A 230,686-nucleotide genomic window follows, 5' to 3' on the forward strand; every position below is an offset into this window, starting at 1 on the left:
CTCGACGTTGCAGAAGGCACAGCCGCGGGTGCAGATCGAGCCCAGGATCATGAAGGTGGCGTGCTTGTGCTTCCAGCACTCCCCGATGTTCGGGCAGGCCGCCTCCTCGCACACGGTGTTCAGCTTCAGCCCGCGCATCAGCTCGCGGGTCTCGTTGTACTCCTGGCTCGTCGGCGCCTTCACCCGTATCCAGCCCGGCTTGCGCTGGATGGGGTTGTCCGGCTTGTGGGCCTTTTCGGGATGGCGACGCTTTGCCGGTGAACCGGCGGCGAATGGTGTCGTGGTCGTCGTTGTCATGGCCGTCGGACTCCGCGCGCGCCGGCTCCGCCCTCGGCCGGCCCATCGGGGCGTCGGGCGACAAGAGCCGACAACCCCATGGTGAGCACCGTTTCGCCGCGATGGTTCGTGGTTTCCAGGCGGCAGGTGACGATCCCACGATCCGGTCGGCTCGATGGCTTCAGATTGGCGATGGTCACCCCGACATACAGGGTATCGCCCGGCCGGACCGGCTTCAGAAACCGGACACCGTCGATCCCGAGCCCGGCCATCGCCGTTCCGTCCAGCAGCCCGAGCTGGAAGTACATCCGGTAGGTGAGCAGGATCGTCTGAAGGCCGCTGGAAATCAGCGACCCGAACATCGACGTGGCCGCCGCTTCCCTGTCCACATGGAACGGCTGCGCGTCCCATTCCAGCGCAAAGCGGATGATGGACTCCTCCGTCACCGTCACGCCGGCGGACCGGTAGTGGGCGCCCTCCTCAAGCTCCTCGAAGAACATGCCACGGCTCATCGCCGCTTCTCCCGTTGTCGCCTCAGGCATCGATGACCGCGAGTTCGGCCCCGATGGGAAGCACGGTTCCCGGTTCGGCCGCGCGGGCAATCAGGCGCCCGGTGGCCGGAGCGACGATTTCGTAGGTCGCCTTGTCGGCCTCGACGGTCGCGATGACGGCGCCCGCTTCGACGGTTGCGCCCAACTCGGCTTCCCACGCCGCAAGCGTCACCTCTTCAATGGTCAGCCCGAGCTTCGGGACCTTGACACGCACCTTCATGACTTTCCCCTTACATCCCGTGATAGATTGGATTGCGCTTTTCCAGGAAGGCGCGCATGCCTTCCTTCTGGTCCGCGGTCGCGAACAGACGCAGGAACTCCTGGAGTTCGTATTCAAGCGCCGCGTCGAAGCCGGAATCCGCACCGACATTGACGCTGGCTTTGGCCGCGCCGAGGGCCAGCGGAGCCTTCGCGCCCAGCTCGTCCGCCAGCGCCTGGGCCGCGTCGCGGAGTTCGTCCGGCGGCACGCAGCGGTTCGCCAGATGAAGCTCCACCGCCTCCCGCCCCTCGACGAGCCGGCCGAGCATCAGCAGTTCCTTGGCCTTGAGCCGACCGACCCAGCGGGTCAGCCGCACCGCCGCCCCCGCCCCCGGTATGACCCCGATGTTGATCTCCGCCAGCCCGAAGCGGGCGGCGTCCGTGCACAGCACGAAGTCGCAGGCGAGCGACAGCTCCGTGCCGCCGCCGGTGGCCCAGCCGTGGACCGCGGCGATGACCGGCTTCCGGCACATCTCGATGTCGCGGAACAGGCCGAGCCATCCTCGGTTGTACAACAGCATCTCGTTGGGGCCATAGGCCACCATCTCGGAGATGTCCGCCCCGGCGGTGAAGGCGCGGTCGCCGGCGCCGGTGAAGACGATGCTGCGCACCGCCGGGTCGGCCCCGGCCTCCTCCACCGCCTGCCGACATTCGCGGATGCACAGGCTGTTCATCGCGTTGTGGACGCGCGGGCGCGACAGCGTGATCCAGCGCGCGCTGGCGTGGGTGTCCACGGCAATAGTCTCATAAGCCGGCCCGCTCATGACGCCAGCATCCCCTGCACGGCCTCGGCGATGGAGGCGGGGGTGGGCAGGTAGAGCGATTCCAGCCCCGGGGCGAAGGGGCTCGGCGCGAAGGGCGGCGTGACGCGGCACGGTGGGGCCTTCAGCAGCGGCAGACCACGCTCGACCACCGACGTGATGATCTCCGCGCCAAGGCCGCAAGGGCCGTGCCCCTCATGGACGACGCACAGCCGTCCGGTCCGCTCCACGGAGGACAGGATGGTGGCAACGTCCAGCGGGCTCACCGTCCGGGGATCGACCACCTCCGCGTCGATGCGCTGCTCGGCGAGCAGGGTCGCGGCCTGGAGCGCCGCACCGACCATCTGCCCCAGCGCGACGATCGTGACGTCGCGGCCGGGCCGCTTCACCTCCGCCGTGCCCAGCGGCAGCAGGGCGTCCTCGCCGTCCGGCACTTCGCCGGACGAGCCGATCAGCTTCTTGCTGAGCAGGCAGAGCACCGGGTTGTCGTCGCGGATGCCGGCCTTGACGAGCCCCAGCACATCGGCCGGCGTCGCCGGCGTGACGACCTTCAGCCCCGGCACATGGGCGAACCACGCGGCAAAACTTTGCGAATGCTGCGGCCCGGCGTTCACGCCGCCCCCGCCGAAGGTGTAGAGCAGCAGCGGGACGCCGACCTGCCCGCCGAGCATGTAGCGCAGCTTGGCCGCCTGGTTGACCAGCGGATCCATGCAGCAAGTCAGAAAGTCCTCGAAGCCGATCTCCACCACCGGCCGCAGGCCGGTCATGGCGGCCCCCACCGCCGCCGAGACGAACCCGTTCTCGGCGATCGGCGTGTCGCGCACGCGGTCGGCGCCGAACTGCTGATACAACCCCCGTGTCTGGGCGAAGATGCCGCCGCTGGCGCCCACGTCCTCGCCCATCAGGATGACCCGCTCGTCGCGCGCCATCTCCTCGCGCAGCGCGCGGGTCAGGGCTTGGTAATATTTGATGCGAGCCATGTCACTCCCCCGCGTAGACGTCTTCGCCGATGGCCGAGGCCGGCGGGCTCTGCAGGCCGGCGGCCCACTCCGCGGCGTCGCGGATGCGCGCCTCCGCCTCCGCGCGGAGGCCGGCCAGCGCGTCGGCCGGCAGCCCGCCCGCACCCTGCCGCTCGAAGCGCAGGATCGGGTCGAAGTCCGTGCCCGTGTCGCGCTCCGCCTGCGTCTTGTAGACCTGCGGATCGCCCTCATAGTGGCCGTGCCAGCGGTAAGTCCTGGCCTCGATCAGCGTCGGCCCGCCGCAGGCGCGCGCGCGCGCCGCGGCATCGGTGACGGCGGCGTGCACCGCCAGCACATCCTCGCCGTCCACCGTCACGCCGGGGAAGCCGTAGGCCGCGGCGCGGTCGGCGATCCGCTCGACCGAGACATGCACCGCGTAGGGCGACAGCTCCGCGTAGCGGTTGGCCTCGCAGAAGAAGACGATGGGCAGCTTCCAGATCGCCGCCATGTTCATCGCCTCGTGCGCGATGCCGGTGCCTGATGCCCCTTCCCCGAAGAAGGCAACGACGCAATGGGGCTGCCGGCGTATCTGAAGCGACAGCGCCGCGCCGACGCCGAGCCCGAGCGACTGCCCGACGATGCCGTTGGCGCCGAGCACGCCCATGGACACGTCGGCGATGTGCATCGAGCCGCCGCGCCCCTTGCCGTAGCCGGCCGACTTGGCGAACAGCTCCGCCATCATGAGGCCGGGATCGGCGCCCTTGGCGAGGCAATGGCCGTGGCCGCGGTGGGTGCTGGTGATGAGGTCGCCCTGGCCGAGCGCGGCGCAGGCGCCGACGGCGCACGCCTCCTGCCCGAGCGAGAGGTGGATGAAGCCGGGCAGGTCCCCCTGCCGGTAGCGGTCGGCGGCGATCACTTCGAACGCCCGCACCTCCCACATGAGGCGGTACAGCCGGGCGGCCAGTTCGGTCGAGACGGTCATGTCGTCCATCCCCCCAGTCAGCAGCCGAGCGCGCGGGCGATGAGGATCTGCTGGATCTCGCTGGTGCCCTCGCCGATCTCCAGGATCTGCGCCTCGCGGTAGAGGCGGTTGACGCGGTAGTCGTGCATGAAGCCGTAGCCGCCGTGAATCTGGTAGGCGTCCTGCGCGGCCTGGACGGCCAGACGCGTGCCCATCAGCTTCACCATCGCCGCCTCGGTGTGGCACTCACGCCCCTGCGCGTGCAGCCAGGCGACGTAGTGGGCGAAGCGGCGCACCCCCTCGGCGTGCGTCGCCATGTTGGCGAGCTTGGCCTGGGTGAGTTGGAAGGTGCTTAGCGGCTGGCCGAACTGCTTGCGGTCCTTGGAGTAGGCCAGCGCCTCGTCGAGGCAGGCCCGGATCAGCGCGCAGCCGAGCGTGCCGAAGACGATGCGCCCGAGGTTCAGCCCGCCCAGCGCCTGTTTCAGCCCGGCGCCTTCCCGGCCCAGCAGGTGGTCGGCCGGCACCCGGCAGTCCTCGAACACCAGCTCCCGGTTGTCCATGCCGTGCCACGCCATCTTGTCGAAGGACTGGCCGAGCTGGTAGCCGGGCGTGCCGGTCGGGATGATGAAGGAGGAGATCGCCTTGCGGCCGTTCGGCTGTTCGCCGGTCACCGCCATCAGCACGGTGCCGTCGCTGATCTCCGTCCCGGCGTTGCTGATGAAGATCTTGTTGCCGTTGATCACCCAGCCGCTGCCGTCGCGCACGGCGCGGGTGCGCAGGCCGCCAGCGTCCGACCCGGCGCCCGGCTCGGTCAGCGCAATGGCGCCCAGCTTGTCGCCGCGGGCGAAGGGCGGCAGCCAGCGCTCCTTCTGCTCCGGCGTGCCGAGCTGCACGTACATGTTGGCGACCAGCACATGCACCTGCCAGATCAGGGAGAAGGTCTGGCTGACCGTCCCCATCTCCTCCATCGCGATGATGTAGCTGAGCGAGTCGAGGCCGCTGCCGCCGTATTCCGGCGGGATCATGATCCCGGCCATGCCGAGGTCGCTCCACTTGCGCCACAGTTCGTAAGGGAACTCGTGGTCGCTCTCCATGCGGGCCTGCACCGGTGCGACTTCCGCCTGCGCGAAGTCGCGCACCATGCGCTGCAACTCGATCTGCTCGGAAGCAAGTTCGAAGTCCATCTTTCCCATCCCTCTTCTTGCGATGGACCATGGCCAAACGTTCGTTTGGTGCATGGGTGAATGTGTGCCCTCTGGGGCGGATTGGGACCGAGACAGGCGTATTGCCGGCGCAGGGTCACGCGGACCGCATCAAACCGGCGCGCGCTTCACCCTGGTCAAGCCAAAGCCTCGCGCGCCTTCTCCCGTATGCGATCTGCACCCATCATACACAGCGGAACGCTTCAATCAAATGGTTGTTTGAATTTTCTGCGCGCGGACCGGCTGGATCGCGGAAAGCCGTTGCAATACGCCCGGGCTGGGCTTATTGATGGCCAAGCAAGCAAACAAGCGTTCGATAAGGAGGGGGGATGTTCAACCAGAACCGGGTCCGCAGCTTGCCGCCCACGCTGCACGGTCTGTTGGAGATGCGGGCCAGCGAGCGCCCGGACCATCCGTTCCTGATGGCGTCTGGGCAGAGTTGGACCTTCGCCGAACTCGACCGGCACGCAAACCGCCTAGCCCACGGGCTGAAGCGGCGCGGCGTCGGCAAGGGCGATCACGTCCTGCTGATGATGGCCGGATCGCCCACCTATCTTGCCCTGTGGTTCGCCGTGTCCAAGCTCGGCGCCGTCGAGGTTCCGGTGAACAGCGCCTACCGCGGCGCCATGCTGCAACACGTGCTCCAAACCGCACAGGTCCGGCTCGCCATCGTCGAGGAGGCCCACCGCGCCGTGTTCCTTGAGGCGTCGGATGCGCTGATCGCTCCCGGGGACGTGCTGGATCCCGACGCCCTGTTCACCGAAGCCGACGACGACGGTCCGTTCGCCGGCGCCACCGACAACGCCGATGTGGCCGCCGGAGATCCGGCCTGCGTCATCTTCACCTCGGGCACCACCGGCCCGTCGAAGGGCGTGGTGATCAGCCACCGCCATCAGATGTCGTTCGGGCTGTTCTTTTCCGAGATCACGGAGTTCAGGGCCGACGACGTCGCCTACAACTACCTGCCCTTCTTTCACATCGCCGCCAAGTTTCTCGCCCTCGGGACCATGCTGGCCGGTGGACGGATGGCGTTGCGGCCGGTGTTCAGCCTGTCACGTTTCTGGAGCGACGTGCACGAGTACGGCGCCACGGTGTGCGTTGCGGTGGGCGGGCTCTGCCACCTGCTGAACAGCGCCCCGGAACGCCCGACCGACGCCGAGAATCCGCTGCGGCTGATCTATGCGGTGCCCATTCCGTGGGAGTTCAAGGAACGCTTTGAGGCGCGCTTCGGCCTCGAACTTGTGGAGGCCTATGGCGGGACCGAGAGCAACCTGGTGGTCTACAGCCGCCGGGGCGAGAACACCCCTCGCGGTTCCTGCGGGCGGCCAAGCGACCACTTCGACGTCGCCATCCTCGATGAGGACGGATGCGAGGTTCCATGCGGCGAGGCCGGCGAAATCTGCATTCGCCCGCGCCACCCGCGCACCGTGATGACCGGCTATCTGGGGTTACCTGAGAAAACGCTGGAGGCGTTCGACGGCTGCTGGATCCACACCGGCGACCGTGCCTATATGAACGAGGACGGCTATATCTTCTTTCTCGACCGCATGAAGGATGCCATCCGGCGCCGTGGCGAGAACATCTCGTCCTTTGAGGTCGAGCGCATGCTGAACGCCCACCCGGATGTTGCGGAGTCGGCCGTCGTGCCGGTGCCTTCGGAGGTCGGGGAGGACGAGGTGAAGGCCATCGTCGTGTTGCACAAAGGCTCGTCACTGACCCCGGAAGCGCTGCTGCGATTCGCCGTGGAGACCATGCCTTACTTCATGGTACCCCGGTTCATCGAGTTCCGCGCCGAACTGCCGCGCACGCCAACCATGAAGGTCCGCAAAATTGAACTGCGGACCGAAGGCCGGACCGGCAGCACGTGGGATTGTGAACAAGCGGGCCTGCGCATCACCCGGCGCGGGCTCGAACCGTTATAGAGTGTCGGTTGAGCGTTGGAGAAACAGGAAGCATGGCATACACCAAGGCCGATCCCGGCAGCCGCCGGGATACCATCATCGAGGCCGCCGCGCGGCAATTCGCCAAGGCTGGCTACGACGCCACGACCATGCGTGACATTGCGTCGCTGACGGGCATGCTCCCTGGTTCGCTCTATTACCATTTCCGTTCGAAGGAAGAGCTGTTCGCGGCGGTGCACGAGGAAGCGATCCAGAAGATCTGCGACAGCGTGGTCCGCGCCATTGATCCGGCGGCCGACCCATGGACCCGTTTGGAGCAGGCGGCGACCGGGTACCTGGAAAGCATGCTGATGCACGATTCAGTGTATGCGGGCATCATCGTCACCGAATTTCCGCGCCGCCGCTCGCGCAACCTGCGCGAACAGCTGATCGGCCATCGCCAACGTTTCGAACGCCTGTTCGCAGACATCGTCGAAGAACTGCCGCTGAAGGACGGGGTCGACCGAAGCTATTGGCGTCTGGCGCTGCTTGGAATGCTGGCCTGGACCTATGTCTGGTACCGTCCGGGCGGCGATCCGCCGAAGGTCATTGCGCAGACCATGGTCAAGATGCTGAGGAACGACACCGCACAGGCCGACTCCTAATTCTTCAAGCGCAGGCTTCCCCTTTCCCAGCCCCGCTGGGAGAGGGTTCCAGGGGTGTGCAAGTACTGCTCGACGAAATGCCGAAGCCGGCGCATGCCCAACGGGCCGCGGCAGGCCGAGATACCAAACACACGTTTGTTCGGAAGGGACGAGATGCCCATGACCCTGCACGACGCGAGGACCACGACCGCGGAAGACCGCAGCACCGCCGTGCCCAACACCACGGGCCCAACCGGACCCTTGAAAGGAGTCCGGGTGCTGGATTTGACGCGCCTGCTGCCCGGTGCGTACTGCACGCAGATGCTCGCCGACCTCGGCGCCGACGTCATCAAGATCGAGCAGCCCGGCCGCGGTGACTACTGGCGCTGGTCGCCGCCCGCTGTGCGCACGCACGGCGCACAGTTCCTGGCGCTCAACCGCGGCAAGCGCAGCATCACGCTGGACCTGAAGACCGACGGTGGACGCGAAGCCCTGCTGCGGCTGTGCGCCACCGCGGATGTCCTGATCGAGGGGTTCCGGCCCGGGGTCATGGGCCGGCTCGGGCTGATCCCCGAGGTGCTGCACGCCCGCAACCCGAAGCTGGTGATCTGCGCGCTGACCGGCTTCGGCCAGGACGGCCCCTGGGCCCAGGTCGCGGCCCATGACCTGAACTACGTCGGCATGACCGGCCTGCTGCAGCTGGTGAACGGCCGTTCCGCCGCGCCACGGGCCACAGGGCTGCCGATCGGCGACATCGGCGCCGGCGCGCTGATGGCCATCGGCGGCATCCTCGCCGCGCTGGTCGACGCGCGCGGGTCCGGGCGCGGCCGGTTCGTCGACGTCTCGGTGGCCGACGGGCTCTATTCCTGGATCGGCTTCATGACGGCGTGCTGGAACGTCCCGGGCATGGAAACCGTCGACGTGCCGTTCGACGCCCCGTTCGACAAGCCCTTCTACAGCGTCTACGAGACGGCCGACGGCCGGCATCTGGTCGTCGGCGCCTACGAGGAGAAGTTCTGGCAGGCGCTCTGCGCCGCGCTGGACCTGCCGGAGTGGCTCGACCGGCAATGGTGCGAGGGTGAGGAAGAGGACCGCATGCGCGCGGCCATCGCCGCCGCCCTCAAACGCAAGACGCTCGACGAATGGCTCGCCGTCTTCGCCGAACGCGAGGCCTGCGTCACCCCCGTGCTGACGACCCGGGAAGCCCTGCAGAGCCCGCACGCCAAGGCGCGCGGCGCCGTCGTCACCGTGGACGATCCGGTCGAGGGTCGGCTGCACCACGTCGGCAACCCGCTGCGCTTCGACGGCCACGCCTTCAACGCCCTGGCCCCGGTCCCGCGGCTCGGCGCCGACGGCGAGGCCCTGCTGCGGGAGGCCGGCTACACGGCCGCGGACATCGAAGACCTGCGCACAACCGGCGCGATGTAAAGGGAGGGAAACGCCGTGCAGGACATCGCCTTGGAAGACCGCGTCGTCAGCCTTCAGCTTCGGCGGGCGGCCGAACGGACACCGGACTCCGTCTTTCTGCAGTTCCCATCGACGTCGTTCACCTACGGCGGCTTCGAGCTGCGCACCAACAGCATCGCCAACGCCATGGCCGAACTCGGCCTGGGCAAGGGCGGCAGGCTCGCCATCTTCGGGCGCAATTCGCCGGAATTCCTGGAGGCGTGGTTCAGCGCGGCAAAGCTCGGCGCGCTGTATGTGCCGATCAACACGGAATACCGCGGCGAGGTGCTGCGCCACCAGCTCGACAACGCCGAGGTCACGCACATCGTCGTCGATCCCGGCTATCTCGACCGCCTCGACGAGGTGATAGACACCCTGCCCCGCCTCCGACACGTGCTGGTCACGCAAGCCGCCGAGGCGCCGGAACGGCTGGCGCGGCTCACCGCGGTCCAGCCCTTTGACGTCCTGCGCGCCGGCGACCGGCGCGACCCCGGCGTCACCGTCGCCTTCGACGACCCGCACGCCATCAGCTTCACCTCGGGCACCACCGGCCCGTCCAAGGGGGTGCTGGCGCTCAACGCGCACGTCGTGCGGTTCGGCCACGACTGGGGCCGCTCGCTGGCCTACCAGCCGCACGAGGCGGTCTACACGCCCCTGCCCCTGTTCCACGCCATCGCCGCTTGGCTGGGTGTGATCCCCACCCTGCTCAACGGCGCCCGCATCGCCATCGCGCCGCGCTTTTCCGCCTCGACCTATTGGGACGAGGTGCGCGCGGCGAAGGCGGACATCGCCCATGGCATCTTCTCCATGGTGCCAATCCTGCTGAAGCAACCGCCGCGGCCCGACGACGCCGACCAGCCGGCCCGCGCCTTCTACAACGGCAACGAGAACCCCGCGTTCGAGAGCCGGTTCCGCTGCCGCATCGTCGAGGCCTACGGCGCGACGGAGACCGGGATCGTCGCCTCCACGGCGGTCGGCGAGCCGCGCGTGCCGAAATCCTGCGGCCGCCCCAACACCGAGACCTTCGAGGTCGCCATCGTCGACGATCTGGACCGGCCGGTGCCGCCGGGCACGGTCGGCGAGATCGTCGTCCGCCCGAAGGAGCCCTTCTGCATGTTCAAGGAGTATCATGCCCGTCCGGACGCGACGCGCGAGGCCTTCCGCAACCTCTGGTTCCACACCGGCGACAACGGCAAGATCGACGGGGACGGCTACCTGTACTTCATCGACCGCAAGAAGGACGCGATCCGCCGGCGCGGCGAGAACATTTCCTCCTACGAACTCGAATTCGCGGTCAACCAGCATCCCGACGTGCTGGAATGCGCCGCCGTGTCGGTGGTGTCCGACCTTGGCGAGGACGAAGTGAAGGTGGTGATCGTGCCGAAACCCGGCAGCGACGTCACCGCCGAGGCGTTCTGGTCCTTCTGCGACCGGACCATGCCGCGCTTCTGGGTGCCCAGCTTCCTGGAGTTCCGCGATGCCATGCCGAAGACCGCCAACGGCAAGATCCAGAAGCAATTCCTCAGGCCTCACAGCGCCGACCACATTCTCTACGCCCGCGACTGGAAGTCCGGCGCGATCCGGAAAATGTGACCGCAACGTCCGCAAGGATGCGAAGGTTTGGGATGGCGGCCGGGCATCCACTCGGTTCGCCGCCCGCCTGGAGTCGATTGTATGGAAGCGATGATCACCGTCGAGGAGGCGCTGCGGACACGCCGCAGCGTCCGTGCCTTCCGCGACACCCCCGTGCCGCGGGGCCTCGTCGCGCGCATTCTGACCACCGCCGCCCGTGCGCCGAGCGGGTCGAACATCCAGCCATGGCGGGTCTACGCGACCACCGGTGCGGCGAAGCGGGCGCTGTCGCGCGACCTGATGGACGCACACGCCGCCGGCGATCCGGGCGAGGAGGAATACGCCTACTACCCCACGGAGTGGCGGGAGCCCTACCTGGCCCGCCGCCGCAAGGTCGGGTGGGACCTGTACGGGGCGTTGGGCATTCAACGGGGTGACAAGGACGCCATGACGCGCCAGCTCGCCCGCAACTACCTGTTCTTCGACGCGCCGGTCGGGCTGATGTTCACCATCGACCGCCGGCTGGAGGTGGGGAGTTGGCTCGATTACGGGATGTTCCTGCAATCCGTCATGCTGGCGGCGCGCGGCTTCGGGCTGGACACATGCTCACAGCAGGCTTTCGCGAAATACCACCGGATCATCCGCCGGCATCTGGCCATCCCGGATGATGAAGTGCTGATCTGCGGCATGGCGCTCGGCCACGCCGAGCCCGCGGCGGTGGAGAACCGGTTCGACACCGAGCGGATGCCGGTGTCGGAATTCGTTCGCTTCACCCAGGATCCGGACTGGTCGTAACCGATCGGCTCCGGTTCGATGCGAACCGGAGCCGGGGCGACGGACCTCCGGCGGGGTCGTCAGGCGGCGCCCGTATCCACCACTTCGCGCGTGATGATGATCGGCAGATGCCCGTCGGGGAGGAAGTTCACCTCGTCCGCGCGGGTCACCTCGTATTCCGGCGTCCCGGCGCCGCGGCGCATCTCGGCCGTCGACGCGAACCAGGTGATCGCCAGTCCGTCGAATAGTGGCACCGCGTCGTCCGCATACTCGCCGGCGTGCAGATGGTTCTGCTCGTAGCGCAGGATGGTGGAAATTTTCGCGCCGATCGGGCCGTGCACCTCGCGCCAGTAGTGGCGGAACGGCTCCAACGCCATGCCCGGGCGGCGGTTGACGAACTCGATGTTCTTCACCGCCCCCGCCGGGACCGCGCCGGGTTTGACGACGTGGACGTCGACCAGCATGTGCACGGTGCGCACCGGGTCGGCCAGCGGCACGTCGACCGCGTTCCGGCGGGCGTCGCGGGCGGCCTCCGGCGTGTCGAAGGTCCATTCGCTCACGCCGTCGAACAGCAGCTCGCCACGCTTGTAGCCCTGCAGCAACGTGTGCGACTGCACGTAGCGCACCGCCCCGCCCGCCCCCTGCACCGCATCGGCCAGCCCGAGCAGGTGGGCGTGGAACGCCTCCACCGTCACGTCGGGACGCCGCTTGTAGAGCGACACCAGCTTCACCATTGTCGTTCCCTCCTACCTGTCAACCCTGATGCTGCGGCACCGGCTTGTTGAAGCTCTCGCCCTGCTGTCTGGCGCGGCGCATCAGCCACCAGCCGAACTGCTCCGGCCAGTCCGCCCACCCGGCGTCGCCGCCGAGCGTCAGCGCCGCCTGCGCCGCCCAGTTCGGCTGCACCAGCGCCTCGCGGGCGACGGCGATCAGGTCGGCGTCGCCGGCCCTCAGCACGGCGTCGGCGTGCGCCGCGTCGCGGATCAGGCCGACCGCCACCGTCGCGATCCCCGCCTCCCGCCGCACGCGTGCGGCGAAGGGCACCTGAAAGCCGGGAACCCGCGAGATGAGCATTTGCTGGCGGGTCAGCCGTTGGCCGCCCGACGAGCAATCGACCGCGTCGATCCCGCGCTTGCGCAGCTCCTTGGCGAAGGCGACGGTGTCGTCCATCCCCCAGCCGACGTCCACGCCGTCCACCGCCGACACGCGCACGAACAGCGGCTTGTCCGCCGGCCACGCCCGGCGCACGGCCTCGGCGACGTGCAAGGGGAAGCGCATCCGGCCTTCCAGGTCGCCGCCCCAAGCGTCGGTGCGCGTGTTGGTGATCGGCGACAGGAAGGAGTGCAGCAGGTAACCGTGCGCGCAATGCAGTTCCACCACGTCGAACCCGGCCTCGTCCGCCCGGCGCGCGGCCGCCACGAAGTCCGCTTCCACCGCGTCCAGGTCCGCGTCCGTCAAGGCGTGCGGCGCGGGCCAGCCGGCGTCGAACGGCTCCGCCGTCACGCTGGCGGTTTCCCAGGCCTGCGGCCCGGACAACGGCTTTCCACCCTCCCACGGGCGTTGCGAGGAACCCTTGTGGCCGCTGTGGCAGAGCTGGATCCCGGCGGCGGCGCCGAAGCGGTGCAGGAACTCGGTGACCCGCCGCGCGCCGGGGATCTGCGCGTCGAGCCACAGGCCGGCGCAGCCTTCGGTGATCCGCCCCTGCCGGCTGACCGCGGTCGACTCCATGAACACCAGGCCGGCACCGCCGAGCGCGAAGCGCCCGAGATGCACGAGGTGGAAGTCGTCGGCAAAGCCCTCATGCGCGCTGTACATCGCCATGGGCGAGACCATGACGCGGTTCTTCAGGGTGAGTCCGCGCAGGGTCAGCGGCCGCCAGAGCAGCGCCGGACCACTTTCTTCACCGCCGGCATCTTCGTTCCTCTGTGCGCAATCCACGTGTTGCCTCCAAAAAATCAGGAAAGCCCAAGGAAGGACTCGCGCACGCGCGGATCCGCCAACAGCTCACGGCTGGGGCCGGACAGCGTTGCGCGGCCCTTCTCGATGACCACCGCCTGCTCGCTGACCTCCAGACCGCGGCCGACGTCCTGCTCGACCAGCAGCACCTGAACGCCTTCCTGGGTCAGCCGGGGGATCAGGTCGAAGATCTGGTCGACGATGATCGGCGCCAGCCCCTGCGACGGTTCGTCGAGAATCAGCACGCGCGGATCGCTCATCATCGCCCGCGCGATGGCCAGCATCTGCTGCTCGCCGCCCGACATCATGCCGGCGATCTGGCCGCGCCGCTCGTACAGGCGCGGGAAGCGGTTGAACTCGCGCTCCATGCGCGTCGCTAGCACCGGGGCGGACAGGCCGTAGCCGCCGACCTTCAGGTTTTCCTCCACCGTCAGGGTCGGGAAGGTTCCCCGCCCCTCCGACACCATGCGCACGCCGAGCCGCGCGATGTCGTGCGGCGCCAAGCGGTCGAGGCGCTCGCCGTTCAGTTCCACCTCGCCGGTGCGCCAGGGCAGCAGGCCGCAGATGCCGCGCAGGAAGCTGGTCTTGCCGGCGCCGTTGGAGCCGAGGATGCTGGTCACGGCGCTCTGGCGCAGGTCGATCTGCAACCCGTCGACCACGGCCACGCCCTTGCGGTAGCCGCCGCGGAAGTTAGACACCTTGAGCATAGCGCCCTCCGAGATAGACGGAGATGACCTCGGGCATGCGCGCCACGGCGTCGGGCTCGCCCTCGGCGAGCTTGCGGCCCTGGGCAATGACCACCACGCGGTCGCTGAGCCGCATCACCGAGCGCACGTCGTGCTCCACGAAGATGATGCTGATGCCCTCCCGCTTGAGCCCCTGGAGCATGTGCAGGATGCCCTCGCTGTCCGCCGCGTTGAGACCGGCGAGGATCTCGTCGGTCATCAGCAGCTTCGGCCCGGTCGCCATGGCGCGGGCGATCTCAACCCGCTTCTGGTCGCCGATGGACAGCGTCTCGGCGATCTCGTCGCGGCAGTCCTCCAGGCCGCAGAAGGCCAATGCGCGGCGGGTGCAGGCCGCGGCGGATTCGACGCGCGCGCGCTCGGCCGGGCGGAACAGGCTGGCGACGTGGACATTGTCCCACACCGTCATGCCGGACAGCAGCGAGGCGGACTGGAAGGTCCGTACGGCGCCCAGCGCGCAGATCTCGTCCGGCCGCAGCCCGCCGATGGAACGGCCGCAGAAGGCAATGGTGCCTCCGGACGGTGGCAGCAGCCCGGAGATGACGTTGAACAGCGTGGTCTTGCCGGCGCCGTTCGGGCCGATCAGTCCGACCACCTCGCCCGGATGGACGTCGAAGCCGACGCCGTTCAGCGCGGTGACGCCGCCGAAGACCTTGGACAGGTTCTCCACACGCAGAAGGGGGGCCGGCAGGGGGGATGCGGTTGCCATCATGCTCTCCTAGGCGCGGACGTGGGAGGATGGCCGGGGGCGGACGGCCGGGGCACCGGCTTTGCGGCGGAGCGTCGGCGCTCGACCCAGCCCCAGAAGACGCTGGCCAGCCCGCCGGGGTGCAGCGTGGTGATCGCGACGATCAGCGCGCCGTAGATCAGCCGGTGGTATTCCAGGAAGTTGCCCCAGGCGATCTGGTCGATGATGCTGAGCGCGATGCCGCCGACGATCGGGCCGATCACCGTGCCGGCGCCGCCGAAGATGGTGATCAGGATCATGTTCAGCGTGATCGAGACGTCGAACACGCTCTGCACCGAGACATAGGCGAGGAACGGCGCGAAGGCCGCGCCCAGCACGCCTGGCCACGCCGCGCTGATCATGAAGGTGATGGCCTTGTATTTGGTGGTGCGGACGCCGATGCTGGAGGCCAGCACCTCGTCCTTGCGGATGGCGTGCAGCGCGTAGCCGATCTTCGAACGGACGACCACGATGATCGACCCGACGATCAGGCCGAGCAGCCCGAGGAACAGGTAGAAGAATCCTTCCAGCGGCAGCGACGGCGCCAGCGTCCAGCCGAGGTCGTAGGAGCGCAGGCCGCGGGTGAAGGTCCAGCGCTGCAAGACCGTCTCGAACACCAGCATGACGGCCAGCGTGGACAGCGCGAAATACAGCCCCTTCTGCCGGAACACCGGGACGAAGAGCGCCGCCAGCGCCGCCGACAGCGCGCCGCCGATCACCATGACGGCAGGCAGCGGCAGGCCGAAGCGCACCATGCCCACGGCGCCCGCGAAGGCGCCGACGCCGAAGAAAACGCCGTGCCCGAAGCTCGCGTAGCCGCCGAAGCCGCCGATCAGGTTCCACGAACTCGCCAACCCGATGTTGACGAACACGAAGACCATCAAACGCAGCCAGTAGTCGTTCATGACCAGCGGGCAAAGGGCCACCACCAGCAGGAACACCGCCAGGCAGAGCAGCTGGTTGCGCACCGGCCCGGTGCGGATGGCGTAAGCCATGGAAACGAAGTTCATGGGAATGCTCACTTCCTGATGGCGGGGCCGGCCCCGAGCAGGCCTTGCGGCCGGAAGACGAGGAAGACCAGCAGCACGCCGAAGGTGATCGCCGGCGCGATGGTCGGCGCGTAGAAGGACGCCCCGAAGCTGAGCACGCCGAAGACCAGCCCGCCGACGAGCGCGCCCAGCATGCTGCCCAGACCGCCGATGGTGATGACGAGGAAGGAATCCACCGTCCACGAGAAATGCATGTACGGGGCGACGGGGCTGAGCGTCACGAACATGGCGCCGGCCAGGCCCGCCCAAGTGCCCGACAGGAACATCGTCTTCTCGAACGTCCGCCCCAGGTTGATGCCGCTGAGCTGCGCCGATTCCCGGTTGTCGCGGCAGGCGCGGATGGCCCGCCCGAACTCCGTCCGGCCGAGCACGACGAACAGCACGGCGGCCGACACCAGGCTGACCGCGAAGACCACGAGGTCGAAGGAGGGCACGAAGGTGTCGCCAAGCATGAAGCCCGGCGGCAGGCCGGTCTTCAGCCGCAGCATGCGCTCCTCGCTGCCCCAGCCGAGCGTGCCCAATTCGGTCACCACGGTGGCGATGCCGAAGGTCTGCACCAGCACCATCAGCGGTTCGAGCGTGAAGGTCCGCGCCACGAACAGGCGCTGGATGACCGCGCCGAGCAGGCCGGTCCCCAGCGCGCCGCCGATCATCGCGGCGGCGTACGGCACCCCGAACTTGACGGCGAGGTATTGCGTGAGCAGGCCGCCGAACACCACCAGGGCGCCGTGCGCGAAGTTAACGATGCCGATCACCCCCAGCACCAGACTGAAACCGAAGGCCGCCAGGGCGTAGATGCCGCCCCGCAGCAACCCGTACACGAGTACGTCTTCCATGACCTGATCCCATCTGTGCGCGGCGCGCCCGCAGCCGAGGTCAAGACCCCAAACCGGCCGGCGCGCCGCGGCTGCTCACCACGCCGGCTTGGGATAGACGCCGGCCGATTCCGCCATGTCGGCCGGCGCCACGATGACGGCGGCGGCAGGGTCTCCCGTCCATTGCACGGCGGGGGCGGCGTCGCGGCGGATGCGCCCGCGCTCGTCGAACGACACCGGCCCCCAGATGGTGTCCTTCAGGTCAAGCCGGCTCAGCCGATCGCGCAGCGTCTTGGGGTTGAACGGGTCCTGCGGATCGGCCTCGCGCAGGGCCTGCTGGTAGATGTAGGGCAGGATGTAGGAGAAGGCCGCCTGGTAGGTCGGCAGGTAGCCGTAGGTCGCCTTGAATTTCTCCGCGAACTCTTGCGCCGAGGCGTATTTGTCGTCGCGGTACTTGAACTGCGGCAGCCACACCGTGGAGCCGATGATGCCCTGCATCTTGGATCCCAGCGTCTCCTTCACCACCGGGCTGGTGGTCAGGTGCCCGCCGACGAACGCCTTCGGGTTCACGCCGATGGCCGACATCTCCTCGGCCAGCTTGATGCAGATGACGTCCCATCCGGTGTTGTAGACGATGTCGAGTTGGCCCGCCCCGCGCAGCTTCAGCGCCGTTGGCCGCAGGTCCTGCACGTTCATCGGCAGCACGACCTCGGTCACCACGTCGATGCCGTGCTGCTTGCACTTGTCTTTCACGCCCTGCCCGATCTCGTGGTAGACGGGGTCGTCCATGATCACGAGGCCGAGCTTTTTCGGCTTGGGCGTCCGGGACGCCAGGAAGTCCATGGCGCCGGCGCAGTAGGTTCCCACGCGGCCGTTGGCGGTGAAGGCGGTGTGGCCGCCGAGTTCCTCGTCAACGCGGATCGACGACGCGCCGGCCTGCACGAAGACGCGGCCGTGCTTGCGGACGATGGCGCCCTGGGCAAGCACGGTGTCGGTTCCGTAGGTGCCGACCACGAGGTCGACCTTGTCGTCGCTGATCAGCTTTTCCGTGAGCTGCGCGGCGCGCGAGGCGTTGTTCTCGTCGTCGTAGATGGTCCACTTCACCGCGCGCTCGCGCCCGGCGACGACCATTTTGCCGTCGTAGGTGCGGGTCCAGAAATCGAAGGCGTCCTTGCAGATTCGGGACACCTTCTCATAGGGGCCGGTGAGCGGCAGCGAAGCCCCGATGTGGACGACGCCGTCGGCGCCGCCCGCCGCGCCGGCAATGCGCGGCAGAGCGACCCCGACCGCCAGGGCCCCGGCCCCGAGAACGCCCCCCTTGAGAACGGCGCGCCGCGACGGACGACGCGGAATTGCGGCTCGATCGAGCATGCTCCCCCCCTTATTGATGATTCGTGGCGCCGCAGGCGTCGCGGCTCAGCAACCAAACGATAGTTCAAATTGCACCCCGTGGTCAACGGGGATGATTTGTTGATGAAGCAAACTCTGAAAGACGGGGAAATCGGGCAGATACGGCGCATTATGGCGGGGTATCAGGGCTGATCGCGCGGTGGCCGTCCGCGTCGGCGCCCCACTGGACCGCGCGCCGTCGCGCTTCTACCAAACAACCGTTTGAACAAAGCCCGAGGTTCGGGTATAGAGCGCTCCCATCCGGTGACAAGGAGAACAGTACCCATGAGCGCTTGCATCGTCGGTTGGGCTCACACGCCATTCGGAAAGCTGGACGGCGAAACTTTGGAAAGCCTGATCGTTCGCGTCGCCTCCGACGCCCTTGCCCACGCCGGGATCGCGGCACAGGACGTCGACGAGATTTTCATCGGCCATTTCAACGCCGGCTTCTCGCAACAGGATTTCACCGCATCGCTGGTCCTGCAGGCGAGCGATGCGTTCCGCTTCAAGCCCGCCACCCGGGTCGAGAACGCCTGCGCCACCGGCTCAGCCGCCGTGCACCAGGCCATCCACGCCGTGCAGTCCAAGCGCGCCCGCACCGTCCTGGTGGTCGGAGTCGAGCAGATGACGACGACGCCCGGCGCCGAGGTCGGCCAGAACCTGCTGAAGGCCTCCTACCTGCCGGAGGATGGCAACACGCCGGCCGGCTTTGCAGGCGTGTTCGGCCGGATCGCCGATCTGTATTTCCAGCGTCACGGCGACCAATCCGATGCGCTGGCGAGCATCGCGGCCAAGAATCACGCCAACGGCGTTGCCAACCCCTACGCGCAGATGCGCAAGGATCTCGGCTTCGAATTCTGCCGCCGGGAAAGCGAGAAGAACCCCCACGTCGCCGGGCCGCTGAAGCGGACCGACTGCTCGCTCGTGTCCGACGGGGCGGCCGCGCTGGTCATCGCTGGCGACGATCTCGCCGCCCGCATGCCGCGCGCCGTCGCCTTCCGGGCGGCCGTGCACGTGCAGGACTTCCTGCCGATGTCGAAACGCGACATCATCCGCTTCGAAGGATGCGCCAGGGCGTGGAACCGCGCGCTGATGCAGGCCGGTCTCTGGCTCTCCGACTTGTCCTTCGTCGAAACACACGACTGCTTCACCATCGCCGAACTGATCGAGTACGAGGCCATGGGCCTCGTGGGGGAAGGGCAAGGAGCCGTCGCGGTGCTGGAGGGATGGACGCACAAGGACGGCAAGCTGCCGGTCAATCCATCCGGCGGCCTGAAGGCGAAAGGCCACCCTATCGGCGCCACCGGCGTGTCGATGCACGCACTCGCCGCCATGCAGCTGTGCGGTGAGGCCGGGGACATGCAGGTGAGAAATCCGCAGTTCGCCGGCATCTTCAACATGGGCGGGGCGGCGGTCGCCAACTACGTCAGCATCCTTGAACGCGCCGCCTGAACGTCACGAGAGCCAGGATTAAACCCCATGAAAATCCTCGTCCCGGTGAAGCGGGTGGTCGATTACAACGTCAAGATCCGCGTGAAGGCGGACGGCTCGGGCGTTGAGACCGCCAACGTGAAGATGAGCATGAACCCCTTCGACGAGATCGCCGTCGAAGAGGCCGTACGGTGCAAGGAAGCCGGCAAGGCCACCGAGGTCATCGTGGTCACCGTCGGCCCGGCAGCATCCCAGGAAGCCCTGCGCACGGCCCTCGCCATGGGCGCCGACCGCGGCATCCTGGTGCAGACCGACGCCGAGACCCAGCCGCTGGCCGTCGCCAAGGTGCTGAAGGCGCTGGTCGACAAGGAAGGCCTGAATCGAAATGGTTCTGGGCTGGTCATCCTGGGCAAGCAGGCGATCGACGACGACTGCAACCAGACCGGCCAGATGCTCGCCGCACTGCTCGGCTGGCCGCAGGGCACCTTCGCCTCCAAGGTCGTGCCCGGCGAGGGCGCGGTGACCGTCACCCGCGAGATCGACGGCGGCCTGGAGACGGTGGAGCTGAAGCTCCCGGCCGTGGTCACCGCCGACCTGCGCCTGAACGAGCCGCGCTACGCTTCGCTGCCCAACATCATGAAGGCCAAGAAGAAGCCGATCGACACGCTGACGCCCGACGCGCTCGGCGTGGACGTGGCGCCCCGGCTGAAGACGCTGAAGGTGGCCGAGCCCGCCAAGCGCAAGGCCGGCGTGAAGGTGGCGGATGTCGCCGCCCTGGTCGACAAGCTGAAGAACGATGCCCGAGCGATCTAGGGGGGTGATCTGATATGTCCAATGTCTCTGGGGCCATTCTCGTCATTGCCGAACACGACAACGCCGCGCTGAAGCCCGCCACGCTGAACGCGGTCACCGCCGCCGCCAAGATTGCAAACTCTCTTGGGGGCGACATCCACCTGCTGGTCGCCGGCCAGGGGGCCGAGGCGGTCGCCGACGCCGCTTCCAAGGTGGCGGGCGTCTCCAAGGTGCTGCTGGCCGACGACGCGGCCTACGCGCACGCCCTGCCGGAGAACCTCGCCCCGCTGGTCGTCGGCCTCGCCAAGAGCTACGGGCACGTGCTGGCCGCGGCGACGTCGGAGGGCAAGAACCTTCTGCCGCGCGTGGCGGCCCTGCTCGACGTGGCGGCGATCTCCGACATCACCGGGGTGGTCTCCGCCGACACCTTCGAGCGGCCGATCTACGCCGGCAACGCGATCGCCACGGTGCAGTCCTCGGACGCCATCAAGGTGATCACGGTCCGCACCACCGCCTTTGAGGCGGCGGCGACCGGCGGTTCGGCCGCCGTTGAGAGCGTCGCCGGGACGGGCGATGCCGGTTCCGCCAAGTTCGTCGGCCAGGAGCTGACGAAGTCGGAGCGTCCGGAGCTGACGCAGGCCAAGATCGTCGTCTCGGGCGGCCGCGGCATGCAGTCGGGTGAGAACTTCAAGCTGCTGGAAGCCCTGGCCGACAAGCTCGGCGCCGCGGTCGGCGCCAGCCGCGCGGCGGTCGACGCGGGCTTCGTTCCCAACGACTACCAGGTCGGGCAAACCGGCAAGATCGTGGCGCCGGAGCTGTACATCGCCGTCGGCATCTCGGGGGCCATCCAGCACCTCGCCGGCATGAAGGACAGCGAGGTCATCGTCGCGATCAACAAGGATGAGGAAGCGCCCATCTTCCAAGTGGCGGACTACGGTCTGGTCGCCGACCTCTTCAAGGCGGTGCCGGAGCTGACAAGCGCCGTTTGATCATTCCCATGTTCCTCCGCACTCCGCTCTCCTTCGGCGGAGTGCGAAACTTGAGCCGGGCGTTCACTGCCCGGCTTCTTTTTCACCATGATGGGCGCAACCGCAGCAAGCCCACCCCATGGCACCAGCGTCCCACAGTGCCGTCCCCTGCGGAGTGTCCAGGGGACAAGCGATCCCGGTCAGCCGGCCTGCCGGTCCCAGCAGCCGATCACCGCCGGCGACAGCTTGTGCTTCATGATGCGCAGGCTGGGAGTGCGCTCGAACTCCTCGACCAGCGCGATGTAGCGCGGATTCTGGTAGGGTGCGAGCCGCTGGCCGAGCCAGGCCGACAGGGCCGGGATGTCCACGGTGGCGCCGGCTTTGGGCTTCACGAACAGCTTGATGTCCTGTTCGCCGATCTCCGCGGCGACGCCGATGATGGCGCAATCCTCGATGGCCGGGTGGGTGGCGGCAATGTGCTCCACCTCCCAGGCGGAGACGTTCTCGCCCTTGCAGCGGACGCTGTCGGTCATCCGCCCGTGGAAATGCAGCGTGCCAGTCCCGTCCAGCGACCCCAGATCGCCGGTGTGCAGCGCACCGTCCTTCAACGCGCGGGCGGTTGCCTCCGGATTGCGGAAATAGCCGGCGAAGATGGCGCCGGGCCGGTTGGTGCGCACCACGATCTCCCCGCGCTGCCCCTGCGGAACGGGCTTGCCCTCGGCGTCCAGCAGGTCGACGGTGAACCAGGGCATGGGGCGTCCCACGGCGCCGACGATGCCTTCGTCGTTGCAGGTGGTGATGCTCGACGCCTCGGTCATGCCGTAGCATTCGCGGATCTGGACGCCGAAACGCTCCTCGAACGGTGTCCAGGTTTCTTTGGGGCAGCCGCCGCCCCAGGCGATGCGCACGGGATGATCGCGGTCGCGCGGCGACGGCGGCTGCTTCAGCAGGATCTGGAGGATGCCGCCGAGGTAATGGATGTGGGTGGCGCCATAGTCGCGCACCTGGTCCCAGAACCGGCTGGCGCTGAAACGGTCCACCATCGCCAGCGACACGCCACGGATCAGCGGCAGCACGATCAGCTGCGCGCCGCCGATGTGGTACAGCGGCTCCCACACGAACAGGTTGTCGCCGTCCTTCGCGGCGGACACGCGGGCCACGGCCTCGCCGGCCAGCCGCATCATGCGGTGCGACACCAGCACGCCCTTCGGCCGGCCGGTGGTGCCGGAGGTGTACACGATGGCGAAGGTCGCGTCGGGGGCGGGCGGTTCCTCCTCGAACCGGGCGCCGGAGTCCAGCAGGTCTTCCAGCCGCAGGGCGGCGGTTGGGTCGCCATGCACCACCATAGGCGTGCCGGCCAAGGCGGCTCCGTTGGCAGCCCCAGTGGCGGCGATGACCGGGACGAACTCCGCCTCCGCGATGATGACGCCGGGCTCCGAATGCTCGATGATGTAGCGCAGCCCCTCGCCGCGCTGCTGGGCGTTGATCGGCACCCACACCAGCCCGGCCTTGGCGAGGCCGAACAGCGTCGCCAGCACCGCCGGGCTGTTGCGCATCATCACCGCCACACGGTCGCCGGGCGCCAGGCCCAGCCGGCGCAGTTCCGCCGCCACGCCGTCGGACCGGCGGTCGAGCGCGCCGAAGGTCATGGCCTCGCCGTTGAAGCGGGCGAACACACGGTCACGGTCGGTCCGGGCCGCCTGCGCGAACAGGCGGACGAACCCTTCGTCGAAATCGGACATGGTTGGTGTTCTCGAATGCGTTTGGTCGGTTGGGCCGGGGTTGGTTTGGCCCGATCAGCGCGCCGGGCGGCGCAGCCGCTCGGCGATCAGGAGAAGGGCCATTACGATGACGAAGACGACGAAGGAGACCGCGGCCAGCGTCGGGTTCAGCTGCAGGATCATGTCGTCCCACATCTGCTTGGGCAGCGTGGTCTTGACGCCGCCGCCGACGAAGATGGCCACCGACAGCTCGTCGAAGGAGGTGATGAAGGCGAACAGGAAGGCCGCCACCAGCCCGCCCCGGATCAGCGGAACGGTGACCAGCATCAGCGTCTTGAACCGGTTTGCCCCCAGCGTCGCCGCCGCCTGATCCAGGCGCCAGTCGTGGCCCTTCACCACGGCGGAGATGGCGATGAAGGCGAAGGGCAGGGCCAGGACCGTGTGCCCGATGACGAGGCCGATGTCGGTGGCGACCAGCCCGATCTGGGCGAACAGGTAGAACAGCCCCACGGCGAACACGATGCGCGGCACGATCATGGGCGCCAGGAAGAAGGCGAAGATCGCCCCCCGCCAGCGCGAGGTGGAGCGCGCCAGCGCCAGCGCCGCCAGCCCCGCGACCACCGTCGCCAGGATCGCGGTGGCGAAGGCCACGCCGAAGGACCGCACCGTGGCGCCCACCCAGACGTCGGATTCGAAATAGACCCGGAACCAGTTCAGGCTGTAGCCCGGCGGCGGAAAGTCCAGGAAGGGAGAGCTGGTGAAGGCGATCGGCACGACCACCAGCGCCGGGGCGACGAGAAAGACGATGACGGCGGCGGAATAGAGCGGCAGCAGCCAGGCCATGGCGCGGGGGCCGACGACACGGCCGGCGGCACCACCCAGCGTGGTCGACCCTTTGGCGAGTGCGGCCAGCAGACGCATGCCCGCGGCGCGCAGCCGGCCCTGGGCGCTCCCGGCCCGGCCGGAGCCTTCGCCCGACAGGGTGGACAGGCCGAACATCCGGTCGTAGACCCAGCAGGTGACCAGCGCCGCCACCAGCATGAAGGTGGAGAGCGCGCCGGCGAAGGCCCAGTTCAGCATCTCCTGGATCTGCGCGATGATCAGCTGCGCCAGCATGGTCTGCTGCGGCCCTCCGAGCAGCGCCGGCACGATGAAGAAGCCCAGCGAGGAGATGAAGGTCAGCAGGCCGGCCGCCGCCACGCCGGGCAGCGACAACTGGAAATAGACCAGCCAGAAGCTGTTGACGGGGGAGGCGCCGAGCGTCCCCGCCGCGTCCACCAGCCGGCGGTCGATGGTGGTCATCACCGGCAGCATGGTCAGCACGGCCAGCGGCAGCATGGCGTGCACCATGCCGGCCATCACCCCGAACTCGTTGTGCAGCAGCGGCAGCGACGGCAGGCCGGTCCCGGCCAGGATCTGGTTGATGACGCCCTTCTGGCCCAGGATCACCATCCAGGCGAAGGTCTTGACCAGATAGCTGGTCCAGAAGGGCACCATGACGAACAGGACCGCCTTGCCGCGCGTCCGTTCCGGCAGCTGCGCCAGCCAGTACGCCAGCGGATAGCCGAACAGCAGGGACAGCAGCGCCGTCAGGCCGGAAATCCGGAAGGTGCCGAGCAGCACCCGGAAATAGACGCTGGTGTCGACGATGCGGGCGTAATGTTCCCCGCTCCAGGTCCCGGCGTCGAGGTCCTGGACGCTGAGGCCGAGCAGCCGCGCCACCGGGACCACGAAGAAGACGGTGAGGAAGGCCAAGCCGGGTGCGGCCAGCCACAGCGGCCCGAAGCGCCAGCGCCGCGGCTCGGTGTCGGCCGCCCCCTGGAAGGTCGCGGCGCTCATGACACGAGCACTCCGGCTTCGGCCCGCCAGCGCACGGCGACCCGGTCGCCCGGAAGCGGCGGGGCCAAGCCCCGGCGCAGCCGGACGGTGACGGTCGTCCCGCCGCCCAGCGCCACCAGCACCCGCGTCTCCGATCCGGCGTAGACGGTGTCGACGACCTCCCCCGACACCTCGTTGTCGCCCTCCCCGTCGAGGTCGAGCTGTTCGGGACGGACGACCAGCGACGCCTCGTCCTGGTCGGGCAAGGCCTCCCCGGTCAGGCGGAAGCTGCCGTCGCTGGTGACCAGCACGGGGGTGCCGTGGGCGTCGCGCTGCACGCGCCCGCGGAAGATGTTCGACACGCCGATGAAGTCCGCGGCGAAGGCGGTCTTCGGCCGCGCGTAGATCTCATGCGGGGTGCCGATCTGCTCGATGCGCGCGTGGTTCATCAGGCAGATGCGGTCCGACATCGCCAGCGCCTCCTCCTGGTCGTGCGTCACGTAGACGATGGTGGCGCCGGTTTCCCGGTGCAGGCGCTTGATCTCCTGCTGCATGTGCTCGCGCAGCTTTTTGTCGAGCGCGCCCAGGGGCTCGTCCATCAGGATGATGGAGGGCTGGTAGACGAAGCAGCGCGCCAGGGCGACGCGCTGCTGCTGCCCGCCGGACAGCTCCTTCGGGAACCGCCCGCCGAGGTGGCCGAGATGCACCATGTCGAGCGCGCCCCGCGTCCGGGCCTCGACCTCCGCCGCCGCCATGCCCCGCATGCGCAGCGGAAAGCCGATGTTCTCGGCCACCGTCAGGTGCGGGAACAGCGCGTAGTGCTGGAAGACGAGACCTATGTCGCGCTTGTGGACGGGGGTACGCGTCTCGTCCTTGCCGTCGATCAGGATGCGCCCGCCGCTCGGCTCGACCAGGCCGCAGATCATCTGCAGCAACGTTGTCTTGCCCGATCCGGACGGGCCGAGCAGGGTTAGGAACTCCCCGGCCGGGACGTCCAGCCGGGTGGGCTGCAGGGCGGTGAAGCTGCCGTACCGCTTCGTCAGGTCGTCGACCTGCAGCTTCGGCGCGGCGACCGGCGCCGCCGACCGGGATTGGATGGATTGCGCCGTGCCGTGCGTTGCGAGCATGACGACGGGTCTCCTTTCGAACGGGCTGGTCAAACGGGCTGGCGTCAGCCGAGGATCCAGGCGTTGAAGCGCTCGTTCATCTTGGCGCGGTTGACGCTCCACCAATCTTCCTTGGCGATGGCCATGGTCTTCAGATTGGCCTCGAAGGTCGGCAGGGCCACCGCGCGTTCCTTCGGGATGGATTTGTAGGCGTCGAGGTTGGTCGGGCCATAGGCCAGCACCTCGGTGAAGACGGCCTGACGGGCGGCGTCGGCGCAGAACTTGATGAACTGGCGCGCGGCGTCGGCGCGCGGATTGCCCTTGGGGATGCCCCAGCCTTCGATGGAATAGAGGCCCTGGTTCCAGGATATCTTGACCGGCGCGCCGCCGTCGATGGCCGCCTGGGCGCGCGCGTTCCACAGGGCGATCATGTCCACCTCGCCGCTTTGCAGCAGCTGGCTGGACTGGGCGCCGCCGGTCCACCACACGTCGATGTGCGACTTGATGCGATCCAGGCTCTTGAAGGCACGCTCCACGTCCAGCGGGTAGAGCTTGTCGAGCGGCACGCCGTCGGCGAGCAGCGCCTGCTCCAGCGTGTCGATGGGGTTCTTGCGCAGCGACCGGCGGCCGGGGAATTTCTCGACGTTCCAGAAGTCGGCCCAGCTCTGCGGCGCGTTGGCGGCGAACTTGTCGGCGCGGTAGCCGAGGATCGTCGAATAGACGTCGGTGCCCATCCACAGCGGGGTCAGCGCCTCGGGCATCAGGCCGGGGACGTCGGCGGCGGTGAAGTTCAGCGGTTCCAGCAGGTTCTGCTTGTTCAGGATGTCGCGGGCGGACAGGGTCAGCGTGCAGACGTCCCAGGTGTAGGACTTGGTCTCCACGATGGCCTTGAACTGGGCGGTCGGCTCCGCCTCGCGGGCGACGTTGATCACCTTGATCCCGGTGGCTTTCTCGAACGGGTCGTAGAAGGCCTTGCGGAAAGCCGGGCTGTACGGGCCGCCGGGATCGGCGACGGTGATCTGGGTCGCGGCGGCCGAGGCCGGACGGAGCAGCCCGGCCGGCAGCGAGGCGCCGAGCGCGATGCCGGCGGCCCCCTTCATCAAGCTGCGGCGGTTCATGGAAAAGCCGGACGTCTTGCGCATATCGAGCCCCCTGTTCGTTGACCGGGCGTCTCTTGACCCGGTTTTCGTTGTGCGTCGCGAACCGCCGCCTGTTCCCGGCGGTCTTCCAAGCCAGGCGCCCGGGTCAGGCGCGCTTGGCGGCACGCTTGGCGAGGAATTCCTCCATCATCCGAGCCGGCTCGCCCGAGGCGTAGGCCTCGCGCTGGATGCGCACGCCCGCGGCCAGGCAGTCGCGGAAACCGGCTTCGGTCATCTCGCGGAACCGCTGCTTGTCCAGGCGCATGGCGACCGGCGGCTTGGCGGCCAGCTCCTCGGCCAGCGCCAGGGATTCGGCCATCACGCGGTCCTGCGGGACGATGCGGTTGATCAGGCCGATGGTGTGGCACTCCTCGGCGTCCATCAGGCGGCCGGTCAGGGTCAGGTCCATGGTGCGGGCGAGCCCGATCATTTCCTTCATGATCCAGGGGCCGGTCGTGCTGGCGATGCCGGAGTTGATTTCCGGCTGGCCCATGCGCACGCCCGGATGGCCAATGCGGAAGTCGCCGAGCAGCGCGACCTGGAAGGCCGACCCGGCGGCGATGCCGTTCAGCGCGACGACCAGCGGTTTCGACAGGGTGCGCATCCGGTGGTACAGCCGCTCCCACTCGCCGACCCACTCCTCCGCCCGGTCGGCGTCGAAGCTCTTGGTCTCGTTGAGGTCCTGCCCGGCGCCGAAAGCGCGGTCGCCGGCGCCGGTGAGGATGATCGCGCGCACCGCGGCTTCCCCTTCGAAGCGGTCGAACGCGGCGACGAGGTCGTTGCGCATCGCCTGATTCCAGGCGTTCAGGATTTCCGGCCGGTTCAGCGTGATGAGACCAACCGGGCCCCGCACCTCGGTGAGGATGAAATTGGACACGTTCCGCTCCTGTCGAAGGTCGATCCGCAGCCCCGGGCGACCACCGCGCCGCAGGCTTGTATTGCAATGCAATACTTGATATTGAATAGCTTGGCTTGCTTCGATCGGGCTGTCAACGGTATCTCTCAGCGCAAACGTCCAGGACCGACGACCATGGCACCGCGCCGCCCCTCCGCCTCCGCTTCTTCCCCCGTGTCAGACATGGCCGAAAACGACAGCGACTCCGCGAAGGGCGGGGGTGGCCGCGCGTCCGATCCGTTGCTGGTGATGTCCGTGGAAAAGGCGTTCCGCGTGCTGCACGCGTTCGACGCCACACGCCCGACGATGAGCCTGACGCAGGTCGCCCAGGTGGTCGGCATGGACAAGAGCGCCGCGCAGCGCTTCACCTACACGCTGGAAAAGCTGGGCTATCTGCGCAAGGACCCGGAAACCAAGCGGTTCGAGCTGACGGTGCGGACGCTCGACCTCGGCCACCATTACATGCGGAGCAACGCGCTGCTGGAACGCGCGATGCCCTACCTGATGCATCTCAGCAAGGAAACCGAGGAGACGATCAACCTGACCGTGCTGGACGGCACGGAAATCGTCTTCGTGTCACGCTTCATGAGCCGCCACGTGCTGAACACGGACGTCAGCGTCGGCACGCGGATGCCGGCCTATTGCACGGCGCCGGGCATCGCGATCCTGTCGCGGCTGCCGATCGACGACGCCATGGCGCTGCTGGACCGCACGGACCTGCGCCCCTACACGCCGCACACGACGTGGCGGCGGGAGGATTTGCAGGCGAAGCTCGAACGGGCCGCCGCCCGGGGCTACGCCACGGCGTTCGAGGAGTATTACCACGGCGACCTGTCGGTCGCCGCGGCCGTCCTCGGCCCAACCGGCGTTCCGGTCGGAGCGATCAACATCGCGGTGTCCCGGTCGCGCTTCACCGCCCAGGAGGCCGAGGAGCGGTTCTCGCCCCTGGTCGTGGCCGCGGCCGGCTCCGTCTCCCTCGGGGGGCGGCTGCCCGGGGTGCAGGCGTCCACCGCCTATGGGCCGGGCCGGGGGTGACCGGGCCGGACGCGCATGGGCAGCCTGCGGGATAAGCGCGGGCGATCAGGTCCGGAGGGACGAGGCCATGCGTGATACGCCGGCCATGGCGCAGACGCGGCGGGCTTTGCCGGCAAGGCGCTGCCGAATGGTCGGTCGTTGAATGGACTGCCGGTGCGCGGCGGCGTTGCTGGCGCGCAGCGGCAGGAACACCCGCATGCTCAACGTCAGGAGGATCACGGCCATCGAGGCGGAAAGCAGAATGCCCACGACCGTCACCGATTCAGGACCAAAGACATCCGGCATAGCGCGCTCCATCCGTTCGACCCCCTGCATGGTTCACCGTTTCGGGGTGGAACACATTGACGCGCGTCAATTCTGTTGTTGCAAAACCGGAAGCGCCGCCAATCCCGCATCACGGCGCCATGCCGCCGTCACAGTGCAACGGCCGCCGAAGCCAATCCCGCGACGATCAGCACCGCGCCGGCGGCCCGCGATACCCAGCGCAGCTCCGCCACGTACATCTCCAGCAGGATGAACAGCGTGACGCCGACCATCCACGCGAAGCTCATGGCGCCGATGGCGATCATGCCCAGCATCAACAGCCAGCAGCAGCCGATGCAGTACAGGCCATGGTGTGCTCCCATGAGAAGGGCTCCCCATGCGCCGTCGCGCCAACGGGACAGGAAGAAGGTGAAGGGCGATTCGCAGTGTGTGAGGCAGGAATTCTTCAAAGGGCTCCACTGGTAAGCACCGAGCAGAACGAACGCCGCGCCCCGCACCAAGCCGTTCTCCATCATGTGCGACGACAGCGCCCCGGTGACGGACAGACACCATTGCAGCACCGTGGCTCCTGTCGAGAAGCCCAGCCATGCCGCGAAGTACCCGGCGAGAAAGGCCGCCGCCATTACCGGACGGCGGATTACCGGACGGCGGGCGCCCGACGGCGGGCCGTGACCAAGGCGGGCCAGGGCCGCAACCCAGGGGAACACCACGGGGACCATCATGGCGACCATCATCACCATCCACATGGACAGGGTGCCCCAGAACGCCAGGGCACCCCCATGCGCGATGTGGTGGTGATGCGCCCCCGCGTTCCCCGCCGGTGCGCTGGCAGTCTCCAGCACCTCCAGGCTTATGGCGACCCAGGCGATCACCACGAGCGCGGTCAGCAGCGCCTTCAGCAACAGCGCGCGCCGCTTCGGTACGGCAACCGCCACATCCATGCTCATCGCGTTGGATCCTCCCGGCCTTAGAACTGCCCGCTCCAGGAGAACTGCGAATGCAGGGAGTGCGTGTTCCTGGTGATGAGATTGTAGGGAGCGTCCGTGTACTCGGTGCTGCCCATGTCCAGAACCTGGGTCGAATCGTGGATCTGGTTGTAGGAATTCACCAGGCGCACCGCGCTCTCCCGATCACGACCTTTCAGCCAGGAGATGACGCTTTTGAAGAACGTGCCCGCCGTCAAGGTCTTGACTTTGCCTTCGTCGCCGAACGCGATGGGCACCAGCCGCGTCTCTTTCCGCTCGGCGACGAACTGCGCCAGGATCTTCCATGGCCCGTTGACCTCGCCGCTGACGATCCGCTCGATCGCGCGCTGCTGGTCCGGGGTGGCGTTGTGGTCGATGTAGGTGGTGATGATCCAGTTTCCGGACGCCATGTGCTGCGGCGTGTCGTAGATGATGATCGCGTTCAGCCCCTCCAGCGGCACACCGCCGAATTCCCCCTCACGAAAATTGATCCCCCAGTAGCCGAGGCAGCGCTCATGCGTGCACAGCTGGCTGAAGTGAAAATGTCCGGGACAGACGATTTGGCAATTGCAGTTCTCGAACAGCAGGCCTTTCGCCCACCATTTGGTTGGGGTGTCCGTCATCATTCACTCCTGCAAGATTCCCTGGCGTGTCCGATCCTTCACGCCGAGGCGTAGGTGCTCCCCAGCGCTCGCCCCATTCGTCGGCGATGGCGGACGTGGAGTGTCCGATGGCAGCCTTCGCCTGGCAAACGCGGCGATTTCACCTATGCGTGAATTTTATTCACTCAGCTTCCGCGAAGAGCGCAGACGGCGCCGACGCTCGCATCAACCCGTGAATCCATTTGCGGAATTCCACAACTTCCCGCCGCACCAGCAGATCGGCACTGGTCACCAGCCAATAGCCGGTTGAGCAGCGGACCGGTGGCCCGAGGACGGGGACGAGACGACCGGCGGCGATGTCCTGGGCCACCACCGGCAGTCGGCCGATTGCCACGCCCAATCCCAGCGCCGCGCTTTCCAGCGCCATGTGGACGGTGTCGAACCGCATGCCGCGATCCGACGGCGGAGTTTCCACCCCGGCGAGCCGTGCCCACGCCGCCCAATCCTCCGACACCTCCACCACATGCAGGAGGGTGGCGTCGGCGAGGTCCTCCGGCGCGCGCAGCGAACCGGCGAGCGCCGGCGCGCAGACCGGGACCAGATCCTCCATCACCAAGCATTCGGCGTGCAGGTCCGGCCAGTCGCCCCGTCCCATGCGGATGGCCAGATCAAAGCCGTCGCGCGGGAAACGCACATGGTGGTGCCCGGTGTGGACCGACACCTCGATGTCGGGATGCCGGGCGTTGAAGGCGGGCAGGTTCGGGATCAGCCAGCGCAAACCGAAGGTGGGCGGAACGCTGACCGACAGGCGGCCGCTCGGACGCCGACCGGGAAGGCTGTCGGTCACGACCGCGAGTTGCTCGATGGCGTCGTGGACATGGCGCAAATAAATGACGCCCGCCTCGGTCAGCGCCAATCCCCGCGCGGCCCGCACGAACAGCGGGATGCCCAGCCAGCATTCCAGCGATTGGATGCCGTGGCTCACGGCGCTGGGCGTGAGGTGCAGTTCCTTGGCGGCCAGCTTGAAGCTCAGATGCCGCCCCGCCGCCTCGAACAGGCGCAACGAATTCAGTGGCGGCAGCCGGTATGCCATGACGTTCTCCCCCGGCCGGCCGCACGGTTCCCGGTCTCCGGAACACCGGACGCTGCCTGCACTTCCTGTCGCCCGGCATTCCGCATCATGCTCCCCTCCGCCCCGGAGTCCGGCCCGCGCCGCAGCGCGGGACCGGTGCCACACCCCATTATCACACCCGGCGTCCGGTAGTCTTCCCGCATGGCGATCGCGCGACGGCAATCGTCAGGTCGGATTTCACGGTGACAGCGCCTCGATGATCCGACACTCGGCCATGCGGTGCCCGCCGCGGCACTGGTGGGCCAAGCGATCGAGTTCCTCGCGCAGGCGCTGAAGGTCCGCGATCTTGCGGTCGACCTCGTGCAGCTGCTGGAGCACGAGCGCATCGACCTCGCCGCAGGGCCGGTCCGGCTGGTCGGCAAGGGCGAGCATGGAGCGCACGGTCTCAAGCGGGAACCCAAGGTCCCGGACGCGCCGGACGAAGCTCAGCCGCCGGACGTGCTCCGCGCCGTAGGACCGGTAGTTCCCCGCTGTGCGCGCGGGTTCCGGCAGGATGCCGATCTGTTCGTAGAAGCGAATAGTCTCCGGCTTCGTGCCGGTCGCCTTGCCCAGCGCCCCGATCGTCAGCTCCGATTTTCCCTCCATGTCCCCTTGACCCTCTAGTTGCTAGAAGGTCCATCTTACCGAACGGACGGCGCGACCGCAGCATCCGATGCCGCGTGCCACACACTGATGCATGCCCCGATGAGATCAACTCATCGGGGCATGGCATCGGCGGCGACTGCCGCCGCGCGGGCACATGCCCGCGGAGCCAAGCCGGCGGCCCGTTCAAAGCGAGCGGGCGGTGCCGGCGATTGAGGCCCGCTGATCGGTTACGATCAGCGGGAATTGGTATGAGTCGGTTGGAGTTCGTCATGCAGGAGAAGACCTCCGCTCTGGTCGCGGACGCGGGCAAGCAATCTCTGCGCTACAAGGTGGCGGGCATGGACTGCCCCAGCTGCGTCACCAAGGTCGAAACCGCGTTGCGCCGCGTTCCGGGCGCCGATGACATCGGCCTCAACTACCATACGCAGATCCTGCGGCTGACGCTGGACGAGGCGACGACGTCCCGGGCGAAGCTTGAGGACACGATCCGCAATCTCGGCTACGGAGTCGAGCCCCAGGGCGATCTGCGCGTCGTAGCCGATCGTCCCGCCGGTGAGGTGGACGAGACGGCCGCGTCCGAGGAACGGCCCTGGTGGAGCACGCCCAAGGGCCGGCTGGCCATCCTCATCGGCATTCTCGTCGCGGCAGGCTATCTGGCGTCGTGGCTTGCCCCCGTTCTGGACGCCTACGCCCTCGCCCCGGCCGCGCTGGTCGGTTTGACGGTGTTCGGCCGCCGCGCCCTCTCGCTGGCCCGTGTGGGGTCCCCCTTCAGCATCGAGATGCTGATGTCGGTGGCCACCCTGGGCGCCCTGTTGATCGGCGAAACCGCCGAAGCGGCCGTCGTCGTGCTGCTCTTCGCCGTCGGCGAACTTCTGGAAGGCGTGGCGGCGGGCACCGCCCGATCCGGCATCAAAGCGCTGTCGAGCCTGGTTCCCAGGACCGCGCTGCTCGTCGACGGGGAGTCCGCCCGCGCGGTTCCAGCCGCGCGCCTCGAAATCGGCCACGTCGTCCTGGTCCGCCCGGGCGACCGGGTCGCCGCCGACGGTGAGGTTATCGAGGGCGAGTCCGACGTGGACGAGTCCCCGGTCACCGGCGAGTCCGTCCCTGTTCCCAAGCAAGTCGGCTCGTCCGTCTTCGCGGGCGGCATCAACGCCACCGGCGCGCTGCGGATCCGGGTTACGCGGACGGCGACCGACAACACCATCGCGCGGATCATCCACCTCGTCGAGGAGGCGCAGGCCAGCAAGTCGCCCACGGCGCGCTGGATCGAGCGGTTCAGCGCGCGCTACACGCCCGCGGTGATCGCGGTGTCGGTCCTCACCGTCCTGGTGCCGCCGCTCGCCTTCGAAGCCGACTGGCACACCTGGATTTACCGCGGCCTCGCCCTGCTGCTGATCGGCTGCCCCTGCGCCCTGGTTCTGTCCACCCCGGCCGCCATTGCCTCGGGCATCGCCGCCGGCGCCCGGCGCGGTCTCCTGATCAAGAGCGGCGCCGCGCTGGAGGCGATCGGGCGCGTTCGGACCATCGCCTTCGACAAGACCGGCACGCTGACGCAGGGACGCCCGCAGGTGACCGACCTCGTTCCGCTGGTCGGAACCGAACGCTCCCTGCTCGGCCTCGCGGCGGCCGTGGAGAACGGCTCCAGCCACCCGATCGCCAAGGCCATCCTGGACCGCACCGCGGCCGACGGCGTGCCGCTCCGTCCGGCCCGCGGCCAGAAAGCCATCCCCGGAAAGGCGGTGCAGGGCGTGGTCACCGGGAAGCTCATCGAAGTGGCCTCGCCGCGCCATGCCGTCGAGCGCTGCGGCCCGCAGGGCATTCCCTCCGACCGCATCGCGGCTCTGGAGGACGAGGGCAAGACCGTGGTGGTCGTTCTCGCCGATGCCCAACCGGTCGGCCTTGTCGCCCTTCGCGACGAGCCGCGGCCCGATGCCGCCGAGGGAGTGGCCCTACTGCGCGGGCTCGGCGTCCGCAGCGCCATGCTGACCGGCGACAACGGCCGGACCGGACAGGCCATCGGCCGTGGGCTCGGCATCGACGTGAAGGCCGACCTGCTGCCGGAGGACAAGCTCCGGGAGATCGCGGCGCTGCGGGCGCGGGGCCCGGTCGCCATGGTCGGCGACGGCATCAACGACGCTCCCGCCCTGGCGGCGGCCGACGTCGGCATCGCCATGGGCGGCGGCACGGACGTGGCGCTGGAGACCGCCGACGCCGCGCTGCTGGGCAACCGGGTCGCCGATGTTGCCGCACTGGTCCGCCTGTCGCGCGCGACGATGGCCAACATCCACCAGAACGTCGCCATCGCCCTGGGGCTGAAGGCGGTCTTTCTGGTGACCACGCTGAGCGGCGTGACGGACCTCTGGCTGGCGATCCTGGCCGACACCGGCGCCACCATCATCGTCACCCTGAACGCGCTGCGCCTGCTCCGCCAGGGCAGGTAAGGAACGGTCCATGTCCGACCCGGCAGTCCTGGCCCGGAACCCTACAAACATATTCTGATCACTTGACGCTCGGAAACTCGAAGATCGTCGGGATCGGAACGCCGCGCCGGATGTCCCGGACCCAGCCTTCCTCCTTGAGCAGGTGGGCCTGCGCCGCGGCCAGCACCGCATCGGCCTGTTCCAGAGGGACGACGACCACCCCGTCGTCGTTGCCGAGCACGAGGTCGCCCGACCGCACCGGAACGCCGGCCACCGAAACCAGACCGTCCACCGTGCCGCCGAAGCCGTGGTGAGGGCCGCGTGGGACCACCGACCGGCAGAACATAGCGAAGCCCGCCTTGCGCATGTCGGCCACGTCGCGGACGGCGCCGTCGATCACGGCCCCGCCCAGACGGCGGTGGACGGCCTCCTCCGTCATCACGCCGCCCCACACCGCGGTGTCCTCGACCCCGCCGGCGTCGACGATCACGATCTCACCGGGGCGGGCGGCGCTGATGAGGGCGCAGATCGGCCCGCAATCGCCGACCATGGTCGTCACCGTGCGGGCTTGGCCGCACAGGCTTTGGCCTTCGCGGATCGGCTTGATCGCGGCGCTCATCACCTGGGTGCGGTTCATGCAGTCCGACGCGACCGCCGGCGGGATCGCCCGCCAAGCGTCGAGTTCCTCGTCGCTGAGGACCCGGAACGGGGTGTCCTGTTGAAGGAGGGCCATGGCGTGTTCCTGATTCTTGTGTTGGGGGCCCGTGTTGCGGGGCCGCAGTTTCAGCGAGCCTGGGCGTCCCAGCCGGGGTTGACGTTGTTCCGCAGCCGCCCCTCGAAGAGGTAGTCGAGCAGGATTTCCGCGGAGAAGGTCCGCATGTCGAGGTAGCCGGCCTCGGAGTAAAAGGCCGCGTGCGGCGTCACGACGAACCGCCCGGCGAGCCACGCCTCGTCCCGCTGCCAGGCGGCGAGCAACGGCGGCGCCGGCACCGGCGGTTCCTTGGGCAGCACGTCGAGGCCGGCGGCGGCGAGGTGGCCGCTCTTCAGCGCGTCGTGGACGGCGTCCACGTCGACCAGCCCGCCGCGGGCGATGTTGAGCAGGATGCCGCCGGGCTTCATTTGCGCCAGCTCGTCCCGGCCGATCATGTTGCGGGTCTCCGCCGACAGGGGCACATGCAGGCTGACGACGTCGGAGCGGGAGAGCAGCTCGGGCAGCGTCCTCACCCGCTCGATCCCCAGCCCCAGGTCGTGGCCTTCCGGCAGGTAGGGGTCGACGTAGATCACCTTCATGTCGAAGGCCGCGGCGCGGCGCATGATCGCGGTGCCGATGCGCCCCATGCCGATGGCCCCGAAGGTGGCGCCCCGGATCCGGCGGACGACGGGCACGTCCTCCGCCCGGAAGCCGGCCGCAAGGTCGGCCTTCAGCCGCGCCTGGTAGGTGCCGAGCCCGCGCACGAGGTGCAGGAGCATCGCCAGGGCATGGTCGGCCACCTCCGTGGTGCCGTAGTTCGGCACGTTGGACAGCGGGATGCCGCGGGCGCGGCAGGCCGCGCCGTCCACGTTGTCGAAGCCGACACCGACGCGGACGATCAGGCGGCAGTTGTCGAGCTTCGCGACGACCTCCGGCGTAATCCGCATGCGGTGCCAGACCAGGATGGCGTCGCACGACCGCCAGGCGTCGTCGGGAATGGCCGCCGGGTCGGTCTCGTCGAAGACCATGTAGTCGATCCGGTCGCCCGTGACGCCGCGCTCGACGTCGAGGTCGCGCAGATGGGCGTCGGGCACCAGAACCTTGAGGGGCTTCGTCATGGTGTTCCTTGGTGGGTTTGCCTGTCCGGTTGGCGTTCCAGGTCGGCCGGTCACAGGACCTTGTCGAGGAAGGCCTTCAGGCGTGGGTCGTTCGGGCATTTGAAGAGCCGGCCGGGCGGGCCGTGCTCCACGATCACGCCCTTGTCGGTGAAGAAGATCTCGTCCGCGACCTCCTGGGCGAAGCGCATCTCGTGCGTGACCAGCACGCAGGTCATGCCTTCGCGGGCGAGGTCGCGGATGACGTTCAGGACCTCGCTGACCATTTCCGGGTCGAGGGCGGCGGTCACCTCGTCGAACAGGATGACGCGCGGCTGCATGGCCAGCGCGCGGGCGATGGCGACGCGCTGCTGCTGCCCGCCGGACAGCTCGCCCGGATAGGCGTTCTCCTTCCCGGTCAGCCGCACCTTGGCGAGCAGGGCCAGCGCGCGTTCGCGCACCACCGCCGGCTTTTCGCCCAACACCTGGACCGGCGCCATGGTCAGGTTCTGCAGGACCGTGCGGTGCGGGAAGAGGTTGTACTGCTGGAACACCATGGCGACCTCATGCCGGAGCGGCACGAGTTCCTTGTCCTTCTTCAGCGTCTCCACCGCGAAGGAGCCGACCCGGACGGTGCCGCGGTCGATGGTGATCAGGCCGTTGATGCAGCGCAGGATCGTCGACTTGCCCGAGCCCGACGGCCCGATGATGCACACCACGCCGCCGTCGCGGACGGACATCGACACGCCCTTGAGCACCTCGATGGAGCCGAAGGACTTGTGGACGTCCCGCAGTTCGATGAGCGGGGCGGATGACTGGTCTTGGGTCTGTGGTTTCGGGGCCGGTTGGCCTTGGATCGGCTGGACGTCTGTCATTTGCGCACTCGCACCCGTTGCTCCAGCCAACGCGTCAGGATGGCGATGGGAAAGCAGAAGAGAAAGAAGAGGTAGAGGATGTAGAGGTAGACCGCGGTCGCCACGTGGTCGCCGTCGCTGGCGATGACCGTGCGGGCGACCGACAGCACGTCGTGAGTCCCCGTCACCACGACCAGGCTGGAGCCGATGAACAGCATCGCGTAGGTCGTCATCAGGTTCGGCGTCATGATCGGGATCGCCTGGGGGACCACCACGCGCCGCAGGATCTGGAGCCGGCGGTAGCCGAGGGCGCGCGCCGACTCCCACTGGCCGGTGGGCACGGATCCCACGCCGCCGCGGAACACCTCCGCGATGTTGGCCGTGACCGGCAGCGCCAGGCCGATGGTCGCCTTGATCATCGGCGAGATCTCGACGAACCGGCCGAAGATCCGCACCTCGAAGGGCAAAAGGTAGAGCATCGCATAGAGCACGACCAGCCAGGGCGAATTCCGCAGCACGTTCATGACCAGGACCGACGGTCCGCGGATCACCGCCGACTGCGAGATCATCCCGACGCCGAGCGCCGTGCCGGCGACCGCGGCCAGCGCCATCGCCCACAGGCTGATGACGATGTTGGCGGCGAAGCCCCCTTCGAAGGCGGAGAAATCGGCCGACCCGCTGAGCAGCAACGGCGTCCGCCCCGCCACGCCGCGCAGGATGGCGCCGCTGTCCGCGCCGTAGACCGCGACGAACAGCGCCACCAGGACCAGCGTGACACCCAGCACACCGACCAGGAAGATTTTGACGTGTGCGTTCATGGCCGTCACGACCCGTAGCCGGGGATGCGGACGGTGGTGGCGATCCGGCGGACGATCAGCACGGCCAAGCCGGTGATCATCAGGTAGACCACCCAGATCAGCAGCATGACCTCAAGGTTGCGGAACGTCTCCAGCATGATTTGCGTGGCTCCGTACATCACGTCCGCCACGGCGACGAGCACCGCCTGGGACGAGGTCTTGATCAGGCTGACGATGTTGCTCGCCATCGGCGGGATGCACAGCCGCAGGCCGATCGGCAGCTCGACGTGGCGGAAGGTCTGCAACCGCGTGTAGCCGAGGGCGCGAGCGCCCTCCACGGTCTGCGACGGCACGGCGAGCAGGCCCGACCGGATGATCTCCACCGCGATCGCCCCGTTGTAGAGGCCGAGCGAGAGCACCACGCAGGTGAAGCCGGTGAACAGCGGAATGCTCCGCCCCGTCGCCGGGTCGGTGAGCGTCAGACCGATGTCCGACAGCATGAAGTACAGGAAGAACAGCTGGACCAGCGGCGGCGTGTTGCGGAACAGCTCGACGAAGATGGTCGTCGGCGTTTGCAGGTAGCGTACGTTGAGATGGAGGAAGGCGGCGCCGACGATGCCGATGACGAACATCAGCACGATTCCGAAGAGGCTGAGAAGGATTGTCGTGCCGATTCCGTTCAGCAGCCACCGCTGGTACAGCGGGTCGAACAGCCAAGCGAAATCCAAGGTCATACCGGCCGCCCTGTCGATGAAGGAAATTGCGATGAAGGAAATTGCATCGCGTCAGCCTCGACCGTCGTGAATAAGGGCGACCTTGTCGAACTCGTCGAGCCGGGTGATGCCCAGAAGCGCCATGGTCCGGCCGATGTCGTCCTTCATCAGCGACAGGGCGTGGTCCAGCGCCACCTTCTCGCCCGCCGCCGCGGCGAGGAGAAGCGGCCGGCCGACGAAGACGAAGCGGGCACCGAGCTTGAGCGCCTTCAGCACATCGCTGCCGCGGCGCACCCCGCCGTCGTACATCACGGTCAGGCCGTTGACCTGGTCGGCGATCCGCTCCAGCAGGTCGAGCGCGCCGGCGGCGCAGTCGATCTGCCGGCCACCGTGGTTGGACACGATGATGCCATCCACGCCCGCCTTTTCCGCCATCCGCGCGTCGGCGGCCGACATCACGCCCTTCAGGACCAGCCGCCCGGTCCAGCGCTTGCGGATCCGCTCGATGTGCGTCCAGGACAGGCCCGCCCGCCGGCCGATGTCGCGGACGAGCGTCCGGGAGAAGACCGGCGGCCCGCGCTCCGCGTCCATGTTCTCGAAATGCGGTGCGTTGCCCGCCAGCAGGCTGCGCAGCAGCACCCGCCACAGCCACCCCGGCCGGGTCGCCCCCTGCCACGCCAGATCGAGGCTCGGCTGGACCGGGGAGCGGAAGCCGTGGCGGGCGGCCAGCTCGTGCTGGCCGTGCACCGCCGTGTCGACGGTCACCACCAGCGTGTCGAACCCGGCCCGCTCCACCCGCTCGATCATCGGGCGGATGCGGTCCTCGTCGCCGGGGATGTAGGCCTGGAACCAGCTGGTCGGGCCGGCCTGCCGCACCTCCTCCAGCCGGGTCAGCGACGCGCCGCTGAGGATGAAGGGAAGCCCGGCCTGCGCCGCGGAGCGGGCGAACAGGACGTCGCAGTCCGGCGCCACCAGCCTGCTGAACCCCATCGGCGCGATGCCGAACGGGCTTGCGTAGTCGACCCCGAACAGGCGGGTCGTCGTGTCGACGCCCGACACGTCGACCAGCACGTTCGGGACGAAGGCGCGCTCGGCGAAGGCGCGCAGGTTGCGGCGGTGGGTCGCCCCGTCTTCGGAATAGCCGGACACGTATTTGAAGATCGCCCGCGGCAGCGTCCGTTCGGCCATCGGTTCGAAGTCGTTCAGGCACAGCGCCTGCTCCATCACCCGCGGCAGGCGCCGCGGGGTGACCTCACGTTCGTGCATGATGAAGGTCCGATCACGCGAAGACGGTTGGCGGCAGCGGCATCACTTGGCGGCCACTTTCACCTTGGCCTCCTCGGCCCGCTTCGTCACGTAATCGCTGACGCCGAGGTTGTACTTCACCTCGCCGCCCGTCATCAAGCCCGCGGCCTCGGCGCGGATGATGGCCTTGTTCACGGCGGCCAGGAAGGCCGGCTCGTTCTTGCGCACGCCGCCGCCGATGGGCACGTACTCGAAGGCGCCGAGCGCCACCTTGTACTTGTCCTTCCACCCCTCCTCGGTCACCTTCATGGCGATGTTCGGCCCGTCGTAGGCGACGGCGTCGCACCGGTTGTCCTGGAACGCCTTGTAAATCTCGGCGGTCCCGGTGAAGAGGACGAGCTGGGCGCCGTATTTCTCGATCAGCATCCGGTTGTACAGGTTGCCTTGGCTACCGCAGATCTTGCGGCCGCGGATGTCGTCCCACGACGCGTAGGTCGCGTCCTTGGGCGCCATCAGGACCATGCCGGCCATCATGTAATAGGGTTCGGTGTAGTCGAGGACCTTCTCGCGCTCCGCCGTCTTGCCCAGCGTCGCGAAGATCACGTCGATGCGCCCGGCGTTCAGCAGTTCGATGCGGTTCGACGCGACGACTGGCACCATTTCGATGGCCGTCTCGGACCCGAGAAGGTCTTTGGCGACGGCCCGCGCCAGATCGACCTCGAAGCCGGTGAGCTGGCTGGCGGAGTCCAGATAGCCGAAGGGCACGTAGTCGTTCCGGATGCCGACGATCAGCTTGCCGCGTTCCTTGACGCGATCGAGCTGGTCGGCCTGCGCCTGCGCGCAGAAGGCGACGCCCGCCGCCAGGAGAGAGAGGACGGCGAAAGGCTTGGCAAATCGCTGCTTCATGAAGAACCCCCTGTCGTGTGAGCGCGCGTCTTTTCATGGTTTGTGGCGCTCTGGCGGTCATGATCGCGTTGAATCTCATAATTTCATAATAGATAATTCGCCTCTCACAATAAGCGGAGCTTATGGTCTGCCGATGAACGTGCGTCAGATCGAGGCCTTCCAGGCGGTGATGGCGACCGGAAGCGTGACGCGCGCCGGCGAACGCCTGAGCATCTCGCAGCCGGCCGTCAGCCAGTTGATCGCCCAGCTGGAACGCAGCTGCGGCTTTCCGCTGTTCCACCGGCAAGGCGGCAAGATCACCCCGACCCGCGAGGCGGAGGCGCTCTACAACGAGGTCCAGCGCATGTTCATCGGCGTGGGCCAGATCGCGCGGGTGGCGACGGCCCTGCGCGAGCAGAACTGGGGTTCCGTCAGCCTCGCCGCCTTTCCGGCGATCACCCGCCGCGTCCTGCCGGACATCGTCTGGAGCTTCTGCAAGGCGCATCCCGACACGCGCTTCCGCCTGGAAAGCATGCGCTCGCGCAGCCTGATCGACGCGGTGGCCGCCCAGCACGTCGATTTCGGCCTGAGCATCCTGCCGGGCGACCGGCCGGAGGTGGTCAGCGCCCTGCTGCACCGGCTGCGCGGCGTGTGCATCCTGCCGGTCGGCCATCACCTGGCCGACCAGCCGACCATCTATGCCCGCGACCTCGCCGACGAGGATTTCGTGTCGCTCGGCCCGCAGGACCATTCGCGCTACATGATCGACCGTGTGTTCGACGAGCTGAAGGTGTCCCGGCGCAGCCGGATCGAGGCGGGGCAGTCGGAGACCGCCTTTTCCTTCGTGGCAGCGCGGGCCGGCGTCGCCGTGGTCGATCCGATCAGCGCCTTCAACAACGTGGACCCGCAGATCGTCGTCCGCCGCTTCGAACCCGCCGTCCAGTTCGACATCTGGCTGATCCGGCCGAAGGCGGCGCGGTCCTTCAACCTCGTCGACAATTTCGTCGCCTACACGCTGGAACGGCTCGACCGCTTCGCCGCGTCGCTGAACGGAGGCTGACGGGCGGGGCGCGCCGCGATAGCCTGGGGTCATGAACATCCGGCAGCTTGAGGCCTTCAGGGCCATCGTCGAACTGGGCAGCTTCACCAAGGCGGCCGAACGGCTGCACCTGTCGCAGCCCGCGGTCAGCAAGCTGGTCCAGCTTCTGGAGCGCGCCTGCGGCTTTCCCCTGTTCCACCGGCAGAAGAACGGCGTCGTCCCGACGGCGGAAGGGACCATGCTCTACGCCGAGGTGGAACGGGTGTTCCTCAGCGTCGAGTCCGTGGCGGCGCGGGCGCGGGCGATCCGCCAGTTCGAACATGGGGAGATCGAGGTCGTGGCCTTCCCGTCGCTCGCCACCCGCCTCCTGCCACCGATCCTGGCGGCGTTCCTCCGGCCCCGGCCGGGCCTGCGGGTCACCCTGTCCAGCCGCAATTCCTGGCTCCTGGTGGAGCGCGTGGCGACCCAGGGCGTGGACATCGGGTTCGGCATGGTCGCCACGGACCGGCCGGGCGTCCGGTTCGAGCGGCTGTGCACCATGGACGCGGTCTGCGTCCTGCCGCCCGGCCATCCCCTGGCCGACCGCTCGGTGATCGACGCCCGCGACCTGGACGGCGAGCGCTTCGTCGCGATGACCGACGAGGACCGCGCCCGGTTGAAGGTCGATCAGGCGTTCGCCGCCTGCGGCGCCACACGCGACATCGTGCTGAAGGCGCAGCTGACCGAGGCCTGCTGCTCCTTCGTCGCGGCCGGCATGGGCGTCGCCGTGGTGGACCCGCTGAGCACGGTCGATTTCGCCCCGGAGCGGCTGGCGGTGCGCCCTTTCCGGCCGCGGGTGACCTACGACATCTGGGTCGTCACGCCGAGCTTCCGCGACATACCGCTGAGCGCGCGGGCCATGATCGCGCATGTCCGAAGCCTCCTGACGGAGCGCATCGCCGAGCTGGAGCGCGGAATCCAAGGCCAAACGCAGGGCCCATAACCGCCGGTTATGGCAGGCGGCCGACAAGCGATTTGACCGGGGCGGCGGCCTGCCCGTCAAATTCGCCGGTTCCTGGACCACGCGAGAGAAGCAATGGCCGCCATCACAGTGCTCACCCCCACGGGGACGCTCGGATACGGGTTCGGTGACGAGGCTCTGGCCCGCGGCATGGCGCTGGGGCCGGCCGTCATCGCGGTCGACGCCGGATCGACCGACCCTGGACCCTATTATCTCGGCTCCGGCAAGCCGCTGGTGTCGGACGTCAGCATCAAGCGCGAGCTGACCGCGCTCATCCGCGCCGGCCGTCGGGCGGGCATCCCGGTGATCGTCGGCAGCGCCGGCGGGGCCGGATCCGGCGTGCAGGTCGACCGGACGGCCGCGCTGGTCCGCGCCATCGCCCGCGAGCAGGGCCTGCGCTTCCGGCTGGCGACCATCCGCTCGGACATCCCGATCGAGCGCGCCAAGCGGGCCGTCGCCGCCGGCGAGATCGTCGATTTTGAGGCCGGCACCCCATTGACCGGGAAGATTCTGGACGAGACCGTCGCGTTGGTCGCGCAGATGGGCCACGAACCGATCTGCGCGGCGCTGGAGGGCGGTGCCGACGTCATCATCGCCGGCCGGGCCTGCGACGATTCGGTGATCGCCGCCTTCCCGATCTGGCGCGGCGCCGACCCGGCCCTGGCGATCCACATGGGCAAGATCCTCGAATGCGGCGCCTTCTCGGCCGAGCCCTTCGCCATGGACGTGATGCTCGGCACCTTGGACAGCGACGGCTTCCTGCTGGAGCCCGGCAGCTTGGCGCGGCGTGCCTCGGTCAAGTCGGTGGCCGCCCATTCGCTGTACGAGCGTGAGAATCCCTTCCGGCAATCGGGTCCGGGACACGAGATCGACCTCTCCGGCTGCCGTTTCGAGCAGGTCGGCGACCGGCAGGTTCGGGTGCGCGGGGCGCGGCTGGCCGAGACGCCTGACTATTGCGTGAAGCTGGAAGGGGCGCGGCTCGCCGGATACCGGTCCATCGCGATCGCCGGAATCCGCTGCCCCACCACCATCCGGGCGCTCGACGGCATCCTCGCCGACGTGCGGGAAAAGGCGCTGGCCTATTTCGCCCCGGCCCCGCTCGGCGTGGTCTTCCACGTCTACGGCCGCGACGGCGTGATGAAGGAACTGGAGCCGGAGACGGCGGCGCAGCGCGAGGTCGGGCTGGTGATCGAGGTGACCGCCGGCGACCAGGAGCTGGCCCACGCCGCCTGTCACCAGATCAGCGGCGCCATGCTGCACTACCACTATCCGGGCGTGGTCAACACGTCGGGAAACCTCGCCTTCCCCTATTCGCCGTCCGACCTGGACCTCGGCCCGGTCTACGAGTTCAGCGCCTACCACCTGATGAAGGCCGACAGCCCGACGGAGCTGTTCCCCATCCAGTATGAGGATCTCTGAGATGACCGACCGCCTCCTCAAGGACTTGGCCGACATCGTGCGCAGCAAGAACGCCGGCCCCTACCGCATCACCTTCGACATCCTGTTCAAGGACCGCGAGCGCTACGAGGCCGTCCGCGGCACCGGGGCCATCCGCCCGGAAACGGTTGCCGCGGCCTACGGCATCGCCGTGTCGGAGGTGTCGTCCTTCTTCGAGATCGACATGGCCAACGCGATCAAGATCACCATCCGGCGCCCGCGCGCCCAGGGTTCCAGCGGCGACGGCGACATGTACGGCTGCCAGCATCACGTCCCGCTGATGCTCATCCGCGTGCCGGTGGCTTGAACGGCGCGGGCATCGGTTTTTCAGAGGCCGACTTTTCCGAGGTGGCGGCGGCCGGGGTCAGCAGGTCGGGCAGGCGGGTGGTGCCGCCGGCGCGCTGTTCCCAGCTGGACAGGCCGTCGGCGACGGCGCGCCGCAGGGTCGCCATGTCCTGCGCCGGCACCGCCTCGGGCAGCGGGTCGACGCCCGCCGACACCATCACGCGGGCGTAGGCGTTCTGCAGGTCGGCGAACACCAGGTCGCGGCGCAGGTCGGACACCAGCACCGACACCTCCGCCTGGATCACCCCCAGGTCGCCCTGCTGGCCGACCGTGCTGCTGTTCACGTACTGCTGCCGGATGCGCTGGTCGATCGCCGCTTGGTCGGCGGTCAGCGCGAACTCCTGCGCCAGCTCGCGGTACTGCACCATCGCCACCCGCACCTGGCTCAGCACCGCCACGCTCAGCGCCTGCCGGCGGAAGGCCACCAGCTCCTCCTGCGCCTTCGAATAGGACTGCGTGTCCCACGCCGAGGCCAGGTTCAGGATGTTCCACGACAGCCGCGCGCCATAGTCCGCCCACTGCTGGTTCAGCAGGAAGCTGTTGCTGTCGTAGTGCAGCCCGGCGTTCAGGTCGATGCCCGGCAGCAGCTTCAGCAGCGCGCGCCGCGTCTCGTCGGCGGTGATGCGGGCGTTGTAGGTCTCCTCGACCAGTTCCGGCCGGTTCAGCAGCGCGTAGGATTCCAGCGCCTCCACCGGGGTGGCGATGGCCGGCGCGTCCTTCGCCGTCGCCTCCGCCGGGATGGCCAGCGTGAAGCTCTCGCCCGGCGGCAGGCCCATCAGGGCGCCCAGCTGCGACTTGGCGGCGACCAGCTCGCGGCGCAGCGTCTGCAGCTGGCGCAGCGTGTCGACCAGCGAGCGCTGGTAGGTCAGCGTCTGCAGCGGCGCCTGCACGCGCTGCGTCTCCAGCGCGCCGGCGTTCCGGCGCGCCGCCTCGATGCGCTTTTCCAGCGGCTCGATGCGCTTCAGCAGCCGCTCGGCGGCCACGGCGCGCCAATAGGCGGTGCGCACGTCCTGCAGGATGCCCTGGACGACGCGGCGGCGGCGCTCGTCGGCGACCAGCACGAGGTTGGCGTTCTGGCGCGCGCGCAGGTAGCTGACGCCGAAGTCGAGGATGTTCCAGGTGAAGCCGAGGTCGGCGGTGCGGCGGTTGCGGTCGGTGGCGGTGGTGCTCTCGCCGGTGCGCCGCCCGGTGGCGAGGTTCAGGCTTTCCGAGCCGGCCTCGTTGTTGCGTCCCGCGTAGCCGGCGCCGGCGACGACGCGCGGCAGCATGTCGAAGCGCAAGAGGTCGAGCTGCTGGTTGGCGACGGCCATCTCCATCAGCTTCACGCGCTCGTCGAGGTTGTATTTGATGGCGCGGGCCATCGCCTCGTGCATGGAGACGGGGCCGGCGATGGGCTCCTGCGGGGACATCACCACCGCCATGTCGGCGCGCACCCGCGACAGGTTCTCCTCGGACGTCAGGGGCTGCGGCGACAGCGAGCAGCCGCTGGCGAGCAGGGAGGCGGCAAGCAGGGCGACGGTCGCGCAGGCCATCGTGGACCGCGCCCGGAAGGTCGGAGGAAGGCAGGTCATTCTCGTCGGCAATCCATCAAGAAAGGAGAAGGCGGGTGCGAAAGCGGTGAAGGGGTGGGAGCGCGGGCGGCCTCAGGCCGCCCGCCTGTCTGAAGGCGGCGCTAGGCCGCCCTGCTGCCCGGTGGGGTGTGCGTGGCAAGCGCGGCGAGCAGGGCCGCGGTGCGGGCGTCGGCCGCCCCGTGGACCTGGGCGACCTGCCGCGTGAAGGCGGGCTTCGGCGCCGGGGCGTCGCCCGCGTCCGCGCGGTTGCCCTGCCCGCCGTCGGACCGGCCCTCACCATTGGGCTGAAGCCCCCGCGGCGCCGCACCCTGCCCTCCTTGGTCCCCGGCCGGCACATCCTGGTCCCCAGCCGGCCCGTTCGACCGCCCGATGCGTCCGCCCGGCATCACGCCAATGCCAAGCTCCTCGCCACCCACGCCCATTCCCGTCACCCCGCCGATCCCATTCGGCGCCGTACCGCCCGGGTTTCCGCCCAGGCCGAAGCCGGTGGTCAGGCTGGAGCCATTTCCGCCGCCAGCACCACCGCCGGCCGACGAGGAACCGGCGATCGCCGTGAAGGTGATGGCCCGTCCGGCGTTGCCGACGGTCGGATTGGCGATGGCATCGATGGTGATCGCGCGCCCGGAGTCGCCCCCCGCGCCCCCCCTGCTGATGGAGGCGCTGGTGATGACGCGGCCGGTGTCGCTGCCGGTCGGGCTGCCGGCCAGCGTCCGCACCGTGCCCAGCGTCGGCCCGGCGCCCGACAGGCCGAGGCCGCTCCCCAACCCCGCCGGCAGACCGCCGTCGGAAGACGACAGCACGGTCGTCGTGTTGGCGCTCCCCTGGGCGACCGGAGCCGACGCCGGAACCGGCGGTGGCGGGAGCACCGTGTAGCCGGTCGAGCCCGCCGCGCCCTGGTTGCCCACCGCGTCGCGGGCACGCGCCGCAATGGTGTGGCTGCCGAACCCAAGCGCCGCCGGCAGCGCCAGCTGCCAGGCACCGCCGCCGCTCGCCCGCGCCGTGCCGGCCTCGGCGCCGTCCACCGCCACGACGACGAGGCTGTTCGCCTCGGCGGTGCCGCGCACCACCGGCGTGGCGCCTGTGCCGTCGACCTGCGTCACCGTCGGCGCCGCCGGGGCGGTGGTGTCGATGGTCAGGACCGTCGCCGCGGACAGGTCCCCGACGTTGCCGGCACGGTCGGTCGCCTGCACCTGCACCCGGTGGGTGCCGTCGGTCAAGGCGTTGGCGACGCTGACGCTCCAGGCGCCGGAGGCGTCGGCAACGGCGCGGCCGGCCACCGCGCCGTCCACAAGCACGGCCACCGTGCTGCCGGCCTCGGCGGTGCCCGAGAAGGTCGGCCTGGCGTTGGCGGAGAGGTTCACCGTTCCCGCGGCGACGGAGCCCGCCGCCACCGGCAGGGACGGCACGCCTGGCCTGGTCGTGTCGACCGTCACCGTCAGCGCGGCGGAGGGCTCGCCGGAGACGCCGTAGCGGTTGGTTTCCACTACGGCGATGCTGTGCGTGCCGTCGCTCAGCGGCGTGGCGACGCGGTAGCTCCAGCGGCCCGACGCATCGGTCGTGGCGGTGCCCACGGCCTTGCCGTCCACCAGCACGGTCATCGTACTGCCGATCGCCGCCGTACCGGCCAGCGTCGGCTGCGCCACGTTGGTCGGCCCGCCGCCGACGGACAGGCCGGCCCCGCCGAGCAGGTCCGTGGCGGACGGCTTGGCGGGAACCGGCGTTTCGACCACCACCGCGCCGACGTCGCCCACGGTGTTGATGGTGGTCGCCAGCGCGTTGCCGGCGCCGTCGCGGATGGTGCCGCCGTTCAGCGCCAGCCCCAGGACCGCGACGCCGCCGGGGGCGTTGTCGCCCACCGGCACGACATAGTCGAAGCGCAACCGCGTGACCGTGCTGCCCGCGGCGTTGAAAACCGCCTCGCGCGCCTGCCCGCCGACCGACAGCCGCAGCACCGGGCTGCCGTCGACGGTCACCGCCTTGCCGACCTCCATGGTGAAGCTCAGCGTCTCGCCGGGGAGGTAGGTGCGCGCGGACGGCATCGCGACGCCCGCCACCGTCGGCGCGGCGGTGTCGACGACGATGTCCGTGGCGCGCCCTAGCGAGCCGGTGGAACCCGGCGCCGGCAGCGTCGTCCGGGCGGTGTTGCCGGCGGCGTCCCTGATGGTGCCGGCCAGCGCCGCGGCGCCCGCGACATCCAGGTCCGCCGCGCCGTCGCCGTCCTGCACCGTGTAGGTGAAGGTCAGCGTGCCGGTGCCGGAGCCGCCGCTGTAGACCGCGTTGCGCCCGGTGTTCAGCGCCAGGGTCGGCGTGCCGGCCACCGTCACCGCCTTGGAGAAGCCGACCTGGAGGACGATGGTGTCGCCGGCCTTGTAGGCGCCGTTCGCGGTCGCGGCGGTGATGCCCGTGACCGTCGGGACCACCCCGTCCACCAAGATGCCGGTGGTGGCTAGGCTGGGCAGGTCCGGCGCGGCGGCGTGCCCAACGCCGTCGCGGAGCACGGCACCGTCGAGCCGCAGCCCGATCACCGCGATGCCGCCGGTCGCGAGATCGCCCGCGGCCACCGTGTAGCGGTAACGGAAAGCCGTGCCGGTGCTGCCGGCGGCATCGAAAGCCGCCAAGACCGTCCGCCCGCCGATGCCGAGCGCCAGCGCCGTGCCGGCGCCGCCGGCCGGCACCGCCTCCGACCAGGTGACCGTGACGTCCAACTGGTCGCCCAGCCGGTAGGTCCTGTCGGCGGGCAGGGTCACCGACGCGACGGTCGGGGCCACGGTGTCCACCCGGATGCCGGAGCCGTCGCCCACCCGGCCGGCCAGCGACAGGGCGGCCTCGTTGCCGGTGCCGTCCGTGATGCGGGCGCCGTGCAGGGTCAGCCCGGTCACGCCGATGCCAGCGGCCGTGTCGTCGCCCGACACCAGCGTGTAGCGGAAGGTGAGCGCACCGCCGCTCCGCGACAGGAAGGCCGCCGAGCGGCCGCCACCTCCAATGGAGCCACCGATGGTGAAGTCCAGGGTCGCCGTGTCGGCACCGCCGACCACCAAGCCAGGGTCGTCGAAGGCGACCACGAAGGTCAGGCTCTCGCCCTCCCTGTAGACCTTGGCCTCGGGCAGCGTAACCGCCGCTACCACTGGGGCGACGCCGTCGACCGTCACGCCGGTGGTCGCACCCACGCCGTTGAGCGTGCTGTCCAGCGCGTTGCCGGCGCTGTCGGTGACCACGCCGACGGTCAGCGCGCCCAGCGCAACGCCGTCGGCGTCCAGGTCGCCCGCTTGCACCGTGTAGGCGTAGGTGGCCGAGGTTCCGGTGGCGGAGACCAGCGTGGCCTGCCGGGTCGCCGTGATGTCGTCGGCCTGATCGACCAGGATCGCCAGGGTGCTGCCGGTCAGGCCCGTCACCGCTTCGGACAGGCTGACCGTGAAGCTCAGCGTGTCGCCGGGCCTGCGGGTGCCGTCCGCGGGCACGCTCACCGACGTCACCGCCGCTGCCGCCTGATCCAGCCGGTAGGACTGACTGACGGCCGGGCCGTCGTTGCCGGCGGCGTCGCTCACCTTGACCTTCAGCGTGCCGCTGCCGGCCAGGGTAACGCCGGACACGCTCCAGCCGGTCTGCCCGACGGTCGTGGCCGCGGCCGTCCAGCTGGCGCCGTCGTCGAGCGAGACGTAGACCGTCTCGTCGGACGAGAGGGCCGAAGACAGCGTGCCGCCGATCGTCTGCGCGGCCGTCCTGGTGATGAAGTCGGAACCGCTGATCCCCGTGTCGTCGGAAAAGGCGGCCGTGGCGATGGTCGTCGTCGGGGCTGCGGTATCGACGATGAACGCCTGGGCGCGCACCGGGCCGTCGTTGCCGGCGGTGTCGGTCACCTTCACCAGGATCGTGCCGCGGCCCGACAGCGTCACCCCCGCCAGCTGCCAACTCTTCTCGCCGGCCGTGGCCGTGGCGGCGGCCCAGGTGGCACCACCGTCCAGCGACAGGCGGACCGTCTCCCCCACCGCCAGATCGGCCGACAACGTGCCGCTGATCGTCTGCGACGCCGTGCGGGTGACGAAGTCGCCGTTGCCGCCACCGTTGGCCGCCGTGTCGGACGACAAGGCCAGGGAGGCGATGGCCGCGAGCGGTGCCGTGGTGTCCAGCCGGATGGTCAGCGGACCGCCCAGCAGGCCGACCACGCCGCCCGCATTGCTCAGCCGGGCGGTCAGGGTCTTGCTGCCATCGCCGCCCAGGTCGCCGCCGGTCACCGTCAGCTGGACAAAGCCGTCGGCGATGTCCTGCGCGGTCAGCGTCCGGATGGTCGGGTGGCCGAGCGGACCGCCGTCCAGCAGCAACTCCACCCGGTCGCCCACCGCGGCGTTGCTGCCCAGCAGGCTGACCCGCAAGGTCGGCGTGGTCAGGTTCGTCGGCGCGTTCGTGTCCACGACACCCCCGCCGCTGCCCGTCTGGACGTTGCCCGGCGCCTCGGTCACCGTGACGGCACCGTCCAGGGTGCCGACCCAACCCCCGTTGTCGGCCACCTCGATCCGGAAGGCCGTGGTCCCCGATGACCCCAACATGGCGTCGGCGTTGCTGCGCGGCGCGAAGACCAGGGCGCGCAGGTCGGCCTGCGCGGCCGCCCCGATGTTGGCGACGGCCGTCGCGTAGCTCTTCTCGTAGACGATGTCGCCGCCGGCCACCGTGCGCGTCCAGCCCACGGTCGAGGCTGCCGTGAAGTCGCCCTTGCCCGCCCCGTCGGCGATGACCACGCGCAGGCCGCCGGTCTGGAGGTCGGCGTCGGTCACCGTCACCGCGGCGAAGGGCGCGATGGTGCCGCCGTACAGGAAGGCCCGCCCGGCCTGGGTGCCGCCGATGACCACCGCGTCGTTGACGGAGGTGGCGGTGACCTTGGTCTGGCTGTCGACCAGCGCGGCGGCGACGCTGTCATTGACGGTCAGCGTGAAGGTCGTGGTTTCGCTGCCGCCAAGGATCGCGCGATTGGCGGCCGGGGTGAAGACCAGCGCGCGCAGCGCGGCCTGCGCCTGGGCGGCCGTGCCGGTGAAGCTCCACAGTCCGGTGGCGGCGTCGTAGCTGCCCTGGGCGCCGGACAGCGTCCCCTTGGCCGCCGCGTCCAGCGCCACCGTGACGGTCTGGCTCTGCAGCGCGTCGGCGTCCGCCAGGGTGACCGTAGCGAAGGGCAGCACCGTTGCCGTGTCCGTGATGGTCTGCGCGGTTGCGGCGATGCCGCCCAGCACCGGTGCCGAGTTGGTCACCACCGTCCAGACCGACGTCGCGGACGGCGAGGCGCCGTTTCCGTCGGAGGCGGTGACCACGGCGCGGATCCGCTTGCCGCTGTCCGCCGCGGTCAGGGTGTAGCTGCCGTCTGTCGCCCCAGTGATGGCGGTCTCGTTGCTCCCGTTCGCGTCGTCGGCGCGGTACCATTGGGTGGCGTAGGTCAGCGCGTCGCCGTCGCCATCGCTCCAGACGCCGGTCCCGGCGCTCAGCGTGCCACCGACCGCCGCCGTGCCGGTGACGGTCGGCACCACGGTGTTGACCGGCGCGAGGTTGGCGGCGGTGGCGAAATCATACAGCGTGGTGGTGCCGTTGGCGGCCAGCGCGTTGCCGGCGGCGTCAGTCACCGCAGCGCCGTCCCAGGTGATCGCGAACGTCTTGCCGCGGGCCAGGGCGGCGGTGGGGGCGATGGTCAGCCGGTTGGTGCCCCAGCCGGTGATCCGGCTGGAGGTGACGGCGAAGGTCTCCACCACCGTGTTGTCGGTAACGTTGCGCAGGGTGAAGCTGCCGCCCATCCCCGCCTGCACCGGCTCGCTGAAGGCCAGCACCGGCTGGACGCCGGTGGTTTGGCCGGTGGCGCCGTCGGCCGGGGTGGAGGCGGCAATGTCGACGGTCGGGGCGGTGGTGTCGATCCGGATGCCGGTGGTCGGGCCGACCTTGCCGGCGAGGGAGAGGCTGGCGGCGTTGCCCGCCGCGTCCTGCACGGTGGCGGTGCCCAGCGTCAGGCCGCCGATGACAATGCCGGCCGCGGTGTCGTCGCCGGCCGCGACGGTGTAGCGGTAGGTGACCGCACCACCGCTCCGGCTGAGGAAAGCGGCCGAGCGCGCGGCCCCGCCGATGGTGAAGTCCAGGGTGGATGCGGCGGCGTTGGTCAGCACCAACCCGGCGTCGTCGAAGGTAACCGTGACGTCCAGCGTCTCGCCGGCCCGGTAGGTCCGGTCGGCCGGCGGGGTGACGGCAGCGACCGCCGGGGCCACGCCATCGGCCTTGACCAGCGCCGCGGCGCCGACACCGTGGAGCGTGGTGTCCAGCGCGTTTCCGGCCCCGTCGGTGACCGTGCCGACGCTCAGGCCGCTCACCGCGATGCCGTCCCCGTCCAGGTCGGTGGCGGCCACCGTGTATTGGTAGGTCGCCGTGGTGCCGGTGGAGGACAGCAGCGACGCCTGCCGCGTGGCGCTTCCGCCGCCCGCCTGATCGATGGTCAGGGTCAGCGCGCTGCCGCCCAGGCCCGACACCGGTTCCGAGACCGTGACCACGAAGGTCAGGACATCGCCCAGCTTGTAGGTCTTGCCGGTCGGGACGCTCACCGACGACACGGTCGGCGCGGTGCGGTCGATGGTGTAGCTCTGCCCGCCGGTGAAGCCACCGCCGGACACCGTGCCGACGCCGCCCAGCGGCGCGCCGGTCGCTGCATCCAGGGTTGCGTCCAGGATCGAATCGTCGTCGACCAGGTCGAGCCGCAGCGTGCCGTCGCCGCTGCCAGTGGCGACCGTCACCGTATAGGTGCTGCCACTGCCGCTGACGTTGGTGATCGTCGCCCCAGTCGGGCCGGCGGCGGTGAGCGTGAAGTCGCCCGCGTCCACGCCGGTGACGGCGCCGCTGAAGGTGACGGTGTAGTCCACGCTGCCCGCGGTTGTCCGGTCGCCCGACGCGCGGTCGATGCCGACGACGGTCGGGCCGGGGTTGACGGTGATCCCGGCGCTGGCGCTGCTGGCCGAAAACTGGCTGTTCGCCCCGGTGCCGCCGCCGGCCGTGGTGTCGCCGGTTCCACCGGCCGTCCCCGCCATCTGGTCCCATGCCTTGACGGTGAGGCCGCCCGTGACCGTGCCGTTGTAATCCGCGTTGGGGACGAAGCGCACTTTGTCGGTGGGGCGCAGCAGCAGCGCCGCGGTCGTGGACAGGGTGGGGATGTCCGTCCAGGTCGTGCCGTTCAACGAATACTGCCAGACGCCGTTGCTGTTCGACACCGCCGTGACCGCGATGCCGAGGCTGTCGCCGTCCACGTCGCTCGCCATGCCGCCGCCCGATGCCAGGATGGCGGACACCGTCGTGCCGGCGCTGGCCGCATCGTCTTCGGACATGGCGGGCAGGCTGCGCGCGGTGGTGCCCAGCACCGGCACGTCGTTGACCGCGGTGACGTTCATGGTAAGGGTCTTGCCGGCCGAATAGGCGGTGCCGTCGGACACCGCAAACCCGATGGTCGCGTAGCCGGCGCCGTTTCCGTTCGCCGCCGGGGTGAAGACCAGCGCGTTGGCGTCGAGGTCGGCCTTGGCGATCTCCTGGTTCAGGGTGACGGCGGTCCCGTTGAGCTTCAGGCTTCCGGCGCCCGGCAATTGCGTGATCTTGACCGTGACGAGCGCGTCGCCGATGTCCGCGTCGTTGAAGCCGAAATCGCTCGCCACCAAGGTGCGGCTGGCGTCCTCGCCGATGGTGATGGTCCTGTCGGCGGCGCTTGGCGCGTCGTTCACGGACGTGCTGACCACGGTGGTCATGGCGCTGCTGGCCGTCCCGCCGGCCCCGTCGTCCAGGGCGATGGTGAAGGTCGTCGTCTCGGTCCCGCCGGGGGCCTTGCGGTTGGCGGCGGGCTGGAAGACCAACTGGCGGATCGCCGCCTGCGCCGCCGACGCGGTGCCGGAAAAGCCGTAGACGCCCCCGCCCTGGTCCGTGAAGCCCGAGGCGGTGAGCGACGCGGCGGTGAAGGCGCCCTTGGCCGCGCTGTCGAGCGTCACCGTCACCGCCAGCGTGTCGCCCGGCAGGTCGACGTCGGCGATGGTGACAGCCGCGAAGGGGGTCACGGTCGTCTGGTCGGTGACGGTCTGGTTGGCGCCGGCACCGCCCAGAGTCGGCGCGTCGTTCACGGCGGTGACGGTGATGGTGGCCGTGTCGCTGGCCGCGCTGAAGGCGGTCGTTCCGCCGTTGGCGGTGGTGTCCGCCGTCGATCCGGCGCTTCCGCTGGTCCGGTCCCAGCCCCGGAAGGTGAAGCTTCCGGTGGTGCCGTTCGCCGTGTTCGGAACGAAGCGGACAAAGTCGGCCGTGCGCAGCAGCAGTGCCGCCGTTCCCGACAGGGTGCCGAACGCCGTCCAGCTGCCCCCGTTGTCGACCGAATACTGCCAGGTGCCGTTCCCGGCATCGGCGGCCGTGATGGCGATGCCCTGGACGGCGCCGACGTCCCCGTCCACGACCGACGTCCCGAGGATCGACGCCACGGTCTGGCCGGCGCTCGACGTCTGCTCCTCGGTGATCGCGGTCAGGGACGGATTGCCGGGCGTCAGCGCCGGCGCGTCGTTGACCGCGGTCGAGACGACCGTCGTGACGCTGTCGGTGGCGGCGTTGTTGTCCTGGACCGAAATGGTGAAGGTCGTCGTCTCGGTCGTTCCCGCGGCCACGCGGTTGGCGGCCGGCGTGAACACCAGGCCGCGGATCGCGGCGGTGGCGGCCGCGGCGGTGCCCGTGAAGGTGTAGCGGCCGCCGCCGGCGTCGGTGAAGCCGTTGAGGACGGTGAAGGAGCCCTTGGCGGCCGCGTCCAGTTGGACCGTCACCGTTTCGACCTGGGCCGCGCCGCCGGCGGACGCGATGGTGACGCCGCTGAACGGGCTAATGGTCGCGTTGTCGCCGACCGCCTGGCTGGCGGCGGTGCCCGTGATCCGCGGGGGCAGGACGTTCATCAGCACGGAGACGCTGTGGCCGTAGAAATTGGTCGTGACGATGTCGGGTTTGCCGTCACCGTTGACATCCCCGACCGCCATCGACTGCATGAGGTTGCCCGTCAGATAGTCGGTTTTGGCCTGGAACGTCCCGTTGCCGTTGCCCAGCAGCACCGAGACGGAACTGGGGATATTGCCGCCGTTGTTCTGGTCCCCGACGATCAGGTCCGGGTTGCCGTCGCCGTTGACGTCGCCGATCGCGATCGAATTGGGATTGCTGCCCACCGCGCAGTCGACCTTGGCTTGGAAGGTGCCGTCCCCCCGGCCCAGAAGCACCGAGACCGTGTTGGCGCTGTAGTTGGCCGTGACGATGTCCGCCTTGCCGTCGCCGTTCACGTCGCCGACCGCGACGGCGTAGGGGGAGGAGCCGGTCGCAGTGCTGACCTGGCTCTGGAACGTCCCGTCCCCCTGGCCCAGAAGCACCGAAACGTTGTTGCTGCTGTTGTTGGCGGTGACGATGTCCAGCTTGCCGTCGCCGTTGAAGTCACCGACGGCTATGGCATAGGGACTGTTGTACACATAGATGTCGGTCTTGGACTGGAAGCCCCCGGCTCCGTTCCCCAGCAACACCGAGACGGAGTATCCGTTCGTGTTTGCGATGACGATGTCCTGCTTGCCGTCCTTGTTGAAGTCGCCGACCGCGACGGCGCGGGGATAATAGGCTGTCGCGGTGCTGACCTGGGGCTGGAAGGTCCCATCCCCCCGTCCCAGCAGCACCGAAACGGTGTTGTTGAAGTAGTTGGTCGCGACGATGTCGAGCTTGCCATCGCCGTCGAGATCGGCAAGCGCGACGGAAAAGGACATGGAGTCAATCGCATAGGCGGTCTCCGGCTGGAAGGTGCCGTCGCCCTTGCCCAGCAGGACCGAAACGGTGCTGGCGGAGTTGCCGACGACCAGGTCAAGCTTGCCGTCGCCGTTGAGGTCGCCGGCCGCGACCGTCTGGGTGTAGCTGTCCGTTGCGAAGGTGCCGCTCGCGTAGGTCGGCGACACCGTCGTGCTGTTGCCGGCCCTGTCGGTCACCACGACCGGCAGGCTCTTCGTGGCCGGATCGAACATGCCCGCAAACGACCGGATGGTGTGGCTGGCGGTCCAGACACCGTTGCTGTTGACCGCCACGACGATCCCGCCGCCGAACGCGCCGAAGTCCATCGTCACTGTGGCGATGTCGGCGTTGGCGTCGCCGCCGGCCGTGTTGTTCCAGGTCACCGTCACGGTGTCGCCGATCATGAAACGGCTACCCGGCCCGGTCGCGGTCGGGCTGATGGTGGTGTTGGCGACGCTTACCCTGGGGGCGGAGACGTCCCGCAAGATGTTGAGCGCGGTGCCGACCGGCCCCGGCACGCCGTTCACCGTCGCAAAGGCCTTGACCGAAACCGTGCCGCTGCCCAGGGACGCGACGTTGAGAGCTGCCCCCGCCCAGGCCCCGTCGGCGCCGGCGGTTGCCGTCGCGGACAGTTCCCCGCTGTCCTTGACGCCGTTGCCGTTGGCGTCGACGAACACCGTCACCGTGCTGTTGGCCGGGGCGCCGCTGCCGTCGATGGACAGCGTGTTCGCGTTGGTCAGCGTGTCGGAGTTGCTGGAGCCGCTGTCGCTGCCGGCCTGGAGCGTCACCGCGATCGGCGCCTGGCCGATCCACACGCTGATGGTGCGGGTGGTGGTGTTGACCCCGTCGCTGATCTGGACGGTGAAGCTGTCCGTGCCGCTGTAGCCGGCGGCCGGGGTGTAGGTGATGGTGCCGCCCGGCGCGATGTCGACCGCCCCGGACGCGGCGGTCGCCCCGCTGATCGTCAGCGTGCCGTGGCTGGGCGCGGTCGCCTGGCTCCAGGTCAGCGTCTTGCCGCTGAAGGCGTCGGCGGCGTGAAGCAGGCCCGTGACGTCGGTCGCCGCCGCGTCGGTGGCAAGGCTCAGCGCCGTCGCGGTGCCGGCGAGGCTCGGCGGCGCGATGTTGGCCAGCACCGTGACGCTGGTGCTGGCAAGCACGACGACATCGGGCTTGCCGTCGCGGTTGACGTCCGCCAGGACGAACGATTTGATCGACGTTGCCGGGCTGAAGTCGGTTCTGGCCTGGAAGGTGCCGTTGCCGTTGCCCAGCAACACCGAGATCATGCCGGTGCCATAGGTGTTGCCGGTGACGATGTCCAGCTTGCCGTCGCCGTCGATGTCGCGAACGGCGATCATGGAAGGGTTCGGGCCCGTCGTGTAGTCCGTCTTGGCCTGGAAGGTTCCGTCGCCGTTGCCCAGCAGCACCGAGACGGTGTTGTTGGTCGAATAGCCGCCGCCCGAGGTGACATACGTGTCGGCTGTGACGACGTCGAGCTTGCCGTCGCCGTTGAGATCGCCAAGCGCGATGGAACTCAGCATATAGCTGCCCACCGAGACGCCGGACGCGTTCTGGAAAGTGCCGTCGCCCTTGCCCAGCAGCACCCAGACGCTGCCGCCGCTCCAGTCGGTCGAGAGGAGGTCGAGCTTGCCGTCGCCGTTGACATCGCCGATCGCGGCCGGCTGTGGACTGCTCCCCGCCCAGTAGTCGGTCCTGGCCTGGAAGGTTCCGTCGCCCTTGCCCAGCAGCACCGAGAGGCTGCCGCTGCTGCTGTTGGTGATGACGAGGTCGAGCTTGCCGTCGCCGTTCAGGTCGGCGACCGAGATCCAGCCTCCGTTGAAGCCGTCGTAGGAATCGAGCTTGGCCCGGAAGGTTCCATCGCCGTTGCCCAGCAGCACCGAGACCATGTTGGTGCCGCCGCCGCTGGTCGTGGCGACGTCCAGCTTGCCGTCGCCGTTGAAATCGGCGACGGCGATGGCATTGGGATAAATGCCCGTCGCGGAGTCGATTTTGGCCTGAAAGGTTCCGTCGCCGTTGCCCAGCAGCACCGAGACGATTCCGGGGTTGGAACCGTTGGCCACGATCACGTCGATCTTGCCGTCGCCGTTGACGTCGCCGCTGGCCATCATTTGGGGATTGCTGCCCGCCGCGTAGGTCGGCGCCGAATAGGTCTGCGACAGCGTGGTGATGTTCCCGGCCTTGTCGGTCACCACCATCGGCAGGCTCTTGGTGTTCGTCTCCAGAAGGCGGGGCGAACCCGCGATGGCGTAGGTGGCGGTCCAGACGCCGTTGTTGTTGACGGCCGCGACGATTCCGCCGCCGAACGCGCCGAAATCCACCGTCACCGTGGCGATGTCGGTGTTGGCGTCGCCGGTCGCCGTGCTGTTCCAGGCCACCGTCACGGTGTCGCCGAGCGACAGGGTGCCGCCTGGGCCGGTGGCGTTCAGGGTGACCGTTGTGTTGGCCGTCGTCGCCACGGGGGCGACGCTTTGCCGGACGAGGGTGAGCGCGGTGCCGACCGGTCCCGACACGCCGTTCTCCGTGGCGTAGGCTTTCACCGCGTAGGAGCCGTTCCCCAGGCTGGAGACGTTCAGGACGGCGCCGGTCCAAATGCCGTTGGCGTCGGCGGCGGCCGTCGCGGACAGTTCCCCGGCGTCCTTGACGCCGTTGGCGTTGGCGTCGACGAACACCGTCACCGTGCTGTTGGCCGGTGCGCCGCCGCCGTCGAAGGACGGCGTGTTGGCGTTGGTGATGTTGTCGGTGCTGCTGACACCGCTGTCGCTGCCGGCCTGGAGGTCCACGGCGATCGGCGCCTGGCCGATCCACACGCTAATGGTGCGGGTCGTGGTGGTGGTCCCGTCGCTGATCTGGACGGTGAAGCTGTCCGTGCCGCTGTAACCGGCGGCCGGGGTGTAGGTGATGGTGCCGCCCGGCGCGATGTCGGCCGCGCCGGACGCGGCGGTCGCCCCGCTGATCGTCAGCGTGCCGTGGCTGGGCGCGGTCACCTGGCTCCAGGTCAGCGTGGCGCCGCTGAAGAGATCGGCGGCGTGAAGCAGCGCCGACACGTCGGTCGCCCCCGCGTCGGTGGCAAGGCTCAGCGCCGTCGCGGTGCCGGCGAGGCTTGGCGGAGTCTTGTTGATCAGCACCGAGACGCTGGCGCTGCCGTTGTTGGAAACGACAAGATCCGGCTTGCCGTCGCCGTTGACGTCAGCGACCGTGACCGAGCCGGGGTACAGCCCGACCGTGTAGTCGGTCTTGGTCTGGAAAGTGCCGTCGCCCCTGCCCAACAGCACCGAGACGCTTCCGGGGTTGGCGGAGTTGGACGTGACGAGGTCGAGCTTGCCGTCACCGTTGATGTCACCGACCGCAACCCCGCTGGGGTTCAGCCCGACCGTGTAGTCGGTCTTGCTCTGGAAGCTGCCGTCGCCCTTGCCCAGCAGCACCGAGACGCTCCCGGGGTTGGAGGAGTAGGACGTGACAAGATCGAGCTTGCCGTCGCCGTTGACGTCGGCGGCCACGACCGAGTTGGGATTGATCCCCACCGTGTAGTCGGTCTTGCTCTGGAAAGTGCCGTCGCCCTTGCCCAGCAGCACCGAGACAGTGCTGCTGCTGCCGTTGCTGTTGCTCGTGACGAGATCGAGTTTGCCGTCGCCGTTGAAATCGCCGACCGTGACCGCGCTTGGGTACAGCCCGACCGTGTAGTCGGCCTTGGTCTGGAAGGTGCCGTCGCCCCTGCCCAGCAGCACCGAGACGCTCCCGTTGTAGTCGGAGTTGGACGTGACGAGGTCGAGCTTGCCGTCGCCGTTGACATCGCCGGTGGCGATCCCATAAGGGCTAGGGCCGGTCGTGTAGGTGACCTTCGTCTGGAAGGTGCCGTCGCCCTTGCCCAGCATCACGCCGACGCTGTTGCCGCCGCTGCTCGCGATCAGGTCGAGCTTGCCGTCCCCGTTGAGATCGCCGACCGTCAACGCGCGAGCGCTGGTGCCCCACGCGATGTCGGCCTTGGCCTGGAAGGTGCCGTCGCCATTGCCCAGCAGCACCGAGAGCGTGGAACTGTTGAGGTTGCTCGTGAGGAGATCGACCTTGCCGTCCGCGTTGAAATCGCCCATGGCCACCCTCCACGGACCGGAGCCGGTCGCGTAGCTGGTCGCGGTCTGGATGGTCAGCGGCAGGAGGTCCGGATAGCCGGCGATGTCCAGCGCCACGGTGTCGATCCGGCCGCTGGCGACCTCCAGCGTCCAGTTGCCGCCGGCCGCGGCGGCCCCGGTCGGGTCGGAGGAGGCGGCCACGTCGGCGCCGGTGGCGGCGGCCAGGGCGCCGACGAAGGCTTGCCCGTCCGATCCGGCTCCGACGTCGCAGCCGTAGAGGAGCAGGTCGCCGCCGGGCCGAAGCGCCGCGCCGATGGCGGCCAGATCGCCCGAGCGGACGGCCAGCGTGTCCCCGTCCAGGGAGGCGGTGCCGAGCGACAGGGTTCCCTGGTTGCCATGGCTGATGATGTGGATGGCGTCATAGCCGCCATGGGTTCCGGCCCAGGTCGCGATCTGCGCCAGCCCGTCCTGGTCGCCGTCCAGGACCCGCACCTCGACGCCGGAACGGATGCCCTCCACCAGCGCCTCGTAATTGGTGACCCCCGCCTCGACGAAGGCGACCTCGCGCCGGTCGCCTGCGGACGCCGGATCGGCCGCACGGGCGACCGGAGGCTCGGTGGTCTGGGCGGAAGCTGGGAGAGTGGACGCCTGGGGAACGGCCTTCGCCAGGGCGTCGATCACGGCGTGGTCGGCTGTGTCGGCGGCGGTATCGGTTCCTGTCTTGGGCGGCGGAACGTCGGTGGCGTGCGCGGTCTCCGCACCGGCCGCGACGCCCGCGGCATCGAACATGAACCGCGGCTCAAGCGCGAGGATGTGGCACGCGCCGTTGCCCGCTCCCTTTGAAGATTTTTTCGTCCGGCCAATCTGCGCGCCCCGGTTGCGATTGCGCCATCCGCCAAAAACCTTCATGGGTCCTCTCCGAAAGCACGCTGTGCTCGCGCCTGTCAATTCAACCAATACGGTATCGTTGCGCCGTCGAACGGACGGCCTCGCCATCCGATGGCAACAAAAATCCGAAAATTTGAATGGATTACTCTAAAGGTCGGATGTTGTGGCTTATGGACAGGATGTGGATGGCTGTTCACATCGGGGCTGTTCCGAAGCACCGCCAGGTTCTACTGGGCTGCATCGCACGGGACAGGGCGGAATCCTTCTGCCATAACAGCGGCGGGCGTCAGGCGCAGGATGATCATCGACCATGCGGATCGCACTTCGGTTGACAGCCGCGTTGGGGGCGGCGGCGCTGATGCTCGCGGTGCCGCTGGCAAAGGCCGGGGCCGCAAACGCGCCGGATCCCTGGGACCGTCTCTCCAACCCTCTGTTCAGCCACTTCGGGCCGGCGGAGGGGCTGCCCTATTCGATCGGGTCCGCGCTGGCCCAGGACGGCGACGGGTTCGTCTGGATCGGAACGCCCGGCGGGCTGGCCCGCTGGGACGGCTACCACATGCGCGTCTTCCGCCACCGACCCGGCGACCCGGACTCGCTGCCGGAGAACATCGTCACGCATCTGCTCGCCGACGGGACCGGGCGGCTCTGGCTGGGGACGGCGTCGGGCCTCGTCGCGCGCTACGACCCACAGCGGGAGCGGTTCATCACCCACCGCGACCAGGGCAGTGGCCTCGGCCGGCTCAGCGGGCTTGCGGTGGACGGCCGGGGCGGGCTGTGGGCGGTCGGAACCGGCGGCCTGGCCCATCTCGACGGCACGTCCGGGCAATGGCAGCGCGACGACCCTGCCGCCATCGGTCTTCCGCCCGGCGAGATCCGGAGCGTGCTTCTGGACCGCGCGGGAACCCTGTGGGTCGGCACGACCGCCGGGCTGCACCGGCGCCCGGCCGGGGAGGAGCGATTCCAACCCGTGGAGGTGCCGGCAGAGCCCGGCCCCCTGCCCCCTGGCCCACTGCCCGGCCCGCTGCCCTCTGGCCCGCTGGTCGCGACGGCGCTGCTGGAAACGTCGTCCGGCGCCATCTGGTTCGGCACCGCGACCGGACGGGTCGGCACGGCGGACCGGACCGGCGGGCGGTTTCTCGACCAGCTCCCCCCGTCCGGCCAACGGGTCACCGCCCTGGCCGAGCCCGAGCCCGGAACCCTGTGGATTGCCGAATTCGGTGGCGGGATCCGGGTGCTGGACACGGCGACCGGCGCCACGCGGCGGTTCCGCAACGACCCGGCGGTCGCCAGCAGCATCGCCGACGATTCCAACCTCAGCCTGCTGGTCGACCGGTCCGGCCTCGTCTGGGCCGGGGGCCTCGGCGGCGTGGACCGGCACAACCCGCGCGACCAGGGCATCCTGACCATCCTTCCCGCCAAGCCCGACGGCCTGCCCGGGAAATACGTGCGCAGCATGACGGTGCGCGCCGACGGCGCGGTCTGGCTGGGCTTCCGGGACGAAGGGATCGCCCTGCTCGATCCCGCCGCCGGCCGGATCGTCCGGGTGATCGCCCCGACCACCCCGGCCGCCCCAGCCGGCCCAGCCGGCCCAGCCGGCGGCGGCCTGCCCCGGCAGATGGTCCAGGCCATCGCCGCGCCGGCGGACGGCGACGTCTGGCTGGGAACCACGCGCGGGCTCCACCGCATGGCGGCGGACACGGGCGCCGTCTCCGCCTTCGCGCCGCTGGACAAGACCAACATCCTGTCCCTGCTGGCGGACGGCGCGACGCTCTGGGCGGGGGGCAGCATGGGGCTGGCCCGCATCGACCGGGACCAGGAAACAGGGCGTGCGACGGTGCGGCTCCACCAGCACGCCCCGGACCGCCCCGACAGCGTCAGCGACAACAGCGTGCAATCCCTGCTGCGCGACCGCGGGGGACGGCTTTGGGTCGGCACCCAGCGGGGCCTGAACCTGTTCGACGACGAGCGGGGGACGTTCCGCCGCTTCCTGCACGACCAGAACAACCCCGCCAGCCTGCCCAACGACATCGTCAACACCCTGCTGGAAGACCGGCAGGGACGGCTGTGGGTCGGCACCGCCGGCGGCATCGGCATCCTGACGCCGACGGTTAGAGGGGAGGCGGAAGGACCGGCCACCTTCCGCACGCTGAGCGCCGCCGACGGCCTGCCGCACGACACCGTCACCGTGCTGCAGGAAGGCGCGGACGGGCTGATCTGGGTCGGCGGCGGCGACCGGCTGGCCGCGGTCGATCCCCGGACCCTGGCCGTGCGCAGCTTCGGCCCGATGGACGGCGCCGGGATCCGGACCCATTGGGCCGGGTCCGGGGCCCGCCTTCCCGACGGCACGCTGCTGTTCGGCGGCTTCGGCGGGATGACCGTCGTCAAGCCCGGACGACTGCCCCACTGGGACTTCCAGCCGCCGGTCGTGGTGACGGAACTGCGGGTCGACGGCCAGCCCCTGTCGGTTCCGCCCAGCACCGTGTCGCCGGACGCCGCGCCCGTCACCGTCACGCCGGAGCACCGCAGCGTCCAGGTCGAGTTCGCCGCCCTGGACTTCTCGACGCCGGAGCGCAACCGCTACGCCTACCGGCTGGAAGGCTTCGACGAGCGCTGGACCATGGCCGACGCCAACGGCCGGACGGCGACCTACACGAACCTGCCCCCCGGTTCCTACCGCCTGACCGTCCGCGGGACGAACCGCGACGGCCTGTGGAGCGAAACCCCGCTCTCCCTGGGCATCCAGGTCCTGCCCGCCTGGTACCAGACGCTTTGGTTCCGGCTGTCCACGGCGGCGGCGGCGCTGGGCCTGCTGGTCGCCGCGGTCCACGCCCGGACCGCCCTGCTCCGCCGCCGCCAGCGCGAGTTGGAACGGCAGGTCGCCCAACGCACGGCCGAAGTCGAGGTGGAACGCGCCCGCGCCGTCGCCGGCGAGGCCAGCGCCCGCCGCTCCATGGAGGAGGCCGAGGCGGCCAACCGGGCGAAGTCGCGTTTCCTGGCGGTCATCAGCCACGAGATCCGCACGCCACTGAACGGCGTCCTGGGCATGCTCCAGCTGCTCGACCCGAAGCCGATGGACAGCGAGCAGCGCCGCTTTTTGGAAATCGCCCGCAACTCCGGCAACGTCCTGGTCAGCCTGATCGAGAGCATCCTGGAATACGGGCGTTGCGAGGCGGAGGACGAAGGGGTCGAACTGGGCATCGTCGACCCGCGCCACCTCGTCGTCGGCGCGGTGGAGCTGTTCTCGGTCCAGGCCGCGGCGAACGGGGTCCGGCTGGACCTGTCCATCGACCCACGGGTGCCGCCGGCGATCCGCTGCGACCGGATCCGCATCACGCGCGTCCTGCACAACCTGCTCGGCAACGCGGTCAAGTTCACGCCGGAAGGACGGATCGGCGTCTCGCTCGCCCTGTCGCCGCAAGGCGACGGCAGCGCGGACCTGCTGCACCTCGTCGTGGCCGACACCGGCATCGGCATCGCCCCGGATCTGCACGAGGCGATCTTCCGGGATTTCGTGCAGGCGGACGATTCCATCACCCGACGCTTCGGCGGGACTGGGCTCGGCCTGTCGGTCTGCCGCCGGATCGCCGCGATGCTGGGCGGCAGCCTGACCGTGGAAAGCGCGCCGGGCGTCGGCAGCACCTTCCGCCTGACCGTCCCGGTCGAGACCGCTCACGCCCCGGATCGGGCGCCGGCCGGCGGGGCGGACGACGAAACGAATGGCGGAACGAATGGCGGGCCGGGCCTGGACATCCTTCTCGTCGACGACGACCCGATCAACCGGGAGGTCGGGCTGGCGCTGATCGGCACGCTCGGCCACCGCGTGTCGGTCGCCGGTGGCGGGCTCCCGGCCCTGGAGGCGGCGGCGGCGGCGCGGTTCGACGTCATCCTGATGGACGTCCACATGCCGGACATCGACGGAATCGAGGTGATCCGCCGCCTGCGGGCGCTGCCCAAACTCGGAGGGGCCGACCTCGGAGGGGCCAACTGCCAACGGGCAGACACGCGCTTCATCGCCATGACGGCCGACGCGACCGAGTCCACGCGCCGGCGCTGTCTGGAAGCGGGCGCGGAGCGCGTGGTGAACAAGCCCCTCCGCCTCGACCTGGTCCGGCAGGCCCTGTCCGGCGCCGCCGGAGCCCAGCCCGCCACACGCGCGAACGGCACCCCATCGGAATGTTGGGTGGACCACTTGGATCGCGACTACCTGCGCCTCCAACTCGACATCCTGGGATTTCCGGAGCTGGTGCGGCTGACCCGGCTGTTCAGCCGGACGTCGCGGCGGTCGATCACCGCCGTGGAGGCGGCGGCCGCAGCGCAGGACGCTGCCTCCGTCCGCGCGCACGTCCACCGGTTGCGCGGTTCCGCCAATGCGCTCGGCCTTTCGCGGCTGTCCGCCGCCGCTGCCGCTGTGGAGGCCGACGCCCGAACGGCGGCATCGGGATTGGAGGGGTTGGAGGGGTTGGACCCGCAGCGGATCGCGGCCCTTCGCACCCTGCGCCGCGCCGCGCTCAAGGCTTTGTCCGAGGCGGCGCGGGAACCCGCGGAGTCCACCGGCGGGCCTCATACGGCCGGCGCATGAACGGTTCCTGGATCGGCCGGCCGTATGACGCTTTCGCACATGGCTGCGCCATGGGTCTTCGGTATCAGGTCTCCTGCACGACGACGCCGAGCTTGTAGCCGACGCCGGGGACGGTGACGATGACCTCGGCGGCGCTTCCATGCACCGGCGCCATCTTGCGGCGCAGGCGCGCGATGAGGGAATCGACGGTGCGCAGATCCCCCATCTGGTCGCGGTTGCTCACGACCTCGATCAGGTAATCGCGCCCCAGCGGCCGGCCGTCGGCCTCGATGAGCGCGGCCAAAAGGTCGAACTCCGCCCGTGTCAGGCGGATCGGCTCGCCGTTGCGCTGCGCGAGTTCCCGCCGCGTGAAATCGAGCAGCAGGGATCCCAAGGACACGATGGAGCCGCGGCGCCGGGACCCGCGCTCCAGCGCCCGGCGGCGCAGCAGCGCGCGTGACCGAGCCAAAAGCTCGCGAAGGTTGACCGGCTTGGTTACATAGTCGTCGCCGGCCAGTTCAAGCCCGACGATGCGGTCGACGTCGCCGTCCTGCTGGGTGACGAAAATGATGCCGACCGGGCTGGTTGCGCGGATCTCCTGGGCAAGCACAAGGCCGCTGCCGTCGGGCAGATGGATGTCGAGGAAGATCAGGTCGAACTTCTTTGTCCTGAGCAGGGTCTTGCATTCACTGGCGCTAGCAGCCTCGAAGACGCTGAACCCTTCCCGCGTGAAATAGCCTGCAACCATTGTGCGAGTAACAGGATCATCTTCCACGATCATGAGAGCGTTGCGCGATTCCACCATGTATAAAGACGACCCCACATGATAATATTTGCGCGTTTCCTCACGCCTGTTGCCCATACTTAGATGGGCTGCGGCAGAATAGGTGATATCGCCGCCTCTGGCCACCCCTCCATGGTGCTCCTCTTGACATTGATTCTTGGATTGCGGGTACCGGAGACAAGCTGCCAAACGAGGAACCATGGCTTCAGCGGTTATGGGTTCACCGACGTTGCCTGCTTGCCCGGATATCGGAAAAGTGGTGCGGGAGAAAAATAGTGCGGGCGGCCCAAACGGGTGCGGAGCGTCAGGCTGGCGGTTCAGCCGCGGCCGCGAGATGCTGGACCAGCTGACGGGCACTGCCCGACAAGGACGCCAAGTCGCGCACGCACAGGAACAGGCGCCGTGTTGCCCAGGGTTCGGCCAACGGGATCACACGAATTCGGCCGGAGGCGATCTGATGCTCGATCGCCATCCAGGGCAGGATGCCGATGCCGAGATTCTCTTCGATCATCCGGCACATTCCATCGAAACTGCGGACCTGGATGCGCAGCTTGATCGAGCTGCCCGTCTCCATGGAGGCGCGCATGATGACGGCCAGAAGCGAGCTGTCGGGGTGCGGGCCGATGAAGTCGTAGTCCAGCGTCTCCACCAGCCGGACGGACGGCCGCTCGGTCAGCGGGTGACCATCCGGGACGACAAGGACCAAGCGGTCCACATGGTAGGGCAATCGCTCAAGCCCCTCGGCGGCGGTGTTCTCGGTGATGATGCCGACGTCGGCCGAACGGTCCGACACTGCCCGCACGATCGCGGGGCCGACCTGCTCCTCCAGGTCGATCTTGACCATGGGGTAGCGCGTCAGGAAGCTGTTCAGCTCGCGGGGCAGAAACTCTGAAATGGCGGAGGCGATGGCGTGCATGCGCACATGCCCCTTCACCCCGGCGGTGAAATCGCTCAGCTCGCCTTCCATGCGCGCCAACGTCTGGAGCACCTGGCGGGAATAGTGCAGGAACGTCTGGCCGGCCGGGGTCAGCGTGACGCCGCGGGCATGCCGGCGAAGCAACGCGATGCCGACGACGGCTTCCAGATCGGCGATCCTTTTGCTGGCCGCCGACAGCACGATGTTCTCGCGCTCCGCCGCCCGGGTGAGATTCGCTTCTTCGCCAACAGCAACGAAGAGCTTGAGCGTGATCAGGTCGAAGCGCATGAACCTTCACCGTGGGTGATGCTTGGCCTTTGTTCCGCCGCCGCGGCCCAATCGGCCATCATAGGGGCAGAAGGGTCGATGTGCAGCCGGTTTGGCCTTGGGCACATCAACGGCCCGATCACCTCGCGGACACAGACTTCGTCAACGACGAAGGCTCGGTTGGCGAAGGACCAATTGTCCGTATGCCACGCGTTTCGTAGCGTGAGGCAACAAGGCCGTTGCTGAAACGGCCGCAACACCATCCCGCACCGTGAACGGCTTCGCCGGCCAGGGCCCTCATGCCCGCGCCGTCACCCGCCTGCGCGACACCGCGGGATCGGAATGATGAGGGAGAAACGCCATGACGGCGGAATGTCTGCAGGACTCCTCGGCGGAGTCCTTCGGCCGGCAGGTGATGCGCAAGGTGACGTGGCGGATCGTGCCCTTCACCTTCCTGCTCTATGTGATCTCCTATCTGGACCGGGCGAACATCGGCTACGCCGCGCTCCAGATGAATCACGAGCTGGCCCTGGGCGCCGAAGCGTTCGGCTTCGCCTCCGGCGTGTTCTTCCTCGGCTATTTCCTGTTCGAGGTGCCCAGCAACGTCATGCTCGCCCGCTACGGCGCGCGCGTGTGGATCGCCCGCATCCTGGTCAGCTGGGGCGTCGTGTCGGTGCTGACGGCCTTCGTGCAGACGGCCGAGCAGCTCTACGTCCTGCGTTTCCTGCTGGGCGTCGCGGAGGCCGGCTTCTTCCCGGGCATCATCGTCTATCTGACGCAATGGTTCCGTGCCAAGGAGCAGGCGACGACCATCGCGCTGTTCACGGCGGCCATCCCGGTGTCCTACCTGATGGGCGCCCCGCTCAGCACCTGGCTGATGGACAACGTCAACTGGCTGGGCCTCAGCGGCTGGCGCTGGATGATCATCCTGGAAGGCGGCCCGGCCATCCTGGGCGGCATCGCGACCTTCCTGTACCTCGTCGACCGGCCGGAGCAGGCGCCGTGGCTGGACGCGCGGGAAAAGGCCTGGCTGGTGCAGGAACTGGAAGCGGACCGCAAGGCGCGGACCAACGTCCGCCATCTCAGCACGCTGCGGACGATGCTGAACCCGAAGGTGCTGTTCCTCTCGCTGATCTACTTCGTCTACCAGACCGGCAGCCTGGGCATCGGCTATTGGATGCCGCAGATCATCAAGGGCTTTTCCGGCACGTTGACCAACACCGAGATCGGCCTGATCGCCATGGTCCCCTACGCGATCGCCACGGTCGGGATGATTATGTGGTCGCGCAACTCCGACCGGACGGGGGAGCGCCGCTTCCACTCCGCGCTTCCGCTGCTGCTGGCGGGCGCCGCGCTGGCCCTGGTCGGCGCCGTCGGGGCGCCGTGGCTTGCGATGGCGCTGATCAGCATGGCGCTGACCGGCCTCTACGCCTTCAAGGCGCCCTTCTGGGCCCTGCCGTCGCTGTTCCTGACCCGCTCCACCGCGGCCATGTCCATCGCCGTCATCAACTCGATCGGCAACCTCGGCGGCTTTGCCGGGCCGTACCTGATCGGCCTCGTCAAGGGCTCCACGGGCAGCGCCACCGCCGGGCTGATCTTCCTCAGCGGCCTGCTGGTCGTCTCGTTCCTGATGACCGCCCTGATGCGCCTGGAAGAGCGCGCCTGACCGCCCGCCGCGACCACCGCTTCCCGAGAACGCCCGTTTCCCCCGGATCCCAAGGATCACCCATGGTTCAACCCTTCACCTCAACCCTGACCGGACCGTTCGGCACGCTGCGGCACATCGACCTGCGGGCGGCGGCCGGTGGCGCCCTGGAGCGCATGCCCTGGTGCCACCGCGTCCTGCTGGAGAACGTGCTGCGCCAGCCCGACGCCGCGGTGGCGGAGGCGGGGCGGCGGGCGCTGCTCGGCTGGCTGGAGACCGGGCGGAGCGAGGCGGAGATCCCCTACGCCCCCGGCCGCATCCTGATGCACGACACCACCTGCGGGCCGGCGCTGGTGGACATCGCCGCCATGCGCGACGCCCTGGCGGAGGCCGGCGGCGACCCGGCCCGGCTGAACCCGGCCTGCCCTGTCGCGACCTCCACCGACCATTCGGTCGCGGTGGACGTCTCGGCCCGGCCGGACGCGCTGCGCCACAACATGACCCGCGAGATGGAGCGCAACGCCGAGCGCTACCGCTTCATGAAATGGGCGGCCAACACGGTGCGCGGCTTCCGCGTCTTCCCGCCCGGCACCGGCATCATGCACACCATCAACATGGAGCGCCTCGCCACCGTCGTGGCCGTGGAGGAGCGCACCGGCGAACATGGGGGCGAGCGCTGGGCGGTGCCCGACACGCTGGTCGGCACCGACAGCCACACGCCGATGATCAACAGCCTCGGCGTGCTTGGCTGGGGCGTGGGCGGCATCGAGGCCGAAGCCGTGATGTTCGGCGTGCCGCTGGCGCTTCGCGTGCCGGAGGTGATCGGCGTGCGGCTGGACGGACATCTGGCGGAGGGGGCGCTGGCCACCGACCTCGCGCTGGTCGTGACGGAGCGGCTGCGCAAGCTGGGCATCGCCGGGGAGTTCGTCGAGTTCTTCGGCGCCGGCGTGGCGAGCCTGTCGGCTGGCGAGCGTTCGGTCGTCGCCAACATGGCCCCGGAATACGGCGCCAGCACCGGCTTCTTCCCCATCGACGCGCGCACGCTGGCCTACCTGCGCGACACCGGCCGCGACGAGACGCACCAGGCGCTGGTCGCCGCCTACGCCCAGGCCATCGGCCTGTGGTACGCGCCGAACGCCAGCCCACGCTACACCGAGACCATCACGATCGACCTGGGCTCGCTCGGTCCCACTTTGGCCGGTCCGCGCCGCCCGCACGACCGGCTGGCGCCGGACCAGGTGCCGGCGGTGATGGCGCCGCTCGTCACCGGCGCCGCACCGCCCGCGGAGGGTGATGAGGTGCCGGAGGACGCGGTGGCGATCGCCGCCATCACCTCCTGCACCAACACCACGGACCTCGGCCTGCTGGTCGCCGCCGGGCTGCTGGCGCGCAAGGCGCGGCGGCTCGGCCTGCACCCGCCGGCCTGGGTGAAGACCTCGCTCACGCCGGGCTCGCCGGCGACGGCGCGCCGCTTGGCGCGGGCCGGGCTGCTGGAGGATCTGGAGGCGCTGGGCTTCGGGATCGCCGCCTACGGCTGCGCGACCTGCATCGGCAACTCCGGCCCCCTCCTCCCCGTGGTTGCGGAGGCCATGGAGCGCCGCGGCATCAAGCCGGTCGTCGTGCTGTCGGGCAACCGCAACTTCCCCGGCCGCGTGCACCCGCAGCTGACCTCCGCCCTGCTGGCGTCGCCGCCGCTGGTGATCGCCTGGGCGCTCAGCGGGCGGGCCGTGCTGGACGTAACCCGCGATCCGCTGGGCATCGGCACGAACGGAGAGGTCGTCCGGCTCGCCGATCTCTGGCCGACGTCGGAGGAGATCGAGGCGGCGCTGGCCGCGGCCGTCGACCCGGACGACGTGGCGACCGCCTACGCGGAGACCGAAGCCTCGCCCCTGTGGCGCGACCTGGAGGCGCCCAATACGCAGCGATTCCCGTGGGACCCGGAGTCCACTTACCAACGCAGGCCGCCCTTCGTGAATTTCGGCCCGCAGGACGCGCCTGTCCCCTCCTTCGTCGCGCATCCGCTGCTGGTGCTGGTGGACGACATCACGACCGACCACATCTCCCCCGCCAGCGCCATTCCGGCGGGGAGCGACGCCGGCCGGCACCTGATCGCGCGCGGGGCGGATCCGCAGGACCTGAACGTCTACGCCTCCCGCCGCGGCAACTGGGAAGTGATGCTGCGCGGCCTGTTCACCAACAGGACGGTCGTCAACCAGCTGTGCCCGGACGCCCCGGCCGGCCACACCGTCTTCGCCCCGACCGGCGAGGTGCAGCCCGTGTGGATCGCCGCCGACCGTTACGCGCAGGCCGGCCTGCCCACCGTGCTGATCGCCGGAGAACGCTACGGCACCGGATCGTCGCGCGACTGGGCAGCCAAGGGCACGCACCTGCTGGGCGTCCGCGCGGTCCTGGCGCAGAGCTTCGAGCGCATCCACCGGTCCAACCTGGTCGGCATGGGCATCCTGCCCCTGCGCCTGCCGTCCGCGTGGCGCCCGGACACGCTGAAGATCGCACCGGGTGATCGGGTGGAAGTCCATGCCGATCCTATGGCCCTGGAGCCGCGCGCGTCGGTTCGGGTCGTGCTGCGCCGGGCGTCGGGCGCCGTCGAGCAATGCGAGGCCACCGCCCTCCTGGAAACCGCGCTCGACGTCGCGCTCATCCAGGCCGGCGGCGTGATCCCGATGATCCTGCGGCGCGCCCTGGCGGCCGCTTCAATCCAGAAAACAACGTAGTATCATAAGAGGTATTGGCATAAGAGATATTATCGCAAGAGTGGATGAAATGACCAATGCTACCAACCGATACGGATAAAAAACCGATGGATTCGCACGCAAAAGACACGGGGTCGGCACTGCCGCGTCGCCGCTTTTGCCGGGATCTGGCCGGTCTGGTCGCAGGCTCCGTCTGCGCCGGCGCGCTGCCGGCGTCGGAGGCCATGGCGCAACCGGCCGACACCAACCGCGATGGGCGTCAGGAGGCGCCGAAGGTCATGCCGCAGCCCAACATTCCATACTTCGCCTATGTCGGTTCGCGGACGACCCGGGAGCGGAACGCGCGGGGTGACGGGCTCAGCGTCTACCGCGTCGATCCGGCCGCGGCCACCTGGACGCCCGTGCAAGTCCTGCGCGACCTCGTCAACCCATCCTTCCTCAGCTTCGACCGGCAGCGCCGCTTCCTCTATGTCGTGCACGGTGACCGCAGCGAGATCAGCGCGTTCCGCATCGACCCGAAATCGGGGGAACTGACCTTCCTCAACCAGGAATCGACGGGCGGCAAGAACCCGGTGCACCTCTGCATCGATCCGACGAACCGCTTCGTCATCCTGCCCAATCACGTCACCTCGTCCCTCGCCGTGCTGCCGATCGGGGAGGATGGCGCGCTGGGTAAGCTCTGCGACCTCGTCCCTTTGACCGGGAAGATCGGCCCGCACCGCGTCGAGCAGCCCTTTCCGAAGCCGCACCAGACGATGCTCGACCAGACCGGGCGTTTCATCGCGGTTCCCGACAAGGGGCTGGACCGGACCTTCGTCTTCCGCCTCGATCCGGCGACCGGCAAGCTGGCCGCGGTCGAAGGAGCCGCGGCCGAAGCCCGCGAAGGCGCTGGACCACGCCACATCGCGTTCCACCCGTCGAACCGCTTCGCCTACATCGTCAACGAACTGGACTCGACGGTCACCACCTGCCGCTTCGATGCCGAGGCCGGACGCCTGACCCCCATCCAGGTGCTGAGCGCGTTGCCCGACAGCTTCGTGGGGAACAGCCGCGCCGCCGAGATCGCGGTTTCGGCGAGCGGTCGCTTCGTCTACGCTTCCAACCGCGGCCATGAGAGCGTCGCGGCCTTCGCGGTGGACGAGGCCACCGGCCGCCTCACCCCCGCTGGCTGGCAACCCACCGGCGGACGGACCCCCCGCTTCTTCGCCCTCAGCCCGGCCGACGACGTTCTGTTCGTCGCCAACGAGGACAGCGACGACATCGTCGGTTTCCGCGTCGATCCCGACACGGGAACCCTGACCCCGCTGGGGACCGTGGCGCGCACGGGCAGCCCCGTCTGCATTCTCTTCAACCCTGTCGGCAGTGGGCAAGCGCGGACGTAAGCGTCCCGTCGATCAGCGCCTCACATCCTGCCGTGCGACGACAAAGGGCGATAGGATGTCGGCGTTCAGATCGATGCCGAAGCCTGGGCCATCCGGCACGGTGACAGTCCCATCGTCGTTGACGGTGGGACGGCCGCACAGGTCCAGAAGAGGATTCGGCCCGCCGTCGAATTCGAGGAACGGGTACCCCCCCGCTGCACCGCCGCTGCGCATCGCCGGTAGGGTCGCGGTCAGGTGCAAGGCCGCCTGGAAGTTCACGATGCCGCCCCAGACGTGGGGAACCACCGGCCGGTCGTACAGCTCCGCCAGGGCCGCCACCCGGCCCACCCCGGTCAAGCCGCCGCAGACGGCGATGTCCGGTTGCAGCACGTCCATGCAACCGGCCTCCAGGAAGGGACGGAAGGCGCGGGCGTCCGTGAAGGTCTCTCCACCGGCCAGCGCGGGCTTCATGTGGCCGGACAGCATGCGGTAGCCTTGCAGATCCCCCGGAACCGTGGGCTCCTCCACCCAGAGCAGGCCGGCCTCCTCCATGCCCGACACGGCGGCCAGGGCGGCGCGCGGCGCGTAGGACTGGTTGAAGTCCAGCATCAGTGTGCCGTCCGGCCCCATCAACCGCCGAATGGCGTTGGCGATGGCCGCATCGTCCGCCGGGGCGAAGCCGCTGCGCAGCTTGATCGCCTTGAAGCCCGCCCGGAGATACCCCTCCACCTCGCGCTCGAACGTCCGGTAGGGATGGCCGCCGGGCTTGAAGAAGGGACCGCTGGCGTAGGCCGCGACGCGATCGCGGACGGCGCCGCCCAGCAGCGTGCTGACCGGAATGCCGCGCAGGCGCGCCGTCAGGTCGTGCAGCGCCATGTCGACCGCGGCCACGGCCCCCATGGCGCCGCCGGCGGCCTCCCGCATCTCCTGCCAGAGCCGGCCGATCTGCTGGGGATCCTGCCCCAGCAGGCGTGGCGCCAAGCGCGAGGCGACGACGACGAAATCGGCCCCGGGCGTGTGCCAGGCCTCGCCCCAGCCGGACAGGCCGTCGCGGCTCACGACCTCGACGAACAGGGTCTCCCGGCGGTCGAAAGACACCAGCGCGTTGCCGATGACTTCGGGCAGCGGTGCGACCAGATGATGGAGACGGACGGCGGCGATGCTCATGCCTTGCTTTCCTGTGCGCTTTCCTGTGCGGGATGGGACGTAGGGACGATGCCGCCGCGCATCACATCGCGCATGAGATGGCCGAGCAGCAGGATCGCGCAGGCCGTCAGCGCCATGGCGCCGGCAAGAACCAGCTGCGCCCCGCTGAAGCTGCCGGTCGCGTCCCGCACCCAGCCGATGATGGTGGGACCGAAGAAACCGCCCGTGCTGCCGACGGAATTGATCAGCGCGATGCCGGCCGCGGCGGCGGTGCCGGTCAGCATGGTCGTCGGGAAGATCCAGATGTTGGGCGATGCGCCCCCGATGCCGGCTGCCCCGATGGTCAATCCGACCAGCCCGACCAGCGGGTTGCTGCTCAGGGCGGCAAGGACGAAGCCGGCCGCGCTGACCAGAAAGGGCCCGGCCGCGTGCCAGACGCGCTCGCCGGTCCGGTCGGCGTGGCGGCCCACCAGCACCATGGCCAGCGCCATGAAGGCGGAGGGAATGGCGGCGACGAAGCCCGTCTGCACGGTGGTGAGGCCGAACGCCTTGACGAACTGCGGCATCCAGATGGCGATGCCCGTCGTGCCCATGACAAGGCCGACCGCGATCAGGCACATCAGCAGCACGCGGGGATCCCGGACAGCACGGGACACGGTGAAGCGCTCCGTCGTCTCCTGCGCCGCGCGTTCGGCGGTCAGCCGGGCGGACAGCCAGCGGCGCTCGTCGTCGGCCAGGAAACCGGCCTTCTCGGGCGAGGACGGCAGGCAGAGGGCGACGACGACGCCCATGATGACCGCGGGCGTGGCTTCCAGGATGAACATCCACTGCCAGCCGGCCATGCCGTGCCAGCCGTTCAGATGCTCGATGATCAGGCCCGAAATGGGGGCGCCGATGACCGACGACAGCGGCACGGCGATGTTGAACGTCCCGAACATGCGGGCGCGGTATTCCCGCGGGAACCACAGGGTCATGTAGAAGATCATGCCCGGAAAGAAGCCGGCCTCCGCAGCGCCCAGCAGGATGCGCACGGCATAGAAGCTGCCGGGGCTCCAGACGAAGGCCGTCGCCGCCGAGAGCAACCCCCAGGTGATCAGGATCCGCGCGATCCAGAGCCGCGCGCCATAGCGCACGAGGAGCAGGTTGCTCGGAACCTCGCACAGCACGTAGCCGAGGAAGAAGATGCCGGCGCCGAAGCCGAAGGCCGACGCCGAGAAGCCCAGGTCCTGGTTCATGGTCAACGCGGCAAAGCCGATGTTCACCCGGTCCAGGAAGGCCGCGAAATAGCAGACCATCAGAATCGGCAGGATGCGCCATCCCACCCTGGCGATGACGTCGGATCGCTCGTTCATCTTGGTTTCCTCCGAAATGCGCGGACTCCGCCACGCTTGTTCCGATGCCCGAGAGTGTCCATTCATTGACATTGATAATCAAATTGGATGTACTGAACATCTGACATTGAAAATTCTGATATGCGGAAAGACTGATATGCGGATCACGATCGCGCAGCTGGAGGCCTTCTTCTGGACCGCCCAGCTGGGCTCCGCACAACGCGCGGCCGAGCACCTCAACCTGGCCCAGCCCACGCTGTCGCTGCGCCTGAAGGATCTGCGGGACGCCGTGGGCACCGACGTGCTGGAACGGACGGGTCGCGGCCTGCGGCTGACCCCGGAGGGCCGCCTGCTTCTGCCGCGGGTGTCCGCGATCATGACCGAGCTGCGGGCCATCGGCGGACAGGACGAATCCCGGACCATCGCGGGCCGCGTCCGGGTCGGCTTGGCCGAGGGGTTTGCCGTCACATGCCTCTCACCGCTGCTGGCCGGGCTTTTGGAGGATCATCCGGCGCTGCAGCCGGAATGGGTGGTGTCCACCAGCACCACATTGGAAGACGCCCTTCTGCGCGACGCGTTGGACGTAGCGGTGCTGCTCAACCCAATCGGAGACGAGCAGCTTCATCTCCAGCCGCTCGGCGCGCAGCCGACGAGCTGGGTTGTTCCGTCGTCCTGGACATTGGCCGCTCCGCTGACGCCGCGGGACCTCTGGTCGCAGCCGATCTTCTCCAACCCTCCCCCCTCGGCCATGCACCGGCAGATCAGCGGCTGGTTCGCAACGGCGGGTCTCGTTCCCAGCCGTCTCAGCACCTGCACAAGCGTCGCCGTGATCGCGGAGCTGGTGGCCGGCGGGGTCGGCGCGGGGTTGCTTCCCATCCCCATGGCCAGGCGCTTCATCGCGCAGGGCCAGGTTCAACTGGTGACGGCCGATCCAAGGGTGGAGAATGGCCGGCTTTTCATTTGCTATCGGACCGGCGTCAACGATCCCAAGGTGGCGGCGGTCGCGCGATCCATCGCCCGGGTGATGCAGCGGATCGATTACATCGATACCTGACCAACGCCGCTTGCCGGGCGCCTTTGCGGGAATATTTCCCGCACGGGAGTTCGGCAAGGAGCATTTCATCAAGCGCGTCATTGACGAGGAGACCAAGCGGGCGCCCCGTCCGTTCAACCGCCCGGCACCGCTGTAAGCCACGCTTCTGGAGAGCGCATCATGACCGATCATGTCGACTATACGCCGCCGAAAGTCTGGACCTGGGACAACGCCAGCGGCGGCCAGTTCGCCAACATCAACCGGCCGATCGCGGGCGCCACGCACGAGAAGGAGTTGCCCGTCGGCAAGCATCCGCTGCAGCTCTATTCGATGGGCACGCCGAACGGCCAGAAGGTCACCATCATGCTGGAGGAACTGCTGGAGCTGGGCCACACGGGCGCCGAATACGATGCCTGGCTGATCAGGATCGGCGATGGCGATCAGTTCGGCTCCGGCTTCGTCGAGATCAATCCCAATTCGAAGATCCCGGCATTGCTGGACCGCAGCGGCGCAATGCCGATCCGCGTCTTCGAATCCGGCGCCATCCTCATGCATCTGGCGGAGAAGTTCGGCGCTTTCCTTCCCACGGAGCAACCCGCCCGCGCCGAAACGCTGTCCTGGCTTTTCTGGCAGATGGGGTCGGCGCCCTTCCTTGGCGGAGGCTTCGGCCATTTCTACGCCTATGCCCCGGCCAAGTTCGAATACCCGATCAACCGCTATGCCATGGAAACCAAGCGCCAACTCGACGTGCTCGACCGCCGGTTGGCCGACAACGAATACATCGCCGGCAACGAGTACACGATCGCGGACATGGCCATCTGGCCCTGGTATGGCGGGTTGGTGCAGGGCTGGCTGTACGATGCGGCCGAATTCCTCTCCGTGCAGGACTACAAGAATGTCGTTCGTTGGGCCGAGCAGGTCTTCGCGCGGCCTGCTGTGGCGCGCGGCCGCAAGGTCAACCGCACCAGCGGCGCGCCGTCCAGTCAGCTTCACGAGCGCCATGACGCCGGCGATTTCGACACCAAAACGCAAGACAAGATCGCCGGCGAACAGCCCTGAGCTTGATCGGCCGGCGCCCCTTGATCACCGGCAATAGACTAGGCGGAGCCCGGGGTCTGGCCAATCCATGGCGACGAGGCAACCGGTGCCGGACAACGTGATGTAGGCGGTCTTCCGGTCGGGGCCGCCGAACGCGATGTTGGTCGCCACCGGGTCGGGCAGCGGCACCTGACGCAGCAGCTGCCCGTTCGGCGAGACGACGGTGATGCAGCCGGAGATCAGCGTGGCGACACAGACATTGCCGTGGGCGTCCACCGCCATGCTGTCGAAGCGCTGGTAGCCGGGCAGACCGCACACCAGACGCCCGCCGTGCGGCGACGGGAACGGGTGCCGCACGGCGCGCCCGGGCTCGGCGAGGTCGAACGCCCACAGCCGTCCGGTTTCCGTCTCCGAGACGTAGACGACTGCGCCGTCCGGCGACAGGCCGACGCCGTTCGGCGTCACCATCGGATAGGCGACCTCCACGATGCGCGAGCCATCGGCCAGCGCGTAGTAGAGCCCGCCGTGGTCGCGGTCGCGCGCGCGGTTCTTGCCGAAATCGGTGAAGTAGAAGCCGCCGTGCCGGTCGAAGACGATGTCGTTCGGACCGCACAGCGGGTGCTCCCCGCACCGGTCGTACAGCGTGGTCAGCGCGCCGGTGACGACGTCGAGCCGCTCGATCCGGCCGCTGGTGTAGTCCTTGTGCACCCCGGCGCGGGTGCGGGTGTAGCCGGCGATCGTCTGGAACAGAAAGCCGCCGTTGTTGCAGATGTAGACGGCGCCGTCCGGCCCGACGGCCAAGCCGTTCGGCCCGCCGCCGGGCTGGGCGACCACATCGACGCTGCCATCGGGATTGACGCGGCTGACCGTCTCCCGCTGGATTTCGACGATCATGACGGACCCGTCCTCCTGGACCACCGGCCCTTCCGGGAACAGCAGCCCGCTCGCAACGACGCGGATCTCCGGCTCCTGATTCGATGGCGCCGTCATGGCTTGGCGACCTTCTGCGCGACCGCCTGGACGAAGCGGTTGTCGAAGGTGGCGGACAGGTCGATCTTGGCCGACGCCACGTTGGGATCGAACGCCGCCAGCACGTCGAAGACCCGCTTGGCGGCGTCGAGGGTCATCACCCCGTCGGTCGACAGGCAGCGGCCGAGCTTGGAGTACGCCTTCACGAACAGCGCCTTGTCGCTGACGAAATAGTCGGGCGGCACGCTGGCGGAGACATCCTCGGGCGTCGCCTGCACCATCCAGCGTTCGGCGCGGACGATGGCGTTCGCCATCGCCTGCACGGTGTTGGGATTCTTCTCGACGAACGACCGGGTGGCGTAGACGCTGGCCTCGGTGTAGTCGCCGCCGAACGCCGCACGGTTGCCGTCCTCGCTGCGCATCTCCGCCAGCGCGAACAGGTCGCCGCTGTCCTCCAGCATGGTGGCGACCGGGTCGTTGATCATCAGCGCGTCGATCTGGCCGGCGCGCGCCGCCGCGACGGCGCCGGACGAGGCCCCGACGCCGATGATCGACACGTCCTTCGACGACAGGCCCGCCTTTGACAGCAGATAGTTCACCACCATGTGGAAGCTCGACCCCGGGGCGCTGACGCCGACGCGCTTCCCCCTAAGGTCAGCGACCGACGCGATGGTTTCCTTGCCGGCCTTGGTCGTTCCGAACACCAAATCAGGGCAGTTGGCCTGCACCGCAAAGGACACCAGATTCTGCCCCTTGGCGGCCATCGTGATGGTGTTGGAATAGGCGCCGGCGACGATGTCCGCGCTGCCGCCCAGCAGCGCCTCAAGCGCCTTGGAGCCGCCGGAGAACACCCCGATCTTGACGTCCAGCCCCTCGTCCTTGAAGTAGCCGCGCTGGCTGGCGATCATGAACGGCAGGTAGGGGAAGCCCAGGCCGGCCGCGGCCAGATGGATCTCCGTCTTCTCCAGCGCCCCGCGCGCGTTCGCGGTTCCCGCGCCGGCGCCGGCGATCAGCGCCGCCACGCAGACGGACAGAATGGCTGTGCGCATCCTCATCGGTTCCTCCCCCTGCCCTTCCGGGCTCTTGTTGTCGAACGATCCGCCGGGCAACTCACGTCAGCTGGAGCCTGTAGACCCGGCGCGCGGTCTCGCGGAACAGGGCCGCCTTCTCGTCGTCCGAGGCGCCCCGGGCCAGGCGCTTGCAGGCGTTCCACATCACCACGTAGCTCTGCGAGCCCTTGTCGACCGGAAAATTGCTTTCGAACATGCAGCGGTCGGCGCCGAAGGCCTCGATGCAGGTTTCCACATACGGCCTCCAAGCCGCGGCGACCTCCTCGGAATTCGGCGGCGCCGGCCGCTGCTCGAAGCCGAAGCCGTTGACCCGCATGGTCATGCCGCCCAGCTTCACCACGACGTTGTCGCGCTTCGCCAGCTCGCGGATCGACGCTGCCCAGGTCGGGAAGATCGCCTCGCGCCGGCCGGCGTAGGCGCCCCGCCCGACCGGCCCGCCGGCGTGATCCAGGATGACCTGCGTTTCCGGCGCGGAATCCGCCAGCGCCGCCAACTCGCCGATCTGCGGGTGCAGGATCCAGGCGTCGAACGACAGCCCCAACCGGCCCAGGCGGGCGAAGCCGGCGCGGAAGGCCCGGTCCTCCATCAGCCGCGGCAGCGCCACGCTGCGCGGGTTGAGCAGCGAAAGATCGGCGTCCCACGCGGTGATGTGCCGGATGCCGCGGAAACGGTCGCCGCCCGCGCGGATGTGCGCCAGCAGCACCTCCTCCACCGCATCGCCCAGACGCAGGTCGGCGTGGCCGACGATGCCGGCGCAGGCCAGCGTTGGGCCATAGGTTCCGCTGGCCGCCATGGCGGCGATGCCGTTGATGAACTCGGTCTCGCCGACCGGCCGTAACGCCTCCGGCCCGGTGCGCCGGTACATCGCCTGGCATTGGATGAACACCGTGGCCAGGATTCGGTGGCCGGCGCTGGTGTCCTCCAGCAGCTCCGGAAGGAGATAGCGCGCCCCCGGCCGATCCCACAGGTGATGGTGCGGATCGATGATCGCCAGTTCCGGCTCCAGCACCGGCTCGCTGTGCAGCGCCAGCCAGTCCGGCCGCACCGGAAGATGGATGTCCGCCTTCGCCTCGCTCATGGTCCTTTCCCCGTTTCCTGCCGCCGTCATTTCGGGCCGTATTTGCGGAGCGCGACGTCCACGAAGTCGTTGGTGTAGGTGCTGGCGAGATCGACGGAGGCCGTGCGCAGATCGGCTTCCGACGTCGCCATGATCTCGAAGACCTGCTTGGCGCCGTCCTCGGTCATCCGGCCGTCCGGCGACAGGCAGGAGCGGATGTTCTCGAAGCTGCGCGCGAAGGTTTCCGGCTCCGTCCCGACGAACTCCTTAGGCAGCGCGTCCACCACCTGCCGGGCGGTCGCGGTCTGCAGCCACTTGTTGGCGCGGACCACGGCGTTGGTCATCGCCTGGATGGTCTTCGGGTTCGCCTTAATGAAGTCGTCGGTGGCGTAGAGGCTGCCCTCCGGATAGGGGCCGCCGAAGGCGGCGACGCTGCCCTTGTCGGTGCGCATGTCCAGCAGCATCGTGGCGTCGCCGCCCGACACCAGAAGCGAGGCCAGCGGCTCGACGACGATCGTCGCGTCGATCTTGCCGTTCTTCACCGCGGCCACCGAACCGGCGGAATTCCCGACCGACACCGGCGTGTAGTCGGTGGGCGTCAGCCCGGCCTTGATCATCAGGTAGTTGAGGGACTGGTGCGTGGACGAACCGGGCGACGTGACGCCGATCTTCGCCCCCTTCAGATCCCTGATCGACGCGACGGTGGACCCCTTGCGCACCAGCAGCGAATAACCGGGGCAGCGCAGGTAATTGACGAAGGCACGCACCCTCTGCCCCTTCGCCGCCAAGGTGATCGTGTGGCCGTAGGACCCGATGCCGGCGTCGGCGCTGCCGCCCAGCACGGCCTGCATGGTCTTCACGCCGCTCTGGAAATTGGCGATGCTGACGTCCAGCCCTTCGTCCTTGAAGTAGCCCTGCGCCTGCGCGATGTAGGGCGCCACATAGCTGACGACGGCCGCCGCCGCGCCAAGATGGAGGTTCGGACGCTCCGGCGCCTGTTGAGGAGTCTGCTGGGCAAGGGCGATGGACGGCATGACACTGGATGACATGACACTCAGGGCGAGCGTCAGCACGCGCGCTGCGCTTTTCATGGCGTTTCCTCCGGTGTTCGCGGGGCTGCCGCACCCCGGCCGTGTGGCGGCGGGGCGCGGCCTCCGGCGGGTCAGGCCTGAACGGCGACTTGGCGCTGGGTGCCCAGCCCCTGGATGCCGAGCGTCACCACGTCGCCGGCCTTCAGGTAGACCTGCGGCTTCTGCCCCAGCCCGACGCCCGGCGGCGTGCCGGTGGAGATGATGTCGCCCGGCCGCAGCGACATGAACTGCGACAGGTAGGCCACGAGGTAGCGCACGCCGTAGATCATCGTCGCCGTGCTGCCGTTCTGGTAGCGATGGCCGTTGACCTCCAGCCACATCGGCAGCTTCTGCGGGTCCTCGATCTCGTCGGCGGTGACCAGCCACGGCCCGGTCGGGCCGAAGGTGTCGGCCGACTTGCCCTTGGTCCACTGCCCCTGGCGCTCGGCCTGGAAGGCGCGCTCCGACACGTCGTTGATGACGCAATAACCGGCGACGTGGTCCATCGCCTCGTCTTCGGAGACGTACTTGGCGGTCTTGCCGATGACCACGCCCAACTCGACCTCCCAATCGGTCTTCTCGGAGCCGCGCGGGATCTCGATGTCGTCGTTCGGACCGACGATGGCGCTGGTGGCCTTCATGAAGATGATCGGCTCCGGCGGCACCTCGGCCCCGGTCTCCGCCGCGTGGTCGGAGTAGTTCAGGCCGATGCAGATGAACTTGCCGGTCCCCGCAACGCAGGGGCCGAGCCGCACGCCGGCGTCCACCACCGGCAGCGACGAGGGGTCGATGGCCTTCAGCCGGGCCAGGCCGTCCGGCAGCAGGGCGTCGCCCGCGATGTCGGCGACGTGGCCCGACAGGTCGCGGATGCGCCCCTCGGCGTCAAGGAGGCCCGGCTTTTCCTGGCCCGGGGGGCCGAAACGAAGCAGCTTCATTGGACTGTTTCCGTCGTTCCGTTGTGTTTTCTTGGTTCAGGCGGTCCAGCCGCCGTCGATGACGTGGATGGCGCCGGTGGTGTAGGCCGACGCGTCGGACGCCAGATAGACCACCAGTTCGGCGATCTCCTCCGGCCTGCCGAACCGGCCGACCGGCTGGCGGGCGACGAATGCGGCGCGGGTCGCCTCGTAATCGCCCTGGGCGCGCAGCCGCTCCTGCAGCGACGGCGAGTCCACCGTGCCGGGGCAGATGGCGTTGCAGCGGACGCCGTGCGCCACCGTGTCGGCGGCGACCGACTTGGTCAGGCCGATGACCGCCGCCTTGGTGACGCTGTAGGCGTAGCGGTTGGGCACCGCCTTCACGCTGGACGACACCGAGGACATGTTGACGATGGCGCCCCGGCCGCGCTCCAGCATGCCGGGCAGCACGGCGCGGATCATGCGGTGCATCGACTTGACGTTCAGGTCGAAACTGAAGTCGAGCGCCGCCTCGTCGCAGTCCAGGATGGTGCCGCTGTGGACGAAGCCGGCGCAGTTGAACAGCGCGTCCACCGGCCCGATGTCCGCGAACGCCGTGGCGACGGCCGCGCCGTCGAGCACGTCGAACCGGCGGCGGACGATGTTGGGAAGGTCGGGAAGGTCGCCCAGCCGTTCCTCGTTGATGTCGAGCGCCCAGACCAGGGCGCCTTCGCGTGCAAAGGCTTCCGCCGTGGCCCGCCCGATGCCCTGCGCGGCGGCGGTGACGATGGCGGTCTTACCAAGAAGTCTTCCGGACATGATGCATCCCGTCAGGGTTCAATAGGTCGCCCGGCCGCCCGACAGGTCGAAGACCGCGGCGGTGGTGAAGGAGTTTTCCTCGCTGGCCAGCCAAGCGATCATCGCCGCCGCTTCCGGCAGTTCGAGGAAGCGCCCGCGCGGGATGCGGCTCAGCATGTACTGGATGTGCTCCGGCGCCTGCTCCATCGCCCCCGGGGTGCGGGCCACGGCGGGCGTGACGCAGTTTACCGCGATGTTGTGCGCGGCGAGTTCCTTGCCCAGCGACTTCGTCATGGCGATGACGGCGGCCTTGGCCGCGCTGTAGGCGGCGGCGTTGGGGTTGCCCTCCTTGCCGGCGATCGAGGCGACGTTGACGATGCGCCCGTAGTTCTTCGCCGTCATCAGCGGGACGACGGCGCGGCAGCAGTGGAAGGTGCCGTTCACGTCGACGTCCATCACGCTGCGCCACGCGTCCAGCGGGTAGTTGGCCAGCGTGGCGTTGGGGCCGACGATCGCGGCGTTGTTCACCAGGATGTCGATGCCGCCGAACGCCGCGACCGTGCCGGCGACGGCCGCCTCCACGCTGGCGTAATCGGCGATGTCGACCCGCTCGGTGTGGACGGCCGGCGCGCCCGCGTCGAGCAGACCGCCCCTGGCCTTCGCCAGCCCCTCCTCGTTGATGTCCCAGATCACGAGGCGGGCGCCCGACGCGATCAGGCGCTGCCCGACCGTGTGGCCGATGCCCTGGGCGCCGCCGGTGACGACGGCGACCCGCCCGTCGAGATTGATGCTGTTGGTCTGCACGATTGGTCGTTCCTTCCTATCGCGGGCGTCAGGCGGTCGCGCCGACGGTCTGCCCGGCCTCGGGGCGCCAGCGCATGAAGCGGTCCTCGCAGAAGGACACAGCGGCGTCGAGCAGCAGGGCGAAGATGGTGAGCAGCAGGATGCCGGCGATGACCGAGTTGATGTCGAACACGCCTTCGGCCAACAGGATGACGTAGCCCACGCCCTTCTCCGACCCGAGATACTCGCCGACCACGCTGCCGACGAAGGCGATGCCGACCGCGTTGTGCAGGCTGGAGAACACCCAGCTCATCGCCGAGGGCAGATAGACGTGGCGCATCAGCTGTCGGGAGCTGGCGCCCAGCATGCGCGTGTTGGCGAGCACGACCGGGCTGACCTCGCGCACACCCTGGAAGACGTTGAAGAACACGACGAAGAACACCAGCGTGACGCCGAGCGCGATCTTCGACCAGATGCCCAGCCCGAACCACAGCGCGAAGATCGGCGCGAAGATCAGGCGCGGCATGGAGTTGAAGGCCTTGAGGAACGGGTCCGTCACTTCGGCGAAGAAGGGGCTGAGCGCCAGCCACAACCCCACCCCCAGCCCCAGGGCGGTTCCGATGCCGAAGGCCAGCAGCGTTTCCAGCAGCGTGGTGTAGAGGTGGAGGAAGATCTCGCCGGAGATGAACCACCCGACCATCCGCTGCGCGACGACGATGGGGTCGCCGAAGAAGAAGGGCGGAAGCCACTCCATCGTCGTGCAGAGCCACCAGATGAAGACGCCGCCCGACAGCAGGATCAGGCGCGACGCCTGGACGAGCCCGCGGTTGCGCGGATCAAGAGCGAGTGCGCGCATAGCTTTTCAGAACCTCCCCCTTGAGCACGTCCCAGATGGCGGCGTGCAGTTGCAGGAAGCGTTGCGTCATCCGGATGTCCGCGACCTCGCGGGGCCGGTCCAGGTCGATGTCGAACTCGGCGATGGGGCGGGTCGCCGGCCCGGCGGACAGGACAACCACCCGGTCCGACAGGGCGATCGCCTCTTCCAGGTCGTGGGTCACGAACATCACCGACTTGCGGTCGGCGGCCCAGAGCTGGAGCAGCTCGTTCTCCATGAGCTGGCGCGTCTGGATGTCCAGCGCGCTGAACGGCTCGTCCATCAGCAGGATGCGCGGGTTGAGCGCCAGCGCCTGCGCCAGCCCGGCGCGCTTGCGCATGCCGCCGGACATCTGGTGCGGGTACTTGTGGCCGTGCCCGTCGAGGCCGACCCGCACCAGCCAGTCCCGCGCCACTTCCAGCGCCTCCGCCTTCGGCGTGCCGTGGAAGATCAGGCCGGCGGCGACGTTGTCCTCCGCGTTCTTCCACGGCATCAGTGCGTCGGCCTGGAACAGGTAGGACGCGTCGCGGTTCAGCCCGCCCTGCAGCTCCTTCCCGAAGATGCTGATGTGGCCGCTGGACGGGCGCATCAGCCCCGCCGCCACGTTCAGAAGGGTCGATTTTCCGCACCCCGTGGGGCCGACGATGGACAGGAACTCGCCATCGTTGACCGTCAGGGTCACGTCGCGGATGGCGGTGTAGGTCTTTCCGCCGCCCTCGTTGCTGGCGAAGGCGCAGGTGACCGCGTCGAAGTTGATCGTCGGGCTGGCGGGGTATCGCTGCTCGGCGAACTTGTGCTTCAGAACGTTCATGGCCTGGCCTCCGCGGCTTTTTGCGCAAAGCGGTTGTCGTACGTGGCGGCGAGGTCGATCGGCGCCGTGCCGATGGCCGGGTCGAAGGCGGCCAGCACGTCGCGCACCGTCTTCGCCCCCTGGTCGGAGAGGACGCCGGTCTGGGAAATGCAGCGGCGGCTGTTCTCGAACGCGCGCGCGTACAGATCCTTATCCTCGACGAGGTACTTGTCGGGCACGGCGGCGGTCACCTGGGCGGGCGTCGCCTTGGCGATCCAGCGTTCCGCGCGGACGATGGCGTTGGTCACCGCCTGGACCGTGTTGGGGTTTTCGTCGATGAAGCGCTTGGTCGAATAGAGGCTGGATTCCGGATAGTCCGCGCCGAAGACCTTGCGGTTGCCGTCCTCGGTGCGCATCTCGGCCATCGCCAGCATGTCGCCGCCGTCGACCAGGATGGTCGCCACCGGGTCGTTGACGATCAGCGCATCGATCTGGCCGGAACGAATGGCCGCCACGGCGCCCGCCGCCTGGCCCACGCCGATGATCGAGACGTCCGACCCCTTCAGCCCGGCCTTGTGCAGGATGTAGTTGACGGCCATGTGCGTGCTGGAACCGGGCGCGCTGACGCCGATCCGCTTGCCCTTCAGGTCCTTGGGCGACTTGACCGTGTCCTTGTTCTTCTTGGCGATGCCGAAGATCCAGGCCGGGCAATTCACCTGGGACGCGAAGGTGACCAGCGTCTGGCCCTTCATGGCCATGGTCAGCGTGTTGGAATAGGCCCCGGCGACGATGTCCGTGCTGCCGCCGAGCAGGGCTTCCAACGCCTTAGACCCGCCGGAAAAGGCGGCGATGGTCACGTCCAGGCCCTCGTCCTTGAAGTAGCCCTGCGATTCCGCGACGATCATGGGCAGGTAGGTCATGCCCACCGACGCCGCGGCGATGTGGACCTCTGTCTTTTCGGGTTTGCCTTGGGCGTTGGCCGCCCCACCGCCCATCAGGAGCAACGCGGCGGTCACCGTCGACACGAACAAGCGCTTCATGGCCTTTCCTCCTTTGTTTTTATGACCTCAACTCGGGCGGGTTCCCCGTCCGCCGAAGCGGACGGGATGCTTTTCGTCACAGCGCCTGGACGACCGCATCTCCCATCTGGTCGGTGCCGACCCGCTCCGTTCCCGGCTGGTGGATGTCCGCGGTGCGGAAGCCGCGGGCGAGCGCGGTGCGGACTGCGGTCTCGACCTGCCGGGCCTTGTCGTCGAGGCCGAAGCTGTGGCGCAGCAGCATCGCCAGCGACAGGATCGCGGCCAGCGGGTTCGCCAGGTTCCGGCCGGCGATGTCCGGCGCGGAGCCGTGGATGGGCTCGTAAAGCCCCTTGTCCCCTTCGCCGAGCGACGCGGACGGCAGCATGCCGATGGATCCCGTCAGCATGGCGGCGGCGTCGGACAGGATGTCGCCGAACATGTTTCCGGTGACGATGACGTCGAAGGCCTTCGGCGTCCGCATCAGCGACATGGCGGCGGCGTCGATGAACAGGTGGCTGAGTTCCACGTCCGGGTATTCCCGGCCCACGCGGATCATCACCTCGCGCCAGAGCTGCATCACCTCCAGCACGTTGGCCTTGTCGACGGAGCAGACCTTGCGGCGGCGCTGGCGCGCGGCGCGGAAGGCGGCGTGGGCGATCCGCTCGATCTCGGATTCGGTGTAGCGCATGGTGTTGAAGCCGAAGCGCTGGCCGGACGCATCGGTTTCGATCCCCCGCGGCTGGCCGAAATAGACGTCGCCGGTCAGCTCCCGCAGGATAACGAGGTCGACGCCCTCGACGACCTCCGGTTTGAAGGTCGACGCGCCGACCAGCTCGGGGAACAGGAAGGCCGGGCGGAAATTGGCGTAGAGCTGCAGGGACTCGCGCAGCAGCAGAAGCGAGGTGCCCGGCCGCTTGTCCCGCGGCAGCGCTTCCTCGCCGGGGCCGCCGACCGCGCCGAACAGGATGGCGTCGGCGCGCCGGGCGAGCGCCAGGCTTTCGTCCGGCAGGGGGACACCGCGGGCGTCGATGGCGGCCAGCCCGACGGGCGCCTCCTCGGTTTCCGCCTGCGGCAGCACCTTGCGCAGCACCTTCACCGCCTGGGCCGTGACCTCGGGACCGATGCCGTCGCCGGCCATGACTGCGATCTTCACGTGTTCGTCTCCTTGGATGTCTTGCGCCGCGCTCGGTTCAGCGATGGCGTTCGTCGTAGTCGCGTTCGAAGGACTCGATCGCGGAGGATTGGGACAGGGTGTAGTCCAGCTCGTCCAAGCCCTGGACGATGCAATGCTTGGCGAAGGGATCGATGTCGAAGCCGCGGACCGACCCGTCGGGAAAGACCACGACCTGTTCCACGACATCGACGGCGATGTGCGCTCCGGGACTTGCGGCGAGACCGTCGAGCAGCGCCTTGACCTCGTCCTCCGGAAGGACTACCGGCACCAGGCCGTTCTTCAGGCAGTTGGACCGGAAGATGTCGCCGAAGCTCGGCGCGATCACCGCCCGTATGCCGTAGTCGTGGAGCGACCACACCGCGTGCTCGCGCGAGGAGCCGCAGCCGAAATTGCGTTCCGCGGCGATGATGCGGGCGGCCCGGTATTCCGGACGGTTCAGGATGAAGTCCGGGATTTCCGACCCGTCGGCGCGGAAGCGGACATCGGCGAACAGGTAGCGGCCGAAATCGTCGGAGCGCGGCTTTTGCAGGAAGCGCGCCGGGGTGATCTGGTCGGTGTCGCAGTTCGGTTGAGCGATGGGCAGGGCCACGGCCTCGATGCGTTGAAGCGGTTCCATGGGATCAGGCCCCCGCCATCAGGCGGCGCACGTCGCTGAGGCGCCCGGTCACCGCCGCCGCCGCCGCCATGGCCGGGCTCATCAGGTGCGTGCGCGCCCCGACGCCCTGCCGGCCGACGAAGTTGCGGTTGGAGGTGGAGGCGCAGCGCTGGCCGGCGGCCACCGTGTCGCCGTTCGTCGCCAGGCACATGGAACAGCCGGCGTAGCGCCATTCGAAGCCCGCGGTCTTGAAGACGAGGTCCAGCCCCTCGGCCTCGGCCTGCGCCCGCACCGGTTCGGAGCCGGGGACGACCCAGGCGTCGACGCCCGCGGCGACCTTGCGCCCCTTCACGATGCCGGCGGCGCTGCGTAGATCCTCGATGCGGCCATTGGTGCAGGAGCCGATGAACACGCGGTCGACCGGCACTTCCTCCAGCGGCGTGCCGGGGGTCAATCCCATGTAGGCGAGCGCGCGGGACATGGTCTCGCGGCGCTCGGCGGTCGGCGCCGCGTCCGGATCGGGCACCCGCCCGGTGATCGGCAGCGCGTCCTCCGGCGTCGTCCCCCAGGTGACCATCGGTGCGATCTCGGACGCGTCCAGCGTGACTTCGCGGTCGAAGACGGCGTCGGGGTCCGAGGCCAGCCGGCGCCAGCGCGCCACGGCGCGGTCCCACGCCGCCTCCTTCGGGGCGTAGGGGCGCCCGGCCAGATAGGCGAAGGTCGTGTCGTCCGGTGCCACGAAGCCGACCCGTCCGCCGGCCTCGATCGACATGTTGCAGAGGGTCAGCCGGCCTTCCATCGACAGGCCCCGTATGGCGGAGCCGGCGTATTCGATGGCGTGCCCGACCGCGCCGGCGACGCCGATTTTGGCGATGATCGCCAGGATGACGTCCTTGGCGGTCACGCCGGCGCCCAGCGTCCCGTCCACCGAGACGCGCATCCGGCCCGGCCGGCGCTGCCACAGCGACTGGGTGGCGAGCGCATGCCCGACCTCCGTCGCGCCGATGCCGAAAGCGAGCGCCCCGACCGCCCCGTGGGTCGAGGTGTGGCTGTCGGCGCAGACGATGATCATGCCCGGCAGGCTGAGCCCCTGTTCCGGCCCCACCACATGCACGATCCCCTGCCGCGGGTCGCCCAGGCCGAAGACGGTGATGTCGGCCCCCCGGGCGTCGCGCGTCAGCGCCTCGATCATGGTGCGGCGCTCGGGATCGTTGATCGCCGTCGCCTTGCGGCTGTGCGTGGGCACGTAATGGTCGGGCGTCCCGAAGATGCGCCCGGGCGACCGCGGCGCGAGCCCACGGTCCCGCAGCATGCGGAAGGCGGGTTCGGTAACGTCGTGAATGAAATGGCGGTCGACGAACAGGAGATCCTGGCCGTCGTCGCGCGACAGGATCCGGTGGCTGTCCCAGATCGTGTCGAGCATGGTTCTTGGCGTGTGGTTGGCGCTGTGGTCCACGGTGTTGCCCTTTGTTCGCAGCCGCAGCCGCGGCATCACGGACAGTCGATGCCCGGTCCGGCGGGACCCGATGGCCCGTCGCCGGTTGTCAGCGGAGCGTCATTGTGACCGGATGGTCTGTCGGACGGATTGTTCGCCAACCATCCTGCATCGGCGCCGCCGGCCCGCAGAGTGGTAATCCGGCAACCTGCCATCGCGGATGACGATGGCAGGGGACCATCGCGCTTAATATCCCCTCTCCCCCCTGATGAGAGGGTTAGGGTGAGGGGGTTGCGCGTGTGCCGGACGCACCAACGTGGCGGAACCCCGTCAGGCGCGCTCGTAGAGCCGCCGGTTGAGGTACAGGAGCAGGCTGCTGGCGCTGCCCGCGAACAGGACGAGCAGGAACGTCAGCGCCATGATGAGATCGACGTTGTGCAGGCCGATCGCGTTCATCAGCAGGAAGCCGAGGCCGCGCTGCGAGGCGAACATCTCCCCCAGCAGGGTCCCGATCAGGGTCAGCGAGAAACCCACGCGCAGGCCGGTGAAGATTTCCGGCATCGCGGCGGGCAGCAGGATCGTGGCGATCATATGGCCCGTGCCCAGCCCCATGACGCGCCCGGTCTTGATGAACACCGGCCGCACCGCGCGCACCGCGCCCAGCGTGAACAGCGTGATCGGGATGACGCCGTGGATGGTGCCGAAGGCGACCTTCGACGCGATGCCAAGTCCGAAGGACAGCAGCAGGATCGGGTACAGCGTGATCTTCGGAATGGAATAGACCGCGACCAGCAACGGCTCCAGCACCTCGCTGGCGAAGCGGTTGAGGCCGAGCAGGAATCCCAGCGACAGGCCAATCGCCACCGCCAGCAGCAAAGCCATCCCGAAGGCCTGGGCCGTCTCCGCGAAATGGCCCCAGAAGACGGGCGTCGCGACGAGCTTCGCCGTGAACACCACGGTCTGGAGCGGCGTGCGCAGGGCGACGTCGCCGACAAACCACGCCATCAGTTGCCAGACCACCAGGAGCAGCACGACCAGCTTCAGCGTGTTGCCCCAGCCCCGCATGGACGCCGCGCTCATGACAGCCCCCGCCGCGCCATCAGGACCTTCTCCCACCGGGCGAGAAGCGTGTTGATGGCGATGGACACCGCCAGGATCAGCAGGATCAGCGGGTACATCTTCGCGTTGTCGAAATTCGTGTAAGCGAAGCTGATCTCATATCCCATGCCGCCGGTGGACATGATGAACTCCGCCCCGATGATCCCGATCAGGGAATAGGCGACGGCGAGCTTCGCCCCGGTCAGGATGTAGGGGGTGGCGCAGGGCAGCATCACCTGCGTGGCCGTTTCCCAGGCCGACAGCTGGTTCACCCGCGCCGTCTTCAGCAGCACGCGCGGAATCCGGTCCAGCCCGTTCAGCGTGTTCACGATCACCGCCACGACGGCCAGCATCGCACCGATGAAGATCTGCGGCGTGTCGCCCAGGCCGAACAGGACGATCAGCAGCGGGTAGAAGGCGAACATCGGGATGGCGTAGTAGGTCGCGAACAGCGGATCGAGCGTGTGGCGCAGCGACCGGAAGTAATGCAGCACGACCGCCACGGTGACGCCGACGACCATGGCGATCACGAAGGCCAGCGCCGCGTTCCCTAGGGTTTTCGCGATGGCCGTGTTGAGCTGCCCGCCGGCCAGCAGCGCCACCATATCCACCAGGATGCGATGCGGCGGCTGCATCGTCAGCCGGTCGATGCGGCCCGTCAGGCAGAGGAGTTCCAGACCGCCCACGGCGACGACCAGCAGGGCAATTCTCCACAGGGCCGCGCGTTTCAGGATCCCGCCTCCGGCTTGTGTCATGGTCCCGCCTCCGGCTTGCCGATGGACTTCAGGGACTCGCTGCGCAGGGACCGCCAGAGCCGCGCCGTGATCGCGCCGAAGGCCTCCTCCTGCACGATGCGGCTGTCGCGGTCCCTGGACCAGCCCGTCTCGATGATGTCGATGAGCCGTCCCGGACGCGCCGACATGACACCGATCCGGTCGGCCAGCATCGCCGCCTCGTCCAGCGCATGGGTGATCAGGAACACGGTGGCGCCGGTCTTGCGCCACAGGTTCAGCACCTCGTCGCCCATCAGCAGGCGCGTCTGCTGGTCGAGCGCGCCGAACGGCTCGTCCAGCAGGATCAGCCGGGGCTCGGTGACCAGCGTCCGCGCGATGCACACCCGCTGCCGCATGCCCCCCGACAGCTGCGCCGGGTAGCTCTGCGCGAAGGCGGTCAGCCCCATCATGGCGAGGGCGGAGTCGATCCGCCGTTCCCGTTCCCGCGGGTCGATCTTCATCCGGCGCAGGCCGAAGGCGATGTTGTCGCGGACGGACAGCCAGGGAAAGGACGCATCCTCCTGGAACACCACGCCCACGCCGTCCGGAATCCGGCCTTTGATGGGGCGTCCCTCGAAGGCGACCTCGCCCCGCGTCGCCGTCGAAAGGCCGGCGACCAGCTCCAGCAGGGTCGATTTCCCGCAGCCGGACGGCCCGACCACCGCGAAGAACTCCCCCTGCCTCAGCTCCAGGTCGATCGGCCCCAGGGCGTGGATGGCCTCCCCTCCCCGGCCGGTCCGGTTGAACTCTTTGTCGACCGCGCGCAGGGACACCTGCACCTGCGCCCTTGCCGCCGTCGCCACGCTGGGCATGGCCGTCGTCGCGCGCATCGTCATTTCATCGCCTTGATGTCGTCGGGCAGGAACTGGGTGTCGACGATCGACTTGGCGTCAATGTCGCCGGAGATGGCGCCGACCATCTTCTGCACCTCGATGGCGCGTTGCAGGCCTTCCAGATGGATCTGCCCGGTCCCCCAATATTCGATGCCGGAGGTGGAGGCCGAGACGAGGTAGCGCACCGCGTTCCTCGCGACCGCCGGTTCCAGGTTGTAGACCTCGGCGACGATGTCGCCGGACTCGTCCGGGTGCTCCTTCATGTAGGCGACGGCCTTGCGGCGGGCGCGGATCACGGCGCGGATGAAGTCGCCCTTGCCCGCCGACACGCCGCCGGCGGCGACCCCGACCACGTTGGCGATCGGCGGCAGCAGGTCCGCCGCCTTGGCGATCGCGCGGTATTTCGACTGGTATTTCGACCAGAGCGGCTCGGGGATCGGCGCCACGTCGATCATGCCGATGTCGAGCGCGGGGATGCCCTCGCCGAAGCCGCCGGTCTTGACCAGATCGGCGTCCTCGGTCTTCAGCCCGCCCGCCTGCAGCACCAGCGTGGCCAGCGCCAGGCTGGTGGAGCGCGGGTTGGTGTAGCCGATCTTCTTGCCCTTCAGGTCCTTGGGCGACTGGATCGGGGAGTCGGGTTTGACCGCCCAGATGAATTCGGCGACCGTCAGGACGTTGTCGCTGATGATCTTGACGTCGGCGCCCTGCTGGACGGCAGCGATCACCGCGTTGGGGTTGACCTCGGCATAGGGCGCGCTGCCCGCCAGCATGTTGCGCAGGGTCGTGCCGCCCCCGGCGGACGACAGGATGCCGGTCACGTCGGCCCCTTCCTCCTTGAAGAAGCCCTTTTTCAGGGCCACCGCGAAGGGCATGCCGTTGGCGGAGACGCCGTAGTTGCTGACGACGATCTCCTCGGCGCCGGCCGGAGCCGCCATGCCGAGCAGGAGCGCCCCGCAAAGCGCCGCAGACCGGATCGATGACGACCGGATCGACGCGGACTTTAAAAGCTTCATTGCTTCCTCCCGATTATTCCCGCCTTGCGGATTTGGTTCGTTCTCTGTGAAAGCGTGCGAGTGGTCTGTGGGTTCGTCAAGGCACTCCCGTGCGGATCCATCCCCTCACGCGGTCACCCGCGCTCGATGGCGCGCCAGCGTTCCAGGTTGACCGCCTGGTCGAGCGCCGCCCGCACGGACGCGGCGTTGCCCATCGGCTCCAGCCGCTCCTCGCCGTCGGCATGGCGCCGCAGAGCGGCGAGGCCGTCGCGCATGGCCGCCACGCTGCGCATCAGCAAGCTCGCGGGGAAGGAGACCTGGGTGAAGCCCATCGCCCCGAGATCGGCCGGGGCCAGCCAGGGGGTGTCGCCGCCCTCGAACATCGTGGCCGAGATGTAGGCGCCCTTGAAGGCGGCGCCGACCCGGCGGTAGTCCTCCTCCGTCTTCAGGCCGGCGACGAAGACGCCGTCGACGCCCAGAGCCAGGAAGCGCTCGGCCCGGCGCATGGCCTCGTCGAGCCCCAGCGGCCCGTAGGCGTCCGTCCGGCCGATGATGAATGTGTCCGGGTTGCCGCGCGCCGACAGGGCGGCCCTGAGCTTGCCCTCGATCACCGCCATGTCGGCCACCGCGGCGGCCTTCTCCGCACGCTGCTGCTTGCGGTCGCGGTCCTGGTCCTCGAACAGCATGCCGCCGACGCCGATGGCCTCGTAGGCCAGGACGGTGCGGGCGACGCTTTTCACATCGCCATAGCCGTCGTCCGCGTCGGCGAGGAACGGCAGCGCCGTCGCCGCCGAAATGTCGCGGATGCCCTCGACCATGTCGGTCAGCCCGATCAGGCCGATGTCGGGGTAGGCGTGCCGGGAGGCCAGCAGGGCCGATCCCCCGATCGCGAAGGCCTGAAAGCCGGCCTGCTCGATCAGCCGGGCCGACAGCGCGTCGTGGGCCAGCGGCGTGATCAGCGGCGTCTCGCGGGAGAGGGCCAGGCGGATGCTCGGTCGCGTCATGGGGTCTGCCTTCTCGTATCGGTTGTCGGCGTGTAGAGCCAGTCCCGGTCCCTCTTTGCGGCGCTGAAGTAGCCGTCGATGTCGTCCAGGTGGCGCAGCGTCAGGTCGATGTCGTCGTCCCCGCGGATCAGCGCCGCCGCCCGGTGCGGCGGAACCGTAAAGGCGTGGCGATGCCCGTCCGGATCGACGATCACGCCGGCGGGCAGATCGACTGTAAAGTCCGGCGCGTCGCAATGCCGCTCCACGGCAGCGGCCAGCGCCGCGCCGGTGGCCTCGTCGACGATCCCGGCCAGCACGCCGTTGCGGAACGCGTTCTCGTAGAAGATGTCGGCGAAGCTCGGCGCGAAGACGCAGCGGATGCCGAACTGCGCGAGCGCCCAGACCGCCGCCTCCCGAGATGAGCCGCAGCCGAAATTCTCGCCAGAGAGCAGGAATTTCGCGGTCCGGAACGGCCCCTGGTTGAGGACGAAACCGGGCCGTTCCCGCCCGTCCTCGTCGAAGCGGCGTGCCCCGAACAGGCCGCGCGCCAGATCGGCCTTGGCGGTGCGCAGCCAGGCGGAGGGGATAATCGCGTCGGTGTTGACGTTGGTCTCCGGCAGGACGGCCAGGACGCCGGAGACGGTGGACAGCGGCGTCCTCATGCGGCGGTCTCCTTCCGGACGTCGGTGATCCGGCCGCGGATCGCCGCGGCGGCGACCATGGCCGGGCTCGCCAGATGGGTCCGGCTGCGGGGGCCCTGGCGGTTTTCGAAATTCCGGTTGGAGGTCGCCATGCAGCGGGCGCCGGGCGGAACGACGTCCTCGTTGATGCTGACGCACATGGAACAGCCGGCGTCCCGCCACTCGAAGCCGGCGTCCAGGAAGACGCGGTGCAGGCCGAGCGCCTCGGCGTCGCGCTTCACGGACATGGAGCCGGGAACCACAAGCGCGCGGACGTTCGGCGCAACCTTCCGGCCGCGCGCCACCGCCGCCGCGGCAATGAGGTCGGACAGGCGCGCGTTGGTGCAGGATCCGATGAAGGCGACGTCGATCGGAATCCCCTCCAGCGGCATCCCCGGCTCCAGCCCCATGTAGCGCAGCGCCGCCGCCGCCAGCTCGCGCCGTTTGGCGTCCGCGAAGCGGGCAGGATCCGGAACCGCCTTGTCGACGCCCGCCACGTCCTGCGGGCTGGTTCCCCAGGTGACCTGGGGGGCGATCCGCCAGCAGTCGATCGTAAAGTCCCGGCCGAACCGCGCGTCCGAATCGCTGTGCAGCCGGAGCCATTCGGCCACGGCGCGGTCGAACGCCCCGCCGGTCGGCGCGAACTCGCGGCCACGGACATAGTCGATGGTGGCTTCGTCCGGCGCGATGAGGCCCAGGCGGGCGCCGAACTCAATGGACATGTTGCAGACCGTAAGCCGCCCCTCGACGGGCAGGGCACGGATCGCCGGGCCGGCGTATTCGACCGCGCAGCCCCGCCCGGAGGCGAAGCCGAGTTCCCCGATCATGTGCAAAATCAGATCCTTGGCCGAAACGCCGGGACCGGGGACGCCGTTGAAGGTGACGCGCATGGTGAGGGGGCGCGCCATGGCGAGCGTCTGCGTGGCCAGGACATGCTCGACCTCGCTCGTGCCGACCCCGAGCCCGACGGCCCCGAGGCCCCCGACGGTCGAGGTGTGGCTGTCCCCGCAGGTGAGCAGGCAGCCGGGAAGAGCGAAGCCGGTTTCCGGTCCCATGACGTGGACGATGCCCTGGCGGGGATCATCGACGCCGAAATGCCGAATGCCGTTGGCCGCCGTGTTCGTCCGCATCAGGCCGAGCAGTTCCCGCCCGCCGGGATTGGTGTCCTCATCGCGCCCGGGACGGGTGGAAACGATGTGGTCCTGCGTCGCCACGGTCAGGTCGGGGTGCCGGACCTTGCGGCCCGCCCGTGCCAGATTTTCAAAAGCCTGGGCGCTGGTGGTTTCCTGGAGGATGTGGCGGTCCACGAACAGCAGGTCGCGGCCATCCTCCAGCGTTTTGACGGTGTGGGCGTCCCAGATCTTGTCGAACAAGGTCCGGGGGCGCGCGGCGGCGGCTTCGGCCGCCGGGTGAAGCGACGGATCGGTCATCGTGCTTGGGGCGCGTGGCGTGCCATGGGCACGGATCGCGCGCACGGCATTCCGCCGCGGCCGCATTCAGGCATGAAATTTCCTCCGGCCCCGCCTTGTGCGGGAGCGATTTTTTGGGCTTTGTCGAGCGACGCTCCATCCGCTTGAACTCGCCGGATGGCAGCGTCGCGATGATCAGAGGTTAGGACTGTTCATGACCCCCGCATAGGGATAATTTGCTCATACTTCGTTGACGGGAGATCAGAGCAGATGACCCGGCAGATGCCCCCGCTGAACGCGCTGCGCGCCTTTGAATCCGCGGCCCGCAACGGCAGCCTGACGCGCGCGGCGCAGGAACTGCTGGTCACCCAAGGTGCGATCAGCCGTCATGTGTCCCAGCTTGAAAGCTGGCTCGGCGTCACCTTGTGCCGCCGTATGCGGCGCGGCATCGAACTGACCCCGGAAGGCGCGTCCTACGCGACCACGCTGCGCGCAGCCTTTGAACAGATCGAACTGCAAACCCGCCGCATCCGCGAACGCCCGTCCGAGAACACCCTGCGGATCAAGCTGCCCCCGACCTTCGCCATCCGCTGGTTCGTCCCGCGGCTAGCCCATTTCCACGCCCTGAACCGGCACATCGACGTCCAGATCACCACCTCGCACCAAAACGTCGATTTCGATCGCGACGACGTCGACGTCTGCATCCACTGGGGGCCGACTCCGCTGACCGGAGTCCACTGCAAGCGCCTGTTCGGCGAAATCCTCCTGCCGGTCTGCAGCCCTGAGCTTTTTCGCACCCGTCCGCCGCTGGACACGCCGGCCGACCTCGCCGGCCACACCCTGCTCTGCTCGATGCACCGGCCCGACCACTGGCCCACCTGGCTGCGGGCGGCGGGCGTCACCGTCATCGACGGCAACAACGGGCTGAAGTTTGAAAACTCCGCGCTAGCCTACCAGGCCGCCATCGACAAGCTGGGGGTGGTCATGGCCCAGAGGGCGTTCGTGGAGGAGGATTTGCGGACCGGGCGCCTCGTGGCGCCGTTGGCGCTGCGGGTCGGGACCGAGAACGCCTACCACCTCGCCTACCCCCGCTCGCGGCGCTCGGCCCCGGTCATCAAGGCGTTCGAGCAATGGATCACGCAGCAGTCCGCCGGCATGGAGGAAGCGGTCCGGTAGGCTTCAGGCGGCGCCCCGCGAACCGAGATGCGTGACCAGCAGCTGCACCGGCACCGGCAAGGAATCGACGTCCCGCGTGCAGATCTTCCAATGGCGCACGCCCCAGGGCTCGTCCAACGGCACGGCGACCATATGGTTGGGCGCGACGTAGCGCGCCGCGTGATGCTCCGGCACCAGCGCGATGCCGAGCTTGGCCTCCACCATGCTCCGCGCCGGCTCGAATCCGTTGACCCGGATGCGCAGCCGCAGCGGGTGCGAGAGATCGGCGGCGGCCCTCAGGACCAAGGAGTCCAGATAACTGCCCTTCTGCGGCCCGACGAGGTCATGCTCGGCGACCTCGGCGAAGGTGAGGCTTTGGGCACCGCTCAGCGGGTGGTCCGCCGGCATGATCACCACAAGCCGGTCGCTGCGGTAGGGCAGGACGCGCAGCCCGGCCACCAGCGACGTTCCCCCGAAGATGCCGATGTCGGCCGCGTTCTCCGACACCGCGCGCAGGACATCCGCGCTCAAGCCCTCCTCCAGGTCGATGCGGATGGCCGGATGCTGGTCGAGGAACAGGCTGATGTCGCTGGGCAGATACTGCACGATCGTCGACAGGCTGGCGTGCAGACGGATTTGCCCGCGCATGCCCTTGGCATGGTCCAGCAACTCGCTTTCCATCTGCATGAGGTTGCGCACGATGCCGTGCGCGTGACGGAGCAGCGTGTGGGCGGCCGGCGTGAGTTCGAGTCCCTTGTTGCTCCGGTAGAACAGCGGCGTGCCGAGCATCCGTTCCATGTCGGACATGCGCTTGCTCACCGCCGAGGCCGCGATGTGCTCGGCGTCGGCGACGCGCGAGATGTTCTGCTGCTCGCACACCGCCACGAACAGTTTCAACGACAGCAGGTCGAAACGCATCCACGCCCCCCGATTTTTCCATCGCTCCGGTCATGGCAGGACCATACGGGGGCCATCTTCGAGCCCGCCGCCCGGCCCGTCAACACGGGGCGGCGGCGCCCGGGGGCGATTGCCCTGCCCCGCCCTGTTGCCTCCCTTATGCGAATAATGGAAGATAATAATCTTATGTCGGCCCGGAAAAGCGACCATGAAACACCATCACCGCCCATGTTTCATAGCGTTTCATTCCGTCGCACGGAACAACGTCATACGGAGTGTTCACACACGTAACAGCCTGTTGATTTCTGGCGGCACGCCTGAGAACATCGGGGCGTTCCACGGAGGGCGGGCGCTGCGCCTTCTCGACACCCTCCGCTGACCGAAATCACCGGCGCCCCGAAGCGGGCGCGCACAGGATCTGGCGATCGGATGCCGACCATGACCGATGAAACGCCGACCGGCGGGCTGCCCGCCGACGGATCGATCTCCCTCCCCTTCGGGCGCTCGCACCTGCGGATCGCCCTGCCCGAGCGCGCGGAACCGCTGGTGATCCGCAAGGCCGTGCTGCCGAAGCTCCCCGACCCGCGGGCGGCGCTCCAGGACGCCTTCGACCACCCCATCGGGGCGACGCCGCTGCGGGAGCTGGTGCAAGGGCGCGGCAGCGCCTGCATCCTCATCTGCGACATCACCCGGCCCGTGCCGAACGGGCTGTTCCTGCGGCCGATGATCGAAACGATGATCGCGGGCGGGATCGATCCGGCCCGGATCACGGTGCTGGTCGCCACCGGCCTCCACCGTCCCAACGAGGGCGAGGAACTGCGCGAGCTGGTCGGCGATCCCTGGGTGCTGGACACCGTGACGGTCGTCAACCACTTCGCGCGCAACGAGGCCGACCATATCGACCTCGGCCCGACTCCGGTACGCGGGACTCCCGTGTCGATCGACCGCCGCTTCGTGGAGGCCGACCTGCGCATCGCGACCGGCCTCGTCGAGCCCCATTTCATGGCCGGCTGGTCGGGTGGCCGCAAGGTGGTGGCGCCCGGCGTCGCCGGCCACGCCACGATCCGCACCTTCCATTCGGCCCGCTTCATGGAGGATCCGCTCGCCGTCCAGTGCAACCTCGTCGGCAACCCCCTGCACGAGGAGCAGCTGGAGATCGTCCGCAAGGTCGGCGAGATCTACGCCCTGAACACGGTGCTGGACGAGGAGCGCGACCTCGTCCACGTCACCTTCGGCGAGATCATCGCCAGCCACCTCGCCGCGGTCGACTTCATCGCGTCCGCCACGCGCGTGGAGGTACCGCAGCGGTTCAAGACGGTGGTCACCACCTCGGCCGGCTACCCGCTCGACAAGACCTACTACCAGACGATCAAGGGCATGGTGACTCCGCTGGACATCCTGGAGCCCGGCGGGACGCTGATCATCGCCTCGGAATGCTCGGAAGGCTTCGGGTCCGAGGAGTTCCGCGACGCGCAACGCCGGCTGGTGGAGTTGGGGCCGCAGCGGTTCCTCGCCACCCTGACCGCCAAGACGCTGGCGGAAATCGACGAGTGGCAGACCGAGATGCAGTTGAAGCCGATGCGCATCGGCACGGTCAAGCTCTACACCACGGGGCTGGACGGCGAGGAGCGCCGGATCACCGGGGTGGAGGTCATCGACTCCATCGAGCAGGCCATCGCCGACAGCATCCACCGCCACCGCGATCCCCGAATCGCCATCATCCCGGAAGGCCCCTACGTCGTTCCCGTGCGCGCGGCTGGCGTGGCGCGCGCATGACCGGCCATCATCGAACGGAGCGGGGCGGAATGGAGACAGGCGGGCGGCACATCCACCTCGACGCTGTCGGCGGCGTCGCGGGGGACATGTTCGTCGCCGCATTGCTCGACGCCTTCCCCGACCTCGCCGACCGCGTCCTGGCGGAGGCCGCGGCCGCCCTGCCCGCCGGCTGCGGCCGCCCCGCCCTCGCGACCGGGCAAAGCAGCGGCGTGCGCGCCCTCCGGTTCGGGTTGGAGGAGTCCCCCCAAGCGACCGGCGATCACCATCATGATCACCACCATCATGATCACGGGCACCACCACGGGGCCGGTACCTTCGTCGACATGCGCCGCCGCATCGCCGCCACGACCACGCCGCGGACCGCCGATCACGCGATCGGGATCCTCACCATCCTGGCGGAAGCGGAGTCCCGCATCCACGACGTCCCGGTCGAGGCCGTCCACTTCCACGAGATCGCCGACTGGGACTCGCTGATGGACGTGGTCGCCGCCGGCAGCCTGATCGCGGCGCTTGAGGAGCGCTTCAGCCCCCTGTCCTGGAGCGTGTCCGAGTTGCCGACCGGCGGCGGTCTGGTGCGGACCCAGCACGGCCTGCTGCCCGTCCCGGCGCCGGCGACGGCCGACATCCTCGCGGGTTTCCACTGGCGCGACGACGGAATCGCGGGGGAGCGGGTGACGCCCACGGGCGCCGCCATTCTCCGGCACCTGCGCGCCGATGGCGAACGCATCGCCGGACGCCTCGCCGCCAGCGGCACCGGGGCCGGAACGCGGACACTCCCCGGCATGCCCAACATCCTGCGGGCGCTGGTGTTCGAGCGCGCGGCCGACAAAGATGACGCCGTGACGGAGCACGTGGCCGTCCTCAGCTTCGACATCGACGACATGACTGGGGAGGAAATCGCCGCGGCAGCCGACCGCCTGCGCAGCACCGACGGGGTGTTCGACCTCATCCTGGTTACCGGAACCGGGAAGAAGGGCCGGCCGATGCATGGATTCCGCCTCCTGCTGCGGCCGGACGCGCTGGACCGCGTCGCGGACCTGTGCTTCCTGGAAAGCTCCACCATCGGCCTGCGCTGGCGCTTCGAACGGCGCAAAATCCTGCCGCGCCGCATCCTCGACGTCGAGCGGCAGGACACGACTCTGCGCGTCAAGGAGGTCGCGCGGCCTGGTGACGTCGTGACGCGGAAGGCCGAGAACGACGACCTGTCCGGCCGGCCGCTCGCCGCGCGGCGGGACCTGCAACGGGCCGCGGAAGACCCTGCGGAAGGGGACAAGCGCAATGAACGCTGACGCCATCGAACAACGGCTGCTCGGCGCCCTCGACCGGCACGCCGCGATCGCCGTCGCCGTCAGCGGCGGCGTCGACAGCATGACGCTGGCGGCCATCGCGCACCGGCGCCGGCCCGGGGCGGTGACGATGATCCACGCCGTCTCCCCGGCGGTTCCGAAGGCGGCGACGGACCGTGTCCGCTCCCGCGCCGAGCGCGACGGATGGGCGCTGACCGTCACCGGAGCGGGCGAGTTCGAGGACGCGCGGTACCGCGCCAACCCGGTCGACCGCTGCTATTTCTGCAAGGCGAACCTCTACGACCGCATCCGCGGACTGACGCCCGCCGACGGCGTGATCGCCTCGGGCGCCAATCTGGACGATCTCGACGACTACCGGCCGGGCCTGCGCGCCGCGGCGGAGCGGAACGTCGTCCATCCCTTCGTCGAGGCCGGCATCACCAAGGCCGAGGTGCGCGCTCTGGCGCGGCGACACGGGCTGGACGACGTGGCGGAACTGCCCGCCCAGCCCTGCCTGTCCAGCCGCGTCGAGACCGGGATCGCCATTTCAGCCGACGACCTGGCCTTCGTCGAGCGTGCGGAAGCAGCGCTGGCCAGTCTTCTTTCGCCTGGCTCGACCCTGCGTTGCCGGGTCACGCAGGCCGGCATCGTCGTCGAACTCGACGACCCCGACCACCCCGTTGCCGCTGCCATGACCGCATCGCTGTGCGCCGACGCCGGCCGCGCCTTCGCCGGCCTGCGCCGCTACCGTCGCGGCGCCGCCTTCCTTGGCCGGTGACGCGATGTCCGGTGAAGAACGCAGCTTTCGCCTGGATTGGGCGCGGCAGGCCCGCACCGGCTTCCCGGAAGCCGTCTTCTGCGCCGGCAAGAGCATCCCGCACATCGCCGCCATACTCGCCGAGGCGGCGGAGCGGAACCGCCCCCTGCTGCTGACCCGCCTGTCGCCGGCGCAGCACGACGCCCTGCCCGCCGAGGCGCGCCGTTCCCTCGATTACGACGCGCCGTCCGGCACCGCCATCGCCGGGCCGGCCCCGGCCCCCGCAGCCCTGCGCCCCGGCATCGGCATCGTCGCGGCCGGAACGTCCGATTGGGCCGTCGCGCGGGAAGCGGCCCGCAGCTTGGCCTTCTGCGGATACGCGGCGCCGATCGTCGCCGACGTCGGCGTGGCCGGCCTCTGGCGCCTGATGGAGCGGATGGAGGAGATCGCCAGGTTCCGGGTGGTCATCGCGGTTGCCGGCATGGAAGGCGCACTGTTCAGCGTCCTCGCCGGCCTGGTCACCGCGCCGGTGATCGCCGTGCCGACCTCCGTCGGCTACGGCGTCGCCTCCGGCGGCATCGTCGCGTTGCATGCGGCCTTGGGCGGCTGCGCGCCGGGCGTCGTGACGGTCAACATCGACAATGGCTTCGGAGCCGCGGCGGCGGCCGTCAAGATGCTGCGGTCCGGCGCGGAACCGCCTCCCTGACGCCGACGGCCCTTCAGCGGAGGGCGGGCCTGACCGCACATGGCAGCGCCCTCCCCTTCCTTGCCGGCCGCTCAGTGACCGTTCGGGACGAAGACGCGCAGGCGGTTGCCGTCCGGGTCCAGGGCGACGAAGGTGAAGCCGAAGTCCATGGCCGTGGGCTCCTGGGCGATGGGCAGGCCGCGGGCGGCCCAGTCGGCGTGGGTGGCGCGCACCGCGTCGACGTCGGGCACGATGAAGGCGATCTCGCCGGAGCCGGTCGGGGCGGCGGCCGTGGGCGCCACGGTGTGGCGCGCCCACAGGCCGAGCATCAGGCCGGACTCCATGGCGAACATGGCGAAGGTCGGCGACGCCTCGACCGGCGGGCGGCCCAGCAGTTCGGTGTAGAAAGCGACGCTGGCGGTCGGGTTGGCGACGTAGAGCAGGACGAAATCGACGTTCAGCATGGGATTGTTCCTTTGGGCTGGCCGGTGGTTCGTTTCGGTGGGGCGCCTGTCGTCGTCCCCGCCCGGTGAAACCGACCATAGCCGCCCATGCTGACAATTTCTGTCAGCAGTCAATCGCCGAGGCTGTCCTCATCCGGAACTGGCAGGAAGCCTTGTCATCGCCGCATCCGGGTCACCGGCTCGCCTTCGTCGGAGATGAAGATCGCCAGGAACTTGGCAGGCTCGGTGGCGCTGGCGTTTTCGCTGACCAGATGTCCGGCGCGGGGTTTCTCGATGAACACCTGCCCGGCGCGATACGTCGCGGCCGCGGGCTCCCCCTCGATCTGCGAGCGAATGGCCCCGTCCAGCACATAGACCACCGTCGTGCCCGGATGGTCATGAACGGCGGTCGCGGCTCCGGGAGCGTAGGTCAGCAGGACGGCGCTCATGACCTTGCCCGGCGCGTCGGGCAAGGGGATCGAAAACAACGGCGACCGTGTGGTTCCGCCGCGCTGCGCGTCGGCCGGCACCGGGTCGTGGGCGTGTCCGGCTTCGATCAGGCCGGCGCTGGCGACGAGCACGGCCAACAGCGGAGCGGCGACCGCCTTTCGGGAGACGATGGTCATCGGGTCAGTCCTTCTTGGCGCGATTGGCGCCGGGAACGAGGCGGAAGCCCACTCCGATGCGGTTCCAGGCGTTGATCATGGCAACGGCGATGGTCAGGTCGGCCAGTTCCTTGTCGTCGAACCGGGCGCGGACGGCGTCGAACACCGCGTCCGGCACATGGTCCGGCCCCAGCCGGGTCAGCGCTTCCGCCCAGGCGAGCGCCGCCTGTTCGCGCGGGGTGAAGAACGGGGTTTCCCGCCAAGCGTTGAGCGCATACAGCCGCTGCTCGGTTTCACCCGCCGCCCTTGCGTCGCGGCAGTGCAGGTCGATGCAGTAGGCGCAGCCGTTGATCTGCGACACCCTGACCTTGATGAGTTCGCGCAACGACGCTTCCAGCCCACAGGCGTCGAGGTAGGCCTCGACCCCCAGCAGAGCCGCGCGTCCTTCGGGGGCCGCCTTGCCGTAGTTCAGTCTCGGTTGCACTCCTGGTCCTCCTTCCGGTTCCGCCGGCCGGTGTAGCGTCGCAATGGCCTTGGCTGGAGACCCAGTTTTTGAAAAACTGAGCAGGCCATTTTTCCGGGAGCCCGCGATGGTCCACGACCATCCCCTTACCGATGTCCTTGCCGGGCTCGACCGCACCGCCGAAGAGCCGCTGTTCCGGCAGCTCTTCGGCCGCCTTCGCGGGGCCATTTTGTCGGGTCGGCTGGCGCCCGGCTGCCGGTTCCCATCGTCACGGGGCTTGGCGGCGCAGTTGTCGCTGTCGCGCGCCACGGTGCAGACCGCCTATGACCTGCTGGCCAGCGAAGGCATGATCGTCGGCCGGGCCGGCGCCGGCACCACCGTGGCGCCGGCCATGGGGCTTGGAACGGCGGCCGACTTTCCATCGCCGGTGCCGCAGCCGAGCCTGCGCGGCGGCCACGGGACGGCGGTGCCGCTGTTCCAGCCCGGCCTGCCGGCGCTGGATGCGTTTCCCCGCAAGCTGTGGTCCCGTCTGGTGTCCCGCCGGGTCCGGTCCCTGGCCGAATCCGCCCTGGGCCATCTGCCCCCCGAAGGCTTCGGCCCCCTACGCGAGGAGATCGCCACCTACCTGCGGATCGCCCGCGGCGTCACCTGCGATCCGGAACAGGTGTTCGTCACCTCCGGATTCCGGGGGGCGCTCGCTCTGATCGCCCGCGCCTTGCCAGTCGCCGGCCGACCGGTGTGGGTGGAGGATCCCGGCTTCCCGCAAACCCGCACCGCGCTGGAATGCTGCGGCGCCCTGCCCGTTCCGGTTCCGGTGGATGCCCACGGCCTGGATGTGGCGGCGGCGCGGCGCTCCTGCCCCGACGCCGCCATGGCGGTGCTCACCCCCGCCCACCAGTTCCCCCGCGGATGCCCGCTATCGCTCGAACGGCGCTGGGAGCTGCTGGCCTGGGCGGCGCGGGACGCTTGGATCATCGAGGACGATTACGACAGCGAGTACCGTTACGGTGGACCGCCGTTGCCAGCGCTGGCCGGCCTGGACCGCGGCGGGCGGGTGCTCTATGTGGGCACCTTCAGCAAAGTCCTGTTTCCCGCCTTGCGGCTGGGGTACCTGGTGGTACCCCGCCCGGAATTGGCCCGATTCCGACAGGTGCGCACGCTGCTGGAGGGGCACCCGCCCCCACTGGACCAGATGGCCTTGGCTGATTTCCTGGCGCAGGGCCACTTTTCCCGCCACATTCAGCGGATGCGCCGGCTCTACCGGCAGCGCCGCGACGCCCTCGCCGCAGCCCTGGAACGGCACATGGCATCGTTCGCGAGCATCGAGGTCCCGGCCGGCGGCCTTCACCTGATCCTGCGATTCCGCGACGGCCGGGACGACCGCGTCGCCGCCGGCCGGCTCGGCGCATGCGGTCTGGCGGGGGCTCCCCTATCGGCATGCTTTCTCAAGGCCCGGCCAGAAAGCGGGCTCATTCTGGGATTCGCCAACCTGCCCACCCAGCGGGCCGAGGAGTCGGCGCGACAACTTCGCCGGGCGCTGGAGGATGACGAGTGTGCGCGGCGGGCGTGAGCCTCCTGCGGGAGCGCCTGCACACGACGGCGGAACCGCGCCCTGAAGACCTCCTGGGCCAAGGGATCGGCTTCGGCGTGGCGGGGACGCGGCGCTTGGCGGGTGAGCCCGAGCCGGCCCGCTGTGCTGACGACATATGCTGACGACATCCGGCCCCCGGTCCCGATCAAGCACCGTTCCCTGAACGAAGAGCGGAGGCGGCCCACCCTCCGTGCAACACGCTGTCCGCAGCGATCGCCGGGCGTGCGGCTGTCGTGAAGCCCTCGGCGTAGATGTGCTGGACGCTCGCCCCGCGATCGAGGAAGGCCCGTTTGGCCTCCGCGATCATCGCGGGCGAGCCGCAGAGATAGATCGCGTGCTCCGACAGGTCGTCGAAGTCCGCAGCCACGGCGTCCTGGACGTAGCCACGCCGGCCGCGCCAAAGCGGACCACCCCGCGACAGGACCGGGACGTAGCGGAACTCCGCGAATGCGGCTTCCCAGGACCGAAGCTCCGCGTCCAAATACAGGTCCGCTTCGGTCCGCATGCCCCAGTAAAGATCGACCGGCGGCGCGTCCGGGTCGTCCTTCAGCGCGTCCAGGATGGCGCGGACCGGCGCGATGCCGGTGCCGGTCGCGACCATCAGCAGAGGTCGGTAGTCCGCCTCCCGATAGACGAAGCTGCCGAGCGGCAGATCCACCTCCAGCCGGTCGCCGGGCTTCAGTCGGGGCAGCAGACCGTCGGTGAAGCGTCCGCCCGGCAAACGCCGCACATGCACGTCCAGCACCCCGCGCGCCGGAGCTGAGGCCATGGAGAAGCTGCGCGGTTCCCCATCCTCCAACCGGATGTTCAGGTACTGGCCGGCCCAGTAGCCGAAAGGAACGCCGTCGAGAAGGGCGAGCGTCAGGCGGGTAACGCCGTCGCAGGCGGACTCGACGGCGGTCACGGTGGCCGCGTGGCGCCGCGGCTCCGGCAAGTCGTCGGCGACGCTCGGCACCGCAATGACGAGGTCGCCGGCGGGCACACCCTGGCAAGCGAGCGCGTAGCCTTCCGCCTCTTCCTCCGGCGTCAGGCCAAAGGGGAACTCGTCGTAGGTGACCGCCCCGTCGAGCAGCCGGATCCGGCAGGTGCCGCAGCCGCCCGCCTGACAGTCATGCGGCAGCCGGACACCCGCCCGCTCGGCCGCCGCCAGCAGCGTTTCCCCCGGTTCGGCGCTGAAGCTTTCCCCCGCTGCGGGGATCGCGATCCGATAGGCCATGGCGGCTCCCCTACTTCTTGATGTCGGCATGGACGAGGACGTCGATTTCCTCCGGCGCCAGCAGGTCGCGAAGCGCGTTCAGCGCCGCCAGCCCGCAGGCGGTGTCCTGCTCCCCGTTGCCGCCGCTGAGGCCGACGCCGCCGATCACGGCACCGTTGACCACCACCGGGAAGCCGCCGACGAACACCGCGAACCGCCCCTCGAAGCTCCACTGGATGCCGAATGCCTCGTTTCCGGGCAGCGCCGGGCCGTTGGGCGCTTGGTTGAACAGGTGGGTGGACCGCTTGTGGCCGGCAGCCGTGAAGGCCTTGTTCCAGGCGATCTGCGGGCCGGTGATGCGCGCGCCGTCCATCCGCTCCAGCGCGATGGGATAGCCGCCGTCGTCCACCACGCAGACCGATTCCAAAACGCCGATGGTCTCGGCCTCCCTGATGGCCGCGGCGATCATCACGCGCGCCTCGCGCAGTTCCAGCTTCAGAACACTTTTCATCGTCTCGTCTCCTCGGTCCATGGGGCCAAGCGCTGGGCTCAGCAGCCGCGGTAGACCGTCTTGGTCTGGGTGTAGAAGTCGAGCCCGGTGCGCCCGGACTCCCGGAAGGTGGAGGTGCTGGACCGCTTCAGCCCGCCGAAGGGCGCGTTGATCAAGTTGCCCGTGGTGGTGCGGTTGATCTTCACCGTGCCCGCCTGGATGTCGCGGGCGAAGGCGTGCATCAGGCGGGGATCGCGCGTGGCGATGGCGGCCGCCAGGCCGTAGTCCGTGTCATTCGCCTTGGCGATGGCGTCGGCGTAGCCGTCCACGGCGATGATCGCCAGCACCGGGCCGAAGATCTCCTCCCGCGCGATGCGCATGTCCTGCGTCACGTCGGTGAAGACCGCTGGCGTCACGTAGTAGCCGCGATCGTACTCGTCGCCCGACAGGCAGTCCCCGCCGTAAAGATGCGTGGCTTCCCGCTTGCCCTGCGCGACGTAGGACAGCACGGTGTCCAGCTGGCCGGCGGTGGCGAGCGGGCCGAGGTCAACGCCCGGCGTCAGCCCGTTGCCGATTTTCAGCGCCCGCACCTTCTCCAGCAGCCTGTCCGTGAAGGCGTCCCGCACCGACGCCATCACCAGGATGCGACTGGTGCCGGTGCAGGCCTGGCCGCTCAGCGACAGGCCGCCCTTGACGGCGAGGTCCGCGGCCTTGTCCAGGTCGGCGTCCTCCATGACGATCAGGGGGTTCTTGCCGCCCAACTCCATCTGCGTGCGCGTCGTGAAGGGGACGGCGCGGTGGATGTGCTCCCCGGCCCGGGTCGATCCGGTGAAGGACACGGCACGGACGACGGCCGGCTCCGTGATCGCGGCGCCGATGGCGCCGGCGCTGCCGGTGATGAAGTTCAGCACCCCCTTCGGCAGGCCCGCGGCGGCCAGCGCCTCCGCCAAGCGGAAGCCGCTGAGCGGCGCGTCGGAAGACGGCTTGAACACCACCGTGTTGCCGGTGATCAGCGCCGGCGCGATCTTCCGCGCGGGAATAGAGATGGGGAAGTTCCAGGGCGTGATGACCGTGCAGACGCCCAGCGGCTCCCGCACCGTGAACACGTCCATGTCCGGGTCGTCGTTCACGAAGGTCTCGCCGGTCAGCGACTGCCCTTCCACCGCGTAGAAGCGCAGCGTCTGGGCGGAGCGCAGCACCTCGTCGCGGCTCTGCGGCAGGGGCTTGCCCTCTTCCCGCGTCAGCTCCTCGGCGAAGCGGCCGGCGTTGGCCTCCAGGTGATCCGCCGCGCGGGTGAGGATCCGGGCGCGGGTGGTGATCGGCGTGCGCCGCCAACCCTCGAAGGCTGCTGCGGCGGCGGCAACGGCCCGCTCTGCGTCCTCCTTCGAAGAAGCCTGAAATTGGCCGACCACGTCGGTGGTGTCGGCCGGGTTGATGTCGGCGAACAGGTCGCCGGTGCTGGACCGCACCCAGGCGCCGTCGATCAGGTTGGCGAACACGCCGTCTGCGCACGGACTCGTCGCATCGGTCATGGTAGTTTCCTCGCGATGTAGGGGGTCCGTCACCAGGAGACGCTGACGTCGCCCAGCAGGAAGGTCTGGCAGGCAAGGCGCCGGCCCTCGGCCAGCTCCGCCTCGGTCAGGTGCTTGCGTTCCTTCGCCTTCACGGCGTCGGTGTTCTCGATGCCCTGCTCGATCCGGCATTTGCAGGTGCCGCACAGGCCGCCGCCGCATTTGAAGGGAATGCCGCCCTTCTCGCGCAGGGACACGCGCAGCAGGTTGCTGTTCTCCGGCGCGGTTGCGACCTTGCCGTCGTTGCCGAGGAAGGTGACGCGGATCATGGCGCCGCCCCATTCGGCTCCAGCCGCAACAGCGTGGTGTCCATGCGCCCGAATGCCGTCAGGCTTTTCAAGGCGCCGCGCGCGCGCTCCACCGTGTCGAACCGCTCCAGAAGCTTGGACGGGACGACGTTCACGCACGCGGGCGGTGTCTCGTCCACAATGGTGACCTTGGTGTCGTGCAGCAGTTCCGCGATGACGAAGCGCGCCTTCGGGGTGCCGCAGAACAGATAGTCGTAGCGTTCGACCGGCCGCAGGCCGGGGCCGGATTCCGTCCGGAACTGGCCCGGCTTGCTCGTCAGGATGACGTACATGAAGGGCTCCCTCAGGCGGCCGCGCCAGACCGTTCAGCGCCGGGCTGTTCGGTCTGTGATTCACTGTCCTGGGCCAGCTCGATGTCGTGGCTGACCCACAGCTGGCAGGCCAGTCGGTAGCCTTGCGCCAGCCGGTCGCCGAGCTGCCGCTTCTCCTTCCAGTTGGGGTCGGGCAGATGCTCCCCGCCCGCGATCACGCGGCAGGCGCAGGCGCCGCACTTCCCCATGCCGCAGCTGTAGCGCAGATGCGGGAAGGGAAATTTCCGGATGCCGGCGCGCACCACGAGGTTGGTTCGCTCCTGCACCTCGTCGCGGTGGGTCTGCCCGTCCTTGTGAAAGATCACCATCGGCATGTTCGGCACCGTTTGCGGAAAAAGGGGCGGCGCCGGGGCGCCGCGCGTGGGGTCAGGCGGCGAGGCCGAGGTCGTGAAGCGGCAGTTCCCGCGCGACGTAGTCGTTGTAGAGCGCGGTCGTGTAGAGCAGCCGCATCTGCGCGCCGATCTCGCAAATCTTCAGGCAACGCCGCTGAAGCTCCGGCGTGGTGGCGTGCTCCAGCACGATCTGGTAGCCGCGTTCCCCGTGGATTTCGTCGGAGACGATGTGGAGGTCGAAGAACTCCACCTCCTCGTCCGTGAAGCCGTAGGTCGCGCGCAGGGTCGGCGTCTGCTTGCGATAGATGGACGGCACCTGCGATTCCAGCCCGACGACGAGGCCGGCGACGGCGACGATCGGGTCTTCCCGCATGGCGACGGCGTAGCACCAGCTTTGCAGGCCGCGGGTGGTCGGGGACATGTTGTCGGGATCCACCACGCGCTTCCGCGTCGTGCCGCAGGCCTCCGCGAAGCGGATCAGCAGGTCGGTGTGGCGGTCGCCGCCGATTTCCTCCTCATACATGTTGGCGAGCAGGAAATCCTTGGCTTCCGTGAAGTGGTCGGGCATCCGCGCGTAGATGGAGGCCAAGTAGTCGGCGAACGGGCCGACATAGTGGTAGTGATTTTCGGCCCAGCGCGCCAGATGCGCGCGCGTCAGCTTGCCGGACGCCCAGGCGATGCTGAAGGGAGACTGGTTGGCGCTCTTGCCCTGGATGGCCTTTTCCAGCGCCGCGCGGAACTCGCTCTGGTTCATCAACTCGGTCATGTCATCCTCTGCGTCGGGGGAGATGTGCGTCGGGGAGATCGCATCAGGGAGATTGCGGACGGCCAAGCCGTGGAACGGGGGCGTCCGGGGTGGGGCCGGCGGTCCGATGGAGGACCGCTGCGGGCCGTGTCGCTCCTAATCTGTATACAGTCTACGACTGCTGTCAACATGATTTGTGGCCCAACAATCATTCCGCAAGCTCGCAATCCCAGAAAATCGCCTTTTTGGGCTAGGTGCCGGCACTCCAGATGGGTGGATCGGCAGGATGGACCGGCAAAGAATCCACGCGGCCGCTTGACACCACGCGCAGACTGTATACAGTTTTATAGGCCAGCCAATCAGGACCCGATCATGAGCGACGAACACCGCAAAGCCGTGCCCTCCCCCCGCCCGGTCCCAAGCCTGGGCCAGGCGCACAGCTCGCTGCGGGAGATGATCATGGACGCGCTGCGGCAGGGCATCCTGTCCGGCGACTTCAAACCGGGGGAACGGCTGGTGGAGGATCGGCTTGCGGCCGATTTCGGCGTGTCCCGCAACCCGGTGCGCGAGGCCATCCGCGCCCTGGAAACCGAGGGGATGATCGAGGTGATCCCGCGCAAGGGCGCCTTCGTCGCCGCCCTGTCGGAGGAGGAGCTGGCCGAGCTGGTCGAGGTCCGTGCCGCCATCGAAGCCCTGAGCGCCAAGCTCGCCGCCCGCCGCCTGTCGGAGGCCCAGCGCACCGCCGTACTCGAGATCCTGGACCGCGGCGAACGCGCCATCGCGGCAAAGGACGAGGGCGAACTGCGCGCGCTGAACGACTGGTTCCACGGATTCCTGGCCGACGCCGGCCGCAACCGCTTCCTGGCCGAATTCATGCGCATTCTGCGCCACCGCACCCACTGGATGTACGTCAGCTCCATGTCCTGGCGCACCAAGGAGGCTTGGCGGGAGCACGCCGGCATCCTGCGGGCGATCATCGACGGCGACGGGGAGTTGGCCTCGGTCCTGGCGAACCGGCACGTGGTGACCGCCGGCAGCGCCTTCCAGCAGAGCCGCGTGCCCGACCCGGACGCCGGCGCGCCCCTCACCATCAAAGAGAAGGCCGGCAAGAAGACCGGCAAGACCACGACCGCGGATCAAAGCAGCGAACCGCGACCGCGCCGTTTCCGCGCCTCCATCCGCAGCAAGGTCGGCGCCGACGCCCCATAGCGCATCCAAAACAGGGCCGCGCCGGCGCAAGCGACCGGCCGCCGCCTGAGGAGATGTCATGACGCAGAACAGCGCCCTCGCCCCCCGGTCCGCCTGGGGGGAACGGGGGGCCGTGGCTTCAGGCCACCCCCTGGCGAGTTGGACCGCCTTCGACATTTTGAGCCGCGGCGGCCACGCCGTGGATGCCGCCATCGCCGCCGACGCGGTGCTGGGCGTCTGCGAGCCGATGGCCACGGGCATCGGCGGCGACGCTCTGGCGCTGGTGATCGCGCCGGACGGGACGGTCACCGGCTTCAACGGCACCGGCCGCTCGCCGCGCGGGCTGACGGCCGAAACCCTGGAGCGGGCGACCGGCTCCGCCCGCGTGCCGTTGCGCGGGCCGTGGTCGGTGACGGTGCCCGGCGCGGTGGGCGCCTGGGCCGCGCTGCACGAACGCTTCGGGCGCCTGCCCTTCCGTGACCTTGTGGCGCCGGCGGCGGCGCTGGCGCGCGACGGCTTTCCGGTCGGCCCGATCGTCGCCCGCGAATGGCGCCGCTTCGCCGACGTGCTGCGCGCGGATGCGGAGGCCATGCGGGTCTTCCGGCCGGACCGGCCGCCAGGGCCGGGGGAGCGCTTCGCCAACCCGGACCTCGCCGCGACGCTGGACCTCATCGCCCGGGACGGGGCGGAAGAATTCTACCGTTGGCTCGCCGACCGCGCGCCGGCGGCAGTGCAGGCCGCGGGCGGCGTGCTGGACCGCACGGACATCCTGGCGCATACCGGCGTTCAAGGGGGCTTCTTCTGCGAACCCCTGCGCCGCCGCCACGGCGCGCTGGAGGTGATCGAGCTGCCGCCCAACACGCACGGCGTCGCCGTGCTCGACGCCTTGGAAGCGCTTGGCCCCGATCCCGTGGACCATGACGAAGCCGCCGGGCTGGTGCGGATGGTCGAGGCCGTGGACGACGCGCTGACGAAAGCCCGCGCCACCGTCTGCGATGCGGGGAACACGGTCGCGACGGCGGTGGTCGACGCGCAGGGCTGGTGCTGCATCCTGATGTCCAGCGTCTTCAAGCGCTTCGGCTCCGGCCTCGCCGTGCCGGGCGGCGGCTTCGTCCTGCAGAACCGGGCGCACGGATTCGCGGAGCCCGGCCATCCCAACGGCGTGGCGCCTGGCCGCCGGCCCTACCACACGGTTATTCCCGGCGCAGCGCTTCGCGACGGGCTGCCCTTCGCGGTCTTCGGCTTGGTTGGTGGCAACATGCAGCCGCAGGGTCACGTGCAGATGGTCAGCCGCATGGCCCGTGGCGCCACCGACCCGCAAGCGATCCTGGACGCCCCGCGCTTCCGCGTGCAGGAACCGAAGGTGGTTGCGGTCGAGGAGGGGATCGCCCCGGCGATGCGCGACGCGCTCGCCGCGGCCGGCTACGCGGTCAGCGTCGGCAACGCCGATTTCGGCGGCGGGCAGCTGATCCAGCGCTGCGGCGCGGGCTGGGCAGCCGGATCCGACCGGCGCAAGGACGGAATCGCGCTCGCCTTCTGATGCGCGACTAGCAAGATCGTTAGTGCACCATAAAATTCGCTTGACCTACATATGAATTGTATACAGTATGGAGTTCAGGGGCGGCGGGATCCGATCCAGGCCGTTGCCGCCCTTCCCAGGACGATCATAGAGCCCAGTTCGTTCGACAGACCAGACCCCGCGCCGGCATTGCCGGGACGCGCCGGGCGGTGAACAGCACATCCCCCGCAGAACGCACGCGGCCAGAACGCAAGCGACCGTGTCGATCCGACCCGCCGCACCAGAGGCTACACACGACCCATGGCCGCCGAGCGTTCCGATGCGCCATTATGATTTGTCCTCAAACGATCTTCGGGAACCGACATGGCCCTGTCCCCTTCCTCCGCGCTCCGCTTCCAGCTCGTCTGGGCCGCCGCCCGACTGATCGGCGACGGAGCGGTGACGAGCGTCGATCTGGTGGAGGCCTGTCGCGCGGCGGTCCGGGAGACGAACGGCACGATCAACGCGCTGGTGCTGTCCGACTTCGAGCGCGCCCGCACCGTGGCGGAGGAACGGGACCGCGAACGGCGCGCGGGGCGCATCCGCGGGCCGCTGCACGGCATCCCCTTCACCATCAAGGAATCCTTCGACGTGGCCGGCTGGCCCACGACCTGCGGCAACCCGGCCTTCCGGGACAACGTCGCCCGGCGCGACGCCACGGTGGTGCGCCGCCTGGCGGAGGCCGGGGCGGTGCTGCTGGGCAAGACTAACGTGCCGCTGCACCTGCGGGACTGGCAGAGCTACAACGCGGTCTACGGCACCACGCGCAATCCGCGGGATCCGCAGCGCACCCCCGGCGGATCGTCCGGCGGCAGCGCCGCGGCGGTCTGCGCCGGCATGTCCTTCTTCGACGTGGGCTCCGACATCGGCTCTTCCCTGCGCAATCCGGCGCATTACTGCGGCGTCTTCTCGCACAAGAGCAGCCACGGGCTGGTTTCGATGCTTGGCCACGGCACCGACGGCGGGACGGAGGTGCCGGACATCAACGTCGCCGGCCCGGTGGCGCGCTCCGCGCGCGACCTCGCCCTGGTGCTGGACGCCATCGCCGGTCCGGACGGGGCGGAGGCGGCGGTCTACAGGCTGGATCTGCCCGACTGCCCTCATGAGCGGCTGACCGATTTCCGTGTCGCCGTCCTGCCGACCCACCCCTTCGCGGAGGTGGACGACGCCGTCTCCGCGCCCATCGAGGCGCTTGGCCGCTGGCTGGAGCGCGAAGGCGTGGCCGTGTCCTGGCACGCCCGCCCGGCCATAGACGCGGCGGCCCTGTGGCGCACCTACGTCCTGCTGCTGCGCGCCGCGACGTCCGTCCACATGCCCGACGCGGTTTTCGAAGAGACGCAGCGGTTCGCCGCGGAGCAGGCGCCGGACGACCTATCCTATGGGGCGCTCCAGCACGTCGGCGCCGCCCTGCCCCACCGCGAATGGCTGCGGCTGCAGGGCCTGCGCCGCGACTTCATGGCGGCCTGGGACGCCTTCTTCGCCGACGTCGACGTGCTGCTCTGCCCCGCCGCGGCGACCACCGCCTTCCCCTTGAACGAGGAGGGGGAGCCCTGGCGGCGTTTCCTGACCGTCAACGGCCGCCCACAGCCGCTGACGACCCAGCTGTTCTGGGCCGGCCATTCCGGCCTGTGTCATCTGCCCTCCACCGTCGCGCCCATCGGGCTCAGCCGGGAGGGTCTGCCGGTCGGCGTTCAGATCGTCGCACCGCGCCATCACGACCGCCGGTCATTGCGGTTCGCCCAACGGCTCGAAGAAGCCGGATACGCCTTCGTGCCGCCGGAACCCCTCCGGCCGCCCGTTGCGCCCAATGTCATCGAGTGAGGCCTTCGCCACCGCCTGAAAAAACCCCACGTTCATCGGAGGGATGAATGCTCGACTGGTTCCGCACGCTGACCTCGCAGGAAAGGAAAGCCTTCTATGGCGCCTTTCTGGGACACGCGGTCGATGTTTTCGACTTCATGATCTATTCCTTCCTGATCTCCACCCTGATCGCGCTGTGGGGCATGGACAAAACGATGGCCGGGTCCATCGTCACCTACACGCTGCTCGCGTCCCTGGTGGGCGCCATCGGGGCCGGCGTGCTGGCCGACCGCTACGGCCGCGTGCGTGTGCTGCGCTGGACCATCGTGCTGTTCGCCGTCGCCTGCTTCCTGTGCGGGCTGGCCAATTCGCCGGAACAGCTGATGCTGTTCCGCATGCTGCAGGGCCTGGGCTTCGGCGGCGAATCCTCCCTCTGCATGGTGCTGGTGACGGAGATGATCCGGAACCCGGCCCACCGCGGAAAATATTCGGGCTTCACGGCCAGCAGCTATTCCTTCGGCTGGGGGGCCGCGGCCATCGCCTATGGCGTCGTCTTCTCGCTGTTCCCGGCGGAGACGGCGTGGCGCGCCTGCTTCTTCCTGGGCATTCTGCCGGCGCTGGTCGTCATCTATCTGCGCCGCAACATCCAGGAGCCGGAGGTCTTCACCCAGGCCCGCGCCGCGCGGGCTGCGGGCGGACAGGCAGGCGGCGCCTTCAGCGGGCTCGGCCGGGTTTGCGCCCCGCCGCTGCTCGGCAAGACAATCCTGTGCAGCCTGCTGTCGGGCGGCATGCTGGGCGGCTACTACGCGCTGGCGACCTGGCTGCCGACCTACCTGAAAACCGAACGCGGCCTGTCGGTCTTCGGCACCAGCTCCTACCTCGCCGTCATGATCCTGGGCTCGCTGGTCGGCTACATGGTGGGCGCCTACGCGGCCGACCGGATCGGCCGGCGTTGGACCTACATCCTGTTCGCCGCCTGCGCCTTCGTCATGGCGCTGGTCTATATGATCATCCCCGTGTCCAACACATCGATGCTGTTCCTGGGCTTCCCGCTGGGCGTCGCGATGCAGGGCATGTTCTCCGGCATCGGGGCGACCATCTCCGAATCCTACCCGAACAGCGTGCGGGCGACGGGCTACGCCGTCTCCTACAACGTCGGGCGGGTCATCGGCTCCTTCTTCCCGCTGGCGGTGGGCACGGTCAGTTCCGGACACCTGTCGCTCGGCCTGTCGATCGCTGTGGTGGCCGGGGCCGGCTATGTGCTGGTGACCATCGCCGCCCTTCTGTTGCCGGAGACCAAGGGGCTGGATCTCCGCGAATTGACCGACACGGAGAGCGACACCGTCGTTGCCATGCCGGCCGCCGCGGTTGCCCGCGACCGCTGACCAAACCAAGAGTCCGAGTACAAAAATCGCGTGACGGCAGCACGGCCGTCACGCGATCCTCATTGGATTTTCTTACGCCCGGCCCGCTCTCAATGGGCTGTCGACAATTCGGCGCTCGCGGCCGGCCTTTTCTGCGTGCGGATGGTGCCCACCGCCAGCGCGGCGATCAGCAGCGGGACGGCGATGGCGATGTAATAACCGGGCACGCCCCCCTGCTGAAGGCACCAGCCGCCAATCGCGGATCCGATGATCGAGCCGACCCGCCCCATGCCGATGGCCCAACCGGTCCCCGTTGCACGAAGGCTCGTCGGATACACGGTCGCGATCAGATAATTCAGGGCAATCTGCTGGCCGCCGACGCCGAACCCGGTGGCGCCGACCAGCACGAACGTGAGCGTCCAGTTGTCGCTCACCGTGGCGAGCGCAAGGCACACCGCGATGCCGCACGCAAACATGCCGAACAGAACGCGGCGGACGTCCAGCCGCGCAAGCATCATGGACAGCGGAATGGCACAGGCGATGAAGACGCCGTTGACGGTGACCGTGCCATAGGCTGCCTTTTCGGTCGCCAGCCCTGCGGTGATCAGCACCGTCGGCAGCCACAGCAGCAGCATGTACCAAGCGATCCAGTTGAAAAAGTAGGTTGCCCAGATCGCCAGCGTGCGCGTCCGCCATTCCGGGGCAAACAGGGCCGACACCGGCGACGTCTCGATCCGTTGCGGCACGGCGTACACCGTGGTCTCCGCCACCGGCCGCCCGATGATCCGCGCAAGCAGCCCGTGAATCCGCTCGCGGTGGCGGTCCTGGTCACGCGCCACGAGGAACTGCGGCGATTCCGGAAGAAGGGCCAACGCCACGAGCAGCAGCGCCAAAGGCGCGGCGCCGCCGGCGATGAAGATGCCTTCCCACCCGATGACCGGCAGCCAGGACGAGGCAAGCAGCCCGCCGAGCATGGCTCCGGCCGGCAGTCCCAGCAGGATGCCCGTCATGACCGTGCCGCGGCGGTAACCCGGGCTGTATTCGGCCACCAGCGACAGCAGCACCGGGGTCATGCCGCCCATCCCGAGTCCAGCGAGGAAACGCAAGGCCATGATGTGCTCGGGCGTCGTCGCAAAGCCGGTCGCCAGGGAGGCGATGCCGAACAGGAACAGGGCGCCGAGAATAGCGGGGCGCCGTCCCCACCGGTCACCGACCGGACCAAGTGACATGGCACCAACCATCATGCCAATCGTGCCGGCCATGAGGATGCCCGCAAGCCCGCCCTTCGGCGCAAGCCCGAACGCCTTCGCGATGGCCGGCCCCGTGTAGGCGATCGCCTGCGTGTCGAATCCGTCGAGCAGCGCGCACAGAAAGCACAAGGCAAAGATCCGCCATTGGAAACTGCCAATGGGCACCGCGTCGATGTACGCCTGCAGGTTTTTTCGTTCTGCCGTCATTTCGCAGTTCCAACCCTCTTCATGTGTGTTTTTTGCGGCCGGACGAACCACGACGGATTGGCGATGTCGGCTCTGCCCAGGGGGACATCGCATTCCGGCCAAAGATGGTCAGCCGATGCTGCCGCCCGCGACGAAGCAGGTCTGTCCGGTGATGTACGACGCCTCGTCCGAAGCGAAGAAGCAGATCGCCGCGGCGACTTCGTCCTGCGTCCCCAGGCGCCCCATCATCGTATCGCGCAGAACCTGCTCGTACGTCTCCTTGCCCCAGAGCGTCTCCTGCTCGCTCAGCGGCTTGGGGTTGCGCGGGATGACGCGCTCGCCGTTGTCGATCGCGCCGGGCGACACGGCGTTCACCCGGATGCCCTTGTCGGCCAGTTCCATGGCCATGCAGGTCGTCATGGCGTGCACGCCGCCCTTCGCCGCGGAATAGGGCACACGGTGAATGCCCCGGGTGGCGTTGCTTCCGACGTTCACGATGCTGCCGCTGCCCTGCGCGATCATGGCCGGGATCACCGCGCGGCAGGACCACAGCGTCGGCCACAGGGAGCGGTTGATCTCCTTGACCATCTCCGCTTCCTGATACTCCCAGAAGGGCTTCATCCAGATCGTGCCGCCGACGTTGTGCACCGAGATGTCGATGCGGCCGAACGCCTCCATGGCCGCCGCCACCATCGTCTCGGCCCCGGCGTAAGTCTCCAGGTCGGCGGTCACCGCCAGCGCCGACGCGCCCTCCGCCGCAAGGTCGTTCGCCACCTCGTGGACGCGTTCGGAACGGTCCACCAGCACCAGCCGTCCGCCCTCCCGCGCCGCGGTCGCCGCCACCGCCCGGCCGATGCCTTGGGCGGCGCCGGTGACGATCATGACCTTGCCCTCAAACCGATGGCGCCCGCTCATCGCTGGCTCCCCTCGCTCGGCGCGAATTTTTCGTAGTGGAAGTTCACGGGGGTGACGCCCTGGTCGCGGAAGTGGACGCGCACCGCCTCGACCATCGCCGGCGGGCCGCAGAGATAGACGTCCACGTCGCCGGCGTTCAGGTGCCCGGCGTCCAGATGATGCGTGACGTAGCCTTTGCGGGCGTGGCTGCTGCCTTCATCCGCAACGCAGGTCGCGAAGGTGAAGTCCGGGATGCGTTCCGCATAGGCCCGCAGCGTCTCCATCTCCACGAGGTCGCTGTCATGCGTGACGCCGTAGACGAGGTGGACGGGGTGGCCCGCCCCGCCTTCCTCCGCGAGGCGGCCGAGCATGGACAGGAAGGGCGCTAGCCCCGTTCCGCCGGCCAGCATCAGCACCGGCCGCCTGACATCCCGCAGGTAGAAGCTGCCGAGCGGCCCGGTGATCGTCATCCGGTCGCCCGGCTTCGCACGATCGCTCAGATAGCCGCTCATCAGCCCGTTCGGCACGTTGCGGATCAGGAAGGTCGCCAGCTCCGCGCCGGGTTTGGAACTGAAGGAGTAGGACCGCGTCTCGCTCGTGCCCGGAACCTGGATGTTGACGTACTGTCCCGGCAAGAAGGAGAGGCGCGCGGCACCGTCCACCACGAGCGCCAGGCTGATGGTGCTGTCGGACAAGGGCCGCACCCAGGCGACCTCCGCGTCCACGTCCATCGCCTTCGTCTTGCACAGATCCGAGGAGGCGGCGATGCGCAGGACGAGATCGGACTCCGGGCGCGTCTGGCAGGTCAGGCAGTAGCCTTCGGCCGCCTCCGCGTCGGTCAGCGCGTCCTCGATGTAGGAACCGCCGTCGTAGCGGCCGGCTTCGCAAAAGCTCTTGCAGGTGCCGCAGGCGCCGTCGCGGCAGTCGAGCGGAATGTTGATGCCCTGGCGGTAGGCGGCGTCGGCCACCGTCTCGCCCGGATTGGACTCGATGAAGCGGGTCAGCCCGTCTTCGAAGCTCAGCGCGATGTGAAAGCTCATGGATCATCTCCCCGACCGCGGCCGGTCCGAAGACGGCGGGTCAGATGCGGCCAACCAGGGTTGGCCAGTCAGATGTGATTGATTCAGATATGATAGATGTCGATGACGTGGTGGATGTAGTCGTTCTTCAGCACCACCGTCTTTTCCTTGATCAGCGGCGTCTCGCCCGAAACATCCAGCGTGTAGTAGGACGTGCCGAAATAGGTGTCGGTCGTTTTGTAGCGGAAGCTCAGCGTGACCCAGTTGAAACGCAGCTTGGCAATGCCGTCCCGCTGTTCGAGGATTTCCAGGTTGCTGATGTTGTGGGAGGTGCGCGGCTCCGGCAGGCTGGTGGCGCTCGACCGTTCGGTCTTGATGCGGAACACCCGGTCTTCCAGGCCGCCGCGGTTCGCGTAGTAGATCAGCGAAATCTCGCGCTGCGGGTCGGTGGTGAGGGTGCCGTCGTCGTCCCAGGCCGGCATCCAGAAGACAGCGTCCGGCGCGTAGAGCTGCAACCAGTCTTCCCAGCGCTTGTCGTCGAGCAGGCGGGCCTCGCGGTGGAGGAAGGCCTGGAGCGTCTCAAAGGAAATGCCCATGACATCCTCCCTCAGGCCGGTGTCTTCGCGTCCGCGGCGACGGCGCGGCGCATGGTGTCCAGCCAATATTGATGCTGCACGACGAACAGGCCCTCGTCCTCGGTGCGCACGCCGCTCATCAACGGGGTCAGGTCGATGGCCTTGGCGGCCTCGTCGGCACCCTCGACCCAGTGGTTCGCCCCGCGCGACAGGTCGTTCCAGGCGGCGGCCCCGCCCATGTAGCCGATCTGGCAGGACCGGAACTCCTCCAGGTCATCGGGCGTCGCCATGCCGCTGGCGTTGAAGAAGTCCTCGTACTGGCGGATGCGGCGCGCGCGCGCCTCCGCGCTCTCGTTCTTCGGGGCGATGCAGTAGATGGTGACCTCGGTCTTGTCGACCGCGATCGGGCGGTAGGTGCGGATCTGCGAGCTGAACTGGTCCATCAGATAGACGTTCGGGTAGAGGCACAGGTTACGCGAATTGCCGATCATCCAGTCGGCACGCGCCGGACCGTACTGCGCCACCAGTTCGTCCCGCCGCTCGTGAAGCGGCCGGTCCTCTGGGTTGGCCCAGCGGCTCCACAGCAGCAAATGGCCGTTCTCGAAGGAGTAGAAGCCGCCGCCCTGCTTGGCCCAGTTGCCGGCGTCCATGGCGCGCACCGCGTCGCCGGTCGCGGCGGTCTTGCGATGGTTGGTGGTGGCCGCGTAGTTCCAGTGCACGGCGGTGACGTGATAGCCGTCGGCGCCATTCTCCGTCTGGAGCTTCCAGTTGCCGTCGTAGATGTAGGAGGAGGAGCCGCGCAGCGCCTCCAGCCCGTCCGGGGACTGGTCCACGATCATGTCGATGACCTTGGCCGCCTCGCCCAAATGTTCCGCCAGGGAAGGCACGTCCGGGTTCAGGCTGCCGAACAGGAAGCCGCGGTAGGATTCAAACCGGGCGACCTTGGTGAGGTTGTGCGAACCGTCGCAGTTGAAGCCGCCCGGGTAGCCGGCGCTGTCCGGATCCTTGACCTTCAGCAGCTTGCCGGAGTTGTTGAAGGTCCAGCCGTGGAAGGGACAGGTGTAGGTCGCCTTGTTGCCGCGCTTATGCCGGCACAGCATCGCGCCGCGGTGGCTGCAGGCGTTGATGAAGGCGTTCAGCGCACCGTCCTTGTTGCGGGCAATGACGATCGGCTGCCGCCCCATATGGGTCGTGAAGTAGTCGTTTTTGTTCGGGATCTGGCTTTCATGGGCGAGGTAGATCCAGTTCCCCTCGAAGATGTGCTTCATCTCCAGTTCGAACAGCGCCGGGTCGGTAAAGATGTCGCGCCGGCAGCGGTACAGCCCCTGTTCCTTGTCCTCCACGACCGCCCCGTCGAGCCGTTCCTTGAGATCGGTGGCCATGACGTATTCCTCCAGGTTTTACGGCGGGGCCACCTCCCCAAACGGCCGGTGGCCACGCGCCGGTTTGTTGGCCGGTTTGTTGGCCGGTTTGTTGGTTGAGCGCGTCAAAGGGCCTCACGCGGCCGAGGCGCGGGCCCGCTCGACCACGGCGTTGGTCAGGCCTTCGACGGCGTGCGGGAGCGTGAAGTCGAAGGCGATGGTCGCAAAGGGACGGTCCACGCCCATGTCCCGCAGGACGGCCGGGTCGGTGTGGTGCACCACGTCGGGAATCAGCCCGTCGCGCGTCGCGAAGGCGAAGTCGTCGTGGGTGTGGGGATCGTCCTTGATGTTGATCTGCGTCGTCAGGGTGCGGAAGCCCGGGGCCGACACGAAGAAATGGATGTGCGCGGGGCGGTGGCCGTGGCGGCCTAGCAGCGTCAGCAGCGTCTGCGTCGGGCCGTCGGGCGGGCAGCTGTACCCGGACGGCATGACGCTGCGGAAGCGGTAGCACCCTTCGCAGTCGGTCACGATGGTCCGGCGCAGGTTGAACGGGCTCTGCGACTGGTCGAAGACGGAGTAGTTGCCGCGCGTGTTGGCGTGCCAGACCTCGACCTTCGCGCCGGGGACGGGGTTGCCGCGCGTGTCGAGCACACGGCCTCCCATGAGGAGGATCTCCCCGTCGTCGGTGCCGTCGTCCAGACGCGCCTCGCCTTGGGAGACCGGGGCGCCGGCGACGTAGAGCGGGCCTTCGATGGTGCGCGGGGTGCCGCCCACTTCCATGCCCGCGGCGCGCTCCTTCTCGTCCTGGCGCAGGTCCAGGAAGTGCTCGATGCCCAGACCCGGCACGAGCAGGCCGACCTCGTTGGACTTGCCGAGTTCGGTCACGTAGTTGCAGGCCGACCAGAATTCCTCGGGCGTGACGTCCATGTCTTCGATCAGCACGAACAGGTCGAGCAGCATGCGATCGACAACCGCCTTAACGCGTTCATTCGCGGGGGCGCTCTGGGTGCCGGTGATGCGCTTGGCGAAGTCCTGGATCTGGGTCTTGTTCATCGTTCTCTCCCTAGACTCTTGTAAGGTGTGGTTTGTGGCTTGGTCAGCGGTCGCCCTCGTGGATGGACGACGGGTGGCGGCACAGCGCGGTGACCTTCATCGCCATGTACGGAAAGAGCGGCAGCGAGCTGAGCAGCGCGTGCAGTTCGTCGGCGCTCTCCACGTCGAAGATGCTGACGTTCGCGTAGCGGCCGGCGACGCGCCACAGGTGGCGCCACTTGCCCTCGCGCTGCATGCGCTGGGCGCGCTCGCGTTCCACCCGCTTCAACTCCTCGGCCGCTTCCGGCGCCATGTCGGGCGGCAGGCGGACGTCCATTTCGACTTGGAACAGCATGGATTGATCCCTCGGTTCGGACCGGCGTCAGCGCCGGTCGCGGCGGAAGAAGGCGACGCGGTCCTCGTCCAGTTCGATGCCGAGGCCCGGCTTGTTCGGCACCCGCAGGGCGAAGTCCCCATAGGCGGGCGGTTCGGTGAGGATTTCCTCGGTCAGCAGCAGCGGGCCGAACAGCTCCGTGCCCCAGCCGAGATGGGGGAAGGCGGCGAAGAGATGGGCCGACGCCATGGTGCCGATCCCGGCCTCCAGCATCGTGCCGCCGTAGAGACCGATGCCCGCGGCATCCGCGATGGCCGCCACGCGCGCCGCCGCCTGGAGACCGCCGCTTTGCGCGATCTTCACCGCGAACACGTCGGCGGCGGCTTGGGCCGCGAGGGCGAAGGCGTCTTCGGGTCCGCGCAGGCTCTCGTCGGCCATAATCGGGATGATGAAGCGGGCCGCCAGCCGCGCCAGGGCGGCGCGGTTGCCCCGCGCGATGGGCTGTTCGACCAGATCGACGCCCGCGTCCTCCAGCATCGCCATCCCCCGCGAGGCGCTGGCCTCGTCCCAGGCCTGGTTCACGTCCACGCGCACGCTGGCCCGGTCGCCCAACGCCTGCTTGATCGTCGCCACGTGGGCAACGTCGTCGGGCACCGCCCGCTTTCCGATCTTCAGCTTGAAGATGTTGTGACGGCGCAGGGCGAGCATCCGCTCGGCCTCGTCAATGTCCTTGGCGGTGTTGCCGCTGGCCAGCGTCCAGGCGACCGGCAGCGCGTCGCGGTGGCGGCCGCCCAGAAGCTCAGACACCGGCAGGCCGAGGCGCTTGCCCTGCGCGTCCAGCAGCGCCGTCTCGACGGCCGACTTGGCGAAGTGGTTGCCGACGACCGCTTTCGCGACCTGGGCCATCGTCGCCGCCACGCGGGTGGGATCGCAGGCGCGCAGGATCGGCGCGATGTAGGTGTCGATGGCCAGCTTGATACCTTCGGGGCATTCATCGCCGTAGCTCAACCCGCCGATGGTGGTTCCCTCGCCGATGCCCATTGCACCGTCCGAGCAGCGGATGCGGACAACCACGACGGTCTGCCGGCGCATGGTCGCCATCGAGAGCACATGCGGCCGAATGGTCGGCAAATCGACCAGGAACGTCTCGATGTCGTCGATTTTTGTCATCCTGCGGCTGTCCTCAGCAGAATTTTTGTTGCTTCACCAAGCTATCGGTTGCGGCGCGCGATGTGAAAGATCATGTTGGTCTGGTTTGATACCCATGGGGTATCGCCCCTGACTCGGGCGTCGGTTTCCGACGGCCAGGGCGTCCGTCGTCGGGCGGCTGGAACGGGAGGTTTGCGTTGGAATTGCGTCACCTGCGCTACTTCCTTGCGGTCGCGAGCGAGCGGAACTTCACGCGGGCCGCCGAGCGGCTGCACATGGCGCAACCACCGCTGAGCCGCCAGATCCAGCAGCTGGAAGAGGAATTGGGGGTGCAGCTGATCGAGCGGGAAAGCCGTCCGCTGCGCCTGACCGAAGCTGGCCGGCTGATTTACGAGCAGGCGGTGCAGGTCCTGGAGCGTGTGGACGAAATCAAGGCGTTGGCGCGCCGTCTCCGCCATGCGGAGCACAGCCGTTTCACCATAGGTTTCGTGGCCTCGACCCTGTACGGCTGGCTGCCGGAGATGATCCGCCGCTACCGGTCCATCCGCCCGAACGTCGAGGTGGCGCTCCTCGAACTGACCACGGTCGAGCAGATCGCCGCGCTGAAGGAGGGCCGGATCGACGTCGGGTTCGGGCGCATTCCCCTGGAGGACGCTGCGGTCGCCCGGCATCTCCTGCGGTACGAGACGATCATCGCCGCCATCCCCTTCGGACACGCCCTGCTCGACCGGGAGGAGCCGCTGCGCCTTGACGATCTGACGGCAGGGACGCTGGTGGTGTACCCAAAGTCACCGCGGCCGAGCTTCGCCGACCAGGTGCTCGCCCTGTACCGCGCCCGCGGGTTGAAGCCGGATGCCGTGCTTGAGGTGCGGGACGTTCAGACGGCGCTCGGCTTGGTCGCCGCCGACGTCGGCATCAGCCTGGTGACCGCGTCGGTGCAGCACCTGCGACGCGACAAGGTCGAATACCGGCCGCTCGACGAGCCGCAGGCTGTGTCGCCGCTGTTCATGAGTCATCGCGTGAACGACACGTCTCCGGAAATCGCGATCCTGCTCGACGCCATCGGCCACGTTTATCGGACCAACCACGTCGAAAACGAGCTTGGTGTCTGAGAGCATGTTTGTAGACGTCATGCACTGGGAGCCTGGGCGATCAGCCGCTTCAAGCGCCTGGAGAGGATCGAGATGAAGGCGATCTCGATGAAAGCGATGAGGTGCTCCTTCGTCCGCTCGACGATGGTGTTCAATCGACGGTAGCGCGTGATCCAGCTGAAGGAGCGCTCAATGGTCTAATCACAAATGACAAGTTCTGCCTGACGCGCACAGGGCATCTTCAGCTGAGCTTGTCACACGTGCGGGGCGGCGGGTGGGAGGCGGTTGTGTCCTACCTCTGCGGTGAGGTCACTCACCAAGGAGGGAAGGATGCGGCGGCAAAAGCGGTGTCCTTGGCGCGTTCGGCGCACCGGTGTGTCGACGCCAACCAGTCAGCAGCGGTGGGACCGGGCCGATCAACTCCTTCTGCAGTGGGCGATGACCGCACCGGCGCCAACCCCGACGTGGGCGCCCCCGATCCGGCCGGAGGTGTGTCATGCGCGTAGCGATCTATGGTCGCGTCTCGACCAGCCACCAAGTCGACCACCAGACCATTGAGCAGCAATTCGAGCGCCTGACCGCGCATGTGCACGCACACACGGCCGAAGGCTGGGTGCTCGACCCGGGCCATGTCTTCCGCGACGATGGCTACAGCGGCGCCACGTTGGCGCGCCCGGGGCTCGACCGCCTGCGTGACGCCGTGAAGAGCCGCGAGTGTGACCGCGTGCTCGTCACCGCGCCGGACCGTCTGGCGCGCAACGACGTGCACCAGATGGTGTTGCTGGAGGAATGGGCCCGGTTTGGCTGCATCGCCGAGTTTCTGGACCGGCCGATGAGCGATGACCCTCATGACCATCTGCTGCTGCAGATCCGCGGGGCGGTGGCGGAGTACGAGCGGACGCTGATTGCCGAACGCATGCGCCGCGGCCGGCTGGCCAAGCTGCGCGCCGGTCTGCTGCTGCCATGGACGTATCCGCCCTACGGCTATCGCCTGCACCCGGACCGGCCGCGCGACCCGCGTGGTGTTACCCTCGAGCCGGCCGAGGCCGCCGTCGTGGCCGAGCTGTTTGCCCTATACCGCGAGCCGGGCACCTCGCTGATGGACCTCGCCCGCCATCTCGATGCGCGCGGCGTCCCCACCCCCTCGGGCAAACCGTGCTGGTCCGGCCCGACGATCCGGGGGATTTTGTGCAACCCGACTTACACCGGGCAGGTTTATGCGCAACGCACGCGCTGCCGCCCACCCACGCACCGGCGCTCGGCGACGCACCCCATCGGCCGGTCACACGACACGGCGGTGCCGCAACCCGCCGACACCTGGATCCCGGTCGGACCGGTCCCCGCCGTGGTCAGCCAAGCGCACTTCGACGAGGTCCAGGCGAAGCTGGCCACCAACCGCTCCTTCGCGCGGCGGAACAACACCGCCCACCCGTACCTCTTGCGCGTGCTGGTGAGCTGCGGGCGCTGCGGCATGGCCTGCACGGCACGGGTGGCCAATGGCCGGACCTCCTACTATGTGTGCACCGGGAAGGGGCGAAGGACCAGCGCGTCCCGCGCGGCATGCTGCCCCGCTCGCTCTATCCCGGCTGACCAGCTCGACGAGGTGGTCTGGAACGATCTCTGCGCCTTGCTGAGGGAACCGGAACCGCTCGCCGCCGCGGTGGCACGCGCCCATGGCGGGGCGTGGCTGCCGCAGGAATTGCTCGCGCGTCGCGAGACGCTGCACCGCGCCCAGGCCCACCTCGGCCAGCAGCTCGAGCGGCTCACCGACGCCTATCTACGGGCGGTCATTCCGCTCGATGAGTATGAGCGACGGCGGCGTGACCGGGAGCAGCAGATACAGGCCCTGGCTAGCCAGGAGGAGCTGCTGCGCAATGATGCCGCGCGCCAGCAGGATCGCGTCCCACCGCGTGGTGTCTGAGGCGTGAGGCTGGCCCGCCGGAGCGCTCCCCCATAGCTGGCGCAGGCGGGCCGGCCGTTCGGGAGCGGCGGTCACCGTGTTCTTCGGCTAAGTTGAGGTTGCTTAACGACCATCAACCAAGACGGAGACCACGATGACCGAGGACAGGATCGCTCTTCAGGAGCTGATTGGGAAGAGCGCCGATGCCGACTTTCTGCGCGAGATGGTCGGCTTCGCCGCCCAGCGCCTGATGGAGCTGGAGGTGGAGAGCCTGTGCGGCGCCGGGTATGGCGAACGCAGCGAGGACCGCCAGACCAAGCGCAACGGCTACCGGGAGCGGACCTGGGAGACGCGCGCCGGGGCCATCGACCTGCGCATCCCCAAGCTGCGGCGCGGCTCCTACTTCCCGGCCTTCCTGGAGCCGCGCCGCACCGCGGAGAAGGCGCTAATCGCGGTGATTCAGGAGGCCTACGTGCAGGGCATCTCGACGCGCAACGTCGATGATCTGGTCAAGGCGATGGGCATGACCGGCATCTCCAAGAGCCAGGTCAGCCGCCTGTGCCAGGACATCGACGAGCGCGTGCAGGCGTTCCTGAACCGGCCGCTGGAAGGCGACTGGCCCTTTGTGTGGCTGGATGCGACCTACGTGAAAGTGCGCCAGGACGGCCGCATCGTCTCGCTCGCCGCCATACTGGCCATCGGCGTCAACAGCGATGGCCGGCGCGAGGTGCTGGGGCTCGGCCTCGGGCTGTCGGAAGCCGAGACCTTCTGGACCGATTTCCTGCGCACCCTCACCCGCCGGGGCCTACGCGGCGTAAAGCTGGTGATCGCCGATGCGCATCTCGGGCTGAAGGCCGCCGCTTCCAAGGTGCTGGGCGCCACACTTCAACGCTGTCGTGTTCATTGCATGAGGAATCTCCTCGCCTGCGTCGGCAAGGCGCACCAGACGATGGTCGCGGCCACCATTCGCACCGCCTTTGCCCAGGAGACCGCTGAGGCGGCGCATGAGCAGTGGCGCCGGGTGGCCGACAGCCTGCGGCCGCGCTTTTCCAAGCTGGCGGCGCTGATGGACGAGGCGGAGTTCGACGTGCTGGCCTACATGAAGTACCCCAAGGACCTGCGCACCAAATTGCACAGCACGAATCCTCTGGAGCGGCTGAATGGCGAGATCAAGCGGCGCACCAACGTCGTCGGCATCTTCCCTGGCGAAGGGGCGGTTGTGCGCCTCGTCGGCGCCTTGCTGCTGGAGCAGCATGATGAATGGGCGGTGGCCCGGCGCTACATGACCATGGAAAGCCTGGCCGAGCTGTGCCACCCTCACACCCCTGATCCGCTGTCCATCGCAGCGGAGTAGACCGGCGGCCTCAACCCGCCGAAGAGCACAGAGGCCCCCTCAGACACCACGCCTCGGGGCACGATCGATCCTCCGGCGTGAAGAGGATGGTCAGGTCGCGGCCGATGACCTCCTCGTCCGTCCAGCCAAAAATGTTCTGCGCACCAACGCTCCACCCGGAAATTTGGCCCTGCGGATCGGTGGTGATGATGGCGTACTCGGTGGCGCTCTCCAGAATCGTACGCAACCGATCCTCGCTGGCCTGCAGCTTGGCGCGGCTCGCCTCCAATTCCGCGTTGGCCCGCCGGAGATCCTCGTTGAGCAACGCTATGGTTTGCAGGTCGGCGCTGCTTGCCTCCAAGTGCGCATGGCGCGCCGCGTCAACCTGAGTCATTTGTTCCGGCGAAGGCATGTCCTCGGCGACGTGTCGGATTGCCGCATCTTTGAGAGCGACGCGTCCTTCCAGCGTCTTCCCTTGTCCCTTCTGCATGGGTCCGATGCCTTTCCTCAGGTGCCAACCTGATCATGCCGTAACTGCTCCAGTGTGCCTCCGCGCGCGACGGCAGCGCAAGACGTGGCGGGTCTGTGGCGACGAGTCGCGGCGTCAGCATCGGTCACGTTACGATCCGAGACGAGGTCGGCGCGCAAACGTCAGAGCAAAGGCTGTCAATAGGCCGAATTATGGATGAGGTGAATGCGTCCGGCCGTCTGTGTCTCGCCAGAACCGGTTAATCTGCTAATGGCGAAGTGGCGTCTATCCGTTCTGCCTCAGCAACTCAGTCCGGGAAACGTCTTGGTCCGTCTGGAAGCACGTGCGGCCCCGCGTCGATGGCGACGCGCAGGGCTTCCGCCAGGGCCGTGACGTCGTATGGTTTTGCAAGATGGATGGCGTCCGGAATGGCTCCCGGCGTTGTTTCGCCAGTGGACAGGTCATATCCCGACGCCAAGATCACCGGCAGTCCCGGACAGCGTCTGCGCATCGTGCAGGCCAGCTGGTCGCCCGAGAGCCCTGGCAGCGTGATGTCCGTCACCAGCGCATCGACGGGTTGCCCGTCGATCACGGACAGGGCTTCCTCGGCATCGCCAGCTTCGACCACGGTGTGCCCCAGGCTGCCCAGCATCTCCGCCGTGGTCAGGCGGATCAGCGCATCGTCCTCCACCAGGAGCACACGCAAGCCACGATCGCGGCCGTCTCTCCTTGCAGGCGTGGGGACCAATGCTGGCGTGGCCAAGGGATCCTGGACCGCGGTCCGTTGCTGCCGATTGCGCAGGACGTGGCGCACTTTACGGGCCAGGGCCTCGCGCGTGTACGGTTTGCTCAGCAGCTCGACCCCGGCATCCAACCGCCCGGCGTGGACAATAGCGTTCTGCGTGTAGCCGGAGGTGAACAGCACCGCCAGGTGCGGCAGGCGCTCGCGCGCCTTGCGCGCCAGGTCCGGGCTGCGCAGCGGGCCGGGCATGACGACATCGGTGAACAGCAAGTCTACGGCCGCCCCGCTCTCCAGGATGGTGAGTGCGCTCTGCGCATCCTTGGCCTGCAGCACCCGGTAGCCGAGGTCGGCCAGCATCGCCACCACGGTGCCCCGCACCGCCTTGTCGTCCTCCACCACCAGCACCGCCTCGCTGCCGCCGCGCACCGGGCCGGCCTCGACGATGCCAGTAACGTCCTCCTCCTGGTGCGTGCGCGGCAGGTACAGGCGGATGGTCGTCCCTTGCCCCACCTCGCTGTAGATTATGATGTGCCCGCCAGACTGCTTGACGAAGCCATAGACCATGCTGAGCCCGAGGCCGGTGCCCTGCCCTTCGGGCTTGGTGCTGAAGAACGGCTCGAACACGCGCTCGACCACCTCCGGCGGCATGCCGCAGCCGGTGTCGAAGACCGCCAGCACGACGTACTGCCCCGGCTGCACGTCACCATGCCGCGCGGCGTACTCGTCGTCGAGCCAGGCGTTGCCGATCTCAATGGTCAGCGTGCCGTGCCCCTGCATGGCATCGCGCGCGTTGATCGCCAGGTTGAGCAGCGCGTTCTCCACCTGGACCGGGTCCACCATGGTGTTCCACAGCCCGCCGGCGGCGACCGTCTCGATCGCGATCTCCTCGCCAAGCGCACGGCGCAACATGTCGTCGAGGCCACGGAGGAGCCGGCCGAGGTTGACGGCCCGGGGCTCCAGCGGCTGGCGACGGGCGAAGGCGAGCAGCGAGGCGGCCAGCTTGGCGCCGCGCGAGACGCCGCTCAGGGCGTTGCGCACGCGCTGTTCGGCGCGGTCATTCCCGGCGACGTCCCGGAGCAGGAGCTGCAGGTTGCCACCGATGACCTGCAGCAGGTTGTTGAAGTCGTGGGCCACGCCGCCGGTCAGCTGGCCGACCGCTTCCATCTTCTGCGCCTGCTGCAGGTGGGCCTCGGCTTGGCGGCGCACCGCCATTTCCTCAGCAACGCGCTCCTCCAGCCGCTCGTTCAACAGCCTGAGTTGCTCTTCGGCGGCCGCGCGCTGGGTGATCTCGCGGTGTGAGGCCTGGAACAGGCGGACGTTGTCGATGGCCACAGCGGCCTGAGCCGACAGAGGTGCGAGGTTCGCCTCCGAGCGCTCCGTGAAGACGCCCGGTTTCGAATGACCGAAGAACAGACCGCCAAGCACCTCGCCCGACCGCGATTTGACCGGCACTGCCAGGTAGCTGCGCACCGGCAAATGCCCTTTGGGCATGCCATGATAAGGGCTGTTGCGGCCGTACCGTGGGTCCTTCGTGATGTCGTCCGAGCGGACGATCCCTTCTCCGGCGAAGGTGGGACCGAACACCGCCGTATTGCGCGGCATGGGAAAGCCCGCAAAGGCCTGGCGCGGCACGCCCGACAGCGTATAAAGCGTGTAGGCTTCGCCGTCCTCGCGGAGGACATTGTAGAAGAACGCCCCGAACTCGGCGCCGGTGAGCGCCACGCCGCCGTCGGTCACCGTCTGCACGAGGCGTTCCAGGTCGAGTTCCGCGGCCATCGCCGCTCCGGTACGGTTGATGATTTCCAGGTCGTGCGTGCGCTGGCGCAGTTCCTCTTCCACCCGCTTGCGCTCGGTGATGTCGTAGACGACGCCCACCACGCGGAGCTTGTCATCGGTACCTTGACGCACCGACTCGCCGCGTCGCGCAATCCAGCGCTCCGCGCCGGTGTCCGGACGCCGTATGCGATACTCGACATAGCCGAGTCCATTGCTTGGCACCCGCCCCGGATGCAGCGTGGACAGACGTGGGCGGTCCTCCGGATGAATGAGCGCAACGCACTCTTCCAGCGGCACCAGGGGGTGCGGCGGGAGTCCCCACAGGCGGCAGAACTCTTCCGAGACGGCAAGGGAGCCATCGGCGCGCAGTTCGAAGGTGCCGATCTGTCCGGCGCGTTGAGCGACGAGCAGCCGCTCCTCACTGTCCCGCAGGGCCTCTTCGGCCCGCTTGGCCTCGGTGATGTCGCTGCCTTCGACGAAAATGCCCGTCACGTGCCCATCGGCGTCGCGGATCGGCTGGTAAACGAAGGTGACGAAGCGCGTCTCCACAAGCCCGCCTGGGTCGCGCTGTATGATCAGCGGCTGGCCATGACCGACGAACGGCTCTCCGGATTGATAGACCCCATCCAGCAGTTCGTAGAAGCCCTGCCCCACAAGCACGGGCAGTGCTTCGCGGGCAGGCTTGCCGATGATGTCCTGGCGGCCGATCAGCTGGTGGTAGGCGTCATTGGCCAACTCGAAGACGTGTTCGGGTCCGCGCAGCACACACATGAAGCCCGGGGCTTGGCGAAACAATGCGCGCAGATGCTCGCCTTCGGCGGCAAGTCGGGCGTTGGCGGCGCGGAGCGCCGCTTCGGTGGCACGCAGCCGGCGGTCGCTGAGCACCGTATGGGTGGTCTCGGTGCAGGCGCAGAACATGCCCATGACCCGGCCGGTGTCATCGCGCAGTGGGCTGTAGGAGAAGGTGAAGTAGGTCTCCTCCGGATAGCCGTTGCGCTCCATCGTCAGCGCCAGGTTCTCGTGAAAGCTGGCTTCCCCGGCAAGCGCGCGGTCCACCAGCGGGCCGACATCGGGCCAGATGTCGGCCCACACCTCCGCGAACGGGCGGCCGAGCGCGGTCGGGTGCTTGGCGCCGAAGACCGGGCGGTAGCCGTCGTTGTAGAGAAAGGTGAGTTCGGGCCCCCACGCGACGAACATTGGAAAGCTCGACGTGAGCATGAGCCCGACCACGGTTCGCAGGGCCGCTGGCCAGCCCGCGGGCGGCCCCAGAGGCGAGGTGGTCCAGTCATGAGCGCGCATGCGCGCGCCCATCTCGCCACCACCCACAAGAAAAGCATGATCGGCGGCCAGATTGGGGAGACGGGCAGTCATTCCTGGGTGATCTCGTTCGAGACGGGTTTTGTCCACCGCCCTAAGACCGGGATTGGCACGCGGTGCGGATGAGCGCTGCGCGGGGCCACCGTTGGTTCCACAAGGCGGCGGGATACGGGCAATGTGGAACTCCCGACAAAAGGCAAGGCCGTGATCATGACGCGAATATAGGGGCCATTCGTTCTGTGAAACAACCGACAGCGGGCCTGCCTTTCTGGATAGCTCTCAACATTGCCAAAGGGCGGCGGCTCAGGCGAGGTGAAATTGAGCGAATGCCCTCACCGCATAGCAATTGTAAGGTGTGTGCCGGGAGGCAAACCGCCGCCGCTCTTCAAGCGTACGAGAGTTTGGTCTTTTATCAGTGTTCACAGGATGGCATAAAAACGCGACCAATTGGATACAACCTCGGAGGGGTTTGTTACGACCGCGCCTGCGGCGCTATGAAACCCGACCCGACGTTCCTGAAGCTCTGCTGAGGTTCCATGCTTTTTTCCGGCCCCGCTGCGGCCAACGGCGCTGAGCGCTTTCAGGTGCTCATCGACGCGGTGGTGGACTACGCCATCTACATGCTGGACCCGCAGGGCTACATCGTGAGCTGGAACCCGGGCGCGGAGCGGATCAAGGGCTATGCCCCGGACGAGATCATCGGTCAGCACTTCTCCCGCTTCTTCACGCCGGAGGATCAGGCGGCCGGGCGATCGGCCCTGGCCCTCGACACCGCCCAGCGCACTGGCCGCTTTGAGGACGAGAACTGGCGCGTGCGCAAGGACGGCAGCCGGTTCTGGGCGCTCGCCGTGCTCGACGCGATCCGCGCGCCCGACGGCACCCTGATCGGCTTCGCCAAGATCACCCGCGACATGACCGACCGTAAGCGTGTGCAGGACGAGCTGCGCCGCAGCGAGGAGCGGTTCCGCCTGCTGGTCGAGGGCGTGGTCGATTACGCCATCTTCATGCTCGACCGGGACGGCCGCATCGCCAGCTGGAACGCCGGCGCCCGTCGCATCAAGGGCTACGCGACCGAGCAGATCAGCGGCCAGCACTTCTCCCGCTTCTACACGGCCGAAGACCAGGGGGCCGGGGTGCCGCAGCGCATCCTCGCCAGGGCGCTGCGCGAGGGGCGCTGCGAGATGGAAGGGCCGCGCGTGCGCAAGGACGGCAGCACCTTCTGGGCCCACGTCGTGATCGACGCGATCCGCGACGACGCCGGGACGCTGATCGGCTTCGCCAAGGTGACGCGCGATCTGACCGAGCGCAAGCAAGCGCAGGAGGCGCTGGACAAAGCGAAGGAGCAGCTCTTCCAGGCGCAGAAGATGGAGACGGTTGGGCAGTTGACCGGCGGGGTGGCGCACGACTTCAACAACCTGCTGACCGCGGTGCTGGGCAGCCTGGACCTGATCACGCATCTGACCAGCGACGAGCGCGTGAGGCGCCTGGTGGACACGGCACAGCGGGCGACCAACCGCGGGGCGCAGCTGACGGCGCAGCTCCTCGCCTTTTCCCGGCGGCAGACGCTGAACCCGCAGACGGCCAACCTCAACGACCTGATCGACGCCTTCGACACGCTGCTGCGCCGCGCGGCCGGCGACAGCGTCGCGTTCGAGCGGCAGTTCGACCCCAGGTCGCGCAACGTGGAGGTCGATACGGCGCAGTTCCAGGCGGCGATCCTCAACCTGGTGGTCAACGCGCAGGACGCGATGGCGCAGGGCGGCACGCTCACCATCCGCACGGCGAACGTGGAACTCGGCCCCGAGCGCGCCGACACCTTCCACGAGTTGACCCCAGGCCCCTACGTGATGGTCGAGGTGAGTGACAGCGGCACCGGCATGAGCGACGAGGTGCGCGCCCGTGCCATCGAGCCGTTCTTTACGACCAAAGACGTCGGCGAGGGCAGCGGGCTTGGCCTCAGCCAGGTGTACGGTTTCGTCCGCCAGTCGGGCGGCCAGCTGGAGATCGTCAGCACGCCGGGCACCGGAACGGCGGTGCGCCTCTACCTGCCCCGCAGCGCGTCCGACAGCGTGGCGGACGAGTCACGCCCCAGCGTCGCTCCCGTCGTGCGCACCGGGCGCATCCTGGTCGTGGAGGACGACGCCGAGGTGCGGCACATCGCGGTGCAGACGCTGGAGCTGCTGGGCTACACCACCTTCCAGGCGCACGACGCTCCGGAGGCCATGGCGATGCTTCAGGCAGGACTGGATGTGGACGTGCTGTTCACCGACGTGGTGATGCCCAAGGGGATGAGCGGCGTCGTGCTGGCCAAGGAGGCGCGCCGCATCCGCCCGGACCTGCGCATCCTGCTCGCGTCCGGCCACCCCCGGGAGACGCTAGACCGGGTGGAGCTGATTCCCGGCGACTTTGCCTTCATCGGCAAGCCCTACCAGGTGCCGGGCCTGACCGCGGCGCTGGAGGCGCTGCTCTAGCGGGGCAGCAGCGCAGGCTTGTTGGTTGTCGTGTTTGATTGGGCCGCCCACGGTCGCAGGTCCGTCAAAAGTCACCGCTATGGATGCGGCAAAAGGGAATGCAGGCCTTGGGTCGGGATGATGGGGCGGCTTTTCACGGATTCTGGACGTCGGAAGCCGCGGTGGCGATGAGCGGTCTTCCGCGGAGTTCGTCAGCCGATCCGATGCGGCGAGATCGGAGCCTGCCGGCCGACATCTCGCTGTTGGGCAATCACCAGCCATCGCAACTCGGAGCGGCTACACCGGCGCGATCATCCTTGGACGGAAGGCCCGGCAGCGAGGTCCGGACATACGGCCCGAGGCCGGGCGGAACGATCGCCTCACTGTGGCCCGCCCGCCTTCGTCCTATGGCATCAATTGCGGCCGCCCTCTCCACTGTCACCTTTCGCCAGGAAGCGCCCCCCACCGTGCCTGCTCTATCCCCCACTTTCACGGTCGAGTAGGCGCCTCGGGGCGCTCGGCCAACGTTCCAATCAAGCGCAGCAGCTCCTGCTGTTCGGGGCCACGCCCGCTTGTGAGAAACGTCCCTATATCGATCTCCGCTATATGCCCACCCGACGCGGCATTGGCCTCATGGCGGATGAACACCCGGTCCACCTCAGAATCGCGGACCAGCAGCCACCGGTCCCCATTGGCGCTCCCGTACAACGCTCTCGTCGTGATTGGCATGTCTGCGCTCCTCATTCCGCAATGCGGGCGATCAGGTCGAGCAAAACTTCCGTCTGGAAGGGCTTGCGCATGTACGCGGTGTATCCGTCGAAATGCTGCCGGACGATATCCTCGCGGACGGAGGTCATCATGATGATGGGGATATCTTGGAAGGTCGGGTCAGCCCGGATAGCCCGGGCCATCGCGGCTCCATCCATGAGCGGCATCATGTAGTCCGTCACGATGACATTCGGCCGGTTCACGGCCAGCTGTTGCAACCCTTCGCGGCCGTTGCCGGCCGAAAGCACGCGGTAGCCGGCATTCTCCAGAAGTACGGTCAGCACTCCAGCGATGCCGAACTCGTCTTCCACCAGCAGGATCGTCCTCACGCGTCACCTCCCCTCCGGAGGCGCCGGCGGCGTGTGGGCCGAGCCACTGAGGACGGCCTCATACCCTTGGAACGGACCAATGACCTCCAGGCCTGCGCTCGTGATCGAAAAGGCTTGCAGGGCCGGGTCGATGGCGCTGTCGCGGATTTTGGTGATCGACAACACCCGGTGGGTTCGCCCTTGAGCCTCCACATAGCGCAGGACCATCATGCCCTCGACCAGCGAGGAAATCCCGTCGATGGGCACCTGCACCGTGGGCCCGACGATGTCCCGCGTCTCCACCGAGAAGACGGTTGTCGCGCCAAGCGCCCGAAGTTCGTGCGTGAGCACCGAGAGGAAGCGGCTGATGCGCTGGGGGTGGATTGCGGACTCAATGAGGCCGCCCAAGCCGTCCACGAACAGCCGCCGCACACCGCGGCGTCGGACGGAGTCCAGGAGCCGATGGCCGAGTTCATCCAGCACATTCTCGCCCTGCGGTTGCCAGACGATCTCCACCGCACCGCTGACCTCCAGTCCCACCAAGTCCAGCCTCAAGGCCTCGGCCTTGACCTTCAGGCGCTCCGGCGTCTCGTAGAAGCCGAACAGCAAGCCGGGCTCCTCCTGGCGCGATCGGGCGAGGAACTGCAGGCCGAACGTCGTCTTCCCGATGCCGGTCGGGCCCATGACGACCGAGGTCGTTGCGCCGATCAGCCCGCCCCCAATCAGCGCGTCCAGACCGGCGATGCCGGTCGAGACGCGCCCCAGGGGCGGCTGATCTCGCCGCGACGGTGAGGCGAAGGCGACCTCGATGCGCGGGTAAACCACGATCCCGGCCGCGGTGATCCGGAAGGGATGCACGCCCCGCAGAAAGCCGCTGCCGCGATGCTTGCGGATCTGCACGCCCCGTTCGGTACGGTGATCAAACAACCGATCATCCAGTTCGATTACCCCGTCCACGATGGTGTGTTCGGCCCGGACCGGACCCGGCTCATTGCTGGTCAGGAGCAGCACCGTGCAGTTCATCACGGCGGCGTAGGCCTGCACTTCATAGACAAATTTCTTAAACTCGCGCTCCGACGGCGCCGTTAGACCGGCCACGACGAAGCCGTCGAGCACCAGAAGGCTCGCCTTCTGCCCTCTGATCTCATGCCGGAACAAATCGAGCAGTCCCTTGAGGCCCTGCTCCTCCAGCGTGACATAGGCGCTCGCGTAGTAGAGCCGGTCGGGGATGACCGCGTCATCGAAGAAGGCCATCGGGCGCAGATGCTGAAGCATGCGCGCGTGGGACTCCGCCAGAAGAGTGAAATAGATGGCCTGCCCCCCACGGGCGACATGGTTGAAGCAGACATGGTTGGCGAGGACAGTCTTGCCCGTCCCCGGGACGCCTTGGACGATGTAGACGCCGCCTTTCAGGAAACCTCCCTGCAGGATCGTGTCCAGCCCCGAGATGCCGCTCGGAACGCGTTCAAGCTTCTGGCTGTGTTGCTCGCTTTCCATGACTCTCACCCCGAGGCTAGGGGCCGGCGATAGCCAGCACGCGAGGAGGGTCCTCGGTCAGAAGCGCCCAGAATGGGAATGCCGCGACCGGCCGATTCAAGAGCCCGAGTTCCGTTCCTGGTTCAAACAGTCGGACACAGCGTGCATCACGTGCTACCGGCTTTTGCGCGGCTTGGCCGCTCCAACCGCAAAGGCAATGAAGGCCGCCGGGTGGTGCGCCGGCGGCCCTCGGGCGGATCGGCCTATGCTCAGAGAAACGGACCGATGAAAGGTCCAAGCGTCTCAACGCAAGGTTTCCAACACGTGTTTCGTCGCACCAGATGAATTTCGGTCCGTTTCGGAACCACTCTGGCGTTGCGGGGGCGAACCGCAACGCAACAGGGCCGCCGGGTGGTCAGTCCGGCGGCCCCTTCAACAAGGTGCTCTGGCATACGTCACTTCGCTGGTCCGGACCTTGTTCAGAGGTCCATCCGCGTCAACAGCGCCGCGCTCCGTTCGTTCCCGGATGATGTCGTCGCAATGCTCCACGGCACGCGCCTATGACCTGTTTACGCGCTGCTTGAACGGCGCTGCTTGAACGGCGCTGCTTGAACGGCGCTGCTTGAACGGCGCTGCTTGAACGCCCGGCGAAGATCGGAAGGGAGGCAACCGGCCTCCCTGTCGTGCCGGGCGCAGGATTATCGTATCGCTTCAGCTGCGGCCGTATCTGCGGTGGTCGGTCATCCTGTTGCAACGGCGGTGGTGAGGGGCGCAAACGGCGGCCCTCGTAATGCCGACTGCTGCCCGTGCTCATTTCACATCGGCCTCGGTGAGTGCGTCACGTTCCGGTCCAGCTTGAGGGGGGTATCAACCTTTACACCTAATAAACAACGGCGCGTTATAAACTACGGCGCGTTTTGCCCCTCATGAGCCTAATATCCCGGAGAGCTGGATTCTCAGGCTCAGGCCTCCGCATTCCCGCGCCGGCCGGAACCGGCCGGCGCGGTACCCGTCAGTTCGTCTTGTGCGGCATCCCCGTGGCGTGCTCTCCGGTATGCCGGTCCGCCATGCCCTCGTGGGTCGGAGCAGTGGCACCAGCGCTTTGGACATCGACCTCGACGGTCACGGGGCCGGCTTTCTCAAACATCAGGGTCAGCGGGAAGGCCTTGCCTTTGACCAGCGGCTGCTTGAGGCCGAGCAGCATGATGTGCAGCCCACTGGGACCAAGCGTCGTCGGGGAGCCCGGCGTCACCTCGATGGCGTTGACCGGGCGCATCTTCATGACGCCGTTGTCCATCAGGTGCGTGTGCAGTTCCGCCTTGTCGGCGATCGGCGAGCTGACGGACACCAGACGGTCGGGCTGCTGGCCATGGTCCGTCAGAACCATGTAGGCGGCTCCGTTCTGAGCCGACGGCGCGGTCGCCCGCGCCCAGGGGTGCTCGACCTCGATCGCCCCTGCCTTGTAGCCATGGGCGATGGCGGTGCCCGCGGTAAGCGTGAGTGTCAGCAGGGCGGCAAGGGTCGTGGTGCGCATCATCATGGGGATCTCCTATGGTGCATGTCTTGTTTTCAGTCGGCGGGCCCGATGGGGACCTCGGTCCGGAATTCGGTTGTCCCGGTATCGCCGGCCTGTGCCTCCAGACGCAGGAACCAGCGTCCGGCCACCGGTATCGCGACGTTGTCGGCGCTGAGCACGCCCGCGGTTGTGCTGGAGAGCGGGCGGAGCAGCGGAGCAGCTTCGCCGCCGGGCATGCTCAGTTCCAACGTGGCTTCGGTGGGCACCAGCGGTCGGCCATCTGGCAGGGACAGATGAACGTTCACCCGGTTATTTCCGGCCCGGGCCGGGATCACCTCGATCAAGGCGGTGCGGTCGCCCTGTGTGACCGACGTGGCATATCCGGCGTCCTGGACGACCTCTTCCTCCTCCGCGACGGGCTCCGGTGCCACGGACGTGCGTGGCGGTGGCGAGAGCGCAAAGGCAGAGGTGATGAGAAGCACGACGGCAGCGACCACAACCTCGGCGCCGATGCTCCGCCGCAACGCTCTTGCGGCCGCGGCACCGCCCTCCTCAAGGGCCGGCGTCAACCGCACCCGGTTGAGGGCGGCCAATGCCAGCAGGCCGCCCACCGCGAGCATCTTGCACAGCCAGGTCTGGCCGTAGGACGTGGTCAGCACCGCCGTCGGCGTGGGCATCTGCAGAACCGTCAGTCCGGCGCCGGCGGCGATGAGGAGCGCCACGCCTCCGATGGCCAGGCGCGAGAAGCGCCGCGTCAGCCGTGCGGCTTCGCCGATCGGTTCGGTCCGCAGGGTCATGATCAGTGGCCAGAACGAGCCGACCCAATAGGCCGCCATCAGGCCATGCAGGACCACCAGCGGAGCGCTCAGCCAGCGGGGCGGGGCGGTCGCCGCGTGCCCCGTCACGGCCAGCGATGCCGTCCCTAGCAACGCTCCCAGAACCAGCAGAGCCTGCGCAACGCCATGATCCGCTTCCAAGGTCAAACCGGTGGCGCTGATCAACAACCCGACCGTGGCAATCACCGCGCTGATTCCGGCCGTGCTGGCCATGCCGGTGTCCCACGCGGATGAGAATGCAAGCGTGGTGAGATCATTACCGTTCAAAATGACACCGTTGAGGCCGACGAGCAGGATGGCCGTCAAGCTGGCGACCAGCAAAAGCCAACACAGCTCATACCGTAGCTTCTCGTTCAGCGCCGGGTGATGGCCCGAGACCAGAACCAAGAAGAGACCGCCCCCGAGCCCGGCGAGAAGAAAGCCGTAATGCAGCGCCCGCGCAACCACCGTGACCACGGCTGCCGCATCCACGCCCTCCGGCGCGGCCGGCGTATCCCCCGCCGTCCTATTCGGCGCGGCACCGACACCGAAGGCGATCGAGCCCACCGCAGGATGGCCGTCCGCGGATGTCACGCGGTAGCTGACCGTGTAGGTGCCGTTGGGGAGCGGGTGCGGCAGCGGCAGTCGAACCGTATCGTCCGGCCCCGACACCGGTCTGTTCTCGGCGACCGGTTGTCCGGCACTGTCGAGCACCTGAACGGTGATTGGGGTTACCGGCTCGTTGAAGCGCAGCTGAATGTCCGGCGGGGACGCCTCCAGCCTACTGCTGTCCTCCGGAACGGTGTCCCGCAAAAAGGCATGTGCGCAGGCCTCCCCCTCGGTCCAGACCAGAAGCAGGATGCCGAGCGTCACCGCCCAGGCAATTCGAGACAAAGACTGCACGCGTGAGGCCTTCTCGTGATTGCGGGCCCGACTTTGCCGGACACCAACCCTACCCCCTGCGCTTGTTCGTCAGGCAACAGGGATCGCCGTTATGGCGGTAGCCGCACCCATGTGCGCCGACGCGGCACCGACCGAGGCCGCCAAGCACAGCAACCCGGCGCCAAGCGCCAGGGCGTGGACGTACATCATGGTGGAATCCGTGCAGGTCTCGGGCGCGGGCGGACTTGGATTCGGCCGATCAGATCAGTCCGGTGGACGGCGGCGCGCGTGGCTTGCTGCCGAAATGAAAGAGTTGCGACGGACGGATCCCCGGTCGTTCGGGCACCACAGCCACGGTGTAATGGACGGGGGTGGCGAGCCCCAGCCCGCCGTTCATCGGAGTTCCTTGCGTGTTCAGCGCGAGGCAGAACGCGCACAGCTCCTCATGGTGATGTTGCTCCGCCGGCGCCGGTTTGTTCGGCTCCGTCGAGCCGTCATGATGCTGGTGATCGGCGTGATGCGCGGCGGCTGCCTCGGTTGTCTGCCGGGCGGTGTTACGGTCCGCCATGGCGAAGTCCGGGACGATGGTCTGCACCAGAATTGCTAGCACCGCAAGCCACACCGACATCCATCCGCACCGTCCAGCCTCCCGCTCTCCGGCGGAGCCGCTTGGAGCGGTTCTCCCAAAACGGCGGTTGCGGATGGGGCGGACACTCGTCATGGCACTGGGCTACTCGGAAGCGGTGGAGCGCGCGTCGGGGCCACCGGTACCCGCCTTCGCGACACGGACGCTTGTCCGTGATCACGTGTTAAACGGCTACTCGTCTCGGAGGTTTGTCTTGGCGCTGTCGAGATGCGGTCCGGGTCGGGAGCATCGACCTTGCGGCCGTCCACCGTGCGGCATTCGCCTGGAAACGTCCAATCCTCCGTGGCGGGCATGCCCCGAAAACCCGGATTGCGGGTAGCCTGGGACGCCCGTACGGAGACCGGCCACCGGCTCTTGATGTAGGCGAGGGCAGCGAGCATCTGCCGGTCCTGGAGGCGGTCGGCGAAGACCGGCATGGACACCACGTCACGCTCGCCCTTCTGTTCCCGGACGCCGTATTTCACGGTTTGGAACAGCTCGGCATCGGAGTGCTCGAAGGAATGCCCGGTCTCGTCCTGCGGCGGAGCTTTGACCCGGCCGCTGGGAGCCATGACCTGCCAGTTCGGTTCCCCCTTAAGTTCGATGCCATGGCAACCGGCGCACTCGGCCGCGTAGAGCCGCCGCCCGATTTCGACCATCTCGGCGCCCTCCGCATCCGCGAACACTGCGTCCCAGGCAGCCAGGAGACGGGAGCCCAGCTGACGGTCACGACGAGGCCCACCAGGATCATGACCGCCGCGGCACTTCCCAATGCCACGAGGAGAACCATCAGGCTCCAATCTCGTCCTTCCGTCCGCATGCACTTCCGCCGGATCTGCTCGTCCGCCCGCTCCTAGGAGAATGCATCGGCTGTCGCGGGCAGCAAGCCCGCACAGACGAGAAACTATGATGAAGGAGCTGCTCCCGAACAGGGTGACGGGCGCTTGGCTCGCTTTCGTCAGCGTGGCCACACTTCCAATTGCCCTGTTGCGTTCTCCAATCAGGATCCTTTCCCATGTGAGGGAAGACAGTCGGAGTAAGATGCCCAAAGCTGGCAACCTGATCCGGCATCGCCTGGTTTGACGATGATCAAGGGAGAAACACCAATACTTCGCCAGCATGCGACTTCCAGCTTTTAACGACGAAGCCATGTCGTAGGCAGGAACTGGACGAAGCCTGCGGCCGCGTAGTGGCCTTGGGCTGATGCTGACGATGCCGGGCCGCCGTAGAGGATTCCCAGCGCCATGCAGATGGGTCGTGCAACGGAAGGGCAGTCTTGGACGCGGCGGTCGTTGCCGCTGCTGGCCCTTCTCGTTCTGGCCTTCCGCAGTCTGCTGCCAATGGCCGTCGCGCCACAGGCGGTCTGGACCTCCACCCACATCGGGCATGCGCATCATGCGCATCACACCCAGATGCCCAGCGCGGACGAGAGCCAGCCCAACGGCGGCGACAATTCCGGTCTACACCACCAAACCTGTCATTTCTGCCGGTTCCAGGACGCCGCGCTGCTGCCGCCGTCTCAGCAGCCGGCGGCCCGGACGTCATTGCCAATCCTGGAGCCATGGCAGGCGGCAAGGCCACACCTGTCCGGTCCCAGCGACGTCTTCACCAGCGCCTGGGTTCGCGCTCCTCCCGTGCATCCCGTGTGACGGCCCTATGCCGTAGGGCGCTGCGCGCCAAGCGGCGACGGGTCACCCCAGCCGACACATCCCACGAAACGCCGGCACACGCGACGCTGTGACGATCGCGGACGCCGTGCATGCACACGGGTTTGCCCATGATCGACTCTGCCAACGAGCGGCCGGAGAGCGCACGCACGCACTCCGCGCGGATGAACGCGCCATCACGCCGCGGTTTCCTCGCCTCCCTCATCGCTCTGGTAACCCTCACTGTGTTGGGGACCTCTGCCCCGGCCCGCGCCGAGATCCGTGTCACCGATGTCCTTGGACGCGCGGTGACGCTGAGCAAGCCGGCCGAGCGCGTCCTGCTCGGCTTCTACTTCGAGGATTACATCGCGATTGTCGGCCCGACCGCCATCGATCGTCTGACCGCGGTTTCGCTGCATTACTGGAAGGGCTACCGGCCCCGGCAGTATGAGGCGTACCTCGCGGCCTTTCCGAAGATCGCCTCGCTCGTCGATGTCGGCGACGTCGATAACGGAACGATGTCGGTGGAGAAGATCGTCGCCGCCCGTCCGGACGTCGCCATCCTGTCGGTGGGCCAGTACCAATACCTCGGAGCGGCCGCCGCCCAGATCGAGGCCGCTGGCATTCCGATCGTCACCGTCGATTACAACGCCCAGACCGTCGAAAAGCACGTCGCCAGCACACGCGTGATTGGCAAGGTCATGGGCACCGAGGAGCAGGCCGAACGGCTGGCGCGCGCCTACCAGGCGGCGGTCAACGATACGCAGGACCGCATCCAATCCGCCCAGGCGAGTGCCAAGCCAAAGGTCTACGTCGAGCTTGGGCAGAAGGGGCCGCACGAGTACGGCAACAGCTACGGCAAGGGCATGTGGGCCGGCGTCATCGACCAGGTCGGCGGCGCCAACATCGCGGACGGGCAGATCGCCAACTGGGGGCCGCTCAACCCCGAATACGTCGTCGCCGCGCAGCCCGACGTGATCTTCATCACCGCGTCGGAATGGATGAGCATCCCCGACGCCGTGGTCATGGGCTTCGGCGTTGATCCTGCCCTGACGCGCGAGCGCCTGCGCCCCTATCTGACCCGGGCAGGCTGGGCCAATCTGCCGGCGGTGCGCAACGGTGAGGTCTACGCGATCTACCACGGCGGAACGCGCACGCTCTACGACTACGTCTACGCGCGCTTCATGGCCAAGGCCCTGTACCCCATAGCCTTCGCGGACGTCGATCCGCGCGCCGAACTGGCCGGCTACTACAAGGAGAACCTGCCCATCCGCCCGGACGGCGACTTCATGCTCCGCCTGGAGCCGCGGTCATGACGGCCGTGGACATCCGGACCGGTCCGCTTCTGCGGTCCGGCTACCGGCAGGGCATGCGGCGGCGCGTCGCCGTGACCCTGTGGATGAGTGTCTTGCTCGCCGGACTCATCCTTCTCGACCTGGTGACGGGGCCGTCGCCGCTCAGCGTCGGCGACGCGCTGTTCGGGCTGCTCCGCGGACCGGCGAACCCCGACGGAATGACGGCGACGATCATCTGGTCGATCCGACTGCCGATCACGCTGATGGGGGTGCTGGTTGGCATCAGCCTCGGCATCGCCGGGCTCCAGATGCAGACCATCCTCGACAACCCGCTGGCCAGCCCCTTTACGCTGGGGTTTTCCGCAGCAGCCGGCTTCGGCGCGGCGCTCGCGATTATGTTCGGGGCGGCGCTGCCCATCGCGGCGTGGCTGCTCACTCCATTGGCAGCCTTCGCGGCGACGCTCGTGTCCTGCGGCCTCATCTATGGAATGGCCCGGGCCCGCGGCGCCAACCCGGAAATTCTGACGCTCGGCGGGATCGCCGTGATGTTCCTATTCCAGGCGCTGCAGTCGCTGCTCCAGTTTCTGGCGTCGCCGGAGGTCCTCCAGCAGATCGTGTTCTGGCTCTTCGGCAGCCTCATGAAGGCGAACTGGACCAGCGTCATGGTCCTGGGAGGTGTGCTGCTCGTCACCGTGCCGTTGCTGGCCCGGGATGCCTGGCGGCTGACGTCGCTGCGTCTGGGCGACGCCCACGCACGGAGTCTCGGCCTCGACGCCGACGCGCTGCGGCGTCGGACTTTCGGGTTCGTGGCCCTGCTCACCGCCGCCGCGGTCGCCTTCGTCGGCACGATCGGCTTCATCGGGCTGGTCGCGCCGCACGCCGCTCGCGCCCTGGTTGGCGAGGACCAGCGGGTCCTGATGCCGCTGACCGCGCTGATGGGGGCGGCCCTGCTGGTCGGGGCGTCGGTCGTGTCGAAGATCATCGCGCAAGGAGCGGTTATTCCGGTGGGCATCGTGACCGCCGTGGTTGGTGTGCCGGTGCTGTTCACGCTTGTTATGCGCCGTGGCGCGGGAGGCTGGGGATGACGGACGCGACACTGACCCTCCAGGACGTTTCGGTGGCGCGCGGCGGCAAACAGGTCGTCGATCGCGTCTGCGCGGCCCTTCCGGGCGGTGCCGTCACGGCCATCTGCGGGCCGAACGGGGCCGGCAAATCGACCCTCATCGGAGCGATTGCGGGTGTTGCTGTCCACCACGGCGCGATCCGTTGGGATGGCCGAAACCTCGACCGGACCGACGTCGCCTTCATGCCGCAGTGTGTGGCGATCCGCTCGACGCTCACCGTGCTGGAAGTGGTTTTGCTCGGCCGGCTCGACCGGCTGGGCTGGACGCTGCGCGAGGCCGACTTGGCGGCAGCCGGCGACGCTCTGGCGGCTCTCGGTCTGACCCACCTCGCCGAACGGCGGATCAACACCCTGTCCGGTGGTCAGCAGCAGCTGGTCCTGTTGGCGCAGCGCCTCATGCGCAAGCCTCGCATTCTGCTGCTGGACGAGCCGACCAGCGCGCTGGATCTGAACCGTCAGCTGCTGGTCTTTGACATGCTCGCATCCTATGCGCGCGAGAACCAGGCCCTCGTCCTCGTCGCGCTCCATGACCTGTCGCTCGCTGCGCGCTACGCCTCGATGCTCCTGCTGCTCAGGCAGGGGACCTTGATGGGATCGGGACATCCCGCCGAGGTGCTGCGCGCCGAGACAATCCGCGCGGTCTACGATGTGGAGGCGGAGGTGCTGCACTCATCCGGCGGCCATCCGGTCATCGCGCCACTGCATGCCAGCACGGAATGCCCGCTGCGCTTTGGGGGAGAACGACCGCCGGTGTATCATGCCGAGATGTGAGCCAAGCCTGCCGGTAAATAACCGACCCGCGCGGCCGTCCTCCGCCGGAAGCGGTGTCGCGCTCCGGCTCGCGGCCACGGGGCTGTTCGCGGTCATGTCGCTCCTCGTCCGGCTGGCGTCCGTCGAGGCGCCGGTCGGGCAGATCGTCTTCTACCGCAGTGCTTATGCTCTGCTCCCGATCATCGCGTACCTGATCTGGCATGGGCAGTTCCCCTCCGGCCTGAAGACGCGACGGCCGGGCGGGCACCTGAAGCGCAGCCTGTTCGGGTGCGCGGCGATGTTCTTCTCGTTCGTCTCGCTGGCCCACCTGCCGCTGGCCCTGGCGTCGGCCCTCGGGTTCCTCGCACCGTTGCTGGCTGTGCCGGCAGCGATGGTCTTCTTGCGGGAACGCCCGGGGGCCGCCGTCATTGGCGCCGCTTTCGCCGGCTTCTTCGGCGTCGTCCTGATGCTTGCCCCGGCGTTCGACGGACCATCGCTCGACCGGCACACCGTGATCGGCGTGGCCGCTGGTCTGGCCATGGCTGTTACCACCGCCGCAGCCAAGGTCGAGATCAAGGCGCTGACCGCGACGGAAGCGTCCGGGACCATCGCCTTCTACTTCGCCGTTGTCTGCGCTCTGGCCGGTCTGGCCACGTGGCCGTTGGGCTGGGCGTCACCCGTCGGGTCTTCACTCGGCTATCTCATCGGCGCCGGCTTCGCAGGAGGGTTCGCGCACATCGCCATGACCGAGGCCTTGGCGCGCGCACCGGCCTCGACGCTGGCACCGTTCGAATACACCACCATGCTCTGGGCACTTGCCTTCGATGCGCTGATCTTCGGCCTGCTTCCGAGCCCCATGAGCCTCGCCGGTGCCCTCGTGGTCGTCACGGCAGCGGCGGTCGTCGCCTTCGCCGACAAAATCGTGCTCCAGGTCCAGCGCATCGGGTGACGCTTGTGAGGCCCGCGTGCGGCCACCCCAACGGGACGTTCGAAGTTGCCCCAAGCAACAGCCCCGCACACAAAAAGGGCTGCGGGAAGGTCCTTCCCGCAGCCCATTGGACAAGAACATTCATTGGGAAAACCCGACTGCATGCAGCGGTCCATTTTCATGAACAGGGCAGAGTGCAGAGGGTTGCGCGGCCCTGTGTGGGTCTCGGAGGCTATCGCAGCCAAGCCACCAGATGCGGCTCCAGCCCCCAATACAGGCCGACGGCGGCGGCGATCCAGAGGCCGACCATGACGGCGGCCGCGGTGTAGCTAACCGGTCGCGCCGCTTGTCTCGCGGTGGCGGTGGCCCGGTGTTCTTCCAGGACCTCGGCCGGGATCAGGCGGACGACGAGCAGGATACCCAGCGGCACGATCAGCAGGTCATCCAGGTAACCCAGAACCGGCACGAAGTCGGGGATCAGGTCGATGGGGCTCAGCGCGTAGGCGGCCACCATCAGCGCCGCCACGCGGGCGTACCAGGGGGTTCTCGGATCGCGCGCGGCCAAGTAGATGGCGAGCACGTCGCGCTTCACCCCCCGAGCCCATGTCTTTGCCTTCGCCAGCATCGCATCGCGCCCTTCCTTGCCGCAGGGAACCGCACGGCCCTGCCTGAGTTGCCTATGTCGAGGTCGGCAGCCATCCGGCTGTCGTTTCGCCACGGAGATCGGAGCACGAGCATGAGGATGCAAGGACCACTGGCCCTGTTAGCGGTGACAGGTGTGCTGTTGGGCGCCCCGGCGTTCGCGGCTAACAAGAAGGACGTCCAGGCGCTTAACCAAGCCAAGGTTTCCCTGACCCAGGCCATTGAGACGGCCACCAAGCAGGGCAACGGTAAGGCCATCGACGCCGAGTTCGAGGTCGAGGACGGCGGCGGCCAGTACGAGATCAAGGTCCTCGGGTCGGACAAGCTGATGAAATACAAGCTCGACGCCAACTCCGGGCAGGTTACGGAGGCCGAGGAGGCGCACTTCGAGAAGTTTTTCACCCGCTTGAAACCCGAAGACCTGCGCAATGCCCGCACATCGCTCGTCGAGGCCATCGGCATTGCTGAGCAACGGCTCGGCGGAAAGGCTATTGAAGCCGAGGCCGAACGGGAGAGCGACCACATCCAGTACGAGGTGAAGGTCGTCAAGCCGGACGGCAGCACCGATGAGATCGAGATCAACGCCACCAATGGCCAAGTGGCGGAGCGATGAGAAACGGCATCTGACCCGAGGGGTGCCACCGTGCCGCCTGCCGGAGAGCCAGGGCCCCTGTTGAGGGGACCCTGGCTCGGCAGGTTCACTGATTGTGTGACGGGCCTTCGGGTTTCCGTTCCACCTGCCCCCGGCGTTGCAGCCACAGGGCCACCACAGGTTACACGCTTGAAACCATTCTAAACTACGTCGCGGGGGCGGGCTGGCGTATACTTCGGCTAACCGAAACCCGCCGACGCAGCCATGCCAAGAACCTTCGACGGTCAGATCCTGGAGGATGCCATTCACTGCATCCGCGTATCCGACGTTGTTTCGGACGAGGCGAAGGCTTGTCTGATCGGTGCCGTGCTGGCTCTGGGTCAGGCACATTGCAAGACCGTACCCTGCGGTGTGTGCAGCTCAGCCGAACGCTGCGAGGACCGCATTGGGTCGATCTTGAACGACGAGGTGGACGTGCCAGCGGGCCAATCTCCCAAGCTACGCGTGGTGCCGTTGGACGCGGCCTGACTCGTCCATACGCTTTGTACGGCAGAGCGGTCGCCGGTCTCTGGGAGGGGCGAGCTGTAGCCGCGTGATCCTATAAGTTGCTCCAGAGCTTACGATGCGCCGATTTGATTAAGCCAGTCCGGACCGTCGCACGCATTCCGGTCTGAGCCCGATGATTGCGCGTTCAATTCACCTGAGTCTGGCCTTGATCTTGCGTAATTCGGGCTTTCGGGGACGATGTGCTCTCACCGGATGTGGGTCGGATTCGGCCGATGAAACTGGGTTTGACCATTGACGAGCACAATCCGCGATAGCTGTTGAATAGCGGATAAGGGCCGGTCAGTGAAATTGGCCAATATAGGACACCAGTGCGCCGCATGACAGCGCCGTTAGCTTATCGCCCCGTAATATTGCGTCGATGAGGAAATTGCGACTTGTATAAGGCGTACGACGGTATGTCGCCGTTAGCGATATTTTCACGAGATTTGTCGCAACCTGTTGCATCGTTGCGCGGGGCCAGGGGGAGCCAGTGATGGTGCGGGAAGCTGATGGTCTGCTGGCGGTGAATGACGGGGCCCGCAGAGCCACCCGCGATGACGATTGGCTGACCCTCGGCGGCGGCCTGGACGCCAAGCTCGTCGCGCTTCATCAGGAGATTCTCGGGTGCTCCCCGCTGAGCGGCATCGACCGGATTTCCGTTGCCACCTACGACGCGCGCACGGACTTGGTCCGCACTCTGGCGCAGAGCAATCGAGGCCCCGCTCCCTTCGAGCGCTACGCGGGCAAGCTGACCGAGTTCCCAGCCCTCCAGCACCTTGCTGCGACCGGCGAGCCCATCGTCTCGGGGCTGGCCGAAGATCCCATCGAATGGTGTCGCCTGCCGCTCCGTACCTTGGCCCAGGACGGCCACCTATCACGCTACGTGGTCCGTCTGCAGCGGCAGGACACCCTATTCGGCTTTTTGTTCTTCAACTCCCGCCAGCCAGGCTTCTTCTCGGCCGACGTGCTGGAGGCACTGCGGCTGTACCGCCGGCTCATCGACGTTCTGGTGGTCAGCGAATTGACCAGCGTGCGGGCGATGCTGGGGGCTGTTCACACCGCGCGTGAGATCGGCCGGCTCCGCGACGAGGAAACCGGCGCCCACCTCGATCGCATGGCGCATTACACGCACCTGATCGGGCAGCGGTTGGCGCCGGCCCTGGGCTTGTCCGACGAGTACGTTGAATATCTGTTTCGCTACGCGCCGCTGCACGACATCGGCAAAGTCGGAGTGCCCGACCACATTCTGCTCAAGCCGGGCAAGCTGACACCGGACGAACTCGACATCATGAAGACGCACGTGCGCGAGGGCGTCAAGATCGTCGAAGCCATGATGCGCGACCATGATCTCGCAGGACTGCCGTACGCCTGCGTTCTGCGCAACATCGTCGGCTGTCACCATGAGTGGTGGGATGGCACGGGTTACCCGAACGGCTTGACAGGCGAGATTATTCCTTTGGAGGGACGCATCGTCGCTGTCGCCGATGTCTTCGACGCGTTGACCTCCGAGCGGCCGTACAAGACGGCGTGGACCCTTGACGCGGCCATCGCGTTCCTGCGCGACCAGGCCGGGCGGCACTTTGACCCGGCCTGCGTGGAAGCGTTGCTTGCCGATCCGGCCGCGCTGTCGGCGATTCGGCAACAATTCCAGGACGAGTCGCCGCCCATCACAGGCCGGGTGAGGGCAATGAAGGCGCTCGCCGAGCCCACCGGCGGCCAGGCCTGATGCAGCATGATCGACACGCGCCCTGGCAACATGTTGAACACCGCGGCAGGGAAGCGGCTCCCAGGGGGCGGGGATTGCGGCACGCCGTTGCCCGGGAGTCCTATGAGCAATGGGCGGGGGTTTCGGCATTCGGTGTGCCGAGAGTGCCGTTGAACATCTGTCATTGCTTTCGTAGGAAGCACTCCGCAACAGGGCCAGCACAAGACTGGCCGGCATTGAAAGTTCTTGAGGAAAACGCCAATGTTGACCGCTGATCGGTACATTGTGGAAGTGAACCAGGAAGCTACGGGCATTCTGGCGCGCAGTGATAAGGAGTTTCAGTTCTTCGTTTCGCAGCCGGCGGCTTTTGCGCTCAATCAGTGGATGTTCCCGTCGGCGCGGGATGCGATCGATGCCGTCGCACGCACCATCGCGGCCAGTTGCAGATAGCGCTCGGGCCGTTCGTATTTGGGGCGCTTGATCCCTATCGGGTTCCAGGAGGACGGACAAAGCCGCATCCCTTCTGGCGCGACATCATAACGGCGGCTCCGGCGGCAGCACATCTCCCACCGGCGGGGCCGCCGTTCACTTCCTTCTATGACATCGCATGCGCCCTGACACCCGGGTGGACGCGTTGCGTGTAGCCCTCCAACTCACGGCGGATGGCGTCAAACGCGTCGCGGATAGCGACCCTGGGGTTCTGGTGGGCTTGGTTCTCCGGCCCCTGGCGACTGCTCGCGAGTTGGGCCTGGGGAACGCTCAGGACGATACGCACCGTATAGCGTTTGCCCTTGTGTTGATGGCGGTGCGGTACCTCGACGACCACGCGGCAGTTCATGATGTCCTGGCACAAGCGGTCGAGCTTGACCGCGTGCTCGCGGATGACGGTCTCCAGTGCCGGCGACGGGTCCATGTTGTGGAACAAGATCTGCAGTGGAAGACGCATACGGACCTCCTATACGGACCTCCTGTTTTCAGGCGGATGGGCGGGACTCCCCCGGCACCTGACAGGCGGTAACGGTCACAGTTTAGCAGGCTCCCGAATCGCGGCTTTGCGCTGCATCAAGGCAAAGCTCACGCTTTGGTCGAAACTGACCAGGGTCTCAACCGCGGCCGCCCAGGGACGGCAAATTTCCGCTTGCAAGGCGGCAGCACTGTGGGGGGCGCGCGGGATCGATGCCGGTGCGTAACGAACGGCCAAGGTGCTGTCCCCAAGGACCAATCGCCCCCTCCAATGCACGCGCAACGTGACCTCACGCGCGTGAGATACTCTGCGGGACCGATCAAGGAGGGCATCATGACTGTATTCATGGCCGAAAGGAACCTCCCGGGGATTGGCATGGACGAGCTTGCCGCGGCGCAAAGGCGAGCGATTGACGTGGCCCGCGACATGAGCGCCAACGGGACAGCGGTCCGCTATATTCGCAGCACATTCGTGCCGAGCGAGGGGCGGTGCGAATGCCTGTTCGAGGCCGACAGCGCCGAGGCGGTGCGCCAGCTCAACAACCAGGCGCACATCCCCTACACACGCGTCATTGAGGCCATGGATCTCACGCCGCCTTAAACCAGGCCGCCGAAAAGCTGAATGGTCTGAAAACGGCCGGCGGCGCGTGTGCGCCCGTGGGCGAGGTGGCGATGATGCGCTACAAGCAACTGATCGGACGCAGCCTGCGCGCTCGGAGTCTGCCGGCCCAGAAGGTTGAGGCCGCCGTCGGCTGCAAGGTCATGAACATCATGACCAGCTTGGGTCTGCCGATCTCCCGCAAGACTGCCTGATCACCGCGGCCCAATGGTGGACTCCGCCACAACACCGATTTGTGCGCCAAAGTCAATACGAGTTGGACCCCGCGCCAACCCTGGCTGGAATCGCCGTCATGGGGTGAGAAGTGCGGGGTTCCGGGGGGTGTGGGGCGTGGTGACGTGAATTGGTCGGGGTGAAAAAGACGGGGAGACGGGGTGAAGCGTCCGGGGTCTGCGGCGAGGGCGGTGTGCTCTCGGCGCGGTCGCCGGGCGGCGGTGTCTCTCCGTGTGGGCGCAGCGGCCGGGCCGCCATCTTTTTGAAATCATTGGGACATCCGGGCGCGCGACGGTCTTGAAGGGGGCAGTCGAGCGGATCATCGCGGGAGCACGGGCGACGCATTCCGGCCCCCGAAGATCTTGATCTCTCAGGAGATCCGAGCTGCGTTTGCTGTGCGTTGGCATCTGCGAACGCAGCGGCGCGAGATCGGCGGCGCCCACGGCGCTGGACACCGTCCAGCCGCCACGGCCGTTCCGGTCGTTGACCGCGCCGGCCTGCTCCCGCTCAGCCCGACCTCCGTGGCGCGCGTCGTCCGCGCCGTCCAGGACAAGACGCGGCGCTACTCCCTCCACTTGACGGGCGTTGGTGTCGCGCAACGCCTCGTCGCTGCCGGCTTCGATCTGCCAGCGATCCAGCAGGCCAGCGGCTGAAAGTTGCCGGTCATGGTGGCGCCTACGCCGAGCGCGGCGCCGTGGCTTGCCACCGCGTCGGCCGGCCTCGCCGCGCGGACAGCGCGGACGGCGACAATCAGCCGTGACCGGCGGTGACGCGGTGGCGTTAAGGGCGCCGATCGCGGCCTTCCGTCGGCGCGCCATCGCGGTGCGCCTGGAGGCCATGCGCCGCGCCAGGGCACCGGCTGGTCGGCGTCGTCTGTCTAGGCCCCGCTCGGCCGCGCCCGTGTGCACGGCTTGCTGGAGCGTGACGACCACGCCGCTGCGGAGTAGATTCGACATCCCCCGCCCCGGAACGAAGACGGCTCCATGACCCCTGACCAGTGTATCGCCGCGCGCAAGCTCCTCGGCTTGTCCCGATTTGAGGCGCAACGGCGGACCGGGCTGGCCTACAGCACGCTTCAGGATGTCGAACTGGGCGCCACGGCCCCGCCCCCACCGACGCGCAACCGGCTGTGTGCCGCGTTCGAGGCGGCCGGCGTCGCGCTCGACGCGGGCGCTGGATCGGGTGCGCGGCTGTGCGAGTGGAGGGAGCATGACGGAGATAGGCCATGATCGGCGGACCACCCAAGCCTGAGCCACAGGTCGTTCATGTCTCCCGCAAGCCAACGGCCGCGCGGATGACGGCGGCGATGAAGGCGACTGGCCTGCCAATGCACACCGTGTGGAGGGTTTATGGCGCCATGCTCGAAGTCCTGGACCAGGACGGCCCGGCGGCAGACGGCGACCCTTCGGTCGCGCCACCCAGGCCAGACATCTGCGAGGTGGCCCGCATGACCCCGGAACAATGCCGGCAAGCCCGCGCGTTGGTGGACTGGAGCACACGTGACCTTGCCCGGGCGTCCGGCATCATGGCGCGCACCATTGGCCTGTGGGAGCGCGGCAAGCACCCCAGCGTGGAGCCAATGATGTCGCTGCTACGGACCGCGTTTGAGGAGGCCGGCATCGTGTTCGGCCCGGACGGCGGAAGCGTTCGACTAGGAAACGCTGCTGAACGAGGCTCAGCACCATGACCCCATCCAGTGCAGAACCACGCGCCGGAGGCTCGGGTGGTCCATTGAGGAGCTGGCCCCCGAGCCCTGCGCAGCCCGACCGTTGTCGGCGCATTCGAACGCGGGAAGACGCCCGGCAGCATGGCGGTCCTCGCCTCCCTCCGCCGCGCCTTCGCCGAGGCCGGGGTGAACGTGGAGGCCGTCCCGGACAACGCCCAACCAAAGATGGAGAATGCGGCATGTTCGCCGTGAGCGGGGAGGAACGCGCGGCCATCCGCCGCGCCTAAGATTACGGTGGCGAGTGGGCCACCGTTGTGGAATTGCGTCGCCACTTTTCCATTGAGGACAACGACAATGCCCTATTCCCGGTGCGCAGCATCGTTCGGTGGCGGTCGGCTCTCGTAGCAACCGCCAGCGCGCCGACCACGGGACGGGTCGTCCCAGTAAACTTCACCTTATGAAAATGGGGCCGATTGCCACCCCCTCACGACAGTCGAGCGGTGAAGTCTCCGCGCTGAACCGCGACCACACTCCAGGAAAGGCATACGCAATCGTGATTGGATCGGCAAACTGAACTGGTCACCCGCGACCGACGAAGCCGTCGCCGCGGATCGGACCACGCGGGACCACGTCATCGTCATCGCGATCACTGGGGAGGTCCGCGGCGCCTTCGGCGTGGGCCAGCGAACAGCCGACGACAGCGTTCCGGTCTGGATCGCGCCCCACCTGCCGACCGGGCACCGCTTGCCGAACGAGTTTCTGTCGCGGGACGCTGCGGTCGCGTGTGTCGCCATGATGGAAGGGCTCGGTTGCTGGACGGCTGAGGACCCGGAGCAGATACTGCAGCACCCCCACAACGATCTTGCCCATCGCCTTGTGGCCAAAGCTTCGGGCCGCCGGGCGGCGTGAGGTGGTCGGCGCACCAAGCGGGGCATGCAGGCCTTACAAAGGAGAGTGTCGATTGCGACCATTCCCGGCCACCGAGCCTTTCCCGAAATCATACAGCATTCCTGCGGCAGACGTCGGAAGCGAAGGCTCGATCGCCGCTGTCGCAGGGCAGCCTTCGATCAGCGGGTGTAAAAGCAGCAGGCCATCGCCGGATCACCCTCGGCGTCAGAGTCCGGGACTGCGGTACCCGCCAGACATTCGTGGGCCGCTCCGAGCAGGTGCAGGAGGTCGTCGGTCCACAGCGCTCGGCCTGAGGGGGCGGGGGACCGGTCGGGCGACCCGTTCTCGTCAAGGATCATAGGCATCTCCCCCACAGCACGGCCCGCGAGCGCCGTTGCCTGCAAACGACGCTCGCGGGCGTGCTTCTTGCGCTCAGTACATGTGCTGGCCGCCGTTGATGGACAGCGTCGAGCCGGTGATGAAACCGGCGTCGTCGCCGACCAGGAACAGCACGCCGCGGGCGATCTCCTCGGCCTTGCCGAGGCGGCCGACCGGGATGCGGGCGACGATCTTCTCCAGCACGTTCGGCGGAACGGCGCGGACCATGTCGGTGTCGATGTAGCCCGGCGCGATGGCGTTGACGGTGATGCCCTTGGCCGCACCCTCCTGGGCCAGCGCCTTGGTGAAGCCATGGATGCCCGACTTGGCGGCGGCGTAGTTCACCTGGCCGTACTGGCCGGCCTGGCCGTTGATCGAGCCGATGTTGACGATACGGCCGAAGCCGCGCTCGCGCATGCCGTCGATGACGGTGCGGCACAGGTTGAAACAGGAGGTTAGGTTGGTCGCGATGACGTCGTTCCACTGCTGCGGCGTCATGCGCTGCAGCACGCCATCGCGGGTGATGCCCGCGTTGTTGACCACCACGTCGACCGGGCCCAGCTCGGCCGTGATCTTGGCGATGCCCGCCTGCACCGCGTCGAAGTCCGAGACATCAAACTTGTACACGCGGATGCCGGTGCTTTCTGCAAAGGCAAACGCCGCCGCGTCGTTGCCGGCGTAAGTGGCGGCCACGTGATAGCCAGCCTTGTCCAACGCGACCGCGATCGCGGCGCCGATGCCGCGCGTGCCTCCGGTGACCACTGCAACCCGAGCCATGACGTTCCCTACCTTGTGTTTGTGTGTGGTGGCTGGCGATGAGAAGACGCGCTGAGGTCCGGCGCGCCAAAGGAGGCAAAGCGCCTTCCTCAAGAGCCATTTAAGTAGCGCGTGTTCGCTTCATGCGTCGTTGGTGTTTTTATTCGAGCCCAGCCAGATCTTTTATTGTTGATTGCGGCGTTCCTCCAGTGTTTGGCTGGGCTCTCGCGCACCGTATTGGAAATTATCGCCGCGTGACAATATCAATTAGGTCATAGAAAGCGTGAGAACCGGCGTTCTTATCGGTAGATAACGCTTAGGGCAGGCAACGGTTTAGCCTCTTAATCACCACCAGGGCATTGTAAGCGCCCGGGACTGCCAGCGCTTCGAAATCAGGACTTCAGGAAAGTCGGCGCTTAAATGTTATTGCTTGACAGATTTATGCGACGGCGGGCCGGCATCACGCCGGTTTTCCCATGCGAGGCCGTGCGTCGGCCCGCCCGGCCCAACCCGCGTTCGCGACAGACCGGGGGACGAGCCCCCTCAGCTCAACAGGGGCATGGGGGGTTTGCAACCGATGCCCGCGCCCTCCGCGCTCCTGATGGTTTGGTGCAGGGACGCTGTTGTTGCCCACAGGAAGGGAGGCTCTCCGTCCACGAACGTTCGTCGTCGAACACGGTTGCTACACCACGGCTCGGGACACGATCGCTGCGGAGCCTTGACGACGGTCAAGGCCTCCCAGCCGCAATCCGGGCTACGAGTTGTCCGCGATGTTGGCGCTGCACCGATCGTGTTCCTTTCCCGGCGGCGCAGCGACCGGCGACGCGGATTCGGCAGAGATGACGATGGCTTGGAAGCGATATCTCTCTCAGTGGATGACCGGCGGAACGCCGCGGCAGGTGTTGCCCGCCAAAGCGGACGAGACCGCGGCTCCCATGCCGGCCTCGGATTTGGGTGAGACGGTCCGTCGCGCGTTGCGGACGGTGGACGATCCGGAGGTGGGATTGAACATCGTGGACCTCGGCCTTGTGTACGCGATTCACGCCTCGCGCCAGTCTGTGCATGCCGACATTACCCTGACGACGCCCACCTGTCCGTTGGGCGAAACCGTGGTCGATCACGCGCGGACGGCGATCGCGCAAGCCCTGCCCAACGTGGCGGACGTAACGGTCCGGCTGGTCTGGGAGCCGCGCTGGACCCCTGCGATGATGAGCAGTCATGCGCGCAAGCAACTTGGGTGGTGATGGTGGTTCCCCCGTCGCGGCGGCGTGGATGCGCCGCCTTGCGCGCCTTCCAGTCCTGGCCTTGGCGATCGCCGGGCTGGTGAGCGGGATGGCCGGAGGACTGGCCCGGTTGGGGTGGGACTGGCCGGGCCAGGCCACAGACCTGTGGGCCCACCACGGCCCGCTTATGGTGTCCACGGTGTTCGGAACGGTGATTGGCCTGGAGCGCGCGGTCGCTTCGGGACGCGGATGGGCCTATTGGGCGCCGGTGATGTCCGGCGTGGCTGGGGTGATGCTCGTGGCCGGCGCGCCTGTGCCGTCCGTAGTCGCGCTGTTCGTCGCGGCCGCCTTCATCCTGTTGGTCACCACGCTGGCCATGGTGCGGGTGTCGCCGGAGTTGCACACCCTGGTCCTGGCGGGCAGCTGCCTGTGCTGGGTTGCGGGAAACGCCTTGTGGCTGGCCGGCTTTCCCCTGAGCGCGGCCGTGCCATGGTGGATCGGCTTTCTCGTGCTGGTGATCACCGGGGAACGGCTGGAACTCAGCCGCCTGTTGAAGCCCCTTCCCGGGCGGACGCCGTTGTTCCTGGCGGCCGCGGCACTCTTGCTCGGCGGAATCGCGCGCTCGGCGCTGCCGTGCGATGGCGCCCTTGCGCCGGTCGGGCCGGGCTTGCTGGCCATGGCGCTCTGGCTCGCCCGGTTCGACATCGCCCACCGCACCGTTCGGCAGAGCGGCCTGCCCCGCTACGTGGCGGTCTGCCTCCTCGCGGGCTACGCATGGCTCGGCGCCGCGGGAGTGTTGGTGGTGTGGGATGAGGTCGTCGCGGCTTCCTTTCTCCGCGACGCGGCCTTGCACGCGGTGTTTCTGGGCTTTGTTCTGACGATGGTGTTCGCCCACGCGCCGATCATTCTGCCGGCTCTACTCAGGGTCACGGTTCGCTACAGTCCGGTCTTCTACGTGCACGTCGCTGTGCTACACGCGTCCGTCGCGTTCCGGGTCCTGGCCGATCTTCTGGAAGGGACAGGGGCGCGTGCCTGGGCTGGGCTGGGCAACAGCGTGGCGATTCTGATGTTTGCCGCGCTCATGGCAACGGCGATTTGGCGCGGCAGGACCCCGGCTCGCCGTTAGAGCATTTTCACATTGAGTGAGCATAACCAGCGGCCTTGAAGTAGTTGGCGCATTCGTGAGGGAGGAAGGCGCCGAGAAGCTCGCCGATGCGCTTCCACAATCCTTCGACGGTGCGTTCGGGTTGTTGTCGGAGCAGGGTTTTGAGCTTGGCGAAAGCCATCTCGATCGGGTTCATGTCCGGTGAATAGGGCGGCAGCAGGAAGAGCTGAGCGCCGATGGCTTGAATGGCGCGGCGCACCGCCGGGAGCTTGTGGGCCGGCAGGTTGTCCATAACCACGATGTCGCCGGGGGCCAAGGTCGGCACGAGGATCTCGCGGACGTAGGCCAGAAAGGTGGCGCCATTCATCGCGCCATCGGGGCCGTCAACCCGGTGAGCCGCAAGCCGGCGACGAAGGTCGTGCTCTTCCAGTGCCCGAACGGCGCACGGGCCAGCAGCCGCTGGCCGCGCGGGGCACGGCCGTACAGCCGGGTCATCTTGGTGATGACCCCGGTTTCGTCGAGAAAGACCAAGCGGTCAGGGTCGATGAACGGCCGGGCCGCTTGCCAGCTCTGGCGCCGCGCGGCGACGGCCGGGCGCTCCTGCTCGGCGGCGCGCAAAGTTTTTTTTTGAAGCTCAAGCCGAGCCGATCCACCGCCGCTCACAGCGCCCCATGGCTTAGGATGACGGCGTGTTCGCTGGCCAGCCAACGCCGCAGCGCCGCCAAGGTGATGTCCGGCTGGGCGGCGATGCACGCGGCCACCGCCGCCTCCTGGCTCGCCGTCAGCTTGCGCGGACGATCCCCGCGGTTGGCGCTCGCCTCGACGGCGCCGGTCTTGCGGCGGCGAAGCAGCGCCTTGTAGACGTAGGACACGCTGACCTGGAACAGTGCGGCGACCGCACGGGCGGCCATCCCACCGTCCACCGCGGCCAACACGCGCATCCGCAAGTCCGAGGAATAGCTGCGACCGTGACACCAGGTCATCACTCCCCCCACAGGCCGTTGCAGAGACCAGCGAATCACACCAGCCCGCGTTTGGGAATCTGGAGGGTTCTGTGAGGTCCCGGCGGCGCCTCGGGGTGCGGGCACGCTCCCTGGGACCTCATAGAAGCCGGATTGAATGAAACCGCGGCGGTGGCCGGCGCTTATGGGAATAGTAGCACCGGTTCCGTCAGGGCTCGCGCCAGCTTGATCGCAGCATTAACATCGCAGTAGAGGAGCACCTCCATGAAGGAGGTGAGGATGCGCTGCCCGCACTGCCACTCGACCGCATCGACGGAGCGTTCGGATCGGACGGCGCATGGCTATCGGCGCTTCCGTTGCAAGGAGTGCGGCCGGCAATGCAACGAGCGCCCGGGTTCGGTGCTGAACCGGCTGCAGGTCCCCACCGACGTGGTCTTCCTGATCGTACTCTGGCGGTTGTGGTTTAAGCTCAGCCTGCGCGATCTCGCGGAAATTCTGCTGTCGCGTGGTCTGGTCTTCTCCCACGAGGCCGTGCGGGAGTGGGAGGCCAAGGTGGCCCCGCTGCTCACCGATGCTCTCCGGCGCCGCCGGCGCGATACGGTGGGGCGGAGCTGGTCCGTCGACGAGACGTACCTGAAGGTCGGCGGGCGCTGGTGCTATTTGCACCGGGCGATCGACAGCGATGGTGCCCTGGGCGAGGTCTACCTCAGCGAACACCGCGACCAGGTGGCCGCCGAACAGTTCTTCCATTCCGCGGTGGCGGTCACCGGCCGCATGCCCGAGACGGTTACGACGGACAAGCACGCCGGCTACCCGCCAGCCATCAAGCAGGTGTTCGGGGATGCGGCTGAGCACCGCACCTCCAAATTCAAGGACAACCATTTGGAGCAAGATCATCGCGGGATGAAAGGAAGGACGCGGCCGATGCGCGGATTCCAGCTCCCAGACAGCGCCCATCTTTTCTGCCGGGCCCATGACGAGGTGCGCAACTTTCTGCGCCCGGCAACCCGGCGCAACCAGCATGTTCCGACCGCCCGGCGATGGACGATCTATGTCCGGAGGGGCGCCGCCCTGCGCGACATGCTTGCCGTCGCATAATCGACTCCTCCAATTCAGGGCGGCGTCATGCCCTCATGCACGCTGTGGCGCGAGACCTGACGCAACCGTGCCAGTGCTCCTCCGCCATGTCGGTCGCCGCCGGCGTGAGCCACCGCACGTCCTTGACGTCCAGGTCGGCGTTGTGCTCGCCGGTCAGAAAGCGGCCGCGCCGCAGCATCGGGAAGGCCTGGCGCAAGGCGATGACCTTGCGCACGAACGCGATCAGCGCCTGACCGTCCTCGTCGATCCGCTCCCAGTCCAGCCAAATGATCGCGTTGTCCTGACAGTAGGCGTTGTTGTTGCCCTGCTGACTATGCCCGAATTCATCACCGGCCAGCAGCATCGGCGTGCCTTGGGACAGCAGCAGCGTCGCCAGCAGGTTGCATGTCTGGCGGAACCGCAGGTCCAGGATGTCCGGGTCGTCGGTCGGGGCTTCGGCGCCATGGTTCCAGGAGAGGTTGTTCGAGTGACCGTCGTGGTTGCCCTCGCCGTTCGCCTCGTTGTGCTTGTCGTTGTAGGAGACGAGATCGTGCAGCGTGAAGCCATCGTGGGCGCTGATGAAATTGACGCTGGCCCACGGCTTGCGGCCGCGCCGATTGAACAGGTCGCCCGAGGCGGTCAGGCGCGCCGCCAGGTCGGGCAGCTTGCCCTCGTCCCCCTTCCAGAAGCCCCGCACCGTGTCGCGGAACTTGTCGTTCCACTCCGCCCAGCCCGGCGGGAAGCCGCCGACCTGGTAGCCGCCAGGGCCGCAGTCCCATGGTGCGGCGATCAGCTTCACGCTTGACAGGATCGGGTCCTGCAGACAGCTGTCGAGAAAGCCGCCGCCCTCGTCGAAGCCATAGGGCTCGCGGCCGAGAATGGTGGCGAGATCGAAGCGGAAGCCGTCGATGTGCATCTCGGTGACCCAATAGCGCAGGCTGTCGGTCACCATCTGCAGGACGCGCGGATGGCTGAGGTTCAGCGTGTTGCCGGTGCCGGTCTCGTTGATGTAGTAGCGCTTCTGGTCGGGGATGAGGCGGTAGTAGCTGGCGTTGTCGATGCCCTTGAAGCTCAGCGTCGGGCCGCGCTCGTTGCCCTCGGCGGTGTGGTTGTAGACCACGTCCAGGATGACCTCGAGCCCGGCATCGTGGAGATGCGCGACCATCTCCTTGAATTCGGTCAGCTTGTTTGTCGCTGAGTAGCGAAGCTCCGGGGCGAAGAAACCGATGCTGTTATAGCGCCAGTAATTCGCCAGCCCCTTGTCGATGAGGTGCTGGTCCTGCACAAAGGCGTGCACGGGCAGCAGTTCGACCGAGGTCACGCCGAGGCTTTTGATGTAGTCGATCACCTCTTTCACCGCCAAGCCTGCGTAGGTGCCGCGCAGGTGCGGCGGCACGGCGGGGTGCAGCTTGGTGAAGCCCTTGATGTGGGTCTCGTAGAAGATGGTCCGTTCCCACGGGATCGAGGGCCGGCGCTCCTTGCCCCAGGTGAAGGCGGGGTCGACCACTTTGCACTTCGATGCAGGGGGCGCTGTCGCGGTCGTCGAAGGACAGTTCGTCGCCGGATTCCGTCGCATAGCCAAAATGGGCCGGGTTCCAGCGGATGTCGCCGATCAGTCCCTTGGCGTAGGGATCGAGCAGCAGCTTGTTGGGGTTGAAGCGGTGGCCGTTCTCCGGGTCGTAGGGGCCATGGACCCGGTAGGCGTAGACCGTGCCGGGCCGCGCATCCGGCAGGTAGCCGTGCCAGATTTCGTTGGTGAATTCCGGCAGTTGGACGCGCTCCAGTTCCGTTTCGCCGGTTTCATCGAACAGGCAGAGCTCCACCTTGGTCGCGTTGGCCGAGAACAGGGCGAAGTTGACGCCAAGCCCGTCCCAGGTGGCCCCGAGCGGAAACGGCAAGCCTTCGCTGATGCGTGATGTCGCCTTGTTGATGAAGGCCATGCTCCGCTCTCCGATTCTGTGGCTGCGCTGAAGCGCCAGCGAACGTGTGGCGCGGACATCCGCGCAGCCAGGCGTACAACCTGGGCTGAGACGGGCTTGTTCCAGCCCCGCCATTTTCCCCATCGGCACTGGTCGGATGAACGCGGAACCCGCGCTCGTGGGCAGGGTTGTACAGCGGCTGCGCTGCATAGCTGCACGCCCGCCGCCTGGGTTTCCCAGGCGAGGAGCCGCACCGTGCCTGCCGCTGACGGTGGAAACAAACGGACGAGTGTTTTTCCTGAGGCGTTGTGATGGTTTCGTGACCCGATCACTCGCCGCGCGGCGAGGTGGGGTCCGTTTGGTGTGCAGCCAAGAAAACCACATTGGACGGTTGCCGTTCACCTTGGAGTGGGCAAGAATCATGTGGCGCATGGACGGCGTTTGTCGCTCCGCTGATGCCGGAGAGCCGGCCTTTCGCAATAGGAGTGCCGGTTCGGATTGTTCTGTGCACAAATGTTGATACCGTGCGCCATCCAATGGCGCCACTGTAGCGCAGCAGCACGGGAAACGGGTCAAGCGGGAGATCATCATGACTGCGCTCACCAGGAACAATGTGCAGAGTTCTGGGCAAGGCAGCCAGCCGATCCTTTTCGCGCACGGCTACGGCTGCGACCAGAACATGTGGCGCCTCATCGCTCCGGCCTTTGAGGCCGATCACCGGGTCATCCTGTTCGACCATGTCGGAGCGGGGCGCTCTGACCTGTCCGCGTACGATCGTGCCAAGTACGCCACTCTGCAGGGTTACGCGGATGACATTCTCGAAATTTGCCATGAGGCGGGGCTGACCGACGTCATCTTCGTCGGGCATTCGGTCAGCGCCATGATCGGCGTGCTCGCGGCCCTTCAGGAACCCGAGCTGTTCGACAGCCTGGTGCTCGTCGGGCCTTCCCCTTGTTACATCAATGACGGCGACTACGTTGGCGGTTTTGCGCGGGAGGACGTCGAGGAACTGTTGGACTCTCTCGACAGCAACTATCTGGGCTGGTCCAGTGCCATGGCTCCGGTCATCATGGGAAACCCGGATCGCCCGGAACTGGGTGAGGAACTGACCAACAGCTTCTGCCGCACCGACCCGGAGATTGCCAAGCGCTTCGCCCGGGTCACGTTCCTGTCCGACAACCGCGCCGATCTGCCGAAGCTGACGACGCGTTGCCTCATCCTGCAATGCTCGGAGGACGTGATTGCCCCCACGACGGTCGGCGCCTACATGCATCGCGCCCTGCCCAGCAGCGCGTTCGTCCAAATGAGGGCGACCGGGCATTGCCCCAACCTGAGCGCGCCCGAGGAAACCATCGCCGCCATCAAGGCGTTTCTGGCAAAGAGTGGGGGTGACGCACCGTGACGACCAATGACCTCCTGGACGAGAGCCTGGAGGACCTCTATGAGACCGCACCCTGCGGCTACGTGTCCACGCGGCCGGACGGGACCATCGTCAAGATCAACGGGACGCTGCTCGCCTGGACGGGGTACCGGCGGGAAGACCTGCTGGCGGGCAAGCGCTTTCAGGACCTGCTGACGGTCGCGGGGAAAATCTTCTACGAAACACATTATGCCCCGCTCCTGCAGATGCAGGGCTTTCTGAACGAGATCGCCTTCGAGATCGCTTGCGCCGACGGCACCCGGCTTCCGGTCTTGGTCAACGCCGTCCAAAAGCACGATGACGCCGGGCGGGCGGTGTTCACGCGCGTTTCCGTCTTCAACGCCACCGACCGCCGCAGGTACGAGCAGGAACTGTTGCGGGCGCGCCGGCAGGCGGAACAGAGCGAAGAGCGTTACCGGTTTCTCGCGGAGTCCAACCCGCATATGGTGTGGACCGCCTTGGCGGATGGTCAGATCGACTACATGAACGCTCGCTGGGCCGATTACACCGGCTTGGCCAGTGACCAGGCTCTGGGGTGGCGTTGGGCGGACCTCCTCCACCCCAACGACCGGGCCATGGCGAGTGCGGCGTGGCGGATCGCCGTTCAGGATGGCGCGTCCTACTCGGCGGAGTTCCGCGTTCGACGCGGCGACGGCCAACACCGCTGGTTTCTGGCCCGTGCCGAGCCGTTCCGCGACGAGCAGGGGCAAATCATCCGCTGGTTTGGCACCGCGACGGACATCGAGGATGCCAAGCGGATCGAGCGGGTGCTACGCGAACGCGAGCAACTCTACCGCACTCTGGCGGAAGCCTTGCCGCAGCTGGTCTGGATGACCCGAGGCGACGGAACCCCAGACTATTTCAACCGGCGTTGGCGGGAGTACACGGGCGTCGAGCTGCTCACGGAGCAAGCCAACGACTGGGCGGGCCTGGTGCACCCGGAGGACTTGGACCGTGTTCTCCAGCATTGGGACCGATCCCTGACAACGGGAGCACCGTATGAGATCGAATACCGCCTTCGTGGCGCCGACGGTCGCTACCGATGGTTTCTGGCGCGCGCGACGCCGGTGCGTGAGGGCGGGGGAGAGATCGTGCGCTGGTTCGGCACGGGCACCGACATCACCGAGATCGTCCGCGCGCGCGAGACACTGACCCGAAGCGGCGAAGAGCTCCAGCGTCTGGTGGCCGAGCGGACGGCCCAACTGGAGGACTCCAACCGTCGGCTCCGTGCCGAAATGGAGGAGCGCGTGCAGGTGCAGCAAGCGTTGCAGCGGGCGCAGAAGCTGGAAGCCATCGGCCAGCTCACCGGCGGCGTCGCGCACGATTTCAACAACCTGCTTCAGGTGATCGCCGGGAACCTGCAACTCCTCGAGCGCAACATCAGCAACGCCCAGGAGGCGCAGCGGCGCTTGCACGCCGCCATGGGGGCGGTGGAGCGCGGCGCCAAGCTGGCGGCGCAATTGCTCGCCTTCGCGCGCCGACAGCCCCTTGAGCCCAGGGTGATCAACCTCGGGCGTCTGGTCCGCGCCATGGACGACCTGCTGCGTCGGGCCTTGGGCGAGGCCATTGACATCGAAACGATCATCGCCGGCGGGCTGTGGAACACCATCGTCGACCCCGATCAGGTCGAGAATGTGATTTTGAACCTCGCGGTGAACGCTCGTGACGCGATGGAGGGTGTCGGCAAGCTGACCATCGAGGCCGGCAACGCCATGCTCGACGACCACTATGCCCGCCAGCACGCCGACGTCACGCCAGGCCAGTACGTGATGCTGGCCGTCACCGACACCGGCTGTGGCATGCCACCGGAGGTGATCGAGCGGGTGTTCGAGCCGTTCTTCAGCACCAAGCCGGAAGGCAAAGGCACCGGTCTGGGCCTCAGCATGGTCTATGGCTTCGTCAAGCAGTCCGCCGGGCACGTGAAGATCTACAGCGAGGTCGGTCAGGGAACGACCATCCGCATCTATCTGCCCCGTGTTCATCAGGCGGAAGAGGTTGCTCCCGACCTTCGCCGGGCGCCGGTTCAAGGCGGCAGCGAGACGATCCTCGTGGTCGAGGACGACCCGGCGGTTCAGGCCACGGTGGTCGATACGCTGACGGACCTCGGTTATCGGGTGCTGAAGGCGAATGATGCGCAGAGCGCGATAACGGTGATCAACAGCGGGGTTCCGATCGACCTCGTGTTCACCGACGTCGTCATGCCCGGCCCATTGCGCAGCACGGACTTGGCGCGTCAGGCCCAGGCGGCCATTCCGGGCGTGGTCGTGCTGTTCACCTCGGGGTACACGAACAACGCCATCATTCACGGCGGGCGGCTGGATCCCGGCGTGCATCTGCTGAGCAAGCCCTACAGCCGAGAGGATCTGGCCCGCAAAGTCCATCATCTTCTACACAACCGCGAAGTGCCGGCGGTTCCTCAACTGTCGCTTTCGGGCCAACAGAAGCCCACGGACGGGTCTCCCTCGAGCTATCGCATTCTTCTGGTTGAAGATGATGCGCTCATTCAGATGACGACGCTGGAAATGCTGGAGGCCCTTGGCCACACCGTCACCGCCGTGTCCGATGCCGAGGAAGCCCAGAGGGTGCTGGCGGACGGCAACTTTGACGTGCTGTTTACCGATGTGAGCTTGCCCGGCCGGTCCGGGGTGGAACTGGCACGACAGGCGGTTCGCCAAACGCCGCAATTGCAGGTCATCATCGCTTCAGGCTTCGGCGACGATCTGGCCGCCGAGCAAACCAAAGCGGGACTGAACGCCGTCGCGCTGTCCAAGCCCTACACTCTTGACGGCATTGAGCGCGCCCTGAGCCGCTTGCGGCGGTTGCCTTGAATGATACCGTCATGTGTGGACGACCGCTGCGGCGCAAGGGAAAAGAGATCTGGCTTGGCGAAAAGGTCGGGTGCGGTCCTGTGTCCGGCCTCGAAGGATGCGGTGCTGATGACCGCGGGCCATGATGAACTCCGCGGGATTGGGTCCCGATCAACGTGCCGCGCTCGAGGCGCATGACAGTACGTGGGTCTTCCCGATCCCCGGCTCGAACCGTTTCGCCATCACCTCTCTCGGCACCCTCACACAGCATGGTCCTGTTCTTCAGCGTTACCAAACCGGACGGTCCAGCGACACGGTGGCTTGCATCCGATGGTGGAACAGACCGCTCGGCGGCGGGGCCTTGTCAAGCCCAGCGCCGCCGCAGGCGGTGGCCCGCAGGGCCAGGCTTGAGAAGGCGCCGCCGACGGGCGGACAATCCGCTCCGGATGCTCCCGGCGCTGACCGCTCAGGGAACCGCCGGAACCGGGACAGTCTTGCGGTAGACGTCGCCGCGGCGGAGCACGGCCCAAGCGACGCGGGCCATCTTGTTGGCCAGCGCGATGCTGACCAGCCGGGGCGGTTTGCGGGCCAGCAGGCCCTTCAGCCACTCGCCCTCGCCGGGCGCTTTGCGGCGGGCATAGCGGATCACCGTGGTGGCGCCCATGACCAGAAGACGACGGAGCGAGCGGTCGCCAGCCTTGGTGATGCCGCCCAGCCGGTCCTTGCCACCGCTGGAGTTCTGCCGCGGCACCAGCCCCAACCACGCGGCCAGATGGCGCCCATTTTTGAACGCGCTCGGATCGCTGACGGTGGCGGCGAGCACTGAGGCGGTGATCGGCCCGATGCCGGGAATGGTGGCCAGATTGCGACTGGCCTCGGTGGTGCGATGCCACGCCAGGATGGCCTTCTCCAGGGCCGCAATCCGCGCGCGGCAGCTCGCGATCTGTTCGGCCAATTCCACCAGGGCCAAGCGAACCAACTCGGGGAGCGTCAGATCGCTCAGCCGATCGATCAACTCGGCCAGCTTACGAGGGCCTTGCGCCCCCACGATGCCGAATTCCGCCAGATGGGCGCGCAGGGCATTGAGCAGCATGGTGCGCTGCCGCACCAGCAGGTCACGGGAGCGATGGAGCACCAGAACGCCTTGCTGGTCCTCGCTCTTGATCGGAACGAAGGCCATGTGCGGCCGCGTCACCGCCTCGGCGATGGCCGCGGCATCGGCGGCGTCGTTCTTCTTGCCGCGCTGGACGTAGGCCTTGACCCGGGTCGGCGGGATCAGCCGGACCTCATGGCCGAGAGCCCGGATGAGACGCGCCCAGTGATGAGCCGTCGCGCACGCCTCCAGACCGACCAGGCAAGGCGTCAAGCCACGAAAGAACGCCTCCACCTGCTCCCGGCGAAGCTGCCGGCGCCCGACCACCTTTCCGGCTTCATCAACGCCATGAACCTGGAAGACGTGCTTGGCAAGATCGAGACCGACGGTGACAATGCTCATGTGGACGGCCCTCTCATAGGTGGAGTTCAGCAACCACAAATCTATGGCACCTCGATGCCGGGAGCAGCGGTCGTCCACACCATCAACTTGTCGGTTGGCTGGTTGCCAAGGCTGACGCAGGCGGGGTACGGAAGGGGCATGACGACGCGCCCCGATGCCCGCTACGCCGGCTTCCGCTTTCCCGGCGAGATCATTGCCACGGCGGTGTGGCTGTAGTTCCGGTTTCCCTTGAGCCTGCGGATGGTCGAGGAGATGCTGGCGGCTCGCGGTATCACCGTGAGCGACGAGACGGTGCGCCAGTGGGCCCGGAAGTTCGGCCCTGAGATCGCCACCCGGTTGCGCCAGCGGGCGCCACGGCGGGGCGACAAGACCCCATGTCTGCTGGGCTGAGGATGGTGGTCCGCCTCGCGATGTGCACCGTTCGAGGGTTGCTCCGGCTCATCGCCGACGCCTTGCCTCGCACAGGAGACGGACCGTGGAAGAGCCTATCACGTTCATTGGCCTGGATGTTCATAAGGCGACGATCGCCATCGGCGTCGCCAGCGCAGGGCGTTCCGGCGAGGTGCGGTTTCTCGGCGAAATTCCAAACCGGCCGGCCGCTCTGGCACGCATAGTCGAGAAGTGTCAATCGGCTTCGGACTCAGACCCCGGATCGGCGTCGAACATTGCCCCCCTGAAGCGGCCCGGAAGATCGTCGTGGCGGGCGAGAGATGGCCGGGAGATCAGGCGCGGTTCTTGAAGCGCCGGCTTTCGTTCCCGGTTTCGATGATGTCGCAGTGGTGGGTCAGCCGGTCCAACAGCGCCGTCGTCATCTTGGCGTCCCCGAACACCACACAGTGCCCCACTGCTGGATCGGCTTGTTTCTGAGGTTACGATCACTCATCGGCGGCATTGCCTTTATGGTCAATGCCTTACCCTGGACCCGGCGGGATCGTCGCGTGGTCCCGATTGGGTCTGTTGTTTTTCAGAGAAGTATCCATGTATGCAGCAGCCACCAATCGAGTGTGCGAAACGGTGCGAGCGGCGCTTGGCGACTGGGTGCCGCGCATTCACAGCAGCGATCGGGTGTGCCCATGAGCCAGATTTGCAACTCTACACGCATCGGGTTTGTGGATCACCGCTTCTACCGTATCCAGCTACGGTATCTTGTCTGTTATGTTTTCCACCCGCCGCAATCGAGCTTCCTGCAACAAGCGGCGGGCGCCGGAAAGGTTACCGTATCACGCCCGTAGAGCCACGGTTGCTACTTCCATCGGCTCTTGTGGTTGAGGCTTAATGACTTCTTCATCACCGTCGGGCCGGTCCCCCAGGAGCGGACAATAACGGATCGTGCCCATCTGCTCAACCGATAGGCATCCACGGCCGGATCGGTGTTGCAGCCGCCGGGATCGCCACAATGGCCGTGCCAAGCTCGCCCCGCACTGATCATCCCCGGCTACGCCACCATGGGCGTGGTCAGCCGCTTGATTGATGTGGGCGGCTTCGTGAAGCCCCGCGCAGCTCCGGCTGGACACGGCCTGTTTGGGACGCCGCCCGGTTTGTGGGTCTGCGCATCGCTGGGGCAGTCTCACCGGATTCCGAGTTCGACCATCCAACGCGGGAGAATGGCCAATGCTTTGCTCAAGGATGACAGCCACTGTGTTCGCCGCAACGATGTTGCTTCTCGGCAACGGCGCGTCAGCGCAGCAGCCGTCCAACGCGTCGGGCAACACGGCGGCGTCGAGTGGAACCCAAGCGGAAAAGCCGGACGCGACCATCGAGTTTTCCGGCGGCAGCGTTGCGCTGGGCGTCGGTTACAGCTGGGGGCACGGCGTCCTCCACTTCCAGGGCAAAGACTACCCGTTCACGGCGAACGGCTTCAGCGTCGTCAACGTCGGCGCCTCGTCGGTGGAGGCAACGGGCAACGTCTATCATCTGACGAAGGTCGAGGATTTCCCGGGCAACTACATGGCCGCCGCCGCCGGAGCCACGGTCGCCGGCGGCGCCACGGGGGCTGCCATGGAAAATCAGCACGGTGTCGTCATCCGGGCCACGTCGAAAAACCAGGGACTCCAGCTCACGCTCGCGCCGTCGGGCATCGCGATCGCGCTTGAGGGACCTCCGGCGGCCATGTCGGGGTCAAGCTCGCAGTAGCGGTGATCCGGAGCGGTGGTTCGCGGGCATGACCATGCGGGCGGTGCCGTCCAGGTGCCGCTCGCGCGGACACCCATCGGACGGCCTCGCAGCGGCGCGAGGCGAACCGGGGCGTACGCGCCGCCGAGCGTCGCGGAACGCTGCGGGAAGCGTTCTGCGGAGCGGGCGCATCCGCCCGGCTACCGTTGAATGGGGCGCGTTCCACCCGTTCCACCACGACCACAGCACCCCAGTCGCCGACGCCGATCCATGACGAGGACGCGCCCTGGCTCGAGGCCATGAGCCCAGGCGCGCCTCCCACACCCTTGCGAGCCATGCGAGGGCATCCATGTCAAAGAAAACGCGGCACGCCGTCGAACGCTTCCCGGACTTGGCACAAGCGATCAAGCAGTACAGCGCGGACAACCGCTTTTTCAGCAGCTTGTGCGAAGACTACGGCGAAGCGGTCGAGATACTACGGCAGTGGGAAAAGGCGGCCGGCAGCAAAACCGGCAGCAAAACACCGGCGCCGTTGCAGGCCTGTCGCGCCCTCGTTGCGGACCTTGAGGACGAGATTCTGCGAGAGCTCCGGTTCTGGAATGATCCGAACCTCGCCGCTTCGGATGATGACCCTTCGATCTGACCGGCGGACCAGGGTCCATTTGAAGTGGCATTCTTGGAGGTGTTTGCTCTTGGCGGTGCTTGCTTTTTGTGCAATTTGGCTCAGTTTTGACGCATAACGTTCCGAGAAGAGTCGAACACCTTCTGATAATCTTTCGTTCTGTGATCCTGGGCCATTTGCCTGTCAGCCGGATGTCAGGCGCCGAAAAGGAACACACGCATGTCATGCTCCTTGGACAACATCATTCCGCGCGAGCTGATCGTGGCGGCCCTGGAGCGCATTCTTGCCAGCCGGGAGTTCCGCAACTCCACCCGCAATCGGCGTTTCATCCAATTTGTCGTGAATGAAGCTCTGGCCGGACGCTCCGACCACATCAAGGCTTACGCCATCGCGCTGGACGTGTTCAACCGTAACGCCAGTTTCGATCCGATGCTCGACCCGGTCGTCCGCATCCAAGCCGGCCGCGTCCGACGCAGCCTGGAGCGCTATTACGACACCGAGGGGGCCGACGCCCAGGTTCGGATCACCATCCCCAAGGGCAGCTATGTCCCACATTTCTTTCTCGTGGGGAGCAATGCCCCTCACGTCAACGCCCCTCACGCCCTTGACCAACAAAGTGTGAGCGGGGCTCGCAACCTTGCTCCGCCCTTTGCCGCTTTTTGGCGCGGTGCTCCCAAGGCGAACCAGCCGGTCGCCACGCCGTCCCCATGGTCCGAACTCACCGCGCGCACGATCAATCCGCGTCTGGTTCTTATCACAGCGGCAGCCCTGGTGTTCGTGACAGCCCTCCTTGTGCTTATGGTGGTGGGCGGTCCAGTCCGGACGAGGTTGGCAGTGCAGGAGCCTTCGTTCAGCGCCACGCGCGCGCCCTCGCTGATGGTGCTGCCCTTCACCAACGGCGCCGGCGACCCGGCCCAGGACGTCGTTGCCGATGGCTTCGCCGAAGATTTGGCCGGGGCCCTCGTCCGGTCCCAAAGAGTGCGTGTGTTCGGAGCGGACAACCACAAGCTCCCCCCATCACCGCTGCACAAGGCGCGGCCTGACGTTCCCATGGATTACGTGCTTCGGGGCAGCATCAGCCAGTCCGGCGAACAGGTCCAGGTCACGACTGTGCTGAGCGACGGCCAGAGCCGCCGCTACCTTTGGGCCGACGATATCCGCCGGGAGGCGAAACCCGACACGATGATCGCGGTGCGGCAGGACATTGCCGTCGAGGTCGCCCGTGCCCTGACGCAACCGAAAGGCGTGTTCGACACCGAAGCGGCGCGAGGCTCTCTCACGCGCCCGCTGACGGCGCTGTCCACTCCCGAATGTGGGTCATTTCGCAAACTGATGCCTTGGATTGGGCTGACGGCGCTCTGTTGAAGAACGGATTTCGGAGGGGATGTCCATGCGATCTCTGCGACCTGTGCAGCCGTTGCGCGGGGCCTTGTCGGCCCTGGCCGGCGTCCTGTTCGTTCTGATCACCGCGACGGGCTGCGGCACGCCCACGCGCCTCGACGCGGTGCCGGTCGCCAGCGAGGCCAAGGCTAGCGTTGTCGGCATGCCCGAGGTGCGCTACTGGGGAGACGACGAAGTCAGCGACTTCCAACGTGATGCTCTGGAGTCTGTGCGCCGAGAGCGGGTCCTGTTGCAGCAAGCGGGGCTTCGCGGACCACTGCCCCCGGCCAACTTCCTAGCGATCTCCGGGGGTGGCGAGGACGGCGCCTTCGGCGCCGGCCTGCTGGTCGGATGGAGCGCCGCCGGAACGCGGCCGCGCTTCAAGGGCGTCACCGGCATCAGCACCGGAGCGCTGATCGCGCCCTTCGCCTTTCTCGGGCCCGCGTACGACGACAAGCTCAAGGAGGTCTACACGACCATCACGAACAAGGACGTCCTCGAACAGCGCGGCTTCCTGGCGGCCATCAACAACGATGCCATGGCCGACACCGCGCCGCTGCGGAAGCTGGTGCAGCGGATCTTCGACCAGCCGATGCTGGACGCGATCGCGGCCGAGCATGAGAAGGGCCGCATCCTGCTGATCGGCACCACCAACCTCGACGCCCGCCGCCCGGTCATCTGGAACGTCACCAAGATCGCGGCCAGTCGTCACCCGCAGGCGCTTGAGCTGGTGCAAACCCTCCTGGTGGCCTCGGCGGCCATCCCCGGGGCCTTTCCCCCGGTCATGATCAGCGTCGAGGCAGACGGCAAGAGGTTCGAGGAGATGCACGTGGACGGCGGCGCCACGGCGCAGGTGTTCGTCTATCCGCCCGGCTTGAACCTGAAGGCGGAAGCGCAGCGGGCGGGGATCACGCGCCAGCGGCGTCTCTACGTCATCCGCAACGCCCGGCTCGATCCGGACTGGGCGCAGGTCGATCGCCAGACCTTGAGCATCGCCAACCGCGCCATCGCCTCGCTGATCCAGACGCAAGGTGTCGGCGATCTGTACCGCATCTACATCACCGCCCAGCGCGACGGCATCGACTTCAATCTCGCCTACATTCCCGAGACCTTCAAGACGCCGCTCCGCGAGCCGTTCGACCCGGTCTACATGAAGGACCTGTTCAAGATCGGCTACGACCTCGCCGCCAACGGTTATCCCTGGGCCAAGACCCCGCCCGGCTATGCCGCACCACAGGTGGAGCCGCCGGTTCCGGCCACGACGGCCAGGGCGGCATCCGCCAAGCGGACCACCGCCGGGGCCGGCTTCTGAAGAACCTCACAGCGGAGAGCGACCGGCCATGGCAAATCCAATGCGTTTCAAGGCTGGCGAGGTGCTGTTTCGACAGAGGGACGCGAGCGACTGCGTGCTCTGGGTCAGGCATGGTGAAATCGAAGTCCTGCGCGAACATGGGGACGCGTCCATCCGGATCGGCCAAGTGCGGGGCGGCGAATGGCTGGGGGAAATGGGCGTGATCGAAAGCCGCCCCCGCAGCGCCACCGCCCGGGCCTCCACGGACGGCGCGGCCGAGGTTCTGGGTGCGCAGGACTTCCTGGATCGGGTGAGCCGCGACGCCGCGCTGGCGCGCGATCTGATCCAACGCCTCAGCGTTCGACTGCGGACGATCGAGGACAAGATCGCCGGCGACCTGCTGCCCGAGGCGGCCGGGCCCGCCTCCGCCGCGGGCGGCGGGGTGCCGTCCGACGACATGATCCCCGGCGACGCACCGATCACCCTGATCGCCCAGTCCGACGTCCTGCGCGCGCGGATCGGCGGAGGTCCCCTCCCCATCAAGCGCTTGCCGTTCGTCGTCGGTCGGGCTCTCGCCAGCGGCGAAGCCCCGCCGCTGCGGCAACCCGATCTGTGCATCGACGACCAGGAGCCCTTTCGCCTCTCGCGCGACCATTTCATGATCACCCGCCAGCAGAACCGCCTGCTGGTCACCGATCTCGGCAGCACGCTCGGGACGGTGGTGAACGGGCAGGCGATCGGGCAGAACGTCATGCGGGACACGGCCCTTCTGCGTCGTGGCGACAATCATGTCGTCGCCGGCGGCGAGGGGGCTCCCTTCGACTTCGCCGTGTCCGTCGCGTGACGGGTTTCTGGGAGGCCACGGCCCGCGGCCGCGACCGTATCGGAGGGTTGAGGCCGGAGGGTTGAGGCATGCGCCTTCGTGTCAGCTATCAACTCTCGATCACGTCGATGGTCGGCGTCCTGGTGCTTGGGGTCGGGCTGGGGTTGGTCGTCCTGAGCTTCGACCGGGCGCGGTCGATCACCCGCTCCGCGGCCCTGACGTTCATCGATCGCGTCGCGGAGCACACGGCCGACCGCGTCGACGGCGAGTTCAAGGGTGTTCTCGACACCCTGGAGGTGCTGGCGACGCTTCCCGCCATCACGTCCAGCGCCATCGCGAACAATCCCCCATTGTACGCGGTGATGGCGGCGCTCTTGCGACGGCATGCTCAGCTTTACAACTTGTATGTCGGCTACGACGACGGTGCCTACCTTGAACTCGATGACCTGTCCCGGGTCGGCGACGCGGCACGCGGGCAAATGGGCACGCCGCCCGATTCCGCGTTCCGGCTCGCGGTCATCGGCAAAGCGCAAGAGCAGCAAACGCGAGCTCAGGTCACGCAGTATCTATCGGCCGGCCTTGCACCCATAGCGAGGACAGAACGCGAGACCGACTATGATCCACGCGGCCGGCCCTGGTATCGCACAGCGATCGACGACACCGCCGGGGCCGTCACCGCTCCGTATGTGTCCGTACTGACGGCTTTGCCCGGCTACACGGTTCGGCTGCCGTTCCAAGGTGACCGGCACGGAGTCGTGGCAGGAAACATCCTCTTAGCCGACATCGGAGCATTCTTGCGCGCCCAGCAACTTGGCGCGTCGGGGGTCGTGCTGCTGTTCGACGACAACGGGCGTGTCGTCGCCCATCCGCGCATGGCGTCGGTCCTGCACCAACGTGCCCCGGGCGGGCAACTGGAGCTGCCGCACCTCGACCAGATGCTGGATGTCGACATCACGCCTCCCTTGAACGCCTGGATGGCCGGTGGCGCCGCGGAGCAGATTTTCTCGCGGGCGACCGACGGCCGTACGTATGTGGCGGCTTTCCGGTCGGTTCCATCGGCGGGTTCTGCCCACCTGCGGTTGGCCGTCGTCGCTCCGCTTGACGAATTCTTCGCGGCGGTCGAGGCCGGACGGCGTCGCCTGGTCCTCCTCGCCCTCGGGGTCGTTCTCGGAACGCTCCCCATGGTCTGGTGGATCGGCTCGCGGCTGTCGCGGTCCATGAAGGATTTGGCTAGGGAAACCGAGCGCATTCAGAATTTTGAGACGGCCAGCCCTCGACCAGAGGTCCGATCTTTGATTCGGGAAATCGATGATCTCGGGCGGTCCGTGGCCACCATGCGGACGGTGGTGCTGACCTTCGCCCGGTTCGTGCCCAAGCGCCTGGTCCAGCAGCTGGTCACGACGGGCGCGGCGCTGCGGCTGGGCGGCACCCGCCGGGAGGTGACGGTCCTCTTCACCGACATCGAGGGATTCACCGCGATCACCGAAAAGGCGGCGCCTGAGCAGGTGATGATCCAGACATCCCGCTACCTCGGCGTGCTGTCCGCCGCGATCATGGAGCATGGCGGCACGGTCGACAAATTCATCGGCGACGCCGTCATGGCGATCTGGAACGCGCCGGCGGACGATCCCGATCACGTCGCCCATGCCTGCGCCGCCGTGCTGGCCTGCCGGACGGCGATCCAGCAGCTCAACGCCGCCTTTGAACAGGAGGGCTGGCCGGCTTACCGGACGCGCTTCGGGCTTCACACCGGCGAGGCCGTGGTCGGCACCATCGGCTCCGCCGACCGCATGGCCTACACCGTGCTCGGCGCGACGGTCAATCTGGCCGCCCGGTTGGAGCCGCTCAACAAGGATTACGGCACGGACATCCTGGTGAGCGCAGAAGTCGCCGAGCGCGTGTCCGAACGCTTTGTGTTCCGCTTGGTGGACACAGTTCGGCCACGCGGATTTCAGGAGCCAATTCGTATCTTTGAGCTGAACGCCGTTCGGGACATGGTCCCGTCGCCGCGGCCGATACACCGCGTCCGATAAGATCTTTTTTCACGCAAACCGCGGCCAGCTGCTATGGAGCGTCATCGGACAAAGCCTCGTCATCCGGTTCTGCTGTCTGGCTCCCAAGGCTCTGCGTCGGCTGTGGTGGCAAGCCCAAAATCCGCACCGGAGGGGGAGCCACGCTCAGCGTCGTCGTCTCCCCCTGCCAACCGCCGCGGCCCGCGTCATCATCACAGCACCATCTGAAAACCGCACGTTAATAGGTTTCGCTGCCGGAAAGGCCGCCAGGATCACCGTTGAAACCTGGACCGACACCGCCAAGACCATCGCTTGGGGCGACTTCCGAGAATGCACCGGTGGTCTCAGGCGAATGGCCAGCGTCCAGAAATTCCGTGTCGCCACGTATCGGGGGCGCGAGCCCACGCGGCTCACAGACAACGTGGTCCGCGCGGAAGATGGATTGAAAGAGGTTGCACGAATTCCCGGTGATCAGGTCCAGGCCATGGTCGGTAATGAACTTGCCGGACATCCCTACCGAGACGACGTCAGCCACCATGCCGGCCGCACAGCCACACAGCGAAAGCGCGACGACGGACACACCAGCCCAGACGCAAACGCTACCGCTGGCATGCTGTCTTTCCGATGGATGATAAGGGTTCCGCATCGCACACCTGCCACGGCTTCGTCACGGCATCGGGTCTCCGGTTTGCGGTCCGCGTCGAAAGAAGCCCGCCATTCCGGCGCGCGCGAGGGTGAACAGGATTTTCAAAAAGGCCGGCCGGTCGGCGCGGATGGCGATGGTCTCATCGGCCCAATACGCCAAGCGCCGGCCGCTGCGGCCCGCCTCGCAGAAGTCATCGACGGGGCCATCGCCGTTGAGGGCTCGGACGTCGAGTACAAGACATAAGGCCACGTCCATCGCCAGGCAGCGCGAGACGCGTGCGACCGGCGCGCCGCGGTCGAGCGTATCGTAGCATTGGCGGAGGGCGGGAAGGGCCTCGCCGGCGCCGTCCGCCTGGTACAGCGTGAGGATCGCCTGAACACCCGGCGTCACGTCGCCTTCGACAAGAGCAGGCAGGCGCCCGCTCTCTTGCGCGAGGGCCGCGTGAGCCCCCAGAGCAAACACCGCCAGGACAAGCCCAGAGCGGAGCATGGTGACCTCATGGCGCCGTGGCCCTTCACGGGAGCATTCCAGAAGCACCCGACGGTGATCAAGCGTCTTTCGGCGGTACGCTCCGACCAGAAGCCATATCCTTCCATATTCGGGCGCGCCGGAGCGCAGACGGTCCCGCAGCGGCGTGTCTGCACGAAAGGGTCTGTTGCAACGTTTGCCATGGGACAGCGGGCGGGGAGAACACCGGCCCCGAATACACGAAGAATCTCCCTTCATGCTGCAAAGCCGCCTGGGATTGATCCGAAGCCGCGTAGCGCATCGGTCAAGGGTCGAACCAGCGATACTGAAGCGTCAGTCCGACCGTCTGAAAACTTCCGCCGAATCGTGTGATCAGCGAGTCCGCCCAGGCCAATTTCACGGACATACCGTCGACGATGGGGACCGAGAGGGTCACGCCGTACCGCGCGTTGGCTTGCCGGTCGCGCTTGCCGATGCCGTTCACGCTGGTCTCCCCGCCCGTGTAGTAGGTTGCATCAGCTGCCAACCACAGACCGGGGTGGAAATTGTATCCGCCGTGCAGTTCGAACGTCCAAAGCGGGTCCTGGCTGCGCACATTGCCCCGGAAAAAGTTCGTATTGTCGGTGAACGTCCACACACCGGCTGACGCGTCCATGAACCAGTTTCCGATCGGCTGCGACAGTCCGATCTCCGGCTTGAACGCCCAGCGGTTGGAACTGATGTTGATCAGCTGGGCCGGGTTGTACTGCCCGGTCGGCGCGACGACGGTGAGGCTCGCACCCAGCGTCGTGGTCGGGGTGCGTCGCGCGAACTCCGCCGGCGTGAGCGCCGGTCCGCCGACAAGGTTCGCCGTAAACCGCAATCTCACGTCGCCCAGCCCGGTCCGGGACACGCGCCGGCTCTGCTCCTCGACATCGCCGCTCACATCGCCGCTGACATAGGGGACCAACAACGCCGCGCTGGCTGCCCGCCCGGCCAAGGAAAAGGATCGTTGATAGCCGAGAATGCCGCTGTTGATCACGGCCTCGACGTTTGTGATTGGGAGCGATGGGTCGGTCGACACGCCGCCGGTGGAGCGGGTGTATCCGCCGACCAGGAAGTTGGTGCCGATGGGCGACACGGAAAAGGCACGCGGCTCCATCTCCTGGGCGTTCGCCATTGGAATGATGGCCAAGGCGCCCGCCAATGCGAGTACAGCGCACACGGGGTGAACCCCACACTTGCGCCGGTTCTGGAGTGCGATGATCGACGATGCCCGGAACCGCGCGCCGCCATGCCACATCGGCCGGGGCTCCTGTCGTGACGCGCCCATACCGATCACCCCATTCGCACGCGGAGGATCATCACGCAGCCCGCGAACGCTAAGGCATCATGGCGGCCATGATTTGTCTATTCACCAATGGTGGCGATACGGTCGGATCGGGCGGAAGAAGCCGTCCGCGGAGACCCTGATCGGTTACCGGAGCATGGTGACGCTCGCACCGACGGGGATTGGATGAACCTTCCCATTTCTGGCAGACTGACGCTCGTCGATGGAGGATGTTCCTCTTATCGCGGAGACGGTGCGATGCGTGCGACGCTCATCGGCTTGCATGTGACGACATTGGTGTTCCAGGTTCACGGCATAGACGCGCCGGGCAAGACGGTGGTGACCAAGTGCCTGCGACACGAGGACGAGCGAGCGTTTCCATGACGCTGCCATCCGGTCTGGTCGGCCTGGACCCCCGCGCCGGTGCATCCTCTCGGACCCGTGAGCTCGCTTGGCCAAAACACTCCGGGCGCTTGATACAGCCTCGGTTCGTGAAGGCCGACGTCCAGTTCCACAAGAATGATCGCGCCAACGCTAAAGTGATTGGCGGAGGCGTCCAGCGGCCGACGCTGCGGTCTGTCGAAGGCACGATATCGAAGCAACCGAGCACCGTGATCGTCCCGCGCGGACGGGCTTTGCTTGTACACCAGTGGACGCCGTTGATCACCAAGCTGCGTGAATTCCGGGAATCGGCCCGATATGCCCGCAGCACAGCCGACCAAGACCGCTCCAAGCACCACGCCGATGTCAGAGTCGCCTGAGTGCGCACCTCGACGGGGACATTGCTGGCCATTTCCAATTGGCATCCCGACTGAACCCGTCGCGTTCCTGCCTTGGGCAGGCCGGTCGTTCGACCGCGGAGCGCGGCGCGAGCCGCCGCAACTTCTCGGTACCGAGGTGATCGGTCGTGCCGTGTTGATAGGGCCGCTGGCGGTTCGGACGGATGACAACGTGGGCGACCTCGGCGCTGATGCCGCAAAGATCCGGCTGGCGGTGTGAGGGCCGGAATGGTGGCGTGATCGTACGTTCGTCGCTATACGTTTGCCCAAGGGCGTTCCCGGATCACCTTGTACGGGTAGTCGGGCTCGCGGTGGCCGATGGGATCCTGGCGTTTGGGGAGCTTCACCGGGTCGCGGGGGAGCTTCTCGTGGGGGATGTGCTCCAGCAGGTGGCTGATGATGTTCAGGCGGGCGCGACGCTTGTCGTCGGAATGCGCGACGTACCAGGGCGCCCAGGGGGTGTCGGTGGCGGCGAACATGTCGTCGCGGGCGCGGGAATAGTCGAACCAGCGGCTGTAGGACTTCAGATCCATCGGCGACAGCTTCCAGGTCTTCCGGCCGTCGTGGATCCGCGCCTCCAGTCGGCGGGTCTGCTCCTCGGGGCCGACCTCCAGCCAGTATTTCAGCAGGAGGATCCCCGAATCGACCATCGCCCGCTCCACGGCCGGGACCATCTCCAGGAAGCGCTTGGCCTGCTCCTCGGTGCAGAAGCCCATGACCCGCTCGACCCCGGCGCGGTTGTACCAGCTGCGGTCGAAGATCACGACCTCGCCGGCCGCCGGGAAGTGGGGGATGTAGCGCTGGATGTACATCTGCGACTTTTCGCGCTCCGTCGGGGTCGGCAGGGCGACGGTGCGGAAGACGCGCGGGCTGACGCGCTCGGTGATCGCCTTGATGGTCCCGCCCTTGCCGGCGGTGTCGCGCCCTTCGAAGACGATGCAAACCTTCAGGCCCTTGTGCACCACCCATTCCTGCAGGGTCACAAGGTCGGCGTGGAGCTTGGCAAGCTCCTTCTCGTACGTTCGCCGCTTCAGCTTTTCGTGAGAAGCGTTCTCGGGGGTGCGTTCCCTGACGATGTCGTCGTTCGCATGGCCGTGCTTTCGCGCCTTCGCATGCTTCGCCATTGTCGTCGCCTTGTTGTGGAAAGCAATTGCTCATCAGACCCCAGACGACAACGACGTGGAAGTATCCAGCCGTACTTTCCTCCCTGCTACGGTAACAGCCTGATGTACGTGCGCCCGACCTGGGGCCCGTTGGGCTGGAAACGACCTGTTACCGTAACAGCTGCATTCTGTCCTCGATGCTACTTCTGCGACGTTGCTCGGTTGCGGCCTAATGCTCCCTCCACCGATCGCATGGCATCAACGAATTCTAAAATCCAGCGGCACCTCCGTCACGACGGCGTTTCAGCGTCGGCTTTCGGCGTTTCTTTCCACCCTGGTCGTTGGACTGGGCTTGGCGAGTAGGCCGGCCCTGCCGTCACCTTCTGGGAGCAGGAGTAGAGCAATGAGGACAAGGCGCTTTACCTGCTTCTCGGGGCGGGCGCCCTGGCGCTCGGCTGGGCCACGTGGACATGGGTTTGGAATTCCAGCGGTCCGCGCTTCCAGGACGAGAGCTGGTTCGACCGCACCACGGTGGAAGGCGGTGCCGACAAGCGGGATCACATCTGGAGTGGCTACGCGATCAGCCACCTGTTCGCCCGCCAGTACCAGGGCGGGCTCCGATTGGCCTGAACCTGACGTAGCGCTCGATCCCTATGTGCCGGCGCCGGTCGGTAGCGCCTTCCATAACGTCCGGCCGCCCGACACCTGCATCTCCCGCGATTGGCGTTTGCCTTCACCTCATGAGAACCGCACGGCTTTGGCACCAGACCATCCCCGCGACCCAAGAGCCGAATTTCCAGCGATCAGGTTACGCACAGGTTACGCACCCTACGGACGTTCATTTGTCCGCCGGCTGCCGCTCAGATGGCAGGTTTCCTATTTGAGGCCACCGCCACGCTTTGCATCTACGCATGCCCACTGGACTGACCTCGGACCCCGAAATACTTTATGACAGTTCTACAAAGCAGAGCTTCCCAGAGCGGAACGTCCGCGCATTGCGTGGCTCAGGTGCGCGGGGTGGGCGGCAAGGAGGGTGCGTCGCCGGAGCAGTTTTTTGTTGGCTCTATTCCGCGTTGACACAGCGTGCCTTCTTGCCGCCATGTTTCGACATCGCCTCAAGCGAGACTAATGACGGAATGGAGCCGCACTCAACTTTGCTGCGACAGCCCCAGAGAAGGTGGCGAAACAATGGACCTGAATCCTCCACGCTCCGATCAGGCGCCACCGCATTCAGCCGTGCTTTATGTTGCCCTTCAGATTGCACTGATCGCCTTTCTGGTTTATGCCTGCGGCCGAATCATAGTGCCCATTGCTGACATACTGCTTTGGTCGGCGATCCTGGCGGTCTTGCTGTATCCGCTGCATCGCCGTCTCGCCGTCCGGCTCGGCAATCGCTGGTCGGCGCTGCTGATCGGGCTGGTCGGCGTTGTGGTGACGCTCGTGCCGCTCATCATGGTGGCGACATCGGTTGGGTCTACCGCATATTCACTTTTCTCGGATCTGCAGAACAACAGCCTCACCGTGTCGCCGCCACCGCCACGGCTCGCCACCGTCCCATTGGTTGGCCAGAAACTGACAGAAGCCTGGGCCCTCATCGCCACCAACATGCCGGTCGCGCTCGCCAAGTACGGCCAGATGTTGCGGGGGCCGGCGGCGTGGCTGGTGTCATCCACGGGCGGCTTGGCCGCCAGCGTCTTCTCGTTCATTCTGTCCTTCGCGATCGCCGCCGTGATCGTCGCCTATGGCAAGGGTGCCGCCGCTTTTGCTCAGCGCCTGTTGCAAACCGTGATCGGCAGCGAAACGCGGGGGGCGCGACTGGTTGCGTTGACCGCCGCGACGATCCGTGGCGTGGCCCTTGGTGTTGTCGGCGTGGCCATCATCCAGTCGCTGCTCATCGGAGTCGCCTTCTTCGCCATTGGCCTTCCGGCGGCCGGCCTTTTGACGCTCGCGACGCTTTTTCTGGGCATCGTGCAGGTGCCGGCGACGCTGCTGACGCTGCCTGTGATCGGCTACGTCCTCGCGACCGAAGCCACGACGCCCGCGATCATCTTCATGGTCTGGACCCTCGCCGCCGGGCTCAGCGACAATGTCCTCAAGCCATTGATGCTCGGTCGGGGACTGGAGGCGCCAATGCCGGTCATTCTGATTGGTGTCATTGGCGGCATGCTGGCCGACGGCCTTCTCGGACTGTTTAAGGGGCCTGTGCTGCTGGCGGTCGGCTATGTCCTGCTCATGGAATGGCTGCGGGGGCAGCCAAGTGAGGGCGGGCCGCGGATTGAACACCCGACGCCCCAGACGATGCGGCGGTGAGGGCAAGGCCGCCCTTTCACCCTTCGGCGCGTCCGGTCGCGTCCCGCCACTCGAGCCCTGATCGCACCCCCCGCACCGACGCTTCGTCACATCACAGAACCGTCAGCGAGTGCCCGCGGCCCGCGTGCGAACGGCATGACGAGGCTGACGGCACCCAGTGCGTACAGCCCGGCGGCCACGATTTGCGCCAGCCGCTTCAAAAGCTCCACATCGGCCGATGGCGACGCCGGCATGAAGGCCAACCCGAACAGCACGGTGAACGCCACGAAGCCGGGAAGCAGCACGTGAGCGAACATCGGGACCCGCTCGATCCACCACGCGACGAGAAGCGTGGCCGCGACGACCACGGTGGTGAGCACCGGAATGGTCGCGTGGAGGCTCACCACCCGAACCGCCGCCGCGGCCAGCAGCCCGCCCAGCAGGTTGCCGGCGGCGAAGCTCGTCGCATAGCGCGCGGCCTGCTCAATCTGCACTTGGCGGAGCATGGTCGCCACGGTGAGCAGCACCACCATCGCGGCCAAACCGTCGGCCGCCAGCACCAGATGCAACGGAAGAATGATAAGGGTCGCCACCATCGCCCGAGAGGTGACGCCAACGGGCGCCCCCACTTCCGCAGCCGCCGCGCCGGGACTCGGCGCCCGCTGCGGGAAGACCGCGTGGGCGAGGAACACCAGGGCGATGCCGAAGGCCACCGAGAGCGACAGCTGGACGACGAGGACCGCAGCGAGGTCTGTGGAAACGGCCGCCAGAGTGGTGACCACGATGCCCATCGTCAGCGTCATCGTGCCCACCGCGGCGGTCTTCCGCTGCAGCGCCAGGGCGAACCCCCACAGGTAGATCAGCCCGACGCCCAAGGCGTAGGGGAATACCCGGTCCGCCGTGAGCGCCGACACACCATAGGCGAACAGTGACGCGCCACTGACGACCACAAAAAGCCCCAGGACCATTTTCGCCGTGGGCCGCGGCCCCGGCAACGCAAGCAGCTGCAGCGCAATCACCGCGGCGAGTGGCGGCACCAGCGCACCGCGCAGGATCTCAAACACCAGTCCCAGCGCCACGGCGAAGGCCAACCGCAAGCCATGGTTGCGCCGCTCCAGCGACGCCGGGTCACGAAACATAGGCCGGTCACGAAACATAGGTAAGAGCCGCGATCAGTCGGATGCGCAGCCAGCCAAGCGCATTCATCGGCGCGTTGTCGTCGGCATAGACCATGACCGCGGCCTTCGATCCGTAGCGTGCGCCGCGCGGCAGGTTCTGAGGGTCGAAGGCGAGCTGCACCGGGAAGTGCTCGGGGTCCGTCAGCCAGCCGGTTTCGGTCGACGGTTTCGGCAACCCCGTCGCTGGATCCACCGCGCCGGAGGCGATGCCCCAGCCGACGCTCGACACCGTCGCCTCGAACACGCGCCCGGGCAGGACGTCGAGCACCACTTCGGCCCGCTGTCCCGGCGCGAGAACGCCCAGGCTGTTCTCCCGGATGGACGCCAGCAGCCAGACGTCCGTCACGCTGATGAAGGTCATCGCCGGCTGACCGGCCGTTATCACCTGGCCTCCCGCCAGCTGCAGGCTGGTGACCACCCCGTCAGACGGCGCCGTCACCGTGGTTTTCGACAGATCGAAGCGCGCCTTGTCGAGCGCGGCGATGGCCTCCTGGATCTGCGGGTTGTTCTCGCCCGCGGGGCCGAGTTGCTCGCGCGCGCGGGCGACGTCCGCCTCCGCGCGGACGACCCGAGCGTGCGCTTCATCCAGCTGGGCTGTGGCCTGATCCTGGCGCGCCGCGGCATACACGCCGCGTTTGACGAGATCGAACACGCGCGCGGTCTGGGCCCGTACGTTGGTTTCCGTCGCGCGCGCCTCGTCGAGGGCGGCCTCCGCCACGTCCACGGCGGCGGTCGAGGCGCCGATGCTCTGCCCCACCTGGGCGAGCTTCGCCTGCGCCTGTGCCACGGCAATCGCGAACGGCGTCGGATCCAGCCGGAAGAGCGTGGCGCCGCGGGCCACGCGCGCGTTGTCGGTCACATCGACGTTCAGGACTTGGCCGGCCACCTCCGGCGCCATGCGGATCACAAACGCCTGGACCCGTGCGTCGCTGCTGAAAGGCGTCGTCTGGTCCGCCACCACATAGTAGGCGAACACGAGCGCCGCAAACGCGATCGCGAACAGCGTGATTCGTCTTAGCCCCGTGAGGTCGCGAGTTGCTTCCGGCGCGGCGGCCCCGCTGTCATCCGCCGCGATGCGTTCATTGGTGTTGGCGGTTTGGGTCATGGAGCCTTGGCCTTTCGCGTGTCGGTTGCTCGAACAGACACGGTCCAATCAACGTCGGGCACGACTCGTTTGCGCCATTGTCGGTCGCTTCGGGTGCTCTGGCGACATCGAAAAATGATACCAGCGCCGCCCTTTTGCGCCTGGAAACCTCAGCCGGCTCGAGCGACGTAGCTATTGAGCTTCCCGTGGGATGAGCCAAAGCGCCTCTCACCGGAGGCGCAAGGCGATCATGGCCATCTATGCGCGTGTTTTTGTGGCCTGCAGCGGCGCGCCATCGTCCATCTCACCGGCAGCCCGTTTGTCGCGTTGGGCACGCTGTGTGCCCGCTGGCCCCGGCTCGGGCTGTGGCGCTGGTTGCACGACCGGCTCCGCCGGGCGTGGGGTCTGCCCTGCGTCGACACGGTGGAACCGGACGCGGTGGTGATCGATAGTCGGACCTACCACTCAGCCCCGACCCGGTCCAGCGTTGTGGAGGTGATCGGACGGCTTCGAGCCTTGGCCGCAAATGATCCTGAGGGTGGAGACCATGCACGTTCGTGTCAGCGATCAATTCTCCGTCACATCCAGGTTCATTGTCGTCGTGCGGGCGGTTGGGCGCGGTCCCGTTTTCATGAGCTTCAACGGTGCACCGTCATCGCCCATTTGGCGGCCTTGCCGTTCATAGTGCTTTGACGCAGACATAGGATTCACAACGGGCCGCCGACGTGCGATTCTGTCGGCATGGCCCAGACCGTCAGCATCATTGTTGGACCGGAGGACCGCGCGCGTTTGGCTGCGGTCCTCGGTGACCGGAACCGCCCGCAGAAACATGTGCAGCGGGTGAACATCATTCTGCTCTCGGCCGCGCGGCTGCCGGTCCTGGAGGTGGCCCGTCGGGCCGGCGTCAGCCGCCCGGCGGTTTGGCGTTGGCAAGTGCGCTACGCCGAACAAGGCGTCGATGGGCTGTTGCGCGACAAGACGCGCAAGCCCGGCCGGGCGCCGCTGCCGACCGCCACCGTGGCCAAGGTGCTGGCGCTGACGTGTTCGGAACCACCCGGCGCCGTGACACACTGGACCGGCCGGGCGGTGGCCAAGGCCGTCGGCATCAGCCTGCGCGCCGTGCAGCGCATCTGGGAAGCCAACCGGCTCCAGCCGCATCGGTTGCGCACCTTCAAGCGCTCCAACGACCCGGCGTTCGCCGCCAAGGTGGAGGACATCGTCGGCCTCTATATGGACCCGCCCTGCCACGCGGTGGTGCTGTCCATCGACGAGAAGAGCCAGATCCAGGCGCTCGACCGCACTCAGCCGGGTTTGCCGCTGAAGCCCGGCAAGTGCGGGACGATGACGCACGATTATAAGCGCAACGGCACCACCACGCTGTTCGCCGCGCTGACCACCCTGGACGGCACCGTGGTCGGCCGCTGCCTGCCCAAGCACACCCACAAGGAGTTCATCAAGTTCCTCAACGCCGTCGAGCGCGTCGTGCCGGTCGGCAAGGTGATCCACGCCATCGTCGACAACTACGCCACCCACAAGCATCCCAAGGTGCTGGAATGGTTGGCCAATCATCCGCGATGGGTCTTCCATTTCACGCCGACCTCGGCGTCCTGGATCAACGCCGTCGAGGGCTTCTTCTCCATCATCACCCGCCGGAGCATCCGGCGCGGCGTGTTCAAGTCCGTGGCCGATCTCCAGGACGCCATCGCCCGCTACATCCGCGAGCACAACAGGGCATCCAAGCCCTTCATCTGGACCAAGTCGGCCGAGGATATCCTCGATAAACTCAGCCGTTTGCCTGCACCTTCTGAATGAGTCAGTGCAATAGATTGCGTTGCAGACCACACTGGCAATCGCGTGTATGGTCAATTCCAAAACGTTCAGAACACTTTGGATGACCTGCCCGAGCTTGGGATGACTTTCCCGAGCTTGCACGCATCGGTTCTGGCATGGTCCTGCGACAACTTGCGAGTGTGGGCCCCGGGCAGCATGCCGGGCGGAGGGGCTGTGCGTTGAATCAGACCGACAATGAAAGCGTGACGTGTACGCTTTGAGGACTGTGCTTCTTATGAAGGGAAAACCCGCTTCGCTCAAACACCGTCATCATTGGGACATTGTCAGCCAGAACATCGGCGACCAGTTCCCTTGAGCCCACCTCACGCGCCAACACGGTGAGGTGGTGGGGGAGCTTGGCGCCCACGCCTTGCCCCTGATGGTGATCAAGGACCATGAAGGCCACCTCGGCCTGCCCCGGTTGTACGATGATGTAACGGCCACCGCCGATGATCGCTGACTGACCGTCCTCGTCCATCGCCGCGACCAGGGCCACATGGCTGATGAAGTCGACGTTCGAAAAAGGCGATTTCCTGCTCGGTAAACCCGCGCTTCATGGCGAAGAAACGCCGGTAGAGCGACTGGGAACTGGTACGGCCGACCGCGGCCACGAGGGCCTCCCGGTCGTCCCGCCGGAGCGCCCGTATTTCCATCAGGCGCCCATCGCGCCGCACCTCAACCGCCGAGTACGCCGCAGGCTCCGTCATGACCAACGCTGCCGTATAAGCGTGTCCATTTGCGATGCCGAGCTGGGCTTCTCAAGCCAAAATCCGCCAGTCATTTTGTCGACATCCTACACGCGTGGGAACTTGCGAGCCAGCGTGCGCGCATGGAATTCCCCAAAAGGGCCTCGTGGAGGACGCGGGCATGGTCGGTCCAGACCGGTCGACGCCATCCATGAGAGCATTGGGGGCGGAGTGCTCTTATCCTGCACCACGTCAAGGCGACTGTCGCGCGCTCACTCCCGCAAGTAGACGACCGTGCAGGGATGTCCCACCCCGCTTGTGGTGAGGTGGGTTCCCCTGAACCCCCGGGAAAACAATAATTTTCGTGCCCCCTTGAATAGGTTGCGCCGTGCGCGGGCATCGGCCAAGCGCCCCGTCAGACCGGGCAAGGGAATCTTTCCGTTGGCGCTGAAGGGCAATGACCCAGCCCAGCAGACACCAGACCGTCGCCGATGGTCCCAAAGGTCATATGAACATCTCTCGCCGGAGCTCCTTGCCCTCACCGTTCATCGCAACGGTCACGGATGCGAATTGTCTGCATCGATGCTTCGAAATTGCCCGTCGTCGTCCAACCGAACCGCACGACACCGCTCATGGCGGCCATCGGTCCAAGCAGAAACAAGTGCTCTGCGGGCATGATGTTGCCGTATCTGAGGGTGGTCTTCTAGACGAACGTCATATACGGGACATTGGCGCGCGGCGGAACGAGGTCCAGATGAGAATAGGTGAGCGTCAACCTCGTCACCTCGGGGTCGTGCGTCCCCAGCAAAACTCCGACGGTTGCTACCAGGGCGACGGCAAGCCAGAACCGGGGTGCCCTTGCTGCCACCTCGGTGCAGTTTGGGCAGCGCCGATGACCGCGGTCATCACGACGGCATCAATGGCGATGGTGCCGCGGCTGACAAAGCCAATGCAGAAGACGCTGTCGCAGCATGGTTCTCGTCCGTCAAGCTGGCGGCCGAACCTCGATGGGACGTGCTCACGATACGGTCCGGAATGCGCGCGTGAGCCCATGAGAAGAGGCACGGCCGTTCCGGACATCGTCTACAGGGCTCGCAGCGTTCATCGAGCATGACGCTCGTCCACTGACGGACGCCGGTGTGGTCCAGCGAGTCACGGGGATCTTGGGGAGGCGCCTGTAACGGAAGCGCGCGCAGGTCCAAGGCGGCCGCCTCATGGCGTCAGCGCTCTATCTAAGCGGCGTGTGCGGAGCGCGGCCAGGGCGCAGTCCAGAGAGCGGTCCAGCTCGGACATGGGCGGTGTGCTCGCCACCTCAGGGCAAAGCTCGGTCATGGCCCAGGTTCGCGGTGGCGTTGGCGCGACAGCGTCGGGATCACAGGTCGCCGGGTCGGGGTGCATTTCCTCCGCCGCGGTGGTCCTGGGCCACGCGCCGGGCGGCGGAGGCCGGCCGGCCGGGGTGATGGCGACGTTCGGCACAATACCGAAGCATTCCACCGGACCGCCGGATGGTCGGAAGTAGCGCGCCGTGGTCAGCCGAAGGCCATCGCCACCAGCCAATTGGAAGATCGTCTGGACCGAGCCTTTGCCGTAGCTGCGCCCGCCGAACAGCAGCGCCCGGTGATGGTCTTGCAACGCCCCAGCGACAACCTCCGCCGCGGACGTCGTGCCACTGTCGATCAGCACCGCCAATGGCAGGTCCCGCACCACGTCATCGCCCGTACCCCCGGAATAATGCTGCACGCCCGATACACGGCTCCGGGTGGACACGATCTCCACCGCGCCGAGGAAGGCGTCGGCGACCCTCACGCCCTGGTCGAACAGGCCGCCGGGGTTATCCCGCAGATCCAACACGACGCCGGCCAGTTCGCGGTCGGTCTGGTGCCTCATCGTATCGAAAGCTTCGTGGACAAGACGGCTGGTTTGCTCGGTGAAGTGGGTGATCCGGATGTAAGCGACGCCACTCTCGACCCGGTGAAGGACCGGCTCAGAACGGACCATGGTCCGTGTCACGGACACAAGCAGGGGAACATCGTTGCCCGGGCGCAGCAGCAGCAACGTCACGCCACCGCCGGACGGGCCACGCATGGTCATCACCGCCTCGTGCAGGCTTAACCCCTTCACCTCGCGGTCATCGATCCGGGCGATCAGGTCGCCAGACCGCACTCCGGCGCGAGCCGCGGGCGTGTTTGCGTTGGCGCTGACGACGCGGAGCAGGCCGCTTCCATCATCCGGCGCGACCACCATGCCCAGACCAGGGAACTCGCCATGCATCTGATCGCGAACGTCCTGCACGTGCTCGGCGTCGAGAAACCCCGAATACGGGTCGAGCGAGGCCAGCATGGCCCCGATGGCGCTCTCGGTCAGAACCCGTTCGCTGGCGGTGCGGTCGTCCTGCCTCTTCTTCCCTAATCCTGCCACCGCCGTGTCGATCAGCCGCTCCGGGTCAGCGGACTTCACATGGGACGACAGCACGTGCTGCAGCACATCCGCGAAGAGGATGTAGTTGGGATCGGACGTTGAGGGGGGCAAAGCGCTTGGCCGCATCGCCGCGAAGGCGGCCCGATACCGCTCAAGCGCGGCGTCAATGGGATCGTGGTCGGCGGAACGCACCACGCACGCGGTTTCAGTCGCCAGCGCCAGCGCCAGCGCCAACAAGGGCAGCGCGAGCCTCAGAGCCCGGCATCCTGAGTGCCTTGGCGATGCCGGCCGTACGGTGTGGAGGGCTGAGGCATCTCGACGATGTTCGATCATGGCCAGGGGACCACTTTGCTCGGTGTCGCCGATGCGCGACCCCCAGTGTCCCGGAAGCCGTGTCCCGGAATTTCTGGGTACATCGCGGAAGACGCGCATGTTGGCGACGACGACATCGGTTTCGGCATTGAACCGCACGGGTGGCTTATTTCGGAAGTAGCACAAGGGTTAGGCGGCCCAGGCTACGGTAACGCCGTGATACGGTAACACAGCGCCCCTCCCCGCACTCGGCACAGTGGGCCAAGCCCTGCTTGTCACGCCCGGCGACGACGGACGAACCACAGGCCGATGATGACGGCTCCGGCCGCCGTGCTCAGAAGCACGACCGCGGGCCGGTCGCCATGGGGTGGAGGGCCGCTGGTCCACGCGGCGCGGCCGGCCTCCAGGTCCTGCCGCAAAGCCGGAAACGGCAGCGCGGACAGGTCGTCGACGGGAAGCGCCCCCAGGATGCGCTTCGGATCCGGCGGCACACCGCGTGCGCTGTCCAACGGAAGCCGCTGCGCGAGCCGGTCAACCTCGCCCTCACCCGGAAAGAACTCCGGGTCGAGCGTCAGCGGGAACAGGGTGGTCGCTCCCTGCATGTGCAACTCGATCATGGCGTTGATGTCGTTGCAGACGCCCAGAGCGTAGTAGCCACCGAACGGCAGGTCCAGATGATGCCGTTTGATCGCATCGTAGGCGCGGACAATGGCCCCGGCGAGGCGGACCACCTCCAGGGCGTCCGGACCGCGGTACCGATGTGCCACCCGGCCCATGACCCAGGCTTGGTCGCGGGTCACGCTGGGGCGGAACATCGCCTCTCCATCGATGCCGAAGTAGAAGGACAGGTCGGCGTTGACCACCGGACCGCGGACGATGACCTCGTGCTGGGAATGGCTCACGGGCACCAAGAGCGTCCGATCGGTTCCCGGAACCGGGAGTTCGGTGTCGAGCCAGAACGGCGTGAGGACGTCGCGGCCCTGGTAGATCAGGTCGCCGAAGTTGGCGAAGTACCGGGCGTCCCGGACGTCCACGTCGTGACCCGCCGCCGCCAGCGCACCCAAAAGGGCGGCGGGGCTGTCCAGGGTTTGTCCGGCGAAGATAATCCGGGAGCGCCGCCCGTCATCCGGAGCGTTCAGGGAGAGGCGGTTCAACACCTCGGCAAGCCGGCGACCATCGGCATAGCGTGCGGCCAGCGTCGGATCGGTCCGGTCACCCATCGCCAATCCAAAGCCCAACGGGCTCAGAAAGGCGCCTTGCGCCGGGGCCTCCCCAGCCGCTGGAATGCCGAGCTCATCGTCGAGAGGCTCCTTCACGGTGGCCGGCCGTCCGGACGGTGCGTCCGCGGGATGGTTCAGCACCGCTCCCGCGAGCCAAACGGAGCGCCCCAAGCCGCGCACGGTGAGGGCTGGGAAGCGGTCCAGAGCTTCGAAGTTCTCGCCGAGGATCAGCTCACGCAGCCGCTTGATCTCGTCCGGTCCAAGAATGCCGCCGGCTTTCGGGTGGTGTCCCAGCCGCGTGGACACAGCCGCCACGAAATCCGGATTCCGGGACAGTTCGGCCATGACCTGCGAGAGCGGCAGTGCCGAAGGCTCGTCCGCCGGCAGCGGCGCGGGGACCAGCAAGAGGCCGGCCAGTGTGAGGACCGTAAGCCCGGCAGCGTGGCGCACGCCGGTCCTCATCGCAAGCGGCTCGCAATGCGCGGCGCGGCGTCCCCGGCCGGCGGACAGTCCTGACGTTTGCTGCACGATTCCGTCCAGTGCAGAAGAAGAATGCGCCGCACCTCTTCGATGGTGTGGGGGTCGGACTGGGTGGAATGGCCGGAGCGCACGATGTACTCCGATTCGACGCCCGCGATGTGAGCGCTCTTGTACTCCACGACGCCGTCATCACCGGTTTCGACGGGACCGTCGCCGCGCACGGCTATGATCGAATGCGCCTTGACCTCGCGCGCGATGGGAGTGCCTGCCAGCGTGCGAACCAGCAGGCTGCCCGGCGTCATGCCGTAGACGCTGCCGAATCGTGCCTCCTGGGCCAGGGCGGTGGTCGTGCTGTCCATCTGCCCGATCTCCGAGAGCGCCCCCACGAGGTTTCCCGGCAACCGCACCAGGCCCGCGATGAACTGGCTGATGCGGTTTCCGGCGACGTAGCTGCCACCGTGTGGCGTGGCGATAAAGACGAGCCGCTTGACCGTAGGCACCGGCTTCACGAACAGGGAGCGCACCAGGAGGTCGCGGCTTGTCGGGGCAACCTCCAACTGGTCGGGTGGCTTGCGGAAGACGGCGGTCCAGAACCGGTCGCCCGTATCGACCGCCGTCAGTTTGGTGAGCAATCCGCCCTGGCTGTGCCCGATGACGACCATCTCGTGCAGCGCGGAGTCCTGTCCGGACGGATCCAAAGCGGAAACCGCTTGCCGCAAGGCTTCCCGCAGCAGCAGCGCGGAATAGGGGACGGGGTTGCCCGTCTCGTAGCTGAAGAACCAGAACTGGAAATGGTCGCGGATGCGTGGATCGCTCCGCAGGTCGTTCAGCATCTCGGCCCAGCGCACGGCGCTCGACGCCGTGCCATGGACGAACACGACCGGGATCCGCCCGGGCCGATAGGGTTCCAGCGCGATCAGGCGGCTCGCCTGGCCTTCCAGCAGGCCGCCGCGCAGGAAGCCGCCGAACTCGAATTCCCACACCGGCAGGCCGTCCAGCATGTACGCGAGCGTGGAGGTGTATTCGATCTCCAGGGGAATCCGCTGGTGATCGATCAGCACCGCTTCCGCCTCCGAGGACGGATAGAGCTCGAGCCGCGCGTGCACCCGTCCACCGGCAAGCTGGCGCCGGGGGTCGGGAACGCGCAGCAGGGCGGTGACAGGCGTCTTCACGCGCGCGCCGACCTGAAAGCCTGCCGTCAGGTTGCCTTGCGTGGTGCCCGCCGCCATCGGCGCACCGATCCCGGGCTGGCGGTACCGGGCGTCGAGCCCATGGACCTCCACCTCGGCCACCGGGAAGAAGTTGGTCAGCTGGCGCCCGCCCCACGCGAGCTCGCGCGGCTCAAAGTCGACGTCGAGCTGGCCCGAGGGCAATGGATAGCTCGCCGCGTGGATGGCCATCCCCGTGCCATCCTCGGTGGCCAGGCCCGACGTCAGACCACGGTTGTACACATCGGTCGCGAGTCGGAGTCGCGGATCATACGGGCTGGGTGGCTGGTCCATCCCCTCAGGGAACAGGAAGGCGTAGGCGCAGAGGGCGGCGGCCAGAAAATACGGGCGCCCACCGCCTTCACTGGCGTGCAGGAAGGACATCTCCGCCAGGGCAAAGACCTCATCGGCGCCGCCCCGGCCATCGGCGACGGCCCTTTGAAGATCCGCGATGGCAGTCTCGGGTTGGGCCAGGAAGCGGTCGGTGAGAGACCACCGGCGCAGCACGTTGTGGGTCGGGTCGCTGAGCACATGCGCGGACAGCACATCGCGGGTGAGCAACTGATGGACCGTCGCATGATCCACCCGCTCGACGCTGACCGGCGTCGCGCAGCCACCAACAACGAGAACGCCGGCCAGCAGCACCGCGCCGGCAACGCGGCATCGGACGGTCTGTCGGGTCATTCCGATGCCTCCGAAAACGGCAGCGCCATGAGCCTTGGGCCCTAATGGCCGGGCGGGGGTGCCACGGTGACGTAGGACACGGTTCCGTTGACATAGGTCTGGTTGTACCAGGTCCCGCCGCAGCCATAATAGCTGACGCTCCCGGCGGTCACGACCGTCGGCGAGCAGGGGAGCACGGTCACATAGGTCGGCGACGCCGTCGCCGCCCCGGCGATGTAGCCGGCCGTTGCCCCGACCGCCGCGCCCGCCAGGGCCCAGCCCCAGTCATCGTCGTCCCAGTCGTCGTAATCGTGGTGGTAGTCCCAGTTGTTCGACATGTTCTGGGCCGCGTTGCTGCGGGCTTGGGTGCGTTCGCTCTGCCCCTGCTGGCGGGCTTCGGTGCGCTCGGTCTGCCCCTGCTGCCGTTGCCCCTGCCGCTCCGTCCGTTCCGCCTGGCCGGAGGCGCGGGTGTCGGCTCGTTCTTGGGCCCGGACCTGCTGGGTCTCGTTGCGTTGCGCCGAACGCTCGGTCGCTCCCGACTGGCGGGAGGCGGTCTGCGCGGCGGCGGTCCGCTGACTGGACCGCTCGGTGGCGCCGGCCTGCCGGGCTCCGGTCGCCGCGGCGCCGCCGGCCGGGCGCTGCGCCGATCTCTGGGCGGCAAAGCCGCCACCCGATGCGGCACCGGCGCGGGAATAGCCTCCCCCGCCGGATGGTCTTGGCGCGGAGAAGCTGCCACTGGCCGCCGGGCCGGACCGCGAGAAACCGCCACCCCCACCTCCGCGAGAAATGCCGCCTCCCCCGCCGCCACGGCCGCCGCCGCCGCGACCGCCGCGCGCCGCAGCATCCGCGAAGGAGGCGACGACCAGGATCAGGGCCGCGCCGATGGCGAGACCGGAGCGTGCGACGCCCATCATCATTTCGGGGCCTCCTCTGCGCTGCCGGAACGTTCCGGCTTGTCCCCGGACGGGCTGTCTGCCGCTGGTGTTTGGTCGCCCGCGGCCTTGCGGACGCGCACCAGGAAGGGAATGCGCTGTGTCCCTTCCGGCGGGCGGAAGGCGAGCTGCGCCGCCGACAGGTCGGGGTTCAGGGTCCAGTCCGTGAGGTCGGCGCGGTACTGCGGCTCGCCCTCGTCGTTCTTGTAGGTGATGGTGATCCGCTGCGGCAGCGGCTCTCCCTCGGCGGCGACCCAGACCTGGAAATCCACGTCCTCGGTCTGGCCGGCCACATGGTCGGTCGGCACCGGGGTCAGCGTGTCACGCTCCACATAGTCCAGGGCCTGGATGCGCTGGTCCAGCTCCGCCGGTAGGGTCGTGACCAGCAAAAGCGCCAGCGGCAGCCGGACCTGAAGGTCCTGGACCAGGTAGCGCACCGCGTCGTCCACACTGCCGGGCCGGTCCAGCTGGCCGTAGACCTTCTGCCCGGGGTCGAACACGGTCAGCGCCTTGCCGTCGAAGGTCACTTGGCGCCGCGTTCCGTCGCTCTGCTGGGACTCCACCCGCAGGGCGTCGGGACGGTTCAGCGTCACGGCGCGGCGCTCGCCGAACTCGATCATCTCGCCTGTGTCCTGCACCACGTCGTAGTTGGACCGGATCGTCACGCGGAAGCCCTTGGCCTGGGCCAGCGTGTCGGCCATCCGGTTCAGCACGTCCATGGCCTGCTCGTCGATGGCCGGCTCGTCGGCCGCGTCCGGCTCCTCCGCCTCGGGCGCCCCAGTCTGGGCGGGAGCGCCGGCGGGCGGCTCCCCAGCCGCCGGCGCCGGGCCGAACAGGAGGGGTAGGCAAAGCAACGGGGCGGACAGCCGCAGAAGCGTTCTCATGGGACACCGCTGATCAGTCGATCACGTGATAACCGCCGTCGATGTAGACCACCTGGCCGGTGATCTGCCGAGCGGCATCGCTGGCCAGGAAGGCGGCGGTCGGCCCGATCTCGTCCACGGTGACCAACTGATGGGTGGGTGCCCGGGCCGCGGCGCGCTCCAGCAGTTCGTCGAAGCGGTCGATGCCCGAGGCCGCGCGGGTCGCCAGCGCACCCGGGGACAGTGTGTTGACGCGGATTTTCCTGGCCCCCAGCTCGGCCGCCAGGTAGCGGACCGCGCTTTCCAGGGCGGCCTTGACCGGCCCCATCATGTTGTAGTGTTCGACCACTTGCTCCGCACCGTAGAAGCTGACGGTCAGCAGGCAGCCGCCATTAGTCATCAGCGGCTCGGCCAGCTTGGCCATGCGGATGAAGGAGTGGCACGACACGTCCATGGCCATCTGGAAGCCCTCGCGCGAGCAGTCGACGAAGCGGCCGTGCAGGTCCTCCTTGGGCGCGAAGGCGATGGAATGCAGCAGGAAGTCCAGTCGGCCCCAACGGTCGCGGATGGCCGCGAACACGCGCTCCAGGTCGCCGTCGCGCCGCACGTCGCAGGGCAGGATCAGGTCGGCGCCGAGCCGTTCGGCGAGCGGACGGACGTGCGGCTCCGCCTTCTCGTTGAGGTAGGTGACCGCTAGGTCTGCCCCAAGCGCGCGAAAGGCCGTGGCGCAGCCGTAGGCGATGCTCTGGTCGTTGGCGATACCGGCTAAAAGGCCGCATTTGCCGGCGAGCGTGATCAGCGTCATGGGCGAAGTCTCCCAAGGAAGCACCAGGCAGTCGTTGCCTGGGCTGATCAGGCCCACGTTCGGGCCTGCTCTGCCGGCACTCCCGCGTGCGGGCGCCGACCTCACCCGGAGTGCCATTCCGTTGTCTCCGACGGTGGCCTGCCGGCGGCTCCAGGTCCATTGAGCCGGAATGGGGCTCTCTTCAGAAGTAGCAAGGCTCACGTACCCTGGCGTGCTACGGTAACGCGTCCTGTATCATGCTTCAGTTCCGGCGGTCGGTGGAGGGGGCTGAGAGCGGTCAAAACCCTTGAGCGGACGGCGTACGGGCAACCGGCAAGCCAGCTTTCTGCAGCCCCTCGACAATGCTCGCGATGGTACCCGGAGCGATGTTTCGGCGTGCGAGCTCGCTCATCGCCTTCGCACCGAATTCCGGATCAATGCGCAGGATGTTGTCGACTTCCTGTGCGGCGTCGGCCTTGTTGCCGGTCTGACCGTGGATCATCGCCAAAGCTATGTGCGGTAGGACGGATTCGGGAACCCCGACCTGCCGCGCCTCGACGAGCGCGTTGTCGTACCGTTTGTGTACGTAGTGGAACAGGGCGATCACGATGTGGTACCAGCTCGGTTGCGCGGGATTGCGGGCAAAGGCCTCGCGGATCATCGGAACACCCTTATCCCACTCCCCGATAAGGCTGTAGCACCGGCCGAGATCGGCGAGGATATCGCTGTCATTGGGATTGAGCGCCAACGCTTTTTCGTAGGCAGCAATGCTGAGCGTCGGCTCCTGGCGTAACCAATAGGCCAATCCGAGGGCTTGCAGGGGAAGAGGATTGTTTGGATCCAGCTCAACAGCGTGCATGGCCAACTGGAGGCCAACCGCCACTGGGTCGGGACGCGCGGGGGTTGGATTGAAGCCGAGCCGGGCCTCATCGATGGTGACCATCGCCCGGGCTGCCCAGGCATCGGCGTAGGAAGGATCGGTCCGGGTTGCGCGTTCGAGGCAGGTCCGCACTTGGCCGTGCAAGTCCGCGTTCAGCTGCCGCCAATATTGGCGCGTCCGCAGCATGCATTCATAGGCGGACAGCTCTTTCGTCGGCCGTGCGTCGGTATTTCGCGCTTCCTCGGTGTAAATCACGCCATGCGGTTGGGCCAAAGCGCGGGCGATCTGCACGGCGATATCCTGCCGCAGAGTGATCATTGTGGCCGGAGTGAAATCACGGCGATAGCTGGCGGACCAGAGGTATTGACGGCTTTTTGCCTTCATCAGCACAACCGTGATCTGGACTTGCTCGCCAGCTTGGGTGACGCTGCCCTGAAGCACATAGTCAACGGTGACAGTGGGATTGGCCTCCTGCAGCTCCGACGCTGTGCGATAGCGGAAGCTGGTGCCAGAGCCAAAGACGAGGAGGTTGCGGAAGCGGATCAGCGCCGCGATGAGGTCTTCGGTGAAGCCCTCGACGAAAATGTCTCGTGCCGGGTTGTCGGTACCGTTGGCGAGGGGTTGCACCAGCAGCGATGGGCCACGCGCCGCGGCCAAGGGCGTCTCCGGCAACGGCGATCGTGGACCAGACACGGCGTTCCACCCTGTGATCGCCAGAAGAGCAACCATGATGCCCAGCAGGACCGCGACGGTCATCACCTTGGGCGATGTCAGCACCCCCATGATGCGCTGCCGGAACGACAGGGGAAGGGGAGGCGAAGCGCTGGCTGGGATGTCTGTGGGTGGTTCGGCAAACGTCGAAGGCAAGCTTGATAGGTCATCTTGGTCGACAGCACTCAAGTGGTCGGCTGGAGCGATCCTGTCGCGGACTTGGAATAGGGGAACATAGCTCCCTTTCGGGATCGCTATTCGGATGGGGTCGTTGGCCCCTTCAGTGAGGTAATACTTTTCCAACGAACGGCGGATGCGTCCTGCCTGGATGCGGACCACGGGGTCGATCAAAGGGTCGAACGTAGTGTCACGATCGAAGACGTCCAATCCAATGGTGTAGGCCTTGATGCAGTGGGCATGCCCTTCGAGGGTCTGCTGCACAACGAACTGCAGAAAGCGGCATTTACGGGTCGCCCCACGGAATTCCCGGCTGGCAAGAACGCGCGCCAGCGCGTCCTGGATGGCGTGCGGGGGGATTGCTTCGTCGGCGGACTGTAGCATGAGCGCATCCTATCCGTGAGCCTCGCACCCATAAGCTGTGTCTGACAGTGCCGTACGCCGACCAAACAAAAAGAACTAAGTTTGCACAGGGAAAGCGCGAAAACACAGCGTGTGCGCACCACGCAGCTTGTTGCATGTTCAGAATCACTCAAAAACAATTTAGAAGATACACTTCCTCAAATTGCGGAGCTGCAAAAGCATGGAGGTCAAAGTTGATGATCCCCATTGTTGCGCCCAGCCGCTTAGAGCGCGCGATGACTCATTTCTTATGTTAAGAACTCGGCAATGGTCAAATGCACTAAGGGTAGAATCACAATCTTTTGAGGAGCAGGACATCCCCTTCTTTGGTCTGCATAGCCATCGTATTGCCCGTACTCGTCGCGGAAGGCGCCCTTCAGCACCAGCAGCATTTCGGTGTCGGTATGCCGATGAGCGGGAACACGTCGGCCTGGGTCCACATTCGGCATGCAGACTGACGCCTGTGCGGCACCAATGGCCCAGGCTGAGCGATAGACACCGGGGACGATGCGGCGCAACTGCAACCGCTCGGGCTCTGCGCCGGCGTGTTGCATCGAGGTGAACTGAGCAGGAGATTGCCCCAGCCCCGTTGGTAATCAGGCGACGCGGGCAGAGTTCGGGCGTCCAAGGTCGATCATGCGGTTGAGGACCGCGACGCCGATGGCGACCTCGGTGGCCTGCGCCGCGTCACAGTGGAAGGGCAGCGCCTCGCCGAGGAGACCCTTCCAGCGCGCCATTTGGCTTTCCACGCCCGCCCGCTTGTTGTAGCCGCTGGCGCGCTGCCACGCCATTCGGCCCTGCTGCGCGATCATCTGGATGTGGCGGTCACGCTGGGTGGGCACGGTCTCGGCGGTGTCGCTGAGCACGGCATCGCTGCGCGGTGGCGCCATCACCGCGGCCTCGGGATGGCGCTCGTGCACGGACGCGGAGACGCCGCTCCGGTCATACGCGCCGTCCCCGGTCAGCGAGGCCACCGGCCCAGAGACCTGATCGAGCAAGGGGCCGACCTGGGAGGCGTCATCGACGCCGCGCCCGGTCAGCGTGGCGGCGACAATCCGGCCGCTGCCCGCGTCCATGCCGATGTGCAAGGCGTGCCAGGAGCGCCGCTTCTTGGTGCCATGCTTCTCGATCAGCCATTCGCCCGGCCCACACAGCTTCAGCCCGGTACTGTCCACCAGCAGGTGGATGGGCGCGCCGCTCGAGCGCGGTGCTGAGGGCAGCGTCACCGTCCGGGCGCGGCGCGCGATGGTGGAGTGATCCGGCACCGGCAGATCAAGCCCGAGCAGGTGCAAGACGGAACCGATCAGCCCCTCGGTCTGGCGCAGCGCCAGACGGAACACCGCCCTCAGCATCAAGGCCGTCGTGATCGCCAAGTCCGAGTCGTGGGGCTGACCACCCGGTGTGGTACGGGGCACCGCCTTCCACTGCGCGACCGCCTCGTCGCTCACCCAGACGGTGAGGCTGCCGCGCTGACGCAAGGCCGCATCATAAGCGGCCCAATTGGTGACACTGTTGGCGAACCCGGTGGCTCAGGTCACAGCGGGGCTACACACGGTTGCGAAGCGTGAGCGGCGCGTTTTTGCAAGTGGCTGGTCGGAAAGCCAAGCGTAGGCCCGGACCAAGTTCATGGCCGTGGCCGCAAGGACTTCCTGGAGAGAGATCTTTGCCAAACCAAAGTAGCGGCATTTTCGGAGTTCCAAGGCTCGGGTCCCCTGCGAAAGGGTACCTTCGATGCCCGCGCGCCGCGCGTAGTCGGCCTGCCAGCCCTCGTTTTGCTGCTCGCGGCGCGCCTTCTGGATGGCCTCGTGTTCGGGCTGCGGGCGTACCGTGATGCGGCGCGACGCCAAGGGCGCATGAGTACACAGAGCCCGGCTTGGGCAGCGTCGGCAGATCGCATGGCCAAAGGTAATTTCAAGAACGTCGTTTCCCTGCATGTCTTTGCCGGGTTTCCAGGTCGTATTGAGCTGCCCTTGCGGGCAGCGCACCTTGCGGTTCTCCCAGTCAATGGTGAAGGCATCAATGGTGTAGCCGCCCGGCACTTTGCTTTGCCAGTTGCTGTTGGGCCGAACCGGACTGACGGGCGCGACGTGGAAATCCCGTGTCAAGCAGACCCGAATGCCGGCATCGATATACCCCGCATCCAGATAATGGCGATGCGGCAGGAGGCCCCGAGTTGCGAGCGCCTCGTGGATCGGCACGGTCATACTCAGGTCCGGGACCGTTGCTGACGTCGTCACCACGTGGGTGATGAAATGAGGAGCGCCCTCATCACACGTTTCCGTCAGGTGAACCTTGTCGCCGTGCCAGCCGGTCGTCCGCCGGTTGGCGTAGCGCGAATCTGGATCATAAGGCGTGTGCGCGCGCAGGCCCGCTGGCGGCAGATCAGCCGGTGTCCGCCACGTCACCTTGTCGTCGGCCACGTAGAACTGCTGAACCCAGTATTGGCGCAGGCACTGGACGGCTGGGCGCTCTCGCAGCCACGGCGGCGTTGTCGGCTCATAATGAGCGGCGAGAAGCTGATGCCCATCGCTGCCAATTTGCTCGGCTAAGGTGCGCCGAGCGGCTTCGGTTTTGGGAAGGCGATGATCCTCCACGCGCCGACTGTAGCGGTCGCTCCAGTCTTCCCGGACCTGCGTGCGCAGCCATGCCGGGGCCACAGTGGCCAAATCGTTGAGCGCTGCTCGGAGCATCTCGCCGACGCCTTCCAAGCGGTTGATGGTCCGTACCGCCGCCAAGACATAGGTGGAATCCGTCCGGTACCGGCCATGCGGCTTCAACAGACCACATTCGATGAGCCGTCGGACAAGCGCGTCAAACACCAAATGCTCACCATGATCCGCAACCAAGCGGGCGCGAAACTCACACAGGACGGAAAAGTCGAAGCCCGGGTCGGTCAACTCAAGAGCCAAGGCGTATTTCCAGTCAATCCGGCTGCGCACGGCCTCCGCGGCTTGGCGGTCAGACAGCCCCTCAGCAAACTGCAGAACGCAGATGAGGGCCAGGCGCCATGGCGAGACGGCCGGCTGGCCGGTGTGCGACTATAGGGTGCTGAACAGCGTATCTTGGAAGATTGGGCCAAACTCATCCCGTAAGCGCATGCAAAGAGTGCCCTTGGGAAACGCCGCGCGGGCCACCCGGGCCGTCTCCGCCGGAATAGACTCAATGCGCTGTTTTGGCAGTGACATGGCAGTTCTCCCCAACGGCATCACCTCCCCTAACAGCCGGAGCAGAGGTCCGATCGGCTCAGGAACGGCGGACCGACGCTGCCAAGTTCGCCAACGGTATCAATTCGTCACCGGGTACTTGGCCTTCGGGATCTTATGACGGCGCAGCTCATTATGTTTGTAGGGCATGCGAGCTCTCGGCAATGGAGGCGCCTTCATACCCGCTCTTCGGCCATTCAGCAGCTCTTGCCCGATTTATGCGCCAAAGCCAGGGCGATGTCCTCACGACGGCGGCTCGGTGGAACCTCCAAGCAGGGAAATGACCTCACTCCAGGCCAGACATGCGCAACCGCGATCTGATCGGCAAACCGGACTGGACATCCGCGACCTACGTGGCCGTCGCCGCGGACCGGGCCGCGCCGGACCGCGTGGTCGTGATCGCGATCGCCGATGAGGTCTGCGGCGTCTTCGGCGTCGACCAGCGCACGGCGGAAGATGGTGCACAAGTCCGGATCATCACCCACCTCGCGACCGGGCATCGTCTGCCGCGCGAGTTCGTGTCGCGGAAAGCGGCCACGGCCTGCGTACAGACGCTGGAGGGGCTGGACTGCTGGACAATGGACGATCCGGGACAGATGCTGCGGTCGGCTTAGCCCAAATCTATCAGACCTTCAATTGGACAGCCGCTCAGTCCGTCGCCGCTCGCCTCCATGCGCCAAGTTACCCAAAGTGCGATTGCGAGAACTTTGGCCCTCAATGTCTCGTCCCACCGGCACGTCGACAACTCCCTCGCCCCTACCCGGCTGACAGCACGAGGGCCATGACGGCTGCGGCGGCCAGGGTGCGCCGGTCGTCGCGGGCTCGGCCGACCACCTGCACACCGACCGGCAAGCCCGACGGGCCAGTCAGGGCAGGCACGTTTAAGCAAGGGACACCCAGCAGCGTCCAAACCCGGTTGAACACCGGGTCGCCGGTGGCCTCCAATCCCTCCGGCGCCTCGCCCGGGGCGCTTGGGGTCAGCAGCACATCCAAGTCGCCCAGGACATCCGCGAATTGTGCCCGGCAATCCGCCGCCAGTCTCCTGGCCACGTCATAGTCTTCCGAAGCGGTCGCCGCACCGGCCTGGAGGATCTCACGCAGCTTGGCGCTGAGGCCATCCGGCGCGGTCAGCATTTCCGGCGCGCAGGCCCGCGCGCCCTCATAAGCCATGACGGTGTTCTGCGCCTCGCACAGGTCACGGAAGCCCTCAGGCAGCGCTATCTCCCGAACCTCCAGGCCGGCGGCGCGCAGCCGACGCCCTGCCTCCTCCAACGCGGCGCGCGTGGCCGGCGTGGCGGCGTCCCACTCGTGGGTGCGGCACAGGCCGATGCGTGGACGGAAACCCTCTTCCGTGATGCGCAGCCTCGGGCGCCCGGCAAGCACGGAGGCGAAGAAGGCGGCGTCCTCCACCGTGCGGGCGAAGACGCCCACCGTGTCCAGGCTGTCGGCAAAAGGCCTGACCCCGGTGCGCTCGATCACGCCGAAGCTCGGCTTATAGCCCACGCAACCACAAAAGCTCGCCGGCCGAATGATGGAACCGGCCGTCTGGGTTCCGAAAGCCAATGGCACCATACCATCCGCGACAGCCGCCGCCGAGCCCGAGGAGGACCCCCCCGGTGTACGGCTGGGGGCGTACGGGTTCCGGGTCTTGCCCGGTTGGAAATAGGCGAACTCGGTGGTCACCGTCTTGCCGAGCACCAGCGCACCGGCCTGCCGCGCCAGCGCCACGCAGGCGGCATCGCGCGGCGGCCGGAAGCCCGCGTACAGCGGCGAGCCGTAGGCGGTGGGCATATCGCCAGTATCGATGATGTCCTTGACGCCGACCGGCAGCCCCTTGAGCGGACCCCTGCCGCAACGGTCGATGCGGCGCGCTGCCTCCAGCGCGCTGTTCGGGTCCAGATGCTGCCACGCCTGCACGGCCGGCTCGCGTTCGGCGATGCGCTCCAGGCAAGCGCGGGTCAGCGCTTCGCAGGTCAGGCTGCCGTCGGCGATGCGCCCGGCGGCCTCCAGGGCGGTCGGGACAAGGCTCATGGCGTGCACCAATCCTCGATGATGCGGCCGTACGCCTCGACCGCCTGGTCGATGCGCGAGACGAGGCAGTACTCGTCGGTCTGGTGCGCCATCGCCGCCTCGCCGGGGCCGAGGATCACCGTCGGCAGTCCCCCCAGCGCCGGGGCCAATGCCGAGGCGTCGGTGAAGTAGGTGGCTCCCTTGACCACCGGCGGTTCGCCCAGAAAGGGTTCCATGATGGCGAAGACGCGGCGAATCCAGGCATTCTCGGGGTCGGTCCACACCGCCTCGACATCAATGATCGGCGCCATCGCCACCTCCGATCCGAGAAAGCTGCCCAGCGCCTCTTTCACTCGCGCGTGCGTCTGGCCGGGCACAGTGCGGATGTCCAGTCCGATCTCGGCGCGGTCGGGCACCGAGTTGACGTTGATGCCCCCATGGAACGTGCCGACGTTCAGCGTCGGGCTTCCCAGCACCTCGTGCCGGCGCTCGTTGAAATCGAAGTCGTCCAGCTTCACCACGGCGCGCGCCGCCTTGGCCACAGCGTTGACGCCCTTCTCCGGCATGGAGCCATGTGCGGTCACCCCCTCCGCCACCGCCCGCAACCACAACGCGCCCTTGTGGCCGACCAGCGGGTGATTGGAGGTGGGCTCCGCCACGACCAGCGCCCCGGCCTTGCCCAGCAGGCCCGGCTGGTTGCAGAGGTGGAAGGCGCCCTCACAGCCGGTTTCCTCCGCCGCGGTGATGACCAGCAGGGCGCCGGGGCCGGATTCCAGCGTCGCGCGGTGGGCGATGCAGGCCTCGACGAAGGCAGCGACTCCGGCCTTCATGTCGCTGGAGCCGCGGCCGTACAGCTTGTCGCCGTCAATGTCGCCGCCGAATGGATTCTGCGTCCAATCCCGCATGCCCAGCGGCACCGTGTCAATGTGGCCTGTGAAGGCAATGGGCAGCTTGCCCTCCTGCCCGCCGATGCGCGCCACCAGACTGGCGCGACCCTCGCCGAAGCCGACCACGGTGACGGTGAAACCGTTGTCCTCCAGCCGCTTGGCCAGGAGGTCGGCGCAGCGGCGCTCGTTGCCCGGCGGGTTGATGGTGTTCTGCCGGACCAGCGCCTGTGTCAGCGCAACGGTGGAGGAGAGTGTCATGGCATTCGTCCTTTTGAGAATCCGCGACTGTCCGGTTCAGACCACAAGGTATTCGTCCATCGCACCGCCACGCTCGAGGTCCTCCCGGTGACCGCGCAGAACGATCTGGCCCTTTTCCATAATCGCGCACTCCTCCGTCATGCTGAAGACCATCGGCACATTCTGTTCGACGATGAGGATCGTGATGCCCTGCTCCCGGTTGATGCGGCCCAGAATCTCCGCGATTTGCTGCACGATCAGCGGCGAAATACCGTCGGAGGGCTCGTCGAGCAGAATGACCGTCGGGTGGGCCATCAAAGCCCGGCCGATCGCGAGCATCTGCTGCTCGCCGCCACTCATGGTGCCGGCCTTCTGTGCGAGGCGCTCCTTGAGGCGCGGGAAGTAGCCGACCACCTCGTCGAAGCGGCTGGGCCGCTTTACGCCGGCCCCGACCCGCCCCATGTCGAGGTTCTCCCGCACGGTCAGTTTCGGGAAGGTCCCCCGCCCCTGGAGCACGGCGGTGATCCCCAGCCGAGCCCGCTCATGCACCGGCAGGGAGGTGATGTCGCGTCCATCCGCCAGGATACGGCCTGAGGTCGCCCGGTTCAGCCCGCTGATGCAGCGGACGAGGGTGGACTTGCCCATGCCGTTGCGGCCCAGGATCCCGAGGATGCCCCGGTCGGGAATGGTCAGGCTGAGGTCGCGCAGGACGGCGATGCTGCCGTATCCGGCGCTGACATGCTGAAGGTCCAGTTCCATCATGCCTTTCCCAAGTAGATGCTGCGAACCCGCTCGTCCGCGGAGACCTCCTTGAAGCTGCCCTGTGCAAACACCCGCCCGAGATGAAGCACGGTCACGGGCGCGCGCAGGTCGCGGATGAATTGGATGTCGTGCTCGATGATGACCGCCGACAGGCCCAACTCGCGGGACAGCCGGCGGATGAGCTCCGCCGTTGCGTGCGTTTCGGCTGCCGTCATGCCGGCTGTCGGCTCGTCCAGCAACAGCAGGCTGGCGTCGTTGCCCAGCAGCAGCCCGACCTCAAGCCATTGCCGTTGGCCGTGCGAGAGGGACACAGCCCGGTATCCCGAAAACTCGGCAAGCCGGACCAGGTCGATCACCTGAGCAACGCGCTGATCGGTGTCGGCGGGTCGCTTTCGCGAGGCGAGCACCGCGAGTTCGACATTCTCCCAGACCGTCAGGTTGGGAAAGACGCTTGGTGTTTGGAACTTTCGGGAGATGCCGAGCCGGGCGCGCTTTTCCACCGACAGCCGCGTGACGTCGTGGCCACCGAACTCGATGCGGCCCGCCGTCGGTTTCAGGTGCCCGGAAACCATGCTGATGAAGGTCGTCTTCCCGGCGCCGTTCGGGCCGATGATGCTGGCGATGGCTCCCGCCGGCAGTTCGAAATCGACATCGGCGTTGGCGATCACGCCGCCGAAATGCTTGGACAATCCGCGAATGCGAAGCAGCGTTTCCGTCATGGATGGCTCCGAAAGCGTCCGAGCAGCGACGGCAGCGCCGCCGCGACGCCGCCCCGGAAATAGGCGATGACCAGAATGAACAGGATACCGATGCAGAGCTGCCAATATTGCGGGGTGATGGAACTCAGCAGATTCGAGATGGACGACACGGTGATGCCACCGATCAGGGCCGCCAGCAGCGACGAACGCCCGGCGATCGCCACCCAAACCACGATCTCAGTGGAGAACTGGACACCACCGAGCGACGGCGAGACAAAACCGGAATGCATCCCGTACAGCGCGCCGGACAGGCTCGCCACCGCGCCCGACACTGCGAAGGCCAGCGTTTTGCACAGCGGAACGGAAACGCCGAGCGAGGTCATGCGCAATTCATTTTCCCGGATGCCGGCGAGAAGCTTGCCGAACCGGGAGCGGGTCAAGGCCCGCAGCACGGCGTAGGTGATCACCATGACCACCAGCACCGCGTAATAGGCGGGCGCATCTTCCGTCAGCGAGTAGGTCAGCGCCGATCCCAAGGTCAGGTCCATGCGCATCAGAAACAGCCCGTTCCAGCCGCCGGTCCATTGCGACTGGCTGACGGCGATCTGCTCCGCGATGATGGACAGGGCCAACGTGACCAGCACGAAGTAGCTGTCCCGCACGCCGGCGCTGAACAGGAACCAGCCGACGAGGGCGGCGATGAGGGCGGCCGACACGAGGGCGACCAACAGGCCGACGTAGGCCGGGTTGATGGCCAGCGGTTCCTTCATGACGATGCCCAGGGCGTAACCGCCCAGCGCAAAGAAGGCTGCCTGTCCGAAGCTGAGGATCCCGACGTTGCCCCACAGCAGGGCGAGCGACATCGCAAGCATGCCGTAGAGCATGTATTGGGGAAGGATGTAGACGACGTATCCGGAGGTGACAACCGGGATGGCCGTCAGAAGCAGGAAGAGAACAGCGGCGACGATTTCCTCTCCAAGGCGGCGGTTGCGCGCCCGCCCGTCTGCGACGGCCATGCTCATCGGCGGTCACTCCCCAGCAGGCCCGTGGGCCGGAATCTCAACAGGACGATGGCCAGCGCGAAAACGATCGTCTGGGCGACCACCTGGCTGCTGAACAGCGCGAACAGCGTCTCGGAACCACCGATGATGAAACTGCCCACGACGGTGCCGCCGAGGATCTGGCCAAGGCCGCCCAGCGTCACCACGAAGAAGGACCGCACCAGGAAGACGTTGCCGATGTAGGGATCGATGCTCAGCATCGGGCTGATCAGGGCGCCGGCCAGCCCCGCCAATGCGGCCCCGAGCGTGAACACTTGGCGGTAGAGCCGTTCGACGTTCAGCCCCAGCAGCGCCGCGGACTCCTGCTGTTGGACCAGCGCCCGTACGCGCAGACCGACGGAGGTGTGGAAGAGGAGCCCGGCCAACCCGAACAGCAGGACGATGGTGAAGAGCGACACCGCCAGCCTGTAGGCGGGGATTTGAATGTCCCCCATGCTCAGCGTGCCGGGCAGAGGGCTGGGAACGTTCCGGAAATCCGTGCCGAAGACGATCTTGATCAGCTCCGTGACGACCAGGAACATGCCCCAGGTCAGCAGCAGCGTCTCGAATGGCCGGTCATAGAAGTGCCGGATCAGCACGAGTTCCAGGATGAGACCGATCAACCCGACGCCCAGCGCCGACAGCACGACCGCGATCAGGAACGGCAAGCCGGCCTGGATCCCGGCCCAGGTGAAGTACGCGCCCAGGGTGAGAAACGCCCCGTGCCCCATGTTGACGACGCCAATTAGGCCGAAGACGACGGCCAGGCCGGTCGCCGCCAGCGCTAACACCAGCGTGATGAGCGTCGCGTCGATTAAGACGCCAGCAAACGACCCCATGAGCTTATCCTTGGCAAGCGGACGTGCGCGATGGCACGTCCGCATGAGCGTGCCCTCGTCCGTCGCCCGCTACAGCGGCAACTTGCATTTGGCGGGCACCGGATCGACCGACGGCAAAGCCTGCACCTGCTGGAACATGTCGTTCACGCCGGTCCAGTTGTTGCGGACCTGCATGAGGTAAGACGGCAGCACGGCCTGATGGTCGTCGGCGCGCATGCGCACCGGCCCTTGCGGCGCCTGTTCAAACGTCAGGCCACCCAGCGCATCGCGCACCTTGGCCGTGTCCGTCGCCCCCGCCTTGGCGATGGCGAGCGCCAGCATATGGGCGGCGTTGTACATGCCCACACCCACCGTGTTCACCAGGGCATCGGGTCCGTATTTCGCCCGGAATTTCTCCAGGAATGCCTTGTTGTTGGGCTGGTCGATGGTCATGAAGTAGTCGAAGCTGACGTAGGTTCCCGCGGAGACCTCCGGGCCGAGCCCCGAGGTCACAACCTCCTCGTCGTCCACCGTCCACAAGGCGATGTCCTTGTTCATGCCGGCGGCGTGCATCTGGCGGCGGAAATTAACGGTGTCGCTGCCGGTCAGCGAGTGGAACACGACCTCCGCTTTGGCATTCCGGATATCCCGCAGCACCGACTCGTATTGCGGCGTGTTGAAGGGGATGTAGACCTCGCCGACCACCTCGCCGCCGAGTTCCTTGAACTTCTCCTTGAACATCTTGTTGGTCTCCCGCGGCCACGCGTAGTCCGAGCCGATGAGGAAGAACCGCTTGCCGTGCTTCTTCATGATGTAATCGACATGGGGCCAGACCTGCTGGGACGGCTCCGGGCCGAACATGAAGATGCCCTTGTTGCACACTCCGGGGTAGAACTCCTGGCTTTGCCCTTCGTACCAGGTCGGGTAGAGGAGAAGCTTACCGCTCTGCGCCACCACCGGACCGGCGGCGTTGCGCTCGGCGCTGCTGAAGGTGCCGGCGAGGAAGTCGACACGCTCCTGGCGGATCAGCCGGTTGGCTTGCTCGACGACGATGCGCGGTTCGGTCTTGCTGTCGCCGACGACGATTTCGATCGGCCGTCCGAGGACACCGCCAGCCTTGTTGATCTCACCGACCGCAAGCTCGAAGCCTGAGTAATGGGCCTTGCCATAGACGGTCCAAGCTCCGGTCAGGGGGGAAATAACGCCGACCTTGATCGGAGTGGCCGCCCAGGCCTTTGTGATGACGGAAGGAGCCGCCATGGCGGCGACCGCACCGGCCACTCCCTTCAACGCCGTCCGCCGAGACACTCTCCCGAACGTCTTCTCCATAGTTTCCTCCCCTGGTCCGAGTGGATTTTTTTCAGAAGATTTTCAGTACCAGCCGCGCTGGACAGCGGAGCCGAGCATCTCGTCATAGACGTCGGTGCGCCGGTCGCGCAGGACCTGGTTGTATTCGTTCCAGTTCCGCTTGCGCCGGGCGTCGGCGAGGTTGACGTCGGCGTAGATGATCTGCTCGTCGGTGACGCTCGCCGGGCCGGCGATGGGCCATCCGGTGTAGCTCGCGATCAGGCTCTGCCCGATGAAGGGTTGGCCGCGTTCCGTACCGACGCGGTCGGCGGCGGCGATGAAGACCGAATTGGAGTGGGCCGCCCCCATCACCAGGATGTTCGCCATGGCCTGGCGGCCTTCCTCTTGGCCGGGGATCGGCACCCAGTTGGTCGGGATGCAGACGATGTCAGCGCCCTGCAGCGCGCATAGCCGATAGCTTTCAGGGAACCATGCGTCATAGCAGATGAAGGTTCCGATGCGGCCGAGCGGCGTCTTGAAAACCGGGAACCCAAGATCGCCTGGTTCGAAGAACAGATTCTCTTCGTTCCAGAGATGGACCTTCCGGAAGGTCCCGATGTGCCCTGAGGGGCCGATCACGACCGACGAATTGTACAGAACCTCCCCATCACGTTCGCAAATGCCGGCGACGATATAGAGATGGCGCCGGGCCGCCACATCGGCCCAAGCCTGATAGGTTTCGCCGCCTGGAACGGGCTCGGAAAGCGCAAACGCTTCTTCACGCGTCTCGAAGACATAGCCCGAATTCGCCAGCTCCGGCAGCACGATCAAGGTTGCCCCGGCATCCGCCGCTTGGTTGACAAGCTCAAGGCTGTGCTGAATGTTCTCCGTTTTCTGGCCGACCCGCGGCTCCATCTGAATGCAAGCGACCCGCACCGTCGCCGCCTCTTTACCCTTTGCGTCCACCATCGCGTTTCATCCCCACGTGTCGAGGTGCTGCGCACCCAGGTCCGTTGACCTATTGATACGTATAGCGAACAATCAGTCAAGTCACTTGAAAGTGGTGCAAGGATGGTGCAAACCGGGGAAAGCGTGGCCGCGCATTGGGCCCGCCTCTTCGGCGGTTTGTGTTCAGGCTCGTGCAGCGGTATGGAAGGAGGCGAAGGAGCGTGCGCGCGATGACGAAAAACGACTCTGTCGACGGCTTAGCCCCCTGCGCCATGGAACGTGATGACGTCGTGCTGAACATCGGAGCCCGCCTCAAAAGGGCGCGACTTGCCGGACGGATGCGGTTACGGGATGTGGCGGAAGCGGCCGGGTGCTCGGAGAGCATGCTGTCGAAGATCGAACGGGACAAGGCGAGACCGTCATTACGGACGCTGCACCGACTGGCGACCTGCCTCGGCACGTCCATCGCCCAGTTGACGGCGGTCCCGGAGGAGCAGGAGGTTGTCGTGCAGCGGGTCGGCACGCGGCCGGTTACCGTCTTGCGGAACTCCACTCGTCTTGAGCAGCTCATTCCGCCCTCGGACAAGCGGATGCTGGAGGGGAATATCCACGTGGTCGACCCCGGCGCGTCCAACGGCGGGGCGATCCAGCATGCCGGGGAGGAGGTTGGCTATATCCTGTCGGGCCAAATCGAATTGATCCTTGGCGAAATTGTGTACCAACTTGGCCCCGGCGATTCCTTCTTCTTTCCGTCGGAAGTTCCCCACAGTTATCGTAATATCGGCACGGAGACGGCCCGGATACTCTGGATCAACACGCCAGTAACGTTTTAAGAGGCGGTTTCCCGTGACTTTGGCGCGCAAATCGGCGTGAGGGCGGAGTCCACGGGCGGCCAGTGGTGATCAGGCGACTTTGGAGGTGGCCGGCATGCCCAAGCGGGTCCTGATGTTCATGACCTTGCAGCCGACGGCGGCCTCGACCTTCTGGGCCGGCAGACTCCGAGCCCGGAGGCTGCGCCCGATCAGTTGCTTATAGCGCATCATCGCCACCTCGCCCAAGGAGCGGCGGCCGTACTGCACCGCCCGCTGCCAGCCCAACCGACCACGCTCGGCGCTCATCTGGATGTGGCGGTCGCGTTGGCTGGGGGCATTTTCGGTCGTGGCGCTCGGCACCGCGGTTGAGCGCGGCGGGATGATCCCCTGCGCGTCAGGACTGTGGGCGGCGACGGCGCGGTACACGGGCTCGCCGTCGTAAGCCCCGTCCGCCAGCACCGTGCCGATTGGGCGGGCGATCTGGTCGAGCAGTGGGCCGACCAGGGAAGCATCGCCGTCCTGCGTGGTCGTCAGCGCGGACGCGAGGATCGCGCCGGCATCGGGATCGACCGCCAAGTGATCTCGTACCAACTGTCAACAGCTCCCGACCACCCCAGCCTGGCACCGTGCTCGCCGCCGGCAAGGCCATGCCGCCGGAGGCGGCGGGCCTGAAGGCCCGGCCTAGCCGGTGTCTGCGCGCGGCGCCTTGGGGCAAGCCGGTCGGGACGAAGAGACGGTCGTCTTGCGGTCGAACCAAGAGACATGGAAGAGCGGTCATCCGCATGCCGCGACCCGTTGGCGGCGTCGGCTGCCTCGGATCGCCGCCGGCACGCTGAACCGAGCGGCGATGATCGGCCGGCCTTGGGCGACCGTGATCGGCTCGCCCTCCAGGCCACGCAGACCATAGGATCGGCCGCTCCGGAGCACGCTCAGGATCCGGTTGACCAGACGGTTCGCCACCGCACACAACGCCTGGCGATGGTGATGGCCCTTGTGCACCATCAAGCGCCAGTAGACCTCGGCCAGTTGCGGATCGACCCGCCGGGCGGCGTCGGCCGCCAGATAAAGTGCCCACTTGATCCGGTCATGACCGCTCTTGGTCAACTTCTGCCCCGGTCGTTCGACCCCGCCCGAAGCGCTGCGTTTGGGAACCAAGCCGCAGAAGCCCCGCAGATGGCGTTCCCCCTGGAACCGCCCGGCATCCTGCACCAATCCCAAGATCACAGCGGCAAGCCGAGTTCCGAGGCCAGGGATCGAACGCAGCACATCGCTCGGGTGTAGGCGCGTGTACAGCGCTGCGATCCGCGCGTTCAGTTCCGCGATCTGCTCCTCGAGCAGCCGGATGTGCGCGATCTCCTGGCGCACTTCGAACTGCAGCGCTTCGAAATCGACGGCCCCGCCGTGCAGATCGACAGTCTCGCGCGCGGCCGGATCGTGCCCCGAGGCGTGGTGTCTGAGGGGGCCTCTGTGCTCTTCGGCGGGTTGAGGCCGCCGGTCTACTCCGCTGCGATGGACAGCGGATCAGGGGTGTGAGGGTGGCACAGCTCGGCCAGGCTTTCCATGGTCATGTAGCGCCGGGCCACCGCCCATTCATCATGCTGCTCCAGCAGCAAGGCGCCGACGAGGCGCACAACCGCCCCTTCGCCAGGGAAGATGCCGACGACGTTGGTGCGCCGCTTGATCTCGCCATTCAGCCGCTCCAGAGGATTCGTGCTGTGCAATTTGGTGCGCAGGTCCTTGGGGTACTTCATGTAGGCCAGCACGTCGAACTCCGCCTCGTCCATCAGCGCCGCCAGCTTGGAAAAGCGCGGCCGCAGGCTGTCGGCCACCCGGCGCCACTGCTCATGCGCCGCCTCAGCGGTCTCCTGGGCAAAGGCGGTGCGAATGGTGGCCGCGACCATCGTCTGGTGCGCCTTGCCGACGCAGGCGAGGAGATTCCTCATGCAATGAACACGACAGCGTTGAAGTGTGGCGCCCAGCACCTTGGAAGCGGCGGCCTTCAGCCCGAGATGCGCATCGGCGATCACCAGCTTTACGCCGCGTAGGCCCCGGCGGGTGAGGGTGCGCAGGAAATCGGTCCAGAAGGTCTCGGCTTCCGACAGCCCGAGGCCGAGCCCCAGCACCTCGCGCCGGCCATCGCTGTTGACGCCGATGGCCAGTATGGCGGCGAGCGAGACGATGCGGCCGTCCTGGCGCACTTTCACGTAGGTCGCATCCAGCCACACAAAGGGCCAGTCGCCTTCCAGCGGCCGGTTCAGGAACGCCTGCACGCGCTCGTCGATGTCCTGGCACAGGCGGCTGACCTGGCTCTTGGAGATGCCGGTCATGCCCATCGCCTTGACCAGATCATCGACGTTGCGCGTCGAGATGCCCTGCACGTAGGCCTCCTGAATCACCGCGATTAGCGCCTTCTCCGCGGTGCGGCGCGGCTCCAGGAAGGCCGGGAAGTAGGAGCCGCGCCGCAGCTTGGGGATGCGCAGGTCGATGGCCCCGGCGCGCGTCTCCCAGGTCCGCTCCCGGTAGCCGTTGCGCTTGGTCTGGCGGTCCTCGCTGCGTTCGCCATACCCGGCGCCGCACAGGCTCTCCACCTCCAGCTCCATCAGGCGCTGGGCGGCGAAGCCGACCATCTCGCGCAGAAAGTCGGCATCGGCGCTCTTCCCAATCAGCTCCTGAAGAGCGATCCTGTCCTCGGTCATCGTGGTCTCCGTCTTGGTTGATGGTCGTTAAGCAACCTCAACTTAGCCGAAGAACACGGTGACCGCCGCTCCCGAACGGCCGGCCCGCCTGCGCCAGCTATGGGGGAGCGCTCCGGCGGGCCAGCCTCACGCCTCAGACACCACGCGGTGGGACGCGATCGACATCTCGCCGTTTGTCAAAAGATTACGAGCGCCTTCCAGAGTCGGAGGAGACATTCATTTACATGGCGATGAGCCACATTCTCGTGAAGCGACTCGCGCATCCGCCATCGCATTTGCACTGATTTTCCTCGAGCTTCTTCTCAACAGCCTCTTACATCACGCACCGTTGCCCAAGCGTGCCGAATCTGTCCGGAGATCCGCAGCGGGTCGCTTGGCGGGTGGTCGATGAACACGTGCCAACGCGTCTGCCGCGCGGCGTGTATCGGTTCCAGGTGATGGCTCTGCCTGGCGCAGCGGGGCCCGCTCAGCGGCTCGAAGCCACCGGCGATCACGAGACCATCCGGAGCAACGCCGCGGCGGTCATCGCCGAGGCCATGCGCCGGTTTGGCGAAGTGAGCCTGCTTGATCTCCAGCTCAGCCGGGTGGTGCCGTACGCCACCGCCGCGCGGCCGTTTTGAGGAGTCATGTTGGGCCTTGTTGCACAAACCCGGCCGGGGGCCGTCCTGGTGGCCTGAGGGGCGATTGGGGAATAGAGGCGGGAGCTGAATTTGAGACCCCGCATGCCGTACAAGCACAAAGAACCGCGTCGCCACACGATCCCGAACGCCAAGTACAAAGTCGGGCGCTGGCGGGAGTACAACCGGGCTCTGCGGCAGCGCGGCCGTTTGACGATGTGGGTCTCCTCCGAGGCACTGGCCACGTGGACGCCGGTCCAGACCGGGCGGCGGGGCTGCTCGCTGGCATACTCGGACCTCGCCATAGAAACGGGATCATGCTGCGCCCGGCGATGGGCCGGCCGTGGCGCCAGACCGAGGGCCTGTTGCGCTCCATCGTCCAGTTGCTCGGGCTCGACGTGCCGGTCCTCGACGACACCACGCTGGCCCGACGCAGCGCCCGGTTACCGCTGACCACCGCACTGAAGACGCTGACAAGGCCGGTCGACGTCGTCATCGTCCATCGTCTCCTCCGGGCTGACGGTGTTTGGCACCGGCGAATGGCGGCAGGAGAAGCACGGTGGCAAACCACGCCGCAGCTGGCGTCGGGTGCACGTGGCCGTCGATCCGGAGAGCGGTAACGTCCTCGCCGCCGAACTCACCGCGACCGAGGACGGCGATGCGTCCCAGGTCGGCCCCTTGCTCGATCAGATCCCAGGCCCGGTCCGGGCCGTGCTGGCCGATGGCGCCTATGACGGCGTGCCGGTGTACCAGGCCATCGCCGAACGCCACGCCGACGCCGCGGTGATCATTCCACCGCGCTGTACGGCGGTGCTCAGTGACACCGCCAAGACCGCCCCGACGCAGCGCGATCAGCATATCCACGTCCTCGCCGAAAAGGGCCGGATGGGCTGGCAGCGGGCGACCGGCTATGGAAAGCGCGCGCTGGGCGAAACCGCTTTCTCCCGGTACAAAACTGTGATCGGACGCAGGCTCCGGGCTCGGACTCTGCCCGCGCAGAAGGTCGAAGCCCGCATCGCCTGCGCGGTCATCAACCGCATGACCAGCCTCGGCATGCCGGTTTCCCATAAGGTGGCCTGAGGGCCGCGGGCAAGGCGCGAAGCCTGTCCGTAGCGCGATTTACGCAACAACGCCCAGCACCGCCGCTCGCTTCCAGGGCACGCCCGGAGCCGATAAGGTGCGCCGCTGCAAGACGTTTTACGACGGCGCCAGCACCCGGAAGCCGGGTGAGGCGCATCGTCGCCCGGGTCGAGGCCGGAGACCAGGGCACCGACACCCGCTTCGTCCTCACCAACCTGCGCCACGGCACCGGACGCTGACCCCACCCCGCCCGCACGGTCTGCTCGGTCAGGCGCGACGCTGGGCGCACATCACGGCGGCGGAAAGTCCTGGGAGCGAGTTGCGCCCCGAGGAGACGCTGTGGTGGCATCTCGCCGACACCATCGAAGAGCAGCGCCGTCTCTGCGCCGAGGCCCACCGCACCCTGGCGGCCCTCGCCGGGGCGTCCGACTATCCGGCCTCCCGGCGCCTGCTGGACGACCTGGCGCAGGCGTCGGCTGGCCACGCCGGACAACCGGGCTGACCGGTCCACCGGCGGAGGCTGGGCCTCTGGTTCCCAAGCGTCAGGCGGAGACCTTGCCGCTGACCGCCTGCTTGAGCGAAGCGCCGGGCCGGAACTTCGGCGCCTTGCCGGCCGGAATGTCGATGGGCTGCTTCGTCGCCGGGTTCACGCCCTTGCGCGCGGCGGTCTCCGCGACCTCGAAGCCGCCGAAGCCGGGGAACTTGATCTCGTCGCCGGCGGCGAGGACGTCCGTGACGCTCTCCAGGAAAGCGTCGACGGCCTTCCCGGCATCGGCCTTGCTCAAACCGGACTTTTCGGCGACCTTGGTAACGAAATCGGACTTGTTCATGACTTCCCCCATCCTCCTCCTCCGCCAGTGGCGGCGCGCGCCGAGAATGCGGGTTTCCAGGCCGTTCGGCAAGATGCCGCGGCGCCGCTTCCGCTGAGAAGCGCGGTTTGCCCCCGACGGGCGGGCCGGTTTCGCCACAAACAACACATCGGGGATGGGCGAGCCCCCCTTGGCAGGGCGCCATGACGACAACGGGCCGAGACGGCGACCGCTGCGCGTCCGGCTGCGCGACGCCACCGGTGTGTTCGAGGCCCAAGTTCTGCGCCGCCGACACGGTTTTGGAACGTTGCGGCAGAGGGTGGCCCAACGTTCTCCACGCGTTCGTCACGCCGGACCGGATACCCGCAACCGCGCGGATCGGTGGCGCGCCCTGATGCGGCGGGCGGCACGAAGAAGCCCCGGCTCCGGAGCGTCGGGGCAGTTTGTCAGTTTTCGCGCCGTCCTACGTCTGCTCCGGTCGCTGCGTCGGCCGCCGCGCCTTCAGCCACTCCGCCATGCCCTGGTCCTCCAGGGCATACTGCCCACGCGCCGAGCGCCAGACCAGGTTGTCGCGGCGCAGCGCCTCGATGGCCGCCTGCACGGACGGCACCTCGACAGGCTCGCCGACGGCCGCCGCGTAGGCCGCGAGCGAGGCCGCCGAGAACGGGGTAAACTGAGCCTCTTCGGTGACCAGACGCGCGATAACGGCTTGCTGGAGCGGGGTGAGCGACGACCAGGCGCTCTCGTAGTCCTGCCAAAGCCGACCGCGCAGTGTCTCCGCCCCGGCGCTCAGCGCCTTGCGGAGTTCGCCCGCGCCGTCGTCGAGCGCGATGTCCTTGAGGATCTGCGCGAGGATCTCGGGGCGCCGGCCCACGACGTCGAACGCGGCGAACACGTCCGTCGGATCGAACCGATTGTCGGCCGCCAGGCGCTCGTTGAGCCAGGCGGCGTAGGCGTCGGTGTAATCGCGGCCGAGCAGCGGGAAGTTCTGCACGCTGGCGCCGTAAAAGGGCTGGTCGCGCCCGAGCACCAACCGGCCCAACTTGTCGCGGTGGGAGCCGGTGAGCACCAGCACGAGGTTCGGCCCGTCGGCGCTGTCCTCGCGCGTGTTGAGCGTGTCACGGGCGGCCTTGAGCGCGAACATGGCGTTCAGACCGGCCTCGGTCGCGCTGGCGTGCTGCGCCTCGTCCACGACCAGCGCCACCCGCTTGCCGGTCCGATCGATCAACGCGCCCAGCGCGTCGGTCAGCGTGGCGCCCTGGGGCTGTCCGATCCGGTCGAGGTCGATGGCGGTCGCGCCGACGCCGACCTTGCTGAGGCCCACCGAACGGGCGACCCGCACCGGCAGCCCTTCGGCGCGCCGCAGCGCCTGCTTGATCGCCTCGGCGATCAGGTGCCCAGGGTCCGCGTTGCGGTCGGACCAAAGGTCGACGTAGACGACCGCGATGTGCCGGTTCTCCAATTCGGGGGCCAGGTCGTGCCGCAGGAACGTCGATTTGCCGGTGCGCCGGGGGGCGGTCAGGCAGAGGGTCGGCTCGGCCCCGAAGGGCGAGTCTCCGGTCAGGCGATCGACGATCTGGCGCGCCAAGTCCGGGCGGTGGAACAGGAACTTGCTGGTGCTTGCAGGCATGCCGCCGCTCCCCATTATGCGCGATTATGCGCTGAACCATAATTTATGTAAGTCACCATAATTCGGCAATAGTCGTGATCGCTCGGCGGGTGGGGGTGACGTCATAGGCGGGCGAGAAACAACGGGGAGGAGATGAAACCGGCACATGGGGCGTAAGGGGATCAACGAGAGTTTTCTGGACCATCTCTGAGCGACCCCGACGCCGTAAAGAAGGGCACCAGAACAGTGCCCAACCGGCGATAGGCCCCACGGACTCGGTTTCCGATCATCACGCCATCGCCGGCATGGCCCATCACGCGAACCCCCTCGTCAAGGTCGATCAGCGCGACCCGGTAGGGGACAAAAGCGCGCAACTCCGGAGCTGGAGCGCGGCTGACCGAGGTCACCGCACATACCGTTCCTTCGCCGCGCGACGGCACCCGTGTCACGGTGGCCGCGCCGCATGCGGGACAGCGGTTGCGGGCGAAGTACCAATGGGACCGGCACGTGTCGCACGTCTCAAAAACGATGGCCTCCACACCGCTGGTCCAATCGTCCCCATAGGCGTGAGCCGTCATGGCAAGGCCTCCAGAAGCAGTGTCACGTGGGAGGACAGCACCCCGCCATCGGCGTGCACCAGTGCCAATGGAGCGTCGGGCACCTCCTGGGAGCCGCCGGGGGAAGCCTGCGGCGTGCAGAAAGCGCCCGAAGAGACTATTAATCCGACAAAGTGTTTCGTCAGAATTAATCACTCCCTCACAAGATAGAGCTATTACCATTTTACACCCAGCTCTTCTGAAGAATATGTGCGCCTATTTCTACCGCCAGAGCCGCTTTCGCTGGCTTTCAACCGCGACCCGAAAAGGCCAGTATTTATGAGCCTAGGTCTTCAGGAACTTCCGAGGCTGGACGACCTACGGCGCATTACTCATGGCATGTTCTTTAGCTGGCCGCTCTTCGGTGCGGCCGGGTCAGCTGTCATTCAAAGACTGGTCGGATCGTGAACAATGGCTACTCAACTCTTGGTGGGCGACGACGGCGGTAATGAAGTGCGGGGCGGAGCGGGCCCCGATGTGATCTACGGTTTTAACCCACAAGGCCCACAGGCCCAAATCACTTCCATCACCGCCTCTCGCGTGGCGACCGGGCTGGAGCAACCATTGTTCGTTACGGCTCCGCCCGGCGACGCATCACGACTGTTCATCGTCGAAAAGACCGGTCGGATCGACATCCTTGACCTGAATTCCGGGAAGGTCTTGCCGCAACCATTTCTGAACCTTTCCGATCAAATCGTCACGGCGGAAGAAGAGGGCCTGCTCGGTCTCGCCTTCCACCCGGACTTCGCCATGAACGGCCTATTCTACGTCAATCTCGTCAACCGCAACGGCGACACGGAAATCCGCCGGTATCAAGCTGAGCCGGCGGGTAATGTGGCCGATCCGGCGACCGGGCAGATCGTCATTGGCGTTGATCAACCCAATTTCACCAACCACAAGGGCGGCTGGCTCCAGTTCGGGACGGATGGGACCCTTTACGCCGGACTGGGCGACGGTGGCGGAACTGGCGATCCAGACAACAATGCGCAGAACACTGGCAGATTGCTGGGCAAAATCCTGCGCTTGGACGTCAACGCCGACGGCTTTCCGGCCGATCCGGCGCGGAACTACTCGATTCCCGCCGACAATCCTTTCGTGGGCACAAGCGGGGCTGGAGAAGTCTGGGCGTACGGTCTGCGCAACCCCTGGCGACCAAGTTTCGACCGCGCCACGGGCGACCTTTACATTGCCGACGTTGGCCAAAACCGCGAAGAAGAGATCAACATTGGCGCCAAGGGCGGCAATTACGGTTGGCCCGTCTTGGAAGGGCGGTTGAGCTATAAGGCCGGAGTCCTGACCGGCGGCAGTTCGATCGCGCCGATCTACACCTATGACCATGACGTCGGAAGGTCGATTACAGGTGGCTACGTCTACCGTGGCCCGAGCGACGGATTGCAAGGCCAATATTTCTTTTCCGATTTCGGCTCGGCCCGCCTTTGGACGCTCCAGAAAACCAGCAGCGGCTGGTCGGTGGTCGATCGGACAAAGCAGGTCATGCCCGATGCCGGTGCCATCAATCAGCCGACGTCCTTTGGCGAGGACGCTCGCGGCAATCTGTACCTGATTGATTACGATGGCGACGTCTTCCGACTGACGCCTCAGGTCAGTTCCGCAGATATGAGCGACACCCTATTCGGCGGCGACGGGGGAGACATGATATATGGCGGTTCGAGCGCGGATTGGCTGGAAGGCGACGCTGGCAACGACACGCTGATTGGTGGCCCGGGGGCTGACCGCTTTGTGGTTACGCCCGGCGGCGGCGCCGATCTGGTGATCGACTTTAACGGCTCCGAAGGCGACCAGTTTCAGATGGCGCCGGGTTTGAGGGAAACCGGTGTGACTGAGCGTTTGGGGGGCAGTCTGGTCACGTTTTCTGACGGGTCGTCCATGCAGTTGATGGGTGTTCCGGCAAGCCAGGTCTCACCCAGTTGGTTTATCCCAAGCTGAGCATCGGACTGATCGTGATCACTCCAAGGCCCCGAAAGCCGGCGCGACAGCGTACGTCAGCGTCATCGGCCTCGAAGGCAGAAATTAAGGTTCTGTTGCAAAGTCGGCGGTTGGGTGAAAGTCGTTCCAGTTTGAGCAGCTTCAGGCAGCAACCGACCTTGGTGCAGCGAGGTGACTTCGGCCGCAGGAAACCCTTCCCCGGCCTTCTGATTACGCGACGCGGACGGAGTCCGGGCGTCCGAGGTCAAGCATGCGGTTCAGGACCCGGACCGCGATGGCGATTTCGGTGTTCCGCCGATCCTCGGTCCGGATCCGCAGGGCATCGCCGACGACACGTTTCCAGCGGCTGAAGGCGGCCTCGACCAGGGCGCGGATATTGTACCGGGACGATGTCTGCCACGCCATGCGCCCGTGTTCGGTAATGTGCTGGAGGTGCCGATCGCGCTGCATCGGGTTAGTCGCGGCGTGCGCGCTCGGCACCGCGGTGGAGCGGGGCGGCACGATCACGGCCGCATCCGGCGTGTGCGCCGCCACAGCTTCGGTCACGCCGATCTGGTCGTAAGCGCCATCGGCCACGAACGCGGCGAGAGGCTCCTCGATCTGGGCCAGCAGCGGGCCGACCTGCGAGGCGAAATCGACATCATGATCGGTGAGGGTCGCCACCACGATCCGCCCACTGGCCGCATCCACGCCGACATGCAGCTTCTTCCAGGCGCGGCAGCGCTGGGTTCCGTGCTTTTCGACCAGCCACTCGCCCGGCCCGCACAGCTTCACGCCGGTGCCGGATTGAATGGGATGGACGCTCCCCGTTTCTGGCGTGGTGACGCCATCTGATGGGGGAAGTCCCTCTCATCACGGAGACGGTGCTGACCAAGCGCCTGCGCCGCGACGGGGTGCGGGCGTTCTTCGCGACTCTGCCGCCCTGTCTGGTCGGCCTGGAGGCCTGCGCCAGTGCGCATTTTTGGGCTCGGGAGCTCGCCCAGCTGGGCCACACTGTGCGATTGATGCCGCCGCAGTACGTGAAACCCTACGTCAAGCGCCACAAGAACGACCGCGCCGATGCCGAAGCGATCTGCGAAGCCGTCCAGCGGCCGAGCATGCGCTTTGTTGCGATCAAGACGCCGGAGCAGCAAAGCACGTTGGTCCTCCACCGTGTGCGGGCTCTGCTGGTGCGCCAGAGGACGCAGCTGATCAACGCGCTGCGTGGGCATCTGGCCGAGTTCGGCATCATCGCCCCGCAAGGCGCCCACAAGGTGGCCGAACTGACCGCACGGCTGGCCGATCCCGGCGACGAGCGGATCCCCACTCTGGCCAAGACGGTGCTGCAGAGCTTGGTCGATCACCTGCGCGATGCCGAGCGCCGGATCGGCGAGCTGGAGACGCAGTTGGCCGAGCAAGCCAAGGGCGATGAGGTGTGCCGTCGCCTCATGACGATCCCGGGGATTGGCCCGATGGTCGCGACCGCTTTGGTGGCGACCGTTGGGGACGCGAAGACCTTCACCTCCGGGCGGCATCTGGCGGCGTGGCTGGGGCTGGTGCCCCTGCAGCACTCCAGCGGCAACACCGAGCGGCTCGGCCATATCACCAAAGCCGGCGATGGCTACGTGCGCCAACTGCTCGTGCACGGCGCTCGTGCGGTCGTCCGCTGGTGGCGCACGACCTCGCCGTGGCTCGCCGGCCTGCTACAGCGCCGGCCGATGAACGTCGTGACGGTGGCCCTGGCCAACAAGACGGCGCGCATCGCCTGGGCCGTGATGGTCCGCGGTGAAACCTATCGGCGCCCAGGTCCGGCCGTGGCGGCCCCGGGAGGAGAAGGACCATGCGTCCCGTTGGCGCCAGTGTGACGCCGTGCTCGCGCGGGCAAGGTCAAGCCGCTGGCGCGGCGGCCCGCTGGGCCGACCTTGCCCTGTGCTGCGCGCGGCGTCCGGGGGGCGGCAGGTCGGGACGAAGAGGAGGTCTTCTGGGTCGAACAAAGAGGAAGAGATTAACATGAGGTTCTGTGCCCTCTTGGGCGTGGGCACGGTGAAGAAGCTCTCCCTCGGCTTGCGACGGCGATGAACGATGGGATGGCAATGACTGGTCAGACCGGGATCGGCCAAATCCGTGTGCAACACTGAGCAGATCCGCTCGTCACTTTGAATGGAAGCCGATCCGCGGATTTCATCCGGGCCAGCAGCTTTGCTGCAACAACAGGCCGAATAGATGGCTGCAACCAAGTCAGAGGCCGGAACGGAGAACGTCGCTCTTGCAAGGGCGGGGAGCGTCCATAGATGTTGCACGGATGTCGGTGGTGCCGTAGGCAAGGTCCCTCTGGCGTCCGCGGGATCCGTTACCAATGCCCTATAAAGCCAACGCTGCTCGCCGCCACCACATTGCCCGGCCACAGCGACGCGTTCTCAACTGGGCCGAGTATGATGCCGCTCTACGCCAGCGTGGCAGCCTCACCCTCTGGGTCACTGACGAGGCGATCGAGCAGTGGAAAGCGGCACCGCGCCGGACGCCGGGTGGACAGGCGAGCTCTTCGGATCTCGCCATCACCACCGCGCTCATGCTGCGCGCGGTGTTCCAACTGGCGCTGCGGCAGACCGAGGGGCTGATCGGCTCCATTCTCCACCTGCTCGGGCTTGAGCTGCCGGTGCCCGATCACTCCACCATCGCCCGCCGCGCCCGGACGGTGACACTGCCGTCAGCGCCGCGCTCGAGCGGCGGGCCCATTCACCTGCTGATCGACAGCACGGGGCTGAAGCTGTGCGGGCCGGGCGAATGGCTGATTGAGAAGCATGGGACCAAGAAGCGGCGCTCCTGGCGGGCGCTACACATCGGCATGGATGCGGGAAGCGGCCGGATCGTCGCCGCCACGCTGACCGAGCGCGGCGTCGATGACGCCTCGCAGGTCGGCCCCTTGCTCGATCAGGTCTCTGGGCCGGTGGCCTCGGTGACCGGGGACGGCGCGTATGACCGGAGCGGCGTCTACGCGTCGGTCCGGGAGCGCCATCCCGAGGCCGCGGTCGTGGCGCCGCCCCGCCGCGACGCCGTGCTCAGCGACACCGGCGACAGCGTCCCGACCCAACGCGATCGTCACATCCAGATGATCGCGCAGACAGGGCGGATGGCCTGGCAGCGGAGCAGCGGTTACAACACGCGGGCCGGCGTGGAGAGCCAAATGGCGCGCTGGAAGGGCGTCCTTGGCGACGCGCTGCGCTTCCATACCGACGCAGCCCAGGCCACCGAGGTCGCCATCGGCGTCGCCGTCCTCAACCGCATACTCGACCTCGGACGCCCGAACTCCGTCCGCATCGCGTGATCACCAACGGGGCTGGGGCGACCTCTTGCCCTGCTCGCCTCGCTGCAACAGGTCAATCGGGGCGCGACGTCATCCCAGCCCTATACCGTCACCCGCAGCCCGCCAGCCAGCCCGAACTTGACGGTGCCCGACTGGCACACACCGCAACTCACCAAGGCACGCAGCAAGTAGGTGTGCCGAGTATTGTGGCGCCGGGCTAAGTGGTGCATCCGCTAAAAGAGTGTAGCGTTTGGTCTGGTGGCGATCCCGAAGCGGCGGGGTGCGCGGTGCCGCCGCCGGCGGCCCCAGATGAACGGATGCTTGTGAGCGTTCCAATACTCGGTGGCGCGGTGGATGGCGTTCTCGATCTCGGCCCAACACTCGAAGCGCCGCCCCTTCAGCGCTAGGGAGCGCAACACCTTCCACCAGGGTTCGATGAGGTTCAGGTAAGCGGCGTATGTGGGCTGGAAGACAAACTCCCAGCGCGGATGGGCCAGATTGAACAGAAGCACGTCGAGCACTTTGTGGGTGGAGATTGTCCACCACGGCGTAGACGCGCTCGGCGGCCGGTGCGATCCAGCCCTCGACTTGGCTGAGGAAGTCGATCCAGTTCGTCGTGGTCCGGCCCTCGTAGGTCGCGGTGAAGGCGTCTCCCGTGGCCGGCTGGAACGCGCCGAAGACGTAGCCGGCGACATCGCGCCGGCCGTAATCGATCTCCTGTCGAGCCCGCTCGGCTTTCGGTCCGGCCGGCTTGACCAACCGCTGGCCGGGATAGCTTTTGCTCGCCTGCGGGCCCATCTCGTCTAGGCAGAGGACGACGCTGCCGGCTGGTGGCGCCGTATAGAGGGTCTCGATCGCCCCCTTTTTTTAGCGAAGTCGGGAGCGACGCGTTCACCGAACCACGTCTCCTCGTGGCGCCACTTGAGCCCTTCGTCGAGCAGGATCTCGCTGATCCGGCTGCGGCGCATGCCGATGCCGTGCTCACTCAGGTACGCGACCAGGCGATCCAGCGTCCAGCAGGCGAAGGGCAGTTCCAGCTCCGCCGGACGGCTCAGAGCGAGACGGATCACCGTGCTGCGCTCCTGCGCCGAGTAGGTCGGCGGCCGCCCGGAGCGCATGTCCTCCTGCAAGCCCGGCAGCCCGCGCTCATTGAAGCGTTTGAGCCAGAAGCGAACGGTATGGCCACACAGTTCCATCCTCGTCGCGATCTGGGGCGCCGACAGCCCCTCCAGAGCGTGCACGACGATCTGGGCCCGCCGCACCAAGCCGGCCCCGCGGGTGCGCGAACGCGCCAGTTGCAGGAGGCTGTTCTGCTCCTCATCGCTCACGCTGCGCACGCGGATGGTCATGGCCCGGCTCCTCGGCTGGGGACTCGATCCGTCAACAAGTCGCAGCCACAGGAGTTTCTATCAACTTGCCGGATGCACCACTAAGGCTTGGTTCTGCGCAAGTTTGGTGCGCGCTTGCTCGAACTGCTCGGCGCTGACCAGCGCCGGAATGGTCGCCACCGGCAGCCACTGCTCCGCTGGAACCGGGGTCGCCGTGTCCGTGGGGTGGCCGATGGGATGGGTGGCCGACCGGCGGATGCGGGGCGGACGCCTGCACCACCGCCCGGCGAAGACTTGGCCGGTGTAGCTTGGGTTGGTCAGAATGCCGCGCAACGTCGTCGGCGACCACAGCGGCCGGCCGGTCGGCGAGGCGATGCCCAAGGCGCGCAGATACTGGGCCAAGCTGAACAGGCTGGCATGGTCCTCGATGAAGCGGGCGAACAGCTCTCGGACCACGGCGGCCTCCGCCGGCTCGATCGTGACGCCGGCTGGATCGCGCGGCCGGTCAGGGTCCAGACGGTAGCCGTAAGGGGCTCGGGTCCAGGGCAGCAGGCATCCGGCGCGCAGCTTCATTTGACGCCCCAGTCGCATGCGTTCGGCGATCAAGGTGCGCTCGTATTCCGCCACGGCGCCCCGGATCTGCAACAGGAGCTGATCCTGTGGGTCGCGTCCCATCGGCCGGTCCAGAAACGCGACCTGACAGCCGTGGCGCTCCAGTTCTTTCAGCAGGACCATCAACTGCACGTAATTGCGGGCCAGACGATCGGGATCGGTGACCAGCACGCGACTGACCTCGCCGGCCCGCACCGCATCGCGCAGCCGGTCCAGGCCCGGCCGGTTGAGCGTCGCCCCGCTGTATCCGTCATCCCGGAAGATGGCGTCGCTGGCGAGGGTTTCACCGTGCGCCTGGACATGGGCGCGCAGCCGGTCGAGTTGCTGCTCGATGGTTTGGGCTTGGGCCTGTCGCGAGGTCGAAACCCGCACGTAAATCGCCGTCATCATGGTTCCCCTCCTGTATCGGTGGGGAGGTGAGGCTCGCCTTCGCCTGATCCCGCTGGCGGTCGGACGGGCTCGTGCCCAGGATGAGCATGTACGCCCGATCCCACCGCCGGGCTCCATCCGTCGCCGGCTGCATGTCGCGGCGAACCCGCCAGTGGCGCTTCATCGGCCCCTCCCCGATCTCCGTCCAGATCGGGAACCGTGCCCGCCCGCTCCTGAGTGCGACCCCGCAGGCGCAGAGCAAGCCGCCACCAGCTCAGGACAAGCCGCCCTGAGCGCGACAGGCAGATTTTGTCATTTGTGATCAGCCCATTGAGGCGTTCTTCAGCCGGTGGAAACGCGTCCTCGGCAACGGCTTGCGATTTCGCACCGAGGATCGCCGTCACGCCGAGATCGCCATTGCGGTTCGGGTTCTGAACCGCATGCTCGACTTCGGACGCCCGGATTCCGTCCGCGTCGCATAATCAGAACGCGGGGAGGGGTTTCGACGACCGAATTCACCTCGCTGCAACAAAGTCGCCTGACGGCCGAAAGCCGGTTTCAGCGGCCGGCCATCATGGGCCAGCCATCAAGGAGCGATACGCCAACTGGTCCGCGTGCATGCGGTGAAAGACCGCGTATTTGGCGTCGTGGAAGGCACGCTCGGCTCCGCCCGCGGGCTCGATGGCCCGGCCAGCCCGTGTCATGGCGCCCATGGCTTCGGTCACGGAGCCGTAGGCGCCTCCGGCCACCGCGCCGAGGATGGCGGAGCCGAGCAGCACCGCCTCCGGCTCCTCCGGCAGGACGACGCGGCAGCCGGTGGCGTCGGCGTGTTCCCGCAGGAAGACCGGGTTCTTGGTTCCGCCGCCGCAGACCAGCACCGTGTCGATGGCGTAACCTTTGACGTTCAGCGTCTCCACGATGTGGCGCGTGCCGTAGGCGACAGCCTGGATGGTCGCCAGATACAGAAGCGCCAGATCGTCCAGCCCGTCGGACAGCCGCAGGCCCGACACCATGCCGCGCAACGTCGCGTCGGCGCGAGGGGACCGGTTGCCGTGGAAGTCCGGCAAGACGTGCAGGTCCCGCGTCAGCGCCGCAGGAAACGCTGTCACCGCAGCCAGCGCATCGAGCCGCTCGTTCAGCAGGTCGTACACCGTCCGGCCCGTGCGTGCGGCCTCCGCTTCGGCCTCCGCGCCGCGGGCGTGGCTGCGGATGATGTGGTCGATCAGCGCGCCGGTCGCCGACTGCCCGCCCTCGTTCAGCCACAGCCCCGGCACCATCGCGGCGAAGTACGGGCCCCAGACTCCCGGCACGAATCGTGGCTCCGCCGACACGGCCATGTGGCAGCTGGACGTGCCGCCGATCAGGGCGAGCCGGCGGCCGAAGTCTATGGGACCATCGGCCATTGGGCCATACGCCAGCGCCGCCCCGATCACCCCCACCCCGCCCGCGTGCGCGTCGATGATGGATGTGCCGACCGGCGTGCCCGGCGGCAGCCCGAACTCCGCCGCGGCCCGCGCCGACAGCCCTTGCCCGACCGGGCTGGCGATCGGCCGCACCGCCGTACCGATGCGCGCGAACCCCTCCTCCACCAGGTCGCCGAGGCCGACCTTGCGGAAATAGTCTTCGTCCCAGCGTCCCTCATGCCCCAGGTAGGTCCATTTGCAGACGGTCGAGCACAGGGACCGCGACGCATCGCCCGTCGCCCGCCAGGTCAGGAAGTCCGGCAGGTCGAAGAAATGCGCGGCGCGGCGCCAAGCGTCCGGCCGGTTTTCCTTCAGCCACAGCAGCTTGGGGGTTTCCATCTCCGGCGAGATGCGCCCGCCGACGTAGCTTAGCACCGGGTGCCCGGTGGCGTTGACGCGGTCGGCCTGTGGGATGGCCCGGTGGTCCATCCAGACGATCACGTTCTGCGCGTCGTCTCCCGTCGGGCTGACGGACACCGGCTTTCCATCGGCGTCCAGCGCGACCAGCGAGCAGGTGGCGTCGAACCCGATCCCGACCACCTGCAACCCCGGCCCGGCGGCGGCCAGCGCCGCCCGCACCGCCTGCACCACCGCGTTCCAGATGTCGTCGGAGGACTGCTCGGCGAAGTCCGGCTCCGGGTGCCACAGGCGGATCTCCCGACTGGTACTGCCGAGCCGCCGCCCCACCAGATCGAACACCCCGGCCCGCGCGCTGCCCGTGCCGACATCGATGCCGAGAACCACCCCGCGAACCGCCTGGGTCATGGTCGAAATCCCTTATTGCGCCGCCCCATCCACCGCCTTGCAAAACGCCTCAAACTCCTTCGCGGTCGCGTAGGACTTCTGCGTGCCGGGGCGGGTGATGCTGTCGGCGGCATAGCGCACGGCCTTGTTCAGCGCGAGCGTCAGATTGCGCGTCTCCGTGTAGAAGTGGGCGAAGCTGCCGATGAAGGCGTCGCCGGCGCCGGTGGTGTCCACCGGGGTCACCCGCACCGGGTTGATGCGCGTCGCACCCTCCGCAGTGACCAGCAGGGCGCCACGGCCTCCCATGGTGACGAT

The 230,686-nt window shown here is 67.5% G+C and carries 194 protein-coding genes and 10 pseudogenes (2 of these 204 only partly in view); 74 read left to right on the plus strand and 130 right to left on the minus strand.

The window, feature by feature from the left end; genetic code table 11:
- The 7 genes in view from lipA to M2351_RS29745 are tightly spaced (at most 22 nt apart) and all read right to left on the minus strand, a layout consistent with a single transcriptional unit that may run on beyond the window.
- Positions 1-297: the 5' portion of a lipoyl synthase gene (lipA, locus tag M2351_RS29715; RefSeq protein ID WP_264659636.1), read on the minus strand. It extends 675 nt beyond the left edge of the window; 297 of the gene's 972 nt are visible here — the first part of the coding sequence; it begins with the start codon at positions 295-297; its stop codon lies off the left edge, out of view.
- Positions 294-788 (minus strand): MaoC family dehydratase, encoded by a 495-nt coding sequence (locus M2351_RS29720; protein WP_264659637.1) that lies wholly within the window; start codon positions 786-788, stop codon positions 294-296. The genes lipA and M2351_RS29720 overlap by 4 nt, the downstream gene beginning before the upstream one ends.
- A 22-nt stretch (positions 789-810) precedes the next feature.
- Positions 811-1,047, minus strand: coding sequence for a lipoyl domain-containing protein (locus tag M2351_RS29725; RefSeq protein ID WP_264659638.1), 237 nt, complete (start codon positions 1,045-1,047; stop codon positions 811-813).
- A gap of 10 nt (positions 1,048-1,057) precedes the next feature.
- Positions 1,058-1,849 carry an enoyl-CoA hydratase/isomerase family protein gene (locus M2351_RS29730; RefSeq protein WP_264659639.1) on the minus strand — a complete coding sequence of 264 codons (792 nt, stop codon included), beginning with the start codon at positions 1,847-1,849 and terminating at the stop codon, positions 1,058-1,060.
- Positions 1,846-2,826: an alpha-ketoacid dehydrogenase subunit beta gene (locus tag M2351_RS29735; RefSeq protein WP_264659640.1), complete on the minus strand. Its 981-nt coding sequence runs from the start codon at positions 2,824-2,826 to the stop codon at positions 1,846-1,848. The genes M2351_RS29730 and M2351_RS29735 overlap by 4 nt, the downstream gene beginning before the upstream one ends.
- 1 nt (position 2,827) lies before the next feature.
- Positions 2,828-3,787, minus strand: a complete 960-nt coding sequence (locus M2351_RS29740) for a thiamine pyrophosphate-dependent dehydrogenase E1 component subunit alpha (protein WP_264659641.1) — start codon at positions 3,785-3,787, stop codon at positions 2,828-2,830.
- Between the two features lie 17 nt (positions 3,788-3,804).
- A complete protein-coding gene (locus tag M2351_RS29745; protein WP_264659642.1) occupies positions 3,805-4,950 on the minus strand; it encodes an acyl-CoA dehydrogenase family protein in 1,146 nt (381 codons plus the stop codon).
- Between the two features lie 347 nt (positions 4,951-5,297).
- On the opposite strand from M2351_RS29745, the gene M2351_RS29750 reads away from it, so the two are divergent.
- The 5 genes from M2351_RS29750 to M2351_RS29770 all read left to right on the plus strand — a co-directional run bounded on the left by M2351_RS29750 (position 5,298) and on the right by M2351_RS29770 (position 11,305).
- Positions 5,298-6,890: an AMP-binding protein gene (locus M2351_RS29750; protein ID WP_264659643.1), complete on the plus strand. Its 1,593-nt coding sequence runs from the start codon at positions 5,298-5,300 to the stop codon at positions 6,888-6,890.
- A gap of 32 nt (positions 6,891-6,922) precedes the next feature.
- On the plus strand, positions 6,923-7,513 hold the full coding sequence (locus tag M2351_RS29755; RefSeq protein ID WP_264659644.1) for a TetR/AcrR family transcriptional regulator: 591 nt from the start codon (positions 6,923-6,925) through the stop codon (positions 7,511-7,513).
- Positions 7,514-7,672: 159 nt separating this feature from the next.
- Positions 7,673-8,920 carry a CaiB/BaiF CoA transferase family protein gene (locus M2351_RS29760; protein WP_264659645.1) on the plus strand — a complete coding sequence of 416 codons (1,248 nt, stop codon included), beginning with the start codon at positions 7,673-7,675 and terminating at the stop codon, positions 8,918-8,920.
- 15 nt (positions 8,921-8,935) lie between these two features.
- Positions 8,936-10,531 carry an AMP-binding protein gene (locus M2351_RS29765; RefSeq protein WP_264659646.1) on the plus strand — a complete coding sequence of 532 codons (1,596 nt, stop codon included), beginning with the start codon at positions 8,936-8,938 and terminating at the stop codon, positions 10,529-10,531.
- An 81-nt stretch (positions 10,532-10,612) separates the two neighbouring features.
- Positions 10,613-11,305, plus strand: a complete 693-nt coding sequence (locus M2351_RS29770; protein WP_264659647.1) for a nitroreductase — start codon at positions 10,613-10,615, stop codon at positions 11,303-11,305.
- 59 nt (positions 11,306-11,364) lie between these two features.
- Here M2351_RS29770 and M2351_RS29775 read toward each other — a convergent pair whose 3' ends face one another.
- The 7 genes from M2351_RS29775 to M2351_RS29805 form a co-directional block, all read right to left on the minus strand.
- Positions 11,365-12,018, minus strand: a complete 654-nt coding sequence (locus tag M2351_RS29775; protein ID WP_264659648.1) for an EthD domain-containing protein — start codon at positions 12,016-12,018, stop codon at positions 11,365-11,367.
- A 19-nt stretch (positions 12,019-12,037) separates the two neighbouring features.
- Positions 12,038-13,222, minus strand: a complete 1,185-nt coding sequence (locus tag M2351_RS29780; RefSeq protein WP_264659649.1) for an NADH:flavin oxidoreductase/NADH oxidase — start codon at positions 13,220-13,222, stop codon at positions 12,038-12,040.
- 17 nt (positions 13,223-13,239) lie between these two features.
- The gene (locus M2351_RS29785; protein WP_264659650.1) at positions 13,240-13,947 is read right to left on the minus strand and encodes an ABC transporter ATP-binding protein; all 708 of its coding nucleotides are present in this window, start codon (positions 13,945-13,947) and stop codon (positions 13,240-13,242) included.
- Positions 13,931-14,692 (minus strand): ABC transporter ATP-binding protein, encoded by a 762-nt coding sequence (locus tag M2351_RS29790; protein ID WP_264659651.1) that lies wholly within the window; start codon positions 14,690-14,692, stop codon positions 13,931-13,933. The genes M2351_RS29785 and M2351_RS29790 overlap by 17 nt, the downstream gene beginning before the upstream one ends.
- Positions 14,692-15,720, minus strand: a complete 1,029-nt coding sequence (locus M2351_RS29795; protein ID WP_264659652.1) for a branched-chain amino acid ABC transporter permease — start codon at positions 15,718-15,720, stop codon at positions 14,692-14,694. The genes M2351_RS29790 and M2351_RS29795 overlap by 1 nt, the downstream gene beginning before the upstream one ends.
- A gap of 8 nt (positions 15,721-15,728) precedes the next feature.
- Complete coding sequence (locus M2351_RS29800) at positions 15,729-16,595, minus strand: branched-chain amino acid ABC transporter permease (protein ID WP_264659653.1); 867 nt, start codon at positions 16,593-16,595, stop codon at positions 15,729-15,731.
- A gap of 75 nt (positions 16,596-16,670) precedes the next feature.
- Entirely contained in the window at positions 16,671-17,945 is a 1,275-nt protein-coding gene (locus M2351_RS29805) for an amino acid ABC transporter substrate-binding protein (RefSeq protein WP_264659654.1), read from the minus strand.
- A gap of 303 nt (positions 17,946-18,248) precedes the next feature.
- On the opposite strand from M2351_RS29805, the gene M2351_RS29810 reads away from it, so the two are divergent.
- The 3 genes from M2351_RS29810 to M2351_RS29820 are packed head-to-tail and all read left to right on the plus strand — an operon-like array spanning position 18,249 to position 21,175.
- Positions 18,249-19,415, plus strand: coding sequence for an acetyl-CoA acetyltransferase (locus M2351_RS29810; RefSeq protein WP_264659655.1), 1,167 nt, complete (start codon positions 18,249-18,251; stop codon positions 19,413-19,415).
- A 27-nt stretch (positions 19,416-19,442) separates the two neighbouring features.
- Positions 19,443-20,207 (plus strand): electron transfer flavoprotein subunit beta/FixA family protein, encoded by a 765-nt coding sequence (locus M2351_RS29815; protein WP_264659656.1) that lies wholly within the window; start codon positions 19,443-19,445, stop codon positions 20,205-20,207.
- Positions 20,208-20,221: 14 nt separating this feature from the next.
- Positions 20,222-21,175: an electron transfer flavoprotein subunit alpha/FixB family protein gene (locus M2351_RS29820; RefSeq protein ID WP_264659657.1), complete on the plus strand. Its 954-nt coding sequence runs from the start codon at positions 20,222-20,224 to the stop codon at positions 21,173-21,175.
- A 179-nt stretch (positions 21,176-21,354) separates the two neighbouring features.
- On the opposite strand, the gene M2351_RS29825 is transcribed toward M2351_RS29820, so the two are convergent.
- From M2351_RS29825 to M2351_RS29845, 5 genes are all read right to left on the minus strand, one after another.
- A complete protein-coding gene (locus tag M2351_RS29825) occupies positions 21,355-22,896 on the minus strand; it encodes an AMP-binding protein (protein ID WP_264659658.1) in 1,542 nt (513 codons plus the stop codon).
- A gap of 54 nt (positions 22,897-22,950) precedes the next feature.
- On the minus strand, positions 22,951-24,714 hold the full coding sequence (locus tag M2351_RS29830) for an ABC transporter permease subunit (protein ID WP_264659659.1): 1,764 nt from the start codon (positions 24,712-24,714) through the stop codon (positions 22,951-22,953).
- Complete coding sequence (locus M2351_RS29835; RefSeq protein ID WP_264659660.1) at positions 24,711-25,820, minus strand: ABC transporter ATP-binding protein; 1,110 nt, start codon at positions 25,818-25,820, stop codon at positions 24,711-24,713. Before M2351_RS29835 ends, M2351_RS29830 begins: the two co-directional genes overlap by 4 nt.
- 44 nt (positions 25,821-25,864) lie before the next feature.
- Entirely contained in the window at positions 25,865-26,941 is a 1,077-nt protein-coding gene (locus M2351_RS29840) for an ABC transporter substrate-binding protein (RefSeq protein ID WP_264659661.1), read from the minus strand.
- A gap of 103 nt (positions 26,942-27,044) precedes the next feature.
- Entirely contained in the window at positions 27,045-27,815 is a 771-nt protein-coding gene (locus tag M2351_RS29845) for an enoyl-CoA hydratase/isomerase family protein (RefSeq protein WP_264659662.1), read from the minus strand.
- Positions 27,816-28,016: 201 nt separating this feature from the next.
- Between M2351_RS29845 and M2351_RS29850 the strand changes: the two genes are divergently transcribed.
- Positions 28,017-28,868: an IclR family transcriptional regulator gene (locus M2351_RS29850; protein ID WP_264659663.1), complete on the plus strand. Its 852-nt coding sequence runs from the start codon at positions 28,017-28,019 to the stop codon at positions 28,866-28,868.
- A gap of 45 nt (positions 28,869-28,913) precedes the next feature.
- Here M2351_RS29850 and M2351_RS29855 read toward each other — a convergent pair whose 3' ends face one another.
- The 5 genes from M2351_RS29855 to M2351_RS29875 all read right to left on the minus strand — a co-directional run bounded on the left by M2351_RS29855 (position 28,914) and on the right by M2351_RS29875 (position 32,416).
- Positions 28,914-29,183 carry a hypothetical protein gene (locus M2351_RS29855; protein ID WP_264659664.1) on the minus strand — a complete coding sequence of 90 codons (270 nt, stop codon included), beginning with the start codon at positions 29,181-29,183 and terminating at the stop codon, positions 28,914-28,916.
- 98 nt (positions 29,184-29,281) lie between these two features.
- Positions 29,282-30,079, minus strand: a complete 798-nt coding sequence (locus tag M2351_RS29860; protein ID WP_264659665.1) for a DUF2182 domain-containing protein — start codon at positions 30,077-30,079, stop codon at positions 29,282-29,284.
- A gap of 20 nt (positions 30,080-30,099) precedes the next feature.
- Entirely contained in the window at positions 30,100-30,723 is a 624-nt protein-coding gene (locus tag M2351_RS29865; protein WP_264659666.1) for a DUF1326 domain-containing protein, read from the minus strand.
- 157 nt (positions 30,724-30,880) lie between these two features.
- Positions 30,881-31,792 (minus strand): transcriptional regulator GcvA, encoded by a 912-nt coding sequence (gcvA, locus tag M2351_RS29870; protein WP_264659667.1) that lies wholly within the window; start codon positions 31,790-31,792, stop codon positions 30,881-30,883.
- Between the two features lie 216 nt (positions 31,793-32,008).
- Positions 32,009-32,416 carry a MerR family transcriptional regulator gene (locus M2351_RS29875; RefSeq protein ID WP_264659668.1) on the minus strand — a complete coding sequence of 136 codons (408 nt, stop codon included), beginning with the start codon at positions 32,414-32,416 and terminating at the stop codon, positions 32,009-32,011.
- 269 nt (positions 32,417-32,685) lie between these two features.
- Between M2351_RS29875 and M2351_RS29880 the strand changes: the two genes are divergently transcribed.
- The gene (locus M2351_RS29880) at positions 32,686-34,857 is read left to right on the plus strand and encodes a heavy metal translocating P-type ATPase (RefSeq protein ID WP_264659669.1); all 2,172 of its coding nucleotides are present in this window, start codon (positions 32,686-32,688) and stop codon (positions 34,855-34,857) included.
- Between the two features lie 58 nt (positions 34,858-34,915).
- Here M2351_RS29880 and M2351_RS29885 read toward each other — a convergent pair whose 3' ends face one another.
- Genes M2351_RS29885 through M2351_RS29915 form a run of 7 tightly spaced genes read right to left on the minus strand, consistent with a single transcriptional unit; the run spans position 34,916 to position 41,136 of the window.
- Entirely contained in the window at positions 34,916-35,569 is a 654-nt protein-coding gene (locus M2351_RS29885; RefSeq protein ID WP_264659670.1) for an RraA family protein, read from the minus strand.
- 50 nt (positions 35,570-35,619) lie between these two features.
- On the minus strand, positions 35,620-36,645 hold the full coding sequence (locus tag M2351_RS29890; RefSeq protein ID WP_264659671.1) for a C-terminal binding protein: 1,026 nt from the start codon (positions 36,643-36,645) through the stop codon (positions 35,620-35,622).
- Between the two features lie 50 nt (positions 36,646-36,695).
- Entirely contained in the window at positions 36,696-37,496 is an 801-nt protein-coding gene (locus M2351_RS29895; protein ID WP_264659672.1) for an amino acid ABC transporter ATP-binding protein, read from the minus strand.
- On the minus strand, positions 37,493-38,293 hold the full coding sequence (locus M2351_RS29900) for an amino acid ABC transporter permease (RefSeq protein ID WP_264659673.1): 801 nt from the start codon (positions 38,291-38,293) through the stop codon (positions 37,493-37,495). Before M2351_RS29900 ends, M2351_RS29895 begins: the two co-directional genes overlap by 4 nt.
- A 5-nt stretch (positions 38,294-38,298) precedes the next feature.
- The gene (locus M2351_RS29905) at positions 38,299-39,006 is read right to left on the minus strand and encodes an amino acid ABC transporter permease (protein WP_264659674.1); all 708 of its coding nucleotides are present in this window, start codon (positions 39,004-39,006) and stop codon (positions 38,299-38,301) included.
- Between the two features lie 51 nt (positions 39,007-39,057).
- Positions 39,058-40,251, minus strand: coding sequence for an alpha-hydroxy acid oxidase (locus M2351_RS29910; RefSeq protein ID WP_264659675.1), 1,194 nt, complete (start codon positions 40,249-40,251; stop codon positions 39,058-39,060).
- Between the two features lie 42 nt (positions 40,252-40,293).
- Positions 40,294-41,136, minus strand: a complete 843-nt coding sequence (locus M2351_RS29915; RefSeq protein ID WP_264659676.1) for a transporter substrate-binding domain-containing protein — start codon at positions 41,134-41,136, stop codon at positions 40,294-40,296.
- A gap of 133 nt (positions 41,137-41,269) precedes the next feature.
- Between M2351_RS29915 and M2351_RS29920 the strand changes: the two genes are divergently transcribed.
- The 4 genes from M2351_RS29920 to M2351_RS29935 all read left to right on the plus strand — a co-directional run bounded on the left by M2351_RS29920 (position 41,270) and on the right by M2351_RS29935 (position 44,898).
- A complete protein-coding gene (locus M2351_RS29920; RefSeq protein WP_264659677.1) occupies positions 41,270-42,175 on the plus strand; it encodes a LysR substrate-binding domain-containing protein in 906 nt (301 codons plus the stop codon).
- A gap of 31 nt (positions 42,176-42,206) precedes the next feature.
- The gene (locus M2351_RS29925; protein WP_264659678.1) at positions 42,207-43,136 is read left to right on the plus strand and encodes a LysR substrate-binding domain-containing protein; all 930 of its coding nucleotides are present in this window, start codon (positions 42,207-42,209) and stop codon (positions 43,134-43,136) included.
- A gap of 93 nt (positions 43,137-43,229) precedes the next feature.
- Positions 43,230-44,573, plus strand: a complete 1,344-nt coding sequence (locus M2351_RS29930; RefSeq protein ID WP_264659679.1) for a DUF1446 domain-containing protein — start codon at positions 43,230-43,232, stop codon at positions 44,571-44,573.
- A 1-nt stretch (position 44,574) separates the two neighbouring features.
- Positions 44,575-44,898, plus strand: coding sequence for a DUF4387 domain-containing protein (locus M2351_RS29935; protein WP_264659680.1), 324 nt, complete (start codon positions 44,575-44,577; stop codon positions 44,896-44,898).
- Here M2351_RS29935 and M2351_RS29940 read toward each other — a convergent pair.
- Both M2351_RS29940 and M2351_RS29945 read right to left on the minus strand, forming a co-directional pair.
- Positions 44,876-46,507: a TolC family protein gene (locus M2351_RS29940; RefSeq protein ID WP_264659681.1), complete on the minus strand. Its 1,632-nt coding sequence runs from the start codon at positions 46,505-46,507 to the stop codon at positions 44,876-44,878. The genes M2351_RS29935 and M2351_RS29940 overlap by 23 nt on opposite strands.
- A 101-nt stretch (positions 46,508-46,608) precedes the next feature.
- Complete coding sequence (locus M2351_RS29945; RefSeq protein WP_264659682.1) at positions 46,609-61,164, minus strand: FG-GAP-like repeat-containing protein; 14,556 nt, start codon at positions 61,162-61,164, stop codon at positions 46,609-46,611.
- Between the two features lie 409 nt (positions 61,165-61,573).
- Here M2351_RS29945 and M2351_RS29950 point away from each other — a divergent pair, with 409 nt between their 5' ends.
- The gene (locus tag M2351_RS29950; protein ID WP_264659683.1) at positions 61,574-65,842 is read left to right on the plus strand and encodes a hybrid sensor histidine kinase/response regulator; all 4,269 of its coding nucleotides are present in this window, start codon (positions 61,574-61,576) and stop codon (positions 65,840-65,842) included.
- Positions 65,843-65,906: 64 nt separating this feature from the next.
- On the opposite strand, the gene M2351_RS29955 is transcribed toward M2351_RS29950, so the two are convergent.
- A complete protein-coding gene (locus M2351_RS29955; RefSeq protein WP_264660371.1) occupies positions 65,907-66,626 on the minus strand; it encodes a response regulator in 720 nt (239 codons plus the stop codon).
- A 283-nt stretch (positions 66,627-66,909) separates the two neighbouring features.
- Positions 66,910-67,809 carry a LysR substrate-binding domain-containing protein gene (locus M2351_RS29960; RefSeq protein WP_264659684.1) on the minus strand — a complete coding sequence of 300 codons (900 nt, stop codon included), beginning with the start codon at positions 67,807-67,809 and terminating at the stop codon, positions 66,910-66,912.
- Positions 67,810-68,149: 340 nt separating this feature from the next.
- Here M2351_RS29960 and M2351_RS29965 point away from each other — a divergent pair, with 340 nt between their 5' ends.
- The 3 genes from M2351_RS29965 (at position 68,150) to M2351_RS29975 (ending at position 73,526) form a co-directional block, all read left to right on the plus strand.
- The gene (locus tag M2351_RS29965; RefSeq protein ID WP_264659685.1) at positions 68,150-69,454 is read left to right on the plus strand and encodes an MFS transporter; all 1,305 of its coding nucleotides are present in this window, start codon (positions 68,150-68,152) and stop codon (positions 69,452-69,454) included.
- A 62-nt stretch (positions 69,455-69,516) separates the two neighbouring features.
- Complete coding sequence (acnA, locus tag M2351_RS29970) at positions 69,517-72,165, plus strand: aconitate hydratase AcnA (RefSeq protein WP_264659686.1); 2,649 nt, start codon at positions 69,517-69,519, stop codon at positions 72,163-72,165.
- Between the two features lie 86 nt (positions 72,166-72,251).
- The gene (locus tag M2351_RS29975) at positions 72,252-73,526 is read left to right on the plus strand and encodes a lactonase family protein (RefSeq protein WP_264659687.1); all 1,275 of its coding nucleotides are present in this window, start codon (positions 72,252-72,254) and stop codon (positions 73,524-73,526) included.
- A 12-nt stretch (positions 73,527-73,538) separates the two neighbouring features.
- Here M2351_RS29975 and M2351_RS29980 read toward each other — a convergent pair whose 3' ends face one another.
- Both M2351_RS29980 and M2351_RS29985 read right to left on the minus strand, forming a co-directional pair.
- Positions 73,539-74,672 carry a mandelate racemase/muconate lactonizing enzyme family protein gene (locus M2351_RS29980; RefSeq protein ID WP_264659688.1) on the minus strand — a complete coding sequence of 378 codons (1,134 nt, stop codon included), beginning with the start codon at positions 74,670-74,672 and terminating at the stop codon, positions 73,539-73,541.
- Positions 74,669-76,003 carry an MFS transporter gene (locus M2351_RS29985; RefSeq protein WP_264659689.1) on the minus strand — a complete coding sequence of 445 codons (1,335 nt, stop codon included), beginning with the start codon at positions 76,001-76,003 and terminating at the stop codon, positions 74,669-74,671. The genes M2351_RS29980 and M2351_RS29985 overlap by 4 nt, the downstream gene beginning before the upstream one ends.
- Here M2351_RS29985 and M2351_RS29990 point away from each other — a divergent pair.
- Both M2351_RS29990 and yghU read left to right on the plus strand, forming a co-directional pair.
- Entirely contained in the window at positions 75,960-77,036 is a 1,077-nt protein-coding gene (locus tag M2351_RS29990; RefSeq protein WP_264659690.1) for a LysR family transcriptional regulator, read from the plus strand. The genes M2351_RS29985 and M2351_RS29990 overlap by 44 nt on opposite strands.
- A gap of 159 nt (positions 77,037-77,195) precedes the next feature.
- Positions 77,196-78,074: a glutathione-dependent disulfide-bond oxidoreductase gene (gene yghU, locus M2351_RS29995; RefSeq protein ID WP_264659691.1), complete on the plus strand. Its 879-nt coding sequence runs from the start codon at positions 77,196-77,198 to the stop codon at positions 78,072-78,074.
- Between the two features lie 24 nt (positions 78,075-78,098).
- Here yghU and M2351_RS30000 read toward each other — a convergent pair whose 3' ends face one another.
- The 20 genes from M2351_RS30000 to leuC (M2351_RS30095) all read right to left on the minus strand — a co-directional run bounded on the left by M2351_RS30000 (position 78,099) and on the right by leuC (M2351_RS30095) (position 97,414).
- On the minus strand, positions 78,099-79,043 hold the full coding sequence (locus tag M2351_RS30000; RefSeq protein WP_264659692.1) for an SMP-30/gluconolactonase/LRE family protein: 945 nt from the start codon (positions 79,041-79,043) through the stop codon (positions 78,099-78,101).
- Positions 79,040-80,077 carry an ABC transporter substrate-binding protein gene (locus M2351_RS30005; RefSeq protein WP_264659693.1) on the minus strand — a complete coding sequence of 346 codons (1,038 nt, stop codon included), beginning with the start codon at positions 80,075-80,077 and terminating at the stop codon, positions 79,040-79,042. The genes M2351_RS30000 and M2351_RS30005 overlap by 4 nt, the downstream gene beginning before the upstream one ends.
- A gap of 55 nt (positions 80,078-80,132) precedes the next feature.
- Positions 80,133-81,170 carry an amidohydrolase family protein gene (locus tag M2351_RS30010; RefSeq protein WP_264659694.1) on the minus strand — a complete coding sequence of 346 codons (1,038 nt, stop codon included), beginning with the start codon at positions 81,168-81,170 and terminating at the stop codon, positions 80,133-80,135.
- A 26-nt stretch (positions 81,171-81,196) separates the two neighbouring features.
- Positions 81,197-82,240 carry an ABC transporter substrate-binding protein gene (locus tag M2351_RS30015; protein WP_264659695.1) on the minus strand — a complete coding sequence of 348 codons (1,044 nt, stop codon included), beginning with the start codon at positions 82,238-82,240 and terminating at the stop codon, positions 81,197-81,199.
- Positions 82,241-82,311: 71 nt separating this feature from the next.
- Entirely contained in the window at positions 82,312-83,154 is an 843-nt protein-coding gene (locus tag M2351_RS30020; RefSeq protein ID WP_264659696.1) for a fumarylacetoacetate hydrolase family protein, read from the minus strand.
- 36 nt (positions 83,155-83,190) lie between these two features.
- Positions 83,191-83,931, minus strand: a complete 741-nt coding sequence (locus M2351_RS30025; protein ID WP_264659697.1) for an SDR family oxidoreductase — start codon at positions 83,929-83,931, stop codon at positions 83,191-83,193.
- A gap of 18 nt (positions 83,932-83,949) precedes the next feature.
- Positions 83,950-84,714: an SDR family NAD(P)-dependent oxidoreductase gene (locus M2351_RS30030; RefSeq protein ID WP_264659698.1), complete on the minus strand. Its 765-nt coding sequence runs from the start codon at positions 84,712-84,714 to the stop codon at positions 83,950-83,952.
- A 28-nt stretch (positions 84,715-84,742) separates the two neighbouring features.
- Positions 84,743-85,549, minus strand: coding sequence for an ABC transporter permease (locus M2351_RS30035; protein ID WP_264659699.1), 807 nt, complete (start codon positions 85,547-85,549; stop codon positions 84,743-84,745).
- Positions 85,530-86,378 carry an ABC transporter ATP-binding protein gene (locus tag M2351_RS30040; protein WP_264659700.1) on the minus strand — a complete coding sequence of 283 codons (849 nt, stop codon included), beginning with the start codon at positions 86,376-86,378 and terminating at the stop codon, positions 85,530-85,532. Before M2351_RS30040 ends, M2351_RS30035 begins: the two co-directional genes overlap by 20 nt.
- Positions 86,375-87,397 carry an ABC transporter substrate-binding protein gene (locus M2351_RS30045; protein ID WP_264659701.1) on the minus strand — a complete coding sequence of 341 codons (1,023 nt, stop codon included), beginning with the start codon at positions 87,395-87,397 and terminating at the stop codon, positions 86,375-86,377. Before M2351_RS30045 ends, M2351_RS30040 begins: the two co-directional genes overlap by 4 nt.
- Positions 87,398-87,473: 76 nt before the next feature.
- Positions 87,474-88,514: a 3-isopropylmalate dehydrogenase gene (leuB, locus tag M2351_RS30050; RefSeq protein WP_264660372.1), complete on the minus strand. Its 1,041-nt coding sequence runs from the start codon at positions 88,512-88,514 to the stop codon at positions 87,474-87,476.
- A gap of 52 nt (positions 88,515-88,566) precedes the next feature.
- Entirely contained in the window at positions 88,567-89,166 is a 600-nt protein-coding gene (leuD, locus tag M2351_RS30055) for a 3-isopropylmalate dehydratase small subunit (RefSeq protein WP_264659702.1), read from the minus strand.
- Positions 89,167-89,170: 4 nt separating this feature from the next.
- The gene (leuC, locus tag M2351_RS30060; protein WP_264660373.1) at positions 89,171-90,568 is read right to left on the minus strand and encodes a 3-isopropylmalate dehydratase large subunit; all 1,398 of its coding nucleotides are present in this window, start codon (positions 90,566-90,568) and stop codon (positions 89,171-89,173) included.
- A 342-nt stretch (positions 90,569-90,910) separates the two neighbouring features.
- Entirely contained in the window at positions 90,911-91,660 is a 750-nt protein-coding gene (locus M2351_RS30065) for an ABC transporter permease (RefSeq protein ID WP_264659703.1), read from the minus strand.
- A complete protein-coding gene (locus M2351_RS30070; protein ID WP_264659704.1) occupies positions 91,657-92,433 on the minus strand; it encodes an ABC transporter permease in 777 nt (258 codons plus the stop codon). Before M2351_RS30070 ends, M2351_RS30065 begins: the two co-directional genes overlap by 4 nt.
- Positions 92,430-93,281 carry an ABC transporter ATP-binding protein gene (locus M2351_RS30075; RefSeq protein ID WP_264659705.1) on the minus strand — a complete coding sequence of 284 codons (852 nt, stop codon included), beginning with the start codon at positions 93,279-93,281 and terminating at the stop codon, positions 92,430-92,432. The genes M2351_RS30070 and M2351_RS30075 overlap by 4 nt, the downstream gene beginning before the upstream one ends.
- Positions 93,282-93,283: 2 nt before the next feature.
- Positions 93,284-94,297: an ABC transporter substrate-binding protein gene (locus M2351_RS30080; protein ID WP_264659706.1), complete on the minus strand. Its 1,014-nt coding sequence runs from the start codon at positions 94,295-94,297 to the stop codon at positions 93,284-93,286.
- A gap of 113 nt (positions 94,298-94,410) precedes the next feature.
- Complete coding sequence (locus tag M2351_RS30085) at positions 94,411-95,280, minus strand: isocitrate lyase/PEP mutase family protein (protein WP_264659707.1); 870 nt, start codon at positions 95,278-95,280, stop codon at positions 94,411-94,413.
- Positions 95,277-95,921, minus strand: coding sequence for a 3-isopropylmalate dehydratase small subunit (leuD, locus tag M2351_RS30090; RefSeq protein ID WP_264659708.1), 645 nt, complete (start codon positions 95,919-95,921; stop codon positions 95,277-95,279). The genes M2351_RS30085 and leuD (M2351_RS30090) overlap by 4 nt, the downstream gene beginning before the upstream one ends.
- Entirely contained in the window at positions 95,918-97,414 is a 1,497-nt protein-coding gene (gene leuC / locus M2351_RS30095; RefSeq protein ID WP_454464596.1) for a 3-isopropylmalate dehydratase large subunit, read from the minus strand. Before leuC (M2351_RS30095) ends, leuD (M2351_RS30090) begins: the two co-directional genes overlap by 4 nt.
- A gap of 204 nt (positions 97,415-97,618) precedes the next feature.
- Between leuC (M2351_RS30095) and gcvA (M2351_RS30100) the strand changes: the two genes are divergently transcribed.
- Positions 97,619-98,524 (plus strand): transcriptional regulator GcvA, encoded by a 906-nt coding sequence (gene gcvA, locus M2351_RS30100; protein ID WP_264659709.1) that lies wholly within the window; start codon positions 97,619-97,621, stop codon positions 98,522-98,524.
- 3 nt (positions 98,525-98,527) lie between these two features.
- Here gcvA (M2351_RS30100) and M2351_RS30105 read toward each other — a convergent pair whose 3' ends face one another.
- A complete protein-coding gene (locus tag M2351_RS30105; protein WP_264659710.1) occupies positions 98,528-99,421 on the minus strand; it encodes a LysR family transcriptional regulator in 894 nt (297 codons plus the stop codon).
- Positions 99,422-99,838: 417 nt separating this feature from the next.
- On the opposite strand from M2351_RS30105, the gene larA reads away from it, so the two are divergent.
- Genes larA through larB form a run of 4 tightly spaced genes read left to right on the plus strand, consistent with a single transcriptional unit; the run spans position 99,839 to position 103,925 of the window.
- Entirely contained in the window at positions 99,839-101,176 is a 1,338-nt protein-coding gene (larA, locus tag M2351_RS30110) for a nickel-dependent lactate racemase (protein WP_264659711.1), read from the plus strand.
- Positions 101,177-101,205: 29 nt separating this feature from the next.
- Positions 101,206-102,465, plus strand: a complete 1,260-nt coding sequence (locus M2351_RS30115; RefSeq protein WP_264659712.1) for a LarC family nickel insertion protein — start codon at positions 101,206-101,208, stop codon at positions 102,463-102,465.
- On the plus strand, positions 102,455-103,240 hold the full coding sequence (locus M2351_RS30120) for an adenine nucleotide alpha-hydrolase family protein (protein WP_264659713.1): 786 nt from the start codon (positions 102,455-102,457) through the stop codon (positions 103,238-103,240). The genes M2351_RS30115 and M2351_RS30120 overlap by 11 nt, the downstream gene beginning before the upstream one ends.
- A 4-nt stretch (positions 103,241-103,244) precedes the next feature.
- A complete protein-coding gene (larB, locus tag M2351_RS30125; protein ID WP_264659714.1) occupies positions 103,245-103,925 on the plus strand; it encodes a nickel pincer cofactor biosynthesis protein LarB in 681 nt (226 codons plus the stop codon).
- 71 nt (positions 103,926-103,996) lie between these two features.
- Here larB and M2351_RS30130 read toward each other — a convergent pair whose 3' ends face one another.
- The 3 genes from M2351_RS30130 to M2351_RS30140 form a co-directional block, all read right to left on the minus strand.
- On the minus strand, positions 103,997-104,368 hold the full coding sequence (locus tag M2351_RS30130) for a VOC family protein (RefSeq protein WP_264659715.1): 372 nt from the start codon (positions 104,366-104,368) through the stop codon (positions 103,997-103,999).
- Between the two features lie 155 nt (positions 104,369-104,523).
- Positions 104,524-104,973 (minus strand): cupin domain-containing protein, encoded by a 450-nt coding sequence (locus M2351_RS30135; protein WP_264659716.1) that lies wholly within the window; start codon positions 104,971-104,973, stop codon positions 104,524-104,526.
- 4 nt (positions 104,974-104,977) lie between these two features.
- The gene (locus tag M2351_RS30140) at positions 104,978-105,436 is read right to left on the minus strand and encodes a carboxymuconolactone decarboxylase family protein (protein ID WP_264659717.1); all 459 of its coding nucleotides are present in this window, start codon (positions 105,434-105,436) and stop codon (positions 104,978-104,980) included.
- A 106-nt stretch (positions 105,437-105,542) separates the two neighbouring features.
- On the opposite strand from M2351_RS30140, the gene pdxR reads away from it, so the two are divergent.
- Entirely contained in the window at positions 105,543-106,985 is a 1,443-nt protein-coding gene (pdxR, locus tag M2351_RS30145; protein ID WP_264659718.1) for a MocR-like pyridoxine biosynthesis transcription factor PdxR, read from the plus strand.
- Between the two features lie 166 nt (positions 106,986-107,151).
- Here pdxR and M2351_RS30150 read toward each other — a convergent pair whose 3' ends face one another.
- The 7 genes from M2351_RS30150 to M2351_RS30180 are packed head-to-tail and all read right to left on the minus strand — an operon-like array spanning position 107,152 to position 111,979.
- On the minus strand, positions 107,152-108,222 hold the full coding sequence (locus M2351_RS30150) for a 2Fe-2S iron-sulfur cluster-binding protein (RefSeq protein ID WP_264659719.1): 1,071 nt from the start codon (positions 108,220-108,222) through the stop codon (positions 107,152-107,154).
- Positions 108,223-108,232: 10 nt separating this feature from the next.
- Positions 108,233-108,712 (minus strand): GlcG/HbpS family heme-binding protein, encoded by a 480-nt coding sequence (locus M2351_RS30155; RefSeq protein ID WP_264659720.1) that lies wholly within the window; start codon positions 108,710-108,712, stop codon positions 108,233-108,235.
- Between the two features lie 38 nt (positions 108,713-108,750).
- Entirely contained in the window at positions 108,751-110,223 is a 1,473-nt protein-coding gene (locus tag M2351_RS30160) for an aldehyde dehydrogenase family protein (RefSeq protein WP_264659721.1), read from the minus strand.
- Positions 110,224-110,252: 29 nt separating this feature from the next.
- Positions 110,253-110,531 carry a 2Fe-2S iron-sulfur cluster binding domain-containing protein gene (locus tag M2351_RS30165; RefSeq protein WP_264659722.1) on the minus strand — a complete coding sequence of 93 codons (279 nt, stop codon included), beginning with the start codon at positions 110,529-110,531 and terminating at the stop codon, positions 110,253-110,255.
- Entirely contained in the window at positions 110,528-110,842 is a 315-nt protein-coding gene (locus M2351_RS30170; RefSeq protein ID WP_264659723.1) for a ferredoxin, read from the minus strand. The genes M2351_RS30165 and M2351_RS30170 overlap by 4 nt, the downstream gene beginning before the upstream one ends.
- Before the next feature lie 11 nt (positions 110,843-110,853).
- On the minus strand, positions 110,854-111,195 hold the full coding sequence (locus M2351_RS30175; RefSeq protein ID WP_264659724.1) for a (2Fe-2S)-binding protein: 342 nt from the start codon (positions 111,193-111,195) through the stop codon (positions 110,854-110,856).
- A gap of 52 nt (positions 111,196-111,247) precedes the next feature.
- The gene (locus tag M2351_RS30180; protein ID WP_264659725.1) at positions 111,248-111,979 is read right to left on the minus strand and encodes a TenA family transcriptional regulator; all 732 of its coding nucleotides are present in this window, start codon (positions 111,977-111,979) and stop codon (positions 111,248-111,250) included.
- A 351-nt stretch (positions 111,980-112,330) separates the two neighbouring features.
- On the opposite strand from M2351_RS30180, the gene M2351_RS30185 reads away from it, so the two are divergent.
- From M2351_RS30185 to M2351_RS30200, 4 genes are all read left to right on the plus strand, one after another.
- On the plus strand, positions 112,331-113,167 hold the full coding sequence (locus M2351_RS30185; protein ID WP_264659726.1) for a GntR family transcriptional regulator: 837 nt from the start codon (positions 112,331-112,333) through the stop codon (positions 113,165-113,167).
- A gap of 58 nt (positions 113,168-113,225) precedes the next feature.
- A complete protein-coding gene (locus M2351_RS30190; RefSeq protein ID WP_264659727.1) occupies positions 113,226-114,686 on the plus strand; it encodes a gamma-glutamyltransferase family protein in 1,461 nt (486 codons plus the stop codon).
- 342 nt (positions 114,687-115,028) lie between these two features.
- Positions 115,029-116,525: an amidase gene (locus M2351_RS30195; RefSeq protein WP_264659728.1), complete on the plus strand. Its 1,497-nt coding sequence runs from the start codon at positions 115,029-115,031 to the stop codon at positions 116,523-116,525.
- Between the two features lie 47 nt (positions 116,526-116,572).
- Positions 116,573-117,889, plus strand: coding sequence for an MFS transporter (locus tag M2351_RS30200; protein ID WP_264659729.1), 1,317 nt, complete (start codon positions 116,573-116,575; stop codon positions 117,887-117,889).
- Between the two features lie 89 nt (positions 117,890-117,978).
- Here the strand turns inward: M2351_RS30200 and M2351_RS30205 are convergent, their stop codons facing one another.
- The 8 genes from M2351_RS30205 to M2351_RS30240 form a co-directional block, all read right to left on the minus strand.
- Positions 117,979-119,325 (minus strand): MFS transporter, encoded by a 1,347-nt coding sequence (locus M2351_RS30205; RefSeq protein WP_264659730.1) that lies wholly within the window; start codon positions 119,323-119,325, stop codon positions 117,979-117,981.
- Between the two features lie 108 nt (positions 119,326-119,433).
- On the minus strand, positions 119,434-120,219 hold the full coding sequence (locus tag M2351_RS30210; protein WP_264659731.1) for a 1,6-dihydroxycyclohexa-2,4-diene-1-carboxylate dehydrogenase: 786 nt from the start codon (positions 120,217-120,219) through the stop codon (positions 119,434-119,436).
- Positions 120,216-121,238 (minus strand): benzoate 1,2-dioxygenase electron transfer component BenC, encoded by a 1,023-nt coding sequence (gene benC, locus M2351_RS30215; RefSeq protein ID WP_264659732.1) that lies wholly within the window; start codon positions 121,236-121,238, stop codon positions 120,216-120,218. Before benC ends, M2351_RS30210 begins: the two co-directional genes overlap by 4 nt.
- Before the next feature lie 83 nt (positions 121,239-121,321).
- Positions 121,322-121,813 carry a benzoate 1,2-dioxygenase small subunit gene (benB, locus tag M2351_RS30220; protein WP_264659733.1) on the minus strand — a complete coding sequence of 164 codons (492 nt, stop codon included), beginning with the start codon at positions 121,811-121,813 and terminating at the stop codon, positions 121,322-121,324.
- An 11-nt stretch (positions 121,814-121,824) separates the two neighbouring features.
- Entirely contained in the window at positions 121,825-123,174 is a 1,350-nt protein-coding gene (benA, locus tag M2351_RS30225) for a benzoate 1,2-dioxygenase large subunit (protein WP_264659734.1), read from the minus strand.
- 114 nt (positions 123,175-123,288) lie between these two features.
- Complete coding sequence (catA, locus tag M2351_RS30230) at positions 123,289-124,206, minus strand: catechol 1,2-dioxygenase (RefSeq protein WP_264659735.1); 918 nt, start codon at positions 124,204-124,206, stop codon at positions 123,289-123,291.
- Positions 124,207-124,249: 43 nt separating this feature from the next.
- Positions 124,250-124,540, minus strand: a complete 291-nt coding sequence (catC, locus tag M2351_RS30235; protein ID WP_264659736.1) for a muconolactone Delta-isomerase — start codon at positions 124,538-124,540, stop codon at positions 124,250-124,252.
- Between the two features lie 27 nt (positions 124,541-124,567).
- Positions 124,568-125,689 carry a muconate/chloromuconate family cycloisomerase gene (locus tag M2351_RS30240; RefSeq protein ID WP_264659737.1) on the minus strand — a complete coding sequence of 374 codons (1,122 nt, stop codon included), beginning with the start codon at positions 125,687-125,689 and terminating at the stop codon, positions 124,568-124,570.
- A gap of 176 nt (positions 125,690-125,865) precedes the next feature.
- Between M2351_RS30240 and M2351_RS30245 the strand changes: the two genes are divergently transcribed.
- From M2351_RS30245 to M2351_RS30255, 3 genes are all read left to right on the plus strand, one after another.
- The gene (locus M2351_RS30245) at positions 125,866-126,780 is read left to right on the plus strand and encodes a LysR family transcriptional regulator (protein WP_264659738.1); all 915 of its coding nucleotides are present in this window, start codon (positions 125,866-125,868) and stop codon (positions 126,778-126,780) included.
- A 475-nt stretch (positions 126,781-127,255) separates the two neighbouring features.
- Positions 127,256-128,680 (plus strand): recombinase family protein, encoded by a 1,425-nt coding sequence (locus tag M2351_RS30250; RefSeq protein ID WP_264659739.1) that lies wholly within the window; start codon positions 127,256-127,258, stop codon positions 128,678-128,680.
- A 133-nt stretch (positions 128,681-128,813) separates the two neighbouring features.
- Entirely contained in the window at positions 128,814-130,013 is a 1,200-nt protein-coding gene (locus M2351_RS30255) for an IS256 family transposase (protein ID WP_264654291.1), read from the plus strand.
- A gap of 10 nt (positions 130,014-130,023) precedes the next feature.
- Here the strand turns inward: M2351_RS30255 and M2351_RS30260 are convergent, their stop codons facing one another.
- On the minus strand, positions 130,024-130,482 hold the full coding sequence (locus tag M2351_RS30260; protein WP_264659740.1) for a PAS domain S-box protein: 459 nt from the start codon (positions 130,480-130,482) through the stop codon (positions 130,024-130,026).
- Positions 130,483-130,768: 286 nt separating this feature from the next.
- Positions 130,769-134,350, minus strand: a complete 3,582-nt coding sequence (locus tag M2351_RS30265) for a hybrid sensor histidine kinase/response regulator (RefSeq protein ID WP_264659741.1) — start codon at positions 134,348-134,350, stop codon at positions 130,769-130,771.
- Positions 134,351-134,832: 482 nt separating this feature from the next.
- Here M2351_RS30265 and M2351_RS30270 point away from each other — a divergent pair, with 482 nt between their 5' ends.
- Positions 134,833-136,767, plus strand: a complete 1,935-nt coding sequence (locus M2351_RS30270) for a hybrid sensor histidine kinase/response regulator (RefSeq protein ID WP_264659742.1) — start codon at positions 134,833-134,835, stop codon at positions 136,765-136,767.
- A 719-nt stretch (positions 136,768-137,486) separates the two neighbouring features.
- Here M2351_RS30270 and M2351_RS30275 read toward each other — a convergent pair.
- From M2351_RS30275 to M2351_RS30300, 6 genes are all read right to left on the minus strand, one after another.
- Positions 137,487-137,843, minus strand: a complete 357-nt coding sequence (locus tag M2351_RS30275) for a response regulator (protein WP_264659743.1) — start codon at positions 137,841-137,843, stop codon at positions 137,487-137,489.
- Between the two features lie 3 nt (positions 137,844-137,846).
- Positions 137,847-139,319, minus strand: coding sequence for an ATPase domain-containing protein (locus M2351_RS30280; RefSeq protein ID WP_264659744.1), 1,473 nt, complete (start codon positions 139,317-139,319; stop codon positions 137,847-137,849).
- A gap of 991 nt (positions 139,320-140,310) precedes the next feature.
- Positions 140,311-140,838, minus strand: a complete 528-nt coding sequence (locus M2351_RS30285) for a copper chaperone PCu(A)C (RefSeq protein ID WP_264659745.1) — start codon at positions 140,836-140,838, stop codon at positions 140,311-140,313.
- 29 nt (positions 140,839-140,867) lie between these two features.
- The gene (locus tag M2351_RS30290) at positions 140,868-142,532 is read right to left on the minus strand and encodes a copper resistance CopC/CopD family protein (protein WP_264659746.1); all 1,665 of its coding nucleotides are present in this window, start codon (positions 142,530-142,532) and stop codon (positions 140,868-140,870) included.
- A gap of 238 nt (positions 142,533-142,770) precedes the next feature.
- Entirely contained in the window at positions 142,771-143,139 is a 369-nt protein-coding gene (locus tag M2351_RS30295; RefSeq protein ID WP_264659747.1) for a DUF2946 domain-containing protein, read from the minus strand.
- An 89-nt stretch (positions 143,140-143,228) separates the two neighbouring features.
- A complete protein-coding gene (locus M2351_RS30300; RefSeq protein WP_264659748.1) occupies positions 143,229-143,795 on the minus strand; it encodes a c-type cytochrome in 567 nt (188 codons plus the stop codon).
- A gap of 633 nt (positions 143,796-144,428) precedes the next feature.
- Here M2351_RS30300 and M2351_RS30305 point away from each other — a divergent pair.
- The 5 genes from M2351_RS30305 (at position 144,429) to M2351_RS30325 (ending at position 148,899) form a co-directional block, all read left to right on the plus strand.
- Entirely contained in the window at positions 144,429-144,785 is a 357-nt protein-coding gene (locus M2351_RS30305) for a DUF2946 family protein (protein ID WP_264659749.1), read from the plus strand.
- A gap of 128 nt (positions 144,786-144,913) precedes the next feature.
- Positions 144,914-146,098: an ABC transporter substrate-binding protein gene (locus tag M2351_RS30310; RefSeq protein ID WP_264659750.1), complete on the plus strand. Its 1,185-nt coding sequence runs from the start codon at positions 144,914-144,916 to the stop codon at positions 146,096-146,098.
- Positions 146,095-147,162 carry a FecCD family ABC transporter permease gene (locus tag M2351_RS30315; RefSeq protein WP_264659751.1) on the plus strand — a complete coding sequence of 356 codons (1,068 nt, stop codon included), beginning with the start codon at positions 146,095-146,097 and terminating at the stop codon, positions 147,160-147,162. Before M2351_RS30310 ends, M2351_RS30315 begins: the two co-directional genes overlap by 4 nt.
- Positions 147,159-147,971 (plus strand): ABC transporter ATP-binding protein, encoded by an 813-nt coding sequence (locus M2351_RS30320; protein WP_264659752.1) that lies wholly within the window; start codon positions 147,159-147,161, stop codon positions 147,969-147,971. The genes M2351_RS30315 and M2351_RS30320 overlap by 4 nt, the downstream gene beginning before the upstream one ends.
- A complete protein-coding gene (locus M2351_RS30325; protein WP_264659753.1) occupies positions 147,958-148,899 on the plus strand; it encodes a DMT family transporter in 942 nt (313 codons plus the stop codon). The genes M2351_RS30320 and M2351_RS30325 overlap by 14 nt, the downstream gene beginning before the upstream one ends.
- A gap of 211 nt (positions 148,900-149,110) precedes the next feature.
- On the opposite strand, the gene M2351_RS30330 is transcribed toward M2351_RS30325, so the two are convergent.
- Positions 149,111-149,503 (minus strand): YkvA family protein, encoded by a 393-nt coding sequence (locus tag M2351_RS30330; RefSeq protein ID WP_406567449.1) that lies wholly within the window; start codon positions 149,501-149,503, stop codon positions 149,111-149,113.
- Positions 149,504-149,614: 111 nt separating this feature from the next.
- On the opposite strand from M2351_RS30330, the gene M2351_RS30335 reads away from it, so the two are divergent.
- From M2351_RS30335 to M2351_RS30350, 4 genes are all read left to right on the plus strand, one after another.
- Positions 149,615-150,133 (plus strand): PepSY domain-containing protein, encoded by a 519-nt coding sequence (locus tag M2351_RS30335; RefSeq protein ID WP_264659754.1) that lies wholly within the window; start codon positions 149,615-149,617, stop codon positions 150,131-150,133.
- A 243-nt stretch (positions 150,134-150,376) separates the two neighbouring features.
- Positions 150,377-150,640 (plus strand): hypothetical protein, encoded by a 264-nt coding sequence (locus M2351_RS30340; RefSeq protein WP_264659755.1) that lies wholly within the window; start codon positions 150,377-150,379, stop codon positions 150,638-150,640.
- Positions 150,641-151,151: 511 nt separating this feature from the next.
- Entirely contained in the window at positions 151,152-152,384 is a 1,233-nt protein-coding gene (locus M2351_RS30345) for an HD-GYP domain-containing protein (protein WP_264659756.1), read from the plus strand.
- Between the two features lie 240 nt (positions 152,385-152,624).
- The gene (locus M2351_RS30350; protein WP_264659757.1) at positions 152,625-152,813 is read left to right on the plus strand and encodes a hypothetical protein; all 189 of its coding nucleotides are present in this window, start codon (positions 152,625-152,627) and stop codon (positions 152,811-152,813) included.
- A gap of 145 nt (positions 152,814-152,958) precedes the next feature.
- Here the strand turns inward: M2351_RS30350 and M2351_RS30355 are convergent, their stop codons facing one another.
- Positions 152,959-153,309, minus strand: coding sequence for an HPF/RaiA family ribosome-associated protein (locus M2351_RS30355; protein WP_264659758.1), 351 nt, complete (start codon positions 153,307-153,309; stop codon positions 152,959-152,961).
- Between the two features lie 75 nt (positions 153,310-153,384).
- Positions 153,385-153,564, minus strand: a complete 180-nt coding sequence (locus M2351_RS30360) for a hypothetical protein (protein ID WP_264659759.1) — start codon at positions 153,562-153,564, stop codon at positions 153,385-153,387.
- Positions 153,565-153,660: 96 nt separating this feature from the next.
- Here M2351_RS30360 and M2351_RS30365 point away from each other — a divergent pair, with 96 nt between their 5' ends.
- From M2351_RS30365 to M2351_RS30385, 5 genes and pseudogenes are all read left to right on the plus strand, one after another.
- On the plus strand, positions 153,661-153,927 hold the full coding sequence (locus M2351_RS30365) for a DUF4242 domain-containing protein (protein WP_264659760.1): 267 nt from the start codon (positions 153,661-153,663) through the stop codon (positions 153,925-153,927).
- 62 nt (positions 153,928-153,989) lie between these two features.
- Positions 153,990-154,139, plus strand: a pseudogene (locus M2351_RS30370) (IS5/IS1182 family transposase); the annotation flags it as partial.
- 414 nt (positions 154,140-154,553) lie between these two features.
- Entirely contained in the window at positions 154,554-154,811 is a 258-nt protein-coding gene (locus M2351_RS30375; RefSeq protein ID WP_264659761.1) for a site-specific integrase, read from the plus strand.
- 330 nt (positions 154,812-155,141) lie between these two features.
- On the plus strand, positions 155,142-155,387 hold the full coding sequence (locus M2351_RS30380) for a helix-turn-helix domain-containing protein (RefSeq protein WP_264659762.1): 246 nt from the start codon (positions 155,142-155,144) through the stop codon (positions 155,385-155,387).
- The gene (locus tag M2351_RS30385) at positions 155,384-155,845 is read left to right on the plus strand and encodes a helix-turn-helix domain-containing protein (RefSeq protein WP_264659763.1); all 462 of its coding nucleotides are present in this window, start codon (positions 155,384-155,386) and stop codon (positions 155,843-155,845) included. The genes M2351_RS30380 and M2351_RS30385 overlap by 4 nt, the downstream gene beginning before the upstream one ends.
- A gap of 558 nt (positions 155,846-156,403) precedes the next feature.
- Here the strand turns inward: M2351_RS30385 and M2351_RS30390 are convergent.
- Positions 156,404-156,694, minus strand: coding sequence for a hypothetical protein (locus M2351_RS30390; protein ID WP_264659764.1), 291 nt, complete (start codon positions 156,692-156,694; stop codon positions 156,404-156,406).
- Positions 156,695-157,144: 450 nt separating this feature from the next.
- Positions 157,145-157,867, minus strand: coding sequence for an acetoacetyl-CoA reductase (gene phbB / locus M2351_RS30395; protein WP_264659765.1), 723 nt, complete (start codon positions 157,865-157,867; stop codon positions 157,145-157,147).
- 749 nt (positions 157,868-158,616) lie between these two features.
- Between phbB and M2351_RS30400 the strand changes: the two genes are divergently transcribed.
- Both M2351_RS30400 and M2351_RS30405 read left to right on the plus strand, forming a co-directional pair.
- Entirely contained in the window at positions 158,617-159,090 is a 474-nt protein-coding gene (locus tag M2351_RS30400; protein ID WP_264659766.1) for a metal-sulfur cluster assembly factor, read from the plus strand.
- Positions 159,065-160,195: a hypothetical protein gene (locus M2351_RS30405; protein ID WP_264659767.1), complete on the plus strand. Its 1,131-nt coding sequence runs from the start codon at positions 159,065-159,067 to the stop codon at positions 160,193-160,195. Before M2351_RS30400 ends, M2351_RS30405 begins: the two co-directional genes overlap by 26 nt.
- Before the next feature lie 7 nt (positions 160,196-160,202).
- On the opposite strand, the pseudogene M2351_RS30410 reads toward M2351_RS30405, so the two are convergent.
- Positions 160,203-161,157 (minus strand): annotated as a pseudogene (locus tag M2351_RS30410) (IS630 family transposase).
- A 243-nt stretch (positions 161,158-161,400) separates the two neighbouring features.
- Here M2351_RS30410 and M2351_RS30415 point away from each other — a divergent pair.
- Positions 161,401-162,234: an IS6 family transposase gene (locus M2351_RS30415; protein ID WP_264659768.1), complete on the plus strand. Its 834-nt coding sequence runs from the start codon at positions 161,401-161,403 to the stop codon at positions 162,232-162,234.
- Between the two features lie 70 nt (positions 162,235-162,304).
- Here the strand turns inward: M2351_RS30415 and glgX are convergent.
- Positions 162,305-164,153 (minus strand): annotated as a pseudogene (gene glgX, locus M2351_RS30420) (glycogen debranching protein GlgX); the annotation flags it as partial.
- 568 nt (positions 164,154-164,721) lie between these two features.
- Between glgX and M2351_RS30425 the strand changes: the two are divergent.
- Positions 164,722-165,534: an alpha/beta fold hydrolase gene (locus M2351_RS30425; RefSeq protein ID WP_264659769.1), complete on the plus strand. Its 813-nt coding sequence runs from the start codon at positions 164,722-164,724 to the stop codon at positions 165,532-165,534.
- Positions 165,531-168,380, plus strand: coding sequence for a hybrid sensor histidine kinase/response regulator (locus M2351_RS30430; RefSeq protein WP_264659770.1), 2,850 nt, complete (start codon positions 165,531-165,533; stop codon positions 168,378-168,380). The genes M2351_RS30425 and M2351_RS30430 overlap by 4 nt, the downstream gene beginning before the upstream one ends.
- Positions 168,381-168,825: 445 nt before the next feature.
- Here the strand turns inward: M2351_RS30430 and M2351_RS30435 are convergent, their stop codons facing one another.
- A complete protein-coding gene (locus M2351_RS30435) occupies positions 168,826-169,854 on the minus strand; it encodes an IS110 family RNA-guided transposase (protein ID WP_264659771.1) in 1,029 nt (342 codons plus the stop codon).
- Between the two features lie 138 nt (positions 169,855-169,992).
- On the opposite strand from M2351_RS30435, the pseudogene M2351_RS30440 reads away from it, so the two are divergent.
- Positions 169,993-170,223, plus strand: a pseudogene (locus M2351_RS30440) (IS6 family transposase); the annotation flags it as partial.
- Between the two features lie 353 nt (positions 170,224-170,576).
- Here the strand turns inward: M2351_RS30440 and M2351_RS30445 are convergent.
- Positions 170,577-170,684: pseudogene (locus tag M2351_RS30445) on the minus strand (ATP-binding protein); the annotation flags it as partial.
- 808 nt (positions 170,685-171,492) lie between these two features.
- Between M2351_RS30445 and M2351_RS30450 the strand changes: the two are divergent.
- The 6 genes from M2351_RS30450 (at position 171,493) to M2351_RS30475 (ending at position 178,115) form a co-directional block, all read left to right on the plus strand.
- On the plus strand, positions 171,493-171,987 hold the full coding sequence (locus M2351_RS30450; RefSeq protein WP_264659772.1) for a hypothetical protein: 495 nt from the start codon (positions 171,493-171,495) through the stop codon (positions 171,985-171,987).
- A gap of 328 nt (positions 171,988-172,315) precedes the next feature.
- On the plus strand, positions 172,316-172,609 hold the full coding sequence (locus M2351_RS30455; protein ID WP_264659773.1) for a hypothetical protein: 294 nt from the start codon (positions 172,316-172,318) through the stop codon (positions 172,607-172,609).
- Positions 172,610-172,819: 210 nt separating this feature from the next.
- Positions 172,820-173,953: a hypothetical protein gene (locus M2351_RS30460; protein ID WP_264659774.1), complete on the plus strand. Its 1,134-nt coding sequence runs from the start codon at positions 172,820-172,822 to the stop codon at positions 173,951-173,953.
- 25 nt (positions 173,954-173,978) lie between these two features.
- Positions 173,979-175,280: a patatin-like phospholipase family protein gene (locus M2351_RS30465; RefSeq protein WP_264659775.1), complete on the plus strand. Its 1,302-nt coding sequence runs from the start codon at positions 173,979-173,981 to the stop codon at positions 175,278-175,280.
- A 28-nt stretch (positions 175,281-175,308) separates the two neighbouring features.
- On the plus strand, positions 175,309-176,103 hold the full coding sequence (locus tag M2351_RS30470; protein ID WP_264659776.1) for a cyclic nucleotide-binding domain-containing protein: 795 nt from the start codon (positions 175,309-175,311) through the stop codon (positions 176,101-176,103).
- Positions 176,104-176,171: 68 nt separating this feature from the next.
- A complete protein-coding gene (locus tag M2351_RS30475; RefSeq protein WP_264659777.1) occupies positions 176,172-178,115 on the plus strand; it encodes an adenylate/guanylate cyclase domain-containing protein in 1,944 nt (647 codons plus the stop codon).
- Positions 178,116-178,332: 217 nt separating this feature from the next.
- On the opposite strand, the gene M2351_RS30480 is transcribed toward M2351_RS30475, so the two are convergent.
- From M2351_RS30480 to M2351_RS30490, 3 genes are all read right to left on the minus strand, one after another.
- A complete protein-coding gene (locus M2351_RS30480) occupies positions 178,333-178,632 on the minus strand; it encodes a hypothetical protein (protein ID WP_264659778.1) in 300 nt (99 codons plus the stop codon).
- A 129-nt stretch (positions 178,633-178,761) separates the two neighbouring features.
- Positions 178,762-179,229 (minus strand): hypothetical protein, encoded by a 468-nt coding sequence (locus M2351_RS30485; RefSeq protein ID WP_264659779.1) that lies wholly within the window; start codon positions 179,227-179,229, stop codon positions 178,762-178,764.
- A gap of 283 nt (positions 179,230-179,512) precedes the next feature.
- Complete coding sequence (locus tag M2351_RS30490; protein ID WP_264659780.1) at positions 179,513-180,490, minus strand: transporter; 978 nt, start codon at positions 180,488-180,490, stop codon at positions 179,513-179,515.
- A 285-nt stretch (positions 180,491-180,775) separates the two neighbouring features.
- On the opposite strand from M2351_RS30490, the gene M2351_RS30495 reads away from it, so the two are divergent.
- Both M2351_RS30495 and M2351_RS30500 read left to right on the plus strand, forming a co-directional pair.
- Complete coding sequence (locus M2351_RS30495; protein ID WP_264659781.1) at positions 180,776-180,901, plus strand: hypothetical protein; 126 nt, start codon at positions 180,776-180,778, stop codon at positions 180,899-180,901.
- Positions 180,898-181,278 carry a hypothetical protein gene (locus M2351_RS30500; RefSeq protein ID WP_264659782.1) on the plus strand — a complete coding sequence of 127 codons (381 nt, stop codon included), beginning with the start codon at positions 180,898-180,900 and terminating at the stop codon, positions 181,276-181,278. The genes M2351_RS30495 and M2351_RS30500 overlap by 4 nt, the downstream gene beginning before the upstream one ends.
- Before the next feature lie 272 nt (positions 181,279-181,550).
- Here M2351_RS30500 and ppk2 read toward each other — a convergent pair whose 3' ends face one another.
- Complete coding sequence (ppk2, locus tag M2351_RS30505) at positions 181,551-182,420, minus strand: polyphosphate kinase 2 (protein WP_264659783.1); 870 nt, start codon at positions 182,418-182,420, stop codon at positions 181,551-181,553.
- A 423-nt stretch (positions 182,421-182,843) separates the two neighbouring features.
- On the opposite strand from ppk2, the gene M2351_RS45310 reads away from it, so the two are divergent.
- Both M2351_RS45310 and M2351_RS30510 read left to right on the plus strand, forming a co-directional pair.
- Positions 182,844-183,029 (plus strand): DUF2279 domain-containing protein, encoded by a 186-nt coding sequence (locus tag M2351_RS45310; RefSeq protein WP_406567466.1) that lies wholly within the window; start codon positions 182,844-182,846, stop codon positions 183,027-183,029.
- 558 nt (positions 183,030-183,587) lie between these two features.
- The gene (locus tag M2351_RS30510; RefSeq protein ID WP_264659784.1) at positions 183,588-184,709 is read left to right on the plus strand and encodes an AI-2E family transporter; all 1,122 of its coding nucleotides are present in this window, start codon (positions 183,588-183,590) and stop codon (positions 184,707-184,709) included.
- 86 nt (positions 184,710-184,795) lie between these two features.
- Here M2351_RS30510 and M2351_RS30515 read toward each other — a convergent pair whose 3' ends face one another.
- Positions 184,796-185,827, minus strand: a complete 1,032-nt coding sequence (locus M2351_RS30515) for a DUF2955 domain-containing protein (RefSeq protein ID WP_264659785.1) — start codon at positions 185,825-185,827, stop codon at positions 184,796-184,798.
- 7 nt (positions 185,828-185,834) lie between these two features.
- Positions 185,835-186,971, minus strand: a complete 1,137-nt coding sequence (locus M2351_RS30520) for an HlyD family secretion protein (protein ID WP_264659786.1) — start codon at positions 186,969-186,971, stop codon at positions 185,835-185,837.
- A gap of 720 nt (positions 186,972-187,691) precedes the next feature.
- Here M2351_RS30520 and M2351_RS30525 point away from each other — a divergent pair.
- A complete protein-coding gene (locus M2351_RS30525; protein WP_264657876.1) occupies positions 187,692-188,762 on the plus strand; it encodes an IS630 family transposase in 1,071 nt (356 codons plus the stop codon).
- A gap of 202 nt (positions 188,763-188,964) precedes the next feature.
- On the opposite strand, the gene M2351_RS30530 is transcribed toward M2351_RS30525, so the two are convergent.
- From M2351_RS30530 to M2351_RS30580, 11 genes and pseudogenes are all read right to left on the minus strand, one after another.
- Positions 188,965-189,258, minus strand: coding sequence for a GNAT family N-acetyltransferase (locus M2351_RS30530; RefSeq protein WP_406567450.1), 294 nt, complete (start codon positions 189,256-189,258; stop codon positions 188,965-188,967).
- Positions 189,259-190,678: 1,420 nt separating this feature from the next.
- A complete protein-coding gene (locus M2351_RS30535) occupies positions 190,679-192,355 on the minus strand; it encodes a S41 family peptidase (RefSeq protein ID WP_264659788.1) in 1,677 nt (558 codons plus the stop codon).
- A 116-nt stretch (positions 192,356-192,471) separates the two neighbouring features.
- Positions 192,472-193,866, minus strand: a complete 1,395-nt coding sequence (locus M2351_RS30540) for a hypothetical protein (RefSeq protein WP_264659789.1) — start codon at positions 193,864-193,866, stop codon at positions 192,472-192,474.
- Positions 193,867-193,874: 8 nt separating this feature from the next.
- Complete coding sequence (locus M2351_RS30545) at positions 193,875-195,788, minus strand: esterase/lipase family protein (protein WP_264659790.1); 1,914 nt, start codon at positions 195,786-195,788, stop codon at positions 193,875-193,877.
- A gap of 41 nt (positions 195,789-195,829) precedes the next feature.
- Positions 195,830-196,684, minus strand: a complete 855-nt coding sequence (locus tag M2351_RS30550; protein ID WP_264659791.1) for a hypothetical protein — start codon at positions 196,682-196,684, stop codon at positions 195,830-195,832.
- Entirely contained in the window at positions 196,681-197,583 is a 903-nt protein-coding gene (locus M2351_RS30555) for a DUF2092 domain-containing protein (protein WP_264659792.1), read from the minus strand. Before M2351_RS30555 ends, M2351_RS30550 begins: the two co-directional genes overlap by 4 nt.
- Positions 197,584-197,596: 13 nt before the next feature.
- A complete protein-coding gene (gene fabI, locus M2351_RS30560; protein WP_264659793.1) occupies positions 197,597-198,367 on the minus strand; it encodes an enoyl-ACP reductase FabI in 771 nt (256 codons plus the stop codon).
- A gap of 277 nt (positions 198,368-198,644) precedes the next feature.
- Positions 198,645-200,498 (minus strand): tetratricopeptide repeat protein, encoded by a 1,854-nt coding sequence (locus tag M2351_RS30565; RefSeq protein WP_264659794.1) that lies wholly within the window; start codon positions 200,496-200,498, stop codon positions 198,645-198,647.
- A 266-nt stretch (positions 200,499-200,764) separates the two neighbouring features.
- On the minus strand, positions 200,765-201,070 hold the full coding sequence (locus tag M2351_RS30570) for a cupin domain-containing protein (RefSeq protein WP_319801943.1): 306 nt from the start codon (positions 201,068-201,070) through the stop codon (positions 200,765-200,767).
- A 42-nt stretch (positions 201,071-201,112) separates the two neighbouring features.
- Positions 201,113-202,024, minus strand: a pseudogene (locus M2351_RS30575) (IS5 family transposase); the annotation flags it as partial.
- A gap of 21 nt (positions 202,025-202,045) precedes the next feature.
- Positions 202,046-203,542, minus strand: a pseudogene (locus M2351_RS30580) (IS1182 family transposase); the annotation flags it as partial.
- A gap of 479 nt (positions 203,543-204,021) precedes the next feature.
- Here M2351_RS30580 and M2351_RS30585 point away from each other — a divergent pair.
- Positions 204,022-204,333 (plus strand): hypothetical protein, encoded by a 312-nt coding sequence (locus tag M2351_RS30585; protein WP_264659795.1) that lies wholly within the window; start codon positions 204,022-204,024, stop codon positions 204,331-204,333.
- 142 nt (positions 204,334-204,475) lie between these two features.
- Here the strand turns inward: M2351_RS30585 and M2351_RS30590 are convergent, their stop codons facing one another.
- From M2351_RS30590 to M2351_RS30625, 8 genes are all read right to left on the minus strand, one after another.
- Positions 204,476-205,750 carry an amidase gene (locus M2351_RS30590; RefSeq protein WP_264659796.1) on the minus strand — a complete coding sequence of 425 codons (1,275 nt, stop codon included), beginning with the start codon at positions 205,748-205,750 and terminating at the stop codon, positions 204,476-204,478.
- The gene (locus tag M2351_RS30595; protein ID WP_264659797.1) at positions 205,747-206,874 is read right to left on the minus strand and encodes a M20 family metallopeptidase; all 1,128 of its coding nucleotides are present in this window, start codon (positions 206,872-206,874) and stop codon (positions 205,747-205,749) included. Before M2351_RS30595 ends, M2351_RS30590 begins: the two co-directional genes overlap by 4 nt.
- A 36-nt stretch (positions 206,875-206,910) precedes the next feature.
- Positions 206,911-207,615 carry an ABC transporter ATP-binding protein gene (locus tag M2351_RS30600; RefSeq protein ID WP_264659798.1) on the minus strand — a complete coding sequence of 235 codons (705 nt, stop codon included), beginning with the start codon at positions 207,613-207,615 and terminating at the stop codon, positions 206,911-206,913.
- Positions 207,612-208,334: an ATP-binding cassette domain-containing protein gene (locus tag M2351_RS30605; protein WP_264659799.1), complete on the minus strand. Its 723-nt coding sequence runs from the start codon at positions 208,332-208,334 to the stop codon at positions 207,612-207,614. Before M2351_RS30605 ends, M2351_RS30600 begins: the two co-directional genes overlap by 4 nt.
- The gene (locus tag M2351_RS30610; protein WP_264659800.1) at positions 208,331-209,335 is read right to left on the minus strand and encodes a branched-chain amino acid ABC transporter permease; all 1,005 of its coding nucleotides are present in this window, start codon (positions 209,333-209,335) and stop codon (positions 208,331-208,333) included. The genes M2351_RS30605 and M2351_RS30610 overlap by 4 nt, the downstream gene beginning before the upstream one ends.
- Positions 209,332-210,192 (minus strand): branched-chain amino acid ABC transporter permease, encoded by an 861-nt coding sequence (locus M2351_RS30615; protein WP_264659801.1) that lies wholly within the window; start codon positions 210,190-210,192, stop codon positions 209,332-209,334. The genes M2351_RS30610 and M2351_RS30615 overlap by 4 nt, the downstream gene beginning before the upstream one ends.
- 69 nt (positions 210,193-210,261) lie before the next feature.
- Positions 210,262-211,500 (minus strand): substrate-binding protein, encoded by a 1,239-nt coding sequence (locus M2351_RS30620; RefSeq protein WP_264659802.1) that lies wholly within the window; start codon positions 211,498-211,500, stop codon positions 210,262-210,264.
- Positions 211,501-211,542: 42 nt separating this feature from the next.
- Positions 211,543-212,427 (minus strand): nitrilase family protein, encoded by an 885-nt coding sequence (locus M2351_RS30625; RefSeq protein WP_264659803.1) that lies wholly within the window; start codon positions 212,425-212,427, stop codon positions 211,543-211,545.
- Positions 212,428-212,636: 209 nt separating this feature from the next.
- Between M2351_RS30625 and M2351_RS30630 the strand changes: the two genes are divergently transcribed.
- Positions 212,637-213,239: a cupin domain-containing protein gene (locus M2351_RS30630; RefSeq protein WP_264659804.1), complete on the plus strand. Its 603-nt coding sequence runs from the start codon at positions 212,637-212,639 to the stop codon at positions 213,237-213,239.
- 69 nt (positions 213,240-213,308) lie between these two features.
- Here the strand turns inward: M2351_RS30630 and M2351_RS30635 are convergent.
- The 3 genes and pseudogenes from M2351_RS30635 to M2351_RS30645 form a co-directional block, all read right to left on the minus strand.
- Positions 213,309-213,797, minus strand: a pseudogene (locus M2351_RS30635) (transposase); the annotation flags it as partial.
- Positions 213,798-213,992: 195 nt separating this feature from the next.
- Complete coding sequence (locus tag M2351_RS30640; RefSeq protein ID WP_264659805.1) at positions 213,993-214,583, minus strand: transposase; 591 nt, start codon at positions 214,581-214,583, stop codon at positions 213,993-213,995.
- Between the two features lie 131 nt (positions 214,584-214,714).
- Complete coding sequence (locus M2351_RS30645) at positions 214,715-215,914, minus strand: IS256 family transposase (protein WP_264654291.1); 1,200 nt, start codon at positions 215,912-215,914, stop codon at positions 214,715-214,717.
- Positions 215,915-216,252: 338 nt separating this feature from the next.
- Between M2351_RS30645 and M2351_RS30650 the strand changes: the two genes are divergently transcribed.
- The 4 genes and pseudogenes from M2351_RS30650 (at position 216,253) to M2351_RS30665 (ending at position 218,113) form a co-directional block, all read left to right on the plus strand.
- Positions 216,253-216,534, plus strand: a complete 282-nt coding sequence (locus M2351_RS30650) for a hypothetical protein (protein ID WP_264659806.1) — start codon at positions 216,253-216,255, stop codon at positions 216,532-216,534.
- Between the two features lie 102 nt (positions 216,535-216,636).
- Positions 216,637-217,611: pseudogene (locus M2351_RS30655) on the plus strand (IS5 family transposase).
- 52 nt (positions 217,612-217,663) lie between these two features.
- A pseudogene (locus M2351_RS30660) lies at positions 217,664-217,847 on the plus strand (IS1380 family transposase); the annotation flags it as partial.
- 83 nt (positions 217,848-217,930) lie between these two features.
- Positions 217,931-218,113, plus strand: a complete 183-nt coding sequence (locus M2351_RS30665; RefSeq protein WP_264659807.1) for a hypothetical protein — start codon at positions 217,931-217,933, stop codon at positions 218,111-218,113.
- A 40-nt stretch (positions 218,114-218,153) separates the two neighbouring features.
- Here M2351_RS30665 and M2351_RS30670 read toward each other — a convergent pair whose 3' ends face one another.
- The 3 genes from M2351_RS30670 to M2351_RS30680 form a co-directional block, all read right to left on the minus strand.
- Positions 218,154-218,513, minus strand: a complete 360-nt coding sequence (locus tag M2351_RS30670; RefSeq protein ID WP_406567451.1) for an HU family DNA-binding protein — start codon at positions 218,511-218,513, stop codon at positions 218,154-218,156.
- A gap of 370 nt (positions 218,514-218,883) precedes the next feature.
- A complete protein-coding gene (locus tag M2351_RS30675) occupies positions 218,884-220,050 on the minus strand; it encodes an ATP-binding protein (protein WP_264659808.1) in 1,167 nt (388 codons plus the stop codon).
- A 161-nt stretch (positions 220,051-220,211) separates the two neighbouring features.
- Positions 220,212-220,607 (minus strand): Zn-ribbon domain-containing OB-fold protein, encoded by a 396-nt coding sequence (locus M2351_RS30680; RefSeq protein ID WP_264659809.1) that lies wholly within the window; start codon positions 220,605-220,607, stop codon positions 220,212-220,214.
- A 429-nt stretch (positions 220,608-221,036) separates the two neighbouring features.
- On the opposite strand from M2351_RS30680, the gene M2351_RS30685 reads away from it, so the two are divergent.
- On the plus strand, positions 221,037-222,572 hold the full coding sequence (locus M2351_RS30685; RefSeq protein ID WP_264659810.1) for a PQQ-dependent sugar dehydrogenase: 1,536 nt from the start codon (positions 221,037-221,039) through the stop codon (positions 222,570-222,572).
- A 210-nt stretch (positions 222,573-222,782) separates the two neighbouring features.
- On the opposite strand, the gene M2351_RS30690 is transcribed toward M2351_RS30685, so the two are convergent.
- The gene (locus tag M2351_RS30690) at positions 222,783-223,346 is read right to left on the minus strand and encodes an IS5 family transposase (RefSeq protein WP_264659811.1); all 564 of its coding nucleotides are present in this window, start codon (positions 223,344-223,346) and stop codon (positions 222,783-222,785) included.
- 89 nt (positions 223,347-223,435) lie between these two features.
- On the opposite strand from M2351_RS30690, the gene M2351_RS30695 reads away from it, so the two are divergent.
- Both M2351_RS30695 and M2351_RS30700 read left to right on the plus strand, forming a co-directional pair.
- Positions 223,436-224,416, plus strand: a complete 981-nt coding sequence (locus tag M2351_RS30695) for an IS110 family RNA-guided transposase (RefSeq protein ID WP_406567452.1) — start codon at positions 223,436-223,438, stop codon at positions 224,414-224,416.
- A gap of 491 nt (positions 224,417-224,907) precedes the next feature.
- The gene (locus tag M2351_RS30700; RefSeq protein ID WP_264659813.1) at positions 224,908-225,876 is read left to right on the plus strand and encodes an IS5 family transposase; all 969 of its coding nucleotides are present in this window, start codon (positions 224,908-224,910) and stop codon (positions 225,874-225,876) included.
- A 212-nt stretch (positions 225,877-226,088) separates the two neighbouring features.
- On the opposite strand, the gene M2351_RS30705 is transcribed toward M2351_RS30700, so the two are convergent.
- The 5 genes from M2351_RS30705 to rbsK all read right to left on the minus strand — a co-directional run.
- A complete protein-coding gene (locus tag M2351_RS30705) occupies positions 226,089-226,367 on the minus strand; it encodes a hypothetical protein (RefSeq protein WP_264659814.1) in 279 nt (92 codons plus the stop codon).
- Positions 226,368-226,658: 291 nt separating this feature from the next.
- A complete protein-coding gene (locus tag M2351_RS30710; RefSeq protein ID WP_264659815.1) occupies positions 226,659-227,204 on the minus strand; it encodes a helix-turn-helix domain-containing protein in 546 nt (181 codons plus the stop codon).
- Between the two features lie 60 nt (positions 227,205-227,264).
- Positions 227,265-228,185, minus strand: a complete 921-nt coding sequence (locus M2351_RS30715) for a recombinase family protein (RefSeq protein ID WP_264659816.1) — start codon at positions 228,183-228,185, stop codon at positions 227,265-227,267.
- A gap of 551 nt (positions 228,186-228,736) precedes the next feature.
- Positions 228,737-230,392 (minus strand): FGGY-family carbohydrate kinase, encoded by a 1,656-nt coding sequence (locus M2351_RS30720; protein ID WP_264659817.1) that lies wholly within the window; start codon positions 230,390-230,392, stop codon positions 228,737-228,739.
- Between the two features lie 12 nt (positions 230,393-230,404).
- Positions 230,405-230,686, minus strand: the 3' portion of a protein-coding gene (gene rbsK, locus M2351_RS30725) for a ribokinase (RefSeq protein ID WP_264659818.1). The gene runs 657 nt beyond the window's last position; 282 of the gene's 939 nt are visible here — the last part of the coding sequence; its start codon lies beyond the right edge, outside the window; the stop codon is at positions 230,405-230,407.

The sequence above is a fragment of the Azospirillum canadense genome (genome assembly GCF_025961225.1).
Classification (GTDB): Bacteria; Pseudomonadota; Alphaproteobacteria; order Azospirillales; family Azospirillaceae; genus Azospirillum; species Azospirillum canadense.

Bases quoted from the DNA above. Each gene is read 5' to 3' on its own strand.
- M2351_RS29720 (WP_264659637.1), bottom strand. From the start codon at position 788: ATGAGCCGTGGCATGTTCTTCGAGGAGCTTGAGGAGGGCGCCCACTAC.
- M2351_RS29725 (WP_264659638.1), bottom strand. From the start codon at position 1,047: ATGAAGGTGCGTGTCAAGGTCCCGAAGCTCGGGCTGACCATTGAAGAG.
- M2351_RS29730 (WP_264659639.1), bottom strand. From the start codon at position 1,849: ATGAGCGGGCCGGCTTATGAGACTATTGCCGTGGACACCCACGCCAGC.
- M2351_RS29735 (WP_264659640.1), bottom strand. From the start codon at position 2,826: ATGGCTCGCATCAAATATTACCAAGCCCTGACCCGCGCGCTGCGCGAG.
- M2351_RS29740 (WP_264659641.1), bottom strand. From the start codon at position 3,787: ATGACCGTCTCGACCGAACTGGCCGCCCGGCTGTACCGCCTCATGTGG.
- M2351_RS29745 (WP_264659642.1), bottom strand. From the start codon at position 4,950: ATGGACTTCGAACTTGCTTCCGAGCAGATCGAGTTGCAGCGCATGGTG.
- M2351_RS29750 (WP_264659643.1), top strand. From the start codon at position 5,298: ATGTTCAACCAGAACCGGGTCCGCAGCTTGCCGCCCACGCTGCACGGT.
- M2351_RS29755 (WP_264659644.1), top strand. From the start codon at position 6,923: ATGGCATACACCAAGGCCGATCCCGGCAGCCGCCGGGATACCATCATC.
- M2351_RS29760 (WP_264659645.1), top strand. From the start codon at position 7,673: ATGACCCTGCACGACGCGAGGACCACGACCGCGGAAGACCGCAGCACC.
- M2351_RS29770 (WP_264659647.1), top strand. From the start codon at position 10,613: ATGGAAGCGATGATCACCGTCGAGGAGGCGCTGCGGACACGCCGCAGC.
- M2351_RS29775 (WP_264659648.1), bottom strand. From the start codon at position 12,018: ATGGTGAAGCTGGTGTCGCTCTACAAGCGGCGTCCCGACGTGACGGTG.
- M2351_RS29785 (WP_264659650.1), bottom strand. From the start codon at position 13,947: ATGCTCAAGGTGTCTAACTTCCGCGGCGGCTACCGCAAGGGCGTGGCC.
- M2351_RS29790 (WP_264659651.1), bottom strand. From the start codon at position 14,692: ATGGCAACCGCATCCCCCCTGCCGGCCCCCCTTCTGCGTGTGGAGAAC.
- M2351_RS29795 (WP_264659652.1), bottom strand. From the start codon at position 15,720: ATGAACTTCGTTTCCATGGCTTACGCCATCCGCACCGGGCCGGTGCGC.
- M2351_RS29800 (WP_264659653.1), bottom strand. From the start codon at position 16,595: ATGGAAGACGTACTCGTGTACGGGTTGCTGCGGGGCGGCATCTACGCC.
- M2351_RS29805 (WP_264659654.1), bottom strand. From the start codon at position 17,945: ATGCTCGATCGAGCCGCAATTCCGCGTCGTCCGTCGCGGCGCGCCGTT.
- M2351_RS29810 (WP_264659655.1), top strand. From the start codon at position 18,249: ATGAGCGCTTGCATCGTCGGTTGGGCTCACACGCCATTCGGAAAGCTG.
- M2351_RS29815 (WP_264659656.1), top strand. From the start codon at position 19,443: ATGAAAATCCTCGTCCCGGTGAAGCGGGTGGTCGATTACAACGTCAAG.
- M2351_RS29820 (WP_264659657.1), top strand. From the start codon at position 20,222: ATGTCCAATGTCTCTGGGGCCATTCTCGTCATTGCCGAACACGACAAC.
- M2351_RS29825 (WP_264659658.1), bottom strand. From the start codon at position 22,896: ATGTCCGATTTCGACGAAGGGTTCGTCCGCCTGTTCGCGCAGGCGGCC.
- M2351_RS29830 (WP_264659659.1), bottom strand. From the start codon at position 24,714: ATGAGCGCCGCGACCTTCCAGGGGGCGGCCGACACCGAGCCGCGGCGC.
- M2351_RS29835 (WP_264659660.1), bottom strand. From the start codon at position 25,820: ATGCTCGCAACGCACGGCACGGCGCAATCCATCCAATCCCGGTCGGCG.
- M2351_RS29840 (WP_264659661.1), bottom strand. From the start codon at position 26,941: ATGCGCAAGACGTCCGGCTTTTCCATGAACCGCCGCAGCTTGATGAAG.
- M2351_RS29850 (WP_264659663.1), top strand. From the start codon at position 28,017: ATGGCCGAAAACGACAGCGACTCCGCGAAGGGCGGGGGTGGCCGCGCG.
- M2351_RS29855 (WP_264659664.1), bottom strand. From the start codon at position 29,183: ATGCAGGGGGTCGAACGGATGGAGCGCGCTATGCCGGATGTCTTTGGT.
- M2351_RS29860 (WP_264659665.1), bottom strand. From the start codon at position 30,079: ATGAGCATGGATGTGGCGGTTGCCGTACCGAAGCGGCGCGCGCTGTTG.
- M2351_RS29865 (WP_264659666.1), bottom strand. From the start codon at position 30,723: ATGATGACGGACACCCCAACCAAATGGTGGGCGAAAGGCCTGCTGTTC.
- gcvA (WP_264659667.1), bottom strand. From the start codon at position 31,792: ATGGCATACCGGCTGCCGCCACTGAATTCGTTGCGCCTGTTCGAGGCG.
- M2351_RS29875 (WP_264659668.1), bottom strand. From the start codon at position 32,416: ATGGAGGGAAAATCGGAGCTGACGATCGGGGCGCTGGGCAAGGCGACC.
- M2351_RS29880 (WP_264659669.1), top strand. From the start codon at position 32,686: ATGCAGGAGAAGACCTCCGCTCTGGTCGCGGACGCGGGCAAGCAATCT.
- M2351_RS29885 (WP_264659670.1), bottom strand. From the start codon at position 35,569: ATGGCCCTCCTTCAACAGGACACCCCGTTCCGGGTCCTCAGCGACGAG.
- M2351_RS29890 (WP_264659671.1), bottom strand. From the start codon at position 36,645: ATGACGAAGCCCCTCAAGGTTCTGGTGCCCGACGCCCATCTGCGCGAC.
- M2351_RS29895 (WP_264659672.1), bottom strand. From the start codon at position 37,496: ATGACAGACGTCCAGCCGATCCAAGGCCAACCGGCCCCGAAACCACAG.
- M2351_RS29900 (WP_264659673.1), bottom strand. From the start codon at position 38,293: ATGAACGCACACGTCAAAATCTTCCTGGTCGGTGTGCTGGGTGTCACG.
- M2351_RS29905 (WP_264659674.1), bottom strand. From the start codon at position 39,006: ATGACCTTGGATTTCGCTTGGCTGTTCGACCCGCTGTACCAGCGGTGG.
- M2351_RS29910 (WP_264659675.1), bottom strand. From the start codon at position 40,251: ATGCACGAACGTGAGGTCACCCCGCGGCGCCTGCCGCGGGTGATGGAG.
- M2351_RS29915 (WP_264659676.1), bottom strand. From the start codon at position 41,136: ATGAAGCAGCGATTTGCCAAGCCTTTCGCCGTCCTCTCTCTCCTGGCG.
- M2351_RS29920 (WP_264659677.1), top strand. From the start codon at position 41,270: ATGAACGTGCGTCAGATCGAGGCCTTCCAGGCGGTGATGGCGACCGGA.
- M2351_RS29925 (WP_264659678.1), top strand. From the start codon at position 42,207: ATGAACATCCGGCAGCTTGAGGCCTTCAGGGCCATCGTCGAACTGGGC.
- M2351_RS29930 (WP_264659679.1), top strand. From the start codon at position 43,230: ATGGCCGCCATCACAGTGCTCACCCCCACGGGGACGCTCGGATACGGG.
- M2351_RS29935 (WP_264659680.1), top strand. From the start codon at position 44,575: ATGACCGACCGCCTCCTCAAGGACTTGGCCGACATCGTGCGCAGCAAG.
- M2351_RS29940 (WP_264659681.1), bottom strand. From the start codon at position 46,507: ATGACCTGCCTTCCTCCGACCTTCCGGGCGCGGTCCACGATGGCCTGC.
- M2351_RS29945 (WP_264659682.1), bottom strand. From the start codon at position 61,164: ATGTTCGATGCCGCGGGCGTCGCGGCCGGTGCGGAGACCGCGCACGCC.
- M2351_RS29950 (WP_264659683.1), top strand. From the start codon at position 61,574: ATGCGGATCGCACTTCGGTTGACAGCCGCGTTGGGGGCGGCGGCGCTG.
- M2351_RS29955 (WP_264660371.1), bottom strand. From the start codon at position 66,626: ATGGTGGAATCGCGCAACGCTCTCATGATCGTGGAAGATGATCCTGTT.
- M2351_RS29960 (WP_264659684.1), bottom strand. From the start codon at position 67,809: ATGCGCTTCGACCTGATCACGCTCAAGCTCTTCGTTGCTGTTGGCGAA.
- M2351_RS29965 (WP_264659685.1), top strand. From the start codon at position 68,150: ATGACGGCGGAATGTCTGCAGGACTCCTCGGCGGAGTCCTTCGGCCGG.
- acnA (WP_264659686.1), top strand. From the start codon at position 69,517: ATGGTTCAACCCTTCACCTCAACCCTGACCGGACCGTTCGGCACGCTG.
- M2351_RS29975 (WP_264659687.1), top strand. From the start codon at position 72,252: ATGGATTCGCACGCAAAAGACACGGGGTCGGCACTGCCGCGTCGCCGC.
- M2351_RS29980 (WP_264659688.1), bottom strand. From the start codon at position 74,672: ATGAGCATCGCCGCCGTCCGTCTCCATCATCTGGTCGCACCGCTGCCC.
- M2351_RS29990 (WP_264659690.1), top strand. From the start codon at position 75,960: ATGCGCCATCCCACCCTGGCGATGACGTCGGATCGCTCGTTCATCTTG.
- M2351_RS29985 (WP_264659689.1), bottom strand. From the start codon at position 76,003: ATGAACGAGCGATCCGACGTCATCGCCAGGGTGGGATGGCGCATCCTG.
- yghU (WP_264659691.1), top strand. From the start codon at position 77,196: ATGACCGATCATGTCGACTATACGCCGCCGAAAGTCTGGACCTGGGAC.
- M2351_RS30000 (WP_264659692.1), bottom strand. From the start codon at position 79,043: ATGACGGCGCCATCGAATCAGGAGCCGGAGATCCGCGTCGTTGCGAGC.
- M2351_RS30005 (WP_264659693.1), bottom strand. From the start codon at position 80,077: ATGAGGATGCGCACAGCCATTCTGTCCGTCTGCGTGGCGGCGCTGATC.
- M2351_RS30010 (WP_264659694.1), bottom strand. From the start codon at position 81,170: ATGAGCGAGGCGAAGGCGGACATCCATCTTCCGGTGCGGCCGGACTGG.
- M2351_RS30015 (WP_264659695.1), bottom strand. From the start codon at position 82,240: ATGAAAAGCGCAGCGCGCGTGCTGACGCTCGCCCTGAGTGTCATGTCA.
- M2351_RS30020 (WP_264659696.1), bottom strand. From the start codon at position 83,154: ATGAAGCTGCTTCGTTTCGGCCCCCCGGGCCAGGAAAAGCCGGGCCTC.
- M2351_RS30025 (WP_264659697.1), bottom strand. From the start codon at position 83,931: ATGTCCGGAAGACTTCTTGGTAAGACCGCCATCGTCACCGCCGCCGCG.
- M2351_RS30035 (WP_264659699.1), bottom strand. From the start codon at position 85,549: ATGCGCGCACTCGCTCTTGATCCGCGCAACCGCGGGCTCGTCCAGGCG.
- M2351_RS30040 (WP_264659700.1), bottom strand. From the start codon at position 86,378: ATGAACGTTCTGAAGCACAAGTTCGCCGAGCAGCGATACCCCGCCAGC.
- M2351_RS30045 (WP_264659701.1), bottom strand. From the start codon at position 87,397: ATGAAGCGCTTGTTCGTGTCGACGGTGACCGCCGCGTTGCTCCTGATG.
- leuB (WP_264660372.1), bottom strand. From the start codon at position 88,514: ATGGCCGGCGACGGCATCGGTCCCGAGGTCACGGCCCAGGCGGTGAAG.
- leuD (WP_264659702.1), bottom strand. From the start codon at position 89,166: ATGGAACCGCTTCAACGCATCGAGGCCGTGGCCCTGCCCATCGCTCAA.
- leuC (WP_264660373.1), bottom strand. From the start codon at position 90,568: ATGCTCGACACGATCTGGGACAGCCACCGGATCCTGTCGCGCGACGAC.
- M2351_RS30065 (WP_264659703.1), bottom strand. From the start codon at position 91,660: ATGAGCGCGGCGTCCATGCGGGGCTGGGGCAACACGCTGAAGCTGGTC.
- M2351_RS30070 (WP_264659704.1), bottom strand. From the start codon at position 92,433: ATGACACAAGCCGGAGGCGGGATCCTGAAACGCGCGGCCCTGTGGAGA.
- M2351_RS30075 (WP_264659705.1), bottom strand. From the start codon at position 93,281: ATGCGCGCGACGACGGCCATGCCCAGCGTGGCGACGGCGGCAAGGGCG.
- M2351_RS30080 (WP_264659706.1), bottom strand. From the start codon at position 94,297: ATGAAGCTTTTAAAGTCCGCGTCGATCCGGTCGTCATCGATCCGGTCT.
- M2351_RS30085 (WP_264659707.1), bottom strand. From the start codon at position 95,280: ATGACGCGACCGAGCATCCGCCTGGCCCTCTCCCGCGAGACGCCGCTG.
- leuD (WP_264659708.1), bottom strand. From the start codon at position 95,921: ATGAGGACGCCGCTGTCCACCGTCTCCGGCGTCCTGGCCGTCCTGCCG.
- gcvA (WP_264659709.1), top strand. From the start codon at position 97,619: ATGACCCGGCAGATGCCCCCGCTGAACGCGCTGCGCGCCTTTGAATCC.
- M2351_RS30105 (WP_264659710.1), bottom strand. From the start codon at position 99,421: ATGCGTTTCGACCTGCTGTCGTTGAAACTGTTCGTGGCGGTGTGCGAG.
- larA (WP_264659711.1), top strand. From the start codon at position 99,839: ATGACCGATGAAACGCCGACCGGCGGGCTGCCCGCCGACGGATCGATC.
- M2351_RS30115 (WP_264659712.1), top strand. From the start codon at position 101,206: ATGGAGACAGGCGGGCGGCACATCCACCTCGACGCTGTCGGCGGCGTC.
- M2351_RS30120 (WP_264659713.1), top strand. From the start codon at position 102,455: ATGAACGCTGACGCCATCGAACAACGGCTGCTCGGCGCCCTCGACCGG.
- larB (WP_264659714.1), top strand. From the start codon at position 103,245: ATGTCCGGTGAAGAACGCAGCTTTCGCCTGGATTGGGCGCGGCAGGCC.
- M2351_RS30130 (WP_264659715.1), bottom strand. From the start codon at position 104,368: ATGCTGAACGTCGATTTCGTCCTGCTCTACGTCGCCAACCCGACCGCC.
- M2351_RS30135 (WP_264659716.1), bottom strand. From the start codon at position 104,973: ATGACCATCGTCTCCCGAAAGGCGGTCGCCGCTCCGCTGTTGGCCGTG.
- pdxR (WP_264659718.1), top strand. From the start codon at position 105,543: ATGGTCCACGACCATCCCCTTACCGATGTCCTTGCCGGGCTCGACCGC.
- M2351_RS30150 (WP_264659719.1), bottom strand. From the start codon at position 108,222: ATGGCCTATCGGATCGCGATCCCCGCAGCGGGGGAAAGCTTCAGCGCC.
- M2351_RS30155 (WP_264659720.1), bottom strand. From the start codon at position 108,712: ATGAAAAGTGTTCTGAAGCTGGAACTGCGCGAGGCGCGCGTGATGATC.
- M2351_RS30160 (WP_264659721.1), bottom strand. From the start codon at position 110,223: ATGACCGATGCGACGAGTCCGTGCGCAGACGGCGTGTTCGCCAACCTG.
- M2351_RS30165 (WP_264659722.1), bottom strand. From the start codon at position 110,531: ATGATCCGCGTCACCTTCCTCGGCAACGACGGCAAGGTCGCAACCGCG.
- M2351_RS30170 (WP_264659723.1), bottom strand. From the start codon at position 110,842: ATGTACGTCATCCTGACGAGCAAGCCGGGCCAGTTCCGGACGGAATCC.
- M2351_RS30175 (WP_264659724.1), bottom strand. From the start codon at position 111,195: ATGCCGATGGTGATCTTTCACAAGGACGGGCAGACCCACCGCGACGAG.
- M2351_RS30180 (WP_264659725.1), bottom strand. From the start codon at position 111,979: ATGACCGAGTTGATGAACCAGAGCGAGTTCCGCGCGGCGCTGGAAAAG.
- M2351_RS30185 (WP_264659726.1), top strand. From the start codon at position 112,331: ATGAGCGACGAACACCGCAAAGCCGTGCCCTCCCCCCGCCCGGTCCCA.
- M2351_RS30190 (WP_264659727.1), top strand. From the start codon at position 113,226: ATGACGCAGAACAGCGCCCTCGCCCCCCGGTCCGCCTGGGGGGAACGG.
- M2351_RS30195 (WP_264659728.1), top strand. From the start codon at position 115,029: ATGGCCCTGTCCCCTTCCTCCGCGCTCCGCTTCCAGCTCGTCTGGGCC.
- M2351_RS30200 (WP_264659729.1), top strand. From the start codon at position 116,573: ATGCTCGACTGGTTCCGCACGCTGACCTCGCAGGAAAGGAAAGCCTTC.
- M2351_RS30205 (WP_264659730.1), bottom strand. From the start codon at position 119,325: ATGACGGCAGAACGAAAAAACCTGCAGGCGTACATCGACGCGGTGCCC.
- M2351_RS30210 (WP_264659731.1), bottom strand. From the start codon at position 120,219: ATGAGCGGGCGCCATCGGTTTGAGGGCAAGGTCATGATCGTCACCGGC.
- benC (WP_264659732.1), bottom strand. From the start codon at position 121,238: ATGAGCTTTCACATCGCGCTGAGCTTCGAAGACGGGCTGACCCGCTTC.
- benB (WP_264659733.1), bottom strand. From the start codon at position 121,813: ATGGGCATTTCCTTTGAGACGCTCCAGGCCTTCCTCCACCGCGAGGCC.
- benA (WP_264659734.1), bottom strand. From the start codon at position 123,174: ATGGCCACCGATCTCAAGGAACGGCTCGACGGGGCGGTCGTGGAGGAC.
- catA (WP_264659735.1), bottom strand. From the start codon at position 124,206: ATGAACAAGACCCAGATCCAGGACTTCGCCAAGCGCATCACCGGCACC.
- catC (WP_264659736.1), bottom strand. From the start codon at position 124,540: ATGCTGTTCCAAGTCGAAATGGACGTCCGCCTGCCGCCCGACATGGCG.
- M2351_RS30240 (WP_264659737.1), bottom strand. From the start codon at position 125,689: ATGACAAAAATCGACGACATCGAGACGTTCCTGGTCGATTTGCCGACC.
- M2351_RS30250 (WP_264659739.1), top strand. From the start codon at position 127,256: ATGCGCGTAGCGATCTATGGTCGCGTCTCGACCAGCCACCAAGTCGAC.
- M2351_RS30255 (WP_264654291.1), top strand. From the start codon at position 128,814: ATGACCGAGGACAGGATCGCTCTTCAGGAGCTGATTGGGAAGAGCGCC.
- M2351_RS30260 (WP_264659740.1), bottom strand. From the start codon at position 130,482: ATGCAGAAGGGACAAGGGAAGACGCTGGAAGGACGCGTCGCTCTCAAA.
- M2351_RS30265 (WP_264659741.1), bottom strand. From the start codon at position 134,350: ATGACTGCCCGTCTCCCCAATCTGGCCGCCGATCATGCTTTTCTTGTG.
- M2351_RS30270 (WP_264659742.1), top strand. From the start codon at position 134,833: ATGCTTTTTTCCGGCCCCGCTGCGGCCAACGGCGCTGAGCGCTTTCAG.
- M2351_RS30280 (WP_264659744.1), bottom strand. From the start codon at position 139,319: ATGGAAAGCGAGCAACACAGCCAGAAGCTTGAACGCGTTCCGAGCGGC.
- M2351_RS30285 (WP_264659745.1), bottom strand. From the start codon at position 140,838: ATGATGATGCGCACCACGACCCTTGCCGCCCTGCTGACACTCACGCTT.
- M2351_RS30295 (WP_264659747.1), bottom strand. From the start codon at position 143,139: ATGTCGGTGTGGCTTGCGGTGCTAGCAATTCTGGTGCAGACCATCGTC.
- M2351_RS30300 (WP_264659748.1), bottom strand. From the start codon at position 143,795: ATGGTCGAAATCGGGCGGCGGCTCTACGCGGCCGAGTGCGCCGGTTGC.
- M2351_RS30310 (WP_264659750.1), top strand. From the start codon at position 144,914: ATGATCGACTCTGCCAACGAGCGGCCGGAGAGCGCACGCACGCACTCC.
- M2351_RS30315 (WP_264659751.1), top strand. From the start codon at position 146,095: ATGACGGCCGTGGACATCCGGACCGGTCCGCTTCTGCGGTCCGGCTAC.
- M2351_RS30320 (WP_264659752.1), top strand. From the start codon at position 147,159: ATGACGGACGCGACACTGACCCTCCAGGACGTTTCGGTGGCGCGCGGC.
- M2351_RS30325 (WP_264659753.1), top strand. From the start codon at position 147,958: ATGCCGAGATGTGAGCCAAGCCTGCCGGTAAATAACCGACCCGCGCGG.
- M2351_RS30330 (WP_406567449.1), bottom strand. From the start codon at position 149,503: ATGCTGGCGAAGGCAAAGACATGGGCTCGGGGGGTGAAGCGCGACGTG.
- M2351_RS30335 (WP_264659754.1), top strand. From the start codon at position 149,615: ATGAGGATGCAAGGACCACTGGCCCTGTTAGCGGTGACAGGTGTGCTG.
- M2351_RS30340 (WP_264659755.1), top strand. From the start codon at position 150,377: ATGCCAAGAACCTTCGACGGTCAGATCCTGGAGGATGCCATTCACTGC.
- M2351_RS30345 (WP_264659756.1), top strand. From the start codon at position 151,152: ATGGTGCGGGAAGCTGATGGTCTGCTGGCGGTGAATGACGGGGCCCGC.
- M2351_RS30350 (WP_264659757.1), top strand. From the start codon at position 152,625: ATGTTGACCGCTGATCGGTACATTGTGGAAGTGAACCAGGAAGCTACG.
- M2351_RS30355 (WP_264659758.1), bottom strand. From the start codon at position 153,309: ATGCGTCTTCCACTGCAGATCTTGTTCCACAACATGGACCCGTCGCCG.
- M2351_RS30365 (WP_264659760.1), top strand. From the start codon at position 153,661: ATGACTGTATTCATGGCCGAAAGGAACCTCCCGGGGATTGGCATGGAC.
- M2351_RS30380 (WP_264659762.1), top strand. From the start codon at position 155,142: ATGACCCCTGACCAGTGTATCGCCGCGCGCAAGCTCCTCGGCTTGTCC.
- M2351_RS30385 (WP_264659763.1), top strand. From the start codon at position 155,384: ATGATCGGCGGACCACCCAAGCCTGAGCCACAGGTCGTTCATGTCTCC.
- M2351_RS30390 (WP_264659764.1), bottom strand. From the start codon at position 156,694: ATGGGCAAGATCGTTGTGGGGGTGCTGCAGTATCTGCTCCGGGTCCTC.
- phbB (WP_264659765.1), bottom strand. From the start codon at position 157,867: ATGGCTCGGGTTGCAGTGGTCACCGGAGGCACGCGCGGCATCGGCGCC.
- M2351_RS30400 (WP_264659766.1), top strand. From the start codon at position 158,617: ATGTTGGCGCTGCACCGATCGTGTTCCTTTCCCGGCGGCGCAGCGACC.
- M2351_RS30405 (WP_264659767.1), top strand. From the start codon at position 159,065: ATGCGCGCAAGCAACTTGGGTGGTGATGGTGGTTCCCCCGTCGCGGCG.
- M2351_RS30415 (WP_264659768.1), top strand. From the start codon at position 161,401: ATGAAGGAGGTGAGGATGCGCTGCCCGCACTGCCACTCGACCGCATCG.
- M2351_RS30425 (WP_264659769.1), top strand. From the start codon at position 164,722: ATGACTGCGCTCACCAGGAACAATGTGCAGAGTTCTGGGCAAGGCAGC.
- M2351_RS30435 (WP_264659771.1), bottom strand. From the start codon at position 169,854: ATGAGCATTGTCACCGTCGGTCTCGATCTTGCCAAGCACGTCTTCCAG.
- M2351_RS30455 (WP_264659773.1), top strand. From the start codon at position 172,316: ATGTCAAAGAAAACGCGGCACGCCGTCGAACGCTTCCCGGACTTGGCA.
- M2351_RS30465 (WP_264659775.1), top strand. From the start codon at position 173,979: ATGCGATCTCTGCGACCTGTGCAGCCGTTGCGCGGGGCCTTGTCGGCC.
- M2351_RS30470 (WP_264659776.1), top strand. From the start codon at position 175,309: ATGGCAAATCCAATGCGTTTCAAGGCTGGCGAGGTGCTGTTTCGACAG.
- M2351_RS30475 (WP_264659777.1), top strand. From the start codon at position 176,172: ATGCGCCTTCGTGTCAGCTATCAACTCTCGATCACGTCGATGGTCGGC.
- M2351_RS30480 (WP_264659778.1), bottom strand. From the start codon at position 178,632: ATGGTGGCTGACGTCGTCTCGGTAGGGATGTCCGGCAAGTTCATTACC.
- M2351_RS30485 (WP_264659779.1), bottom strand. From the start codon at position 179,229: ATGCTCCGCTCTGGGCTTGTCCTGGCGGTGTTTGCTCTGGGGGCTCAC.
- M2351_RS30490 (WP_264659780.1), bottom strand. From the start codon at position 180,490: ATGTGGCATGGCGGCGCGCGGTTCCGGGCATCGTCGATCATCGCACTC.
- M2351_RS30495 (WP_264659781.1), top strand. From the start codon at position 180,776: ATGCGTGCGACGCTCATCGGCTTGCATGTGACGACATTGGTGTTCCAG.
- M2351_RS30500 (WP_264659782.1), top strand. From the start codon at position 180,898: ATGACGCTGCCATCCGGTCTGGTCGGCCTGGACCCCCGCGCCGGTGCA.
- ppk2 (WP_264659783.1), bottom strand. From the start codon at position 182,420: ATGGCGAAGCATGCGAAGGCGCGAAAGCACGGCCATGCGAACGACGAC.
- M2351_RS30510 (WP_264659784.1), top strand. From the start codon at position 183,588: ATGGACCTGAATCCTCCACGCTCCGATCAGGCGCCACCGCATTCAGCC.
- M2351_RS30515 (WP_264659785.1), bottom strand. From the start codon at position 185,827: ATGTTTCGTGACCCGGCGTCGCTGGAGCGGCGCAACCATGGCTTGCGG.
- M2351_RS30520 (WP_264659786.1), bottom strand. From the start codon at position 186,971: ATGACCCAAACCGCCAACACCAATGAACGCATCGCGGCGGATGACAGC.
- M2351_RS30525 (WP_264657876.1), top strand. From the start codon at position 187,692: ATGGCCCAGACCGTCAGCATCATTGTTGGACCGGAGGACCGCGCGCGT.
- M2351_RS30530 (WP_406567450.1), bottom strand. From the start codon at position 189,258: ATGGACGAGGACGGTCAGTCAGCGATCATCGGCGGTGGCCGTTACATC.
- M2351_RS30545 (WP_264659790.1), bottom strand. From the start codon at position 195,788: ATGACCCGACAGACCGTCCGATGCCGCGTTGCCGGCGCGGTGCTGCTG.
- M2351_RS30550 (WP_264659791.1), bottom strand. From the start codon at position 196,684: ATGATGATGGGCGTCGCACGCTCCGGTCTCGCCATCGGCGCGGCCCTG.
- M2351_RS30555 (WP_264659792.1), bottom strand. From the start codon at position 197,583: ATGAGAACGCTTCTGCGGCTGTCCGCCCCGTTGCTTTGCCTACCCCTC.
- fabI (WP_264659793.1), bottom strand. From the start codon at position 198,367: ATGACGCTGATCACGCTCGCCGGCAAATGCGGCCTTTTAGCCGGTATC.
- M2351_RS30565 (WP_264659794.1), bottom strand. From the start codon at position 200,498: ATGCTACAGTCCGCCGACGAAGCAATCCCCCCGCACGCCATCCAGGAC.
- M2351_RS30570 (WP_319801943.1), bottom strand. From the start codon at position 201,070: ATGCAACACGCCGGCGCAGAGCCCGAGCGGTTGCAGTTGCGCCGCATC.
- M2351_RS30585 (WP_264659795.1), top strand. From the start codon at position 204,022: ATGCGCAACCGCGATCTGATCGGCAAACCGGACTGGACATCCGCGACC.
- M2351_RS30590 (WP_264659796.1), bottom strand. From the start codon at position 205,750: ATGAGCCTTGTCCCGACCGCCCTGGAGGCCGCCGGGCGCATCGCCGAC.
- M2351_RS30595 (WP_264659797.1), bottom strand. From the start codon at position 206,874: ATGACACTCTCCTCCACCGTTGCGCTGACACAGGCGCTGGTCCGGCAG.
- M2351_RS30600 (WP_264659798.1), bottom strand. From the start codon at position 207,615: ATGATGGAACTGGACCTTCAGCATGTCAGCGCCGGATACGGCAGCATC.
- M2351_RS30605 (WP_264659799.1), bottom strand. From the start codon at position 208,334: ATGACGGAAACGCTGCTTCGCATTCGCGGATTGTCCAAGCATTTCGGC.
- M2351_RS30610 (WP_264659800.1), bottom strand. From the start codon at position 209,335: ATGAGCATGGCCGTCGCAGACGGGCGGGCGCGCAACCGCCGCCTTGGA.
- M2351_RS30615 (WP_264659801.1), bottom strand. From the start codon at position 210,192: ATGGGGTCGTTTGCTGGCGTCTTAATCGACGCGACGCTCATCACGCTG.
- M2351_RS30620 (WP_264659802.1), bottom strand. From the start codon at position 211,500: ATGGAGAAGACGTTCGGGAGAGTGTCTCGGCGGACGGCGTTGAAGGGA.
- M2351_RS30625 (WP_264659803.1), bottom strand. From the start codon at position 212,427: ATGGTGGACGCAAAGGGTAAAGAGGCGGCGACGGTGCGGGTCGCTTGC.
- M2351_RS30630 (WP_264659804.1), top strand. From the start codon at position 212,637: ATGACGAAAAACGACTCTGTCGACGGCTTAGCCCCCTGCGCCATGGAA.
- M2351_RS30645 (WP_264654291.1), bottom strand. From the start codon at position 215,914: ATGACCGAGGACAGGATCGCTCTTCAGGAGCTGATTGGGAAGAGCGCC.
- M2351_RS30675 (WP_264659808.1), bottom strand. From the start codon at position 220,050: ATGCCTGCAAGCACCAGCAAGTTCCTGTTCCACCGCCCGGACTTGGCG.
- M2351_RS30680 (WP_264659809.1), bottom strand. From the start codon at position 220,607: ATGACGGCTCACGCCTATGGGGACGATTGGACCAGCGGTGTGGAGGCC.
- M2351_RS30685 (WP_264659810.1), top strand. From the start codon at position 221,037: ATGGCTACTCAACTCTTGGTGGGCGACGACGGCGGTAATGAAGTGCGG.
- M2351_RS30700 (WP_264659813.1), top strand. From the start codon at position 224,908: ATGCCCTATAAAGCCAACGCTGCTCGCCGCCACCACATTGCCCGGCCA.
- M2351_RS30710 (WP_264659815.1), bottom strand. From the start codon at position 227,204: ATGACCATCCGCGTGCGCAGCGTGAGCGATGAGGAGCAGAACAGCCTC.
- M2351_RS30715 (WP_264659816.1), bottom strand. From the start codon at position 228,185: ATGATGACGGCGATTTACGTGCGGGTTTCGACCTCGCGACAGGCCCAA.
- M2351_RS30720 (WP_264659817.1), bottom strand. From the start codon at position 230,392: ATGACCCAGGCGGTTCGCGGGGTGGTTCTCGGCATCGATGTCGGCACG.